We start from the raw sequence: 192,021 nt of genomic DNA, 5'->3' as shown, positions 1-192,021 counted from the left end.
CAGGGGCTGGCAGGCGGTTATCGGAACTGAGATCGGGGATTGGTGGACTGTTTTTGGAACGCCGTTCGAGGCCAGGAAGTCCCCGAACGGTGAAGATGAGCAAAACCCGCTATCCGGTTGACTGTAATGCTGCTCCGCTTAAGTGAACAGCATTACGGCGATGGCCGGTTTTTTATTGCGATCTCATTGTCTGTTCAGACTGTATATTCGGGCTGTGTGTCCAGATGCTGGTGCCAATATCAGAGTTTGATGAGCAAGCTGGCGAGGTATTGGTTGGACGCATCCTTGTTAACAAATTCCCCACGTAATTGCAGTTGGCGGTTAAGCCGATAACCAACACCCACACCGGTCAGTATGCCGTCGTCGTCACCCACATCCAGTCCAACCCGGCCAAGCAGTGACAGGTTAGGATTGATCTCTGGCAGGTCTTTTTCGGCGACGGCAGCGAGCCACAAGCCACTGATGCTTTCATCGGTGTGGTCGAAGTCACCGGTCTGGCTGATACCCAGTTCAACGCTGGTATGAATTCCCCCTTCAAGGGTCGCCATTTCATAGCCAGCAAAGCCCTGGACACCGGTTGCATCGGCACTGCCACCACCAAATGGGGAGTCGATGGTGTTGTAGGAAAAACTGCCGCCCAAATAGAGCTTGCTGGTATCCATTTCATCGGCATGTGCTGCAGTACCGGTGCAGAGCAGAGTGGTCAGCAGGAGAGAAGATGTCATCGATCGAGTCATAGCAGTTCCTTAACGCATGTTAGATATATAAAACGGGTGCACTGCTGCCCAACAGGCTCAGGCAAACAGTACCAGTGGTTCTTGCTGCAATGCCGCCTGTTGTTCTCTCAAAGTCAGAATGTGCTCTGACCAGAAGCGATGGCTGTCAAACCAGGGAAAGGCGATAGGGAAAGCCGGATCGTCCCAACGCTGGCAAAGCCAGGCAGCATGCTTCATAACACGTATGGTTCGGAGACACTCGACCAGTGAAAGTTCCGTATAGGGGAAGGGGCGGAACATTTCATAACCGTTGCGGATGACGTCCAGCTGCGACAATTGTTCGTCCCGTGCACCACTCAGCAGCATCCAGATATCCTGCATGGCCGGGCCTTGCACACAATCATCAAAGTCGACCATCCACAGTTGTTCATAACGCAAAAGCAGGTTGCCTGGGTGCAGGTCGCCATGTACCCGAATGGTACGGAAAGGACGGGATGACATTTGCTGCTCAAGGCTTTGCACCAGCTGTGGCCAGATACTGGCATACACTGCGTGGTAGTCGCTGGGCATATGGCCAGAGCTCAGCACCGTCTCGGCGGCCTGGGCCAGATCCTGTGCGCCAAGAATGACCGGCCGATGTTCAAAGGACTCCCAGCTACCAACCTGATGCAAGCGTGCCAACCAACGCCCCAACAATTCCAGATCGGCATTGGATGACAGTTCCGGTGCATGGCCGCCACGGCGCGGAAACAGCGCAAACATAAAGGGTTCGCTATAGAACAGACTTTCGCCATCAATCTGGATCGGTGCAACGACGGGGATTTCTTCCTCGACCAGATCAAACATAAACTTGTGCTCTTCCAGAATCGCAGCGCGACTCCAGCGATCAGGGCGATAGAACTTGGCGATCAGCGGCTCGCCTTCTTCGATACCGACCTGGTACACCCGATTTTCATAACTGTTGAGCGGGAATACCCTGGCGTCACAGAGATAGCCCACTGACTCAATGGCATCCATCACCCGTTCCGGGGTCAGGTTAGCGTAGGGATGTGCAGACATGATCGGGCCTCACCTGGATTCGACAGGCGATTATGCCTGACTCTCAGGCAACCCACATCCATGCTGTGGCATTGGTATCGGCATTCCGGGAGGCGGCGTCCGTGCCAGCGCCCAGACACCGACAATACTGGCACCTTGCTGTTTCAGCAGCGCTGCTGTGGCATCTGCCGTTGCACCGGTAGTGAGCACATCGTCAATCAGCAGCAGGTGCAAGCCGTCCAGCGCTTGCTGGCCGCTGGCAAACTGTTGTCTGGCCTGCAGTAATCGGGACTGGCGTTGTTGGCCCCGTTGCGGCGTACTGCCACGACGGCGCAGCGCTTTGTGTACTATCGGTTTGTGGTGCATTGCTGCCAGTTGTTCACAGATAATCCGAGCGGGATTAAAGCCGCGCCAGAGCCGTTTCTGCCAACCTGAAGGTACATAGGCAAACGCGTCCACCTGGTTGATGGCGGCGGGGGGATAGCGAGCCATCCAGTAGCCCAGACGTAACAGCCATTCGTAGCGGCGGCGGTCTTTCGCCTGACGCAACCAATAACTAACGGGTGCTTGGTAGGGCAGAAACGCCAGAGTGTAATCGAATGCGGGTGGCATTTGCTGACAATGCTGACAACGGCGTTCAGCGGAGTTTAATAATTCGCCACATTGGCTGCACGCCGGGTAGGGAGCACGCAAGATAGTCTCGCAGTGGTGGCACAAAAATCCGCTGACACTGTTGCTGACTGTGGTCAGGCACCATTCACAACGAAAGTCTGACAGCTGCACCGCCGACTGGTGTTTTGATATCTGAATCGTATTCAACAGATTCAACCCGAGGCGTCTTGTCATTGTCTTCCCTGACCTGTTTTTGCGTATGAATACCCGACGTATCCTGCTTGGATGTCGATCTTGGGTCAATCTGCTAATAACACCCAGCAGATTACATTTGGTAGCCTGATGTTACCGAATAAAGTGTTGATATTTTGTACAGAGGCGTAGTCTGATACACCGCTACGACAAGCCTGCAGACTGGTTCGGTCGCGTGAGGTGACCGTACTGTCGGTGTCCATAATGCGTTATTGGGAACATCGCTCGCTACATTTTTAGATGCACCCTATTGATACAGCAAGGAGTGGTCAAATGAATATAGGTTCTACTTCCGGCTCAGCCATGACGATGAGCACTCAGGCGACCCATATGGTCAGTGATGCCGAACAGCGTGTCACCGTGGCGGCGCAGCAAGTGGCGGGCTCCATGTCCCAGCGTCCGATTGAAGAAACTGGCGGTGTGACCGAAGCGTTGGTGGATATGCAGCAGGGCAAGCAACTGATGAGCGCCGCCGGTAAGCTGATAGAAGCGCAGAGTGCTCAAATAGGCTACTTGCTGGATACCCAGGCTTGAAATCCGGTTTGTGCTTCTAGGAGCCTGTCGGACTTAGGCGTTCGTCGCGAGGGAAAGACGGGTTTGCGCAAATTTGAGGCGAATAGTGGTTCTATTTAATAAAAAATTGCTCAAAAAACAGCCAGATTCGGCTTTTCCGCAGTAGAGCAGCCTTAAGCCCGGCAAACTCCTAGGGGCTGTTGATTTTCTACCTGCGTTGCTATTGCGGTGTTAAAAACAGGCTCAAATAGGTTGTTTATTGAGCATAAACTCCCTCTTTTCTTCTGTTTTTGCCTTGCATTGACTGCCTCGAAAACAAAAATCAACAGTCTGCAAGGGATGTTCTCAATTATTTGACCCTGACCCATCGCGCTGAGACCAGTAACTTCCGGTACGGCGTTATTTGTCACTTGTTGAGTTCAATAAATCGCGTTCCTTATGTCTTGTTCTGAAACCAACGGGCGTTCCGCAGACTCGGTTTAATCATTGAGAACGTCACCTGGGTAAGAGGAGGTTATGCGAGAGGGGGTGGCATGCGGCAATACTGAACCACGACAACAACAAGTACCACGACAAGCAGCAGGCAAAAAAACGCCCCTCTAAAAGAGGGGCAAAGCAACCGTGATTAGCTTGATGAGAGAGATCACCTCACAGCCAAGGCCGTGTTGTGAACACCGTTGCTATCGCTAGCTCCGATAAGCAAACAATAGTCATTCTCATCTTTGCTGTCAATAATAATTCTCATTTATTTTCAGCGGGTGTGTGTACGTGTCGCAAGCGGGTACCAAACTCCAGCGATAGCCTGAGTTCTTCGGCGCTGATGGCGGGCGGAAAATAACAGCCGCTGACACGCGAGTTCACTAGGCTGACGCCATCCAGGCAGCAGTCACGAAAATCAATGCCGCGCAGGTCGGTGCCACGAAAATAGGCATCGGTAAGATCCATTCCGCTGACCAGAAGGCCGCGTAAATCAAGGCCGCGCAAATCAAGGCCGGCCAGGTGACATACCTGGCCTTGCTGGATAGCCTGATTAAATCCGGCGACGTCATCATTGCGGAGCAGTTGATACAGGGGATCCTGGCTGATGGCGGCTGTAGTCATGGAAAACCTCGTTGATTAGACTGGGTGGCCTTCAGTATAGATGACCCTCAATGACTCGTTCGCTTGACGCTTTTCTACTGACCTCCAGCTGGTCGGATGCCGCCCCGGATCAGGACTCAGAACTGGTGTTCTGGTGGCAAACTCCGGTTGGCCCGCTACGCCAGCAGTTGCGGCAGCCTGCCGTGTGTTTTATCGAACGCCGTCATCAGCAGGAGGCGGAACGCATGGCCCGTGCTCTGGGTTGGCCGGTAAGCTGTCGCCCGGTTGCGTTGGCAACCTTTGACCAGCAAGCGGTCACCGCTTGTTATATGCCCGCCAGTTATAGCTACCGCTGGCGGGACTTATTACTGAATCAGCAGATTCCCTGTCGTGAAGTGGATGTGCGCATTACTGATCGTTATCTGATGGAGCGGTTTGTCTATGGCGCTGCAGTGATTCATTACGATGCCGCTGGAGTATCTGAAACCTCAGTATCAGTGGCTGTACCAAACAATGCAGACGCTTATCAGACGCTGCGAGGGGGGCGTCTGTTCCCAGGCAGTTATCGGCCGACCTTGCAGTGGTTGTCGCTGGATATTGAAACCAATATTCCGCGCCAGGGCGAAGCGCTGAAACTCTATTCCGTTGGGCTGGTAACGTCACAACATCGTTGTGTGTTGCTGGTTGAACAGCATGGCGCGGGCGCGGCGACTGCGACGGATCCGGTTGAACTGGTACGGCTGGCGGATGAAGTGGCGGTTTTGCATGCGCTGAACGACCGCATGGCGGCAAGAGACCCGGATGTGATTCTGGGCTGGAACCTGATCCAGTTTGATCTCAATGTGTTGCAGCAGAAATATCACGAGCATGACATTCCCATACGTTGGGGTCGCGATGGCAGCCGATTACAGGTGCGGCGGCAACGGAATATGCCCGACCGGATCATCGTCAATATGGCTGGGCGACTGGCATTGGATGGCATTGAGCTGTTGCGGGCAGCCAGTTACCAGTTTGAAAGTTTCTCGTTGAATGCGGTGTCTGAACAGTTGTTAGGGGATTCCAAACTGCTCACTGGCAGTCATCGGGGGCAGGATATCCAGCGCCTTTATCAAACCGACCTGGGTGCTTTTACGGCCTACAATCTGCAAGATTGCGACCTGGTCTGGCGTATCTTCGAGAAGCTCAAACTACTGGAGTTTGCCATCGAACGTAGCTTGATGACTGGCTTGGCACTGGATCGGATGGGTGGCTCGGTGGCTGCCTTCGAGAATCTCTACCTGCCGCGTCTGCACCGCGCCGGTTATATCGCCCCCAATCTTGGCGAAGGTTACCGCGCTGAAAAAAGCCCCGGTGGCTACGTGATGGAGTCGACGCCGGGTTTGTTCGAGCATGTCCTGGTACTGGATTTCAAAAGCCTGTACCCATCGATTATTCGTACCTTTAAAATCGATCCGATGGGATTGATAGAAGGACTGGCTACCGATGCCACGCTGGCGTTGCCGAATGCCGACTGGGTGCCCGGATTTTTTGGCGGACGCTTTCATCAGCAGCAGCATATTTTGCCGGAGCTGATTCGCGGGCTGGGAGAACACCGCGAACACGCCAAGCAGCAAGGTAACAAACCGCTGTCGCAGGCCATTAAAATTATTATGGCCTCCTGCTACGGCGTATTGGGGTCGGAAGGCTGCCGTTTTCACGATACCCGGCTATCGGCTTCTATTACCAAGCGTAGCCATGAGATTATCCAGACCAGTTCAGATTGGATAAGCGCTCAAGGTTACGAAGTGATTTATGGCGATACCGACTCGGTATTTGTGTGTTTGCGAGCCGCCGTCACAGATTCTGCCGCCGACCGGATTGGCCAGCAGCTGGCCACTGACCTGAATCGCTGGTGGGCAGAGAACCTGCAACAACGTTTTGGCATCCAGAGTTATCTGGAAATGGAATACGAAACCCATTATCAACGCTTCTTTATGCCCTCGATTCGGGGCGCAGAAACCGGCAGCAAAAAGCGTTACGCTGGGCTGATCAGCGACGCTGATGGCTTACCAAAAATGGTGTTCAAAGGGCTGGAAGCGGTGCGTTCTGATTGGACACCCCTGGCGCGGCAATTTCAGCAGCAGTTATATCGAAAAATCTTTCTGCAACAGCCATATCAGCATTGGGTGCAGCAACAGCTCCGCGACTTGCTTGATGGCCACTCAGACAGCCTGCTGAGCTATCGCAAACGCTTGCGACAACCGTTAGCCATGTACCAGCGCCAGGTGCCTCCCCATGCCCGTGCAGCGATGAAACTCGACCACTGGCGACAACAGAATGGCCTGATGCCCAGGTATCAGCAAGGACGCGGCTGGATCAGCTACCGCATCACCGCCAACGGCCCGGAGCCACTGGACGATCAACAAGATAACGACCAACACGATGGCTTGGTCTATCCCACCGCCGCACCGGATTACCAGCACTATATTGACAAACAACTCCGACCGATTGCCGCCGCGATTTTTCAGTTTACCGGCGATGATGTGGATGATTTATTGGGGACGCAAGGGTCGTTGTTTGGCCCCTAGTGCTCAGTCACGGTAGCCGGTTCGCAGGCCGTTGTCTGGTGCTGTGGCAGTTCCACTTCCCAAGGTGGATTGGGACGAATATTGTCGATCACGAAGTCAACAAAACTGCGTACCTTGGCCGATAGATGGCGGTTGCTGGGGTACAAGGTATGAATCGGGTTGGCTTCAAACGGGTAGTCGCAACAGAGTGGTACGAGGTCGCCGGACTGAATCGCGGGGGCGGCAATCAAGGCTGGCAGTGGTGTAATACCGGTACCGGACAAGGTCAGGGCATAAAGTGAGGCAAAATCGTTTGCCTGCAGCTTGGGTTTGACCTGAACCGTCAGTTCTTCACCCTCAGGGCTGGTCATGTTCCACTGCAGCCAGCGTGATGCGGTGATCAAGCGGTGGTTGGCCAGGTCGTCTGGATGCGACGGCGTACCAAAGCGTTGCAAATAATCCGGGCTGGCACACAGCAGTACACCAACATCACCGAGATAGCGGCCAATCAGCGACGAATCCTCCAGTTGCCCAATACGGAAGGCAACGTCGATGCCTTCCTGCACCAGATCCAGCAGTTGATCGGAAAGCACCAGGTCAATCGTCAGCTGGGGATGCTGATCCATAAATTCTGCTACCAGGCTGGACAGTACCGTTGAGCCAAACAGCACCGGAGCGGTAATACGCAGTGTACCGGTGGGTGTGGTTTGCATCTGGGTAACTGCGATATTGGCTTCTTCAATTTCGCTGAGAATACGTGAGCAGTGGCCATAGTAGGCATTGCCGGTATCTGTCAGACGCAGGCTGCGGGTAGTTCGCTGGATCAGCCGCACACCGAGGCGTTCTTCGAGTTGAGTAATCTTGCGGCTGACGGTGGACTTGGGCAGTCCGAGATTTTTGGCAGCTCCGGTAAAGCTGCCAGCGTCCACGACATGGACAAAAATCGCCATTTCATTGAGGTCAAATTCTTCGCGCTTGCCAATCTGCATGGGGCTCTCCTGATATCGGCGGTTGGCCTTCGAACGCATAGAAAGGTTTGAAGACGCATTCTGGGGCCTACCGTGCCATAATTTTTGGAACAATGGTAGGTTTTTGGTTTCGATTGTTGTCTTTATTGGCGTATTGATGGGCGCGCTATTGGTTAATTCAAGACATTTATAGCATTTATAAGCGTATTTTGACGCCGACCGAGACAATGGTTGGTAAATCCGTCACATCTTCCCGTTCACTGTAATCAGCATTTTTGTACTGATAGTCGATCACATTGGCGCGACCGTAGAGGTTGAGAATTTCGGCATACAACGTCATTTCCCAGGAGGTGTAGAAGAAATTACGGTCGGCCCGGACATCCAGTGCGTGATAGGCGGGTAAGCGTTCGGAATTGAGTTCGCCGTACACCGGGTTATAAAGCTCGGGATTGTCGCTGTCTTGTATGGCACCTTCTATGGGGGTTATCAGTTGGCCGGTTTGATAGCGCCATTTGAAGCCCAGGGCCAACACATCGCTGTAGTCATAACTGGCGACAAGGTTGATGATCAACGGCTGGTCATAGCTGTAGCGAAAGTCTTCGTTGGTCAGCTCGTTGGTGCGTCGGGTGCGAGACCAGGCAACGGATGCCCAGCCGTACCAGCGTTCACTCAGATCCTTGTTGATAAATAGCTCCAGCCCCCAGGCTGTGCCGCTGGCATCGTTGGTGTAGCGGGGTAAAGCGAGATATTCCTCATCGGACAGCTCAGGATAGACCGTTTGCTGGTCGGCTCGGGCCACCACCAGGCGATCCATGGTTTTATAGTAACCCTCAACCCGGATGAGCAGGTCGTCACGCAGTTCATGCTCGATACTGGCTTCGTAGTGAATTGCAGTTTCCAGTTTGAGGTCGGGGTTGCCAAAATTTTTGGCGTATTGGCCGAAGTTGTCCGGGAAACTATGGTAACGGCCATAGGCGGCGGTCAGCTTCCAGTAGGGTGCCACTCGCCACTCACTGCTCAGTCTGGGTTCGATAAAAAGTTCATCAGTATAGTCTTCTCTGGCAACCAGTACGCCTGGGTTCAGAATCCAGTATTCGGTGGCCTGCCAGCTGTCGGCAAGGTGCAGATTGATACTGGTGATGACAATTTTTTCGTTGAGGGATACCACCTCGTCACCATCAACGATACGGCAATCCGGGTTGTACTCATCGCACGGAGGGCCGGAGTAACGGCCTTTTAATGACGCGTGGGATTCTGATAGCTCAGCACCCCATTGCAGATCGTGATGCAGATTCAACGGTTTGGAAAACTGGCTACGAATCTCGTAGTTATTGGTTTTGACGTTGACATAATTACTTTGGCCAATGGCGAACTGGAATTTTTCTTCAAGCTGGGAGAATCCGGTTTTTTGCTGTAACCCATTACCGTAAATTTTGTCCCAGACAATGGCCTGACTATTAAAATAACGCTCAACATTGAGGCCGCCATCCAGCCCCGGATCTTGGGCGAGTTCATCGGAGTCTTCGTCAAATTTTATCCCGGCCTTGTCGCGGGAACCAATGGCCTGCACCACCAGACTTTCAGTGATACTGGGCTGATATTCGTATTTCCCCTGATAGTCGTAGTATTCCGGCAAGGTGGTGAACTGGAAATCTTCATCGTCCAGCAACGCGTCGATGTAGTACTGAAACAGACTCTGGCGCCCGGATAAATAAAAGCTCTGTTCGCTGTTAATTGGCTGTTCGATAAAAAGACCAGCCTTGAGGAAGCTGACATCGATCACGGTCTGGGGAATGGCAAAGTCCGGTGAACGTGAGGTGGCATCGATCACGGCACCGGTTGCACCATTGTATTGCGGCCCAAACGCGGCGGCTTCCAGGGTGAAACCCTCAATCACGTTGTCGTTAAGAATACTCGACGAGTCACTATGAAAAATGTAACCCACCGGGAAAAAATCGATGTAATAGGCGTTGTCATCAGGAGAAGAACCACGCACCGCCGGGGCGGAATCCTGACTGTTACTGAACACCACGCCCGGCAAGCTTTCGATGGCTTGCAGCGGGTCGTTGCCAGCGCCGGGAACACGCAGCAGCTTACGCGGACTGACGGTCGTCAGTGATTCTGTTACCCCCAGTACCTCAATCACCTCGATGTTGGGGTCGTCTGCCAACGATGGTTCGGAGACATCGGCTTGTGCTCTGGTCACCATTACCAAGGGTAATAGTCGTAGCAGTAAGGGTAAAAGCGCTTTCATGACGGCGTCCTGTGTCGATGGAAGGAGCAATTTGGCGGCTGGTTGTGGTTAAGACAGTGTGGTTAAGTTTACAGTGATCACATGTCAGCCTACTGATATCCGATTAAATATCTGTGACAGAAGTGGGTTCTTTATCAATCACGTTCTCAATCCGGTTACCAAGTCGCCCAATAACAGTGGCCGTTGATTGCCTGGCTTGGCAAATACCATGTGTACGGTACTGATCACCCGCTCATCAAAACCGCCTTCACAGTAGGCAAAGTAAAAATCCCACAGTCGACAGAAGGTGTCGTCATAACCCAGTTGGTGCAAGTGCTCGCGCTGGTCGAGAAAGGTTCGCCGCCAGCGCCGCAAGGTTTCGGCGTAGTGGCTGCCGATATCTTCCAGGTGAATGGTTTTCAGGTTGCTGGTACGGCTCATGGCCTGTTGCATGGCGGTGACACTGGGGAGAAAGCCGCCAGGGAAAATATAGCGCTTGATAAAATCGACATTACTTTTGGCCTGTTGATAACGCCAGTCATCGATAGTAATAGCCTGGATCAGCGCAATGCCATCGGGTTTTAGTAGCCGATTGAGGGTGTTGAAATAGGTGTCCAGATACTGATGACCAACCGCCTCGATCATCTCCACCGAAACCAGTTTGTCGAATTGGCCGTTAAGCTGACGGTAGTCTTGTTGCAGCAGTGTGATCCGGTCTTGCAATCCGGCCTCCCGAATACGCTGTTCTGCCTTGCGGTATTGGGCATCGGAGATGGTGGTTGTGGTGACCCGGCAGCCATAGTGCTGGGCGGCGTAAATCGCCATGCTGCCCCAGCCAGTGCCGATTTCGACCAGATGATCTTCGGCGCTCAATTGCAGTTTCTGGCAAATACGCTCGAGTTTGAAGCGCGATGCCTGCTCCAGCGAACTGTCAGGGGTTGGGAAAATGGCACTGGAATACATCAGTGTCGGATCGAGAAACAACTCGAACATCTCGTTGCCGAGATCGTAGTGAGCGGCAATATTGCGACGCGACCCCTTTTCGGTATTTCGCTGCGCCCGATTCCACAATGTCAGCGCCCACTTGCCAGCACTGGCCCAGCCACTGTCGATACGATCCAGTACCTCTTTGTTGCGACAGAGAATACGCACCAGGGCGGGCAAGTCATCGGCGCACCAGTCTCCGGTCATGTAGGCTTCACCAGCGCCGACGCTGCCGTACAGAGCGATGGTGCGCCAGGCTTCCGGGTCGTGAATTTTGACCGTGGCACGCAGGGCATGATGGGTGTCCCCGAAGACATGGGTCTGGTCTTGTTCGCAAATCGTCAGGCAGGCATCCTGAATCTGTGTCAGACGTTGACACAGCGCTCGGCGGCACAGACGGTCAAGCCAGTGAAGGGTACCGGGGGCGGTGGCGGGAGTGGTCGTCGGTGTTGGCATTAATAATCTCCCTTTGAGGTCGGCTGGGCTGCGGCCTGCTTTTGATGGCGGGCATGATCGTGTTCCGGGTTGTTGTGAGGATGTGGGTGATAGCGACTGCCACGCAGCCAGAGTTTGGCGGCGTTGTAATAAATTCCCGCCACAACTTGGAGCGTCATCAGCGGGTAGTGCCATAACACTCGCCCCAGAGCGGCGCGGGATATCCGCTGGCGTTGCAGTTTCATGGTGGCGTCGAGCACCCGGTAACCATCTTTGATCACGTCCATATGGCTGAGTATTTCACTGCCGCTGATGGCAGAGGGAGGGTTCAATACCCAGCGATATTGCATCGCCAGCGGATTAAACGGCGATACATGGAACGCCTTGTTAAAGCGGAACTGGTAGCGGCAGACAGACGGGCGTTTGAACACCCGTTCTGGATAAATTGCCAGTGGGCATGACGGCAGGCCAGCACCTTTAGACGGCATCACCAGGCTGTAGTGAAAACGTTCTTGCCAGGGTGTATTGGTGATTTCAGCCACCGTCCCGATACAACGATTCTGCGCGTCATAGCCAAAATAGAGGCTGAGCGGATTGATGATAAAACCGAAGTAGCGCACGTTGGTGAGTACTTCCACCCGCTGCACTGATTGTCCGGTCTCTTCTTCGAATGTGCGTAAGATGGCGCGTTTCAGCGCCGCCACTGACGAGTGCTGGCCAAAGTAGTCGGTGCTGTCAAAGCGAGCCAGGGCCGAGCGTTGAGCTGACCAGAACGGATGCTGTGCCATGACCTCGTCGACTTCGTCGAGATCCAACAGCATCATATAGACCTTGTGGTTCAGCTCATTGCGTCCCTCGCGAAAGCGGCGATGGCGCACCCAGCCGGTATAGAGGGCGCTGTGGCCGTTAAACACTGCTGCGGTAGCCATCAGAAGCTGACTCCCAACGCCTTGCACACCCGCAGCGCACTGTTGACGCCATCTTCATGAAAACCGTTAAACCAGTAGGCACCACAAAAATGGGTATGGTTGGCACCACTGATTTCATGATGGCGCTGCTGGGCGGCCATGCCATCGAGCGTGAATACCGGGTGGGCGTACTGGAAGCGGCGGAGGATTTTGGTCGGATCAATAGCGTCGGTCTTGTTAAGGGTGACGCAAAAATGCTCAGGGGCATCGGTAAAGTTCTGCAACCGGTTCATATAATAAGTGACGGCGACGGTGTTACGTTGCTCGCTGTCGAGATGGTAGTTCCAGCTGGCCCAGGCATGGCGGCGTTGCGGTAGCAGGCCGATGTCCGTGTGTAATACCACGTCGTTGTTTTGATAGGGGATGGCTTGCAGGATGTGCTGTTCGGTAGCGCTGGGTTGGGCCAGTAGCGCCAGCGCCTGATCACTGTGGCAGGCCAAAATTACCTGGTCAGCGCGGAACGTTTGGTTCGCCAGCGTCAGCGAGACACCCTCGGCATCCCGTTCAATCGTCGTTATTGCACTGTTAATGTGAATGTTTTGCGCAGGCAATGCCGCCAGGATTTTCCCGACATAGCTGCGTGAGCCGCCTGAAACCACCCGCCATTGAGGGCGTTCGTTAACACTCAGCAGGCCGTGGTTATTAAAAAATGTCAGGAAAAAGCGCACCGGGAAATCCATCATCATGGCTTCGCTGGCAGACCAGATCGCGGCGCCCATGGGAATAATGTAATAGCGGCGGAAGTAGTCGCTGTAGCCATGGCGGGTCAGGTATTGCCCCAGCGTCTGGCGGCTGTTCAGGCTGTTGGCGTCCAGTTGTGCGCGGCTGTCACGGTTAAACCGGAGGATTTCCTGCACCATGCGCCAGAATTTCGGATTCAGCAGGTTGCTGCGTTTGGCAAACAGGCTGTTGAGATTTTGGCCGTTGTATTCCATGCCGCTGTGTTCGCACTTGACGCTGAAGCTCATATCCGAGGCTTCGGTCTGGACGTCCAGTTGGGCCATCAGTTTGATGAAGTTGGGATAGGTCCAGTCGTTGTAAACAATAAATCCGGTGTTGACCGGCCAACTTTTGCCATTCATCTCGATGTCGGTGGTCTGGGTGTGACCGCCAACATAGTCGTTGGCCTCAAACAGATGCACGTCGAACTGTTGGCGCAGTAACCAGGCGCAGGTCAGACCGGAGATGCCGGCGCCAACAATGGCGATGACAGGTTTGGTGGTTGTCATGGGCAGTAGTCCTTGCGGTTAGTCCGGTTGTTTTTGTGGGCTGGTGGGCAAACGGGTGGCGGCACGACGTGTCAGAGCCAGGCGCAGGTCGGCGGGCAGGCAGCCGAGTAATTGCAATAACCAGGTAAAGCGACGGGGAAAGTGAATCTCCCAGGGGCGTCGTTGCAGACCCTTGATGATGGCTTCGGCGGCGACGTTGGCGCTGATGCGCATCGGCATCCGAAAACGGTTGCGATCCGTCAGCGGGGTTTTGACGAATCCGGGCGACACGACCGAGACATCAATGTGCTCGCTGGCGAGGTCGGCGCGCATGGCTTCCATAAAGTAGCGCACGGCTGCCTTGCTGGCACCGTAGGCTTGGGCTTGGGGCAAGGCCAGGTAAGTGACGCTGCTGCTGACTGCGACCAAGTAGCCACGCTGGCTGTTGCGGATCAGTGGCAGTGCGGCTTCGAGGCTGTTGACCAGTCCGTAAACGTTGGTATCTATCACTCGTTTCACAAGAGCGCTGTCGAACTGACGCACGTCAAGGTATTCACAGCTACCGGCATTGGCGATCAGGGTATCTATACGGCCAAACCGTGCGGCGATGTCAGCGGCAACGGCTTGCATTGCATCCCGCGATGTCACATCTGCCGACAGTGCGACGACGTTGGGATGCGGTTCGGCCAATTGTTGCAGGCGGTCGCTATTACGGGCTGAAATGATCAGCCATTGGCAGCGCTTTGACAGCCCATGCAGCAGCGCTGCACCAATGCCGGAGCTGGCACCGGTAAGCCAGATAATCTGCTCGGATAACGGTGGCGGCAGTGGTTTTTTCATGCCATACGCTCGCGGATTTTACCCAGCACCCAGCCCAATACGGGCAGGTGGTTGTAGAGCATGGTTGCGCCGTCAAACAGATCCTGGTGGTAGATGACCCGATCATCCTGCCAGCGAAATTCGGTGCCACCCTCGACATGGATGGCTTTGCCTGCCGCAATAGCCGGGTGACAGAAAACCATGCTCCAGCGTAAAAAATCGGCTTCGCTGGAGGGCCAATACTGGCCGTACTGAAAGGTGATCTGGTCAACCGATTGATACATCCCCGAAAAATAGGACTGAATGGCCGTTAGACCTTCCAGGCGATGAAAAGGATCCTGAAAAACCGCCTTGGGGTGGTACAGGCTCGCCAGCAAGGCATCATGATCTGCATCTCTGTCGAGCTGGTCATAGACTGAGGTAAAGGCGTGCAGCCGTTGGCTATCATTCATCGGTAGGATTCTCCTGCTTGAGCGCCTTGAAAGCATTCAAGGCCCGCTGGCGGGCAAATGCGTGGTCGACGATGGCATCGGGGTAGCCGGTTTGCTGGCGCTCGAAGGCATTGGGTTGATGACGGCTGGTGGCTGGCAGTGACGTCAGTTGGGGCAAGTAGCGAATCAGAAACTGGCCATCGGCATCAAAGCGCTGCGACTGGGTGGTGGGGTTAAAAATACGGAAGTAGGGCACGCCGTCTGCTCCAGTGGATGCGCTCCACTGCCAGCCGCCGTTGTTGGAGGCTAGATCGGCATCAACCAGGTATTGATTAAAAAATGCCTCACCGCGCCGCCAGTCGATCAACAGATGTTTGCTCAGGAACATGGCGCTGACCATGCGTAGGCGATTGTGCATCCAGCCGGTGGTGAGTAATTGCTGCTGGGCGGCATCGACTATCGGGTATCCGGTGCGGCCATCGCACCAGGCTTGGAAATCGGCCTCGGCGTCTCGCCATTTCACTCGCTCGGTCTCGGGCTTGAAGGCTTGGTGCTTACAAAGATCCGGGCAGGCGACCAGTAAATGGCGGTAGAACTCACGCCAGGTCAACTCGTTGATCCAGCTGTCGAGGCCCGCAGTACCACCGGCCAACAGACCCTGGTTTGCCTGACTGGCAGCAAACAGACATTGACGGGGAGACAGCAAGCCGAGCGACAGCGCGGTGGAAAGCTGGCTGGTCGCGTCCAGTGCCGGAAAATCACGCCGTTGGTGATAATGTCGACCCTGCTGCTGCAGAAAGTTGTGCAGTGCATGGTGGGCGCTGGATTCGTCGTCAAACCAACGTGCATCCGGGCATTGGTCAGTGAGGGTTAACGCCCGCCGGAGAGGTTCGGTCAGTATCTGCTGCCATGTAGTTGAGGTGGTTGATGACGGCTGTTGCAGGGCTGCGGGGGATGGCAGTGGCGCGCTTAATTGCCGTTCTGCCTGGGCCAGCCAGGCCTTGCGGAACGGGCTGTAGACCTTGAAGGGCAGGTTGGTTTTGGTCAGTACCGCGCCAGGGGGAATCAGGCACTGATCGTGGAAACGATGAACGTTTACCTGATGTATATTGGCCCAGCGATAGCACAGAATGTCACGCTTGCACTCGTTGACTTCATATTCGTTGTTGAAACTGATGTGGCGAATATCCAGTTCAAGCACCAGCTGTTGTAACAGCTGCAGACTGTGGTTGAAGGTGCCAGCATGCAATACCAGTAACTCGACGCCCCGCTCTGCCAGTGCCTGTTTCAGGTTGTGAACGGCGTTTTGCATCAGGCGGATTTTGCGTTCCCCGAGGCCATGCTGGCGCCATTGTTCCGGTGTGACAAAATACACTGCCAGTACCTGCTGTGCCTGGCTTTGGGCCGTTGTCATGGCATGGTACAACGCGGGATTATCGTGCACCCGCAAGTCGGTGCGGAACCAGACCAGATGTCTGCCGGTACTCTGCTGGTTACTCATGCGTTACCCTGCCAGTATTGAGAATGTAGTGCTGTATCTGCATGGATAAGGGGGGTTGCAGGCGGTGCATGTTGGGGCGACCACCGTTGTGATCCGGTGGTGTGCCGGTGAGTATATGCATCCGTTCGGACTGGTTCAGATACCGTTGCCAGCGTAACTCACAGCTTTTTTCCTGTGGCATAAAATGAACCCAGGTATGCGTCGCCTGCAGTGCATCGGCGGCAAGGCTGAGATCAGTGGGATTAAGATTCGGGCCGAGGTATTCAACTCGCAACCCCGCTGCACCAATGGCGCAGGCGCGTATCAGAATATCCAGCTCACCCTCGGGCTGATTGGTTGCCATTAACAGAATCGGCGGGCTGGCCATGCGTTGCTGCTGATAAAACATGCTGTACAACTTGCGCTGCAACAGCTGTTCCATCATTCGCAGCAGCATCGGGTGTTCGCTGCCACTGCGCAGGCGGTCGAGTACCGGTGCCAGGCAAAACTGGTAATACACTGCAACGGGATAGGTCGAGAAGGCGTTACACCAGAGCTCGTCGAGACGTTTGGGGGTAATCGCCAGTAAGGTATCCATAACAGCCTGTTGCTGTTCCAGCCAATGGCTATGGGGGATACCGCCAGCATCCGCTGAACGGTTTGCGTCTGAAGCATCATTATTCAGCAGCAAGCCGACGTGACGTACCGGGTATCCCTGCTCCAGCCAATACAAAATGCGCTTTACCTGACGGATATGATCATCACTGAAAAAGCGGTGTCCTTTGGGCGTTCGTAGCGGGTGGATGATGCCATAGCGTCGCTCCCAAGCCCTCAGGGTGGCTGGGTTGACGCCGGTCAGGCGGGCAAACTCCCGGATCGGGTAGCTGCCATCAGGAATCGGTGAGGTCACAGGCTGTTCCTCAAACCCAGTTCATAGGGATGCGGGTTGAGATACACCTGTTTGCGGGCGTAGGCATTCGCCTCTTCGTAATGATTGAGATGATGCTTCAGCAGGGTCAGTGGCACGATCAATGGCACGATACCTTGATGATATTGCTGGATAAGGTCGGTCAGTTCCGCCTTGTCGGCTGCGGATATCAGTTGCTTCAGATACCCCTGCAAATGCATCAAGGTATTGGTGTGCATCTTGCGGCTGGCCGGTTTGGCCAGTGCTGTCATTAATTGGGTGAAATAGTCGCTGGCAACACTTTCCAGGGTGTCGCTGTGCAGGTTGGCTAACAACCGTCCCATGGATTTGTAGTGCACCAGGCTGTGAGCCATCACCAGGTATTTGTAACGACTGTGGAAGTCGATCAGACCGGCAGCGGTGAGATCAGTGGAACGATATTCGCGCCATTCGTGATAGGCGAATACGCGCACCATAAAATTTTCGCGCAGTGCATCGTCGTTCAGGCGTCCGGCTTCTTCCATGGGCAGTAGCGGATGGAGCCGCTGGAACTCACGGGCGAATACCCCGCTGGCAGTACCTTCCGGGTGGCCATTAGTCAGATAACGTTTGACCCCGAACAAACCGCAGCTGGGACTTTTTTGCATCAGAATAAAGCCACACAAATCGGCCATTTCAGCGGCCTGCTGTTGTGCATAACGTGCCAGTGGCTCAGTAACATCCATCTCGGGATTGACGGTACCGAGTGCTCGCACCCGGGTATCGCTGGCACGATCGCTAACCAACCGGATCGGCTGCCTGGGTATTCCCAGACCGATGGCCATTTCTGGACACACCGATAGAAATTCAACATAGCGGCTTAACACATCGGTGCAGAAACGCGAGCGTTTGTGACCGCCATTGAAACGTACAGGCTGACCCAGCAAGCAGGCACTGATCCCTACCTTGATGGTGGACTTACCCAGTTCATTTGTCATCTTGTATAACCTTTGAGAAGGTTTTTTTGTATAAGTTTATTCTGGCGTCATGACCACGCTTTTGTCAATAAAACTTATACAATTTTTGGAATTTTTGTATAGGTTTTTGAAAAGGCTTTTCTGGAGGATGGGTGCTTTGCTGAGAGGAAGCGGGCGGGAGAGTCCGTACCGGAGAGAACTTCGCCAATGGGATACAACAGAGTGGATGATGATCCGCTGGCGATGGAGGTGTAGGAATTTTTTATCTTCGGCTGCCTGTCAGAAGAGAGGCAGCCGGTGTGGCAAGCGGCTAGCGGTCACCAACCAGTTTGCGCACCACCACATTGCTGATTGCTGTGGCTACTTCCGGTTCAAGGCCGACCGGAGGGTGAAGGGTTAACTTGACCAGGTGCTGGCGTTGCAAGGCTTCCAATTGCAGCGGCACATCCTTGCGCAAGTGGCGACCGGCAGCAAAAAACAACGGCAGGACATCGATATGGGTCATGCCGTCGTCTGACAGTGCGGCTACCTGATGCTCGAGAGAGGGCTCGGCGAGTTCCATGTAGGCCAATTCTACCCGGCCAGACTGATCGAGGTTTTCACGAATTTGTCCTGCCAGTTGTTCAAACGGTTTGACCCAGTTGGGATCGCTGCTGCCGTGCGCCAGCAAAATAGTAGCGTGGCTATTGGATCTGGATTGCATAACATGTCTCCTGTTTGACTGGGGAATTCAACATGTAGCGTCCCAGTCAGAGTAGGGCATTGGCAGCAGTCCTGCCACTAAGCCAGGCGCCCTCTATATTTGGAGAATGTAACCAGTCTCCGCAGATTGCCAGCGTTTGTTGAGGGTTGGCCTGAAAACCCTGGTTCATTTTCTTTTCAGGAAGGGCATATAACCAGCGGTGAAGCCAAAGGTGGCGCCACTGGGGTACAGCAGGGAGCCGCAGGGCCTCCGCAAACGCGGCCAGCAGTGGTTTCTGAATCTCGTGGCGAGGCGTATCCTGATGTTGCAAGCTCCATAAGTGGCTGGCTTGTATGACCCAGGCCTCGGTTGGTTCTCTGCCCGGCTTGCTATTGTTACGGCTAACCCAGGCTAATGGGCCGGACTTCACAAAAGCAGCATCGTAAGGTGCTGGCAGTGGTGTGTCGAAGGACAGTAGCAATGTCCAGCAGGGCAACATGCTCGTCTCGCTGGTGACTGCCAGTACCGGATCGTTACTTGCCAGTGCCGCCGCCTGGGCTGGCGGTATAGCCACCACCAGACCGTCATATGGGCCGAATATTTCCCCCTCAGAAGCCGTGACTTGCCAGCCTTGGGCTGTTTCTTCACAACCGGAGATGTGGGTGTTGGCTTCAAAGTGTGTTGCATTTTGCAGCAGCAAACGGCTTAGCGCGGTCATGCGGGGAATGGCGACGTAGCGTTTTTGCTCGTCTGCCGATGGATGTTGGCGAGTGCCATTGATCACCCAGGGAGTAACTGGCCATTCTGCAATTACACCCTGTTGCTGCCATTGTGAGAGCTGGGTGGCAAACTCGTTTGAATGGGCATGAAAGAATTGGGCACCCATGTCCCAGCTGTCGGCAGCCAGTTTTTTGGTTGCCATACGGCCACCGCTGCCACGGCTTTTGTCGAATACGGTTGCCTGATGCCCGGCTGCAGATAGAACCTGAAGTGCGCTGAGCCCGGCGATTCCAGCGCCAATGATTGCGTAGTGAGCCAAATCAGCCACCTGTCTTTTTTTGTATAGGATTTTTATTCTAGCATTATGCGTTCTTTTGTATAAGTATTGTATATTAAATTATTTGCTTTGATGACTAAACAGTCTCGCGGGAGGCAGCATGAGCAAGCGTATACTAATGACTGGAGGTACAGGGTTTATTGGTTCTCGTCTGGTGAGCGGGTGGCTCGCCGAGGGTCATGAGGTCTCAGTATTGACCCGTCGGCCGCAACGAGTCATCGAACGCTGGGGTGGGCGTGTGACAGGAGTCAGCGATCTGTACCAGTTGACCGGGCCATTTGACTGGTTAATCAATCTGGCCGGAGAAGGAATTGCCGATCAGCGCTGGACAGCTGCCCGCAAGCGGGAGCTGCGTGACAGCCGTATCGGTGTTACTGGCAAACTTGCCGAATGGGCAATGCATACCGGCCAGCGTTTCGACGTGGTGGCCAGTGGTTCTGCGATAGGTGTTTATGGAGCGTTGGCAGGCACCGCAGAGCAGCAAACCGTTGATGAAGCGAGCCGGGTGGGCCAGGATTTTGCTGCGCAACTGTGTACTGATTGGGAAGCGGCGGCGCAGCCGTTGTACGGTTTGTCGGAACGGTCTTTGATGCTGCGTACCGGAGTGGTACTGGGCGAACGCGGCGGGATGCTGGGACGCTTGTGGCTACCGTTTTCGTTGGGCTTGGGAGGGCGGATCGGGAATGGCGAGCAGTATTTGTCCTGGATCCACATCGACGATTATATCGCGGCACTGAATGCTTTGTTGGTATCAGATGCGGTGGGTGTGTTCAATATGGTTGCACCAGAGCCCGTGACCAATACACGCTTTACCCATGAATTGGCACATTGTCTGGGGCGTCCGGCGTTGCTGCCGATGCCAGCCGCAGTTGTGCGTTTACTGTTTGGTGAAATGGCCGATTTACTGCTCAAAGGCCAGCGGGTGCTACCGGCCCGATTATTGGAACGAACGTTTGCATATCATTACGCCACATTGCCGGAAGCACTTGAGAGTATTCGACAAGTTTGGGCTAGCTCTCGTTAGCTTGTATGTTTGTCAGTATGGCCTTGGCAGTCAATGAAGCCGCATGATCTTGAATGATTGACGTTTGATAGTGGGTCTAACCTGTCATAGTGAGCGATTTGTGTGGGTAAAAGTACTGAAAACTGACGCCAGTAAGAGAACTGTAGTTTTGTGTTATTAGACATTGAAAGCATGGGGGTTGGCGACTAAACCTAGGGTATACGTATCAGAATCAACGCAGGAAGTACCCATGAGCATAAGCCGCCAAACCCTGGAACATTACCTGTACGAGTTTGATCAGGGATATCGGGTGAGTTACGTCAACTTTTTTCGTGCCAGTGATCTGACCGATGCTCAGCTGGTGCTGACGCTGGAGCGTGGCTGCGAGCGTCGCTCGTTTGCGTTTACCCAGCCGTTGTTTAACGACATCGACAAGAATTTGGTGGCCTGCCGCAGTTTGTATATTGCAACCATCAAAAGCTCCCCGCTGTCACCCAATCGGGTTGAGGTGGGAGATATCGAAGGTAACTTTGTTTACTTTACCGCCCGTACCGTCAAGAACATCACGCCGACCGCCTGAGTCTTTTTATTCCTGCACCCAAAGAGCGGCAGAGTCCGCTCGTCCCTTATCGCATCTTCCTGTCTGCTGTCTGCAGAGCGCTTGCCGCTTTGATTGCAGAACAGACTGATAGCACGATGGTGACTTTTTTCAGTTGAGCCATCGGGTTAGTCTAGCCGCCTTCTGAACCATGTACTGAGGCTGGATGTGACCGATACTCTGTTTGAACTTGCTGCGTACGGCGTATTGACCCTGATCGGGCTGTTGGCGGTGTTTACCCTGGCGCTGGGCGGTTGGATTCTTTACGCCTGGATGGTGGACGTGCGTCAGACACAGCACACCGTCAGACGCAACTTTCCGGTTATTGGCCGGTTTCGCTACTTTTTTGAACATCTCGGTGAATTTTTCAGGCAATATTTTTTTGCCATGGATCGTGAAGAAATGCCCTTTAATCGTGCCGATCGTACTTGGGTTTATCGGGCTGCCAAACGCGAAAGTACGACGATTGCCTTTGGTTCTACCCATCGTCTGGATATACCGGGGACCGTTATTTTTGTGAACAGTCCGTTCCCATCTTTGAAACATGATTTTGCCAGTTCTGGGCCACTAACGATTGGTGAGCATTGTCGTACGCCTTACACGACGACTTCGCTGGTGAATATTTCCGGGATGAGTTTCGGGGCTTTGTCGAGTGTCGCGGTGACGGCCTTGTCTCGCGGTGCGGCGATGGCTGGCTGCTGGATGAACACCGGTGAGGGCGGGCTATCCCCCTATCATCTGGACGGCGGTTGTGATTTGGTGTTCCAGATTGGTACCGCCAAATATGGCGTGCGAGATGAACGGGGTCTGTTGGATGATGCCAAACTGAAAGCCATTGCCGAACACGGGCAGGTACGCATGTTTGAGATCAAGCTCAGCCAGGGGGCCAAGCCGGGCAAAGGCGGTATTTTACCGGCGACCAAAGTGAATGAAGAAATCGCCCGTATTCGCCATATTCCGATCTATGAGGATTCGATCAGTCCGAATGGTCACCCGGAAATTCGTTCCGTGGATGATTTGCTCGATATGGTCGAGCATGTTCGGGCGGTGACCGGTAAACCGGTTGGTTTTAAGGCGGTGCTGGGTGATATCGACTGGATTCGGGATTTGTGCCGGGCCATTCAATTACGCGGCAAGCAAGTAGCACCGGACTTTATCACTCTCGATGGTGCCGAAGGCGGCACTGGTGCGGCACCCCAATCGTTGATGGATTATATGGGCTTGCCGTTAAACCAGTCGTTGCCGATGCTGGTGGATACGCTGGACGAGTTTCACCTGCGACCACGTATCCGCGTTATTGCGTCAGGCAAGCTGATTACGCCAGACCGGGTTGCCTGGGCGTTGTGTGTCGGTGCCGACTTTGTGGTATCGGCGCGTGGCTTTATGTTTGCGCTGGGTTGTATTCAGGCATTGCAATGCAACAAGAATACTTGCCCCACCGGGATTACCACCCACGATCCGCATTTGCAGAGTGGTCTGGTTCCGGCCGACAAGGCCCAGCGTGTAAAACATTTTGTGGAGGGACTGGTACAGGAAGTGGGTGTTATTGCCCATTCCTGCGGAGTTGATGAACCGCGTGGCTTAAGCCGCCAGCACGCCCGTATTGTGCAACCGAACGGTGACGCCCGACGGATGACGGATATTTATCGGGCGTCTTCCTTTCATCCTGGTAATGACCTGATGCCGGAAGACTGAGCGACTACAGACTCATCAGACGGCCGACCAGTCGCTTGAGTACGCCGTCGTCGTTGGCCAGTTGTCCGGCTGCGGTGCTGGTGATGCTGTTGGTGCCGGGGCGTGACAGTGTTTCGACGTAGCCGGCCAGACGAGCGGCGCTGTAAAACTGGTAGACCTCGGTGAGGGGGATATTCAACAGCCGTGCCGTGACATCCAAGGCGACCGGGCGTCCAGACCAGAGCGCGGCGATACGCAGGGCATTGGGGCTGCGATGAACACGGGTAAAGTTGGGCCACTGCACCAGAAAGGCAATATCATGGCTGGAGCAGCCAGTTAACAGGCGGCCACGGGACAAGCGGCAGCCTGCTTGCCAGAGCAGTTCATCGACTGGACGGCCAGTGCTGCGAGCGCGCTCCCGTATCGGCGAATCTGCTTTTAGCGCGACAACCTTATATTCCCCTTCGACACCGCTCAGTATCCGGGTGATGCTGACGTTATTGACCAGATAGTGTTTTGATGAGCCAAGCAGGGTGAGAAACTGATTGGTTGAGCAGAGATAAGCATCGGAATAAAACAGAATCTGGATATCTTCACGATTTGCCAGGGTCTCTTTTATCAAGCGAAAAATGCCGCTGTCGGTTACGGGACGCGCTACTGCCATATTTTCCTCACTACAACTGGGTACGCACGGTTACCAGAGTGCGTGATGTCCAAAAGAGGTACCTGCCTGGATTTCGGCAAAGGTTTTTCGACAATATACTGTTTTTGTGAACCCTGTCACCTTCGGATTGTGACAACGATCAACAATGGCTGAAAGCTGGCCCAAAGAGATTCACAGGGTTTCGTTATTACTGAGTGGTCTTAGAAATCTTGCCTTACAGCTGTACAGCAAAGAGACTATAACTGCATTTGCATACTTGATGGGTTTCAGAGTCGTCGGATAAGGTGTCTTGGCGCACGGGTGAAACCTGCCCTGACCCTGAGCGGGGTCAAGATGCTTCATGTTATGAGCGTCATGATGGTGTCGCAGATGGCCCGTTATGATGCTGTAGCTTGTCAGTGATAAAACGCCCTGGCCCGGTAACGGGAGCAGGAACCAGGAGGTTGTGAATGGGTTCAGACAGTACGTCCTATCGTTCGATCGTTGCGATTGTGGGTGATCTGGTACGGTTGCGTGTTGCAGCTCCTGAATCTGGCAAGCCAACTCGGGTACGGTTGGACGATCTTGCGGTGCTGGTGAGTGGCGATGGTACGACCCGTCGTCTGGCTCAGGTAATTGATATTCGCGATGAGCGGGTATCGATGCAAGTGTTTGATGGCACCAAGGGGTTGGCGACCGATGCCAGTGTGCAGTTTCTTGGCCATCCGATGCAGGTAACCTACTCTGCCAATATTCTCGGACGTATTTTTGACGGTCGCGGCAAACCGATGGATCACGGCCCTGCGCTTGATTTTGATAGCCAGGTCGAGATTGGTGGGCCAACCGTCAACCCCATGCGACGGGTGCTGGCATCTCGCATGATCCGTACCGGCGTGCCGATGATCGACCTGTTTAATTGCCTGGTCGAGAGTCAGAAAATTCCGATTTTTTCCGTTTCCGGTGAACCCTATAACGCCTTTCTTGGCCGCATTGGCACTCAGGCGGATGCGGATATTATTGTGTTTGGCGGCATGGGGCTGGGATTTGACGACTTTTATTCGTTCCGCAAAACCTTTGAAGATCAGGGTTCTTTTGCCCGTACGGTGATGTTTGTTAATCAGGCTTCGGATTCGATCGTCGAGCGCTTGCTGGTGCCGGATATGGCGCTGGCAGTGGCGGAACTTTTTGCGGTGGAAGAAGGCAAGCGGGTGCTGGTACTGCTGACCGATATGACGGCTTATGCCGACGCATTAAAAGAAATCGGTATTGCCAACGAACGGGTGCCGTCCAACCGTGGCTATATGGGAGATTTGTATTCGCAGCTGGCGCGGCGTTATGAAAAAGCCTGCGACTACGCCAAGGGCGGATCCGTTACCATTCTGGCGGTCACCACTATGCCGGGTAACGATGTCAGTCATCCGGTGCCGGACAATACCGGCTACATCACCGAAGGCCAGTTCTACTTGCACGACGGCCAGCTGGATCCGTTCGGATCCTTGTCGCGGCTGAAACAATTGGTGATTGGCAAGCAGACCCGTGAAGACCACAGTCAGGTGATGAACACCATGATCCGGCTTTATTCCGGTGCGGTCGAAGCCGAGCAAAAGCAGGCCATGGCCTTTGATCTGAGCGATTACGATCAGCAGTTGTTGCAGTACGGCCAGTTGTTTCGCCAGCACTTTATGGCATTGGATGTGTCAATGTCGCTGGAGCAGGCGTTAGATATGGGCTGGCAGCTGATGGCGCAATGCTTCCGGGCTGAGCAACTGCTGATGAAGCCAGAACTGATCGACAAGTATTTCCCGACTGCCACGTCGGATAACCCGGAGAACGCCTGACATGGCCCGCTTGCTGTTATCGAAGGCGACCTTGTCGGCCCAGCGGCAGAAGCTGGCGGCCTACCAGCGGTTTTTACCGGCACTGGATATGAAGCGCCAGCAGTTGCAGGGTGCCATCAAACAAGTGGAAGCCCAGCTGCAGCAACAGCAACAACAACAGCGGCAGCTGGAACAACGTATTGCCGAACAAATGCCGATGCTGGCAGAAACCTCCATTGATTTGCAGGGGTTGTGCTCGGTGAGTCGATTACGGTTGCAACGACGCAACGTGGTCGGCGTCTGGATTAATGAGCTGGGTGACATCGAATTTGATCTGGTGGATATTCCGCTGATGGCCAAACCGCACTGGGTCGCACCGTTGCAGCAATGGCTGAAAGAGGGAATGACACTGGATGTTCGGCAACAGCTATTGCAGCAGCAGCAGATAGCGATGGCAGCGGCCTTGCGCAAGGTGACCCAGCGGGTGAACCTGTTCGACAAGGTATTGATACCAGACACTCGTTCCAATATTCGTCGGATTGGCATTTATCTGGACGACAAGGAACGAGAGTCGGTAGTAACGTCAAAAATTGCCAAAAACAAACGTCAGGCTGCGGGTGGCTTATGACGATTGTGGCATTAAAAAAAGTGGCTATCGCTGGCCGCGAAAAAGACAAGGATGCCGTCGTTGCCAAGTTGCAGGCATTTGGTCAGTTACATCTGATCAGTGCCCATGAGAGCGGTGAGGAAATACCGGAAGGAATTCGTCAGCTGAACCAGGCGATACGCTTTCTGCAACAAGGTGAAACCCGCCGCCGACCCTTAAAAAAATTTACCGGTTTTCATTTGCAGCCGGTGGTGGATGAAGCGTTGGCGGTGCAGCAGCAGCTGCGTAATCTGGAAGATCAGCGCGATGATGTTCAGGCCCGCATGCGGCGTATGTCGCCCTGGGGGGGCTTTCAATTGCCGGGTGACACACTGGTAAATCATATTCGGCTGTGGTTTTACCGGCTGCCGGTCGGCAAGCGCTCCTGGCTGGATCGGCTTTATCAGGATAACGCTGAATCCCGACCATCGGCTTTGGGCCAGGAGGCACCCAGCGGGCAGATTCCCTGGCAATTGGCAGGCCGCGACAGTCGTTTTCTTTATGTAGTGCTGGTCTCTGCGACGGAACCGCCAGCGGCGTGCATGCCGGTGCCGCGTGAGCATCTTGGCTCCCGTTCATTGGCGCAGCTGACCGAGGCGTTGGAAAATCTTGAGCAATCCCTCGATTCACTACAATCCCGGCGTGAAGAACTGACTCGTTACTTGTTGTTGCTCAAACGTCATCAGGCCCGAACCCACAATCATGCACTTTGGCGTCAGGTGGTGGATCAGCTGTCGTCGGATGGACAGGTATTTTCCCTGGTTGCCTGGGTGCCGGTGTCGGCCTTGCAGCAACTGACGGAGCTGGCGCGAGAGACCGGGTTTGCCTTTGTCGCGACCGACCCGCAGCGAGACGAAACACCACCGACCTTGCTGCGGCCATTGGCGGGCTTTGCCGCTGGACGATTGTTGACCCGCTTTTATCAGTTACCGGCCTATCGATCCTGGGATCCGTCCGTGCATTTGTACCTGTCGTTTGTGGTGTTTTTTGCCATGATCCTGTCGGATGCCGGTTATGCACTGGCACTGGGAAGCTTGCTGGCATTGCGCTGGACGTCGATGGGCAAAAGTGAATCCGGTCGTGGACTGCGGCAGCTGGCATTGTCTCTGGTTGGAGCATCGCTGGTCTGGGGCATGCTGGCGGGTAGCTATTTTGGTCTGACTCCGGCACCAGGGAGTTGGCTGGCGGCATTGGTTGTGGTGGATATCAACCACTACAACGCGATGATGAAACTCTCGGTACTGACCGGTGTGCTGCACTTGCTGATCGCCAATGTCAGCCTGGCCTGGCATCGCTGGCGAGAACGCTGGTTTGTGGTGAGTCGGATGGGCTGGTGTGCTGTGGTGTTATCGGGTTGCTGGGCCGGTTTTGTCGGTCTTTCTGCAGCCGTTGTGGCAGTGTCGGTTGTCGCGCTACTGGCCATTGTGATTGGCTCCGGCTGGTCTGGCCCGGTCACGATGCCAGCCAGTCAGGGGAAGAGGCTGCTGCAGCGGTTATTACGGGGAGTACTGGCGTTGTTAAGTCTGAGTCAGCTGTTTGGCGATGTGCTCAGTTATATGCGGCTGTTTGCGTTGGGGTTGGCATCGGCGTCGCTGGCGCTGACTTTTAACCAGTTGGCAGGACAGGTAGCCGAGGCTGAAGGCGGCCTTGCCTTGCTGGGCGGCGGGTTGATTCTGTTACTGGGCCACCTGGTCAATATTGGCCTGGGTGTGATGAGTGGCGTGGTACACGGCCTGCGACTGAATTTTATTGAATTTTATAACTGGGGCGAGCCGGGAGAAGGCTACGCTTTTCAGCCGTTTCAATTAAAGGAGTTGGAAGATGAATGAGCTGGTCATGACCCTGGGCTGGATTGGAATTTTTGCTCCCGTTGCCCTGGGAGCCATTGGCAGTGTGATTGGTTGTGCACTGGCAGGTCAGGCAGCCATTGGTGCCATGCTGGATACGGATAGTGGTTACGGGCGTTTTATCGGGTTGTCGGTATTGCCATCGTCGTTTGTGATTTATGGCATCGTGCTGATGTTTACCTTGCAGCGGGAAGTGACTGTCACCAACGCTGCCGGCTTGTTTGGCATCGGCTTGCTATCCGGTCTGGCGTTAATGACAACAGGGGTCTGGCAAGGCCGGGCCTGTGCGTCAGCCATCAGTGCCTCGAAGGAAAAGCCGGAAATCTTTGGTATGTCGATTGCTCCAGCTGCAATCGTTGAAGGTTTCGGCGTGTTTGTGTTTATTTTTGCACTGGTGCTGTCGGGCGGTATTCCTGCCCCGGCGGTTCAGTAACAGAGTTATCGACGTTTGCCCGACGATTGATCGGGTCAGCGCAGGAGGATAAAGGTCGATGAAACAATCAGGCAGCGACGTTGTTTCCGCCGGTATTGACGAACTGGTTAACCGCTTGCGCCAGGACGGTGTTGAAGCGGGCGAGACAGCAGCGGCGGCGATATTGGCCGATGCTCGTCAACAGGCGGCTGCCTTGTTGGCTGACGCTACCCGGCAGGCGGAGCAGTTGATTGCCGATGCGCAACAGCAAGCCCAACGGCAGCAGCAGGCGGCTGCGGAAGCTATGCAGATTGCGTTTCGGGATCTGGTGCTGGATATGAAATCCATGCTGGAACAACGCTTCTCTGCGGATGTGTCGCGGCTGGTGCGGCAGCAAATTGATCAGCCACAGTTATTGGCAAAACTGGTTCAGGCTGCGGCCGGACGCCTGTTGGAACAGGCTGAGCTACCGCAGGAAGGTGACTTGGAGTTGTTGTTGCCGCCGCATATTCTGGCTCTGGATGATATTCGGCGAGCGCCGGAGTCGGCGATGCAGGGGCCGCTGGCCGATCTGGCTTTTGCGTTACAAGCCGATATGTTGCGTGACGGCGTGACCCTGGCAAATCGATCCGATGACCACAATGGTATCAAACTGGTGCTGCGTGGTCAGCAGGTTGAAGTGGATCTCAGTGATCGGGCCATTGCCGGGTTGCTGCTGGGGTATTTGCAGCCCAGATTTCGCGCCATTCTTGACGGTATTATTCGTTAGCTGGCTGCTTTTACAGGCCATTGAATTTACAGGCCATTGAACGACGATTTAAGCGTTGTAATCGTCACCGCGATAGATTTTCAACAACCGGTTAGGGGTTTGAATGGACTGGCGTGATCGTTACACCCTGTTGATGTCGAGTTTGCCTGCCCATGGGCGCTGGGGTAGTCGTCATCAAACGCCGCTTTCCCGGTTAAAGCTGGAGCGCCGGTTGCGGCTGTTAAGTCCGCAAGATGCCGACTTGCTGGCGCGAATCGAGTCCTCACTGCAGTGGCGAGAGCTACCCATCAACACCGATAACCGCCAGCTGGTTGGGCGTCAGCGACAACTGCTGGGTGCCTTGCGCGATGACGCTATTCGACCCGCCGCCGAAACCTCAGCACTGCTGACTCTGATTCAGCGGCGGCTGGATGTTAGAACTCTGGTGGCGGCGTTGTGGCGGCGAGAATATCAACAGGCCGACAGTCCGTCTCCTGGAGGGGAGTGGACGGTCAGCCGTTATCGCCAGATCATTGAGCGTAACTGGCATGAACCAACGTTTCGTCTGGAAGTGGCTCAGCCCTGGCTGTCACAGGCGCTCCAGTTTATCCGCTTGCACCAACCCTGGGAGCTGGAACAGATGCTGCTGCAGTACAACTGGGCCTGGATGGGACGTAGTCACCTGCTCGGAGATAACAGCCTGATTGCCGTGGTGGTATACGTGCTCAAATGGGACATGCTGAACCGTCGGATTGGGTATGACGCCGACAATGCGGTGGTGCGCTTTAAAAACTGGGTTACGGTGGATATGACGGCTGTGGTTCAGGATGATGACAGTAACCCGGATCGGGACGCTGAAAATACATTTGCCAAAACCTCGGCTGCAGCCAAGAGAGAATGATGATGACTTCGGCGACAACAGAGACGACAACAGCAGTAACAGCAGCAGGGATGAGCGATTCCCGCCAGCTGCCAACGGCGCGTATTGTCGCAGTACAGGATGACCTGGTCACCATCGAAAGTATCGAACTGGCTGCGGGGGAATACCGTCCGCTGTCCAAAAACGAGGTGGTTTTTATCTTGCCAGGCCGTACGGCATCTGATGGACGGCAGGAGTACCTGAAAGCCGAAATCCTGAGAATACACGGTCGGCGGGCTGATGCTCAGGTCTACGAAAGCACCCGTGGTGTCGGGGTGGGCGACTCGGTATTACAAACCGGCGAGCTGTTATCGGCAGAGTTGGGACCGGGTCTGCTCGGCATGGTTTACGATGGATTACAAAATCCACTGGAACAGCTGGCGGCCAGTTATGGCACGTTCCTGCCGCGTGGGGTGGATGTGCGTGGCCTCGATCAGCAACGCCGCTGGTCATTCAAACCCGCCATCAAAGAAGGTCAAAAGCTGCGGGCAGGAGACGTGACCGGGGCGGTCGCAGAAGGTCGTTTTGAACACAAGATCATGGTGCCGTTTGACTGGCCAGGAGAATGGCAGCTGGATTGGATTCTGGAGGGCAGTTTTACCGTTGCCGATCCGGTCGCCCGGTTGACGCCACTGTCGGACAGCGGCGTTGCCGACGTTCACCGCAGTCGTCATCTGACACTCAGCCAGCGCTGGCCAATACGTATGCCAATTTCACGTCGGCTGATGGCGCTGGGTGAAGCGGAACGTGTTTACCCCAGTCAGCCGCTGTCCACCACAATCCGGCTGGTGGATACCTTTTTTCCTTTGGCCAAGGGCGGTACTGGCTGTATTCCTGGGCCATTTGGTGCCGGTAAAACCGTACTGCAGGGGCTGATTTCGCGTTATTCGGATGTCGATATCGTGATCGTTGTCGCCTGTGGTGAACGCGCTGGTGAGGTGGTGGAGACGATTCAGGAATTTCCCGGTATGACGGATCCCAAGACCGGTGGCAGTCTGATGGATCGAACCATTATCCTCTGTAATACGTCATCTATGCCGGTCGCTGCACGGGAAGCATCTATCTATATGGGCATTACGCTGGCGGAGTATTACCAGAGTATGGGGTATGACGTCTTACTGATTGCCGATTCGACGTCTCGTTGGGCCCAGGCGATGCGGGAAACCTCGGGCCGATTGGAAGAAATACCGGGCGAAGAAGCGTTTCCGGCCTATCTGGACTCCTCGATCCGTAATGTGTACGAACGGGCAGGGGTGATCCGCCGCTCCAACGGTGTTGAAGGTACCTTTACCATGGTTGGCACTGTCTCTCCTGCCGGAGGTAATTTTGAGGAACCAGTGACCCAATCGACGTTGGGCACCGTAAAAACGTTTCTGGGGCTATCCGCCGATCGGGCCTATCGGCGTTTTTATCCGGCGGTCGACCCGCTGATTTCCTGGTCCCGTTATCTGAAGCAATTACAGCCCTGGTTTGATCGTCATTTATCCCCAGGCTGGACTCATCGGGTTGAGTCCTTGTTGCAGCTGCTGGTGCGGGGCGATGAAGTCAGCCGTATGATGCAGGTGACTGGCGAAGAAGGCATTACACTGGACGACTTTATTATCCAGCAAAAAGCGCTGTTGCTGGATATGGTGTATCTGCAGCAGGATGCTTTTGACGAAGTGGATGTCTCCGTTCCAATGGATCGTCAGCAACGGCTGTTTGAATTGATGGAAATGGTTGTTCGGCATAAACCAGTGTTTGTTGCCGACTCTGACTCGCACAGGAAAGCCGCTGTCCGAACCTTCTACACCCGTCTGACAGGCCTGTTTAAAAACCTCAATTACGCGGTGGATGGTTCCGGTGAATACAACCGTCTACTGGAAGCGATCGGGGTGATGTTGAGTCCGCCCTGACAATACCGCGTTGCTTGCTTAACCCCTGTTATGGACTAGATTTAAGCGATGAAGTAACCAGAACAGGTATTGATTATGGCTCCCAAGTGCCTTGTCGCGGACGACAGTCTATATGCTCGCATGATCATGAAGGATGTCATTCGTCGCATATTCCCAGATGCAGAATTTCACGAGGCCGGTTCCGGTGAAGCTGCCATCATAACCGCTGAAAGCACCGGTTATGATTTTGACTGGTATCTGCTCGACGTCAATATGGCACCGTCGGATGGTGTCGCAACCAGCAAGCAACTCATGGCGGTTGGAGTGGATGCCAGCAAAATTGCTCTGGTGACCGGCAATCGATCATCCAACTTGATAGAAGAAGCCAATGCGCTGGGCGTGCAGTATGTCAGCAAGGCAATCAGTCCAGAGGATATCGGGCTGTTTGTAGAGCGTTTGCGTACTTTCTTTGGTCGGAGCTGATCATGATCCTGGATGAGCAGGCTCGAACTATCAGTCTGGATGTCTTGGCAGAATCACTGAACCTGGGGCTGGGTCATGTGATTGATGAACTGTCAGAAATATCAAACAGTCGCATCGAATTACACGTGCCTGAAGTCAATATGTTGCCCAAAAAAGAGGCACTGGCTTTTACCGAGCAATTGCGTCAAGAAGGTAAGGCGATTTTTGTGCAACAGCGCTTTTGCGGGGAAATTTGCGGCGAGGCGCTACTGTTTTTTAGTGAGCGGGAAAGCCTGAATCTGTTGAATGGGCTGCTGGGAGAGCAAGAGCAGACACGGATTGAGTTCGCCGTAACCGAAGAAGAGATGCTGCTGGATCTGACCAATGTGGCTGTTTCTGGTGTTATCTATGCGCTGGCCCAGTTACTGGGCATTCAAATCCATACTGAATTACCGCGCTGTGAATACGGCAATTTCAGCGACAGTGGTCGGTTGCTTGATGAAACGGACAACCTGATCTTGTTTCTGACCATCAGCTTCACCGTGGTAGAAAAAAATTCCCAAGCCCAGCTGATGTTTTTCCAGCCGACCGATGCGCTGGTGACCTTGTTTGATCATATCAATAAGCGTTTGGCGGCGTTCTGAGTATGCCTGAAGTGTATTTGTATTGGCATATTTATTGATTTGATGGATAGCGGGATTGTTGTGCTCAACACGGAAGGAACCTTGGCGTCCCCTATACAGAAATCTGCTTCAGTCTGTTGATTTCCTTGCTGAATGGCTGGTTCTGGGTGTGACAGAAGGGCACTTTATCGATGATGTCGGGGAAAGCCTGAACAAGTTACGCAACACGGAGAGATCTGGGCGTAGTAAAAGTTGCAATTGATGATTTTGGTACCGGATACTCCTCTCTGGCGTATTTACGGCATTGGCCGGTGGATATATTAACAATAGATCGCCATTTTCTGAAAATTGCGGCATCGGATAACAAAGATGCCAGTATTGTTTCGGTTGTTATTGATCTTGCGCATGCATTGGAGCTGGCAGTCGTGGTCGATGGAGTTGAGTTTTTATAAAAAATGGATCTGTTGTGAATGAAAGGCTTTGATATCGCCCAGGGGTGTTATGCTGGCTATCCTATGTGTATTAAAAGGATCTGGTAGGCTGATGTAGCAGTTACAAAAAAACTTGGGCTGTGTTGATTGAAAAATAATACCTGCCTGTCTGTATTTCTTCTTGTCTGATTATTCTTCCGGGTTGTTACTGACTTGCATCGCTATGATATTGAATCTGCTGATTGGCGTACTGGTGGTTGCATTTAATAGGGTACCTAAATTCAAAGCTCACCATAAAGCGTCGTTCAAGTCGTGCCTTGCTGCACGGGTTTCGCCTCACATTTCGGTTTTTGACCGTTGGGTGCAGTAATGCACCGGTTTGGTGCTTCTTGGATGTGTGATCTGTTCGTCATTGGTGCCTTTGTAGCAAGGGTTGATTGCGGCTGCCTGATTCATGACCAATACCTATCATTCTGCGCCAGAATGGCCGCTGTGGCGGCTTGCAGTCATGCATGGGGAGTGGTTTACTTCGGGCACTTTGTAGTCTTTCAGAGTGACCCAGTGCTTGCCAGTCTGGCGTCAATTCCTCATTAACCTGATGGCAAATTTCAGGAGCTGTATGTCTATCGAGTGGAAGGATTACGCACCGGGTGAGTTCTACGACGAACTTTTCAGTGCACCCGGCTGCGCGCGCGAACCTGCTGAAGCACTTATTTCATATCTGGAATCTTTCTCGGATGAAGATGTCAATTCGCGTAAAGTTGCGGCTGAATCGACTATTAAGGAAATGGGTGTTTCATTTACTGTATATACAGAAGGCGGAAATATCGATCGGGCCTGGCCCTTTGATATTCTCCCCAGGGTAATTTCCAAAAGCCAATGGGATATCACTGCGGCAGGTCTGAAACAGCGCTTGCGTGCGCTTAACCTTTTTATTGATGACCTGTACCACGACCAGAAAATTATCAAGGATGGTGTGGTGCCGGGGTTTATACTTAAACAGTCAGCTAATTATCGCAAAGAATGTGAAGGTGTCAGCCCTCGTTTTGGTGTATGGGCACATATCTGCGGTACTGATCTGGTACGTGACGGTGATGGCCAGTTTTATGTGCTGGAAGATAACCTTCGTGTTCCCTCTGGCGTATCGTATATGCTGGAAAACCGTTCGATCATGAAACGGGTAATCCCAGAAGTCTTTGAGAATGTCAATATCGCCCCGGTCGGTGATTATCCTGAACACCTGTTTGATACCCTGTCGGCGTTATCTCCACGCGAAGTCGACAAGCCGGTGGTGGTGGTGCTGACGCCGGGAATTTATAACTCGGCGTATTTTGAGCATGCTTTCCTGGCACAGCGTATGGGTGCCGAGCTGGTTGAAGGCAGTGATCTGGTGGTGACGGAAGACGATTGCGTCTATATGAAAACCATCGCTGGTTTGGAGCGGGTTGATGTGGTTTATCGCCGTATTGATGATCTGTTTCTCGACCCGGAAGTGTTCCACCCTGATTCCACGCTGGGTGTGCCAGGGCTGATGCGTGCATGGCGTGCTGGTAATGTGGCTTTGGCTAATGCCCCCGGTGCTGGTGTGGCGGATGACAAGGTGGTGTATGCCTTTGTCCCTGCCATCATCAAGTATTATCTCGGTGAAGAACCACTGATTCCGAATGTGGAAACCTTTTTGTGTTATGACGACAAACAGCGTGAATATGTGCTGGCCAACCTTGACAAGCTGGTGGTTAAACCTGCCAACGAATCCGGTGGTTATGGCATGCTGATTGGCCCGCATTCAACCAAAAAAGAGCGTGAAACCTTCGCTGACCTGATCAAGGCCAACCCGCGTAACTACATTGCCCAGCCAACGCTGGCCTTGTCGACCTCGCCGACTCTGGTGGGTAAAAACAAGGTGGAACCACGTCATCTGGATTTACGGCCGTTTGTACTGCAGTCGCGGGACAGCTATGTCACGACCGGTGGTTTGACGCGGGTGGCAATGAAAAAAGGTTCTCTGGTAGTTAACTCTTCCCAGGGTGGTGGCAGCAAGGACACCTGGATTGTCGATACAGGAACAGGAATCGAATAATGCTCTCGAAAGTTGCAGAACGTATTTACTGGTCCGCTCGCTATCTGGAGCGGGTTGAAAGCACAGCGCGATTGCTTAGCATTTATGACAAGCTGTTGTTTGACATGCCGCGGCGGGTCAATCTGGGCTGGTACAACCTGATTGTCATCAACAGTCTTGAAGAAGATTACAACAGTCGCTATTCCGTTCGAGATGAACGGAATGTAGTGAAGTTTCTGCTGGGTGATGACACCAATCCGTGCTCCGTTGTGAACTCCCTGCGCGCGATTCGTGAAAACATCCGCACCACGCGGGATGTGATCCCTGCCGATGCCTGGGAACTGGTGAATGAACTGAGTATGTTTGTGCAGGAGAACCTGTCACTCGGTATTAATCGCAGCATGCGCCACGAGTTCCTCGAAAGCATCATCAAATCCTGTCAGCAAATTGTCGGTTTGCTCTATGTCAATATGACCCGCGACGAAGGCTGGGACATGTTGCTGATGGGACAAAACCTGGAACGGGCCGACATGACTTCCCGTAACCTCGATGCTGCGATTGCGGCGATTCATCAGGTGGCTGATGATGAATACGCGGTGAACAGTCGTCAGATTATCTGGGGTAATGTGTTGCGTTCTCTCAACGCCGATCAGCCCTTCCGTCGCGCCATGCGTTCGTCCATCAAGGGAACCCCTGTGGTGACCTTTTTATTGGGCGATGAGCAATTTCCCCGCTCAGTTTCATTTTGCCTGAATAAAATCATGGCAAGCTCGGCTTGTTTGCCAGCGGGTGAAGACGTGATTAATCGCACCCGATTGATTTGTGATGAAATTGCAGCAGACCTGGATGCCGAAGAATTTGGTGTTGCCTTCCGTGAAGATCTGAATGAATTGCAATTATCACTGGCCGATGTTCATGGCCTGATACAAAAAACCTGGTTCCTCTCGGATCAATAGCCAATTACCGAGCAGGCAACAGGGACGAAAATGAGGTGCTGGTTTGGCAAGGCCGACCAGCACCTGTAACGATATTCAGAGTTTTCCTATTTCGGGAGCAGTTATGACTATCCGTGTTGCGATTCAGCACAACACATACTACGACTTCGACCGGCCTGTTGCGCTGTCACCCCATGTGGTTCGACTGCGTCCGGCCCCTCATTGTCGTACACCAATTGAGTCTTATAGTCTCAAGGTGCAGCCGGAAAACCACTTTGTTAACTGGCAGCAGGATGCTTACGGCAACTACTTGGCACGCTTGGTATTCCCGGAAAAAACCCGCAAGTTTTCGGTAGAAGTTGAAGTCATCGCCGATATGACGGTGGTTAACCCGTTCGACTTTTTCCTCGAAGAAGATGCGGAAGAATTTCCGTTCGAATACGACAAGCAGACCAAAAAAGAGCTGCAGCCCTATCTGGAACTGGAACCCCAGGGGCCAGAATTTGAAAAGTTTCTGGCGGGTATTTCGACCAAAAAACGCCGTACCATTGATTTTCTGGTGGACGTCAATTCGCAGCTTGAGCAGCTGATTGAATACACCATTCGAATGGAACCAGGTGTTCAAACGCCAGAAGAAACCCTGGAACAGGCACTCGGTTCCTGTCGTGACAGTGCCTGGCTGATGGTGCAGGCGGTGCGTCACCTGGGAATGGCAGCGCGTTTTGCGTCCGGTTACCTGGTACAGCTGACGTCGGATGAAAAGTCGCTCGACGGCCCTTCTGGACCGGAAGCCGACTTCACCGATTTGCACGCCTGGTGTGAAGTGTATCTGCCTGGTGCTGGTTGGGTCGGTCTGGATCCAACTTCCGGGCTGTTTGCCGGTGAAGGTCATATTCCATTGGCCTGTACACCACATCCGGTATCGGCCGCACCAATCAACGGTTACACCGACAAGTGTGAAGTCGAGTTTGACTTCAAGAACGACGTGACCCGCTTCCATGAAGACCCCCGTGTCACCAAGCCGTACACTGATGCCGAATGGGCCGATGTGCTGTCACTGGGCGACAAGGTCGATTTGTTACTGGTTGAGAACGATGTGCGCCTGACCATGGGTGGTGAGCCAACCTTTGTATCGATTGATGATATGGAAGCGGCACAGTGGAATACCGAAGCGCTGGGTGCCCACAAGCTGAGTCTGGCCAAAACCCTGTTGTTAAAACTGCGTGATCGGTTCGCACCAGAAGGCATGCTGCATTATGGGCAGGGCAAATGGTATCCGGGCGAAGAAGTGCCGCGTTGGGCGCTGGGTGTGTTCTGGCGTACCGACAATCAGCCGATGTGGACACGCCCCGAGCTGTTGGCTCGGGTCGATAAGGATTACGGCCACACAGAAAAAGATGCCCACCAGTTTGCCACGCTGTTGTCTGAGAAACTGGGCTTGTCTGACCAGTATGTTCAGGCGGCCTATGAAGATGGCCTGCATTACCTGCTGGAAGAACAAAATCTGCCCGTTAACCTGGACTCCGAAATCGCGGCTGCCAAGGATGAACTGGCACGTCGTCGTCTGGCACGGGTGCTGGATCAGGGGCTGAGTACGCCTACCGGTTTCGTTGTGCCGGTGGAATGGGATTTTTACGGCCAAAGCTGGCGTTCCAGTGTGTGGGAGTTGCGCCGTGGTCGCATTACGCTGATACCGGGCGATTCGCCTATGGGTCTGCGTTTGCCACTGCAAGGCTTGCCATGGTCAGAAGAAGTGCCACTGCCGCAGGAAGCTGACCCGTTCCGCACCACCGAAGCATTGCAGACGCGTGAAGAAATCATCAGTAGTGTGGCGACAGTCGCCCCAGAACCGATTGCCGAGCAATCCGTATCCGATGAAAAATCACAGAAGCAGCGTGCCGAGCAGGATGAGCAGTCCGAGACCTACTGGCGCAATCTGGTTCGTACCGCCATGTGTATTGAAGCTCGTGGTGGCAAAATTCATATTTTCTTGCCACCACTGCCGTATCTGGAAAGCTACGTTGCCTTGTTGACCATGATCGAGGAAACAGCCGCAGCGCTGGATATGCCGATCATTATTGAAGGTTACGAGCCTCCACGTGACTGGCGCATGCAAAAGCTGCTGGTGACGCCAGACCCCGGTGTGATTGAGGTGAATATTCACCCGGCCAGTAACTGGCGCGACATGATGCACACCATGAATGAGTTGTATCAGGCGGCACGTGAATCACGTCTGGGCACTGAAAAGTTCATGCTGGATGGCCGCCACACCGGTACCGGTGGTGGTAACCACATCACGCTGGGTGGCAAGACCCCGGCGGACAGCCCGATGCTGCGTCGCCCTGACTTGCTGCGCAGCTTTGTCACTTACTGGCAGCACCACCCAAGTTTGTCCTATCTGTTTTCGGGCGCCTTTATTGGCCCGACCAGTCAGGCACCACGGGTGGATGAAGGCCGGGACGAAGGTCTGTATGAGCTGGAAATTGCCTTCCAGCAAATGCCGGAAGGGGAATCTGCCCTGCCATGGCTGGTCGACCGCATTATGCGTAACCTGCTGATCGATGTGACCGGCAATACGCACCGTGCCGAGTTCTGTATCGACAAGCTGTTTGCACCAGGCAGCTCGTCCGGTCGCTTGGGTATTCTGGAATTCCGTGGTTTTGAAATGCCACCGCACAGCCGCATGGGTCTGGTTCAGGCACTGTTGATCCGGGCTTTGTTGATCCGTTTCTGGAAAGATCCGTACAAACACGATCTGGTGCGCTGGAATACCCAGCTGCATGACAAGTTCATGTTGCCGCACTATGTCTGGCAAGACATTCAGGAAGTCGCTCAGGATCTGCAGGAGCATGGTCTCGATTTCCGCGCAGAGTGGTTGTTGCCATTCGAAGAGTTTCGTTTCCCGCATTATGGCCGGGTGGAACTGGGTGATATCAAGATCGAGCTGCGCTGGGCCATCGAGCCATGGCACGTTCTGGGGGAGGAAGTCTCCAGCTTCGGTACGTCCCGTTATGTGGATTCCTCGGTCGAGCGTTTGCAGGTCAAGGTGTATGGTATGACCAACAATCGTTATGTACTGGCGTGTAATGGTCGTCGTGTCCCTCTCGCCAGCACGGGTCGCCATGGTGAATACGTTGCCGGTGTGCGCTACAAGGCGTGGGCACCCCCGTCGGCGCTGCATCCAACCATCGGGGTACAGTCACCGTTGGTGTTTGACCTGATTGATACCTGGAATGGCCGTTCTGTGGGCGGCTGCAGTTACCATGTATCGCATCCAGGTGGCCGCAGTTACGACACTTTCCCGGTAAATTCCTTTGAAGCGGAATCGCGCCGGGTCAATCGCTTCTCAACGCTGGATCACAGCCATGGGGCGTATTCTGCTCGTCCGGATATCGACGCTATCCGGGAATTTTTCCCGCATACCGAACCGCGTCCGATGGCACCTCCAGCAGAAGAGTCTCCGAACGATTATCCTTGTACGCTGGATTTACGGCGTAAATAAGGCGCGTTTGCTCCCTCTGTTGGGGGGAGGGAGCAAACAAAGCTGAGACAATTTCCCCAATCTGACATAATGGCCGCCGCAAGCGGCCATTTTTTTTGGCCGGAATTTTTTCACAGCGTTCCTTCGAATCCGCAGCGAGAACAAGCATGTCGCCGACCGTGTCACCGGCTCCAGGGCCAGACAGCGATGAACTGATCTACCGCCATAATCCGGCACTTCAGGATGAAGCTGTCGATGCCAATGGAGAGCTGCGTCCGCACTGGTCCTATCTTCTCGACAGTCTGAAAGAGCTGGGGTCTGCTTCATTTGATGAGCGCCAGACCAAGGCGCTGCGTATTTTGCGGGACGATGGCGCGACCTATAACATCTACAGTGATTCCAGTACGCCATCCCATACTTGGAATATGGATCTGGTTCCCTATGTGATTGGCAGTGATGAGTGGGGACGGATTGAAGCTGGTCTGCTGGAACGGGCAGAGCTGTTTAATCTGCTGTTGCGGGATCTTTATGGTAATCGGGATCTGATTCGCTCAGGGGTAATTCCCCCGGACGCACTGTTTTGCCATCGTGGTTTTTTACGCGCTTGTAATGGCATCCACTTGCCGGGTGACCACGATCTGATTTTGCACTCGGTTGATCTGGTGCGTGGTGCAGATGGCCAGATGATGGCGATTGGCGATCGTGCCCAAAGCCCGAGTGGTGCTGGCTATTCACTGGAAAACCGCAACGTGATGTCGCGGGTGTTTCCGAGTCTGTTCCGCGACAGCCATGTACACCGACTGGCGGCCTTTTTTCAGCGCCTGCGTTCCAAACTGAATTCCCTGTCACCTAATACCAGTACGCCACGTGTTGCGGTGATGACACCCGGTGCGCATAACGAAACCTACTTTGAACACGCCTACCTGGCTAATTACCTGGGTTTCCATCTGGTTCAAAGTGACGATCTGGTCGTTCGTAATGGCTTTTTATGGATGAAGTCGCTGGATGGCCTGAGCCGGGTAGACGTCTTGTTACGCCGGGTGGATGACTGGTTCTGTGATCCGGTTGAGTTACGTGGTGACTCCCGCCTCGGAGTTGCCAACCTGCTTGAAGTGGTTCGGGCTGGTAATGTCGTCGTGGCTAACCCGCTTGGTTCCGGGGTATTGGAAAACCCGGTTTTTTTACGCTTTTTACCCGGTATTGCCAAACACTTGTTGGGCCGTGAGCTACGTTTGCCATCGGTAGAAACACGCTGGTGTGGTCTTGATGAAGATCGCGCCTATGTACTGGATCACTTGCACGAACTGGTGATCAAGCCGGTGTACCGCAATCTGGATAACCGCAGCCTTTATGGACCAGAACTGGGGCAGGAAGAAACCCGAATACTGAAAGCCAGAATTGAAGCTGATCCAACCCAGTACGTTGCCCAGCCAGTGATGGAAGCCTCCCACGTCCCTTCTTTTGTGGACGGCGTACTCAAACCCCGTCCGGTTATTCTGCGCAGTTTTGCGGTGGCGACGGACACGTCTTATACGGTTATGCCGGGTGGATTGACGCGCATCGGTCATGGCGAACGTTCGTTTATGATTTCCAGCCAAACCGGCTCCAAAAGCAAAGACACCTGGGTGATTGCCTCTGAACCGGAACGTCTGGTGCATGATGAACAGCTGGATGAGCCCGTCAGCCGCGAAGCCGACCTGATCAGCCTGCCCAGCCGCGTGGTGGAAAACCTGTTCTGGATGGGGCGTTATGCCGAGCGTGCAGAAGCGGCCCTGCGGATACTGCGTACGGCCTTTATGATGCTGAATGGTGAAGAGCGCATCAGCGATATTACCCAGCATCAGCTGCTGCATGCCGTCTCCATGATCACCGCGACGCCGTCACGTTCCACCGATGACCAGACCGCAGAAGAAGCTCTGCGGGGCATTATCGAAAATGGTTCGGTACTGCGCAGCATTTCCGGCAACCTTAATGCGATGCTTTATTGCGCTGATGAAACCAAGGAACTGTTGTCGTCGGATACTTACCGCGTTATCAACGACATTCGTGATGCCTTGAACATGCTGGGTATCAGCTTTTCTGGCAGCCTGGCATCGGCGCCGGAAGAAGCACTCGACCCGCTGGTGACCGCGCTAATGGCACTTTCCGGTCTGACCCAGGAAAGCATGATTCGTGGTTTCGGCTGGCGTTTTATGGATATGGGAAGACGTCTCGAACGGGGTTACCAGATCGCGATTGCAATCGACAGCCTGATTGTACCGGTATTGTCCGAGTCGGATCAGAGCAAACTGTGTGAAGCATTATTGCTGTCGCTGGAAGCCCTGATCAGTTATCGCCGCCGTTACCGTGCCCGCGTGGGTATCCAGACGAGTCTGGATCTGGTGATGATGGATCCGACCAATCCGCGTTCCTTGATGTATCAGGTGGAACAATTACGGCAGCATATTCGGGCGCTGCCGAAAACACCAACCCAGATGCACGAGTTGGCCGCCGATGAGCGACGAATTCTTGAGTGTGAAACGCTGCTCAAATTATCGTCGCTGGCCGAGCTCAGTAAAGCTGATGGATTCCAGCGCAGTCATCTGGATGAACAAATGAAGAAGATCGCCAGCCAGCTGAGTGGCTTGAGTGAAATGATTACTGACAAATACTTTGATCACCGGGAAGCCTCGCAGCAACTGGTTAACAGTACCTGGGAAAGTATCTAGTGTTATATCGAATCCGTCATACCACAGAATATGTTTATCACAGTCGGGTATCCCACTGTTACAACATGGCCCATGTCACACCTCGGGATACCTTGCGCCAGCAATGTTTATCGACACGTGTTGATGTGCTGCCAGGTGCTGCATTTACCTCCAATCGCAGTGATTATTTTGGCAATAACGCCTACCACTTTGAAATTCAGAAGCCGCACAAGAAACTGGTGATTACATCCACCAGCGAAGTGCGGACGGGAGTACAAAAAGCGGCACCGGATCTGGAGTTTGGGATCAGTTGTCGTGATGCTCTTGAGGCGATGAGCAGTTCTCGTACTCCAGAAGTGTTACTGGCGCGGGAGTTTCTGCTGGATTCACCGATGCTCAAGTCATCGCAAATCTTGCAAGAATTTGCCGCTAATCTGTTTGAAGATGACAAGCCGCTACTGACTGCCGTCATGGCGCTGACCAGTAAAATTTACCAGGAATTTGAATACTCTCCGGCATCCACTACCATTGCGACGCCGTTGCAGGAGGTACTGGATTCCCGCAGGGGGGTCTGCCAGGATTTTGCCCACTTGCAAATTGCCATTTTGCGCTCACTGGGGTTTGCGGCCCGCTATGTCTCCGGTTATCTGGAAACCCTGCCGCCGCCAGGGCAAGAAAAAATGGTTGGTGCCGATGCCACACACGCCTGGTTAGCGGTTTATGCACCAGGTGAGGGATGGTTTGAATACGACCCTACCAATAACTGTATGGCACATGAACAGCATATTGTGACGGCCTGGGGACGGGACTTCTATGACGTGACGCCGGTGTGCGGGGTGATCTACGGTGGCGGCAGCAATCCAGTGTTGCGGGTTGCGGTCGATGTCACACGCCTGACCTGAGCCGCGGTATTTTTACCTGAAGGACAGTTGATGATTCGTACTCTGATGATTAACGGCAATGGCCAGGCGTCCATTGGTGGAGAGGAGCTGGTGCATGACTGGCGTAACGACGCCAGCAGTCGGCTCTGGCTCGATTTGACGTCGGAAGGACTCGAACAGCATCAGACAGAACGGCAGGTATTGCTGGGGCTGGGTTGCCATGCGCTGGCCATCGAAGATGCCCAGCGGGATCGCCACCCGCCCAAGCTTGAAGTATTTGATGACCACGTGTTTATCCTATATCGCGGTATCGCCCGATTTGATAGCCAGTTACACCACAAATCCCAGTCGATTTCGTTTTTTATCAGTGAGCGTTTACTGATTACCTATCACCCGTTACCGGCGGAAAGCATTAATCGCTTGATGGCAGGGCATGGCGGTATTCATTTGCAGCGCTGCCCGCCCCAGCTGGCGCTGCGGATCATGCATACCTCGGCCGGCATGTATCTGGATCATGTGTTGGCGTTTGAGGATCAACTGAGTGACCTGGAAGATGCCTTGCACGATCAGGGAACCGATGCCCTGATGCGCCAGTTAATGGGCTATCGGTCACGACTGGTAAAACTGCGGCGTATTTTTAACTATCACCAGAGCATTACCGATGAGCTGAAGTCCAGCGATCTGGCGCTGTTTGATCAGCCGGATCTTGGGCTGGATCACACTTTGAATGATCTGCACGACCGCTTTGAACGTCTTGCCAGTCTGGTGTCGATGTTCTACGACATTTGCGGCGATCTGATTGACGGTTATCTGGCCGTTACCTCGCACCAGCTCAACAACACCATGCGAGTACTGACCGTGATTACCGCGATTTTTATCCCATTGGGTTTTCTGGCCGGATTATACGGTATGAACTTCGAGTACATTCCCGAGCTTAAATTTCATAACGGCTACTTTATCTTGCTGGGAACCATGGCTACATTAGCCGTTGGGTTGCTGGCCTGGTTCCGCAAGCTGCGCTGGTTATAAGCGCAGCGTTCGCGATCACCTTTGAAAAACGTTCAAGCGTAGCGCTGCTGGCATCTCGGCTGTAAACCAGGAAAGCGATCTCCAAGGCACTTGACCTGTTACCTGAGTGCCCGTTCCATAACACCAAACTCGCTCTGGCCCTCCTAATAGCACATCATTCCCAACGGCGGGAGCCGAGCGTCCCAGCGGCAAATTGCTCCAGCGTTTTCATCGGGATATGGTCGCTGGTGTGGCGGCCGTACCAGGCGAGCTGGATGTCTCCTTGCTCCGAAATCAGCAGGCACCCGTTTGATATGAGGATCCCAGCCAAGTGTGGTCAGGCAGCGGATGATGTTATTCAGGTCGTACTGTCGAGATGGTAATCCCGTTACGAGTTTGTACCATGAATACCATCCCTTTGTTCCCGGAATGCGGTTGGCGACAGGCCAACCCGGCGGCGAAAAAAGCGCGAAAAATAGGCCGGGTCATTAAACCCCAGATCATAGGCGATCAGTGAAACCGGCACTGAGGAATAAATCAGCATACGCTGGGCTTCCAGTATCAGGCGGTCGTAGAGCAGGTCGGTGATGTTCTTGTCGGCCACCTGCTTGCAAGTACGGCTCAGGCTGGCCGGGGTGGTGCACAGTTCCTGCGCATAAAACTCGACCGCCTGGTGTTGGCGATAGTGCCCTTCGATCAGGGTATTCAGGCGGCGGAAGCGTTCGCTGTGAATGTCTTCCGGGCCGGTTTCCGGACGCTCTTCGACCAGACGCCCCAGCTTGACCAGTAAACCGAATAATAGCCAAGCAAACATGGCTTTTTTGCCAATGGCATTACCCTGATACTCATCCGTCAATTGCAGGGCTGTCTGGTCGATAAAGGCCAGATCCTTCGGGTGGCGGGTCAGGTTGATAATACGGGCGGTTTGCAGCAATTCCTGTTCAAACGGAAACTGGCGGGCAAACTGGTCGTCCTGAATCAGCAGGCGGGAGACGGTAATCACGCAGCCTTCGGTGGCTTCGCGTTCAAACTCGAAACCATGCACCACTCCGGCAGGTACCGAGATAATCACCGGTGCACTATGGCTTTCTTCCTGGCCATCAATAAATATCCGTACTGAACCGGTGTGGACAAAGACCAGCTGGAACATATTCGGATGGGTATGAATATTGATGGCCCAGTCGAACAGTCTGGCCCGGCTGGGAATATCCTCAATGTGGACAAACTCCGGGTCACTGGCGGACGGCGCCTCGCTGTACAGAGTGTAGCGGGAAATTCGCTGATACGTGCCAGAGGGTGATTTGGCGTCGCTATCTGTTGCTCTACTGGATTGCGCTGAATTCATAAGATGTTTTTATTGTTGTTTTTGTAAGCCATGGCTCTGCGACAATATTTGCCGAAAGCCATGGATGTTATTGGCAGGGGTCGTCGGCTACGACAACAATCAGCTGCTGAATTCTTCGGTATCAATTTCAACCTGCTGGGCCGGGCTGTAGCGGTTGCCGGTGACGCTGGTCTGATTGATCAGCAGGTTCAGCTGGCGGATGATGTCGGCAGACAGGGTAATGTCTTGGGTTTGCAGGTTTTCTTGCATGTGGGCCACTGAGCGTGTCCCGGGAATGGGGACGATATGGTTGCCTTGAGCGCAAACCCAGGCCAGTGCCAATTGCGCAGGCGTGCAACCGACCGTGGTGGCAATCTGGTGGTACTGTTCCAGCAGCTTGAGGTTGGCAGCAAAGTTCTCTGGATAAAAGCGCGGCATATTACGGCGAATATCCTTCGGCTCCAGTGAGTCCACGTCCTGCAGGCCATTGGCGAGGAAGCCACGCGCTACCGGAGAGAAGGCAACAAAGGCGGTACCCAACTCTTTAGTGGCTTGCAATACGGCGATTTCGGCGTTACGGCTCCACAGTGAGTATTCGGTTTGTAACGCTGCAATCGGGTGTACCGCATGGGCCTTGCGCAGGGTGTCGGCGGAGACTTCGGACAGGCCGATCGCACCAATTTTGCCTTCTTTTACCATCTCGGCCAGTGCCCCAACCGATGCTTCGATCGCTGTGTTCGGATCAAGACGGTGCAGGTAATAGAGGTCGATGTGTTCAACCTGCAAGCGCCGCAGACTGTTTTCGACCTGTTTGCGCAAGGTGGCTGGAGCGCCGTTGATTTCCTTGACGCCGCTTTGCTCGCCGATCTGCATGCCGCCTTTGGATGCCAGAAAAATATTGTTGCGCAGCGTTTTCAAGGCCTTGCCCAGCAGCAGTTCGTTCTTGCCACCACCATACAAGGTGGCGGTATCAAAATGGCGATAGCCCATATCAAACGCGGCGTGTAATGCCTTGATGGCTTCGTCTTCCGGGAGCGGAACACCATAGGCATGGGACAGGTTCATACAACCCAGACCGATACCGGGGTTGTTAAATTCAGTCTTCAGCGTGGTCATAAAAACACCTCATGTCAGAAACGGAAAAACCGGCGGAGCCGGTTTGGGGAAGCGAGTTGGCGCGTGATTCGGAGTTGCAGCGTCGGATGCTTGACTCGTTCCCACGCTTCGGCGTGGGAACGGATGCCACCCATGGCTACTATGCCGGAGCGTGGGAGACAGCAGTAGAGCAGCAGATCACCGCAGGATTCCGTTACAACGGATTATTCGGCTTCCAGCAACTGTTCCAGCTTATCCAGAGTTTCCATTGCGGGCAGAACCTGGGCAACAGAAGAGTTAGGCTCACGGCCTTCTTTGACGGCGGCGATAAATTCACGATCCTGCAGTTCAATACCGTTGTTGGATACGGTAACGCCAGACAGGTCGATCGGGTTTTCGTAGCCATCTACCAGGTCATCGTAACGGGCGATGTAGGTGCCCTGGTCACAGATGTAGCGGAAGAAAGTACCGAATGGGCCTTCGTTGTTAAACGACAGCGACAGGGTACAGATTGCACCGCTGGGTACTTTCAGGCCAATGCTCATGTCCATGGCAATGCCCAGATCCGGATGAATCGGACCTTGTAGCGCCTGAACCTTGCTGCAAGTTTCACCGGTCTGATACTGGAACAGGTCAACGGTGTGACAGGCGTGGTGCCACAGCAAGTGGTCGGTCCAAGAACGTGCCTGACCCTTGGCATTGGTGTTGGTACGACGGAAGAAGTAGGTTTGTACATCCATCTGTTGAACGTTCAGCTCACCGGCCTGGATCTTGTTGTGAATCCACTGGTGAGACGGGTTAAAACGACGGGTCTGGCCAGACATGGCGACCAGGCCGGTACGCTGCTGCACTTCAACCAGCTTGCGAGAGTCTTCGATGTTATCGGCCATCGGAATTTCAACCATCACATGCTTGCCGGCTTCCAGACACTGGATCGCCTGGGAGGCATGCATGCTGGTCGGTGTTGCCAGCAGTACGCCGTCAACGTCGTCACGGGCCAGGGCTTCAGCCAGGTCGGTACAGTAGTGTGGAATGCCACGTTCTTCTGCTACCTGTTTGATGACGTCGGGACGGGTACCAACAACGGATACCACTTCAGCGCCTTCAATGTTGGCGACCGCGTCCAGGTGTTTCTGGCCAAAGGCGCCGGCGGCACCTGCAACACATAATCTCATTCTTGTTCTCCTGATCTGTGTGTCTGTAGCACCGGGGATGCCGGTTATTTACTGGGTTTGCAAGGAATATTGCAGCAACAGGCTGGCGGAATGTTCAGCGTGAACGCTGAATGATGGGAGTTCAGCGCTGAAAGTTCGCAAGCGTACTGAAGATTGACATCGAACGGTCTGAAAAAACGCCCGCTGCCAATATTGCCCGGTGTGATCCTGAAGGACCATACCTGAGCAACACGGGACAACGGGCAACAACACAAAACTCAAAACGACCAAGTTCGAGAACTCCAATCTAACATTGGCCCCGGAATCAGGGTAATTGATAAACCGGATTAGCTATTCAATTTTGATAATACATTGTTCTGGTGTGGCAAAAAAAGAGTGTCTCGACGGACGGGTGTCATTGTTTGCCGGGTCAATAAAAACCGTTAAAAAGTACCAGCTTGTGGGCCTGTAGCCGCCTTGTTTTTTAGTGCTGGCCTGAATTGATGCAGGCGTGGTCGATTGCCGTTGTCCTATGTTTAAGCCGGTTCCGGCAGTATTAGCTATCAGGTATTGGTTTTTCTACAACGCTCCTGTTTGATCACTCACAGATCACGACAGGCAGCAGCCTGCTCGCGCAATATATCCAGAAACTGCATCTGGCTGGGGGTTGCCTGCCAGTTCTGGCGCAAGGTGATGCCGATGGCGCGACGGGTATGTTCAAGGGTGACGGGTAATACGGATAACAGCCCGGTATTCAGTTCATGTTCTATCTGATGAGTTGAAATCAGGGTCAGGCGGTCGCTGCCGCGTAACAGTTCCCTAATCAGGATTTGAGAACTGGTTTCGACCAGTCGTTGTGGAGGCTTGATGTCATGTTGTTCAAACAGTGCCTCAAATGCCTTGCGGGTTGGAGTGCCTTCGCGCGGCACAACCCAGGGGTAGCGGGGCAGATCGTTCAGGGTCGGCAGCGCGACATCACCGCTGGCGGTGATGAGTAGTGGGTGTGCTGGGCGGCAAATAATCGCCAGCGGCGGGGACAGCAGCTCTTCCTGCAGCACGTCGTCGGCTGGTGGTGGGAAGCGCAGGGCACCGATGAGAAAATCGAGATCGCCGTGGCGCAGGTGGTGCAGCAGATCGTCATAGGGCGCATCGACGACCTGGATATCGATATCCGGGTGCCTTTCACTAAACCGAATAATAGCTTCCGGCAGGATTGAGGTACGCGCCAGCGGCATGCTGCCCAGTACGATTTTGCCCACTTCACGAAATTGCAGGGCGCTGACTTCAGAATAGCCCTGATACAACTCCGAAAAGGCCAGCTTGGTCGCACGAGCCAGTGCCTGCGCGGCTTTGGTGGCACTGATGCCGGTGCTGGTCTTCTCGAACAGCGGTACTTGTAACAGGTGTTCCAGCTCGCGGGCGGCCCGATGCAGGGAGGACTGGGAGACTCCGACCGCACGGCTGGCGATGCTGAAGTTTTCTGCTTCGGTAACGGCCACCAGTGCCTTGAGCTGGGTGGTGGTCAGCAGTGAGACCATTTGTTGTGCCGACTGGGTGCGACTGCTGCCGGAGCGCAAGGCTTCTCTGGTACCTTGCAGCAGGCAGGAAATACAGCGTTCGACACGGTTATACCAGACGTCTCCCGAGGCTGTGGGGTACATGCCTTCGGCACGGCGTTCGAATAGCTCGGTTTGTAACATGTCTTCCAGTCGCGCCAGTGCCTGGGTGATCGCAGGCTGTGACAAAAAAACCCTCGGAGCGGCCTTGCTTATGCTTTTTTGTTCGGCAACCTCAAGAAAGACGCGCAGGTGTCGCAGGTTGGGTATGACAAAATCCATCACTTGCTCCAGAGCTTCGAATAAACAGGTCTATATCAAAATCCAATATTGTAGCAGTGAAATTGAAATAGCCAGCCCGGCATGTCAGTTCCTACCATGGGAGGCAACATCCAGGCAGCTGTAAGCTTTGCCGTCAGTCGTTTGGAAGTACCGCTTGTCGAGCACCTGTCTGCCACTTCTCTTCCGGACGGCAGGTTTCGGCATCCGACAGACGCTGCGGTTCGCTGTTTGCCTGCTCTGCGGGAACAGGCCCTGCGAACAACACCATCAACGAGCGAGAGAAGAATAATGATTATCGATTGCCATGGGCACTACACCACGACACCTCCAGGCGTAGGCGAATATCGCGACCAGCAAAAAGCTGCCGTCGCCGCCGATCCGCTGTTCAAGGGTGAAAAAGGCACGATTAATATCACGGATGACGAGATTCGCGAGTCCATCGTCAATAACCAGCTGAAGCTTCAGCAGCAACGCGGCACAGATCTGACCATCTTCTCTCCTCGCGCCAGCTGGATGGGACATCACATTGGTAACGAGTACACCAGCCAGTTCTGGACGGAACATCAGAACGACATTATTCGTCGCGTCTGCGATCTGTTCCCTGAAAACTTTGTCCCGGTCGCCCAGCTGCCACAGTCTCCGGGTGTTGATCCGGCCAAGTCCGTGCCCGAGATCATTCGTACCGTTGAAGAAATGGGTTTTATCGGCATCAACCTGAACCCGGATCCCAGTGGCGGCCACTGGAATGGTTCATCGCTGGCAGATCGCTCGTTTTACCCGATCTACGAAAAAATGGTTGAGTACGATATTCCGGCCATGGTGCACGTATCGGCATCCTGTAATGATTGTTTCCACACCACCGGCTCCCACTACCTGGGTGCTGACACGACCGGCTTTCAGCAGTTGATGATGTCGGACGTGTTCAAGGACTTCCCGGAACTGAAAGTTATCATTCCACACGGCGGCGGCGCGGTGCCTTACCACTGGGGACGTTTCCGTGGCCTGGCGCTCGACAACGGTTTTGAGCTGGAAGAGCGGGTACTGAACAATGTGTATTTCGACACCTGCGTGTATCACCAGCGTGGTATCGATTTGCTGCTCGATATTGTACCGACCAAAAATATCCTGTTTGCCTCTGAAATGATTGGCGCGGTGCGCGGTATTGACCCAGACACTGGCCACTACTTCGACGATACCAAACGCTACATCGACGGTAACACCGCGTTGTCTGCTGAACAGAAAGCGGAAATCTTTGAAGGTAATACCCGTCGCGTCTTTAGTCGCCTGGCTCTGCCCCAATAAACCGGCCTGTGTGATTAAACTGAGGAATCAGAATTATGAAAGAAACAGTCGTAGTACAACATATCGAACGTGCCGACCAGGCCGTAATTGATGGTTTGGCAGAATGTGGCGTCGCCACTATCCACGAGGCCCAGGGACGCGTTGGCTTGCTGGCGTATTACATGCGCCCGATCCAGCAAGACAAGAGCGTTGCCGGTTCCGCCATCACGATCTCTGGTGCTGCCGGTGATAACTGGATGATGCACGTGGCGATTGAGCAGTGCCAAGCCGGTGACATCATGGTGTTTGCCCCGACCTCACCGTCCAATCACGGTTTTTTTGGTGATCTGCTGGCAACCTCTGCCCAGTCCCGTGGTGTGGTTGGGTTGATCATTGATGGCGGAGTGCGGGATACCCGTGACCTGCGGCAGATGAATTTTCCGGTCTGGTCAAAAGCGGTCTTCTCTGAAGGCACCATCAAGGAAACCGTTGGCTCCGTCAACGTCCCGCTGGTGTGCGCTGACGAACTGGTTTATCCCGGTGATGTGATGGTGGCAGATGATGATGGCGTGGTGGTTGTACGTCGTGAAAAAGCCGCTGAAGTACTGGAAAAAGCCCGTGCCCGTATGGCGCTGGAAGAATCCAAGCGTGTGCGTATGGCCAATGGTGAACTGGGCCTGGATATTTATGACATGCGTCCCCGCCTGAAAGAAAAAGGCCTCAAATATGTCTGATGCTCGCACCTTCGACCCGATTGAAGGTGTGCGCTGCATGTGGATGCGAGGTGGCACCTCAAAAGGGGGCTACTTCCTAGCGCAGGATCTTCCGGCTGACACGGCCGTGAGAGATGCGTTTCTGTTGCGGGTCATGGGTTCCCCTGACCCGCGCCAGATCGATGGTTTGGGTGCTGCCGACCCGCTGACGGCCAAGGTCGCCGTCGTCAAACGTTCCGAGCGTGACGATGCCGATGTGGACTACCTGTTTCTGCAGGTCTTTGTTGATCAGGCTATCGTGACGGATGCGCAGAACTGCGGCAACATCCTCGCCGGTGTTGGCCCGTTTGCGCTTGAACGTGGTCTGATTGACGTGACCGGCGAGAGCACTGACGTTCGTATCTTTATGGAAAATACCGGCCAAATCGCCACCGCCAATGTACCCACGCCAAACGGCAAGGTCAGTTATGTCGGCACGGCGCGTATCGATGGTGTGCCCGGTTTTGCTTCGGCCATCCCGGTTACCTTTGCCGATACGGCAGGTTCCAGTTGTGGCGCTTTGTTGCCCACCGGTAATACCGTTGATGTGATCGATGGCATCGACGTTACCCTGATTGATAACGGCATGCCGGTCGTGGTGATGAGTGCGGCGGCTATGGGTATTACCGGCGCAGAAAGCCGAGAGGAACTGGAAGCCAACGACGCCTTGCGGGCGAAGCTGGAGTCCATTCGTCTGCAGGCCGGGCCATTAATGAATCTGGGTGACGTGAAAGACAAATCCGTTCCCAAGATGACCATGGTCAGTGCTGCCAGCAATGGCGGTGCCTTGTCGACGCGTACTTTTATACCCCATCGCTGTCACGCTTCGATTGGTGTGCTGGGCGCAGTCAGTGTGGCTACGGCCGCGGTGTTGCCAGGCTCACCGGCTGCTGCGGTTGCCAATGTACCGGATGGACAGCAGAAAATTCTGGCGGTTGAACATCCGATCGGCGAAATGACCGTGATTCTGAATATGGATGACAGCGGTAACGTCGGTTCTGCGGCGTTACTGCGTACTGCACGCAAGCTGTTTGACGGTGATGTGTTCGCGCATCCCAACGATTAAAAACGATTAAACCGGCCACTTTTATGGGGAAGGGCAGCGGTTGATGATAAGCCGCTGGCCGTTTCTGTTAATGAATAAAAGTGCCAATAATGACCCGATAAAAACAAGGGCGACCTAATTATGATGGATCCAGATTACCTGCCGTTTCATGCCAACCCGAGCAAGCCAGAGTTCAAGACACCGGCTGGTGCGGTCGACGCGCACTGCCATGTTTTTGGCCCGGCTGAGCAGTTCCCATACCACCCGAAGCGCAAGTACACCCCGTGCGATGCCTCAAAAGAACAGCTGTTCGCACTGCGCGATTATCTGGGCTTTGAACGTAATGTCATCGTCCAGGCGTCCTGCCACGGCACCGATAACGCTGCCCTGATTGACGCCCTTGAAAGCGCTGGTGAGCTGGCCCGTGGTGTGGCGGTAGTTGATCCGGCGATCACTACGGAAGAGCTGGAAGCAATGGACAAGGCGGGCGTACGGGCGGTGCGTTTCAACTTCGTCAAACGTCTGGTCGATACCACGCCGAAAGAAGTGTTCCTGTCTGTGGCAGCAAAGATCAAGCCACTGGGCTGGCACATCGTGGTGTACTTTGAAGCGCCAGAACTGGAAGAGCTGATTCCTTTCCTCAACGAACTGGATACCACCATTGTGGTCGACCACATGGGTCGTCCAGATGTTGCCAAGGGCGTTGATCATCCGGACTTTCAGCGTTTTGTCGATCTGATGACCAATAATGAAAAAGTCTGGGTCAAGGTGACTTGCCCGGAACGCCTGACGCTCACGCCGCCGGATTACAGCGATGTGGTGCCGTTTGGCAAAAAACTGGTGGAGCTGTTCCCGGATCGTGTGTTATGGGGGACTGACTGGCCACATCCGAATATGAAATCCCATACCCCGGATGATGGCAAGCTGGTGGACGTTATCCCCATGATTGCTCCGACGGCAGAACAGCAGCAAAAATTGCTGGTGGATAACCCGATGCGTTTGTATTGGTAATAGCAAGGTCGGAAGTCTGACGCCAACGGCAGCAGGCTTCCAACGTTCAGCGTCCGACCAATCAGTGAGGGTACGGCAATGTCAGAATACGAATTACGTGAAGTTGAAGGCACCATCCATTTTGATGGACCCATGGCCACCAAGGGTTTCAAGTTCAACAAGATGTGTTACTCGTTTAACAGCGAAGAGAACCGCCAGGCGTTCCGTGATGATCCGGAAGGTTATATGGAAACGTTCCAGATCTCTGAAGAGCAACGTCAGGCGGTGCGTGACAAAGACATCATCCGCATGCTGGAGCTGGGTGGCAGCATCTACTACATGGCCAAATTCGCCATTATTTTTGGCTGGAACATGCAGATCGTAGGCGGTATGCAGTCTGGCCGCAGCACGGAAGAATTCAAAGCATACCTGGACAGTCAGGGGCGAGGTAAAAACAATGGCTAAGCTGATCGGTGGTATTACCACCTCACACATTCCTGCCATTGGCGTGGCGATGGACAAACATCTGGAAGACACACCGTACTATCGTGATCTGTTTGCCATCTACCCACCGATTCGTGAGTGGCTGCAAGAGCAAAAACCGGACATCGCCGTATTGTTCTATAACGACCACGGTCTGGAAATGTTCCTCGATAAAAAGCCGACCTTCGCTATTGGCTGTGCACCTGAGTACCATAATGCTGACGAAGGCTGGGGCATTAATCCGATTCCACCGGTCACCGGTGAAACCGAACTGAGCTGGCACATCGTCAACCACTTGATCGAGAACGACTTTGACCCGACTGTATGTCAGGACATCAAGGTTGACCACGGTGCGACGGTGCCACTGACGCTGCTGTGGCCGAACTTTACCTATCAGGGCATCAAGGTCATTCCGGTCAGCATCAACTGTGAACGTCATCCGATGCCAAAACCATCCCGCAGCTTTGCATTTGGTCAGGCAATTGGTGACGCGATCCGTTCCTGGGACAGTGACCAGAAAGTGGTCGTCCTGGGTACCGGGGGTTTGTCACACCAGCTTGATGGTCAACGTGCTGGTATTCTTAATGGTGATTTTGACAACTATTGTATGGACAAGCTGGTCAACGAGCCGGAAGAGCTGTGTCAATACAGCAACTCTGACCTGATCGAAAAAGGTGGTGCCCAAATGGTCGAACTGGCCATGTGGCTGGCGATGCGCGGCACCATGACCGGTGAATTAAAAGAAGTTCTGCGTAACTACGTGGCACCCATCTCCAATACCGCCGTTGGAGTACAACTGCTGGTCAATACCTGATTCGGATCAGCCGGGTGTTTGCCCGGCTGTGATGATGGCCCTGGCCGTGTCTGCTCCAGATCACACCTCTCCTGGGATGGTGATCGATAATGAGCAGGGACGGTCTTTTTTGATTTCCTGATTAATATCACCGTTGCAAACTGAATCCCCCGAGTTTCGGGGCGGCTGTTTCAGTAAAGAAAACCTGGCTGGTTTTTGGCCTCGTTGTATTGATGACACTCATCGTTTGGTTTATGCCGTTGGCGATCGATTTGTTACTGCCATTTCGTGTCGTTATCGCTACTTGGTTATCGCTACTGATTATCGCTACTGATTATCGCTACTGATTGTATTATGGACTTCTCATCTTAACAGGCTGCTGGATGTTCAGTAGACGGTTGCGCCATAATTCATCCTATGAATACCATGTACAGCGCTGAATGCTGATATTTATGGTTGCAATTCATCTATTCCGGATTAGGATGGACACTTCACTAAAACGAACGCTTCGGTATTGCAATGAACTCAGCACGGTTACGTCAACGCTTGAACAGCTCTACGGCCCAGGTCGCAGTGGCAAGAGCGTGCTTGAGCGGTGCAGTCGTGGCGTATTGGTATTTTGGTTATGGCTATTTTAGCCAGGAGCCAGGCTGCCAGTAGTGTGAACAGAACACTCGGCAGTTTGGCTTCAAGCCAGCTGCCACCGGAAACCCCGATTGGCAGCTGGCTGATCGGGGTTTTTTTATGATTGTTTTTCACAGGATTCAGGTCGAGATTGCTATGCAAGCATTGGCAAAACTCAAAATTTCTCAAGCTTGCACCGGTGTGTGCAGCTTCTGGCGGTGGCGATTTAGCTGCGGTGACGTGCGGGCGCGATATTGGCGCTAGCCCATCACCGAGCAAAGCGAATACACCACATCCAGTAAAAAATTGAGGAATATCGATATGACAACCCCCACTTTGACTTCCCGTTCTGCCAGCAGCAACGACCCGGCGGTACGCCCGATTGCAACACCGGCCATGCTCAAGGCACGGCTGGCATTGAGTGACGACGTCCGTATCCGGATTGAGCAGCAGCGCCAGCAGATTCGTAACATCCTGAATGGCGAAGACTCACGTTTGCTGGTGATTACCGGCCCTTGTTCCATTCATGATGAAGCCGCAGCGCTGGATTATGGCCAGCGTTTGATGGCGCTGAATGAGCAGCTGGGCGACCGCTTGCTGATTGTGATGCGTGCCTACGTCGAAAAACCACGTACCCATATTGGCTGGAAAGGTCTGGCCTACGACCCTGAACGTGATGGCAGTGGTGATATGCAAGCCGGGCTGGAGCGTTCTCGCAAGGTGATGTTGGCACTGGCCGAAATGGGTTTGCCACTGGCGACAGAAGCGTTAAATCCACTGGTGATGATGTACCTGGATGATCTGATCAGCTGGACTGCTATTGGTGCTCGCACCACTGAATCACAGATCCATCGTGAAATGGTCAGTCACCTGGGGATGCCCACCGGATTAAAAAACGGCACCGATGGTTCCATGATGACAGCCATCAATGCCATGGTGGCGGCTCGTCACAGCCATCATACCCTGGGCGTTGATTGCCACGGTCAAATGGCGATGCTGACCACCCCAGGTAACCCGGATACTCATATCGTGTTACGCGGTGGTAATGGTATGACCAATTACGATGCGGCCAGTGTCGCCGCCGCCCAACAACAGTTGCAGGAAGCGGACTGCAATGTGGGTGTGCTGGTGGATTGCAGCCACGCCAACGCGTGCAAGCAGCACCGTCGCCAAACCGCTATAGCGCTGGACGTTGTTGGTCAGCGCTTGGCCGGTAATGACCGGATTCTGGGGGTGATGCTGGAAAGCTTCATTAACGAAGGCAATCAGAAAATGTCGGCCAATCTGGTGTACGGTCAGTCCATCACCGACCCATGTCTGGGTTGGGATCAGACCGAAGCACTGCTGCGTGAGATGCACCAGCAACTGGCTGAGATCAGGCCGTGATCCCCATACTCTGCAAGCCCTGCCAAAGCAGACGCAGGGCGAGCAGAGTAACAACGACCCTGAACGCCTGTTTAAACCACTCACCGGGAATACGGTTCAACAATTTAAGACCCATCCAGGTGCCAAACGCACCGCTGGCAATCATCAGAAGCACCAGTGGCAGCCACTGCCAGAAAGCAAAACCCACGGCGGTAAATACGATCGCCTTGAAGGTATGTTGCAGGGTCATGCAGGTGGCAAAGGTACTGGTGAGTTGCAGTTTGCTGTAGTTGTTACGGTGCACAAAACCGGCAACCAGTGGCCCGGTCGCACCGACAAACATGGTCAGAAACGTGGTGAGTGCCCCGGCAAATATTCGCCCGATCGGGCTGAGCTGGCGTTTGCCCGGCTTGTTCCCCCACACCAGAAACAGAATAAAACCCGCCACCGCAAATTGAATCAGGTAGAGCGGCAGCTGCACCACAACCACACTGGCTAATCCAGCACCGAGTACTGCCCCGATACTGAAGTAACGCAGCATGGCCCAGTCGATATGTCGAAAGGTCATCAACATGCGATTGCCGTTTGAGCCCAGCTGCACCAGACCATGCACCGGAATCAGTGCGTTGACGGGGACCAGAGAAGCCATCACCGCCAGTAACAACAGGCCACCGCCGATGCCGACAGCGGCCGTCATAAACGATGTGAAACCGGCAAACGCAATCAGGACGAGCGCCGATGTCAGCGACAGATCGGCAGGTGTCAGCAGTTCAAGCATCATGAGTCCGGTATCCTTGTGGGCCAATCAGCGTCAGCGCCGCGTCGGTTTTTGCTGGTGTTGATGAGAAGACGATGCGGGCGGATGCGGGCGTTTATGTGGGTTGTGCTGCTGCCCGGTACGTTTTAACCCGGTCTGTTTTAACCAAATACGCTTTAGCCAGGTGAAAGTACCGCTCAGCGCCAGAAAAATCAGCACAATACTGACCGCATCAACCACCCATACGCCAATGCGCCCAAACAGGCGACCGCTGTGCAAGTCCAGGAGCAATCGCTCGCGGGTGATACCTGGCACCGGCTTGTCGCTGTTGAGTTGCGCTGTCAGTTCTTGGGGGAGCGATTCGGGTGTGGCCCAGTCGGCGGTCAGATCAGAGCGGTCAGGCTGCCAACTCCAACTGTTGTTGTCGAGGTAATAGGGTGGGTTTGCCTGCAGCAGCAGGGAGCCATTCTCTGGCGTGTTGTTCGAGGTGTTGTTCGAGGTGTTGTTCGAGGTGTTGTTTGGAGAATGGTGTGTGGCTATCGCCATGGTGCCAATCGCGCTGGCCTGAACCGGCAGATTAGTCAACTCTTCAACCAGTTGACCATCCGGCAGATACAGTGCAATACGATTGTTACACAGCAGGGCGATGGTTTCTTGCCAACGCAGCGCGCCCAATAACGGCTGTTCACAATGGCCAATCGGGCTTTGATCCAGATAGAGGCTATTACCAACCTGACTGACCCAGTGCTTGCCAGTTGCGAAGCCTTGATCAATATCCGTGTCATGGATGCCATACAGCCAGGCCACCCAGGACGAATAAACCGGTGTCTTGGCCCAGCCCAAAGACTGGCTGTGATTAATCAGGATGCCGGTGATCGCCAGCATCAGGATCACCGGCAGAATAATCAAACCGCTGCGGCGATGCCAGTGAATCAGAAAGGGAACGAGTTTCAAAACAGGGCCTGTAATCGGGTGTCGTCGGGGTGGGTCAGGGCTTGCTGGCGGCCTGATTGTGGCTGACCCCGGTTTGCTCTGCAAGGTACAGCGCCAGACGGGCGACATTGGTGACGGCACGTACCGACAATGTGGCACCGGTAATGCCGTCAATGTGGCTGCTTAACTGCTGTGTTTCATCCAGCCGGGCACCGCTAAACTGGTCGGTAAAAAACGGATAGCGGACTTCCCATCCCCGGGATTCAAGAAAGGCCAGCACCGAGACTGACTGTATCGTATCGTCAACCACCACAACCCCGATCGTAATTGGCCGCTCCTTGCCAATTTCTTCCATAATCCAGGCACTGGTTGCCCCGGCTTGCCAGTATCTGACCCGTAGCCCGGAATAGGGATGCCCCAGCAGTTTTGATGCGGCATTCTTGTGTTCGGGCTTGAGCCACAGGGTTTTGGCAGCCGCTTGTTGCTCGCCAAACGTCTGTGACAGAAAGGCTTCCTGACTGAGGTAGTTATCGGCGCTGGCGGCGCTGGCCAGCAGCCACAGGATCAGGCTCCGCAGAGTCAGGCTCCAGAGGATATTATTCAGCTTCACAGTTTTCCCACTCGACATCCGGAATCAGACTTTCGTAGCGGGCATCGGTCAGCGTCATCATAAAGCACACCAGCACTTCCACATCGTCGTCGTCGAGCAAGCTGCCGTCCTGAAGCTCGGTGAGGTTAACCGTGTCGCTGATTTCCGGGTCAGCCCAGGCGACACCGGTTTCCGGATTGAGGCTGTTACTGCTGCCGGTCAGCCAGTGGTCGTAAAACTTGACGACCGTGGCTAATTCATTAAATACACCGTTGTGCATATAGGGTGCGGTGACGGCGACGTTGCGCAGGGTTGGCACCTTGAATTTACCGGCTTCCGTGTCAGCAGTGACGGCGCTGTTGTTAAATTGCAAACCGGTATCAATAAAGCCATCGGTCGAACCATTGGCACTGCGGACGGCAGTGTTAATGGGAACGCCGATGTTGTGGTATTCGTAGCCAGTAAAGGTTTCGCCGCTGCTGCTCTGGCGTTTCAACTGGTGGCAAGTGGCGCAGTTGGTGAATTGCTGGGAAAAAAACAGCACCTTGCCTGAGGCGACTTTAGAGATGACGCCATAGTCGTAATAATCCGGGTCATCTGAATCCAGTAATGAACGATCGTACTTGGAATCGAACGGTGCAAAGGCGTCGGTGGCTTCAAAGCGGGCGATGGCATCGGTCATGGCGTCATAGGCGGTGTCGGTAGCGTCGAATACGTCTGTGCCGTAAAGGGTTTCAAGGGCGGCAATATAGTCTGTATTTTCTAACAGTCGTTCTACTACGCTGGCACGATCCGGCATACCCATTTCAATCGGATTTAATGGCGGGCCACCAGCCTGGTCGGCCAGGGTGGTGGCCCGGCCATCATGGAACTGGCCGCCAAGCCAACCACTGTAATCGGATTGCTGGCTATTGAAGCGGGTACGGCTGCCGTTGTGAAAATCGGGTGTCTGTGAGGCGTAGGTCACTGTGGGGGCGTTACGGTCACCCAGTGAAACACCGTCATCACCGATGGAAACAGCGGCGGTCTGGTCACTGTCGTTTTTGCGACTGTCGGTAAATGCCTGAGCGACATCGTGGCAGCTGGCACAAGACTGGGTACGGTTAAACGACAGACTGACATCGTTAAACAGGCTTTCACCCAGAGCTTCCTTGCTGTCAAAAGCGGGGCTGGAAGAATCGGATGACCCACCACAGCTGCTCAGTAATAGCGCCAATAATACAGTTAGATACTTTCTCACGACGGCTCCAATTTCACCCCGCTCCATTGGGGAATGTTCAGGTTGATGGCTTTGCGATTGTCTTGCTGCAATCTGTCTAGGAGTCTACCACGCAGTCATCATGTTGCTAAAGGTAATGCAAGTTCGAGTCTATTTGTAAATCATTTGCATTAGTAATATGATCCCGGTCAACTTCAATCGGAACTATTCCGTTTTACTGTAAGTGCGGATGTTTTCCGTAAGACGGATAAACCGTCGACTTTGCCTTATTTTCAGACAGGAGTGTTGAATGATGAAATTGACCTCGCTTGCTGCGGCTATCGCCGTAACGTCCATGTTGACGGCCTGTGGTGGTGGTAGCTCAAGCAGTTCCACGGATGCGGATGACGCTCAGGCGACCGCCGTCATTAACGTGGCTAACGTCAGTAAAGTGTTGGAAACCAATGCGGATATCGCACTGGCAACCTACAGCGATGCCGTTGACACCGCTATTGAGTTACAGACTGCGCTGCAAACCTTCCGTGAAAACCCAACCGAAGAAAATTTTGTTGCCGCCAAAACAGCCTGGCTGGTAGCGCGTGAGCCTTATGGGCAGACCGAAGTTTATCGCTTCCGCCTGAGCCCGATTGACTCCACCGACTACAGCTCGGAAGACGGCCCGGAAGGTGACATCAATGCCTGGCCATTAGGTGAGGCCCTGATCGATTACGTGCAGACCAACGATACGGATTTTGGTACTGATCAGGTGGGCGTAACCGCCAACGCCGCTGGTATTAATGGTGGTGGTGCCTTGACGGCAGCCGGTGCGGAAGATCAGTCGAATAACATCATTGGCAATACCAGCATCGACATTAGCGCCGACCTGCTGGCTAATACCGCCACCGCTGATGACGAGCACGACGTGATTGCCGGATACCACGCCATTGAGTTCTTGCTGTGGGGCCAGGATCTGAACAATGATGGTGAAACCACTGATGGTACGGATCGTGATGAGGCGGTGAAAGCCAATACCGCTACTAACTACGCGGAAGGTGGTGATCGTCCTCTGAGCGATCTGGCTGAGGGTTACTCTGAGACCGACACTTACGACAGCAGCAATTTGTCCAACCGTCGTCACAAATTTATGGAAATGGCCGTACAGAAGCTGATCGACGATTTAACCACAGTCCGTGACGGCTGGGCCGAAGGCGCTTCATACCGCACTGCTTTTACCACCATCAGCACCGAAGACGAAGCCAAGCAGAAACTGGCCGAAATCCTCACCGGGATGGGCACTTTGTCTGAAGGTGAATTGGCCGGCGAGCGGATGCAGATTGCCTTTTCTTCCAACTCTCAGGAAGACGAACATTCCTGCTTCTCGGATAACACTCACCGTGATATCTGGCTGGATGCCGAGGGTGTTTCCAACAGCTACTACGGTGAATACGCCGGTTACGACAGCACGCTGGATGGCACAGATGACGTTACTACCAACGCAGTCAGCGGTTATGGTCTTGATGATTATCTGGCTGATGCCGATTTGACGGAACTGGCCAGCAGCATGGAAGCGGCTTTGGCCACGACTCAAACGGCTTATGTGGCAATCGATACTCTGGCCCGTGCCGGTACGCCTTTTGACGTCCAGATCATTGAAGCGACCAGCAGTGAACCAGCCTACGATGCCATCAAGGCATTGAACGCTCAGTCATCGGTGATTGCGGATGTGGCTGACGCGCTGGATATTGACGGCGAAACGGTTGTGGATGTGGATGCCTCTGAGTGTGATACTTCTGATCCAACCACTGAGTGTTAATATCGATGGTTGATCACCTGTTAGCAGGGGCTGAGTAATGCGCAGTCTCTGTTTTCACCATAAGCCGGGCTTGTCCCGGCTTTTTGGCGTTTGTGTTCTGGCCGTGCTGATGGCTTCAACCAGTGGTTGTTCCGATACCGAGGTGCCGCCACCTGATCCTGCTGAAGCCAGGCCGGGTGGCGATGCGACGACGTCGATAATCCCGTTTCCGGCATTGGACAAGGTGACGCCGAACTTGCCCGATGACGAGCGGCCGCAGTTTTATGCGGGCCGGGCGCTGGCGCACCAGCCTTGGGTCAAGGCACCGACGATTACCGATGCCCGTGATGGCCTGGGGCCGATTTATAACGCTCGCGGCTGTCTGGCCTGCCATATTCGTGGTGGTAAAAGCCGGATGCCAGACGATTCCGAAACGCCCTTGTTTGGGCCACTGGTACGTATGAGTGTGGTGCTGGATGATGCCGCTGCCATGACTGCGGCGGCCAATAGTCACGCTGGAGTGATACCGGATCCTGTTTATGGTGACCAGTTACAAACCCAGTCCATTGCCCTGTTGCATCAGTTGCGCCAGGCCTCGCCGGTCGCTATAGCGGAGCAACAGCAGGTAGCGCCGGAAGCGTATGCTTATGTGAAATGGCATGAACAGGCCTTTGTATATCCGGATGGCCGTCAGATAACACTGCGCAAACCCGAGCTGGATCTGCGTTACGTGGCTTATGGCGCGTTTGATACGAACACCCGTTTCAGCTTGAGAAACGCGCCGCCGATTCATGGCATGGGGTTGCTGGAGCTGATTCCGCAGGCTGATCTGGAGGCTCTGGCCGATCCGGATGATGCCGACGGTGATGGTATCTCGGGCCGTCAGAACCGGGTTTGGGACGCCAGAAGCCAACGCTGGCAAGCGGGTCGTTTTGGCCACAAGGCCAATCGCTCCAATATGGATATGATCGTTGCTTCCGCATTTGCCAACGATATTGGTATCAGTAATCCACTGTTTCCGTTCCAGCCCTGTACTGAGCAGCAGCCGCTGTGCCAAAAGCAAAGAAATGGAAATAATAGTCAGGGATTAGAACTACCTGATAATCTTTTGCGCCTGGTCACGAATTTCACTCGCAATCTGGGTGTTCCCACACGCCGGAATGTTGATAATGCCGATGTCCGGAAAGGACGACCCTTTTTTTACACCAGCGGCTGTGCCGCTTGCCATCAGCCGGGCTATACCACGGCGGCCAGTAGTGCACAGCCACATTTGGGTAACCAACGTATCTGGCCGTACACCGACTTGCTGCTGCACGACATGGGGCCGGAACTGGCTGACGGGCGTCCAGACTTTGCTGCCAGCGGTAGCGAATGGCGTACCGCGCCGCTGTGGGGAACCGGTTTGATGGGGCAGGTCAACGGCAGCAAGCAGTATTTGCATGATGGCCGCGCCAGCAGCATAGAGGAAGCGATTCTCTGGCATGGCGGTGAAGCACTGGCGGCCCGGCAGAGATTTACCCATTTAAGCGCCGCAGAGCGCCGTTATCTGATCCAGTTTGTTGAGTCACTCTAGGAGTCTGCAGGACTTGGGCGTTCGTCGCGAGGGAAAGACTGGTTTGAGCGATTTTTTGCGCAAAAAAGAGCCAGATTCAGCTATCCCGTAGTAGAGCAGTCCTAAGCCCGATAGATTCCTAGCTATCTGCTAGATGGGAGAACCCGAATGTCAGTGAATTCTGTTTCACAACGATTACTTCAAGATCCGTCCCGACGGCGTTTGCTGGGCGGGGTGGCCGGTAGCTTGGCTGCTTCTGCGTTGCTGCCGGGATCGGCCTGGTCGTCAACGCTTGCTGGCGACCAGGCAACCAGCGCCGGCTCGGAAGTCTGGATCAGTGCCGAAGGTAATGGCGACGAAGGCTATTTTGCCAGCTGGATTGTCGATGGCGAACACCGGGCCGATGTGCATTCTGCCATCAGTGGTTTTCGCGGACATGGCCTGGCGCAACACCCGCAACGTGCGGATATTGCCGTGATGTTTGCCCGTCGTCCAGGCACCCAGGCACTGGTGATCAACCTGCTGGACGGCACGGTGGACAGCCTGATCGACTGTGCCGAAGGCCATCATATGCACGGTCATGGCTGTTTCAGCCCTGATGGCCAACAGCTACTGACGACGGAATCGGATTACCGCAGCGGCACTGGCAAGTTGATGGTACGTAACACCCGCAATTGGCAGGTCGAGGCCGAATATCTGACCCATGGTATTGGCCCGCATGATGTTCACGTAATGCCGGACGGCAAATCCCTGGTGGTCGCCAACGGCGGTTTGCTTACTCACCCGGATAGCGGTCGCAAGATCCTCAACCTTGACACCATGGATCCATCGCTGGTGTATCTGTCACTTTATAACGGTGAAGTGATCAGCCAGCACCGCTTGCCGGAAAGCAAAGCCAGTATTCGCCACTTGGCCCTGGCGGACGATGGCACCGTGGCAATTGCGACCCAGTTGCAGCGCCCGGCGATGAGCAGTAATACGCTGGTGCCGCTGGCGGCGGTACATCAGCCAGGTCAGCCGCTGATTGCTCTGGAAGGCCCGGATGCTCTGATTCACAAATTTGATGACTACATGGGCAGTACCGTGCTGCATAACGGCGAGCGCATTGCGGCGTTTTCCAGTCCTCGAGGAGACCTGGTAGCGTTCTGGCACCTGGACAGCCATCAGCTGGTCGGCTATCACGCCTTTTTTGATGTCTGTGGCCTGACGGTCAGTCGTGACCAGAAATATTTTGTTTTGAGTAATTCGAATGGCGACGTGCGCATGATTGATGCGCGCAGCCTGAAAGAAGACCGGGCCATGCGGCGCTCATTTGCCGGACGCCATTGGGATAACCATATGTTCACCTTCACCTTACCAGACCAGTCCGTATGACATTAATAAAGAGAACAACCCTCTTCAAATCTGCCTCTCTCTGGTTCTGCCTGGGCGCTTGCCTGAGTCTGGCCAGCTGCGGTGGCAGTCGTGAAAACGATGCAGCAGTATTGTCCGAAGGCTCGTTGGCATTGGCGCTGGAGCAAGTGATTGATGGCACGGTCATTGTTGCCAGTGAGCAATTTGCCAGCGACGTCAGTCACTTCAACAGCAGCATCGACAGCTTTTGTGCTGCTCCGGATGCGTCTGGCCTGAGCCAGCTCCAGGCCGACTGGAAAACCATGGCGAATGCCTGGTACCAGCTGGTGCCTTTCAACTTTGGCCCGCTGTACGATGACACGGTGTTTCCTGCCTATCAGTACATCGATTCCTTCCGCGTACGGGGAACCAACTACACCGCTACGGTGCGAACCCTGATCAAGAACCTGATCACTGCCGACACCGATGTCAGCAGCAGCTACTTTGACACCAGGACGTTCCAGTATGTTGGTCTGTTGCCTCTGGAAGTGACGGTATTCGAAACCGCTAGCGGCCAAAGCCCGCTGGCAGCAGATATCGTCACCGAGTTCCAGCAGCAGCCGCGCAAGTGCGCAGTGATGGCCGGTCTGGCAGGCAGTTTGCAAAATCGCGCCGACTACGTGGTGAATGGCTGGACGGCTGATCATCTTGAATCCGGTACGCCTTACCGAGACTTGTTTCTGAGCGGCGATCTGGATGATGGCTCGGAGCCGCTGACAGCATTGATTTCTGCCGTACAGAGTTATCTGGATTACTTGCAACAACGCGATACGGTCAGCAATGTCGCGGCCTTGTCGGGCAATGCCTGGCCTGAAATGCAAGCCAGTATCGATGTGATTCGCGACACGCTGGACGGCTCAGAGGCTACTACCGTGAGTTTGCTGGAGCTGATCGAGTCAGCAGGCAATATCGCCGAAGCCAACACCGTCCGCAGCAACCTGGCCCAGGCCAGTGATGCCATTAGTGATCAGGACGCCACGACGTTTAACAGCATGGCAGCAGCGCTGGATGGCAACTTCAAGCGTGAAATTCCCAACGGGCTGGATGTCAGCCTTGGCATCAATTTCAGTGATGGCGACTGAAATAGCGACCGAATTTAACCTAGATACCTTGAGCAGGATACCGTAATGAAATACACCCTGGCCCCTCTGGCGCTGATTGCCGCGACAGGATTTGTTACCCCGGCACAGGCTGCCGATGACCAGCAAAATACCATTCGCCAGCTGGAGCAACGTATCCAGCAGCTGGAAGACACACTGAACAGCCGTATGGAAATGATGGCCGATGCAATCGATGCCCAACAGCAAGCATCAGCATTAAGTAAGGTTCACTTTGGTGGTTATGGCGAACTGAATTATCAAAACCTCAGTGCCGATGGCGTTGATGACAAGCAGATAGACTTCCGTCGCTGGATTCTGTTTGTTGGGTACGACTTTTCTGACCGGGTGCATTTTCACTCAGAATTCGAAGTGGAGCATACCGTTGTTCCCGGTTCTGATGGCGAAGGCGCCGTTGAGCTGGAGCAGGCGTTTTTGCAATTTGACCTGTCCGATACACAACAGTTGAAGACCGGTATCCAGCTGGTGCCGGTAGGCATCGTGAACGAAACCCATGAGCCAACTACTTATTATGGCGTTGAGCGTCCGGTACTGGAAACCACCATTATACCGACCACCTGGTATGTCGGCGCTATCATGTACAGCCAGCAGTTTTCCAGTGGCCTGAGCTACGACGTGATGCTGTCGGAAGGCATGAAAACCGACGACCCCAGCACCGATGCGGATGCCGATCCGTTTGACCTGAAAGCCGGCAAGCAAAAAACTTCCAATGCCGATGCCTTTGATCTGGCAACTACCGTGCGCGTGCGTTACACCGGTGTCAGTGGCCTGGAGCTGGCGGCGTATGCCCAGTACCAGCCTGACCTGGACCAGAGCGCAGTAGAATCCTACGCCGACTCGGCCACCTTGCTGGGTGGCCATCTGGTGTATCAGCTGAACGATGTCACGATCAAAGGGATGTACGCCCGTTGGGATTTGGCTGGTGACGCTGCCGAAGCCGCAGGTAAACAGGTGCAGGATGGTGGCCAGCTGGAAGTTTCCTGGAGACCGATTGCAGCGGTTGGTGTGTTTGCCCGTCATACTGCCTGGTCGCAGGTGGAAGACGAGAACCAGACCCAGTTTAATGCTGGTGTGAATTATTATCCGGTTGCGGATGTTGTCTTCAAGTTTGATTATCAGCTGCAGAACGAAGCAGCGGGCAACACCGATGGCTTCTACCTGGGCATGGGCTACCAGTTCTGATATTCACTGAAATTGAATAGCAGCAACCGAACCCACCCACCGGCTGACGCCGGTGGGTGGCTGGTTTCCGGGTTTTTGACATTCAGGGGTTGAGGTTCAGGGGTTGAGGTTCAGGGTTGCAGATGAATACGCAGCAGCCGACTGGTATTGGAGGTTGGTAAACGCAGTATGCCAATGCTTTGGTCGGCGGTGCTGCTGAGCGATTCTGGTCGCCCGGTTTGATGCTTCAGAAACTGCGGGTCGGCATCGGCTGTGTGAACCACCGCGGTGTTGTTATCACTGCGATCCTTGTTATTTTCTCCATTGCCCTCCCCATCGCCTTTTCTGTGGCTCATATTCCCTGTCGTCAGACTGGCGAGTCGGTGTTTAGCCGCCGCTGTGACTGCAAGCCTGTCGTTCAACGCCACCAATTGCCAAGTGGACGCGGCTGGCTGACTCAACCGCTGCTGGAGAAATGTAATGGTCTCCGGGTAGGGGTGGCCAATCAGTACTGCCTTGCCATATTTGCTGGCAATCGCGACGGCCTTGTCAAACTGCCGCGCCAGTGCTTCTGCAGAGCGATCGTTATCGAGAAAGACATCTCTTCCCAGTACTGGCACACCTGCCTGCAACGCTGCTTGTCTGGCACAGGTGGCGGTTGTGGTACGGCTGTCGATAAAAAACAGCTGGCGTTGGCGGGCGATTGCCATGACCCAGCCCATGCGTTCACAGTCTTGGGTCAGCAAGCTGCCCATATGATTATTCAGGCCGCTGACGGCGGGAATGGCGTCAAGGTCTGCGTTTAATGTGGCGTCAAACTCGTCTTTACTCATCTCCGGGTACAGCCCGCCAGGGCCCAGTTTGGCACCGGATTTATTCGCCATCGGCGCGTGTAACAGCACGGTGTGCCCCTGTGCTGCGGCTTTTGCTGCGAGTCGGGCGGCGTAAGGGGTGTGTGGCAAAAATGCCATATTCACTGGCGCGGGCAGCGTCAGCAGTTGTTCACCCAGCGCGCGGTTGTTGCCGATATCATCAATCACCAGCAACAGATCGGCGGCGCTGGCCGGGAAACCCCAGCAGCACAGCCACAGTGTCAGGCATAAACGTTGTGCCGTCATGGTTAATCAGATCCCCAGCGAGGCACTCACGGTTACTGGCTGGCCCCCAGAATGGTCATGCCGCGCAACAGGGTATGGGCCTCGTAGAGCTGGAAATCTTTTAATAACTGGTCGGCGCTCGCGTCTGCGGCGTCAGACTTTGACGTATTGACGGTCGTGGCGGGCTGGCCTTTTTGTGGGTTGACCAGGTGTCCGCGCAAGTCGGCTTCCTTAAAGGTGCGATTGCGCGCGCGCGGGGTGACATCACTCTGCTCGACCCAGATATCAGGCACGATGCCCTTGGCCTGAATGGAACGACCGTTAGGGGTGAAGTAGCGCGCCGTGGTCAGTTTGACCGCCTTGTTGTCGGCCAGCGGCAAGACGGTTTGCACCGATCCCTTGCCAAACGACTGGGTGCCCACGACGACAGCACGCTGCTGATCCTGCAGCGCACCAGCTACAATTTCGGAGGCCGAGGCAGAACCGCCATTGATCAGCACAATCAGCGGCAGGGCACCGGCGACGGTTTCCTGCTTGGCGGAGAAGCTCATTTCTGCACTGTCTACCCGGCCTTTGGTGTAGACGATCAGACCACTGTCCATAAAGGCATCGCAGACATCGACGGCGGCATCAAGCACGCCACCAGGATTGTTGCGCAGATCCAGAATCAGTCCCTTGATGCTGTGATCGGCTTGCCACTGCGATAAGGTGCGTACCAGTTCGGCACCGGTCTGCTCCTGAAACTGGGTGATGCGGATATAGCCGATATCATCACTGAGCAGCTCGGAACGCACACTGCGAACCTTGATTTCATCGCGTATCAGGGTAAAGGTCAGTATGTTGGGTTCGTCCTGACGGCGTATTTCCAGGGTGATTTCGGAGCCGGGTTCGCCCCGCATTTTTTCAATGGCATCTCCTAGTGACATGCCTATTACGGCTTCGCCATCAAGGCTGACAATCAGATCGCCAGCCTTGATGCCGGCGTTGGCTGCGGGAGTATCGTCGATCGGAGTGACGACCATAATCATGCCATCCTGTTGTCCGACTTCCATGCCCAGGCCACCAAACTTACCGGAGGTGGTTTCCTGTAATTCGGCGAAATCGTCGGGCTGTAAATACACCGAGTGGGGGTCGAGTGCGGTCAGCATGCCATTGATGGCATAGCCGAACAGGGTCTCGTCATCGACTTCTTCTACATAGGCGCTGCGAATACGTTCAAACACCTCGGCGAAGTTTCTCAGTTCATCCAGGGGAAGAGCGCCTTGCGGTGCTACCGCAGGGGTCGGTTCACTGGCGGCGGAAAGTGGTTGTTCGGCGTATACCGGGGCGGACAAGGCCAGCGCCAGCGACAGTGCAGTGGCAGCGGAAACAATAGCGTGCATGAAGGTTCTCGTAGTCGTCAGTGATCGAAGCATGGCACAAAAGCGGGAAGCTGTTAACGCAGACTCCCGATCGGCGGCGGAGTTTCAATTCCCCTTGTGTCCTGGTTCCTGGTGAAAGTTACTTTTTGACCAGCCAGGCGGAAGGATCCTGTGGTTTGCCACGGTAGCGGATTTCAAAATACAGACGCGGTTCCTGCAGTCCGCCACTACGGCCGACAGCACCGATAACATCACCTTGATTGACCCAAGCTCCAACGTCATACATCAGCGTCTGATTGTGAGCATAGAGGGTCATGTAGCCATCGCCATGGTCGAGGATCATCAGCAGGCCAAAGCCACGCAGCCAATCGGAATAGACGACTCGGCCGTGGTGTACGGCACGAATGCTGGTGCCTTCGGGGGCAGCTATCAGCCAGCCTTCCCAGCGGCCGACTCCTTCGGTATTGGGATTGCCATAGGCGGCGATAATACGTCCGGCCAGCGGTCTTGGCAGTTGGTGTTTGAGCACCTTGAAGGGCCGTACATCCTGCTTGCGGGGGCTTTTTTCGACCAGGGTCTGTACTTCGTCAAAGAGAGCTTCGAGACGTTTGCGGTCGGCCTGTTTTTGCGCCAGGCGAGTTTTTTCGCTGCTCATTTGCTGGTTCAGTTGCGCTAGCAGCTTGTTTTGTTTTTGCTTTTGCTCGTTCAGGCGGCTGTTTTTCTGATCCAGTGATTGCTGTGTGGCCTGCAGCTGCTGTTCTTGGGCGACGATGGCGTCGGCGATATGTTCCAGCCGTGCCAGTTCGCTGAGGGTATGGTGGATTTCATCCATGCGGGCCCGATTGAAGTAGCTGAAATAGGTCAGCATACGCTGGGCCTGTTGCGGATCGTCCTGGTTAAGCAACATCTTGATCGGGCTGTCGCCCCCCAGTCGATAGGCGGCCAGCACTTGTTCAGTTAAGCGGGCAGTATGGCCTGTGCGCAGCTCATCGAGCTGCGCTTGATCCTGCCGAAGCTTTTTTAGGCGGTCTTGCTCCTCCTGGAGCAAGCGCCGGGTTTCTTCGATCTTGCGCGACAAGGCACCGATGTCCTGATCGGTGCTGCGTAACGACTCCGCCAGTTTGCTGTGTTCGGCGCTGGCCTGGTTCAGCCATTGCTGAAGTTTGGCAATATCCTGTTTCAATGCCTGTAGCTTGGCAGCATCACCGGATTCTTCGGCAGCAACAGGGAAGACGGCGGCGAGGCTCAGCAAACAGGCCCGCAGCAAGCTGGACAGCGTCGGGGTTTTCATGGTTCAGCGATAGTCCACCAGAGAAGTACCGGTCATTTCGGCGGGTTGCTCCAGGCCCATCATCGCCAGCAAGGTTGGTGCGACATCACACAGCCTGCCAGGATGGATAGCACCCTGTTCCCGCTCGTTAACGTAGACCAGATTGACCGGGCCGGTGGTGTGTTGGGTCATGGCACGACCCTGATCGTCGAGCATTTGTTCGGCATTGCCATGGTCGGCGGTGATCAGGCATTCGCCACCGACTTCGAGAATGGCACTGGTGACGGCTTCGAGGGCAGTATCAATGGCTTCGGCGGCCTTGACGGCGGCATCAAAAATACCCGTGTGACCAACCATATCGCCATTGGCATAGTTACAGACAATCAGATCGTAGCCGCCATTTTTGATGGCATCGACCAGTTTTTCGGTCACTTCCGGCGCGCTCATTTCCGGTTGCAGGTCGTAGGTTGCAACGCTGGGCGAGTTGACCAGAATACGGGTTTCTCCGGCGTATTCGGCTTCTTGACCGCCAGAAAAGAAAAAGGTGACGTGGGCGTATTTTTCCGTTTCGGCAATTCGCAGCTGCTTCATACCCAGATTGGCAATGTATTCTCCCAGGCCGTTGCTCAGGGCTTCGGGCGGGAAGGCGCAGCTGGCATCGATACTGGCGGCGTATTCGGTCAGCATGACAAAATCACTCAGGGCTGGCCGTATTGCACGTTCAAAGCCGCTGAATTCGTCGCCTTCGACAAAGGCCCGGGTCAGTTCACGGGAACGATCCGGGCGGAAGTTGAAACAGATAATGGCATCGCCATCCTGTACGGGGGCCGGTTCGCCAATCCGGGTCGCGGTGACAAATTCGTCGTTTTCATCGCGCTCGTAGGCTGCCTGCAGGGCATCGCTACCATGGCTCGCGGTGTATTGGGCTGTGCCGGTGGTCATCAGGTCGTAGGCGGTCTGTACCCGATCCCAGCGGTTGTCTCTATCCATCGCAAAGTAGCGACCGACAATGCCGGTCAGGCGAGCGTTGCCCAGGGCGGCGCATTTGGCTTCGATTTTGGCAATAGACTCCGCAGCAGAGCGGGGTGGCGTATCACGACCGTCGAGAATGCCAGTGACACAGACCTTGCTAATGCCTCGGGCGCTGGCCATATCCAGCAACGCCACCAAGTGATCTTCATGGCTGTGGACACCGCCGGGAGACAGTAACCCGGTAAAGTGCACTGCACCGCCCGCAGCTTTAGCCTTGTCCATGGCTGCCACCAACGCCGGGTTTTGCTGTAGCTCGCCATCAACAATGGCTTTGTTGATGCGAGTAAAATTCTGATACACGATGCGGCCAGCCCCCAGGTTCATATGACCCACTTCGGAGTTGCCCATCTGGCCATCCGGCAAGCCAACGGCTTCACCGGACGTCTGGATCAGGGTATTGGGGAAAACATCCAGCAAGCGATCCCAGGTTGGCGTGTTGGCATTGGCAATGGCGTTGTTGTCGGTTTCTGCCCGATAACCCCAGCCATCAAGAATGATTAATGCAACAGGTGTGGGACGCTTGTTCATGATTCGGCACCGTGGGTAATTTTCAGATGGCCCTGATTGTACTGAAAGCCAGCTACTGATCCCAGTGCGCAGCGTTGTTCCGCGAGATGATCGGCTATTTATGTGTGATGGATGTGCCCTTGATATGCCATTGATGTGCCATTGATGCACGGCGGCATGCCATGGCCTGTGAATCTGAACGGTTGCACAGCCCATTGATATTGCTGTTGCGGCTGTTGTCACAAATAGTCCGTTATCGGCTGTTATCTTGCTGCTGTTTTGATACTACATAGTGCTGCTTCCAGCCCTTGAGAGGCGGGACAGTAGCGCGGTCAGGAGTTATACTCCGGGCCTGATTTTTCTGGCAATGACGAGAATTATGGAACAGGTGTTCGAATTTATTGGTAACCACTGGTGGCTGGTGGCTATCTGGGGCGCATTTATGGCGGCCCTGTTGCTTGACAACAAACATCGTAGCGGCGCTTCGGTTTCTCCGGCTCAGGCGACCCAATTAATTAATCGTGAAGACGCGATTGTCGTTGATATTCGGGATAAAAAAGAGTTCAGCGGTGGCCATCTGGCCAATGCCCGCAACATTCCGTTTGCCGAGCTGGCCAAGCGGATGAACGAGCTGAATGCCCATAAAGACCATCCGATTGTATTGGTGTGCAAAACCGGTACGACGGTGTCGGTGGCAGCCAAGATGCTCAAGGAAAAAGGCTTCAACACCGTACGTCTTGCCGGCGGCATGATGGAGTGGAGTGCACAGAACCTTCCGGTAGTACGTAAATAACCCAGGAAATACTTATGTCTGAGAATCAACAACCACAGTTTGCTCTGCAACGTGTATACGTCAAAGACGCTTCGATCGAAGTGCCCAACGCGCCAATTGTGTTTACCAAAGAGTGGAAGCCAGAAATCAAGCTGGATCTGAACACCGGTGCCCGTCGTGTCGACGACAGCCATTTTGAGGTGTTTGTCAAAGTAACCGCAACCGCAAAACTGGCGGATGACGAAACGGCTTTTCTGGTCGAAGTCATGCAGTGTGGCCTGTTCCTGGCCGACAATATTCCAGAAGAACAACTGAAGCCGATGATGGGTGCCATGTGCCCGAACATCCTGTTTCCATACCTGCGTGAGTCGGTTGACGGACTGGTACTGAAAGGTGGTTTCCCGGCGTTGATGCTGGCACCGATCAACTTCGATGCCCTGTTTGCCCAGCGTATGCAGCAGGAAGCTGAACAGGCTGCAGCTGAAACCGCACCGGAAGCAACTCATTAAACATTGGTTTTAAGCAATGTTTTTGCTGAGTGGTTTGACCGATAGAACGCCTGGCTTGTGCCGGGCGTTTTTTGTTGATCAGGGACAGGCTGCGTCAAATAATTGAGAACGCTCCCTGATTATTGAGTGTTGTTGAGTACAAGGTTCCGGTTTTATTTTAGACGCCTTGAAATGTTATATATCCGGGAAGCCATACAGATCTCCAATCAACAGGGTGCCGAAGCTCTGCTGATCGGAGGTCAGAGTGTTCGCTAAAGGAGTACCTCGAATAAACCCGCAGCTCCCATGCCACCACCAATACACATGGTGACTACGACGTAGCGGACGCCACGACGACGTCCTTCGATCAGGGCATGGCCAACCAGCCGTGAACCCGTCACCCCATAGGGGTGGCCAACGGCAATGGCACCACCGTTGACGTTCAGACGATCAGCCGGAATCCCCAGACGTTCCTGGCAGTACAGTACCTGTACGGCAAAAGCTTCGTTGAGCTCCCACAGACCAATGTCGTCAACCGTCAAACCTGCTTTGGCGAGCAGTTTCGGAATGGCGAACACCGGGCCAATGCCCATTTCATCCGGCTCACAGCCACTGACCTGGAAGCCACGATAAATCCCCATTGGCTTCAGACCCTTGCTTTTTGCCAGATCGCTGTTCATCACCACACAAGCTGAGGCACCATCGGAAAGTTGGCTGGCATTCCCGGCGGTAACCGTGCCGCTGGGTTTGACCGTGCGAATGCTGGCGACGGTTTCCAGAGTTGTACCGGGACGAATGCCTTCGTCACGATCGACAGTGACGGTACGGGTCGCGACCTGACCATCGGGCAAACTGACGGCCATGGTGGTTGTGATTGGTACGATTTCTTTGTCAAAACGGCCATCGATCTGTGCCTGAGTGGCCAGTTGCTGACTGCGGGCACCGTATTCATCCTGACGTTCACGGCTGATGCCGTAACGCTTGGCGACCACTTCTGCGGTGTCGAGCATACCCCAGTAAACCGCAGGCTGATGTTCGGACAGCCAAGGTTCTTCTTGGTTGAAGGTATTGGTGTGCGATTGCACCAATGTGATGGATTCAACACCTCCGGCAACGTAGACATCGCCTTCTCCGGCGACAATACGTTGTGCTGCCATGGCAATGGATTGCAGTCCGGTAGAGCAGAAGCGGTTGATGGTCAAGCCGGCGGTGGTGACCGGACAGCCGGCTCGCAGGGCAATCAGGCGAGCCATATTCATGCCTGCCGGACCTTCGAGAAAGGAGCTGCCGAAAATTACATCTTCAACGTCTTTATGCTCAATCCCGGCGCGCTGGATCGCATGGTCAACAACGTGAGCACCCAGAGTCACCGGATGAGTCATGTTGAAACTGCCGCGAAATGATTTGGCCAGCCCGGTACGGGCAGTGGATACAATAACGGCGTCAGTCATACAGCCTCCGGTGCTTGAACGTTAAAAAGGGACTCTCCACTAGCCGCAAGACGGCTTAATAGCGGGGCCGGACTCCAGAAATCATCAGCTTTCTGATAGGTGGGGCCGTTGGCAAAACGGCTCATAGTGGTTAATACATCAACCAGGCCACGCTGTTGTGCCTGGAACATAGGGCCACCGCGCCAGGTCGGGAAGCCGTAACCGGCGGTATAAACCACATCAATATCGGAAGCCCGCTGAGCGATACCTTCTTCCAGAATACGGGCACCCTCATTGACCAGAGCCAGTGACAGGCGTCCGACAATTTCTTCATCGCTGATAAAACGGCGTTGTAATCCCAGTCGTGCTGATTCAGCAATAACGGCTGAGTTGACTTCTTCACTGGGCACCGGAGCGCGTTGACCAGGGATATAGTCGTACCAGCCACGGCCAACTTTCTGGCCAAAACGCCCCATGGCCTCGACTTCAATAAAACAGCGCGAATACACCAGCTGAGGATGATTGGAGAGGTGTTGCTCACGGATTTTGCCACCCAAGTCGTTGCCTGCCATATCACACATGCGGAAAGGACCCATGGCCATCCCCCATTTTTCCATAGCGCTGTCAATTTGTTGAGGCAGAGCACCTTCATCCAGCAGCATACCGGCCTGCATCAGGTAGGGTTGCAGCATGCGGTTGCCAATAAACCCCTCACAAACGCCGGAAACCACGGAGGTTTTGCCTATCTTCTTGCCCAGTGTCAGTACGGTTGCCATGACTTTCGCAGAGGTGAGGTCGCCCTGAACAATTTCCAGCAATTTCATAATGTGTGCGGGGCTGAAGAAGTGCAGGCCGACAACGCTTTGCGGACGCCTGGTGAATTGGGCAATCCGGTTGACGTCTAGCATGGAGGTGTTGGTGGCGAGAATCGCTTCGGGTTTGGCGATGGCATCCAGGCGTTCGAACACCTGGCACTTGACTGCTATGTCTTCAAAAACAGCCTCGATAATCAGGTCACAGTCAGAGACAGCGCTGTAATCGGTTGCGCCGGAAATCAGGGCGGTGTTGGCTGCGGCTTTTTCTGCACTCAACTTGCCACGTTTGGCAGAGCCTTCGTAGTGATCACGAATGGTGGTCAGTGCCCGTGCCAGAGCGGTGTCATCGCGTTCAACCAATACCACTGGAATACCGGCGTTGGCCATGGCCATGGCAATGCCGGTACCCATGGTGCCACCACCAATAACGGCCGTTGTGTTCAGCGGCAGGGGCTTGACCTGTTGTGCTTTGCCGGGTGGGGTCAACGCCTTGCGTTCGGCCAGGAAAACATGGCGCAACCCTTCAAATTGAGGGCTGTTGCGCAAGTTGCGGAAGGTATTGGATTCCTGTTCCTGACCCCTGTGAAAGGATTTCAGGGTGGCTGCCTCGACACAGTCAACACAGTCCAGTGGTGCAGTTGATGCGCCGGGTTGCAGTCGCAGAGTGCTGCGTGTATAGGCAAAAAAAGCCTGGGCATTGTCCATATTGCACGGCCGTTTGCCGGTACGGGAAATAGTGCCGGCTGTAGCCAGAGTGGCGGCGAGCGTGATCGCTTGTGCTTCGACGTCGTCCGTTGTGACTGCGTCAAACAGACCACTCCCTGCCAGGGTGTCGGCACGGAAGGTACGACCGCTTAGGATCATATTGAGGGCTTTTTCCGGGCCCGTCAGGCGCGGCAAGCGCTGGGTGCCACCGGCACCGGGAACCAGGCCAAGGTGTACTTCGGGCAGGCCAACCTGGGTTGCACAGTGGGCCACCCGAGCGTGACAGGCCAGTGCCAGTTCCAGTCCGCCACCCAGTGCCATGCCGTGCAGGGCAGCAACAACCGGTTTGTGACTGGCTTCAATGTGGTCGTGGAGTGCGCGGGGAGACGGTTCCTGATCATTATCAGGTTGGTCAAACTCGGTAATATCACCACCGGCACTGAAACCCCGGCCAGCGCCTTTCAGCACAATGGCATTGACTTGGCTGTCTGACTGAGCTGCAAACAGGGCATTATCCAGATGGCGACGGAGTGGTAACCCTAGCGTGTTCAGCGGCGGCCGATCCAGTGTAATAACTGCTACGCCGTCTGTTACTTGATACAAACTCATATTTTATTGTCCTTATGGTCTGTGAGTTATTTCAGTCAATTACGTTTTCACCCTGGTGTGGTTAATTCAATCGCAATATGTAACTTTAACCGAGTCTAATTTGTGAGGTGTGTCTATGACCCCCTCTTTGTGAGTGGTACGAGTTTTACTGCCATTCAGAGGCCCCGAGTGGGTACCGGATTAAATGGATGGTGCTTTGACTGCTCGAAACTACTGTGCCAAAAGTCAACTGGAATGCTCATTTTTTATTAATAAGCTTATTTTTTATTAATCTTTCCTTGCCTTTTATATTTATCGCTTGCTCTGTTCGTAGATTTTCTCTTCCGCTTCAAACCATTACTGTGCTTTTGGGTGGTAATTATTCAGCCCAAGGAATCTTATATCTTATTTATATATCCATAATACTGGAGAATCCTACGTTTAATTTAAAGGTACTGGAATTAATTTTTATACTTATTTTTAAGTTCTGAGAGAGGATTTTATTGCTTTATTTTAATTTACATCTTAAATAATAAACTCTGGCTTTGATTGATTCTATGATCATTATATTGATATTCCGAAGGGTGCCCCCTCTTTCGTGGGGGGGGCTTTGATGTGAGTGCCGTTTAATCTGTCCACGCTGGTCTGGAATGACAGCCCCTATTTGGTCATTTGTCCAAAAGAATGCTCTCGATATTTCGGGGGGCTACGGTGGAAAAGGTTGGCTGGCAGTATCTCTGTATGTTTGCCTGTCAGCCTTGCATGAGTGGCAATCAGATAAAAATAAGAGGAAGCGCACATGAGTATTCACGTCCAGGTTCCACTGCCCGTTGTCGGGTTGTCCGGATTTGATATCAATCTTACCGAAGAAGAGAAAGGCATTCAGGAAGTCCTGCATCGCTTTGCCCGTGATGTGATGCGTCCTCTTGGTCGTGAAATCGACAGCATGCCTGCAGAAGCAGCCTATTTACCAGGTTCACCTTTCTGGATCTTCCACGCTGAAATGATGAAGTTGGGCCTGGGTCCGGAAGCGATGGCAGGAATGTCGTCAGCAGAAGCTGCGCGCATGGAAGGCATCATCATTGAAGAACTGGCCTGGGGTGATGCTGGTCTGGCAGTGTCAACCGGTGCAGGTGGGCTGCCACTGGAAATGGCCCGTGCCAGTGGTAATCAGGAGCTAATCGACCTGTGTGAAGGCAAGCTCGGTTGCTGGTGTGCAACCCAACCGGATCGGGGATCTGATGGTCTTATTCTCTACCCTGAAGAGCGTCATCCTGGCTCTCGGGGTAACAAGGGAAATTTGCAAGCTACCTTCCGTGGTGACGAGATCATTATTAACGGCCAAACCTCGGCCTGGGTCTCCAATGGGCCGGTCGCCCAGGTTGCACTGGTGGATGTCGTTGCCGACTACGGCAGTGGTTTTTACGATGAAAATGGCAACACCTACGGCTGTAATGTGATTGTTCCTCTGGATATTCAGGGTGTTTCTCGTGGCAAGCCACTGGAGAAGCTGGGCAAGCGTTCGCTGCCTCAAGGTGAAATATATTTTGATAATGTCCGCGTGCCAGCCCGTTTTGCGGTGGCAACACGTGATGACTATGATCTGAAACATGCCTATGCCTGGGCGCAAGCTGGTACCGCAATGAGCCATATTGCTTCCGGTTTGGCCCGTGCTGCTTTTGAACTGGCTCTGGCTTATATTCACGAGCGTAAGCAGGGTGGTACTGTTCTGGCATCGCATCAGCTGACGCAATATCGCATCGGTGGTATCGGCACCAAGGTTGAGGCTATTCGAGCCATGGCTCGACATGTTGCCAACTACACCAAATGTTCACCGCGCCCTCATCCTTATTTTACGGCGTCTGGCAAGGCATTTACCTGCAGCGAAATGTTCATCGTTGTAAATGAATCACTGCAGCTTTTTGGTGGCAATGGTCTTACTCGTGAATATCCGATTGAAAAGTTGATGCGTGATGCCCGTGCAATGCAAATTGAGGATGGTGAAAATAGCATTCTACAAATGCATTATGGTCATTTGTTAAGCTGTCTTTACCAGCAAGAAGGCTGGGGTAACGCCTGATTTCCCGGGTTCTGCATTTAATACGATAATAAAAAGAGGAAAATACCTTGAATTCTGAATATCCCGTTGTCGTCTATGGGGCCAGTGGTTATACCGGTCGCCTGATTATGGAACACTTGCGTGATCTCGCTGTTCCTTTTATTGCTGCCGGGCGTAATGCCAAACGTATTGAGGAGTCTTTGCGTCTGGTGCCCGGTATTGAAAATGCTGTTTATAAAATAGTTGAGGTTGACCATACTGTTGAAGATCTTACCCGGTTGTTAACCGGCTGCAAGGTTATTTGTAATACGGTTGGTCCTTTCATGCGTTATAACCTGGAAGTGGCAGAAGCCTGCTTGCGTGCCGGTGTTCATTATCTGGATACAACTGGTGAGCAGTCGGCCATTCTTCAATTGGATGAACACTTCGATAAAGAGTTTGAAAAAGCCGGTCTGGTGATGGTGCCTTCTACTGCCTATATGTATGGTCTGAGTGAGATTGGTGCTCGTTATTGTCTGGAAACACCGGGGGTCGATTCACTGCGTATGCATGGGATTGGCAACGCAGTACCAACTGTGGCGTCAGCACAAACGATTCTGGATGCCATTCGTCATCCGTCCTATTTCCTCAAGGACAACCAGCTGGTTCAGTACAAGGGCATTGAAAATGGCTTGGTCTGTACGCCGTCTGGCGAAGTCTTGGTGACATCCAATTGGGGCGGATCATCCAATCCTCTGTGGTTCAGAAAAGACGGTCGTGTCATTAACTGCAAGATGGATGTGGCGATCTGGAACCAGGAACTTTACAAGAAAGAACTGGAAATAGAGCGTGCCTATAAAGTGCAGCTGCAATGGTTGCCGGAAGAACATCTTATTCCGGTGCTGGATCAGTTGGCCAAAGATGTAACGCCAAGTTCACCTCCGCGTGAATCTCGTACCGTTCATCGTTCCATTGATACCTGTCTGGCAAGCGGTAATAACGTTGCTGTGAAAAGTACGATGTTTTCTACAGGTGGGTATTTGACAACTGGACTGATGCAGGCATATGGCGCACGACGATTGATCCATGAAACGCCGCGTGTAACCGGGTTGCGCTCACCCAGCGAAGTCTTTGGGCATCGTGAATTGATGGGTGCATTACAGAGCTGGGGATATGCCTCGATCAAGGTCGAACGGATCGTTGATCCAGGTACATCCTTCTAATCCCGTTTACAGAGGTAATCATTGTGAATTTCTCAACATTTTCCCTGAATCAGGAAGGCGCGCTCCTGCGAGTTACACTCGAAAATCCGCCAATCAATTTGATGAGCCTGAATATGGTCGAAGAGCTGTTTCAGCTTGCCGGGCGTTTGCATTCGGATCCGAGTGTCAAAGTGGTGCTGTTTGATAGTGCTGATCCAGACTTTTTTATTGCCCATTTTGATATCGAAGACATGGTAAAGGCCAATAGCGATCCATCCAAGGCCAGCAAGTATGCCGATATCAATGCCTTGCAGTCATTGGGATTGTCATGGAAAGCGCTGCCACAGATCACCATTGCCGAAGTGAATGGTTGCTGCCGTGGTGGTGGCCTGGAGTTTATTCTGGCGCTGGATATGCGCTTCGCAACGCTTGACTCTCGTTTTTGTTTCCCGGAAGCCAGTAGTGGTTTCCTGGCAGCTGGTGGTGGTGCAACGTTGACGGCATTGGCAGCAGGCCCAGCGCGGGCTCTGGAATTCCTGCTCAGTTCCCGTGATTTTAATGGTGAAGAAGCTGAACGTTATGGGCTACTCAATCGCGCACTGCCTGCCGCCGAGTTGGATGCCTATCTGGATGACCTGGTGAATCTGCTGTTAGCGCGTTCCACAAGTGTTATTGCCATGCACAAGGCCGTTTTGCAGACGGTTTACGCACCGATGGTTGAACCGGTATTTGCAGGGTTGGGGGCAGAAAACGACGGTATGCGTAAAGGTATGGACAGCGCTGAAATGCAGGCCTGCGTCGCAGCGGCATTGAACATGCCTTTAACACGCGAACAGGAACTGAATTTGCCCGCGACTCTGGCTGGCTTGAATAGCCAAATTTAACGGCTTGATGAGGTGAATATATGGCTATTACTGACTTTTTTGATCGTGGGCACAGCATAAACAAGCAAGCGACAGCCTTTGTTCTGGATGAACAACACTGGAGTTTCGATGATGCTTATGGAATCAGTTGTCAGGTAGCACAGGCCCTGGCCGGCTTGGGCTTGCCCAAGGAAACCAGAGCGGCCGTGTTGTCTGCCAACCATCCAGAGTCTTGGATGTGTGTGTTGGGCTTATGGCGTGCAGGTTTAGCCTGGGTGCCTCTGAATCCGCGCAGTAGCTTGCAAGATCATCAGCAATTACTGCAGGGTTTTGATGTTGAAGTACTGTTTTTTCAGGACGTTTTTTCACCACTGGTGGCGCAGCTACAGGCGCATTGCCCGCAGTTACAGCATCTGATTTGCCTGGATGGTGCGGTGGACGGTGCGGTATCGCTACCAGCGTGGATTGCCGATCAGCCACGAACACCGCCAGCAGTGACGGTTGATCCTGAAGATCTGGCAGCGGTAATGCCGACTGGTGGCACCACCGGTATTCCCAAGGGGGTGATGCTGAGTCATCGCAACCTGGGTGTTTCAATTGCATTCTCTATTATGAATAACCAGTACGAGGCGCAGGAACCGATCGTCAACCTGGCGGCAGCACCCATGACACATACGGCAGGATTCTTGTCTCTGCCAGCGTCAGCCCGCGGCGGTACAGTGGTTGTGCTGGCCAAGCCAGATCCAGCGGTCTTGCTGGAGACCATTGAGCGCCACAAGGTGACGGAATTTTTCCTGCCACCTACCGTGATTTACCGTCTGCTGGAAATACCCAACATCCGCGAACGAGACTTTTCGTCATTACGTTATTTTATGTATGGCGCAGCCCCGATGTCTGTGGAAAAGCTCAAGCAAGCGCTGTCAGTGTTTGGCCCAGTGATGCTGCAAGGCTACGGACAGACTGAGGCGCCCGGTGCTATCGCCTCTTTGCGCCCCGGTGATCATTTTGTTAATGGTGAAGTGGCCTCGGATGAGCGTCTGCGCGCGTGCGGCCGGCCCTCTGTACTGAACGCCTTGGCCATCTTGGATGATGAAGGTCGTCCTCTGGAGCAGGGTCAAAGTGGCCAGATTTGTGTGCGCGGCGATATCGTCATGAAAGGATATTACAACAAGCCGGAGGTGACAGCGGAAACCATCATCGACGGGTGGTTGCATACCGGAGACGTTGGGCATCTGGATGCGGAAGGGTTTCTTCATATCACTGACCGCAAGCGTGATGTGATTATCAGCGGCGGCTTTAACGTCTATCCGAGTGAAGTTGAACAGGTGTTATGGACACATCCTGCGGTTCTGGATTGTGCCGTGATTGGAGTGCCAGACGATAATTGGGGTGAAGCAGTCAAAGCTGTGATTGAACTCAAACCCGGTGGAGCAGTATCTGCTGAAGAGCTGATTGCCCTGTGCAAGGCCGAGCTGGGATCGGTCAAGGCACCGAAAACCGTTGATTTTATCGATCTGTTGCCACGCAGTGCGGTTGGCAAAGTGTTGAAGAAAGAGATTCGTGAAGCCTACTGGCGCACTGCCGAACGTCGTATCTAAAGGAGTATTCCATGGCCTCTACACAAGCATTGATTAATCGTCAGTGGATTCTGGCGAAACGTCCAGAAGGCGCAGTAAAACCGACGGATTTTATCTTCAACAAAGGTGAGCTACCAGTACCAGGCGACGGTGATGTATTGGTGCGCAGTCTGTATTTTGGCTATGACGCCAGTCAACGTATCTGGCTCACCGAAGATGGTGGCTATATGCCATCGATTCAGATTGGAGAGTCGATGCGGGCGGTGGGCATTGGTCAGGTGATCGAATCCTGTGATCCTGACTATGCGACAGGTGATCTGGTTGAAGGTTTTATGAGCTGGCAGGATTACCTGATTGTCCGTAACGATGGCCCAATGCCATTGAGGAAACTACCGAAAGCAAATTTTCCACTGTCGTGGAATCTGGGAATTTTCGGGGTTGGTGGGCTAACCGCATATTTTGGTGTTGTGGATGGCCTGCGTGTTCAGCCGGGTGACACTGTTGTGATCTCGGCAGCAACCGGGGCAACCGGTTCTCTGGCGGGTGCCATTGCACGAGCATTGGGAGCCCAAAAAGTGATTGGTATCGCCGGTGGTGCCGACAAATGCCAGTGGATTGTTGATAATGCCGGTTATGACGCGGCGATTGACTACAAGAATGAGGATATTGGCGAGCGACTGCAGGAACTGTGTCCGCAAGGTGTGAATGCCTATTTTGATAATGTCGGCGGCGATATGCTGGATACCCTGCTGTTGCATATGGCTCCCGAAGGCCGGGTGCTGATTTGTGGTGCCATGTCGTCGGGTTATACCGATGTCAAGCTGCAAGGGCCAAGCAATTATATGAGAATCTGCACGCATAAATTGACAGTCAGGGGCATGCATCTGTTCTTTTATAAAGATGAAATACCGGCGGCCGCTGCACAATTGGCCGCTTGGGTTGAAGAAGGAAAACTGCATGTGGAAGAAAATATTCATGAAGGCTTTGAAAAAGCGCCTGGATTATTACCAACCATTTTCAGTGGAAAACAACCTGGCAAATTGATTCTGAAAGTGGCGAATGCAAGCTGACCATAAATGATTGCTTCTGGGATGCTTGTTTGTAAGCGTTTCACTAAGCAACACTTTCAAGGCAGTAATATTCAAATGTTTCTGCCAGATTCTGTTTTTCCTGGTAGCGGATTTTTTCGACTATCCTGTGTTTGAGGTTGAAAGATTCTGATACTGAATTTTAATATCAGGGGTTGATGGCGTGGTACCTTGTTTGAATCAGCACTTGCCGTCAATATAATAAAGTTTTTTTATTTTTGTTGTGAGCTTTTTTATATTGACGGATTTTTTATTTTAAAAAATCGGGGATCCTATGAATTATGATAATAAAACGAAAGGTTCCGTTGTGGTTACCGGTGTCTCCACTGGCATTGGCAAGTCCATTGCTGAAGGGCTGATGCAATCGGGATTTCGAGTATTTGGCAGTGTTCGCAAACCTGCCGATGCCAGCGACCTGGTTTCTCGATATCAAGATCAATTTGTTCCATTAATCATGGATGTCTGTGATGCCTCTGCAGTAGAAGCCGCAGTGACGACAGTGAGTGATTATCTTGGCAGTGAATCTCTGTTTGCATTGATCAATAATGCTGGAATAAGTCTAAGCGGCCCGATTGTTTTTCAGCCGCTTGATGAAATTCGTAAAACGATGGAAGTGAACTTCTTTGCTGTAATCCGCGTAACACGCGCCTTTTTACCACTGCTCGGTATGACTGCCGAGAAGGTTGAGCGTCCTGGTCGTATTATCAATATTGGATCAGTTTCCGGGACGATGACAGCGCCCTTTATGAGTGCCTATTCAGCGTCCAAACATGCTGTAGAAGCGCTTGGTCAAGGATTTCGCCGTGAACTTATACCTTATGGTATCGAGGTCTCAACGATTGAGCCTGGATTTGTTCAAAGCAGTCTTTTTGAAAAGTCTCGGCAATCAATGAATGACCAGGATTATTCCCGCACTCCCTATCAGGAAATGTGGCAGCAATTCAATAAATCCCTTCCTGAACAGGAAAAAAATGCAATTCCGGCAAACAAGGTTAATGCCCTGGTTCTGCGAATATTGAAGGCAGAAAAGCCGCACCCACGTTATCCCATGCATCCGATCTGGTATGTTGCCCGATATTTGCCGGATCGCTTTTTTGATCGCCTGATTTTCAGGGCGATGGGGCTGGCCGGAATGATTGATCGTATCCGCAGCTGATTGTTTTCTCTGTATTGATGATGTCAGCATGGTCATGCTGGTTTTTGATATTTTTTCTGTTTTTTTGGGCAGGATTTTATTCGATAAAACGGCCCGCATAGTTTGCCGGTTTTGGCGCTTTGGGCTCAAAATATTGACTCGGTATTTACATGTAAAACCTGTACCCACTGTTGCTGCGGTGCTCAGTGATATACGTTTGAATCTGGTTGGACTGTGAGGAGATTATGAAAGTACTCGTAAGTATAAAGCGTGTTGTTGATTATAACGTCAAGGTGCGCGTCAAAAGTGATAACAGTGATATCGATTTGTCCAGTGTTAAAATGTCATTGAATCCGTTTTGCGAGATTGCGATTGAGGAGGCGGTGCGCCTGCGTGAAAATGGAGTTGCCAGCGAAGTAATAGTTGTTTCTGTTGGCACAAAAGCCGTTCAGGAGCAACTGCGTACGGCATTGGCATTGGGTGCTGACCGCGCGATCCAGATTGATACTGAAGAAGGGCTGGAGTCGCTGAATGTTGCCAAACTGCTGGCAAAACTGGTCGAGCGCGAGCAGCCAGGTCTGGTGTTGCTGGGCAAACAATCCATTGATGCGGATAACAATCAGACTGGCCAGATGCTGGCAGCGCTGACTGGACGGCCTCAAGCCACCTTTGCTTCGGTTGTAAAAATGGAGGCTGGCCGTGCTCTGGTAACACGCGAGATCGACGGCGGTCTGCAAACGCTGGCGCTTGAGTTACCAGCGATTGTAACCACCGATCTGCGTCTGAATGAACCCCGTTATGCCAAGCTGCCTGACATTATGAAGGCGAAAAAGAAACCATTGGAAGTTGTGCAGCCCAGTGATCTCGGTGTTGAGCTGAAACAGCATGTCCGACAGCTGCAAGTGGAGTCCCCGGATGTACGTCAGGCTGGTATTACGGTTGATAGCGTTGATGCGCTGATTGATAAATTGAAGAATGAGGCACAGGTAATCTGATGAATACGCTTGTTATCGCCACACATGACAATAATGAACTGAATCCATCAACCTTGAGTGCGGTGACCGCTGCAGCCCAAATTGGCGCAAACATCACCGTGCTGGTGGTAGGCCACGGCTGTGCCGGGGTTGCAGCACAGGCTTCAATGCTCTCCGGTGTATGCCGTGTACTGGTCGCTGATAACCCTGTTTTTCAGGTTCTGATTGCCGAATCGGTCGCCAGTCTGGTGGTTGGTCTGGCTTCCGGTTACAGCCACATCCTGGCGTCAGCCGATACCACCAGCAAGGACTATATGCCGCGTGCTGCAGCGTTGCTGGATGTTGCCCAGATTTCCGAAATTATCTCGATTGAAGGAAGTGACACCTTCAAACGTCCGATTTATGCCGGTAACGCAATCGCAACGGTGCAATCCTTTGATGCACTCAAGGTTATCACCGTGCGCAGCTCGGCGTTTGAGAAGGTTGGAGTGCAGGAAAACAGCGCACCGATTGATGTCATTTCCTTTGACGGTCTGCCGCTGCTGTCGACACTGGTCAGTGAAGAGAAAGTTATCTCTGATCGTCCGGAGCTGACGACTGCACGCATTATTGTATCCGGTGGTCGTGGTGTTGGATCGGCTGAGAATTTTGCTCTGATAGAATCACTGGCGGACAAGCTGGGTGCTGCTGTTGGTGCTTCCCGTGCTGCCGTTGATGCTGGTTTTGTCGGTAACGATCTACAAGTAGGTCAGACCGGAAAAATAGTGGCACCAGAGCTGTATATCGCTGTGGGGATTTCCGGTGCCATTCAGCATTTGGCCGGTATGAAAGAATCCAAAGTGATTGTGGCCATCAATAAGGATGCCGAAGCCCCTATTTTCCAAGTGGCTGATTACGGCCTGGTGGGGGATCTGTTCCAAGTGTTGCCTGAGTTTGCAGAAAAACTCTGATTGATGTTTGAGAGGCGAGTGACGCATGCGTGACGTGATTGAATTTGATGTGGTTATCGTTGGTTCTGGTCCCGCCGGACTGGCAACTGCTTGCCGCTTGATGCAACTGGCCAGTAACGCCGATAAGGAGTTGTCGGTTTGCGTGGTCGAAAAAGGCTCGGAAGTTGGCGCCCATATTCTGTCTGGAGCGGTTATTGAAACCCGTGCGCTGGATGAGCTGTTTCCGGATTGGCAGGCAATGGGTGCTCCTCTCAATACGGCGGTTACTGAAGATGAAATATATCTGCTGAACAGCGCTCAGGAAGCACGAAAAATCCCCGGATTTCTGGTGCCTAAAACTATGCACAACGATGGCAATTATATTGTCAGCCTGGGCAATCTGTGTCGCTGGCTGGGAGAACAGGCCGAAGCGCTGGGAGTATCGATTTTTCCCGGATTTACAGCTGCCGAGGTACTGTTTTATGACGATGGCTGTGTCAAGGGTGTGGCGACCGGTGATATGGGGATTGATGCCGATGGCAAACGTGGCCCTAATTTTACGGAAGGCATTGATCTTTACGGCAAATATACCGTGTTTGCCGAAGGTTGCCGTGGCCATCTGGGCAAGCAGCTGATCGACCAGTTTCAGCTGGATGCCAATGCGGATAACCAGCATTACGGTCTTGGGTTCAAAGAACTGTGGGATATCAATCCTGAATTGTCGAAGCCGGGTCTGGTTATTCATGGCTCGGGCTGGCCTCTTGATTACGACAGCTCCGGCGGCTTTTTTCTCTACCACCTGGAAAATAACCAGGCTGTTGTGGGGCTGATTGTTGATCTGAACTATCGCAACCCTTGGCTCAGTCCGTTTGATGAATTCCAGCGCCTTAAACATCACCCGGTTCTGTCCCAATATCTGGTAGGTGGCAAGCGTGTTTCCTATGGTGCCCGTGCCATTACCAAGGGGGGATTAAACTCTTTGCCGGGTATGGTGTTTCCGGGTGGGGTACTGGTTGGATGCAATGCCGGAACGCTGAATTTCAGCAAGATCAAGGGCACTCATACCGCCATGAAGTCGGGGATGATTGCGGCAGAGGCAATGGCTGAGGTCTTGCTGAATAATCCATCTGAAACTCGGGAGCTGGTCGATTATACCAGCAAGCTGAAGGCATCCTGGTTGTATGATGAATTGTATCGTTCACGCAATTTTGGTGCGGCCTTGCACAAGTTCGGTACTTTGGCCGGTGGTGCCTTTAACTGGGTCGACCAGAATCTGTTTGCGGGCAAAATTCCGATTACCTTGCATGATCGACAGCCGGATCATGCGTGCCTGAAACCGGCAGTGGAATGTGAAAAACTCCAATATCCGAAACCCGATAACCGCTTGAGTTTTGACAAGCTGTCGTCAGTATTTCTGTCGAATACCAATCATGCCGAAAACCAGCCATGCCATTTGCAACTGGCCGATCCGGCAATACCTCTGGGTAGTAATTTCTCTCTTTATGCTGAACCGGCGCAGCGTTTTTGCCCGGCTGGCGTGTATGAAATTATTGAGGAGGCCAATAGTCCGGTATTTCAGATCAATGCGCAAAATTGTATCCACTGCAAAACCTGTGATATCAAGGATCCGGCCCAGAATATTACTTGGGTTACTCCTGAAGGCAGTGGTGGACCGAATTATCCCAATATGTGAAGAGGTTTATTATTACCTTTTAAGTGCATCTAAAACTGTAGTGAGTGATGAAAGGGCAAGGCAAAAATCAACGAAAAAGGCGTGATAAATAAGCATTTAGAGTCGATTTTTAACACCGTCATTTCGACCACAGTAATTGATAGGGGATATCTATTTAATCCTGCCCGGCTCTGCGCGAGTGTTGCCGTTGTTCAGGGCAAGGCGGCGAATGCCGCGCAATGACGCGTCCTTTTCACATTCGTCAACACCGCACTGGACGGCGGCAACCCGCGCCCTGCGGGGGCTGCCGGATGATTTCGACTCTGTGTCGCCGACGTTTGACGTGACCCGTCAGGCCTGCAAGTCGGTTTCGTGCTTCGAAACCCTCCGGTAGCCCAGAGTGAGCACCGGATTAAATATGTCCCCTTTTGGCGCTGGTCTCTGTTAATCGGTATTGATCAGGCCCAGCATACGAGCGCGTGCAACGGCGTGTTTGCGGCTGCTGGCGTCCAGCTTGCTGAACAGGTTTTTCAAGTGCCATTTCACCGTTTGCTCGCCAATATCCATGGCTCGTGCAATCTCCTTGTTACTGAAATTGCGGTTTAGTAGAGCGAGGATTTCCCGCTCTTTTTGAGTCAGCAGAGCTGCTCCCAGAACGATCGGGTCTTGCTGGAATAACAGGTCATTTTTTGTTGGCTGATCAACCAATGCCATTTGTGTTGCAGGCAACATTTTGTATTCCTCATCAGCAGCGGTGCGGATAAGTCTCGTCATACCACCAGACACTGCATGGCTAACAACTTCATCGTATACGGATCGTGCGTTGGCCTTGTGTTGACGCTTCATAACCTTGGCGCGAATGAAACCGGCTTCTACCGATTCTCCACCACGTTTTAATTTGGAGGCCAGTAGTGTTGCGGATTCGGCGGCTACCAGCGCGGCATCGGTGTCATCGGCAGCAAGGGAAGAGTAGGCGCGAGCCAGCTGTGAATACAGCGCCATTAAGGGAATAAATGGCTTTGCAATTTGTGATTGATGAGTCTGAATCAGCAAGTCGAGTTCATTACTCAGTGCCTGTGCAGCGCCAGCCCGACCGTATTTCGAGTGCAGTTTTACCAGTTCCAGTAACGCGGTTGCTCTTACTCTGGGTAGTCTGCGTGTTTCTCCGATCGCCTGCAGGGACTCCAGTATGTTGAGAGCCTGATCCTGACGTTTCTCTTGTTCCGCAAGGCCGGCCAAAACTTTATAGGCTGAGATTAGTGTGTCAGGGAGTCCGCTACGTTCCAGTACAATCAGACGTCCTGCCAGGATGGCTCCCAGATTATCGGGTTGGTCGTTTTCCCAGGCAGCAAGAGCTAACCCGGCTGCAATCATTGAGGCGACAGGAGAGCGTCTATCCATATTTTCTTCTGCCTGTGCGAGTGCAGGCCGTAAACATTGCACTGCCAATGCATAACGCCCTTCCCATATATGGCTTAAACCATTGGCTAAATCTGCATGACCATAGGACACCGGTGAGAAGGCCTGTGTCCTGTCAATTTCGGCAATTCTGGCAAAGTCATGTCGTGCCTGGTGGGGCTGTCCATGATAGAGGCTGGAACAACCCTTGATGATCAAGTGAATGGGAATGGAGTTAATTTGTACTTCGTGCGGAAGTTCTGGCCATTTGTTCATATGATCCTGCAGAAGATCAACATGGTCGGCAAATGCGGCAACAGTTGCACAGATGAGATCTGTTTCAAACTGCTCTGAGAGAGAGGCATCTGGCAGGGAAAGAATCAGCTCAATCAAGGGTTTTGCTTCTTCATGGCGCTCGCTCATGGCCAATGCCCAGGCTAATGGAACCCAAAAACTGGGGTGACGTTTTACGGTTTCCAAGGAAAGACGCTGATACCAGGACAGAATAACGTTACTGCGGCCTTGGACTGTCATGTGCTGGCTGTGGCTTTTGATCAGAGCGATGGCACTATCCATGTCACCTGCAAGAAATGATTGTTCGGCTGCTTCTTCGTAAAGATCGTGCTGGGCATACCAGAGACTGGCTTGCAAGGCCATGGCTTGTCTGACGCTCGCAGGAAGCTTTAGCAAGCGTTCGCGCAAGACTTCTCGTGCCGCTGCATGTAGGCGCATCCAATCACTTCCTTCTGCCTGCACCAGGAACGGGGTCTCCTCCTGAAGCCGCAGAATGTCTTGAGAGAAGGCTGCGTTTCCCAGAACATCGGTACACATGGCCGGATGGAAAACATCCAGTTGTGCCAGGCGTGCTAGCAGTTCAACGGTTTCAGCTGACTGGTGGTCGATCAGATGATTGACGAAATAGCGATGGATATCGGAGGTTGCGGACTCCAGCAACCCATCCAGATCGCTATTACGTTGCAGGGCAGCAACAACCAGCTGAACGCCCAGCGGCCAACCTTCTGTAAGCTCGTGCAGTTTGACTCCAGATTCCGGATTGTCGTGGTTGCCTTGAACTGAGAATAGGATAGCGAGTGTTTCTGTGAGCGAAAAACGCAGATCCGACACTGTGATACGAGTGGCATAACAGGTGCTGAGTACCGGGTTGGGGAGCAGCGTGCCTTCTGACCGTGCTGCAAACACAAGATGCAGATTGGCAGGTGCATTTTTTAACAGTTGGGTCAGGGTCTGTTTGCGGGAGGCATGGGGAAGCTGATCGGCCTCGTCAAGGAGTAGCAACACTTCTATTGACAGTTTTGCTATTTCGGCCAGCCAGGCGGTTGTTGCTTCCTCGGCGTCGTTGCAGGCATCAAGCCATTGCAAAAACACATCAGAAAAACCGAGTTTCCCACACTGAGTGTGAGCGGCGTAAGAGAGGCCTTTTATCAGGCGCAGAGGAGTGTCATAGCTGTCCAGACTGTACCAGAAGGTCAGGCTTCCTTGAGCCAGTGCATCTCTCCGCCATTGGCTCAACAGTGACGTTTTACCGAAACCTGTTGGTGCCGTAATGATAGTGGCCGCTGTGCCGGTCAAGAGCATGCGACCGAGTTTCAGCCGATCACGTTCCAGGAATCCTCGCGTGATTCGTGGGGGGGTCGATTTGAGCAAAAATGCGGTGTTTGAGTTCGTTCCACTTTTTGCCACTCCAGTTTTGCGAGTGGCGGCAGTGCTAACCGACTTTGTTTTCACTATTTGACATCTCGTTGCTTGGCAGCGTCGAGCAAAACCGGGCAATTTATTCCCCAGGCTCAGGACATCTGGTCGCAGTCTTCGGACAGGCACTCCTGACCAGAATCACACTGCAAACGACGTATAGACCGTTTTCTCCGAGATGTCTGCATTCTGGTATGCGTTGCAGGTAAACGCTGGCCGTTATTATTATTTTACTATCTGATTAGTTACTGGGCGTGGTTTTTAACCTATGTCAGCAACATTCTGATATCTAACCTAACATACTGTGCTGCAACTTAGAAGCAACTTAAAAACTGGTATAAAGCAGTTTTTTAGGTCTTCCACCCCCCTGCCCACTCTTCTATGGGGGGGTGTCATTTTCATGAAGCGGATAGTGTAATCGGGATTGTTTCAGTCGATGTATTGCAGCTTATTTACGTTTGGTCACTGAACCTCGGTACAGCTCTTAAAAGTTACATGGAAATATAAAAAAAATGAGCAACTCTATATATATCGTCGGCGTTGGTATGACCCAGTTCGGGCGCCATATTGAAAGATCTCTGGAGTCGTTAGCCAGGGAAGCTCTGGATATGGCTCTGAAGGATGCCAATGCTGCGAAGATCGATATTGGACAAGTATTCTATTCTGGTGTTACTCAGGCGATATTGCAGGGTCAAACTGCTGTGCCGGGTGAAATTCTTCTGGGCAAGTTAGGTATTGCAGGTGTGCCGACCTGGAATATTGAGAATGCCTGTTGTTCCGGTACCAGCGCTTTCCAGTTGGCGGTGCAAGCGCTCAAGGCCAGTCAATGCGACGTGGCATTAGCCATTGGTGCCGAGAAGATGAACATAGAAGACAAACGTCGTGCACTGTCCCTGTTCGAAGGTGGGTGGGATGTGTTGACGGCACAGGAAAGTGAAGCACGTTTACTGGCTTTGGGTGTGGGTGTTGAAGTTCCTGAAGGCAGTGAGTCTGATCGCCCTTATAGTCGGTTTATGGCGATTTATGCTGCGATGTGCCGTTTCTGGATGAAGAATTTCGGCACTACCCAGAGACAGATTGCAGCGGTTTCATCCAAAAATCATATGCACTCCGTACACAATCCTTTTTCGCAATATCGCAAACCGTTTTCAATTGATGAGGTGCTGGCTGCGGCTCCGATTACTTACCCGTTAACTATCCCCATGTGCTCGCCTTTATCGGATGGCGCTGCGGCCGTTATTGTGTGCTCGGAAGCCGGTTTGAAGAAACTCGGCGTTGATCGTAGCAGGGCTATTCGGGTTGCTGCGACATCAATTACGACGGCTACTGATCGGGCAGCTGATGCCTTTGAGCAGGCTGTTTGCCGCCGAGCGGCACAAGCAGCTTATGAACAGGCAGGTATTGGCCCGGAAGACGTTTCTGTTGCTGAAGTACATGATGCCAGTGCAATGGGGGAAATAATGGCCGTTGAATATCTGGGGCTGACTCCAATGGGTGGTGGCGGTGCGGCAGCGGAAGCCGGTGAATTATCGGTTGGAGGGCGAGTTCCGGTTAATCCATCAGGTGGACTTGAATCCAAGGGGCATCCGATTGGTGCAACAGGACTAGGGCAGATTTTTGAGCTGGTTACCCAATTACGAGGAGAAGCTGGAGGACGTCAAGTCGAAGGAGCCAAAGTGGCATTGCAGGAAAATGGCGGTGGCCAGATTGGTTATGAAGAAGCGGTTGTAACGGTAAATATTTTTACCCGTTAAAAAATATACTAATGACCATGTTGGGCGGCCGTGCTACGGCTGTCTGGGGTTATGGTTGTCTCCAATAAATATAAGAGAAGACAGCAGATGAATAAGACCGGAACGGTAGTACGTGCTATTGTCGGGGATCAGTGGTATAGGGTTGAGTCGCGCTCAGTGATCATGGCCATATCCTTTTTAACTGCCGCTGGCAGTGTCAATGCAATACCTATTGATGTAGGTAGTTCAGATTTTAATGTGCGTTGGGATAATACGGCTAAATATAACTACGCCCATCGTGTTGAAAGCCAAGATGATAATATTCTGGCGAGTGTTAATAATGATGATGGTGACAGAAACTTTGACAAAGGCATGGTTTCAAATCGTGTCGATATTTTGTCTGAGTTCGATGTTATTTATCGCAGAAAATATGGTTTCCGCATCAGTGCTGCGGCTTGGTATGATGATGCCTATCGCAATCTTGATGGTGGCACTTCGCCAACTTCCAACCATCTTGAAAACGGTGTGCCAGCTTCAGGGCTCAGCAGCGAGTCGGAAGAAGGGCATAAAGGCGCGTCCGCTGAAGTGCTGGATGCGTTTCTATTCGGCCGTGTTGATATCGGAGATACACCGGTCAATATCAAGGTTGGTCGTCACACGGTCTCTTGGGGAGAGTCCATTTTCTCACCATTCCATGGAGTTGGATACGGACAAGCAGCTCTCGATTTGCGCAAGCTGGCATCCGTTCCTGGCACTGAAGCCAAAGAATTGCTGATTCCGCGTAATGCCATATCGGCACAGGCTCAGGTCAGTCAGGAGCTGTCGATAGCAGCCCAGTATTTTCTTGATTGGGACTCCTTTCGTGTACCGGAAAGCGGCTCCTATCTCGGTCAGTACGATATGATGCTGGACGGTGGTGAAACATTGATTACCGGGCCCGGCACGTATTATTACAAGGGTAAGGATGTTACTCCGGGCACAAGCGGTGACTGGGGTATTTCCAGCCGCTGGCGGCCTGAATGGCTGTCTGGGTCACTGGGTTTCTATGCTCGTAATACCTCTGATATACAGCCACAACTGCACATTGATCCAGTTGCCGAAAAATATTATCTGGTTTATCCAGATGACATCCGCCTTTATGGACTGAGTCTTTCCAACGCAGTCTCCGATTTTAGTCTTGGCATGGATCTTAATTACCGTACCAATATGCCGCTGAACAGCGACGCGGTGCTTATTCTTCCGGCGCCTGCTGCAGCGGTTACTCCTGGAGCAATCACTTCTTTGCCGTCTTCCGGTGATACCGGTGGTGCACGGGGTGATACCGTACATGCGGTTGTGAACCTGCTGGGTAGTATGACGACCAACGCCGCATTTGACGAAGCGACTTGGCTGGCTGAACTGCAGTATAACCGCTGGAACAAGGTCACCCAGGGTGAAGATGTGTTTTTGGGTCGTGATTCCTATTCCGGTATCGACAAGGTCTCCAAAAATTTTGTTGGTTTGACTCTCAATATCACACCAACCTGGTTTCAGGCTCTGCCTGGTATCGACCTGAAAATGCCTATTAACTATGCCGTTGGTCTTTCCGGTAATTCGGCAGTGGCGACCGGTGGCAATGAAGGTGCTGGTAGTTATTCTGTTGGTGTCTCCGCCGATGTCTATCAGCGTTATCAGCTTGATTTGAAATATGTGGACTTCTTTGGTCCATACCGCAGGGATACTGCTACTGGAACAATTACATCCAATGGTCTTAACCCTCTTTTGCGGGATCGCGGGTTTCTGGCATTTACATTCAAGACAACATTCTAATAACAAAATAAAGGCTTGTTATGAAATTCAAAAAAGCTGTATTGGGCTGTTTAATGACAGCCCTGCTGACTCCCCAGGTGTATGCTGCCGTTGCGGCTGACAAGGCGGCACAACTCGGTTCGGTACTGACAGACATTGGCGCTGAAAAAGCCGGTAATGCGGATGGCAGTATTCCTGAATATAATGGAGGGTTAAAAACCCCGCCGCCACAATACAACAAGGGAAGCGGTGTTCGCCCCGATCCTTTTGCCGATGAAAAACCATTGGTATCAATTACTGCTGCCAATATGTCTGCCTATGATTCAAAACTGACTATGGCGACAAAAGAATTACTCAAGCGTTTTCCGGATACCTTTCGGGTTGATTTGTATCCGACTCACCGTACTGCCGCATTTCCAGAGTATGTGATCGATAACACCAAAAAGAATGCTACCAGTGCGGTAACAACAGATGGTGGCTTGGGTTTGAAGAATGCCTATCCTGGTTATCCATTTCCAATTCCTCAAAATGGTTATGAGGTTATGTGGAACCATTTGCTGCGTTTTGTTGGAGTGGCCGTTGAGGGGAAATATGATACGATCAATGTTGATTTGAACGGTCAGGCGACGTTGGCAACTACCGGTATTATTCGGCAGGAATTTCCGATCTATGACCCTGCCAAAGAAGGGATGATCAAGGAAGACGATACTTTTACACGTTTGACTATTCATTACACCGCGCCAGCCCGTCGTGCTGGTGAATCAATAATGAGTATGGATTTTGTTAACTCAGACAAGCATCCTCGCCGTGCCTGGCAATATCTTCCAGGGCAGCGTCGGGTCAAGCTGGCCCCCAGTATATCATATGACACTCCCAATCCTGGTACTGCCGGAATGTCTACCTATGATGATACTTGGACATTTAATGGTGCAATGGATCGATTCAATTTTAAACTGATTGGGAAAAAGGAATTAATTGTTCCTTATAATTCCTATAAGCTTGTATATGAATCAAAAGGTGAAGATGTTATTCAAGAAAAGCATCTGAATCCAGACACTGTTCGCTGGGAATTACACCGTGTTTGGGTCGTTGAGGCAACTCTGAAGCCGGGTAAGCGCCATATCTATAGCAAACGTATTTTCTATGTTGATGAGGATAGCTGGGTTGCGCTGACTTCGGATCAATACGATGCTCGTGATCAGTTATATCGTGCAGGATTTTCATTCTACACCACCTCTTATGAAATACCTGCTCCACAGGTGGATACCATGGTTGTTTATGATTTCGTCGCTGGCTCCTACAGCCTGACAGGGGCTAATACTGGCCCATATGGCGGAAATGTCCAGGTTCCGCTGCTGCCAGATAGAGATTGGTCTCCGGATGCGCTTGCCGGTGCCGGTGTTCGTTAACGATTATTTCTACAGTCACCGAATCAGTGACAGTTGTTTCGGTGACTGTTATAGGGAAACGTATATGAATGTTCGAAAATTGAATCGGTTGGTTATGGCATTGGCAGCTGTTGTGGCCGTTTCAATATCACCGGCTGTGATGGCTAATGATTATAATGGTGCTAATACCGGAAAGTTTAGTGACCCTCTGGATTCACCCTCCCAGCTCAGTGAACATGTAGCACAATCACTTTTAATGGCAATTACACGGGCTGGAGAACGTTTGGTTGCGGTCGGGCAACGTGGTCATATCATCTATTCCGATGATCAGGGCCGCTCCTGGGTTCAGGCCGCCGTGCCGGTCAGTTCAGACCTGACCTCCGTGCATTTTGTGAATAAAAACAGTGGTTGGGCTGTTGGTCACGATGGTGTGATTTTGCACAGCCAGGATGGTGGCCAACATTGGAGCAAGCAGCTGGATGGACGACAGGCCAATCATCTGTTACTTAATGGTATGGCTCCACTGCGAATGAGGATGCTGCAAGACCCGCGTGTGGATGAGTTGATGTCTGAAGTTCTCCGCTTTAACAAGGATGGCCCGGATAAACCATTTCTGGACGTCTGGTTTGCGGATGAAAACCATGGTTATGCTGTTGGTGCCTATAATCTGATTTTTCGTACCGAGGATGGTGGTCAGAATTGGATATCCCTGTTTGATAAAACCGATAATCCCGGTTTTTATCACCTTAATGCTGTGACTGGCTGGGATAACGAAATATATATCGCCGGAGAGCAGGGTTTGCTTTTGCGATATGACGCCGAGTCGCAACGTTTTGTTGCGTTGGATACGCCTTATATCGGCAGTTTCTTTGCCCTTGCTCATTCAGACCACAGTCTTGTGGCATTTGGTATGAGAGGCAACATCTATCGTTCGGTGAATGAAGGGGAAACCTGGCAGAGATCCAAGTCTGAAACTGAGGCTGGATTTTCAGATGTTGTAGTTCTCGATAATGGTTATATGGTGGCGGTCAGTCAGGCTGGACAGGTTTTACTCAGCAAGGATATGGGAGTGTCATTCAAATTGCTCAATGTTCAGGCTTCCATGCCATATTCCAGTATTACAGTTGCTGGCGATTATAGTGTTGCCATTACCGGTACTCGTGGTGTTCAGATAGTACGTCTGCCCTGATCTGGGTTTTTTAATAATATGGATTGCCGTTTATTTGCATGGCCATAGGCAAAGTACAGATTGTCAGGTTTGGTGATATTCAATCGCCTTTGATGATCAAATATGACAATAATAATCAGGAGACTCTTGATGGCTACAGTGGCCAATACGAATGATGTAGAGGCAATGCCAGTTGTTCGCAATATCAAAGATTTCGATCAGAAATCAGGTAATTTGCTTGAGCGATTGGTATTCAATAATCGTCGACTGATGATTTTTTTCAGTGTTGTTATAACTCTTTTTCTTGCTTGGCAAGCGACACATCTGGTCGTTAATGCTGGATATGAAAAAATGTTGCCGCAAGAACATCCGTACATTCAGAACTATTTCAAATATCAGAATGATTTGCGTGGCCTGGGTAACTCCATTCGTGTTGTCGTAGAACATGTAGACGGTGATATATTTGATCCGGATTATCTGGAAACATTGAGGCAGATCAACGATGAACTGTTTCTTACGCCGGGAGTCGATCGTGCCTGGATGAAATCACTCTGGACTCCATCTGTGCGCTGGACCGAAGTGACGGAAGATGGTTTTGCCGGTGGCCCATTGATTTCCGGTACCTATAACGGTTCTCAGCTATCCATCGATGAATTGAAGATGAATATTGACCGTGCCGGTATTGTCGGCCAACTGGTGGCCAATGATTTCAAATCAAGCATGATTTTTGTGCCCTTGCTGAACAAAGATTCCAAAACTGGTGCAAGTCTTGATTATTCAATTTTTTCGAAAATGATTGAAACCAATGTTCGCGACAAATATGAATTTTCACGAGCGCTTGAAAAACAGGTAGAGGACAAGCAAACAGACAAAATACGCATTCACGTAGTTGGTTTTGCCAAGTTGGTTGGTGACCTGATTGACGGTATCGTCAGGGTCATGGTGTTTTTCTTGTTTGCTGCTGTTATTGCCGCTGTGCTTATTTATATCTATACCCGCTGTATTCGCAGTACAGTATTGGTACTCGGATGTTCGATGGTGGCGATCATCTGGCAATTGGGAATTGTTAATGCGCTGGGATTTGAACTGGATCCTTACTCCGTGCTAGTGCCCTTTCTGATTTTTGCAATTGGCGTTAGCCACGGTGCCCAGAAAATGAACGGCATTATGCAGGATGTGGGGCGTGGCACTCACAAACTGGTCGCCGCTCGTTATACCTTTCGTCGTCTTTTTCTGGCAGGCCTGACGGCACTGATGGCTGATGCGGTTGGTTTTGCTGTTTTGATGCTGATTGATATCCCGGTTATCCAGGATCTTGCCCTGACCGCCAGCGTAGGGGTGGGTGTTCTTATTTTTACCAACCTTCTGCTTTTGCCGGTATTGCTGTCGTTTACTGGTGTCAGCACTGAAGCTGCGGCTCGTAGTCTTAAAGAGGAGCAGGAAGAATCGAGTGGTCGTGGTCTCGGCAGCCTGTGGGCCAAACTGGATCGTTTTACTGAAAGGCGTTGGGCCATTGGCGCTATTGCCAGCATGCTAGTGATTGCAACCGCCGGTTTTCTGGTCAGTCAGCATCTGAAAATCGGTGATCTGGAACCCGGCGCTCCTGAATTGCGAGTAGACTCTCGTTATAATCGTGATAATGCCTATATTACAGATCATTATTCTTTATCGAGTGACCTGTTCGCCGTTATTGTGCAAACACCGGCAGAGGGCTGTCTGAAATACGAAACTCTGATGGAGGCAGATCGTCTGGCCTGGGAATTGAAACAGTTGCCCAGTGTGCAGACAACGGTTGCGCTCTCGGATGCAGTACGTTTGATCACTGCTGGCACTTATGAGGGCAGTATGAAATGGCTGACTATTAGCCGTAATCAGGATGTTCTGAACTATGGTGCCCAGCAGGCCACCGTTAATAATCCGGATTTGTTTAACGCCGATTGTTCTGTTTTCCCGGTGATCGCCTATTTATCCGATCACAAGTCTGAAACGCTGGAGCAGGTTGTCAGGGTTGCTTCCGAATTTGCTGAAAAACACAGCTCGGCAGATGTTGAATTTCTTCTGGCAGCCGGTAATGCCGGGGTTGAGGCTGCGACGAATATCGTTGTTAAAAAAGCTTGGAGAGAAATGCTGTTTCTGGTTTATGCGGCTGTTATTGTGCTTTGCTTTATTACATTCCGCAGCTGGCGAGCGGTTATCGTGGCAGTACTGCCATTGGTTGTCACCTCGATACTGTGTGAAGCCCTGATGGTTCTTCTGGATATTGGTGTTAAGGTATCAACCTTGCCTGTGATTGCGCTTGGTGTTGGTATCGGTGTGGATTACGCCCTATATCTTCTATCGGTACAGTTAACCCAGCAACGTCAGGGATTATCATTGGCCAAGGCTTATAAAAATACTCTGCAATTTACCGGAAAAGTTGTCGCCCTGATTGGCGTCACTCTGGCGGCAGGAGTGGTTACCTGGACTTTCTCTCCTATCAAGTTTCAAGCCGATATGGGTATTCTGCTTACCTTTATGTTTATCTTAAATATGCTGGGAGCGTTGATTCTTATCCCAGCAATTTCGCATTTTTTGTTGCCAACTCATAGGGTTGTAAGATCTAAATAAATTATTTGAAATGTCTGGTTTTTATTTCTAGTGTCGATTAAATATTATAATTTATCTTTGGGATGAGTGGTTGAAATTATTGATGAGTTTGATATTTATTGGATTGGTGATGGTTTGATATATTTTTGACGATTTTAAAAAGAGGTGGGGAATGTTCAATAATAAAGTAGTAGCGATAACCGGTGCTGGTTCGGGGATTGGTAGAGCATTGGCAATAAACCTGTCTCGTAGAGGAGCCCGTTTGGCTCTGGCCGATATTAATGAGGGTGCACTGGCCGAATCCTTGTCGCTGCTTGATCAGAAAGTACAGGCCCGTACATATTCTCTGGATGTATCGTCTCGTGATGCGGTATATTCTTTTGCCAACGCCATCAAAAAAGATTTCGGTTCCGTGGATTACATTGTCAATAATGCCGGAACGTCTGTTTTGGCATCAACTGAAAATGTTACGTTGGAAGAAATTGAAAAGGTGCTGGCAATTAATCTTTGGGGTGTTATCTATGGCACCAAGGCATTTTTGTCCATTATGCTTGAGCAAAAGCATGGCTGCATTGTCAATGTTTCCAGTGTTTTTGGTCTGGTCGCAACTCCGGGATCTGTTGCCTATACCATTTCAAAATTCGGCGTACGTGGTCTAACTGAAACTCTGTGGCAAGAACTGGATGGTACTGGAGTGACAGCTGTTTTGGTGCATCCTGGCGGTATTAATACCAATATTGATAAAGCCCCTAAAGCCATCAATGAGGATTCTCTTGCGCTCAAGATGAAAGAAGCAAATCTCCGGCAAATGACTACAACTCCGGAAGATTGTGCAGAGGAAATTGTTAAAGGGCTTATCAGTGGTAAAAAACGGCTTCTGGTTGGAAACGGAGCTCGTGCATTGCACCTTATTTCCAGAATTTTTCCGGATAGTTATGGTGCGATCATTCGCCGTAAATTGGGTATTTGATCCATATTCAGGCTCATTATTAAACGATTGACTGATTTTAATTATTAGTAAATGGAGTTTTGCCGTGATTCCTTATAATGCCCCTTTGGAAGAAATTCGTTTTGTTTTGAATGAACTTTCTGATATTGACCGTGTAAATGAAATTCCGGATGTTGCCGGTTTTATGGAAGAAGGGCTGCGTGATGCCATTCTGGCAGAAGCCGGACGCTTTGCTGAGGATGTCCTGGCACCATTGAATCAACTGGGTGACAACCAAGGGGTGCAGTGGAGTGTGGAGGGGGTCAAAACTCCCAAAGAGTTCGGTATTGCTTATCGTCAGTTTGTTGATGCTGAATGGAATCGCCTGGTTTTGCCCACTGATATTGGTGGTCAGGGTGCTCCGATTCTGTTGTCGGCTGCCGTTCGTGAGACCTTTGTTGCGGCTAACAAGTCTTTTTGTATGTGCTCCGAGCTTACCACTGTTGGGATTGAAGCCTTACTGCATGCAGCAAGTGATGAGTTAAAGGCGTTGTATATACCCAGGATGGTTAGTGGTGAATGGTCGGCCACTATGAACCTTACCGAACCTCAGGCTGGTTCTGATGTGGGGGCGCTGCGCGCCCGAGCGGTGCCGCAAGCAGACGGTACTTATCGTATATTTGGTCAGAAAATTTTTATCTCGTTTGGTGAACATGATCTGACTGAAAATATTGTGCATCTGGTGCTTGCACGTACACCTAATGCTCCGGAAGGATCTCGTGGAGTGTCGTTGTTTCTGGTACCAAAATTTATTCCGGAGACCAATGAACGCAACGATGTTGTGTGTTCAGGTATTGAGCACAAGTTAGGCAATCATGGCAGCCCGACCTGTACACTGGTTTATGGTGATGACGGAGAGGGGGCGGTTGGCTGGTTGATCGGCCAGGAAAACAAGGGCCTGCAGCATATGTTTGTCATGATAAATGGCTCTCGTTTCAATGTCGGTCTGGAAGGGGTGGCATTGAGCGAACGTGCCTATCAACAGGCACTGAGTTATGCTCGGGAGCGCATTCAGGGTAAAGCGGTTGATGGTGGGAAGGAATCGGTTGCGATTATCCGTCACCCCGACGTACGCCGTATGCTGATGTTTATGCGGAGCCAGACCGAAGCCATGAGGGCCGTTGCATTTCATCTGGCCGCTGCCCAGGATCTGGCCACCAAGCATCCTGACAAGGCGCTGCGCCAGGAACGCCAGGCGTTTGTTGACCTGATGATTCCGGTGTTCAAAGGGTGGACGAGTGAAACCGCAGTTGATGTCACCAGAACTTCGATTCTTGCTCATGGCGGCCTTGGTTATATCACTGAAAGCGGCGCTTCCCAGCCACTGCGTGATGTACTGGTTTGTTCCATCTATGAAGGTGCCACCGGTATTCAGGCCCATGACTTGGTGGCCCGCAAAATCATGCCGGATGGTGGTCAGACACTGAATGCATGGCTGAACGAAGTTCAAGCAACAGCATCTTATATGCTGGAAAATGCGGATAAATTGGAATGTCGGAAAATCGGCAATGAATTGCACAAATCGGTTCAGCATGCCGAAGCGGCTGTTGCCTGGGTTATTGAAAACTATCCATTGCACAACGCAGATGTACTAGCGGTATCTGTGCCATTGCTCAAACTTCTCGGAATTATTGCCGGAGGTTGGCAAATGGCTAAGGCAGCTGTGGCTGCGGATGCATTACTAGAGTTGGGGCAGGGTAATAATTCGTTTTATCAATCGAAACTGAATAGTGCCTACTTTTATACTCAGCATATATTGTCTCAGTCATATACTCTATCTCACACCGTTCTGAATGGCAGTAGCATGGTTAATTCGCTGAATGATGACGTATTCAAGCAGTAATAGTGACATGGCTGGTAATAATAATTTCCGCCAGTCCGATGTTGTTCGGACTCGCGGTCAGATCTTCCTTGGTATTTGAATGTATCTGCTCATTCGCTGCCATTGAATCAATCGATAATATCGTTTTATACAATCTGATATGGGTTTTTTGACTGGTATGTTATTGTCGGGTTGATGCAATTATGGAACTTTAGAATAATAATAGGCTGTATTTGATTTTTTAATACAGATGTTCCTGATCTTTATATGTGGGTGAAATAAAACTCATGAAAACATTGTTTCTTGCTGTTGGGTTGTGCGCTTTTTCATCATTTGGATGGAGTGCTGTGTCATCAACGGAAGCGGCGCGCCTGGGACATGACCTGACACCGGTTGGTGCTGAAGATCATGGTAATGGTAGCGATATTCCAGATTGGCAAAACGGGATTATTCAGTCTCGTTCGGCTCAGATAACAGAAAAAAAGAATCCGTTTTCCAATGAGAAGGCTCTGTATCGTATTGATTATAATAATATGGCTTCTCATCTTGATAGGCTGACAAATGGTCAGCAGGAGATGTTAAAAAGATACTCAGATTATTATTTGAACATTTACCCTTCTTACCGAGTCGCGACTTATCCAGGGTTTGTTTACGACGCCATCAAGGCCAATGCCACCAGTGCCAATCTTTTGCCGCTGGGAAGCGGTGTTACTGGTGCTGTTATTGGTGCTCCATTTCCTATTCCTGAGAATGCACTTGAAGTTTTATTCAATCATATTCTGCGATTTCGTGAGTCTTCACTCGAGTTTACCTCGTTATCCAGTCTGGTTGATGAGAACGGCAACCGTAACGATACATTACGAAAATACCGATATTATTTGCACTATTGCAAACCTGGCCTCCAGCCTGAAGAGCTGGATAATAAACTGTTCTTTATGAGTTGGACTGTTCTTGCTCCGGATTCCATCAGGGGAACCAAGGTATTATTACATGAGCCTATGGATCGTATTGTTACACCACGAAAGGCCTGGATATTACTTCCGGGTGATCATCGTGCACATCGTGCACCGAATCTGGCCTATGATGAACTTGATCCTAATTCTTTCCTGTTGCGAACTGTTGATCAGACCGATATGTTTAATGGTACACCTGATCGTTATGACTGGAGTCTGCTAGGGAAAAAAGAAGTCTATATTCCCTATAATGCCTATGCACTTTCTGATAGTACTTTGAATTTGGATCGCCTCCTGTCTAAAGGACATGTGAATCCGAAATTTCTTCGCTATGAACCGCATCGTGTCTGGGTGATTGAAGCCAAGCTGCGTACCGGAATGAAACATCGTTATGTTCGTCGCCGGTTTTATCTGGACGAAGACAGTTGGACGATTGTTTATGCTGAAATGTATGACCAGGATGATACGATTTGGCAGTTTAGTGAGTCTCATCTGGTAGGCTCGGATACCATCCCATTGATGAAATCAGCATTGGAAGTTACGTATGATTTTAAATCAGAACGTTACTTTGTTGATGGCTTGGGTATCGAGAGGTCGGATAATCAAGTGCAGTTTTTGGAAAATGATTTCTCTGCTTCTTCCCTTGGTAATGATTGATTTTGGTTGTGAACCGACAGGGGACATCCATAAATTACAGGGCTCGAAATTGCGGCGTTAAAAATCAACTCAAGATACTAATTTATCATGTATAAACTGCGCTTTTTTCGATTTTCACTTGTCTTTTCATCGCTCGCTAAATTTTCAGATGCCCACTGTATATTGATTTTCAAGATGGATGTTGTTGGTATTGTTGGGTGGTCGATAAAATATTATAAATTGAAAAAATATATATTTTATTATCCCTGAAGTAATTGTAACCAGACACATCCTCTTAGATAATTTGGTCTAATCCGGGAAAAACCGGTAATTCATAAAATCTGGTGGGATTTCCAGCATTCATGCGGGTTTCAGCGATGCTTTAACGCTCATTGAAAGAAAAATGTCTAAAAACAAGCGCCGGGCCAAATTGTCCGGCGCTTTCGTTTTAGCAGCATGATGCTAGACAAAACAGAGCTGTCTAAAATAATGCGTCCATTCCTTCATCAGTAGTCTTTACCAACCCAAACCACACGACCAATCACTTCCAGATCTGGATTGCTGCCGTTGAACTTCACCAGGTTTGGTGGATAGTCTTTGTTGTCGCTGATTAGCAGCACACCTTGTCCTGGCACGAGTGAAACTCGCTTCACCACCAGACTATCTTCGACGCGGATCACGTACATGCGGCCATCTTGTGGGCGAGTATCGCTTGTGTCGATCATGATGGTGTCGTTATCTGAGATAGTTGGCTCCATGCTGTCGCCTTTTGCAAACACTACCGCTAAATCTTTTTCATGTAATCCTTTGAAATTCAGCCACTTACGTCTAAATGCCAGTTTTCGTGATACCTCTTCTGAACCGGCAAAACGGCCCGGTCCGGCGCTTACCTGGATGTTGTAGCCAGGGATAAAGGCGTAATCATCTTCAATTTTGTAGCCCGCAGCAGATTCTTTTACGTGACCATCGACCTGGTCAGAGTTTGTCATTGTGCCGGTTCCAAGCACCAGCCATTCAATTCTTGCACCAGATGCTTTTGCGATCGCTTCCAGGTTCTTGCGCGATGGCTCCGAGGTTCCATCTCGCCATCTTCGTACAACACTTTCAGAAACTCCGACTTCTCTGGCGAATGCGCTCGTATTTTTAAACGAGTCAAGCAAGTGCGAAATCCGATCAGAGAACAGTTCAAAGCTCATAGCTCGTAACCTTTAACTTTTGTCTCGTTTTAATCACCGAGTTTAATGTTTCATAACTCGTTGTTTTTAAAAGGTTTTCTAAAAAAATACGACAAGAAAACCGCAAAAGAGAACTTTTAACCGATTTTATCTGTTGTAATTCGGCTATTTAGCCGATAATGTTTACCTAAAGCAGTCACCCAACAGCTTTAAATAAACTGGTTAACAACAGGGCAAAAAAATGAGCAACTCACAGAGTCACCCAGTACAGGACTGGCACCGCCAGGAAGTGATCGCCGCGATTCGTATGCGCGGTATTTCTGTTGCCGAATTGGCGCGCCAGAGTGGCTACAACAACCCAACCACTTTTTACAACGTGTTCAAGGCTCCGTACCCGAAGGTGGAGAAAATCGTCGCAAAGTTCTTGGGCAAGCAGCCTGCCGATATCTGGCCAAGCCGCTACCAGCCCAACCCACAAGTATACCGCAATGTCTCATAACTTCCGCCGATTGATTCCGATTGATGGAATCAGCTTAGGCCGCGCCCGATCCGGCGCATAGACGCACAGAAATACTTTATTTAGAACACCAGCTTAGCGGGTAGCAGCAATGGCAAAGCGAAATTGGAAGCGGGTTCAGCCCCGGTCACTCAAACACAGCATGGAGTTGTGTGTTGACTACGCCAAGGACATCAAAAACCTGTCGGTTGAACGTATCTCCGACCTGATGGGTATTGCCAGTCACTTCACTTTATACAAATGGCTCGACGAAGCGCGCATGCCCGCGCTGATGATCAGGCCGTTTGAACACGCCTGTGGCATTTCTTATGTCACCCAATACCTGGCAGCCAGTGATCATCAATTGCTGGTGCCCATGCCTAATTCCAAACCGGCCAGAGATACCGACCTGATGGCATTACACGCCTCGTTTAGCCAGGCCGTTGCGGTACTGGCGGCCTTTTATATGGGTAATGAGGAGGGAGAGGCCGCGAAAGCCGAGCTGGCCCGCCTGATGGGCGACGTGGCCAGCCACCATGCCCGTGTTGAGCGTATGGGATCACCTGAATTGGAACTTTTTGGAGGCGAAGAATGAGCCATTCAAACACAACTACAACTCTGCAACGTTTTGCCGCTGCGGTGCAGCGCACGCTGGAAGCGCAGGGCTGGACGGTAATCGTTACTTGTGGCGACGGTTTAACACACCTTACTCATGTGGAGTGTACCCGCGACGACCAGCGCCATGGCTGGGGTTTGCTGCTGCCAGAAATCGCCTGGCGTGAAACATACAAAGCGCTGATTCAGCCTCGTTGTGATGTGGACTGGTTTGAACTGTGGACCCAGTGCGAACAACGGGACGGTGCCCAATGATCGATTGGTTTTCTACCCAAGAACTGGCCGGGGTGGCGGGTTTACCGGGCACCGTACCAGGCCTATTAAAAAAGGCCAATGCAGACGCCTGGCAATCGCGTCCACGCTCTGGCCGTGGTGGTGGTTTTGAATACCACATCAGCTCGTTGCCCACTGAAAGCCAGCGCGCCTTGCGGATCAGTATGGCCAAAAAAGCGGCCGCCCGCGCAAAATCCAATCCGGTTATTGCCGATATGGATGCTCAGTCAAAACTGCAACAGCAAACCCGCGAGCAATCGCTTAACCGATATAAAAAACTGTCTGCCAACCAGAAGAAAAAGGTCGACGCCAAGCTGGCGTTGCTGGGTGCTGCCGAGCAGTTCCATAAAAGCTCTGGCCTGCCTAAAGGCAAGGCGTATACCGAATTTTCTGATTTATATAAGAAAGAAGAAATCGCGGTTGAAGCCTGGGTGCGCGAAATCGAACCCAAATGCTCCAGGCCAAGCCTGTATTTGTGGGAAAAGAAACTCTCAGAACAGGGTATCGACGCCCTGGCTGGTGACACCGGCAAAGGTCGTCGCGGCACTGGCATTGTCGATAGCCAACCCGCACTGCGTGAATACATCGTCGGCATGGTCGTTGGCCATCCGCATATCAAAATCACCACGCTGGCCAAGGCCCTGCGTGCCGAGTTTGCCGGGCAGGATATAACGCTGCCGAGCGAACGCCGCTTATGTGACTGGGTTAATCAATGGAAATCGGATAACCGCGCCGTATACACCGCCGTCACCAACCCGGACGCCTGGAAAAACAAATATATGGATGCCCAGGGCAGTGCCAGCGAGCACGTCACCGCGCTGAACCAGCTTTGGGAATTCGACAGCACACCCGCCGATTTAATGCTGACCGACGGTCGTCATTCCATTCTGGGCGCAATTGACGTTTATAGCCGCCGCACACTGTTTGTCGTAATGCCCACATCCGACAGCAAAGGCGTTGCCCAGGTGATCCGCCGCTGCCTTCTGGGCTGGGGCGTTCCCGAAACCGCCAAAACCGATAACGGTGCCGACTACAAATCCAAATACATACAGAACGTATTCCGCTCCCTGGGCGTTGAGCAGGAATTCTGTCCGCCGTTTCAGGGTTGGAAAAAGCCGCATATCGAGCGCGTATTCAAAACCTTCAGCCATGATATCGCCGAGCTGCTGCCCGGATTTATCGGCCACAACATCGTCGAACGCCAAGCTATTGAGGCCCGCAAAAGTTTCAGCGACCGGTTGTTCAAAAAAGACGAACTGATCGAAGTAAAAATGTCGTCGGCTGAGTTGCAGCAATACTGCGACGACTGGCTAGAACACGAATACCACGCCCGCCGCCACAGTAGCCTGGGGGAATCACCTGCCGCCCGCATAGCCAGCTATGCCGGACACATCCGCACGATCGACGACGAGCGCGTGCTGGATGTGCTGCTGAGTGAGCTGGCTGGCACCCGAACCATCACCAAGAAAGGCATCAAGCTGGATGGAGGTTTCTATATCCATGCCGAGTTGGCTGCTCACACCGGTGAACAGGTCAACGTGTTCTACGACGAAGCTGATATGGGCCGGGTGTACGTCTATGACCTGGACGGCGAATACCTCTGCACGGCGGAAGACCCGGCGATCACCGGCATCAGCCGTGAAGAGGTTGGCGTAAAAGCCAAGATTATTCAGAAAGAAGCCATTCAAGAAGAGCGCCGCCGTCTCAAAGCCAGCGCCCAAAAAGTCACCAAGCGCGACGTTGCCCAGCAAATACTGGATCACCGCGCAGCAGAAGCCCGTGCCGAGAAAATCCGCCACTTTCCACGGCCGCAACAGGAGCACACCAGCGCAGGTATTGAAGCCGCCCGCATTGCTCTGGAAGCCCAGCAACAGCAACAGCCTGTTATTGAGCTGCCTGAGCTGCCGCCGCTCAAACGGCCCGCCGCGCAGGTCATTCGCCCTGAATTTGCCGCCCCAGCGTTCCAACCACCAGAAGACTTTGAAGAGCGCTACCTGTTGGCGCTGGACATCGATCAGCGAGCCAACGCCGGAGACGCCACAGAGTCCGAGGTGTTGTGGGCCAAACGCTTCAAAACCAGCAAGGCGTTTATCGCCGGGAAAGACCTTCACGAAATGCGCACCCGCACGGTGCCTATAACAGCACGTTAAGTGCTGATTAAAACGAATTAAACGGAGTATTGATCAATGTCGAACATCGCCGGTATCAACAACGTGGCACTGACACATCAGGCCATGATGCAGTTACAGGATCGCAGCCCCAGCCTGCCGGGCCTGGGCGTCCTGCATGGCCCATCCGGTTATGGCAAATCCTTTGCGGCCAGCTACGCCGCGAATGCCCACCGCGCCTTTTACATTCAGTGCAAAAGCACCTGGACACGCAAGAAGTTCCTGGAAGCGATTCTCAAGGAAATGGGCATCATGCCCGCCAAGAACCTGGCCGACATGAACGAACAAGCCTGTGAAGAGCTGATGCAATCCGGCCGCCCACTGATTATCGACGAAGCGGACTGGCTGGCCGACAGCAAGTCACACGTCATGCTGGCCATGGACCTCTACGAAGGCTCGCAAGCGAGCATTCTGCTGATCGGCGAGGAGCGGCTGCCCGCCAAACTCGCTCACTACGAAAAAATTCACAACCGCATCCTGTCCTGGGTCGCTGCTGAACCCTGCCAAATACGCGATGTGTTGCAGCTGGCGGATATTTACGCTCGTGACATCAACATTGCCGAAGACCTGTTGCTGAAAGTTCTGGATGACACTCGCGGTGTCACCCGCCGGATCTGCGTCAATCTGGAAAACATCCGCAACTGGGCAGCCGACAACGGTGTTGAACGCGTAACTCTTGAAAACTACCGCCAGGCCATCTTCACCGGCAAAGCACCACGGGGGCGTTCATGAATACGTATGCACACGCCAAGAAAATCCGCGTTCAACAGGTGATCTGGGACACCGTGCGCGAGCTGCACGAGTTCACCGAGGCGGACCTGATTATTCAGGCCAGTAAACGAGCGGGTCAAACCGTCCCTGACGCCAGCGTTCACGCCTATCTGAACAAGCTGAAGCTGGGCGAATACGTGGAGACTGTTGAGGTTGAAAAGCTCAATCACGGACACGTTCGCAACCGCTTTCAGCTGGTGCGCAATACCGGCCGCGAAGCCCCCCGCCTGACCAGCACCGGTCAGTCCAGCAAGCTGGGCCGGGCACGCGAAAACCTGTGGCGTTCCATGCGCACTCTGGGCCAATTCAACTACAGAGAGTTGGCCTTAACCGCTTGCACAAATGATGTGTCAGTCAGAGAGGCTGAGGCAAAACGGTTCTGCCGCTACCTGGAACGTGCCGGATACCTGGCCATTGCCAAGCCTCCGGTTCACAAAAAAGCACTGACCGTCTACCGGTTTGTGCAGCACCGCTACACAGGCCCGCTGCCGCCGATCATCCAGACCATCGACCAGGTATTTGATGCCAATACCCAGCAGATCGTCTGGTCTGCCGACGACGAACAGGAGGCCGAATGATGAACGCCATTCCACTGACCGACACCCTGAACAGCGTCAGCGAACCCCGCTGGCTGACCGAGCTGCGCCATCAATGCAGCAATCGCTCACAAGCGAAAGTGGCTCGTGAACTGGGCGTCTCTGGTGCACTGATCAGCCAAGTTCTGAAAGGCAAGTATCCGGGTGATTTAACCCGCATTGAAAAGCTCGTCCGGGGTGAATACCTGGGCGATACAGTCACGTGCCCCGTGCTCGGAGAACTGGCGTTAGACAACTGCCAGCGCTACCAGCGCCAGGCCGGAGCCACCCACAACCCCTTGCGAGTGCAGCTGTATCGCGCCTGCAAAACCTGTAGCTACGCGGAGAAATAACATGAACGCAGCCTGCCAACCGTCGACAGCTCTGCCCGCCGGTAACCGCCATCTGGGCGTCAAACTGATTGCGGCAGCCAATGCACTTTCCAAACTCAACGACCTTGGCGTGGAAGTGTTGGAAGCCAACCTGACGCTGGCGGTGCCAGTACTGCAGGTCCGCTCCTGCGCCCAGCTGAAGGCCATTGGCGGCAGCTGGGCACAAACCCGCACCAACGCCAACCGCGACCGCGTTAAAACCATGTGCGCCATTTTGGCTGGCTGCCGTATCGAATGGGAGATCCGTCAATGATCACTCAACTGCTGAAACGCGCCCCGGCGCTGGTGCTGTTACTGGGCGGCATCGTACTACTGCAAACCCACGCCATCGACTACTGGAGCCGCTTCGACGCGGCCACCGGTTGGCTTTGGAGCCTGGTGATTGAAGGTGCGGCAATCTGGTTGTGGGCTGCCCGCAGCTGGCTGAAAAACAGCATCGCCGTGTTCGCCACCCTGCTGGCGCTGTCGGCACCGCTGTACCAACTGGCAGCCCCTGTCATGGCAGAACAGCGCAGCAACGAGCAGGCCGCTAGCACTCTGCCAGACCGCCAACAGGCCATCACCGCTCAGATAGCCAGTTTGGAATCGTCATTGGCCACCTACAACCAGAACAGCCAAACCCGTGGTGGCTGGGCCGCCCGTATCGATACCGCACAACATCAGCTGGCATCGGCTCGCGCCGATCTGGCGGCACTGCACACCGAGCAGGCCACCGCACAACCAGCCGACTGGCAGGCATGGCTGCAAATCGCTACCCAGGGCATGGCGCTGATCATCATCCAGTGCCTGGTTGTGCTCACTACTCGCACCGTATTCGCCCCGCTGGCTGCGACCAGCCAGGGCACCCAAACAGCAGCACCCGCCGCTGAGGCTGGCAACGGCGCAGGAAGCGTCCGCGCCAGCCACCCCAAATTACACCCCGTAAAGCCATCGGCTGTCAGCACCGGCCTGAACCCGGCGGCCGCGTAATCGGATTTAAACAGGCATATCAAGGGCAAGGACCATGAGCAAATTGAAATACGGAGATGTCCGTCCAGTTCGAAAGATGACCGGAGACCACAAGACAGACGTGTTGTCCTGTTTCGACGAGCTGGAGGCTAAGGAACAAGAGGAACAGCTGCTGACATTAAAACGACGTCAGCGAGAAGTGGAAGAACGCGCGAAAAAGCGCTTCATCGGAAGCAACTAAGGAAAAATCATGAACACAGCACAAGCAACCATCCCATCCGGCTATATGCAAGACGCTCGCGGCCGACTGGTGCCAGAAGACCAGGTACGCGAGCAAGACAAGCTGCGCGACCAATGCGTGACCGATCTCGTTAAACAGGCGCAGGCAATCAGCCAACAGCTGACCGAATTCAAGCGCACAGCACTGGCGGATATTGCCGACCTGCTGCAAATCGCTGCCGACAAGTACGAAGTCACCCTGGGCGGAAAAAAGGGCAACGTCAGCCTGTCCAGCTACAACGGTCGGTACAAAATCCAGCGCGTCTTTGCCGAGCAAATTCAATTCAGCGAGGAGCTGGAAGCCGCACAGCAGCTGTTTGCAGAATGCCTGGACAAATGGACAGAAAACGCCGACGTGAATATCCGCGCCCTGGTTGATCGGGCATTCCGCACCACACGATCAGGCCAGATCAAAACCGCCGAACTGCTGGGGCTGTTGCAGTTGGAAATCAACGACACAGATTGGCAACGCGCCACCAACGCATTGAAAGACTCCATTCGAGTAGGCGGATCAACCGTCTACGTGCGTGTGTATGAGCGTATCGACGACACCGACAAATACCGCCAGATCGCACTCGATCTGGCCAGTGTGTGAGGTGGGTATGAGTATCCAATACAACTCTGCTGCCGAAATGATCACCTCTGATCAGTGGCTGGAAATCGTTCCTTGCTACACCACCTTTGAGCGCTGTGATTCGGTTCAGATCAATATCAATGAAGACCTGGTCGACGTTGATGTTGATCGCATCCCGGCTCTGATTACCGCCCTGGAAAAGCCTATCAACTGGCAATGGGACTTCCACAGGATGAACCAGCCGCATGAGCTGTTTCGTTACCCGGTCACGGGCCACCCGGCCCGCGATCCAGCGGCCAGGCTCTGGCTGGTACAAGAATTTACAGCAGAGCAACTGAAACAAGCGCTGCATACGCCGGATCTGCAACCAGTAGTTAGAGCGGCTATCAACAAGCGTTTAGCGAGGATTGAACGATGACATTTAAAGTACAAATCAACGAGTGGTGGGATGGGCGTCTGGCGCAGCTGGAGTCAATCAAATTAGCACATGAAGATGGCGCGCTAGTCCGATTTGATAATGGAGCAGGCGAAGAAGCGAAACTGACAGAAGAGCAGTCAAAAGCACTGCTGTCTGACCTCGCTCAGTTGGTCGAAGAGGTTCTGAAACAAAATTTGCCAGAGTTTACCGACGATCGGAGCGATGTCGGCGCTGCGTTTGATGTGTACGAATGGCACCAGGATGTCTGCGGCGATCTGGAGGCATGGGCCGACGAAATGGATAGTCCGATGGCCTCATCAGCGTCAACAATCTTGATTGATCTCCTGAAACTTCCATTCACATTAAGTGAGGACTGAACATGATCACCAATGACCAATGGAAAGACATTCAGGAAAAACTGGCCCGCTCGTTTGTCACCGTCAAATTCCGCTGGGGTGACGATGACGTCACAGTAAACCGAGTCAATCTGAGCGAGAACAAAACCGCACTGGCCGTGTACATGAACGGCACGATTAAGTGGGGGAACGGATGGCCGGACTCTAACCAGTTTGATCCTCGTGTGGAGAAAATCTGGCGCAAGCGAACCAAGGCGCTTTATAGCCCTGCCAAGAAAGCCAAAATCGAAAAAACATTAGGCAAACGCGCGGCTCGTAAAACATTCACAAACCTGGATCAGAAAATGGAATGGTACGACCCGACCTTCAGCACCGCCGCATCCCTGGTGCGGCAATTCAAGAAAATCCAGAACCTGACGCTGCTGAGCCTGAATGATGTAGACGTTAACGAAAAAACGGAGGAGACCGCCGTATGAAAACGCCACTGCAAGCCGCCCTGGCCAAACTTCAGATTGCCAAAAAGGAGCTGAACATGGACGACCACGGCTATCGTCAGGTGCTGATCCGCAACGGCGCACCGATGGAAGATCCCAGCAGCCGCAACATGACCATCTCCCAAATCGATGCCGCCTTGAAGGAATTTATTGGGTTGGGCTGGCAACCCAAGCGCCGCAAGCCCGCTGCGGGCGGTACGCGCCAGTCGCCGCCATCCCGCCACCGCGAACACAAAACCCGCATCGACAAAATCCGTGCGATCTGGATCAATATGCACCGCGACGGCTTTATCGACGACGGCAGCGAAACTGCCCTGATGGCCTGGGTACGCAAACAAACACGCGCCAAAGAAGGCCAGATCGATGCGTTGGAATGGCTGGAACAAACCGGCATGACCAACACCGTACTGGAGCAGCTGAAGGCCTGGCAACGTAGGGTCACTAACTCGGCGACCAACGGCGATCTGATGTTGATTATGTCCGCCGTGCCAGTCCTGGCAGAACAAGGCCGCACAGTGACACAGACAGAAGCCGCACAGATATTACTCGATCATCATGTGATCACCTGGAACCCGCTGTTTGAAAAATTGGCTATCAAAAACTCAGAGCACTACGCGACGAGCCGCCGGGAGCTGAGACCAATATCCGTGATTTTTGGCGCTGCTGGGAGCCAGACATGCAGTTAAATCGCTGTCCGGTCTGTCATGGCCGGATCGGTCTGGAGCAACTGGTGCAAGACGACGCGGGGCGAGAATTACTCGCTCTGCTGGCTGCGCACGATGCCGACACGGCCACAGCCTTAGTTGGCTATCTGGGCCTGTTTCGGAGTGGATCGCGAGATCTTGCGATGGACAGAGCGCTGAGACTGGCAAAGGAAGCCCTGGCCCTGGCAGAGCCAGACTGGTTAACACCAGCGCTGCAAGACACGGTCGAGAGTATCCGCGCAAAACGCCAGAGCACCGACGCCAAAGCACTGACGAATCACAACTATTTAAAACGTGTGCTGGAAAGTGTCATCAGCAATGGCACACCCCGAGTGCGCTATCAGCGCCCGGCCGCCGGAGCCGACTATCAAACGGTTGAGGCATCCCGCGAGCGACTCAACGACACGAGCTGGTAACGGAGAAATCACATGACGCATGAACACCAACACGACTTGATGCCAGATGCTCCTATCCCGGATGACGCGCTGGAGCACCTGGACGATGTGCCAGCCGAGGCCCGTAAAAAATGGCCACGGGATCTGATCGTAATTATTGCTGTGCTCAATTCACGGTTTAACCGTATGGGCTACAGCGATGCGGATGCCAGCAAACTGACGTATAACGCCGTGCAAGAGTTGGCCAGTTACTGCGGCGGGCGCTATTTTTACCTGCCCAAGGGCGACGTGCTGGAACGGGCGATCCGGGACGGCAATTTGTACGATGATTGGGCCGATCGGCATATGACGCCGGATCAGCTGGCTGGGAAATACCGGGTGACAGTGCAGCACGTTTATCGGATCATTAAGGAACAGCGGGCGTACCATCAGAAGAAGGTACAGCCTGAGTTGTTTTAATCTGCGCTGTGGATGTGTGTATGGATAAGGATGTTCAAGATAATTTTGATGAAAAGTCCGCTTTTGAGGATGCACTTAATGAAGCGGCTGAATATGCTGCTGTGCCAAAGTCAGTTACAAAGCGGATTGGCCCAACTCTTTTTGAAACAGTGAATAATCCAAGATCCGCAACAAAGATTTTTGAGAAAGAAGTCGCTGATAGCGGCTGGTGCTGGCCAGAAGCTATTGCTTTATTACGAGCAGAAGGCAAAAAAGAAACTTTAAAAAATCAGTGTGAAAAATTTATAAGTTTTGTCATGGGGAAATGGTATTTCAAGGGTCAACTATTTCGGGCTGCAAGAGTTGTAGGGAAAAGATTCCCGTGCATTGAAATTTCCCAAGGCCCATCCCGTTGGCCATGCCCTGATCACGCTGATTATGACGGCTTGTTATTACCATCAGATACCACTTATCTGAGAGAAAATCCGCTGCGAAAAACACTCGGATGTAAATGTACATTCCGTTTAATAAATAAATGGGAGTATGAACGAATGAAAAATCAGTAAATTTCACGAAAAGAATAGAGAAAAGATTTAATCACCGTTAAACCAGCCCCTTCGTACAATCAAATATCCTGACCTTATCAATTGTTCCCACTGAACAGACCGAGGTCAGGAGTATGTAATGGGCAACCGCCGCCAGCTTTCCCAAATCACCACCGTCGTTATTCACTGTGCCGATACGCCCAATGGCCGTGCCAATACCATAGAGGACATCGACGCCTGGCACCGCCAGCGTGGTTTTCGTCGAGACCTGTCTATTGCACCCAAGCATCAACCTCAACTGACCGCTGTCGGTTATCACTTTGTGATTGAAGTGAATGGCACCATCCGGCTGGGCCGTCCCCTGCAAGAAACCGGTGCCCACGTCGAGGGCCACAACTACAACACCATTGGTATTTGCCTGGTTGGCCGCGACCGCTACACACCAGAGCAATGGTCCGCCCTTCGATCCCTGGTTGTGTCTCTCTCACACCCCGGCAATGGCCTGTCGATCTCGACCGTGTGTGGTCATCGCGATCTGTTTGATGGCAAAACCTGCCCCGGCTTTGATGTGTCGGAGTGGATCGCCCAGGCATACACCACAGATCTGAACAATATCCTGGAGGCCCAATGAACTGGTTACTCACCATTGCCAAACCGCTGCTATCAGCCGTGACGACAGACCTGATCATTGATACCGCACAGGCGGTGTTGGGCCGCATTCAATGGGCGGTGGTGCTTGAGCGCCTGCTGACACGGCTGATCATCAACGGCCTGCGCTGGATACAGCGGCTGAGCACCAACGATGTGGTCGATGAAACCGTCGATTTGATTGCCAGCATGTTGGAGCAAAAACGCCTGGCGAAAGCCAAGGAATATCAGCTCACTCTCGACAAGCGCACCGAGAGCCAGACGAACAGCAACAAGGATTTGTAATGCCCGATTTTCTGGATGCCGCCAAAGAGCTGGAACAACAGGATCGCGAGCGCGCGCTGGCCAATCACAGTGCTCGGCTGAAACCGGAGCCAGCGCAGTGGGTGCAGGACGGTGTGGTGATGTGTATCGACTGCGCATGTGATATCGAACCCGAACGCCTGGCTGCAAAACCCAATGCCGCCCGCTGCATAGACTGCCAGCAGCTGCACGAACTGAAGGATCACTGCTGATGGAGCCAACAGAAATCAACTATCAGGCCATGCAGTTCTGGTTCAGCGTTGCCAATGCAGCGATCACCGCCGCTATTGCGCTGTATGTCTGGCTGGCCAGTCGTCAGCGTGCCACTAAAAAAGACATTGACGAGATGGACGACAGACTGATCCGCATCGAAAAAGACGTTGAACACGCCCCCAGCCGCGCTGATTTTGAAAAAATGAATGACCGGATCACACAAATCGGCAACAGCGTGACCGGGGTTGAGGGTGAGCTGAGGCAAATCAATCACAGCCTGCAACTGATCAACGACCACTTACTGAACAACCGGGGGCACTGATGGCCTATCAGGATCTGTTAAATCAGGATCAACGTCTGGTGATCCTGCGCAGTCTGACCGACGTGAACGGTACTGCGAACGACTCTATCATCAACAAAATGCTGGATGCCTACGGACACCGGCTCAGCCGCGACCAGGTAAAAACGCACCTGTACTGGCTCAGTGAGCAGGGGCTGGTTGAGATTGAATCGGTACTGAATACAGACGTGGCCACGATTACCAGCCGAGGCGTAGACGTTGCCCAGGGCCGGGCGCGGGTGCCGGGCATCGGCCAACCACGGCCGGGTGCCTGAAATGTCAGAGCGACCAACACGGGGCCGCCCGTCCAAAATCGAACAGTTGCCCGAGCAAGTCCGCGCTTTCCTCAATGCCGCCCTGCGTGACCCCGCCAACACCCAGGATCAGGTACTGGCCGAAGTGAACCGCCAACTTGCCGATTTGGGCCTGCCGGAGGACGACCAGCTCAGCCGTTCCGGCCTCAATCGTTACGCCACCAAGATGGCCAAAATCGGAAAGAAGATGCAGGAACGCCAGGCCACTGCTAACGCCTGGGTCGCCAAGCTGGGCGAAAAGCCCACAGGCGATATTGGCAAGCTGCTGATCCAGATGACCCAGACCATGGCCTTTGATGTGGCCGAAGCCGCGCTGGACGAAGAAGACCCCGCCAGTCTGGGGCTGATAAAAGAGCTGGCGCTGACCGTTCAACGGTTGGAGAAAGCGAGCATGGACAGCCTCAAGCGTGAAAAAGAGATCCGCAAAGCCTTCGCCGAAGAAGCCGCTAACGCCGCCGAGAAGGTTGCATCAGCAGCCGGGTTAACCCGCGAAACCGTCAGCACCATCAAAGCCGAAATTCTGGGGATTGCGTAATGGCCGCCGCCGTCGATCGGTCGCTGGGTAAAGCCCCGGCCAACCCGCTACCCAATAAACTGGCTGCCGCTATTGTAGGCGCGGTGCCGGACTTTATTCCGTACTGCGCTAACGACGTACTGCTGGGCTACCAAAAGCGCTGGATCGCTGACGACTCGCCGCTCAAAATCGCCGAGAAATCCCGCCGTACCGGTATCACCTGGGCTGAAGCTGCCGATGCCTGCTTAACCGCCAGTGCCGCCAAAAGCGCAGGCGGCACCAACCATTTTTACGTTGGTTCCAACAAAGAGATGGCGCGCGAGTTTATCGACGCGGTGGCCATGTGGGCCAAAGCATTCAACAAAGCAGCAGGCGACATTCAGGAAGAGCTGTTCATTGAAGACGGCAAGGACGGCAAAGAGATCCTGACGTTCGTGGTGTACTTCGCCAGTGGCTTCAAAGTGCAGGCACTGTCCAGCAACCCCTCAAATCTGCGCGGCATGCAAGGCAATGTAACGATTGACGAAGCCGCTTTCCACGACCGCTTGGCCGAGGTACTCAAAGCCGCCCTGGCACTCACCATGTGGGGCGCGAAGGTGCGGTTGATCAGTACCCATAACGGCGTTGAAAACCTCTTTAACGAACTGATCAACGACAGCCGTGCAGGCAAAAAACGCTATTCCGTGCACCGCATCACGCTGGACGATGCCTGCCACGAAGGACTTTATCAGCGCATCTGCCAGCGGCTGGGCAAGCCCTGGAGTCAGGCCGAAGAAGACCAATGGAAGTCCGACCTGCTGACAGATACGGCAAGTGAAGACGACGCCCTGGAGGAATACTACTGCGTACCTAAAGCCGGTGGCGGTGCCTACATCAGCCGCGCCCTGATCGAAGCCTGTATGCACGAAGCCCCGGTGATTCGCTTTGAAGGTTCTGCCGAGTTTAACGGCTGGCCTGAACATCTGCGCGAAGCCGAAATACGAGACTGGTGTGAAGAGCACCTGTTGCCGCTGTTGCAAGCCCTGAATCCCAAAAGCCAATACGCCCTGGGCGAAGACTTTGCCCGTACTGGCGACCTCTCGGTGTTCGCGCCGATAGAGCTGACGCAAGAGCTGATCCGGCAAGTGCCATTTATGGTGGAGCTGAAGAACGTGCCGTTCAAACAGCAAGAGCAGATCCTGTTTTATATCTGTGACCGGTTTGCGCGGTTTATGGCGGGTGCTCTGGATGCTCGTGGCAACGGCCAATACCTGTCCGAACAGGCCCAGTACCGCTACGGATCGGGACGGATTGAAGCCGTGATGCTCAGTCAAAGCTGGTACCTGAACAACATGCCGCGCTTCAAGGCCGCGTTTGAAGACCAGACCATTCGGATTCCGCGTGATGCCGATGTGCTGTCCGACATGCGCGCCATTCAGGTCATCGAGGGCATTCCCAAAATCCCGGACGGAAAAACCGACGCAAAAAAAGAACGCCACGGTGACTCGGCCATTGCGCTGTGTCTGGCGTACTACGCCACCACGATGGAAGTAGAAGACTTCGGCTATCACGCCATCCCCAAACCCACTCGCAACGATCACAGCGACACACAACAGCGCCAGATTCGCACCACCGGCGGCTTCCGTCGCGGCTGTCTGTAACGCCGCTTTAACCTCATCTTTAACACTATTTAAAGAGGCCGCACATGGCTGATTCCCTCATCCTTGACCACACCGGCCAGCCGTTCAAAAAAGCCGAGCTAAGCCGTCAGGTCGCTGCCCCCAGCATGACCGGCATTCGCAACATCTGGAACTTCGGCACCCAGGCGGAATGGCTCAGTCCGGAACGACTGGCGCAGATCCTGCGCGATGCCGCCGAAGGCGACGCCGATGCCTATTTAACGCTGGCCGAAGAAATGGAGGAACGTGATCCGCACTACGCCAGCGTGCTGGGTACCCGCAAGCGGGCTGTTTCTGGTCTGCCAACGATGGTCGAAGCCGCCACCGACGACAAGAAAGACCAGGACATAGCCGAAGCCGTGCGTGTGCTGATACGTCGCCCGGAATTTCACGACATGGCGGATGATCTTCTGGATGCCCTGGGCAAGGGTTTCTCTGTAGTGGAAATGAACTGGGATACAAAGCGCACACCCTGGGAGCCACGAACCCGCAACGAGCGAGTGGATGGCGAGTGGCACGAAGTCGATGGTTACGAACACCGCGACCCGCGTTTCTTCCAGTTCGATCGCATCACCGGCAAGCAGCTGCGTATCAAAGACGAATCCGACATGCTCGACGGTCTGCCATTGCCTCCCCATAAGTTCATCGTTCACAAGCCGCGTTTGAAAACCGGCCTGCCGATCCGTAGCGGTCTCGCCCGTCTTGTCGCGGTCTCTTATATGTGCAAAAGCTACGCGCTGACCGATTGGCTCGCCTTTGCTGAAGTGTTTGGGATGCCGCTGCGCGTTGGCCGCTATAACCCGAATGCCACGCAAGCCGACATCAATACCCTGGTAAACGCCATCGCCAACATCGGCACCGATGCCGCCGCTGCCATTCCCGACACCATGCGGATCGACTTTGAATCCCCCGGCAACAGCACCGGCGGTGCCGATCTGTTCAAGAATTTGGCCGAATGGCTGGACAAACAGGTATCCAAGGCCGTACTGGGGCAAACCGCCACCACCGAAGGCACCCCCGGAAAACTGGGTAATGACGATGCTCAGGACGACGTGCGTACCGACATCCTTAAAGCCGATGCCCGCCAGCTTAGCAACACCATTAATAAGTACCTGATCCGCTCGTTTGTCGATTTGAACTTCGGGCCGCAAGAGCAATACCCACGGGTTGAGTTCCAGGTCATCGAACCGGAAGACACCGCAGCGCTCACTGCTGCGTTAAAAGAACTGGTGCCGCTGGGCCTGAAAGTTGAGGCCAGTGTGATCCGCGATAAACTCGGGTTGCCTGATCCTGAACCAGGCGCTGAACTGCTGGGCATGCCGCAGACTCAGCCACAACCAGCAACCCCGGCACTGAATCAGCAGCAACAGCAACAGGGCTGCCACTGTGCTCACTGCAGTAGTACAGCGACAGCGATTAACCGGCAGCTGCCAGATCCGGCGGAACAGGCATTGGACGAACTGGAGCAAGACGGTCTGGCCAACTGGCAACAGCAAATCGACCCGGTATTGCAACCAATCCGCGACCTGCTGGAGTCGGTCGACACAGCAGAAGACTTTGCCGCAGGCCTGCAAGACCTGCTTGAGGAAATGGACGACTCCAGTCTGGTCAGCAAACTGGCGCTGCAGATGTTCCTGGCAAATGGGGCCGGTGACGCCGGGCAAGGTGCCTGATGGCCGGGGTACAAGGCGAGTACCGGTTCCCCGGTTCACCACCCAAAGAAGCGCTCGCGTGGTTCCGCGCCAAAGGCTATCAGCCAGGTTTTGACTACCGCGATGTCTGGAAAGAACAGCACAGCCACGCGTTTACTGTCGCCAAAGCCATGAAGATGGATGTGCTGACTGATATCCGCGCAGCACTGGATCAGGCATTAGCAGAAGGCAAAACCTTCGAGCAATTCCAAAAAGAACTGACACCCAAGCTGCAAGAAAAAGGATGGTGGGGAAAACAGGATGTCGTTGATCCAACCACGGGCGAAGTTATCAACGCCCAGCTAGGTAGCCCGCGCCGTCTGCGCACCATCTACAACACCAACCTGCGCACTGCCCGATCGGCAGGACAGTGGCAGCGTATTCAGCGCAGCAAGCGCGTCATGCCATATCTGGTCTATGAGCTGGGGCCGTCGGAAAAACACCGCGCCGAGCACGTATCCTGGGCGGGCATTCTGCTACCAGCTGACGACCCGTGGTGGCAAACGCATTACCCACCGAATGGCTGGGGCTGCAAGTGCCGCATCCGTCAAGTGGGCCAGCGCGAATACGAGCGTCTGAAAGCCTCTGGTGACTACCTGACAACAGCCCCCGCTATTAATACCAAATCCTGGACAAATGGACGCACAGGCGAAGTGCTGCAAGTTCCACGGGGCATCGACCCCGGCTGGGACTACAACCCCGGTATGCACCAGGGCAAGGGGCTGGCGGAGAATGAGCAGCGCAGTAAAACGGTGATGGATAAAGCACTGGCTGCGCCAATGCCCAAACCGGAATTTCAGCCTCAGAAAACCACAAAGTCTGCTACCAAGTGGGCGACGGATAATAACCTGGCGGACTATGCTGACTATGCCGGTATCAAGCCCGAAGTCGCCAACGCATGGAACGAATCCTTATTTGATCATCTGCAAGAGTTTCCGGCTCTGCGCGATAATCAGAAGTTTATTGGCACTGGTCAGGCTCAATTCCAGCGTCTGTATGATATACGGGTAGAACGTGTGGTGCAGATGGCGACAGAAAAAGGCATCGATGAAGGGCTGGCCATTCGCTGGGCAAAACGAGAAATCAAAAAGAAAAAGGTGCCCGGTGACACCTACGCGCATTCATGGACGCAGCCCGATGTAGGCGGCATTGCCATAAACAAGGCGTGGGGCAAAGACCCTGAGCGCTTCAAGCTGGCGTTGGCTAACGATGTGGCATCACAGCATCACCCGATCGGCTGCAGCAGCATACGCAGCGTGGTTGACCATGAGCTGGCGCACCAGATCGACGACTTGCTGAAACTGGATAAAGATCCAGAAGTCCAAAGACTCTTCACACAAGCCCGCCAGGCGGGTATAGAAAACGAGGTATCCCGTTATGCCAACAAAAACATCAAGGAGTTTATCGCAGAGTGCTGGGCAGAATCGCTCAACAACCCAGCACCACGACATTACGCCCGCCGAATTGCAGCAATTGTCCGCGATCGGTATCGACGACAGTTTGGCAGCGGATCTGAATGACGTGCCAGGTATCAGCCATGCGTCTGGCCCTGAAGAACATCAGCAAGAGATTGATCAGTGGATTGAAGATGGCGGGAAGCTGGAGGTGGAGTGAGCGCCATTTTTGTGCCTTAAAAAAATCAAAAATAATTTCGGTAGAACGCTTGATTATGTATGACAGTTGTCATACTATTATTTTCAGAGGTTGAGGCAAAGGGCCGAAACCCAACACCAGTGAGGCGAAGCGCGAAAGCGGGTGAGCCGAAGGGATATCAAAATGAAATTTTCTATCAAAAGCCGAAAAATCCAACAAATCCTGACTTTTTCTCGTCCAGGTAATGGCTACATATTTGTGGATATTAATAGCCGAGAAGGCACCTTGGGTAGCCAGATCTGTCATGGCGGTAGATTCATGGGTTCAACAATCACCTACTTTGGTGATGACCAAGCCGAATTCGAAAAAATCTGCCGTAACTGGTATCGCAAATTCCTCGCTGAGAATGGCGAAATGTACGCAGACTACAACGAATTTGGTAGCTAATCTATCAAAGCCCGGCTAGTGCCGGGCTTTCACTTTGTACGGAGCATTTATGGCACGAAACCCCAGTTTTACACCGTCCCCAGCCTTGCGTGATCATTTGGAAAAATCCGGTTGCGGCGTCACCGCAACTCTGAACGAGCTATTCGACCGCTACCGCGCACTGATCGAGCTGGATGCGATCCGCCTGACAGCAGACGAGCAGCAGGCCTTGGCAGCCATGGTGCATGGCACCGTGATGGACGTCGTGGCGATCCAGGCCATCGCCCAGGACGTAGCCGACGAAACCGACTGCGAGAGCCTGCGCGAAAAACTGACTGGTGCAACCTACGGTAAATGCCTGGCCACGTTGGCCAGGTACAACCTAATCTGACGCCGCTGAAAAAAGCCGAGTCAGGCTAACTGGCTGATCCGTTTTAACGCAAAGATGAAAAAGAGGATTTTTTTAATAATCCTATTGAAAAGATAATTTAGTTATCTTATTATAAGCTTCAGTTGATCGGGATTAACCTGGTTAAAAAAAACCTCGTTTTACTCTGCTTAGGAGCATAACAATGAACATCGCCGAAACTATCATCGCCAAATTCAAAAACGCAGCCTCAGCATTACGAGGAATGCGAAGCACTAACAGTCCAAGAACCTGATCAGGACTGGGAAGCAGAAACCACAATTTACAAATTTGAAGACGACTCCAAGATCATGTTTAACAACATGGAAATCAGCATCCACTGATAAAAAAATATCTTTACATGATAACTATGTTATCTATAATTAACCCAGTTGATCAGGAAATACCCGATCATAAAACAACGTTTTACTCTGCCAAGGAGCAACACCATGACTATCAAAATCGAAAAAATCAGCAACGGATTTGCCTGCTACTTCCCTTTTGAACTGAAAGATTCATTCAAAGCAATATTCAAATCAGCAAAATGGAATGCCAGTGCCCGCCGATGGGAGGTTGGCTCTCGTTCTGGTAAGCGCTTGGAGCAATGGGCCGAACTGGCCGAGCCAGCAGCTAAGGAAATTGAAGACGCCGAAGAAGCAGAGCTGAACGCCAAAGAATTGGCCGAAATTGAAGCAGAGATTGCAAAATTTCGTATAGCAAGGGCAAAGTTGCAGCAAACAAAATCCAGCTACGAAAACACTATCGAAGCACTGGGTGCAGCAAAAACCGAATTGGCCGAAGCCAAAAAAGTTCTGCAGGCTGAGATTAAGGAGGTAAAACAAAGAGGGGAAGAAGCCCGCAAATTACTGGCCAACGTCTGTGATATGGGAAAAATTGAACTGGCCAGAGAAACCCTGATAAAACATCACGGCAGCGTGGGTAGCAATGCCCGCGAAGTGTTCAAGGACGCCCAGGCCATAGTAAAAGATCAAATCGACAAGCTGGCGTCTGCAGGATTCAAAAGCAGTGGCCTGAACATATTGTACTGGGCAAACTTCAATCGGCCGGATCGTGATCGCGTGAAAATCACCAATGCCGAGATGTACGACATTAAAAAAATAGAGGACGACGAGTGAACGCCACAAAAATCAGGATCTCGGGAGCAGAATTTCTGCTTCCAGACACCCACAGCGACTATGAATTTCCAACGTACATAATGGAGCACAGATCAGAAATACAGCAAAAAATTGCTGGGGCAAAGATGATGCTAAAAAACCCAATGAGCTATGAGCAACTTGTAGATATTCCAGACATGACAGAGTTCAAACAGAAGACTGGAATCATTGGCTGGCCATTCGATATGCGAGACGTGAATTTGTACGAACTGGATAGATGCATAAACATCACCATGACTATTAATTTAGACCGGGAGTAACAATGGATTTTATGCCGACAAATGATGTATTTCATCATCTGTGTAATCTTCTTGAGCTGAACGACAATGAAAAATTGGTAGCTATGTTCGCAGCCCAGGGGGTGGAAGTCACAAAGTCGAAAATAAAAAGCTGGAAAACAAAAACAGGAAATACTGGTCGTGATTATAGACCAATGCCACGGCACGCACTGGATATATTTATCAATGAGGTGTACGCGAATGACAGCTGGCGATACGATGATTGACATCAAGTTGGCCCGCGAAATACTGGGACTGACTCAGTCAGAACTGGCTGGAAGCATCGGACTAAGTCGAGTAATTGTTGGACAGATTGAGAGAAGACAAAAACCGCTGCAACGGCAAACAAGTTTGGCAATTGAGTGCCTTTTGAGACGTAATAACCTGCCGATTCCAACTGCCGAACCGGCAGACAAGAAAAAATACAGTGCAGATTCTTGAATCTGTCCACCGAAAAAAGCCGGATCGGGCACGACTAGCTGGGCTGCGTTTGAATTTGACATGCCCTAACAGGAGCCGATCTCAGGGGTTTATGTTATTTTGCGGTGTGCTTTCACGTGTTTTGCGTCAAGTACCGTTTAAACACCGTTTAACGACAGCCTCAGCGTATATTTTCGGTATAATTTGAACTCACACTGACAGAAACTCGCGAAAACACACGACACCCTCCAACCCACGTTAAACCACCCCTTCTGATTCCGGGGCCATCATGGCCCCATGAATACTCAAACTTCCCCAGTCAAAACCGCCCTGTGCCAGGCCACCGAAACCGAGCTGAAAACCGCTTTGTGTTTCGAGCTGCCTGCGGATGGCTCCGTCCCTGAATGGGTCAAACTGATTCCGGCTGGCCAGTTTCAGGGATTTGATCAGCGTGCGTGGGTGAACGACCAACCCGATCAAGTGCTGGCCGTCAGTCTGGATGGCCGCAAGATGCCGCTCGACTGGGAGCACAGCACACAGCTCAAAGCGCCCCAGGGCGAGCAAGCCCCGGCAGCGGCATGGTTCGATCAGCTTGAAGCGCGCAATGGCGAGATCTGGGGCCATCTTGACTGGAATGAGGCGGGCCGTTCTGCGGTTGCCTCTGGCGAGTACAAATACCTGTCCCCCGTTTTTGACCACACCGTCGATACCAATCAGGTGATCCGGTTTGTTTCTGCTGGCCTCACCAACCGCCCGAACCTGATGCTTACCGCGCTCAACTCCCAACACGCTCACCACACCACCGAACACAACCCCCTGGAGACCGCTATGGATTTCGCTGAATTCCTCACTGCGCTGGCTGCTGCCTGGCAATTGCCAGCCGACACCAATGCCGCCGCCGCGCTGAACCACGCCAAACAACTGAACACCGATCTGGCCACTGCTCGCAATCAGCAGCAGCCATCGTTGAGCCAGTACGTCCCCCGTGCCGACTACGATCAGTTGCTGGCTCGTGCCAGTAATGCTGAGCAAAAGCTGGTCGACAACGCCCAGGCTGAAAAAGACCAGGCCATTCAGGCTGAAGTTAACGCCGCTGTTGATGAAGGCAAGATTACTCCGGCCAGCAAAGATTTCTATGTCCGTGCCTGTAACAGCGAGGGCGGCTTGGAAGAGTTCCGCAAGTTCGTTGAAACCGCGCCGGTGATTGCGGGGGCATCCGGGCTGGATGGCAAGCAGCATTCAAATACCAGCACCGCGATGAACGCCGAAGAAACGCTGATTGCCGAGCTGTTCGGCAACTCCGCTGAAGACCTGAAGAAGTACAGCAACTGATCCTGCACTGCTGAACCCCATTCGCCACTGAGGAACCCGACATGGCACTGACCAAAGATCGTAACACCCCAATGCAAGACGCCGAAATTATCTCTGTGCCGGTGGCCGCCGGAGTGGAGTGTTTTGCTGGTGGCCTCGCGGCTGCCAACGCAACCGGCTACGCCACCCCCGGTGCAACGGCGACCACGCTGACATATCTCGGTCGATTTGAGGAATGGATCGACAACTCAGCAGGCAGTGCCGGTGATCTGTCGGTGCTGGTGCGCCGTGGCAAGGCGTTTAAATGGAAGAACTCCGGCACAGATGCCGTCACCCAGGCCAGCTTGGGGCAGGCATGTTACATCGTTGATGACGAAACTGTGGCCAAAACCAATGGCACCACCACCCGATCGGCGGCGGGCACTGTCGTCGCGATTGAATCCGACGGCGTGTGGGTCGAGTAATCGGCCTGCATCAACCCGCGTTTAACCCGATTTAAAGGAGCATTCACATGCTTGTAAACAAACAGACTCTCGGCACCATTTTTACTAACGTCAAAACCACCTTTAACAAAGCGTTTGATGCAACGCCAACGGTATGGCCAAAAATTGCCATGCTGATGCCGTCGACAACAAGCCAAAACGATTACGCTTGGTTGAGCAATTTCCCGAAGATGAGGCGGTGGATTGGGGCCAAGCACATCAAGTCACTGTCAGCCTACAAGTACACCCTGGTTAACGACCCGTACGAGGCCACCATTGGTGTGCACAAGCACCAGATTGCTGACGACAACATCGGATTTATCGGCCCGCAAGCCGAGGGCGCTGGCTATTCTGCCAAGCAATGGCCGGACGAACTGGTTATCGACGCCGTGAATCAGGGCACCAGCCAGGTTTGCCACGACGGCCAGTATTTTTTTGACACTGATCACGAAGTGGGTACGGCATCGGTCTCTAACAAGTTCACCCTGCCGCTGGATATCAGCACGCTGGCGGCTGCAAAGGCGAGTTATGGCGCTGTCCGAACAGCCATGAAGCTGTACAAGGACGAAGAAGGGCGACCACTGAACATTACTCCTAATGTGTTGCTGGTTGGCCCCGGTCTGGAAGACGATGCACGCTCACTCATGACCAATGACCGCCTGGAAGACGGCAAGCCCAACCCCTACAAGGGCACGGCGGAAATTGTGGTTGATGCGCGTATCAGCTCTGATACCGCCTGGTATCTGTTGGACACCACCAAGCCGGTTAAGCCGTTCATTTTCCAGCAGCGTGAAAAGCCGATGATGATGTCTCTGACGGATATCACCAGCGACCACGTATTCAGCCTGGGTGAGTTCCTGTTCGGTTGTGAAGCACGCGGCACAGCGGGCTACGGTTTTTGGCAGCTGGCCGCAAAAGGCAACTAATAACACCGCTGAAAAGGGGCGGCTCCCACAGCGCCTCATCACCAAGCTAACCCCGGCGTGCCATTGATGCAGTAGGCCGCCGGGCGCACTCAAAAAATTGGAGAACACCATGACCACAGCCAAACCAAAAACCGATGTTCAGGCGCTGATGATCAGCACCACCAAACAGGTGACCTCGTTCCGCCGCGCTGGCATGAGCTTTACTCAATCGCCAACGCTGGTGCCGCTGGACGACCTGGACGAAGACCAGATCAAGGCTCTGAAAGCCGAACCGATGTTGCGTGTAGATGAAGTCACCGAACTGGATGACGACGCCAAAGCCGCGATCCAGTCCGGTGCCGGTGAGTAAGTCGCCATGGCCATCTATGCCACACAGTCCGACATCAGCGCTCGCTACTCGCAAGAGCAGTTGCTGCTGTTGACGGATCGGAATCAGGACGACACCCCGGACACGGACGTCGTTGACCAGGCACTGCAGGACGCCAGTGCAGAAATCGATACCTATTTAGCCGCCAAGTATCAGCTGCCGCTGCCGCAGGTGCCTGCTGTTTTGACCCGTTTGTGTGTGGACATCGCGGTGTACCGATTGGCCGCCGATGCCGATATGGCGACTGACGAACGCCGCCAGCGTTATGACGATGCCGTCAGTTTGCTCAAACGACTGGCCACCGGGGCGGCTTCACTGGGCCTTGAACAACCCCCGGTCAGCAGTAACGGCGCGGTGTTTATCGCTGGCCCTGCACGCAAATTTAAACGAGGCCGTTTGTTGTGAGCCTGGATCTGGAGTTCTCAACCGCCGAACTGAACCGGCTGGGTGCCCGCCTTGAGGCGCTGGCGAACCTCAATGAACAGGATCAAAGAGACCTGCTGGAAGGTGTGGGTGCGCTGGTGGAAAGCCAAACCCATCGCCGCATTCGAGACGAGAAAACCGCGCCAGACGGCACGCCCTGGGATGCCTGGTCAGATAGCTACCGCAGCACCCGCCATGGCGGCAACAGTCTGCTGATGGGTGAAGGTCATCTGGATGATTCCATCCAGTACATCGTTGACGGCGACGACGTGGCGATTGGCAGCAACCTGATTTACGACGCTATTCTCCAGCTGGGTGGCACGCCGGATATGGCTCCCGGCCCGGCAGCCATACCCGCTCGCCAGCATCTGGGCCTGAGTGTCGATAATGAGCAAGATATCGACGAGCTGATAGAAGACTTTTTACGTGACCAGATACAGGAACTGTCTCGATGACAACACTGGCCGATATTCAAGCCGCGATGGTGGCCACTTTTAACAGCACGCTGACCACGCTGAAAACCTGCGAAGCCCACGAAGGCCGCTTCGACGCCAACGAACTGAAGCGGGTCGCGGGTCGTTGCCCGGCTGTGTATATCGCCTGTCTTGGGGTTGGTCAGCCCATCAACGAAGGCAGCACGTTCGCGCCGCTGCGCTGGGGTGCCTTTATCGTCACCAAAGACGCGCCCCGATCTGATCGTAACAGCCAGGCGCTGAACCTGGTGCAAGCCGTTAACGTGATTTTAGCGGCGCAGGCATGGGGGCTGGACGAAACCCGCTCCGAGCCAGAGCGCGTGACCAGTCAAAACCTGTTCAGCACCAGTACCAGTGCTCAGGGCGTATCCATGTGGGCGGTGACCTGGACACAGGAATTCCAGCTCGATAGCGGGCTGGACTGGAACAGTCTGAACGACTTTTTAAGCGCCGCTGGTGACTCTACTACGACCGATGGCGCAGCAATTACCACTGAACAAACCCTGCCAGGAGCAACCTCATGAGCCGACTCAACGTAAAACCCGCACCTGGTAAACAGGTGCGCACCGAAACCGGTGCCGTTATCGCTACGGGGGGCCAGAACGTACAAGATAACTCGTACTACCGCCGTCGCATTAAAGACGGTGATCTGGTGCTGGTTAAATCCAAATCCAAAATAGGAGCCAGTAAATGAGCATCTCATTTGACGATATCCCATCCAGCCTGCGCACGCCCGGTGCGCATATTGAGTTCAATAACGAACTGGCAGGCTCTGCCAATGTGCTGCACAAAATGGTGGTGATTGGTCAGCGTCTGGGTACCGGTATTCAGTCTGCTGGCGTTCCGATCCGCGTAACTGACCCAAGCCGGGCAAAAACCTTGTTTGGACGCGGCTCAATGATCGCCAATATGATCGCCGCTTCTCTGGACGCCAACACAGAAACCGAACTCTGGGCCATTGCTCTGGACGATCTGGGTGCTGGCGTAGCCGCAACTGGCTCCATTGCTGTGACAACCGCTGCGACAGAAGCGGGCACGTTATACATCTATATAGGTGGTGTGCGAGTGGCGGTGGGTATTGCCGACGGTGACGACACCGACACGATTGCATCCAGCATTTCTGCTGCGATCAACAGTAATGCCGATCTGCCCGTCACGGCCAGCGGCAGTACCAGCACAGTGACGCTCACAGCCCGACACAAGGGTGAGTACATGAATGGTCTGGACGTTCGTTCTTCATATTATGAGGAGCGTGAGCCGGACGGCCTGGCCATTACCTACACCAGTCTGTCTGGCGGCAGCGGCAACCCGGACATCGGACCGGCGCTCGATGCGATGGGTGATGAATGGTTTAACTGGTTGTGTAATCCGTATAACGACACAGCGAATATTCAAGCGCTGGAAACCGAACTGGATAGCCGCTTTGGGCCTATGCGTCAGATTGGCTGCCGGGCATTTGGTGCGCTGGCGGGCACGCTCGCAACGATGGGTACCTGGGGCAGCAGTCGCAACAATCCGCATCTGTCCGTGCTGGGCACTGGCACCAGCCCGACGCCTACTTATATAGCCGCTGCGATCAATATGGCCGTGGCTGCCAAGTCACTCAGCAACGATCCGGCTCGCCCGCTGCAAACGCTGGAATTGCCGGGTGTTAAAGCCCCACGCCGTGAAGAGCTGCTGACTCGACAAGAACGTAACTTGCTGCTGTACGACGGCATCAGCACATTTACCGTGGCGCGGGATGGAACAGTGCAGATCGAGCGTCAGATCACTACCTACCAGTTCAACAGTGCCGGGCTGGCCGATGCCAGTTACCTGGACATCTGCACGCCAGAGACTCTGGAACGCTTCCGTTACGAACAGCGTGCCATGGTGGCGCAGAAGTACCCACGCCACAAACTGGCCGACGACGGCACGAGCTACGGCGCAGGCCAGGCGATCGTGATGCCGAAGATTATTAAAGGCGAGTTACTGGCTCTTTATAAAGAGATGGAAATCGCTGGCTGGGTGGAGGATTACGACACCTACGCAGAGCAGCTGATTGTCGAGCGCGATAGCGAAGATCCGAATCGTATCAACTGGCGCGATACCCCGAACCTGGTCAATCAGGCCCGCGTGTTCGCCGGTAAAACCCAATTTATCGTTAAGTAAGGAGCTGGGCTGATGGCCAAAGTAGCAAAGAAAGTCATTATCGATTTGCCTGGTTTGGGGCGCGTAGACAGCATCAATAATAGCGGGTCATTTCAGCCCGGCGGCACCAAGCGCAATCCTGTCACAACCGACACGGGTGCGGTGCATTACGACGAAGAAACCCTGCCCAGCAAGGTCTCGTTCAAGCTGCCAAACCTGCCAGGGTATCTGGAGGGCGTGCGAGATCTGGCGGGCATCAACGTCAACGTGCAAGACGACAACGGCCAGGCATGGATCATGACCGGTGCCTTTACCGTGCAGCCCAGCGAGCTGCAAAACGGTGAAATCTCAGTCGAGCTGCAAGGCTCTCCAGCAGAATCAATTTAAGGAGCGATAATGGCAAACCAGACAGGCACATTAAAAGACGGGCTGCTGTTCAAGCAGCAACCGCAATTTGAGTTTGAAATGCGGCCAATTATGACCACGGGCGAGCTGTTCGATGCCGAGATTGAGGCTGAAGGCGTCGAGCATCAACTGACGTTTAACGGCGCGTTAATGGCTCGTCAGCTGGTGCGGGTGGGTGAATGCCCTGGGCCGTTCAGTCTGGCGCAAATTCGCGCGCTCAGTCCGCGAGACTGGCAAATCTTGCGGGCGGCACAGGCAACACTCAATTCGGTGACTGATGACCCAAACGAACCGAGCGACAGCGAAAACACCGCGACGCTGTCGCGCTGATTGCCCTCAAGTTCCATTGGAGCCGGACAGAAATCCGCGCTCTCCCGCCCGACGAATTTGCCTATTATGTGGAGTTACTGACTCGTGACTGATCTGACGACTAGCCTGGTACTCAGCTTGCGCAACTCGCAGTTTACTGCGGGCCTGCGCTCGTCTGCGCGTCAGGTTGATCGGTTTGCAGATAGTAGTGGTCGTCAGATCCGTGGCCTGCGCCGCGATTTCCAGTCGCTGACCGGGCAAGGATTTGGCCGTTTGAAAGGCGAACTCCTTGGTTTGGCAGGTGGATTTGCAGCTGTGCAAGCAGCAAAGCAAAGTGCTGGGCTGGATAAGGATCTGGCACAAATCGGGCTGACCGCTGGCGTCACCAGCCAGAAAACCGCAGGACTGCGTAAAGAACTGTTTGCGTTGCAGAAGCAGTACGGTGTTGTGGTCGAAGAAAGCCAGGCTGGATCGAGCTCACTGCTGGCTGCTGGCCTTGAGTTTAACGAAGCCCGTGGTGCGACTAGCGCCATTGCACCGACTTCAGCTGTTACCGGCGCGCGACCAGAAATTCTGGCCAGTGCACTGTCAGTCAGCTCTGAAATATTTGGCTACGATCTCGCCCGAGTGGAAGTGGCTACCGATTTGCTCGACAAAATGACCGTGGCGGGTCGTGCCGGTAATGCCGAGCTGGAAGATTTGGCCGGTATTTTCAGTCGAGTGGGTGGCAATGCCAAAAACGCAGGCTTGGGATTTGAGCAGTCGCTGGGATTTATTGAACAGCTCTCTCTGATCGAAAAACAGCCGGAGCGGTTGGCTACTCTGGCGGATTCCACCCTGCGCATATTTACCAATCAGAAATATCTGAAAAACGTCCAGCAAGGATTGGGAGTATCTTTTTATAACGACAATGGCGATCGACGTGACCCATTTTCCGTTATTGAGGATATTGGTCAGATATATCGTAAACAGAAAACCGACCAGCAACGTGATGCACTTATTGGTTTTGCATTTGGTGAAATGGATCTGGATACCCAGCGTGGTATTCAGGCGTTATTGCAATCCGGGAAAATTGACGAGGCTCGGGCAACCACTCGTGAAATATTGGCAGCCAATGGCACCATAGCTCGTGGTCTCGACAAGGCATTGAATAACGCCATTGATCAATCATCTCGTTTAAAAGCCACACTGCGCGAATCCGTTGATGGTTTTATTCAGCCGCTGAACGATGGTTTTGTTGATCTCACCAAAAAGCTGTTGGATAGCAAAGATAAAGGCGGGCTGGGTCTGAGCGGTAATGAACTATTAATGAGCATCGGTGGTGTGCTAGCAGCCGGTGGCGCTGCCTACCGCTACGGCCCGAAAGCCCTGCGCGGTGTGCTGGGAAAGGTTGGCGGATTGGGTGTTGGTGTCGCCACCGGTATGGCGCTGGAAGCGGCGACGGGTGTGCAGCCGGTTTACGTCGTTAATATGCCGTCCGGTTTTGGCAGTGGCCCTGATATCAATATCAACCGCCGAGGCAAAAATGATCTGCCAGGCACTGGCGGTATCGCTGGTGAATGGATTCCTGCAGGTTCTCAAGGTGCTGGACGTTTACCAGGAAAAAACGTGCCGCGTTTGCCAGCACCTGTTGGCGATTTCGGCTTGCCTGCTCCAGCTGCTGCCGGAGCTGGCGCATTGGCGACCGCAGCAACCTGGGCTGGTGGTGCGGCTCTGGCGGGTGCAGTCGGTTACGGCGTTGGCACGCTGATTAATGATTATTTGATTGATGGCACCGAGGTTGGCGATTCAATTGGCCGGGCTGTCGCTAACGTACTGGCTGTGCTGGGGAATGACACTGCGCTGGCGGCGCTGCGCAGCGAGAACGGCGATGACCGCACGCCAAAATCTCGCAGCCGCTATCAACAGCGACAGGAAGAGCAAAATGCGCATCTGAAAATTGAAATCAGCGAGGATCGCACCTGGGTTAAAACCATGCGCGCCACCGGTCTGGATGTTGACGTGTCCGGCATGATGATGGTGACCCCGTGAGCTGGCGCGACAGATTACAACCCGGTTCATTCCGTGGTGTCGAATTTCACACTCAATCCGCCAGTGGCCAGGGTGGCCGCAATGTGGTCGTGCATGAATTCCCGGCGCAGGAACAACACTACTCCGAAGATCTGGGTAAATCCGCAGGCTCTGAACGCCTGACTGTTTTCCTGGTGGGTGCAGACTACGACGTTGCCCGCGACCAATTAATTGAAGCCTTGGATAAGCCCGGCCCCGGCAAGCTGGTGCATCCGTACACCGGCACTCAGATGATCCAGGTGCAGAGCTATGACTGGACTATTAGCAGCCGTCAGGGCGGCTACTGCCAGTTCAGCATCAGCTATGTGCTGGCAGGCAAACGCCAGGCACCGGCCACGGTATCTACCGCGTCAGCGCTGGCAGCGGCTGCCACAGCGGCCCAGGCACAAACGGAAACCGCATTTTCAGACACGTTTGATTGTGCTGGGCAGCCTGCGTTTGTGGTGGAGTCCAGCACCTCGTTTCTGGAATCCGCATTTGATTCGCTCAATGCCATCAACGGTTCCATTGCCGCTGAACTCAATCAAATTGAAGATATTGCAAACGATATCGACAGCCTGACGTCTGAGGTGACCGACCTGGTATTGCAGCCACTGACTCTGATCAGCAACGTCGGTGCTGTGGTCACGTCCGTTATCGGCGGCTTTAATAGCATTTCAAGCGCCTTTGATGCGTACAACAATTTGCTGACCGCATTCGGTATTACACGCCCGGTTTCACGCACTGCTGCCAACGGTACAGCAACCGATACTCGCGTTCGCATGGCTGACAACCAGCAGGCCATCAGCCGCAGCTTTTCAGCCGTGGCCACCATTGCCCTCGCGGTTCGCATTGCCGATTCAGCCGCCTCGGAATTCGACTCCCTGCAGCAGGCTCGCGAGATCCGCGATGCCCTGCTTGAGCAGCTGGATGAGCAGCTGGAGTCCGAAACCCTGACGGCGGACCAGTACGACACTACTGCGGCATTGGCCACTGCGCTGCAACGTCATATCACTGCCATCGAACCCGGTTTGCTGGATGCTCAAACGCTGGTGATTGATGTGTCACTGCCTGCCCTGGTCGTGGCACATCAGCAGTACGGAGACGCCACGCGGGCCGATGAACTGACAGAGCGAAACGGGATTGAAAACCCACTGTTTGTGCCTGCTGGAACTGATCTGGAGGTGCTGCTGTGAATGAGCTGATACTGGTTATTGATAGCAAAGAATACACCGGCTGGAAGCGCGTTGCGGTCAGTCGTGGCATAGAGCAAGGACCGCATCAGTTTGAAGTCGAAGCCGCCCCCGATCTGGACGCTGATCGTGGCATCTTCGCCATTGAAGACGGTATGGCTGTGGACGTTTACGTGGATAGCGATCAGGTCACGTCTGGCTATATCGACGACGTAGACGTGAGTTACGACAAACGCACCAGCGCTGTAACCGTTCGCGGCCGCAGCAAATTGGGTGATCTGGTAGACTGCTCAACGGTTGGACAGCAGGTCAAACCCGGTCAAACCTTGGCCGGTATTGCCAGCACGTTGTGCGCGAATTTCGGCATTGCCGTCGTGGTTGACAGTACCGCCACCGCACCGGCCAACAAGGCATTTGCCAGTGCGGATCTTGCGCTGGATGCCGGTCAGCCTGTGTGGGAATTCCTTGAAGAGTTGGCCCGCGTGCGGGGCGTCATGCTGATATCCACTGCGACCGGAGACCTGCAAATCACTCGCGCAGGCACGACACAAGCAGCCGTTACGTTAGAGTTGGGGCAAAACATTCTGGCAGCGAAGGGCACGCGCTCGCATCGTTCGCTGTTCAGTACGATCAGCGTGACCGGGCAGCAGCCCGCGTTCATTTCCAGCGACACCAGTGCGACTTCTCAATCCGGTGCAACAGAGACCGGCGATGCGGTTCGACATCGGCCCATGGTGCTGTTTTCTGATTCCCCTGCCGATGTTGCCGCGTGTGAGGCTCAAGCCAAACACCGCCGCCGTATCGGCTACGGCCGCAGTCGTCAGGTGATCTACACCGTTCAAGGCTGGCGTCAGACCGACGGTGGTGATCTGTGGCTGCCAAACCAATTGGTGCAGATCAACGATAGCCGCAACCAACTCGCCAATGCGCAACGGCTGATCTCAGAGACTCGGTTGATGATGGATATCCGCAGTGGCCGCACAACAGAAATCACCGTCATGCCGCCGGAGGCGTTTGACCTGCTGGCCGAACCAGCGACAACGGTGGGGTATGTGCTGTGAAACGTGCTGATTTGATTCGCGCCCTACAAGCCTTTACTGCACCCCTGTCTCGTCGGCTGCGTGTGCTGCTGCAACGCAGCCAGGTACTGCTGACCAAGTACAACGGCAAGATCCGGTTGCTGCAAGTGCAGGTGCCGGGTGGTCAGGCGCTGTCTGATGTCGAGCATCTGGAGCCGTTCGGCTTCACCAGTCACCCACCACAAGGCGCTGAAGCCATCGTGCTGGCGTTCGGTGGCAACGGCTCGCACAGCGTTGGTTTGCTGGTTGGCGATCGTCGTTATCGACTGGTAATTGAAGAAGGCGAAGCCGCTATTTACAACCAGGGCGGTGACTTCCTGAAGATGGGCAAGGACGGTACGGCCACACTCAAAACCGCCACCAAGGCCGTGATCGATGCCCCGGCCACCGAGATTACCGGCACGCTGCAAGTGACCGGTGCAACCACCTTACAGAACACCTTGAGCGTGGCCGCTGCGGCTACGTTGCAAACCACCCTGAGCGTATCCGCTACCGTGACCGCTGGCGGTTCTGTATCTGCGCCATCGGCTGCATTCGCGGGAGCCATGACCGCCGCATCTGCCAGTGTGGGCGGTGTTGAGTTTGCCAGCCACACCCACAGCTACACAGACGACGGCAATGCCATGACCACGGGAGGTGCCCAATGATTTTGGCACTGAGCTGGAACGCTGACACCCAACAAGCCGAGCTGATAGAAGCTGAGGACACACTGGAAACCTGGCTGCGCTCAGCCGTCATCATGAGCCTGTTTACCGACGCACGCGCTACCGAAGACGAAGAGCCAGAGATCACCGAGCGCCGGGGCTACTGGGGTGACATCGATCTTGATGGCGACGACAGCATGGGCAGCAAGCTCTGGCTGCACCGCCGATCAAAACTCACAACCGATATCGCCAACCAGGTGCGTGACGAAGCACAAGATGCGCTGGATTGGCTGGTTGAAGATGGCCATATCAGCGCGCTGGCGGTGACCGTTGAGCGTCAACCGCCGGATCGCCAGGCGTACCAAATCGACATCACCCTGCTGGATGGTGAAACACTGAACATGACACTCGAACAGGGGCAAAGCTGATGGCGTACATCAAAGAAGTCCTGGTCACTATCCGCAGTCGGATCACGGCTGATATTGAGCGCTGGACGGGTAAAACGGCATCCACTCGTGGCGATATTTACTATCCGATCAGCCAGGCCATGGCGGGTACAGCGCACGGTCTGTATCGCAAAATCGATTATCTGGAACAACAGCTGTTTGATGACACCTGCACCGATGGCAATCTGGTCAAACGCGCCGCCGAAGTCGGCATCTATCAAGTGGCCGCAAGCCGCGCATCCGGCACCGTCACCATTCCCGGCAATAACGGCACGGTGCTGTCTGCTGAATCGCTACTGACCAAGGATGATCTGGTCTATCGAGTTACCGTTGACGCTACCGTGTCGGGCGGCACTCTGACAGCACAGATCCGCGCCGTTGCAACCGGCGCAGACGGCAATCAGGACGCTGGCACAGAACTGAGCATGACAGAGACGATCGCCGGTCTGGATACCGTCGCCACCGTGGTTGAACTGGCGGGCGGCTCCGACATCGAGACCATCACCCGCCTGCGTGAACGGTTGTCAGAGCGTCGTAAAAATCCACCCCAGGGCGGCAATGCCACCGACTACATTGCATGGACAAAAGCGGCTCACAGCGATGTTACTCGCGCCTGGTGTTACTCCAACGAAAATGGCCCCGGCACCGTCGTTGTGCGATTCACCACCGACGATCTCGCCAGCCCTATCCCGACTCAAAGTCATCTGGATGCCGTGGCCGATTACATCGACAGCGTGCGACCGGCGGGCATGCGCGGATTTAACGTAAGTTCAATCGTCGCCGCTCCGTTGGACATCACAATCACCAGCCTGACACCCAACACCGCCGCTGTTCGCGCAGCGGTAAAAGGCGAGCTGGACGACATGATCCGTCGCGATGCCGAACCCGGCGGCACCATCAAGGTCAGCCGTATTCGCGAAGCCATCAGCATCGCCAGCGGCGAGACCGACCACTCCATTAATTTGACCGCTGATGTGACCTGTGCCAGCAACGAACTGATCGTGCTGGGTACGGTTTCATGGCCGGTGTAAACGAGTTTTAAAGGACGTTTATGGATTACCCGACATCCGACACAGAAGCCCGGCTGGCCGACGGCAAATTCACCGACGGTGACGTGACTGCATCGCCAGTTGTACCGCCATCAAAGAACAGCGCTACGTATCAGAACATGGTGTTTGACGAGCTGTTGAACGTCATCACAGCAGGCGGCCTGACACCGTCTGATCAGTCTGTGACTCAGCTGATCACGGCCATTAACAACGTCATCGCCAGCGCGATCGGCACCAACAATACGAACTATGTCGACGATCAGGTCGATACGCTGGCGCAAGCGACACAAGATGCGCTGGATCTCAAAAGTGATGATGGTCATACACATCTGTTCTCAGCGCTGACAAACGGTGAAAGCGCGGTTCTGTCTCTTGTTCGCGGCATTCGGATTCCGGCGGCCTTTGCCGCAGATGGCAGCTGGACACACAAACCCGTTTCCAGCTGGTCTGTGGTTAAAAACGCCACTGGCGATTACACATTGTCGTTTGGCACCAGTTACAGCAGCTACCTGATTTCAACCGCTAGCGTCACGGTGGCTGCCTGGGTACAGCAAGACAGCAAGACGGCTACTGGCGTCAACATCAAAACCTATCGAGATGCCGACTCCGGTGGTACTGGTGACATCCTCGGTTATGACGCGGATGTGTTTTTCGAGGTTATCCTGCTGTGAGTATGGCGATCAGCCATTACCAGCGCCAATTGCTGGCACTGCTGCCTCTGGGGCCTGCATGGCCCCGTGAGCCAGACAGCACGCTGGGTAAGTTAATGGGCGGGCTGGCTGAAGAATACGCCCGTGTCGACGCCATGCTGGACGACATTGCAGCAGAGTCACTGCCAAGCCATATCACTCAGTTGATCGACGAATGGGAAGCGGAATATGGGTTGCAAGATGACAGCACCGACGTTGCAATAACGTTGCAAGACCGTCGCAACGCGGTTGTTCAAAAGTACCAGCAGTATGGTTCCCAGTCTCGTGAATTCCTGATCGCCATGGCTGCTGCCCTGGGATTTGAGATCACGATTACTGAGTATTCCGAAACGACATTCGGCGGCAATTTCGGCGGGTATTTTTATGGCACAGACTGGGCGTTTGTTGTGCAGGCAAGCGTTCATGTCGTTAATGCAAACGCTGCATCAGTCGCTCGGCTCGAACAGATGCTGCGCCGTCTGATCCACGTTCACAAAGTGCTGATCAGCAACCGCTCAGAAACCAATTATTTGGCGGTTAATGGCGCGCTCATCAACTACGCAGGCGAACCCGTCGCCGTTACGTTCAACTCAACAAATCCTGTGGATGGTTAATATGTCAGCTCTTATCCAGATTTCATTCGGCTCGGAAGAGCCGGTGCAGTACCAAAAACCCATTTTTATCACATCCATCCTACTGGTTTCTGGTAAACGCCTGGCGTTTAACGGCCGCACGGTTTCATTCGGAGGTCAATAATGGCTGATCAAGAATATTTTGAACTGACGGATTCTGCACAAACTCCGATCCGTGATCACCAAGCTGGTGATAAGGCCATGGTGATCAACGGTGGCGAAGTTGCGCTAGTTGATCAAGACTCAGTGCAAGCTGCCATGGCCGAAAAATTTGACACGTTGCAGGCTCAGATTCAGGGAAGACTGGCGTTTGAAACCCTGGCCGATCTGCAGGCCAGTGGTGCGCCAGCATCGGGAGAGTCGGCAGAGGTTTTGCTGGATGGTAGCAATAATGGAATTTACATGTTCATCGATGGGGGTTGGGTTAAAAGCGATTTTGGCCAGCCTGCAGCCATCTCAAAAATATCACTCGACGGGAAATCGATCAGGTTTTACGAGAGAAACGGACTGTCTCCGGAAAAATTGTCAAGTTCGGGCGTGCTGTGGCAGTCAAAAACCGGTATGCCAGTTTTTATGGGTGCAAACACATCATTCGGTTTTAAATTAAAAATTCCTTTTTATGCAACAGCTGAAAATCGTGCGTTCAAAATAATGGGCACTGGAAAATATCCAGCCGGATTCTATTTTGCGTTCTACGGACAGCATTTCAACAGTGCGATCAATGCCAAAAAACTTAAATTTTACGTGAGGGTATCCGGTTCTGTTCAGCCGATTCAGATTTTAACTGATGAAATTGACTCGGAGGATGTACAAATTGTTGTTGTCGATGATGGGCAAGAAATACATCTGTATGTAATCGATGCACAAAACGGCGGCATAATTTCTGCCACGTCTGCTACAGGAACAACGGCCGGAGGGATCACCTCACTCAGCGGAGACGGTTTCCTGATTGGTGGATCAGGAAATGCAGGAATTTTGACCGGTTACGATGAGCCAAACGGCCTATGGCCTGGGTCGATATCTGATGTCTTTATGCTAAGTAGCGCGCTGTCCGAGGCGCAGCTAGCTGACATCGTTGTGGCTGATACGCAGCGATGGCTGACTGACAATGCGCCAGCTGATGTACGGTTTTACCGCAGCCTTGCTGGCATAGATGGGTGTAAAAATTCCGGCGATTTTGTCGATTCATCGGCTGACACAGAAATCATCGGACGAGTTTATTCAGGTTCATCTATCGGTCGATGCGGATCTGAATTTTGGCTAAACGAAAAGCCGGTTGGATTTATCGCTGGCATTTCAGGGCCGTCAGCCAGCTCGGCAGAGATGATGCTGGATTGCATGACTGATGGTGCAATCGCTGGAGTGCTCGAATGCCAAGTGCTGGATGCTGACGGCTATGCACTGACATCCTGGATGGCCGCAGCAACTCTGAGCTCTGGAAACACAACAGCAACTGCGAGAGTGCGATTGCCGGTTACAAATAAATGGCTGGCGATCGATTTCCGTTGTGGATCGTCATCGCTGATGCATCGCAATCCAGTCGCAGCAGGCGTAAAAATCCAATTGATCGGCCAAAGCCAAATGGTAATTTTTTCAAATTCTACTGACCTCGGCATCACTCAAAACGCAATTCCAGCGTCATTGTGCCGGTTGAATTCGCCAACCGGATATGAAACTCTGCCGAGCCTGATAAGAGTCGACGATCAGGCGGTTTCTGACGGAATCGCAGCGATGCTCACTCACTGGTCAGCGAAAAATTCTATTCCGGTTTGTATAATCGCAGACTGTGTTGCTGGCACTGGAGTTGACCAGTGGCTGGATGATGCAGATCCTGCGCGACAGTGGCAGCTCAGTGCTGACATGACAATGCTGGCTGGACGAGACGTGAGCGCCTACGTTTGGGCTTGGGTGACGAACAATCAGCATGCTGCCGCTGATTACATGTCAAAAATATTCCAACCACTTCTGGATGGAAAGGCGACTGGATCAGATGCAGAGAGCGCAAGAGAAATTGCAGTTGTAGATCACACATTGTTTGATGGCACGTTCAGATCGTGTCGTGATTTCATCATCATGCCAGCAACAGGGCATAGAACCACGTCAGGCGGGCCATTCGATGCAGACTCTGGATACGCAAATGTATCGTTAGCACGTGATTCACAAGCACTTTGGGCTGACGTGAATGGCATTGTAGGACCATTCACGTCAGATATTGAAATCGCAAATGGCGGAATCGCAAATTCTGGTGGTCCGCATCAGAATCCGGATTCATGGCGTGGTAATCCACGCATTGGCGTGAGGATTGCTGAGGCTCTCTGTCGCTGGAATCGTTCCAGCACGTCAAAAAATCCTGTGATTGATAGATTTGTTTTTACAGACTCAGGAAAAACCTCGATCAACATGATTGTCATGATGCCGAACTATGGTCATTTGCAAACAGATGGCAGCGAAAGCGTTACAGGAATCGAACTGAGTGCAGATGGTGGCGCAACATGGTCGCGATCTGGTTTCGCAGCAGCAATCGTTGCCAGTGACACAGTCAGAATAAGCAAAGTGTCCGGTTCTTGGTCAGATGGTCTCCTGGCCAGGTATCAATTCGGTGGGCCCTGGTCGTATGGGACAGCAGTTGATGAGATTAGCCAAATAACTGGATGCCTGTATGATGGGACGAACATCGACGGGTCAGATTTTGGCGACTTGCTGGGCATCCCAGTATCCGGTTCCAGCGAGTTTTTTACAGTTCGCAGTGTCTAAAAACATACCGCCAATTGTCTAAAAACTTTTTGCGCGCTACAGTAATAGCTTTGGATGCCCCGGACTTGTCTATTCTTTAGGGGACATCTATTTAATCCGGTGCTCACTCTGGGCCACCGGATGGTTTCGAATCACGAAGCCGACTTGCAGGCCTGACGGGTCAAGTCAAAAGTCGGCGACACCGAGTCGAGATCATCCGGCAGCCCCCGAAGGGCGCGGGTTGCCGCCGTCCAGTGCGGTGTTGACGAATTTGAAAAGGACGCGTCATTTCGCTGCATTCGTCGCCTTGCCCTGAACAACGGCAACACTCGCGCAGAGCCGTGCAGGATTAAATAGATGTCCCCTTTAAGTTGGTGTCGACGTGTCTGGTTTATGTTTGATAAAAATAACTTGGACGGTGAGATTAATAGTATGCTTCAGGAACACAAAAGTTACATAATCAAGGAAACTGCTATAAACTCCGTTGTCAGTGGGTTGCTTAGTGTGTTTTTTGCGTGGATGCTATTTTCCAATGTGGAAAGTATTGAGTTATGGGGTACGTCAGGGCTTGCAGCGGATTTTGTTCCGCAAACCTTTGTCATTACACTAATGAGTGTGCTTGCGTTGGGTTTTATTACTCGTAAACGTGTAGCTTCTGGCAGTGTTTTACCGTTGGAAAATGGAAAATCCATGCTACCAGGTAATATTATTATACGGTCTTTGTTCGTAGCGGTTGTGGTTACTATTGTTTCGGCCCCCGTTGCTATTTTTATTTTATCCATTGCATGGAACGATTCAATGACCCTGAGCAGTATCTATCTTGTTAAAGGTTTCTACGGTTTTATGATTGCGATGGCAGTAACCCCCACTGCTTTACGAACTGCACTTGCGGACAAAACAAAATAAATATTGCTGGAAATGGCAGGTCGTGGTTTTTCAGAAATTTCCCCTTATTTGTCAGCCTGAATTTATAAAACTTCTATATCGACCTAAAAGAGAGTCGTGGTCAGGAACACTTGAAACTCCCCTTCCATTAGAGGGAAGGGGCGGATTGCCTTCTGCATACGAGTGTTGCAGTTATTAGTTGAATTTAGGGATTGATGAATAGTCCATAAAAGATATTTTTTTGAAAATTCTTTATGTTATTTAAAAAGCCAGGAGCGTTTAATATGAATAAAATAGTTGTTAATGGTGCCTCGGGCACATTGGGGAAACTGGTTGTTTCCGAATTGCTGAAAACGGTTGCGCCAGAAAACCTGACACTTATTACAAGAAGCCCGGATAAACTATCTGATCTGGCGGCGAAGGGGGTGTGCGTTTGTCGTGGAGATTACCGTGATCCTGAATCATTGGAAGCGGCTTATGCAGGGAATGATACCATGCTGTTAATTAGCAGTATTATGGTCGGTAGACGAGTCCAAGAGCACCGTAATGCGATAGAATCAGCTAAAAAATCAGGTATTAAACACATTGTTTATACCTCAGTTGCGGGTGTTCACCCTGGTAATCCGACAGTTTCTGCTGGCGACCATATTGAAAGTGAACGTGATCTGATTGAATCAGGTTTAAGTTATACGATCTTCCGAGACCAAACCTACTCGGAAATGTTCACGCCGATGGCACAGAGTGCATTAATGGGAGGGGTATGGTACCAAGTTGGCGATAAAGGTAAAATTGCTCCAGTATCAAGACAAGATATAGCACGCTGTGCCGCTGTCTGTTTGCAAGAGCCGACAAAACACTATCGGGTTACCTACGAACTTACTGGCCCTGACCTTCTTGGTTTTAGAGAAATTTCACGCATGTTTTCAACACTATACGACCGCCCAATTCAATATGAAATACTCACGCCAGATGAAATGCATGAGAAATTTGCCAGTTGGGGTATTGGTCGCGATGTTCAGGAAGATGCAACAAACCCTGGTGTGTTTTGGGGTTCTGATGAACTGGTGAGTGCGTATGTTGCGTTTGACGAGGGTTACCATAACATTCTTTCTCACCATGTAGAGTTTATTACGGGCCAAAAGCCTGTGTCTTTACAACAGCTAATTGAAGAAGATAAGGCGGCTCTTTAGTAATGGGCGCATCTATAAATGACTGTGCTCGACATTGCGACGTTAAAAATCGACTGAAAATGCTCATTTATCACTTATAAACTGCGCTTTTTCGTCGATTTTTGCCTTGTCCTTTCATCGCTCGCTACATTTTTAGATGTACCCTGATGGTGAAAATACCAAACAGGTTGTTAAATTTCGCCCGCTTTCAAATTCATCAGCCAGGATATTTCACGAGGATAGCTACAAAAACGGCGGTATCCCTTATGGTTTTTGTTGTTTAGCTCCAAAGAGATGACCGTCGTGACAATATGCGACCTGAATGCCATCCCGTTTTCTTCCTCTCAAGCCTTGCCAAATTGCCGCCAGTATTGACGGTGGTGATATGACCCCTTATTCCTTGTTGCTGCTGTGTGACGTCATCGGCAAGACGAGTATGGCCAAAAAATCTCGGCGCAAACTCATCGTTGTGCCCGAAAAGCTGCAAGCAGTCGTTAGATGTCCCCCATAGGCTAATTTTTTTGAGACCACCACAAGCAAGAACGCTGGATCAGCGTTAGGCAACTACTTGTGAAACGCCCGGCAAAGCCGATGGGAAGTCGTTGTTATGTCGGCTGGGAGCATGGTGGCTAGCCCTACCTTGATTCACTTTCTGACGCTGAAATCCCGTCCCCCGCCAGCTTTGCTCCCTCATATCCCACTTGCCGCCAGGCTTCAAACACCACCACTGCGACGCTATTCGACAGGTTGAGGCTGCGGCTGTCCGGCAGCATTGGCAGTCTTAGCCAGTGTGCTGGCGGAAACTGTCGCAGTACCTCGGCTGGCAAGCCACGGGTTTCTGGCCCGAACATAAAATAGTCGTTTGGCTGCAGGGCAGCGGATGAATGCACCGTACTGCCCTTGGTGGTGAATGGAAACAGCCGCGCTGGCTGTGCCTGTTGCAAAAAGTGTTCAAAGCTGGGGTAGGTTTTGACGCAGGCAAATTCGTGGTAATCCAGTCCGGCGCGGCGCAGCGCTTTTTCTTCCATGTTGAATCCCAGTGGCTCGATCAGGTGCAACTGGCAGCCGGTGTTGGCGCACAGGCGAATGATATTGCCGGTATTGGGTGGAATTTCCGGCTCAAACAAAACGATATGAAACATGCAGTTATCCGGCGAACAAGCGGTCGGGCAGTATAGGTTTTCACCCCCTTGATCACCAGTGATGCTGGCAAACAGGTGATGGGTAACCACCGGGCACAGGTTCAGGGCTGAACCGGCAAACGCCAAAATCCTGTCTACACTGACAGTATTCAACAACTGGACTGACAATCTATGCGCTGGCCTTGGCAATCACGATCCGACATTGGCACCGGTTATATCGGTATCGCTTTGCATCCATCGGGTGCGTTGGCAGCGGTGGCCAGTGGCGTGGTGTCGGCAGACGGTGGGCGCAAGGTGCTGGGCCATTGTTTTCAGCCATTGGCTGACTGGCAGGCGCTGGGTGTCTGGGCACGTCAGCTGCCCTGTCGGCGTGTACGTGTTGTGCTGGTATTGCCGAGTGATGGTTATCAGCTACAGCTGCTGGATGCGCTTCCGGTGGCAGACAGTGAGCTTGCCGATGCCATGCGTTTCCGCTTGGGCGAGCTGGCGGATGTACCGCTGGAACAATTACTGGTGCAGGCGTTTCGGTTGCCAGAAGACGCCTATCGCGGACGCCAGAACATGGCGTTTGTGGCGATGTCGCCACGGGATTCGGTGCAGACGCTGGTGAATCAGTGCCGCGAGCAACAGTTGCGCATAGAGGCCGTGACGATTACTGAGCTGGCTTTACTTGGCCTGCTGGAACCGCTGGAGCCAGAAACCAGTATTGCCATTCTGGAGCTGGAAAAAGACAACGGCCGGTTGCTGATCTACAGCCAGGGAGCACTGTATTTACGCCGCGATCTGCAAACCGGAGCGGCAGCCCTGACAACAGAATTAGCGCAACTGGACAACAATAGCGAGTTGACCGTTGCTGGCTCATGGTCTGACAGCCTGTCAGTCGGCGAGTCAGCACCAGCGGCGGGCGGTTTTCAGCGGCTGGATACGCTGGCGCTGGAAATCCAGCGTTCGCTGGACTATTTCGACAGTCAACAGGGTATGGGTGTGGTGGGGCAGTTGTGGCTGGTGGCTGCGATCGACGAGCTTGACGACAGTTTGCTACTGGCGCTGGAACAGCGTCTTGCCATGCCCTGTCGCCGTTTGTCGTTAGGCCACTGGATTGAAAGTGATGGTAACGCGCTGACAGCCAGTGCTCTGGGGGCTGCCTGGCTGGCGCTGGATCCGTTCTGGCGGGAGGCCGTTTAATGAGTTGGCAAGCCCGTCAGCGGGTCAATTTTTACCTGCCCGAATTTCAACCGGTGCGTTTGCCGCCTGCCTTTCGGCAGCTGCTTCGACAGTTGCTGGTACCGCTGGGTTTATTGGTGCTGGTCGTGGTCGGGCTGGCATTGGAGTGGCGTTATAACCAGTCGCGGTTACAGCAACAACAACAGGTGGTGGTTCTGCGTCAGGGCGATATTAGCCGCCAACACCAGCGTTTGCGTATGCCGGAAGCGGACGCTGCCCTGCAGCAGCAAATAACACACAGCAAACAACGTTTGCAGCAGAGCCAGCAACGGCTGGCCTTGCTAACACAGATTGAACGGCACAGTCGTCTGCCGGACGGTTCACAGTCGTTCCTGCCGTTGCTGTCCCAGCTGGGCAGTGTGTCGTCGAATAACGTCTGGCTGGCAGAGATTGCCATCCGCGATCAGGGCCAGCAGATCGCCTTGTCCGGGCAGGTGCGCGAGCCGGTGGCGGTGTCCCGTTATCTGGCACAACTCGGTTTACTGCCGGCCTATCAGCAACGGCGTTTTCAGCGAATTGGCATTACCGGGCAAGCGCCGGGGTTCGGTTTTGTTCTGGATACCCGAGCAGCGAAACCCGGCAGGCGTGCATCGGTATTGCCCATCATCCGGGAGGAACAGCCATGAGCAGGATGGCGGGCTGGACAGAAAACTGGCAGGAACACGCGCTGGTTGTGCAACTGGCTACGCAACTGCAGCAGCTGGCACCGCGAGAATTACGGCTGCTGTCCATCACTCTGATGGTGTTACTGCTACTGGCAGGCTGGGTATGTATCGACCCTTTATGGCAACAACGGCAGCAACAGCAACAACTGTTGGCAGGCTCACAGCAGGCAATAGCGGATTTGGATCGGGAGTTGGCTGCTTTACAACAGCTGCAACCGCAGGATCCTAATCAGGCACTGGCACGTCGTCTGGAGCGTCTGCAGCAACAACAGCGGGCGCTGGACCAGATGACCGACAATCTTTCCGACCAGTTAGTGGCACCCAGGCAGATGGTGGCATTACTGGAGCCGGTGTTGCAGCAAACGCCGGAGCTGGTCTTGCTGTCACTGGAAAATCTGCCGCCCGAACCGGTTGCTGATTCGCTTTCACTTGCTGCGCCAATCACGACATCACTCTCTGCGGTACAGGCTGCAGCAGTACCGGCTGGTGCCAATGCCACGACCGCATCGATTCTGCCAATTGCCGAGGCACCGTTGCTCTGGAAACACAGTTTCAGGATTCGCTTACAGGCCACCTGGCGTGGCGCCAATCATTACCTGCGTCTGCTGGATACCAGTCCTGGCCGGATTTATTGGCAGTCACTGGACTACCGTCTGCAAGAGCATCCCTGGGGAGAGCTGTCGCTGACAGTGTTCACCCTGAGTACACAAGCGGAGGTGGTGGGTGGATAGTCTTTTTTTGCGAGTCATTCTGGGGGGAGCACTTACCGCTGTCATGACGGTACAGGCAGATTCGGATCCAACCCGGCCACCGGCCTGGGCCAGTAATGAATCCCGTCACCCCGTCGAGTTTGTAACCGCTGAGCCACTGGTGTTGCAACAACTGCAGTTGGGCCGTCAGGCGGTGGTGGTGATTAACAATCAGTTGCTCTCCAGTGGCGATCGTATCCAGGGTTATCGGTTAATACGCATTGATACGGAGGGCGTGCTATTGCGATCAGCCACCGACACTCAACGGCTGACGCTGGTTAACAGCGCCCTGCGCTCCCAACCGCGCCAGCACAAGACGACCACTGAAGGAAACCAATCACAATGACGGGGTCTCTGAGAATTCACCAGCAACGACGGCTACTTGGGCTGTTGCTTGCAGTATTCACCGGGTTGGTGTCGCTGGCTGGCTGCAGCCAGACGCCACTGCAACCACCATCGGCTGCCGCTGAACCGCTGCTGCAGGTCGCGGCAGCGGCAGAAGTTGTGGATCAACGGGCGCTGTCCGCAGACTCTAATACGGGTGCGGGTGCGGGTGCTGACCTGATGGCGAGTACAACCGCTGACAAGGCGAAGGCTAACGCTGCGGTTGAGCGCTTTGATGTCATCGCAGATAACACCCCGGTCGCGGTATTTTTTAACAGCCTGGTGCATGGCACAGGGGTCAATCTGGTCTTGCACCCGGAGGTGAAAGGGCTGATTTCGCTGCATTTACAACAGGTAACCCTGCGGGAAACACTGGAAGCAGTACGGGATATTCATGGCTATGATTTTATCGAAACCCGTTATGGTGTGAAGGTTTTGCCGCGTCAGCAGCAAACCCGGATTTATCCGATTGATTACCTCAATGTGAGCCGCAATGGCCGTTCTGGCATGCAAGTCAGCAGTGGCCAGGTGTCCAATGTTGAACGTAATGGCGGCAGTGGATCTAACGTTTCAGGTTCCGGCAGTCGGACAGTGAACTCCAGCGAAGTTGAAACGGCGTCCCGAGCGGATTTCTGGCAACAACTGGGTTCCACCCTGCAACTGCTGATACAGGGTGAGGAGGGTGCACAAGTGGTCGTCGATGCTCATGCCGGTCTGGCGATTGTTCGCGCCATGCCATCGACTCAGACAGCGGTCGAGGCGTATTTGCGCCAGGCCGAGATCAGCATTCGCAAACAAGTGCTGATCGAAACCAAAATTCTTGAAATCACCCTGAACGATGGTTTTCAGGCTGGCATCGACTGGAACACGCTGGCCGCCACTAGCAGCCGTAACTCGGTCACCGCCGGGCAGGCTGGTGTGGGGCTGGACAATGCCGATCGTATTGGCGGTATTTTTTCGCTCAACTTGAGTATGGGTGATTTCACCGGCGCGGTGGAGTTGTTGCAGACCCAGGGTGATGTCCGGGTGTTGTCGAGTCCGCGTATTGCCACTGTGAACAACCAGAAAGCCGTTATCAAAGTGGGGTCGGACGAGTTTTTTGTTACCGAAGTCAGTACCACCACCACGACCTCGACTACCAGCAGCACCCAAAGCCCCGACATTGAACTGACGCCCTTTTTCTCTGGTATCGCACTGGATGTCACCCCTCAGATCAGCAATGGGCAAGAAGTGATCCTGCATGTGCACCCGACCGTGACCGAGGTGGAAGAGCGGGTCAAAACCATTGAGCTGGGGAGCGAGGAATTTAACCTGCCGCTGGCCTACAGCACCGTACGCGAGACCGATTCCATTATTCGGGCGCAGTCCGGTCAGGTAGTGGTGATTGGCGGTCTGATGCAAAACCGCAAGGTCACGACCGAAGCGCGAGTACCGTTACTCGGTGATATTCCCCTGCTGGGCTGGCTGTTCCGCCAGCAGCGGCAGGAAAGTGTGCAAAGCGAGCTGGTCATTCTGATTCAGCCGCACATCGTGGACGGAGCCATTCCGGTGGAAGAAATTGGTGAAATCAATCGCCGTTTCTCCACCCTGGTACCGTCCGTATCTACTCCCGGAGGACCAACACCATGAACCATCAATGGTATACAAAAGGGTCAGTTGTAACTGCACCCGCCGAGACGCATGAATTGCGTACTCGTCCGCGTAGCCATGCGCTGCGCGATACTCCGGAAAGGGAACTTCCAATTAAAGATGCACTGCTGGTATTAGCAGGTGCCATGCTGATTATGCTTGGCATTGCGCTGCTGACTGGCTGGCTGATTGACGCCAGTAACGAGCACTTGCGGCAAACGGCAGCCATAACAACCTCGTCTGCAGCCACTGCGCAAGGGGCTGTGGCGGTGTTAAAACCGCAACCTCCGGCCAGTGATCTGACGTTGCTGCAGGCACCGGTGCCACATGATTCTGTGGCAGAAAGCTATTCGGCCAGCGAGCATTAGGCCAGGAGTGGCAACTTGATGGATACCTCGAAAAAGATCCGCATCGGTGATCTGCTGCTGGAGCGCCAGCTGATCACCGCTAGCCAGTTGCAACAGGCACTGGCGGAACAAAAGCGTTCGGGCAAGAAGCTCGGGCGCGCCATCACCGATCTTGGCTTTTTAGCGGAAGAACAGCTGTTGGGGACATTGGCCGAGTGTTTCCATTTTCCTTTTATCGAACTGTCCCGTTTTCGTATTGATGCGGCACTGGTGCAGCGCCTGCCCGAGCGGCAGGCAAGGCGTTATCGCGCCATTCTCTTGGCCGAAGAAGGTGGCGGCTATCGAGTGGGTATGGCGGATCCAACCGATTTGATGCTGGTGGACGAATTACAACGGGCACTGGGTAGGCCGGTACTGCCCGCTTTTGTACGTGAGCAGGAATTACTGACCTTGCTGGACAGCCTCTACCGGCGGCAGGAACAAATTGCGTCGATTGCCGGTGAGCTGGAAGGCGAACTGCAAGCCAGCGATTTTGACATAGACCAGATGGCGCTGGACTCCGATTCCAGCGATGCGCCAGTGGTGCGACTGTTACAAAACCTGTTTGAAGATGCGGTGCAGGTGAAAGCCTCGGATATTCATATCGAGCCGGAAGAAACCCTGCTGCGTATTCGTTTGCGCATCGATGGTGATTTGCAAGAACAAATCATGAAAGAAAAACGGGTGGCATCGGCTCTGGTGTCGCGCCTGAAAATCATGTCGGGGCTGGATATCTCGGAAAAACGCCTGCCTCAGGATGGCCGTTTTAATATTCGTGTATCCAACAAAAGCATCGATGTCCGTTTGTCGACCATGCCGGTGCCATTTGGCGAATCGGTGGTGATGCGTCTGCTGGATCAGAGCGGCGGTTTGCTCGACATTGAACGGCTGGGGATGCCAGCGCCATTACGGCAGCGTTTTTGCCATCTGATCCAGCGTCCTCACGGGCTGATTCTGGTCACCGGGCCGACAGGGAGTGGCAAAACCACCACTCTGTATGCGGCACTGAATTTGCTCAACCGGCCAGAGAAAAAAATCATCACAGCGGAAGATCCGGTGGAATACCGATTACCCCGTATCAATCAGGTACAGATCAACAGCAAGGTCGGGCTGGAGTTTGCCACGGTGCTGCGCGCTGCCTTGCGGCAGGATCCCGATATTGTTCTGGTGGGTGAAATGCGTGATCAGGAAACCGCCGAAATCGGTCTGCGAGCAGCCATGACCGGCCATATGGTGCTGTCGACATTACACACCAACGACGCTGCTTCCAGTGCCATGCGGCTGCTCGATATGGGCGTGGATACCTATCTGGTGGCGTCATCGCTGCGCGCCGTGGTAGCACAGCGATTGATTAAAAGACTCTGCCCGAATTGTATTCAGCCGCAGCCGCTACAAGAGCAGCAACGTGCCTGGCTGAACGCCATGGAAGCTGGAGCCGCAGACCACTCTTATCGCAGTGGCCATGGCTGCCACCAGTGCCATAACACCGGTTATCAGGGACGGGTCGGTATCTATGAACTGCTTGAAATACGTGGCCCGCTGATCACCGCATTACGTGACAATAATGCCAACGCCTTTGCTGAAGCCGCCGCCCGGCAGCCGGATTTTCGGCCACTGGGGCTGGTTGCGCTGGACTATGCCCGCCAGGGATGGACATCGCTGGAAGAAGTATTCCGGGTTTCTGCCACCCTTGATGAGGCCAATGGTTGATGCCGGGTTATGACTATCGAGGCCGCGATGGCCGTGGACAAGCGGTCACGGGTCAGGTGCAGGCCGCAGATCAGCAAAGTGCCGCGACGCAGCTGCAACGGCAGGGGATTCTGGTACTGGGGCTGAATGCCCGACCAGCCAGCCGCGATCGCGAGGCTATGCCACTCTGGCATTCCCGTCGTATCCGACTGGCTGAAAAAATTATTTTTACTCGCCAATTGCTGGCACTGACCCGTGCCGGAGTGCCCATTATTCGGGCCTTGAATGGCCTGGCCGAATCGTCTCCCAATGTCGAAATAAAACGTATCGTGGCGGATATTTCCCGCACCCTGACCTCCGGCGGCGATTTGACGTCGGCCTTCCGGCAGCATCCCAAGGTGTTTTCGCCGATTTATATCAACATGCTGCACATCGGTGAAACAACCGGACGCATGCCAGAAGCCTTCAAAGCCCTGGTAGGACACCTGGAAATGGAACAGGAAACCTCCAAACGGCTTCAGTCTGCGTTGCGTTACCCGATGTTGGTGCTGATGTCGATGGTGTCAGCCATCAGCATTGTCACACTGTACGTCATTCCGAACTTTATCCCGGTGTTTGAAAATATGGGCTCGGAGCTGCCATTGGCGACCCGTGTGCTGATTGCCAGCTCAGAGTTTGCAACCAACTACAGCTCCATGATCGCCCTGAGCGTGATCTCGCTGGTGGTCGCCGCCTGGCAATACCAGCAAACCCCGGACGGCGGCGTGTATTGGGATGCGTTAAAGCTGCGGCTGCCGATCTTTGGCTCTTTGTTCCGGCGCATGGCACTGGCGCGCTTTGCCCGCTCACTGGCGATGATGATGTCGGCCGGAGTACCTATTTTACGCTGCCTGGCGATTGTGTCGGACAGTGTCGGTAACCGTCATGTTGGTCGGGCGATCCGTTTGATGCAGACCGGAGTGGAACGCGGCGACCAGTTAACCCGCACTGCCGCCAGTTCCGGGCTGTTTACCCCGCTGGTGTTACAAATGATGGCGGTGGGCGAAGAGACCGGTTCGATCGACCAGCTGATGAACGACGTGGCGGATTTTTACGAGGAAGAAATCGATTACGAGCTGAAACAGCTGGCGGACGCGGTGGAACCCTTGATGTTGGTGCTGATGGGCATTCTGGTACTGATACTGGCGCTGGGTGTATTTTTACCGATCTGGGAGCTGGGCGCAGCGGCGCGAGGAGCAGCAGCGGGGTAGCCCGTAAATATAGACCACCGTCCATGTGGTGGATGACACCTGGAACCAATACACCCACCCACCCACCCGGCCCCGGCCTGAGGGAGCGGGACGATCAGATTGAAATGGCCCCTGAACGCCGTAGAAGGCGGCTTGCCGATGATGATTCAGTGTTGCGGATAGGCACCATCGGCCCCAGGGGATCTCCAATCTGACGGTGAGTGTTAGCGAGCGACCCAGCCACCATCCAGCACCATGGTCTGGCCGGTGATGTTTTTGGCTGCCGGGCTGGCCAGGAAAGCAACGGTGCCGGCAATTTCGGAGATGTCGATAAATTGCTTTTTCGGCATTGGTTCGAGCATGATTTTGTTGATCACTTCTTCTTCCGTAATGCCGTTTTCTTTGGCCTGGGAAGCAATCTGCTTTTCAACCAACGGTGTTTTGACGTACGACGGACAGATGGTGTTGACGGTGATGTCGGTATCGCCAGTTTCCAGTGCCAGTGTCTTGGAAAAACCAATCAGGCCGTGTTTGGCGGCGACATAGGCGGATTTGTAGGGCGATGCGACCAGGCTGTGAATCGAGCCAATGTTGATGATGCGCCCAAAACCTTGTGCTCGCATAGCCGGTAATAGCGCTCGCGACAACATGGCGGGGCCAACCAGCATCACATCAATCAGCAATTTCCAGCGATCGGCAGGGAAGTCTTCCAGGCGGGAAACAAATTGCAACCCGGCATTATTGACCACCACGTTGATCGGGTCGTCGGTAAAGTGGGCTGCCAGGGCATCGATTGCGGTGATGTCGGACATATCGGCGGCGACTGCTGTCGCGTTGATCCCTTCTTCTCTCAGTTGAACCAGACCTTTGTCCAGGGCTTCCTGACTGATGTCAGAAATCACGATGCGGGCGCCTTGTTTGCCCAGCTGTTCGGCAATGCCCAGGCCGATACCACTGGCCCCGCCAGTAATAAGAATGTGCAGGTTGTTCATGTGGGTCTAGCCTCCTGTCCTTTCGGTTTTGGTTTTGACTATAACAAGCGTTCTGACCACAGAGTATCCATCTTTGTTACGAGTGCGCGGGTAATCTGTTTGCCGCTGGCCGTGGTGATTGCCGCTGGCCGTGGTGATTGCCGCTGGCCGTGGTGATTGCCGCTGGCCGTGGTGATTGCGGCTGGCGTAGCAAGGGTATGGTCGTTTTATGGCTTGTCATACTGACACAAATCAGGCTGTGAAATTCTGAAAACCTGCCAGTCATTCGTCGGTAAGTGGCGCTGGTGGCGTCATTTTTCCGTATTTTTTCCCGTGTTTTGTTGTGGTTCAGGGCTGCTCTGTGTCTTTTCGTAAGAGCGCGGGCAATCACGATGCTGTGATCTATGGTTAGGAGGAACAGATCAATTAATCCTCGCTGTCTCGTGTGTGCCGTAGCCCTGCTGCGGTCGTAACCTGACAGTCAGGCAGATGTCACGCAGGAGTGATGTATGAAACGTGTTTCCGGTTTTACCCTGATCGAGCTGATCATGGTGATTGTGATTTTGGGTGTATTGTCGGCGTTCGCCTTGCCACGGTTTGCGGATCTCGGTGGTGATGCCCGACTGGCTAGCCTTAATGCGCTGGCAGGTACGCTACGCTCGTCGTCCAATATTGCCCATGCCCAGCAGTTGGCGGATGGCAATTCCGGCTCGTCGTCCGTGACTCTGGATGGTCAGGTAGTGACGATGGCTTCTGGCTATCCGACTGCCGACGCGGCCGGGGTTGTTGCTTCCGCGCAGATTTCCGATTACGCCACCTCAGACGTAGCGGGTGCCACGATTACCACTTTGCAGTTTGATCTGGTACCGGCCAAAACCAACTGTTATGCCCGTTACGAAGCAGCCGATGGTTCGACCAATATCACCCCGGTCGTTTCAGTGGTTGCTACCGGCTGTTGATGCCTGGTGGCTGCCGGGCGGCAGAACGGTTATTCGCTGATTGAACTGATATTGGTACTGGTGCTGGCCGGGGTGTTGTCTGCTGCTGCGGTCGGCATCTTTGCCAGCCGCGACAGCTATGATCGCCGTGTCATTGTTGATCACTGGCTGGGGGTCTTTCAGCAGGCGCGTCAGGTATCGCTGTCGCGCTCCAGTGATGCGGCGGTGGCGTTGGTGATTTCTCAGTTGGGTGATCAGTGGCTCGCCAGTTTGTCTGCTGATCAGGGTGTGGTGCTGTCGCAGACGCTGGAACGTGGCGGCCTGTCATTGTTGATCGGCCGCCGTCTGGCGGCTGGCTGCAGCGATTTGCCGTCCTTGCCGACAACGATTCTGTTTGATGGTAATGGTCAGCTGGTGCCCTATCAGCCGTTGCAGCTCTGTGTGCTTTCCTCTCCGCCTATTCAACTCTGTGTCAGTGCCTCGGGATACGCCTATGAAGGGGCATGTTTGTGAACGGCCATATGGCTGAGTCGGGTCGTTATGTGGCAGCGGGCTTCAGTCTGATTGAGACCGTTATTACCCTGGTGATTCTTGCGATTGCGCTGACGGCGGTTACGCGCAGTATCAGTTTTGGGGTGGGGCAGAGTGCCAATCCGCTGTGGCAGACCCGCGCCGTGCAGTTGGCACAATCCTATCTGGATGACGCTTTGGCGCTGCACTTTCAGCAGGACAGCCCATTGGGTGGCGGCAGTGTTGGTCGTTGCGTGATTGATGGGCCAGAGGGTGGTGAGTCGGGGCGTAGCGATTTTGATGATGTGGACGATTTTCATGGTTTGAGCGAACAAGGCCGGTTTCTGGATGGCGCTTTGCTGGCTGCCGTGGCGCTGTATCAGGTGGATGTGCAGGTGAGTTGCCAGGATGGCGTTGGCAACGTCAGTAGTCGCAGCAAACTGATTCAGGTGACGGTCAGCGGGCCGGACAATCAGCGCTTGCGGCTGTCGGCATTGCGGGGAAACTTCTGATGCCACGGCGCTGCATGGCTGTGGGTGTTGGCGGCTTTACGCTGATCGAAATGATTATGGTGATTGTGATCACTGGCATTATTGGGCTGGTCAGTACCCGGTTTATAAGTCTGTCGGTGCTGGGCTGGCTCGATACCTCTTCCCGTTCAATGTGGGCCAGCAATGCCAGTGCGACAGCGGAACAGATCATCCGCGATATTCGCCTGGCGCTGCCAAACAGTGTACGGCGTTTTGAAAATAACGGTTCTTCCTGTCTGGAGCTGGTGCCGGTGCTCGGTAGTAGTGACTATCTCACGTTGCCGCTGGGGCTGGCTGGCACTGTGATGCAAGTGGTGGAGTTCCCCGGCCTACGTTCGGGTGATACGGGGTATGTGGCCGTTTATCCGGTCGGCAGTGAGGTTATTTACGGTGCGGCAGGCAGCGAACCTGGTTCGGCACTTTCATCCTCTATGGCGACCTTGGGGTTGGTACAGAATCATCGTCAAACATTGGTGTTCAGCCAGAACGAACGCTTTCTTACCGACTCTCCTCAGCGTCGCGTCTATCTGGTGGATACGCCCGTGGCCTACTGTGAGGACGCTGGCGGGCGCATCTGGCGCTATCGCGGCTATGGTTTTGCTGCAGACAGCAGTCAGTTGCTGCCAGCTACCGATGCCACGTTGATGCTGGACAGTCTGCTGCCAGGGTCGCTGGAGTTCGGTTTGCTGGCATCTGGAGTGCAACGTAATGCGGTGGTCAGCGTCCGTTTTACTACCTTGCGCTCTGTCCGCGATGGCAATGCAGCGGGCAGTGCCGGAGAACGTCAGTCGATTACTCGGGAGGTGCGTCTGCTTCATGTACCCTGACGCCGGGAGGCTTGTCCCATCAGTTGTTGTCTCCACTATCGGTACGCGAAGTGCCGGACAAAGTGCCGGGCAAAGTGCTGGCCGGGCGTGGCCAGCCAGCCAGGGAATGGGGTTACCGATGGCGCTGTTTATCTTGCTGATACTCAGCATGGTCGGTCTGGCGGTACAACGTATAACCAGTACGACTGCGCAGCAGTACAGCCAGACGGTGTCGGCGGCACGGGCTTATCTGGCGGCTTACAGTGGTGCCCAACTGGTGTTGCCTGACGCGCTGTCTGCTTCCCCCTGTCAATGTACCCTGGCCCGGCAGAAGATTGAGTTCGGGGTATCCGGCTTGTCTGGCTGCCAGGTGACGGTTGAGTGCAGCCGGTTTGTGGTGGATACCGATACCTATTGCACCCTGACCAGCCAGTCATTGTGTGATGGGGGAAATGCCAGCCGGACGCTGGAGGTACGGGTTAAATGATCATCCTGTGGCGCTGGTTGTTGTGTTGCTTGCTGCTGAGTGGCTCGAACACCTGGGCACAACTGCCGGAACCGGTGGTGCATTATCAGCTGGACGAAAGTGGCTACAGCGGCAGCGCGGGAGAAGTCCGTGATCGTGGCACCGCCGGGTTGCATGGACGAGCGTTTAACGGTATTACCAGCAGCGAGCTGTCGCCAGCCATCCGTGGCACGCCGGGCACGTGTCGCTATAGCCAGTTTGATGGGGTTGATGACTATATTGAAGTCAGTGATGCCGCTGCGCTGGATCTGGCCGCCGCCGTCAGTGTCGGTGCCTGGATACGGTTGGATGCGTTCCCCGCAGATCTGGCACCGGTGGTGTCGAAGGATGAAAACTACGAATTTCACATCAACTCAACGGGGCGGGTGTATTGGTGGTGGCGCGATTCGCGGGGTCATACCCGTTCGCTGACCAGCTCTGGTGGCGTCGTGTTGGGTGAGTGGGCGCATGTGGCTATCAGCTATCGTGACGGCAATCAGGTTCTTTTTCTGAATGGTGTTGTGGTGGCCAGCAGTTCGTTTTCCGGGTTGTTGATGGAAAATAACGATCCCTTGCAAATCGGCGCTGATCAGAACTTTCATGGCCGATATTTACATGGGGCCATTGACGAGGTAGCTGTGTTTGCTTCTGCCCTGAGCCAGAACCAGGTGTTGGAGCTGATGCAACAAACCCATCCTTGTGGTGCCTTGAACAGCTGCTCTGCCAGCTTTGTTGATGGTCTGGCCAGTCATAATGGCGGGCGGATTTACTTCGGTAGAAATGCACAGTTGTTTAATAGCCCCTCCAATGTGTTGTCTGCCGGCCGTGTCTACGCCTACCCTAATACCTCGGCCCGTAGCTGTGTAACCGTCGCCTGTCGTAGTAATGGCTTATCGGCCCCTGTCATTGAGGCGCCGGAGTTTTTGTCGATTGATTTTGATGGTCGGGATAAAGACAGGAGTCGGAGGCATCGTCCAGGGAGTGAATATGTTGCAGATGGTTCATCTGTCACCCTCGGCCCGTTAACGACTCAATTCAACCGGGTGTCGGTGGGTCGTGCTGCCACACTGACCTTTGCTGGCGGTGCCAGCGACTACCGTATCGGCAACCTGCAGCTGTCCGACAACACGGTACTGCATCTGGCACCCGGCAATTACTGGATCGATAACCTGAACGTTGGTAATCATGTGCGCTGGGTGGTGGATGGCAAGCGCAGTGTGCGAATTTACGCTCGTCAGACGGTGAATATCGGCAGCGGGTTCGTCGCCAATTCGCCGGATTCTGGGTCTGGGGATGCCAGTCGGTTGTTTTTGTTTGGTTATGGCGACGTTAATATCGGTGCTCAGAGTCGCTTCAGCGGTCTGATTTACGCCAGGAGAAGTACTCAGTTGGGGCGCTCGGCCACACTGTACGGGGCGGTGACGGCGGCTAATATCAGGTTGCAACCTTATGTCCGCGTTTATTATTTGCAAGAGAGCGGGGCGGCAATGGACTTTGGTGATTTGTGTCCCGGTGCCAGCTGTGCTCTGGGTGGTTTTCAGATACAGCAACCGACATACGGCCTGGCGTGTCCATTCAGTCGTAGCGATGTCCGTATTCAGGCCCTGTGCGCTGATGGTGTGACCATCAAGACGGACTATGTCGGAACGCTGGCGCTGGGCAGTACCGAAGCCAGTAGCAGCCATTTTTTTGCCAGTGCCAGTGGCGATGACGCAATCAGCGACGTGACGCTGAGCGCAGAGCAAGCGGGCGAAACCAATGTGTCTCTGTTTCATGCAAACGAAAATACCCATCTGCGGGTTACGGTGACCGACCGGGAATCGGGTATTGCTGCGACGGCTGCCACTGGCACGGACATTCGAACCCAGGGATTTGCGCTGGCTGAGGCACCGGAAGATTTTATCTGCGGTGCCACTACCAGCCTGTCCCTGGTGGCGATTGGTGAAGACAGTGGCGGTAGACCGTGTCAGCAGTTAAGCGGATTTACCGGCATAAAAGCGCTGAAAAGCTGGTTTACCGTGAATAATGTGCCGCCACCTGCGGTGTCTCAGGCCCGGACGGTAGCGACAGCCTTGTTGCTCAATGGCCAGGGTATAAACGCCCAGCAGCAACCTGACCGCAGTAATCTGGAACTGATGTTTGTTCAGGGCCGGGCGGATTTGACGCTGGGGTATCTGAATACGGCGGAGCTTCTGGGGATTCACTTCCGCTATGACGCGGCTCCTTATAGCGACGCCGGTGAAGCCGCCAGCGCAGGTATTGGCTCTTTGAATGCCAGCACCGACCGGCTGCTTGTGCGCCCGGCAGCACTCACGCTGAACCTGGCAGACAACAACGGGCAGTGTCTGGCGGCAGATGCCAGCTGCAGTCCGTTTGTGGCTGCCGGGGCGTCTTTTTCCCAGACGCTCAGTGCCCGTTGTGCGGATGGCTCGCTGGCAACCGATTTTATCGGTGAGGTACTGCTTGGTAGCGAACGGCTGGCACCCGTTGCCGGGGTAGACGCAACACTGGCGATCAGCACGGTTGCTATCAGCGCGGCGGATGCCGGTGATCGAGTGCTGGATCAGCAGCTTGATGAGGTCGGGGTGTTTCGTTTCAACAGCCGTGCCAGTTACTTTGGCCAGACGGTTGCGGATTATAACAGCGAACCGGTCGGGCGTTTTTATCCCCATCACTTTGTGGCTCTGGATAGTGTCTTCAGCCAGGCCTGTGGGGCATTTACCTATATGGGGCAGGCCGGAATGTTGACGACTTTGAGGGTGCAGGCACGTAATACGAACAATGAAATCACCCGGAACTATCAGCAAGGTTTTGCCAGGGCATCGGCTTTTTGGGCGGCTGAAAATAATCAGGATGGCATCGATTTGTCGACTCGCTTGCAAGGTGGCAGTGCCCTGGTCTGGGATGCCGGGGAAGCGCTGGTGACTGATTCCCTGACGTTGCTGCGTCACCGTGATGGCGGTGTAACCCGCCCGGATGGCCCTTTTTCTGCCCTGGCGGTCGGGGTCGGGATCGATGATGGTGACGGTGGTTTGACCCCATTGCAGGGCATGAATATGAACCCGGCCAGTCGTGGTGCCAATGGTGAGGATTGTGTCGCGGCTGGTGGTTGTATTGCGCAGCAGCTGGGCACGGCGGATCTGCGCTTTGGGGTGCTGCAAATTGAAAATGCCTTTGGCCCGGAAGAGAGTCCGCTTGATCAGGCAGTGCATGTCTTGCAGTTTGATGGCTCTGGCTGGCCGGTCAATAGCGATGATAATTGCACGCCACTGGATGTGAGTGCCGCAGTCTACCGTGCCGATGCCGACAGTTGGAGCGGCAACCTGTCAGCAGCGGATACCTCGGCAATGTGGTGGCAGGATATTGAGAACGGAGAAGGCTGGATCCGGCACCTTCCGCCGGGTATGGGTCACAACGGCAGTGTGCGCTACCGCTATCAGGCACCGAGCTGGTTGTCAGGTGAGTTTGATGGTGATGGCGACTATAACGATGACTCGACGGCGTTGATCAGCTTTGGCCAGTTCCGAGGCAATGACCGGGTGATTTACTGGCGTGAGGCCGTACGATAGCCCGCTGTTTGGGCGGGCACGTGGCGTGGGTGATGGATGGGGGGGTTATTCGTCCGTTTCACTGTCGTCGTTGCCGGTTTCCATACCCAGCTCCTTGATTTTGCGAGTCAGGGTATTTCGTCCCCAGCCAAGCAAATTGGCCGCATCCCGTCGACGCCCTGCAGTGTGCTTGAGGGCGGTTTCGATCATGATGCGTTCAAAGATCGGTACGGCAGTATCGAGCAGGTTGACCGCACCGTGAGACAGTTGTTGATCGGCCCAGAAGCGCAGGTTCTGTTCCCAGTTACCGGAGGTCTGGGTACTGCTCTGTTGCTCCAGCAGTTCTGGCGGCAGATCGTTGATCAAGACCTCTCGACCGGATGCCATTACGGTAATCCAGCGGCAGGTATTTTCGAGTTGACGCACGTTACCGGGCCAATCCAGCGAGCTGAGGAAGTCTTCGGTTTCCGGCCGCAGGGTTTTGGACTCGACATCCAGTTCTTCGGCTGCCGACTGCAGAAAGTGACCCAGCAACTTGGGGATGTCTTCGCGGCGGTCGGCCAGACGCGGGATGTGAATACGAATAACGTTCAGGCGGTGGAACAGGTCTTCGCGGAAGCGGCCTTCCTTTACCAGGCTTTCGAGGTTCTGGTGGGTGGCGGCGATAATACGTACATTGACGTTGATCGGCGTGGTACCGCCAACCCGATAAAATTCGCCATCGGCCAGTACGCGTAGCAAGCGGGTCTGGGTTTCGGATGGCATATCGCCAATTTCATCCAGGAACAGGGTACCGCCGTTAGCCTGCTCAAAGCGGCCCCGGCGTTGACCGCCAGCACCGGTAAAGGAGCCTTTTTCGTGCCCAAATAATTCCGATTCGATCAGATCCCGTGGAATCGCGGCCATGTTGAGGGCAATAAAGGGCTCCACGGCACGGGGGCTGTGTTTGTGCAAGGCATGGGCGACCAGTTCCTTACCTGTACCGGATTCGCCATTAATCAGCACGGTGATATGGGAGTGGGACAAGCGCCCGATTGCCCGGAAAACTTCTTGCATCGCCGGTGCTTCACCGATGATTTCATGCTCGTTGATTTCTTTTTCCGGTGCCGGGGTGTTGGCCGACATTTCTTCGAAATGGGCAATCGCTCGCTCAATCAGGCTGACGGCCTCGTCAACATCAAAGGGCTTTGGCAGATATTCGAAGGCACCCCGGCGGTAAGACGACACCGCGCTTTCCAGGTCGGAATGGGCGGTCATGATAATCACGGGCAAATCCGGATTGGCCTCATGTACCTGTTCCAGCAGCATCAGTCCGTCCATACCCGGCATGCGAATGTCGGTGATAATCGCGTCCGGTTGTTCCCGCTTCAGCTGATTCAGTGCGGGCTCTGCCTGTTCAAACACTCGGGTCTGGATATTGGCTTGGTCGAGTGCCTTTTCCAGCACCCAGCGAATGGATTTGTCGTCGTCGATGATCCAGACAGTACTCATAGCGATTCCAATGGTAAAAAGATGGAGAACACCGTGCGGTGGGGCACGCTGGTGAATTCGATAATGCCGTTAATCTGATTGATAATGGACTGGGAGATAGACAGACCGAGCCCTGAGCCTTCGGCGCGGCCACTGACCATGGGATAAAACAGGTTGTCCCTGATCCCTGCCGGTATGCCGGGGCCGTTGTCGATAATTTCAACCTGGGCCACCAGACGATGGCGATGATGACCAATGGTGAACTGGCGTACGCTGCGGGTACGAATGGTCAGGCTGGGGCGCTCTTGTTGATCCGGGTTTTCCAACATCGCCTGCATGGCGTTACGGCCAATGTTCAGCAATGCTTGAATAAGCTGGCCCTTGTCGGCCTCGATTTCCGGGATGGAGGGGTCATAATCCCGGTGAATAACGACCTGTCCCCGGCTTTCCACATCGACCAGCTGGCAGATGCGTTCCAGCACCTCATGAATGTTGACCGGTTCCTGCTTGGGGATATTACGCGGCCCTAACAGGCGGTCGACCAGATCTCGCAGGCGATCAGCTTCTTCAATAATGATATTGGTGTATTCCTTCAGCTCGGCCGAAGGTAATTCACGTTCCAGTAACTGGGCGGCGCCGCGAATGCCGCCAAGTGGATTCTTGATTTCGTGAGCCAGTCCGCGTACCAGGGAACGAGTGGTTTCCTGTTTGGCGATCAGTTGTTCTTCCCGACTGATACGCATCAGCCGATCGCGACCTTGCAGTTCAACCAGCAAGGTGGGCGTGCGGGTCTCTGGGTGAGTTACCGGGCTGACGCTGTAATCGAGGGTCAGGGTTTGCTGATTTTGCAGGTGGATATGGGCTTCTCGCTTGGTGTAGGAATGCCCTGTAATTACCGCATCTCGCATGGCATCCACATCGCTCTGGTCTTCGACCGCCAACTCAAAAAAGTGGGTGCCGACGCCACGTTTGCCGCTGACTTCCAGCAAGGCTTCAGCAGAAGGATTCATATGAATAATAATCAGCTCAGCATCCAGCAGCAGCACACCGGTATTCAGGTGCTCCATGATTCGTTGGTTTAACAGGGGGCTGGCACGCATTGTAAGGTTCTCCATATTTACACCTAATTTGCAAAAAATAAGCCAGTTATAATCCAGTGCACAATAATGGCACCATCATCGCATTAAGTTGTGGCGTGACTGACTAAGGCAATGTATTTCAAGATATTTATTGAGTCAATTTAGTGCATTTTTTGATATTTATGTTTCATTTTGGTGCGATTGGTTGTGTCTGGCTGGTTTTTTCAATCCGTTGGGCGGGGGAGGACTGTGGGGCGCGCGCAGGCTAGGGAAGGGGCTTGTTGGCTGGAGCTTGCGGGAAAAAGCTAACTGACGCTGGCTGGTCTGCAACTTGCTGCTGACAGTGTCTTCATGTACTCGGGCGGTGCCGAGATCGGCAGCCGTTTTGTGGTGTTGTATATGAGAGGTGAGCAGAAATAGGGATGACCACACGGGGATGGCTGATTCATGATATTTGATGCGTTTATTGTACTGGCGTTTATTGCCTTGATCGTACTTGGCTACAAATACGGTACGTCGAAAGAAATGCTGGATCTGGCCAAGGTGTTTTTGCCGATATCCATTGCCAGCGCCTATAGCGACCACTTTGGTTTGTATCTGACCCAGGTGGGTCTTTTGCGCGCCAATGACTGGGCGGTGCTGACGTTAACCGGCTTCTTGATTCTGTTTCTGGCGATGTGGTTTTCCATTCGTTTGCTGGAAAAAATTGCTGTGCACTACAATGTGCATGGCCGCTGGCTTGAGAACAATCGATTCACAACGATGACCAATCGTGTGTTTTGCGCTATAGCCAACGGTGTTCAGGCATTATTTTTACTGACTTTTTTCAGTTTTCTCAGTACTCAGGTAACGTTTGTGCCAAAAAACTACAAAAGTTATCTGATGGCGCATTCGTTGATGTACCCGGCGATTGACCGAATTTGCCGCAAGACAGTTAACGGCCAGTTTGTGGATTCATTGATTCATGATCCCACTGGCACTACAACGTTCGAGCTGATTCTGAAAACCGTTACCAATAAAGCCATGATTACCGATATTTCCGAGGAAATTCACCGCTCAACCATTGTGCGAGCGCGGGATCTGCTGGATAAAACGCTGCGAGAGCTTGAAAGCGCTCGCCAGCCCGGCAAGAGTGTCGTGGTTGAAGAAACCATCACCGTCAGCGCAGAATCTCCGATCCAGCGCTGAGTGTTGACCCTACTGGTTGCTGCAGGTATTGGCGGCTATTTTTGCAACGCTGCGGCTATCCACTGGCGCAGTTGGGGAGCTGGCAGAGCACCGGCAAGACGATCCACTTCCTTGCCCTGGCGAAACAGAATCAGCGTCGGAATGCTGCGAATACCAAACTGCTGGCTCACCATCTGGGCTTGCTCGGTATTGACCTTGGCAAAGCGTAACTGGTGCTGCTGTTCAGCGCAGAGTTCCTTGAAAATAGGCCCCATCATCTTGCATGGCCCGCACCATTCTGCCCAGAAGTCGACGAGGACGGGTAAATCGTTTTTGGCCAGAAAACGCTGGAAGCCGGTGTCATTCAGCGCCACCGGCGTGGCGTTAAATAACGCGCTTTTACATTTTCCGCATTGGCCTTGCTGGTTGTGCTGGTCGTCGGGAATGCGGTTGATGGCGCCACAGGAAGGGCAGGTATAAAACATGGCTTGGCTCCGTGAAGTGATCCGTCAATACAACCTATATGCGGCTTTGGTTATGGAGTTTCAAGTAAAACCCTTGGTTATCTCGTCGTTTTTTGCAGGCCTCAGGGAGCGGTGCGGTGAAGAAATTCGGTTTTGGATATTTCCCCGGCAATACGTGATGCCGGAATTTCAGTCCCGTTGTGGAAAAACAACACCGTCGGTGGCCCGAAAACCGCCATGTTTTGCAGGAAATCGATTTGCTCTGCAGTATTGCGGGTGACGTCCAGTTGCAGCCAGGTCATGTGGCGCAGTTGTTGTTGGACGTCGGCATCGGCAAAAATTTCATCTTCCATCACCTTGCAGCTGATGCACCAGTCGGCGTACAGATCCAGCATCACGGGTTGTTGGCTGTTACTGATCAGATCTTGTATTTCAGCGACGGATTCGGTGCGGTAAAAAGCGCTGCTCTGCTTGCCCGCTCCGGGGGCTGACGACAGGTGCCTGGGGGTCAGCGGTTGAACAGGGTTTTGGTTGCCCTGCAATGCCCCCCAGAACGCGGCAATGCCATACAGCAGTAATGACCAGGCGAGGCCTTTGAGTAAACGCTGGAGTGGAGTTGAGGCTGCTTCAAAAGCACCAAGCACCACGGCGTAAATCAATGCAAGTAGCCCCCAGAGTGCCAGGGAAATCGGGCCGGGCAGGATACGGCTGATCAGCCAGATAGCCACGGCGAGCAGCAGCACACCAAAAAATACCTTGATCTGGTTCATCCAGGCACCGGCTTTGGGCATCAGGGAACCACCACTGGTGCCCAGTACAATCAGTGGTGCGCCCATGCCAAGCCCGAGTGCCAGCAAGGCGCTGCCACCCAACCAGACGTTGCCTGTGGTGCTGAGGTAAACCAGAGCGCCCGCCAGTGGGGCGGATACGCAGGGGGAGACAACCAGTGCTGACAGCACGCCAATCACAAAGACACTGAGCAGGTGCCCTCCGGATTGCTGTTGGCTCATCCGGTTAAGGCGATTGCGGATACCACTGGGTAATTGCAGCTCATACAGGCCAAACATGGCCAGCGCCAATAATACAAACAGCAGAGCAAACAGCACCAGCACCCAGGGGGTTTGCATCCAGGCCTGGATGTTGGCACCGGCACCGAGTAATCCCATGATCACACCAGCCAGGGCGTAGGTAATGGCCATACCGAGGACATAGGTACTTGAGAGCAGAAAGCCACGGCGGGCTGAAATCGTCTGGTTTTGCCCCATCACTACGGCGGTCATGATCGGAATCATCGGCAATACACAGGGCGTGAACGTCAGCCCGAGTCCAAGCAGGAAAAACAAGCCGATGGTGGTAAGCCAGGAGCCTTCAAACCAGCTTGCTGATGTGCTCGCAGGTGCGGCGGTATTGTTGCTGCCGATACCGTTACTGTCAGGAGTTGTTGATCTGGTCGTAGCAGGCAACGCGGCGGGTGTGTCGAGTGTATCGAGTGTATTGGTCGTGTTGGAGTCTGGCAGGGGTGAGACGGTTGAAGGAGCTACTGCTACTGGTGTAATTGGTAGCTTCGGTCGATGAATATCGGAGGCGGAAACATGAATGGTGAAACGCTGGGGTGGATAACAAAGTCCGGCGTCGGCACAGCCCTGATAATGCAGAGTCACTTCTCCGGCATTGAGCTGATCCAGTTTGAAACTTGTTTCCAACGGGCCGTAATAAGCGATGATATCGCCAAAGGCCTCATCAAACTTGGCCTTGCCCGGTTGGGAAAAGCTGGCGGGATCAATACGGCTATTGTTCTGGCTCAGATAAATGCGGTGTTGGTAAAGATAATAGCCGGGAGGCGTTTGCCACTGGGCAATCAGCAGGCCGTTATCCATTTCCACTTGCAATGGAAAAGCCTGTTCCACTGGCAAAAATAACGCTTCCGTGTTGCCCGGTGCATCAAACAGTCCTGCCCGGGTGGTGGTTGCTACCGCTAGTAGTGCCAGTATGGCAACCATATATCTGGCAATCATCGGCATAGGGAATCCCTGACGTTGGCTTGGTGTGGTTATGTTTTACGCTGCACGGCGATTCGCGCCAGTGCGATCAGGGCGTCTTTGGCCGGTGATTGCGGTAAAAGTTGCAGCTGTTGTTCAGCCCGTTGTACGCAGGCATTGGCTTTGCTGCGGGTGTACTCCATCGAGCGGGTGCTGGTAACCACGGCCATCACCTCGTCCATGTTATCCAGACCTCCTTTACGAATAGCCTGACGCACCAGTTTGCGGCCGGTTTCATCGGCATGCGCCATGGCATGGATCAGTGGCAGGGTGGGTTTGCCTTCAGCCAGATCATCGCCGACGTTTTTACCCAGATCGGCAGCATTGCCTTCGTAATCCAGTACGTCGTCAATCAGCTGGAAGGCCAGGCCCAGCTCCTTGCCATAAATACGCAAGGCTTCCTGAACGTCGTCGGGTGCTTGCAGCAAGGCGGCAGTACCGTGAGTCGAGGCCTCAAACAATTGCGCCGTTTTCCCTTGGATAACGTCCATATACTGGGCTTCGGTGATATTCGGATTTTTAACGTTGGTCAGCTGCAGGACTTCGCCTTCGGCAATCACACAGGTGGTCGATGACAGAATATCCATGACCTTGAGGTTGGCCAGTTCGACCAGCATGTTAAACGAGCGGCTATAGAGAAAGTCTCCGACCAAAACACTGGGGGCGTTACCCCACTTGGCATTGGCGGTTGGATTGCCACGCCGCAGATCTGAGGTGTCAACTACATCGTCGTGCAGCAACGTGGCGGTGTGGAGGAACTCGATAATGGCGGCCAGCCTGACTACGTCCGGGTTGCAGTTGCCGAGCGCTCGGGCACTCAGCAGCACCAGCAGCGGGCGGATACGTTTGCCGCCGCTGTTAACAATATAATCGGCGATTTTCTCCACCAGAGGCACACGGGACGAAAGTTGATCGTTGATCAACCGGTTGACCGCCTGGAAGTCGTCATCAACCTGCGCCAGTATAGCGGCCAGTGACATTGACGGGGCCGGGGATGGAGTTGTCATGGTGGATGACGGCATGTTCATAAAGTCCCGAGAAAACTGCCGCAAATGCTAGAGTTGACCGTCCACAGTGTCAAGGAAATGCGATAATCGCCGACTTGCAAGGGTGCAGTCTCTGGGGTATAGTCTCGCGCCCGAATTTCAGCTCCCTGCCATATGGTAACCCGTGCGTTCCCAGTAGAAGCAGGCCGTGAAAGTAGCGTGTTCGGTTATGGACCGGTGCTGATCAGAGGCCCGGCTAAAACGCAGCCGATGGAGAACATCATGTACGCAGTAGTAATTACCGGCGGTAAACAATACCGTGTTGAAGAAGGTCAGACGCTGAAGGTTGAAAAACTGGAAATAGCTACCGGCGGCGCTGTCGAGTTGGAAAAAGTTTTGCTGATTGGTAACGGCGATGACGTTAAAATTGGCACCCCTGTGGTTGAAGGCGCTAAAGTAACCGCAGAAGTTATTGCCCATGGTCGTCACAAGAAAGTGAAGATCATGAAGTTCAAGCGTCGTAAGCACCACATGAAGCAAATGGGCCACCGTCAGTGGTTCACCGAACTGAAAATCACCAGCATCGCTGGCTAATTTTTTTAAATTCAATTTGGGCCCGGGTGACTGTGAATGACGGTCACCGCATCCGCAGTGTTGTAGTGGTCCCTCAGAAGGAGAAAGAAGCATGGCTCACAAAAAAGCTGGTGGTTCTACCAAAAACGGTCGCGATTCCGAAAGTAAACGCCTTGGCGTCAAACTGTACGGCGGCCAAGCTGCAAAAGCAGGCGCTATCATTATTCGTCAGCGTGGTACTCGTGTACACGCAGGTGACAATGTGCGTGTTGCTCGTGATCACACTTTGTTTGCAACTGCCGAAGGCGTTGTCAAATTTGAAGTGAAAGGTCCAAAGAACCGCAAGACTGTTAGCGTCGTTCCTGCCTGATCGACAACCCTTTCGGGTTGTCGGCGGTTGGTTTGCCGTAAAAAGCGCCCCAGCTGCTTGCAGTTGGGGCGTTTTTGTATGTTTTTTTGAGGTATCGATATGAAGTTCGTTGACGAAGCACGAATTACAGTTGAAGCGGGAAAGGGCGGCAACGGCTGTTTGAGCTTTCGTCGCGAAAAATTCATCCCCAAGGGTGGGCCGGACGGTGGCGATGGTGGCGATGGTGGCTCGGTTTACCTTGAAGCCAACGACTCGATCAATACACTGGTGGATTATCGTTATACCCGCCGTCATCGCGCTCAGAATGGTCAGGGCGGCGCCAGCCGTAACTGTACCGGAGCCAAGGGTGAAGATACGGTGCTGCTGGTGCCGGTGGGCACGACAGCGATTGATGAAGATACCGGCGAGACCTTGGGTGATCTGACGGAGATCGGTCAGCGCCTGATGGTTGCTCGCGGTGGTTTCCACGGACTGGGTAATACCCGGTACAAGTCCAGCACCAATCAGGCGCCGCGTCAGACCAAGCCGGGGCAAATGGGGGAGTCGCGTAACCTCAAGCTGGAGTTGAAAGTGTTGGCCGACGTTGGTCTGTTGGGGTTGCCAAATGCAGGCAAATCGACCTTTATTCGCTCTGTCTCGGCGGCCCGTCCCAAGGTGGCAGACTACCCGTTTACAACGCTGGTGCCTAACCTGGGTGTGGTCTCTATTGAGCAACATCGCAGTTTTGTGATTGCCGATATTCCTGGTCTGATTGAAGGGGCATCGGAAGGTGCTGGCCTCGGCGTTCGCTTCCTGAAGCACCTGGTGCGCACTCATTTGCTGCTGCATATTGTTGATATGGTGCCGCCGGATGGTGCTGATCCTGCTGAGTGCGCCCGTGCGATTATCAACGAGTTGGAATACTTTTCTCCGGGCCTGGCCAAGCGTGATCGCTGGTTGATATTAAACAAGCTGGATTTGCTGCCGGAAGGCGAACGCGCAGCTGCTTGTCAGGATGTACTGGACAAGCTTGGCTGGCAGGGGCCGGTTTACCAGATTGCCGCGATTAACAAGGAGGGTACCTTCCCGCTGAGTTGCGACATTATGGAATACATCGAAGCTCGCCGTCTGCGTGCCCAAGAAGATGAAGAGTTTGCCGATCAGATTAACCGCGAACGTGAAGTGGTCGAAGAAGAAGCGCGTGAGCGTATTGAAGAGCTGGAAGAGCGGTATCGGGCCGAGCGGGCAGCGATCAGGGCTGCTTCCAATGGTGACGACGATGACGATGACTACGATGTCGAAGTCGTTTATCTTAACGAATAGTCTTTTTCGTAACAGGCGTTAGGCTTTCCCGTCGCTGGTCGACGGCCCTGCTGGTGTGATGTCAACACTGCAGAGTCGCTACCAGAATTCCAGTCACCGCTTCTGGCCGTGACATTGTATCAAGAGCTTTCGGAATGGCTTTGGACTCACAACAGCAAATTCAGCAGCATCGTACTCGTCTGGCGGGTAAAAAACGCTGGGTGATCAAGATCGGCAGCGCCTTGCTGACCAATGACGGTCAGGGTCTTAATCGTGAAGGGATGCAATCCTGGGTCGATCAAATGGCCGAGTTGCAGCGCCAAGGGCATGACATTGTGTTGGTGTCGTCCGGTTCGGTCGCGGAAGGCATGACACGTCTCGGCTGGAGTACGCGCCCTGAAGAGCTACACCAGTTGCAGGCAGCAGCTGCGGTAGGGCAGATGGGTTTGGTACAAGCCTACGAAACGGCGTTTGGCAAGCATGATCGCCTGACTGCTCAGGTGTTGCTGACCCACGATGACCTCAGTAATCGCACTCGTTACCTTAATGCTCGCAGCACGTTACGCACTCTGATGAATCTTGGTGTCGTGCCGGTGGTGAATGAAAATGACACCGTAGTGACCGATGAAATCTGCTTTGGTGACAACGATACCCTCGGTGCGCTGGTGGCCAATCTGGTCGAGGCGGATGTGCTGGTTATCCTGACCGATCAACAAGGCTTGTTCACTGCGGATCCCCGTTCCAGCCCGGATGCCAAATTGGTGCTGGAAGGACGCGCCTCCGACCCTGCGATTGCTGCCATGGCAGGCGGTGGCGGTGTATTGGGTCGTGGCGGTATGGTGACCAAGGTGCGAGCGGCCTCTCTTGCTGCCCGATCAGGTGCAGAGACTCTGATTGTGGGGGGGCGGATTGATGCGGTGCTGACCCGGTTACGTAATGGCGAGCTGTTGGGTACTTTGTTGTTGGCCGATCGAGAGCCGGTGGCTGCCCGCAAGCAGTGGATTGCCGGGCATCTGCAAACGCGGGGTGATTTGATTCTGGATGAGGGTGCCGTTCATGCCTTGCGCAACGGCCATCGCAGCCTGTTGCCGATTGGTGTGGTTGCTGCCAATGGTCGCTTTGAGCGTGGTGAAGTGGTTGCCTGCAAAAATGAACGGGGCGAGCTGGTTGCCAAGGGTCTGGTCAATTACAGTCGCACGGAAGCAAACAAGATATTACGTACCCCGTCGTCTGGTCTGGAACTGGCATTGGGGTTTGTTGCCGAGCAGGAAATGATTCATCGGGACAATCTGGTGGTAATATAGCAGCAAGTAACAATATTTTTTCAAGTCTCATTCCTGCAGGATGTGTGGTTGAGACCCTGAACATTCTATTAGAAATCTGAGGATCACTATGATTGAGTCGGTAGCCGTTGGGAACCTGGAAGTCAGCAACGACAAGCCTTTCACCTTGTTTGGTGGTATGAATGTGCTCGAAAGCCGCGATCTTGCCATGGCGATTTGTGAGCATTATGTTGAAGTCACGACCAGGTTGGGTATTCCCTACGTCTTCAAGGCGTCATTTGACAAGGCTAACCGCTCCTCAATCAATTCCTACCGTGGTCCTGGCATGGAAGAAGGCTTGAAGATCTTTGAAGAGATCAAATCGACCTTTGGTGTTCCAATCATCACCGATGTTCATGAACCGCATCAGGCGGCACCGGTTGCCGAGGTGGTGGATGTGATCCAGCTGCCTGCCTTTCTGGCGCGCCAGACCGATCTGGTGGTGGCTATGGCAGCGACGGGTGCGGCGATTAACGTGAAGAAACCCCAGTTTCTGGCACCTCACGAAATGCGTCATATCATCAAGAAATTTGCCGAAGCCGGTAACGAACGCATCATGCTGTGCGAGCGCGGTTCCTCTTTTGGTTATAACAACCTGGTGGTGGATATGCTCGGCATGGATGATATGAAAGCCATGGCTCCGGTGGTCTTTGATGCCACTCATGCGCTGCAGCGTCCGGGTGGTCGTACCGATTCTGCGGGCGGTCGCCGTCAGCAGGCATTTGAGCTGGCGCGTTCAGGCATGGCACTGGGCCTTGGCGGGCTGTTTATTGAAGCGCATCCGAATCCTGCTGAAGCCAAATGTGACGGCCCTTGTGCGCTGCCGCTGGATAAACTGGACGTGTATTTGACGCAGATGAAAGCGGTGGATGATTTGGTCAAGTCCTTTGAAAAGGTTGTTATTGGCTAAGTGGCAGTAAAATTTGCCTGTTTGCCGGAAAACGGTGACTTTGGGTTGACATAGAATAGGAGGGTCGGGATAATCCCTGCCCTCTTAGAATCCACTAACCCCATTATTGAGGAGCCGACTGTGGCAAATTCTGCTGGTTCTCGTAAACGCGCCCGTCAGGCTATCAAGCGTCGTGCTCGTACCGTAGCACTTCGTTCTATGGTGCGTACCTATATCAAGAAAGTACACGCTGCTGTAGCGACTGACAATTACGAACAGGCCCAGGCTGCGTTCGTTAAAGCTCAACCTTACATCGACAAGATGGTTAACAAGGGTATTCTGCACAAGAACACTGCAGCACGTACCAAGAGCCGTCTGAATTCGAAGGTTGTTTCGCTGAAAGGCTAATGCCTTTTAACGATAAAAAAGCCCGCTCTTGCGGGCTTTTTTGTGGCTGCTTTTCAGTAGCCTGCCGCCGGTATTCAAAAATTGTTGCTACGTCCGGGTAGCGACGAGTCAGGTTGCAAAAGGGTATAGCCGTGGTGGACAAGCAAAATGCTGCAGTTGAGGAAATAACGGAAAAAACAGCCAGGATTGCAGGCAGCAGCTTGTTGCGCTCGTCGTCGGTGGTGAGTGTGTTTACCTTGCTCAGTCGGGTGTTGGGGCTGGTGCGTGATGTGGTGGTGGCCCAGTATTTTGGTACCCGTATTGATGCCTTTCTGGTGGCGTTTAAAATTCCGAATTTTTTCCGCCGTCTGTTTGCAGAAGGTGCGTTCTCAGTTGCTTTTGTGCCTGTCCTCAGTGAGTACCGCACCCGTCGTCCTCTGGATGAGGTGCAGCTGCTGGTATCGCGGGTATCTGGCACATTGGGGTTGGTGCTACTGGCAGTGACGGTGTTAGCGCTATTATTGGCGGAGCATTTACCCTGGTTGTTCGCACCGGGTTTTGCGATGGATCCGGGTAAATTTGCCCTGACGGGCGATCTGCTGCGGATTACTTTTCCCTACCTGCTTTTTATCGCCATGACCGCATTTGCGGGCGGTGTTTTGAACAGCTACGGGCGTTTTGCCATCCCGGCTTTTACTCCGGTGTTGCTGAATCTGGTTCTGATTGCTGCCACGATATTCGCCGTCGACTGGTTTGAAGAACCGCTGTTTGCCCTGGCCTGGGGCGTGTTTTTTGCCGGTCTGCTGCAGTTACTGTTTCAGTTGCCGTTTCTGGCGCGCTTGCAGTTGCTGGTGCGCCCAACGGTAAAGCGCGATGACGAAGGGGTAAAGCGGATTGTGGGTTTGATGGTACCAGCGTTATTCGGCGTCTCGGTCAGTCAGATCAATTTGCTGTTGGACACGGTATTAGCATCGTTTCTGGAAAATGGCAGTGTCAGTTGGTTGTATTATGCTGATCGATTGAATAATTTGCCGCTGGGGATTTTTGCTATTGCCATTGGTGTGGTGATTTTACCTGCGCTGTCGAGTAAGCACGCGGCAGAACAGGCAGACGGTTTTGCCCGGACGCTGGACTGGGCGTTACGCATGGTGCTGTTATTGGCGTTACCGGCGGCGCTGGCGCTGGCGCTGCTGGCGCAACCTTTGATGGCGACGATTTTTTATCACGGCGAAATGACAGCCTACGATATTGTACAGATGTCCGCCGCCCTGCAGGCGTACGCCTCGGGTTTGCTGGCCTTTATGTTGATCAAGATACTGGCTCCCGGCTATTTCGCCCGGCAGGATACTCGTACACCGGTGCGTATCGGTATTCAGGCAATGGTGGTGAACATGGTTTTTAACCTGATATTGGTGCTGCCGTTGGCTCATGTCGGGTTGGCGCTGGCGACGGCGATTTCGTCGTACTTTAATGCCCTGATGTTGTATCTGGGGTTACGCAAGGCCGGGGTGCTGCAGCATCAGAGCGGTTGGCCAGGCTTCATAGCCAAGCTGGCGCTGGCCAATGCCGCATTGCTGGGTACGATACTCTGGCTGATGGGCGCGGCGGCGGATTGGCTGCTGTGGTCGGCAACCGAGCGTATGCTGCAAATGGCATTAGTGGTCGCCGCCGGTGTGGTGGTGTATGTACTGGTGTTACTCATGGCCGGGCTGCGGCCGCGACATGTGCGTGGTGCCTTGTTTGATTAGCGGGGAGAGAAGGTTAAATCCTGTTGATACACGCTGTTTCCGGGGTTTGGCTGTTCCCGGCGCAGTGCCTTGGCTATAATCCAGCCCCTTGTATTTTTGCTTGGTTACCTTTTATGTTCGGGTAACTGAACCACTGAGGACTGTCATCGCCCATGCGTCTGCTGCGAGGCTTACATAATATTCCAGCGGAATTCTCGGGTTGCGCCGTGACCATCGGTAATTTCGATGGCTTGCACCTGGGGCATCAGGCTATTTTGCGTGGCTTGCACGATGCTGCGAATGCGTTGGGCGTACCAACGCTGGTGATGATTTTCGAGCCGCAACCAAAAGAGTTTTTTGCCGCTGACAAAGCACCGGCGCGTTTAGCGAACCTGCGTGAAAAACTGCTTGATCTCGATGCTGATCACGTCGACTACGTATTGTGCCTGCCGTTTAATCAGGCATTACGTTCGATGTCGGCAGATGATTTTATCAAGCAGGTACTGGTTGATACGCTGGGTATTCGCCATCTGATCGTGGGAGATGATTTCCACTTCGGTTGTGATCGTCGTGGCGATTACCAGGCGCTGGCAAGTGCAGGCTTGCAGTATGGCTTTGACGTGCGGGATTCCTCGACCTTTCTGGTGGCGGGAGAGCGGGTCAGCAGTACCCGTGTTCGTAACGAACTCGAAGCTGACCGTCTGGACGAAGTGTGCAAATTACTGGGGCGTGCCTATCGTATGTCCGGACGAGTGGCTCATGGACGGGAGCTTGGACGTACACTGAATACGCCTACCGCCAATGTGCTGGTCAAGCGTCATCGGTTGCCATTGAGTGGTGTGTATGCCGTGGTCGCCCGTATCCAGGAGTCTGGCGAGGAATACCCAGGTGTTGCCAATATTGGTGTGAAGCCTACCATCAGCTCAATACCCGAACCGTCATTGGAAGTGCACTTGTTTGGTTTTTCCGGTGATTTGTATGGCCAGCACCTGACCGTTGAGTTCTGGCACAAAATTCGTGGCGAACGCAGCTTTGATGGCCTGGAGGCGTTACGCGACGCCATTGATAACGACAAACGCTCGGCCCAGTGCTATTTCGCCACCTTGCCACACTCTTTCCGTGATTCGGGATCGTCCCGGATCACCACGACCGAATTGAATTTCTCAGAAGCGACCCGTTATGAACGATAAAGTGGACAGCCAGTACAAACCGACCCTGAATTTGCCGGATACCGAATTTCCAATGCGTGGCAATCTGGCCAAGCGCGAACCGGATATGCTGGCGCGCTGGGAGAGCATGGGGCTGTACCAGCAGATTCGTGCCGCCCGTGCCGGGCGTAACACGTTTGTACTGCACGATGGCCCTCCATACGCCAATGGCAAAATTCATATCGGCCACGCGGTAAACAAGATTCTGAAAGACATGATCGTCAAGTCACGGACCATGAGTGGCTTTGATGCCCCTTATGTACCCGGCTGGGACTGCCATGGCTTACCGATTGAACTAAAAGTGGAAGAGCAGGTAGGCAAGGTCGGCGACAAGGTCAGCGCCAGTGAATTTCGCCGTCATTGCCGCGAATACGCTGCCAAACAGGTTGACGGTCAGCGCGAAGATTTCAAGCGCCTGATGGTGTTGGGCGACTGGGATAACCCTTACCTCACCATGGATTTTACAACCGAAGCGGACATCATTCGGACGCTGGGCAAAATCATCGACAAGGGCCATCTGCACAAGGGCTTCAAACCGGTGAACTGGTGTCCGGCTTGTGGCTCTGCCCTGGCCGAAGCCGAGGTTGAACACCAAGATAAAAAGTCGGTGGCGATTGATGTGAAGTTTGCCTTCCCGGATACCGCGCAGTTGCTGGTTGCCTTTGGTGCCGAAGCGACACTGGCGAGTAAAACTGCCAGCATCGTGATCTGGACAACCACTCCCTGGACATTGCCAGCGAACGAAGCCGTATCGATACACCCAACGCTGGAATACTCGCTGGTACTGCTGAAAGAGCAGGATGAACTTTTGGTGCTGGCGGCCGACCTGGTGGCTGACTCAATGGCGCGTTATGGCATTGATGCCAGTGATTACGACGTGGTTGCTACCGCCAAGGGCGCGGTATTGGGTTGGACCCCTGAACAGCTGGCCGCTGGCGACAGTGCCCCGTTTGCGGTTCGACATCCCTTTATGCCTGCGGCCGATAGCGCAGAAAAATACGTACCGATTATCACCGGTGACCATGTGACGGCTGACTCCGGCACTGGCTCTGTTCATACCGCTCCGATGCATGGTGCCGACGACTATAACGTCTGTCAGGTTTTTGGTATCACTGCCGCCGAGATGCTGGTTGACAGCCATGGTCATTTTATTGATAACGCGGCCTTGCAAGCATTGGAACTGACCGGGCTCAGCACGGCTGACAAGGGTAACTTCCGCGTCTTGGGGATTCTCAACGAGTGTGGGGCATTGCTGAAAAAAGCCAATATCACGCACAGTTACCCGCATTGCTGGCGTCACAAAACCCCAATCATCTTCCGCGCCACGCCACAGTGGTTTATTGCCATGAACCAGAATGGCTTGCTGCAGCAGGCCATGCACGAAGTGGAAAATGCCGTTGAATGGCGTCCGGGTTGGGGCAAGGCCCGTATTGAAAGCATGATGACGGATCGGCCGGACTGGTGTATCTCGCGGCAGCGTACCTGGGGTGTACCGATCGCGCTGTTTGTCCATAAGGACAGCAGTGAATTGCATCCCCGTACTGCCGAACTGATTGAACAGGTCGCGCAAAAAGTAGAAGCCGTGGGTATTGATGCCTGGTTCGAACTGGATGCTGCGGAACTGTTGGGCGATGAAGCCGCAGACTACGTCAAGGTTACCGACACGCTGGACGTCTGGTTCGACTCCGGAGTAACACATACCTCGGTATGCCAGCGGCGCGAAGAGCTGACTTTCCCGGCGGATATGTATCTGGAAGGTTCTGATCAGCACCGTGGCTGGTTCCAGAGCTCCTTGCTGACCAGTGTGGCAGCTTATGGACAAGCTCCGTACAAAACCGTACTGACCCATGGTTTTACCGTGGATGCCAACGGTCGCAAAATGTCGAAATCCTTGGGTAACACCGTTGAGCCACAAAAAGTGCTGAACAGTCTGGGGGGCGACATCTTGCGCTGGTGGGTTGCCGACACCGACTACAGCGGCGAAATGACCGTCTCCGACGAGATTCTCAAACGTAACGCCGATGCCTATCGTCGAGTGCGCAATACCTGTCGTTTCTTGTTGGCCAATATTCATGGTTTTGATCCACAGACCGATCTGGTCGCGGGCGAACAGCTGCTGCCATTGGATGCCTGGATGGTGGATTACACCCGTACGCTGCAAGAGAAGGTGATTGCCTTTTATATGGATTATGACTTCAAGGGCCTGACCAAAACACTGATGAACTTCTGCGTCAGTGAACTGGGTGGCTTCTATCTGGATGTCATCAAGGATCGTCAATACACCTGCAAGGCCGACGGCCTGCCGCGCCGCAGTGCCCAAACCGCGCTGTTCCATGTACTGGAAGCCATGGCTCGCTGGATTGCGCCAATATTGTCGTTTACCGCTGAAGAAATCTGGGACAACCTGCCAGGCGAGCGTGACGCGTCGGTGCTGCTGGCAGAATGGTATACCGGCTTTCCTGCACTCAACGACAACGGCTTTGATAACCACTACTGGCAAACCATTCTCAGGGTCAAGGAAGCGGTGAATGGTCAGCTGGAAAAAGCCCGTGGTGACAAAATCATCGGTGCCAGCCTGGGTGCAGACCTGGTGTTGTATGCCAGTGACGAACTCAAGCCAGCACTGGAAAAACTGGGCAACGAATTACGCTTTGTGCTGATGACTTCAGCAGCCAGGGTTGAGCCGTTCACCAATGATATGGGCGACGCTACCGAGCTGAGCGGCTTGCGTATCAACGTTACGGCATCAACCGCCGAAAAATGTGAGCGTTGTTGGCACCACAGCGACACAGTCGGTCGTTACATCGAGCACCCGACCTTGTGTGGTCGTTGTATCGACAACGTTGAAGGAGAGGGCGAAGTTCGCCTGTACGCCTGATGCCATCTATTAAAACAAGTGCACTGGTCTGGGTCTGGCTCACCGTGTTGGTGTTTGTGGTCGATATTGCCACCAAGCAGGTTGCTGAAGCCTGGCTGATTTATGGTGATCCGATCTACTTGCTACCGGTGCTGGATTTTACCCTGCTGTACAACAAAGGGGCTGCATTCAGTTTGCTGGCCGACCAACCGGGCTGGCAACGCTGGTTCTTTACGTTTATCTCGGCCGCCGTCAGTGTCATGCTGGTGGTCTGGATGAGCCGATTACCTCGGCATCAACGCTGGCTTGGCATTGCGCTGGCGCTGATTCTGGGTGGGGCACTGGGTAACCTGTTTGACCGTGTCCTGTTCGGACATGTGATTGATTTTATCTCGGTGCACTGGCAAAACGCTTATTTCCCAGCGTTTAATATTGCTGACTCGGCCATTACGATCGGTGCCATCATGATGGCTATCGACGTAATTCGCGACAGTTTGAGGGCTAGTAAATCAGCCACTGCATCAGCAAGTAATGGCGATTAAATCAGCGCTGCAGCGTTGTAAAAGCAGCACAAAAGCATAACAAAAGGTGACCCCATGGCTACAGACATCATTTCCAGTGGTAGTACCGTATCTCTTCACTTTGCCCTGAAACTGGCGGATGGCCAGGTGATTGATTCCACCTTTGAGGCCACTCCGGCACAGTTGGTGATCGGTGACGGTAATCTGCCGGAAGGTTTTGAAAGCCTGCTGCCAGGATTGGTGACAGGGGATCACAAGACTTTCAGTGTCGACCCGGAGCACGCTTTTGGTCAGCATAACCCGAACAATGTCCAACGCATGAAACGTTCAGATTTTGCTGCTGATCTGCCGATCTCTCCAGGCCTGGTGGTGTCATTTGCCGATGCCTCCAACACCGAACTGCCGGGAGTGATTGCCAGTGTGGAGGGTGACTGGGTGGAGGTGGATTTTAACCATCCACTGGCAGGCAAGATTCTGACCTTTGAAGTACAGATCCTTGACGTCAAGGCTGTCGAGAACGCCCATGCAGATTAAGCTCGCCAACCCGCGCGGGTTTTGTGCCGGTGTTGATCGTGCCATTGATATCGTCAACCGGGCGCTGGAATTGTTTGATCCGCCGATTTATGTGCGCCATGAAGTGGTGCACAACAAGTTCGTGGTGAACGACTTGCGTCAGCGCGGGGCCATTTTTGTTGATGAGCTGGATGAAGTACCGGATGGCAGCATTGTTATCTTCTCGGCTCATGGTGTTGCTCAGACGGTGCGCAAAAATGCCACGGATCGGGGCTTGAAAGTCTTTGATGCCACCTGCCCGCTGGTGACCAAGGTGCACCTCGAAGTGGCCCGTTACAGCGCCGATGGCAGTGAATGTGTGTTGATTGGCCACAAAGGGCACCCGGAAGTGGAAGGCACCATGGGCCAGTATGATCACCGTCGGGGAGGGGGCATCTATCTGGTTGAAAATGAGCAGGATGTAACCAATCTGGTGGTCAGGGATGCCTCACGCTTGTCGTATGTGACCCAGACGACGTTATCGATGGACGATACCGCTAAGGTGATTGACGCTCTGAGAGAGCAATTTCCCCAGATTCAGGGGCCGCGCAAGAACGACATTTGTTATGCCACCCAAAACCGTCAGGACGCTGTCAAGCAATTGGCTGCAGAATGCGAAGTTTTACTGGTGGTTGGTTCCCCCAACAGTTCCAACTCCAATCGCTTGCGAGAGCTGGGCGAGCGTATGGGTGCCAAAGCGTATCTGGTGGATAACGCCAGTGAAATTCGTGGCGAATGGCTGCAAGGTATCCATAGCGTTGGCGTAACCGCCGGGGCATCAGCACCGGAAGTACTGGTAAAAGAAGTGGTGCAGTGCCTGGTGGATCAGGGTGGCCAAGCACCACAAGAAGTGCAGGGCACCGAAGAAAATGTGGTGTTTTCGCTGCCGCAAGAACTCAGATTGAAGGAGGTCTGAGTGGTGGTTGTGAGGTTTTTGCTTATATTTCGGTAGTGAAACCTGAATTCCCCATCAATGCTGCTAATCCCCATCACCTGGTTAGAGCCATAACGGGGCGATTGACTGCTCCTGACTCTACCACTCATACACATCGGCTCCTACGGTACGAGTCTGGCTTCCGGTTGAATCCATCAACAGAGTCCCGTCGGCTGCTTGTGTGCCTTGAGGCGTGGCGGTTATCTGCACACATTGAGTCAGAGGGGCACCATTGCAGCTGGCGGCGGCGACCTGGTATATCGTGCTGCCGTTGCCGCTATCCTTGATCAGGTAAAAACCGCCATTCAAGGTCAGACCCAGCTGGCTCAAGTCGGCGCTGTAAGTCAGTTCATCAGAGTAGTAGCGCTCCTGTGCTGCCATGATACGAGAGAGCTCCTTGATCGTATCGGTTCTAAGCGCACGACGTACATAATTGTGATAGCCCGGAATAGCGATAGCTGCCAGAATACCGATGATGGCAATCACCACCATCAGTTCAATCAGGGTAACACCGCGTGTTCTGGACGTTCTCGAAGACAATCTCATAAGTACTCAGGTTTCCTGTTGTCAAAACGTTAGCGGTTAGGGAAAAACACGGTCGTTGCCAGAATCTGTCGCGGGATGTTGTCTTCCAGTGTAATCGGATTGGCATCCAGCACAACATAGCTGCGTTTTCCTTGTACCCTGGCAGCATCACTGAAGGCTCTGGCCAGGATGGCAATACGGATCGTTGTTACGTCAGTGATGGTTGCCTGGTCGGCCGGTACATAACGGGTGGCATTGGTGCCACCTGCGCCAGGGTCTGCGTACAACACCTGAAAGGATTCGATACCGGAGGCGATGGTTTGAACACCGCCACTGAGGATGGTATCCGCACCGCTGTTCTCGAGATAACTGGCACAACGCAGTACGTCATCGTATTCGTCATCCGTGCCTCCGCTGGTATTCAATGCAACCCAGTAGACATCGATAATAACAGACTCATCATCGACACCCGGCAAGCCTGCCAGGTCAACGCCGCTGCAGGTAAACTGATCCCAGGTGTTATCTGTTGTATCTCTAAATTTGCGACGGATTGCCAGTCGGTCTCCGGCCTGATCTGTCGCTTCCCAGGTGCAAGCTGCATCGTTGGCTGGCGGCACAACGCCAGCACCCGTGCAAAGGTCAGCCACTGGTTGAATCGCAGCGCCAAACAGCTCTGGGTTAAAACCTGCATGGCGAACCTGTTTGGCCAACCAGGTCAGGGTAAAGCGGGCGTTTTCTTGTGCTTGTGCCATGCCGTCAATACGGTTCGATGCGCGATTTGAACCTATCATTAATTGCATCACGACCAGGCCAATGATGATCGAGATAACTCCAGCGATCATCAGCTCGATCAGTGTCATGCCCTGTTGTTTGAAACGAAAGGTTTTCACAGGTCTATTTCCGTTGAAAGGGCGTCAGTACGGCTGGTGATATTGCCTTCATTCAGGTAATTGGTGCTGCCGTCAGCTTCTCTGCCTGAGGTTCTGACATCCCAGGTCATGGTGATAGAAACCTGGGTGGATAATGCACCAACCCCCAATCCTGTCAGTACGTTGACATACAGCTTGGGAGGTGCCATAAAATCGGCATTGCCTGCTCGGGTAAAGTCCGAGTCTGGCACGGTAACGTTAGAAGGGCAGGCAACGTTCCATAAATCGAAAGCGGCCTGTTGATCGCCGCTGCATATGGCATTGTTAACGTGTGCTGTACCGTTGTGATAGGCCGCACACATGGTTGGCTGAGCGGAGCAATTGACCGCAGCGCCCCCCGTGTCGTAGCTGGCAACGGCATCCTGATTGGCCATAATACGATTGGTCAAGTCATCGATCATCCAGGATGCCAGTGAGCGACTGGTGGAATCCTGGGCGGAGCGGTCAGATTCCAGTAACAAGGCGACCAGGCCGACCAAACCGACGGTGGTAATGGCGACCGTCACCATGATTTCAATCAGGCTGAAGCCTTTTGAAGACAATGCGCCACTGCGTAATCTAGACACAGCTACTCTCCGATCGAATGATTTGGCCAATAGACAAGATCTCAATGCGGTAGACCCTGTCTCCTGTACATCCGGTAATGGTAATGGTCAGCGCGCCAACGGCGGTTGCGCGTCCAGCACCGTTGAAAGCTAATCTATTCCCCGACGACATCGACGACGCGGATACCGTCCCCGCAGTGGGATCCAGTGTCGCCTGACGAACGAGAATGTTGGACGAGGCCTCCCGAACTTCCCAGCCATTACTCCAGCTGCCGGATTTGGGTTGGATGTTAACATCCAACTTGTAGGCCAGTGCATGGTTGCGAGCAAACTGGATATCCGTATTCAGCTGCCGCACTATCCGGTCTGCGGTCTGGTTATTAAAGTAGCGGGTCATAGAGGGGGTGCCCACCGCCGCGAGAATAGCAAACACAGCGATGGTGACCATTAACTCGATCAGGGTGAAACCGGGTGGCGAGGCTCTCCTTGGTTCGGGAACCCGCTTGACCAGTATCATTGCTCCAGTTCCCTCCAGTAGGCCTGCTCTACGGGGTCATCCCCACCGGTTACTTCAACCGTTGTTGTGCCATTAACGATCGAGGGTGATGAAATTATCGAACCGCCACCGTCACTATCATTGCCACTGCCACTATCATCGTCACTGCCACTACCATCGGTTGTGTCGCAATTACTGCTGCAGCTCGTTAAGTCCGTGTCATCAGTACCATCAGTGCCATCAAGTAAATCAGCAGGACAAACCCCGCTATCAACAAGGTGCGTCAGGTAATCAAAATCCGTAATCGATTGGCAGTATTCGGTCTGATCATCGGTTGAATTATCGCCATTGCTATTGCCATCGCCATCCACCTCTTTTTCCTGGTACACCACCACTGGAGTGTCCTGGATACCAGGGAAGTTGGATTCAATCTCTTCCTTGTACAGCGAAGCAGCCCCTGCGCTGTAATGCAATGACAGAATATACAGGGTGCTCTTTCCGGTATCCGGCTCGCAACCTGAGCGGTAGGACGAATCCGATGGCTGATAACTGTTGATATAGCTGTAGTAGTTTAAAGTGATGGCATTCGACAGCACTTTTTCACCACTGCCGGATAAATCGAGGTATACACCATTTTTTAATTTGTCGGTGTCGGCAGTGGCAAGTTTGTTGTACTCCACCAGATCATCCAGCGTAACACTGGTATAGGTCTCGGGCGCGGTATCAACATTAAAGTCGTTGATAATATAAATCCGATCCTGGGTGGCGGTGTTTAATGGATGAGCACGATAACCGGAGCCAATCACCAGTTGGTAACGACCGGCGGAGTAGCTAGCCCCGGTGGTTTTGTCCAAAAAGGTATCGCGGGAGGAATAGGTCAGATCCGGGGTAGAAAAAAACCGCACGTTGTTGGCTTCGGTCTCGTCCTTGCCCAAGTCTGCTATCAACCCACCTGTGGCAAAGGTGGCGGGACTATTGGATAAATCATCTTCCTGAGCCAGGTCGAGGCGCCAGATACGACCTCCCAGATCGGCGGCATACAAGGTGTCCACATCGCCATCACCGTCGTTATCGGCAGGTACAAGGTCGCCGACAATACCGCTGGTCATCTCGCTGAGCTTCAGATTGCCACTGGAGCTGGATGCTTTCCAGAGCAGCTTGCCGGTTGCCGGTTCCACCATATAAATCGCATTCCCCATGCTGTGAGTCGTGCGTTTGGCATTGTCGTCTTCGGTTGCATCATAGCCACCGGCAAACATCAGGACATCGGTTTGTTTGCCTTTCCACAGTACGGTAACCGGCAGCATTTTGGACCAGGTTTGTCCCAGTTCTGCAAAATCGCCACTACCACCCTTGATGGTCCAGGCCAGCTTTGGAGCATCCAGATCGCTGACGTCGAGAGCATAGTAATTCCGTCCGCCGCGGCGCATCCCGGTATACAGGTAGGCTTTTTCACCCGAGTCGATAATATTATTGCCATTAGTATCAATGTGATATTTGGAAATATAGCCATCCAGTCCGTAGCTGCGCTCTGCACTCTTGCTGAAGTAGGCATAGGCGCTGTCAAACAGATCAGAAGGGATAAAGGCAAAATATTCCTTGGGGTTATCTTCATCGGTATTAAATGCATGCAGGTAACCGGAGTTGGTACCGACAAACAGGGCGGTTTTGGTCGTGCTGCCGGAGCTATACGAGAGCAGTACCGGGCGACTGTGCAGGGCATCTTCCATTTCTCGTCGAGGAGCGCTGGTACTGGCAGAGCTGGGGTCGTAGCCAGCCAGCCAGCGTATAAAATCAGCCTTGTCATCAGCTGGTACCGTGGTAGGCAGGTTGCTGAGCAGTGTCGTATTGCTACTGGTAATCCGATTCGCCGCGCTGCTGATGGTGCTACCGGAGATATCGGTCATGATTTTGCGGTTGGCCGGGTCAGACAATCGACGGGCTATGCCACCCTTGTTGACGGTTTCGCCATCGGGTGCATCTTCGTCGAGCGTCCAGTAGCTACGGGCATTATCGGCAAAATAGCCGGTTGTCGAATCGACAGCCAGGTCGCCATCGGCATCCATAATATCGCCACTGGTATCCAGTCGGTAACGTTTGATATTACCTTTCCAGTTGGCTGCTGTTGATGGACTGAAGACGGAATAATACAGTTGATCGAGGTGCTCAAGGTTGTTGTAGGCATTAACGGCAACCGCAGGTGCGGCAAATGTGCCGGAGGTTTTGGAAATATTCTCAAAAATCTTGGTCAGTGCCAGGCGTAACGACGCAGAATCGGAGCCGTTACCGGACACGCCGCCGCCATACGATGCCATATCATCGAGACGTTCCTGGGTGCTGCCACCAACAAAACCACCAATTGTGTGTACATAAATTGCCTGCCTGCCTTCGAAGGCATCACTATTGTCGGCGTTATAAAGGTAGTAGGAGATTTCTTCGGCGCAGCCACCATTACCGCTGCAATTAGCGCTGAAGTCACTGTCATTGGGGAAATCGGCGCTGGGCAGTTCTTTTAACAATGATTGCACTTTTGAATTGATATCCGTATCACTGTTGGGTTCTCCATCAGTGAAAATAACCACATGGTTTGTTTGGCATTCTTCGGTGATAGGGGAAACATAGTTGCCATGACCATCGTGGGTATCATCAAGATTCAAATATTCGGTACACACCAGTACCGTTTCAGTCTCTGGGTCTGGGTCGTCACCAGGGTCATCGCCTGAGTCGTCAACAATGGATGAGGCGGTATAGGAAATGTAGGTGGCTTTATCAATACCATAGGTGTACTGAAGTACGTTGGTACGAAACCATTCAGGTATGTCATCCCAGGCGGTATAAAGACCAGTGCTGGTATTAACGACATAGGACCACATCCAGGCATCCATAACCATAAACCAGGCCGGTTCACTGGCTTCGTATTCGGATTTGGTTACGCCATAACTATCAAGCTTTTGTTTGCCGGAGTAGTTTTTACGGGCTTTGTTCCAGGATAGCCACTCCAGACTGTTTTTCTTGCTTTTGATGTAATAGTTTTTGACGGCCCAGGCGTCGCCATTCGCCATCATACGGAACCACCAGAGATTGGTATCAACGCCGCCGTAGGCTTTGGCGGAAGCATTGGATTGCGCCAGCCCTCTGGTTGATGCTGACTGAGAACTGAAGCTGGAAACGGGTACTTCCTGCTCTTCCCACACCATGCACAAGTCTGAGTTGGCTGTGGTGGTTTTACCGTACTTCATGGTATCGCCGCGCAGATAGGCAGCAGCCTCGTAAATACTTTCGGTAATGGGTGTGCCGCCGCCGGGCGCGTAGGAGTAGAGGATGTCCTTGACCATGTTACGGACGCCTTCCGCATCAATCGATAACATGGGGCTGCTCATCCAGGCACCCTGGGAGTTGGAACTGTTAAAACGGAACAGCGATATATTGATATTGGATGTACTGTTGATGACTTCGACAGCGGCTTCTCTTACCACGTCAAGGCGTGAGCCGACGTATTTGCCATCTTCGTAGACGTTGCCATTCATGCTGCCGGAGGTATCCATAATAAATACCACGTTGGGAGAGGCGGCAGTGGTACGCTGAACGTAAATTTCAGTATCGTCGGCCAAGGCGGGAAGATGACTAAACAATCCCAAGGCAATCAGGGTGAACCAGTAGAGTTTCATAATGGCGCTGCTCCTTAATATTCGCTCGACGCATGGCCGCCAAAGTTAATGTAGTCCACCTGGTTCTGCTGCCTGTCGATGCCCAGAAAAATAACGGGTATGTTTTTGCGCAGGTAGAGCTCTGACGCTCGCTGGAGATCAATCGCTTGTTCATATTCGAACAGCGCGGTTTCACTTTTCATGGTGAATGTTTCGGTCTGGCATTCATCACAGGGTTTTACCGTTATTGCGCTACCAGAGAAGGTAATCAGCTCTGCAGGCAGAATGTGGAATTCTGCATGTCGCATCAGGTTTGCAGATTCTGCTCTGCCAAGCGGACTGATCAGTAAGCCAAGCAGGGAAAACAATATAAGGTGTCTGGTGTTCATGATATTGACCTCGAATAGCTTTACTGAGCGGAAGCGCCTTTTCTCTTAATGCCGATTTGCTGCGTCGACGTAATATTGCCGTGTTCGCTGGCGGTTGTTGCAGTCAATACAAAAGGATAAACAGAGCTGGCAGCACTGGAAGAACCTTCGTTATCTTTGGGATTAACGGGAGTCGTGTTGCTCTGTTGTACCTGTTCTGCAGGATAGGTGATAACCACTTGAGTATCCCCAACACTGTTGAGCAAGGCACTATCCGGTTGCTGCCAGCCAAAGTCCGTGTAGGCATCAATCGTTGCAGAGTTATATATAATATCCGCATCATCAATACCGGCCGCTTTTTGTGCTGCAATACTGGCATTTTGTCGTGTAATAAGATCGGTTAACAAGGCACCACTGGAGTTGCCCAGGTTTTTGACTGCACGGGTCAAATGGCTATAAGAAGCTGCGAAGGTTTGTTTTTCAACGTTCATATTGGTCACCATGCGGACTTGCGTGGTCGACTGCTGCATGGCCACGGTTGCGCCGACCGTAATAGCGGTGAGAACTCCCAGGCTGATCAGTAGTGTTGAGCCGCGCTGACGCGATGTGTGCGTGATCAAGTTGGCATACATGAAAAACCTCGGCGAACGATAGCTGATGATCTAAAAGGGGCATCTATTTAGTCCTGCAACCTCGCGCAGCGCTCTGTGCAAGATCAAATAGATATCACCTAAAGTACTCGTATAGGCTGTCTGACCACCAGTGGTGCTGGACTAGCGGAGTCAGGGAAACGATAAGTGGTTGCTGGTTGTGTCGGTACGGCCCGGTCAAACTCAGGAATGTCTGTCAGGGACACTCCACATCCTGACCGTTGGCGAGTTCCACCCGACCGTTATTGTCGGAATCTGTGCCCGGACGCAGGCGGCCAATTCTGGAAAGAATAAAAGCGGCACTTTTGTGTTGGCCCATCGAGGTGGTGCGACAGTAGCTGAATGAGCCGTTGTAGCCCCCTGCGAAGCCATTGGCACCAAAGGAAATGGCGCTGCGGTTGTAGCTGCGCAGCACGGTGTTATCTGCGTCCGTGATGCGCTGCACAACGGTATCGTCATCGTCCAGGGTTCTGTTGCGATTGCGGTCGGCAAACAGGGTCAGTTCGTTATTCCAGTTGCGGCTGCAGTGTTTGCTACTGTCGAGCGGGCACAAGGTGTGCGGGGTTTGTGTCAGGATGGCACGGCTTCTGGCAGTGGCTATTGCCATGTGAACAAGGGATACGTCCCGGTCTGCGAGTTGCTTCTGGATAATACTGGTAGTTGCGGGGGCAATGGTAAAGGCAGCGATAGCTAGAATGGCGATAACCACCATCAATTCGGTCAGGGTCGTTCCGTGTGCAAACCGTGTCATAGCCTGTCCTCCCTGACTGGCGATTCTGATGTTGTTGGCGGGCTATCATTACTGCTGGGGCGGTGTCTGTCACTCGGGCATATGGCTTAGTTTGTCAGGGTTTGCTTTCAGACAAAATTCTGAGTTCACTTCCGGGTACAGGCTCCTGGCAGGCGTTAATCGATATCCAGCTTTTTGCAACGATAACGCAGTGCCCGGAAGCTGATCCCAAGCTTTTCGGCGGCGGCGGTCTTGTTCCAGCGGGTAGCCTCCAATGCCTGGGTGATGGCACTGCGTTCAATGTTTTCCAGATAGTCTTCCAGATTGCTGGTTTCGATGGCGGCGGCCGGGTCGATGGCGGGCATCAGTAATCGGGTGGCGGGGTCTTTATCATGCACGGGCAGATTCAGATCGAGCTGGTTAATCTCATCGCCTTCCGCCATGGTGACGGCTCGTTGGAGGATGTTTTCCAGTTCCCGGACGTTGCCGGGGTAGTTGTAGTCCATCAGGGCTGCCATGGCATCACGACCGACGCTGGCTTCCGGCATGCCCCATTCGCGGCTGTATTTACGGATAAAGTGATTAATCAAGGTGGGAATATCTTCCTGCCGTTCACGTAGCCGGGGTACGGCAATCTGGATCACATCAAGGCGAAAAAACAAATCCTGGCGGAAGCGTTCTTCTTCTACCATTTTAGCCAGATCCTTGTGGCTGGCGCTGAGAATGCGGACGTCGATCGGAGATTCATGCTCGCTGCCGACGGCTCGGGTGGCTTTTTCTTGAATCACTCGTAGCAGTTTGGCCTGCATGTCGAGGGGTAATTCAGCGA

185 protein-coding genes and 2 pseudogenes (1 of these 187 cut by a window edge) are annotated in these 192,021 nt (G+C 53.3%); 137 read left to right on the top strand and 50 right to left on the bottom strand.

The window, feature by feature from the left end:
- Positions 1 to 146: pseudogene (locus WG929_RS04035) on the top strand (IS4 family transposase); the annotation flags it as partial.
- Between the two features lie 93 nt (positions 147 to 239).
- Here the strand turns inward: WG929_RS04035 and WG929_RS04030 are convergent.
- The 3 genes from WG929_RS04030 to WG929_RS04020 form a co-directional block, all read right to left on the bottom strand.
- Positions 240 to 725 carry an outer membrane beta-barrel protein gene (locus tag WG929_RS04030; protein WP_416205008.1) on the bottom strand — a complete coding sequence of 162 codons (486 nt, stop codon included), beginning with the start codon at positions 723 to 725 and terminating at the stop codon, positions 240 to 242.
- A gap of 69 nt (positions 726 to 794) precedes the next feature.
- Positions 795 to 1,775, bottom strand: coding sequence for a serine/threonine protein kinase (locus tag WG929_RS04025; RefSeq protein ID WP_369857043.1), 981 nt, complete (start codon positions 1,773 to 1,775; stop codon positions 795 to 797).
- A 30-nt stretch (positions 1,776 to 1,805) separates the two neighbouring features.
- Entirely contained in the window at positions 1,806 to 2,600 is a 795-nt protein-coding gene (locus WG929_RS04020; RefSeq protein WP_416205007.1) for a ComF family protein, read from the bottom strand.
- A gap of 291 nt (positions 2,601 to 2,891) precedes the next feature.
- On the opposite strand from WG929_RS04020, the gene WG929_RS04015 reads away from it, so the two are divergent.
- The gene (locus WG929_RS04015) at positions 2,892 to 3,152 is read left to right on the top strand and encodes a hypothetical protein (protein ID WP_416205006.1); all 261 of its coding nucleotides are present in this window, start codon (positions 2,892 to 2,894) and stop codon (positions 3,150 to 3,152) included.
- 720 nt (positions 3,153 to 3,872) lie between these two features.
- Here the strand turns inward: WG929_RS04015 and WG929_RS04010 are convergent.
- Entirely contained in the window at positions 3,873 to 4,232 is a 360-nt protein-coding gene (locus WG929_RS04010; protein WP_416205005.1) for a pentapeptide repeat-containing protein, read from the bottom strand.
- A 50-nt stretch (positions 4,233 to 4,282) separates the two neighbouring features.
- Between WG929_RS04010 and WG929_RS04005 the strand changes: the two genes are divergently transcribed.
- A complete protein-coding gene (locus WG929_RS04005; RefSeq protein WP_416205004.1) occupies positions 4,283 to 6,778 on the top strand; it encodes a DNA polymerase II in 2,496 nt (831 codons plus the stop codon).
- On the opposite strand, the gene WG929_RS04000 is transcribed toward WG929_RS04005, so the two are convergent.
- From WG929_RS04000 to WG929_RS03945, 12 genes are all read right to left on the bottom strand, one after another.
- Positions 6,775 to 7,746: a LysR family transcriptional regulator gene (locus tag WG929_RS04000; protein WP_369855276.1), complete on the bottom strand. Its 972-nt coding sequence runs from the start codon at positions 7,744 to 7,746 to the stop codon at positions 6,775 to 6,777. The genes WG929_RS04005 and WG929_RS04000 overlap by 4 nt on opposite strands.
- 175 nt (positions 7,747 to 7,921) lie before the next feature.
- Positions 7,922 to 9,979, bottom strand: a complete 2,058-nt coding sequence (locus WG929_RS03995; protein ID WP_416205003.1) for a TonB-dependent receptor plug domain-containing protein — start codon at positions 9,977 to 9,979, stop codon at positions 7,922 to 7,924.
- Between the two features lie 138 nt (positions 9,980 to 10,117).
- Positions 10,118 to 11,398, bottom strand: coding sequence for a class I SAM-dependent methyltransferase (locus tag WG929_RS03990; RefSeq protein WP_416205002.1), 1,281 nt, complete (start codon positions 11,396 to 11,398; stop codon positions 10,118 to 10,120).
- Complete coding sequence (locus tag WG929_RS03985) at positions 11,398 to 12,306, bottom strand: DUF1365 domain-containing protein (RefSeq protein ID WP_416205001.1); 909 nt, start codon at positions 12,304 to 12,306, stop codon at positions 11,398 to 11,400. Before WG929_RS03985 ends, WG929_RS03990 begins: the two co-directional genes overlap by 1 nt.
- The gene (locus WG929_RS03980; protein WP_416205000.1) at positions 12,306 to 13,574 is read right to left on the bottom strand and encodes an NAD(P)/FAD-dependent oxidoreductase; all 1,269 of its coding nucleotides are present in this window, start codon (positions 13,572 to 13,574) and stop codon (positions 12,306 to 12,308) included. Before WG929_RS03980 ends, WG929_RS03985 begins: the two co-directional genes overlap by 1 nt.
- An 18-nt stretch (positions 13,575 to 13,592) precedes the next feature.
- Positions 13,593 to 14,393, bottom strand: a complete 801-nt coding sequence (locus WG929_RS03975; protein ID WP_416204999.1) for an SDR family NAD(P)-dependent oxidoreductase — start codon at positions 14,391 to 14,393, stop codon at positions 13,593 to 13,595.
- Positions 14,390 to 14,824: a nuclear transport factor 2 family protein gene (locus WG929_RS03970; RefSeq protein ID WP_416204998.1), complete on the bottom strand. Its 435-nt coding sequence runs from the start codon at positions 14,822 to 14,824 to the stop codon at positions 14,390 to 14,392. Before WG929_RS03970 ends, WG929_RS03975 begins: the two co-directional genes overlap by 4 nt.
- Positions 14,817 to 16,304 (bottom strand): deoxyribodipyrimidine photo-lyase, encoded by a 1,488-nt coding sequence (gene phrB, locus WG929_RS03965; protein WP_416204997.1) that lies wholly within the window; start codon positions 16,302 to 16,304, stop codon positions 14,817 to 14,819. Before phrB ends, WG929_RS03970 begins: the two co-directional genes overlap by 8 nt.
- Entirely contained in the window at positions 16,297 to 17,193 is an 897-nt protein-coding gene (locus WG929_RS03960) for a MerR family transcriptional regulator (RefSeq protein ID WP_416204996.1), read from the bottom strand. The genes phrB and WG929_RS03960 overlap by 8 nt, the downstream gene beginning before the upstream one ends.
- On the bottom strand, positions 17,190 to 18,167 hold the full coding sequence (locus tag WG929_RS03955) for a YbgA family protein (protein WP_416204995.1): 978 nt from the start codon (positions 18,165 to 18,167) through the stop codon (positions 17,190 to 17,192). Before WG929_RS03955 ends, WG929_RS03960 begins: the two co-directional genes overlap by 4 nt.
- A 289-nt stretch (positions 18,168 to 18,456) precedes the next feature.
- Positions 18,457 to 18,849 (bottom strand): sirohydrochlorin chelatase, encoded by a 393-nt coding sequence (locus WG929_RS03950; RefSeq protein WP_416204994.1) that lies wholly within the window; start codon positions 18,847 to 18,849, stop codon positions 18,457 to 18,459.
- Between the two features lie 46 nt (positions 18,850 to 18,895).
- Positions 18,896 to 19,867 carry an NAD(P)/FAD-dependent oxidoreductase gene (locus tag WG929_RS03945; protein ID WP_416204993.1) on the bottom strand — a complete coding sequence of 324 codons (972 nt, stop codon included), beginning with the start codon at positions 19,865 to 19,867 and terminating at the stop codon, positions 18,896 to 18,898.
- Between the two features lie 118 nt (positions 19,868 to 19,985).
- Here WG929_RS03945 and WG929_RS03940 point away from each other — a divergent pair, with 118 nt between their 5' ends.
- From WG929_RS03940 to WG929_RS03930, 3 genes are all read left to right on the top strand, one after another.
- Positions 19,986 to 20,909, top strand: coding sequence for a TIGR01777 family oxidoreductase (locus tag WG929_RS03940; RefSeq protein ID WP_416204992.1), 924 nt, complete (start codon positions 19,986 to 19,988; stop codon positions 20,907 to 20,909).
- A gap of 229 nt (positions 20,910 to 21,138) precedes the next feature.
- Positions 21,139 to 21,468 carry a hypothetical protein gene (locus WG929_RS03935; RefSeq protein ID WP_369855263.1) on the top strand — a complete coding sequence of 110 codons (330 nt, stop codon included), beginning with the start codon at positions 21,139 to 21,141 and terminating at the stop codon, positions 21,466 to 21,468.
- A 186-nt stretch (positions 21,469 to 21,654) separates the two neighbouring features.
- A complete protein-coding gene (locus WG929_RS03930; protein WP_369855262.1) occupies positions 21,655 to 23,181 on the top strand; it encodes an FMN-binding glutamate synthase family protein in 1,527 nt (508 codons plus the stop codon).
- A 4-nt stretch (positions 23,182 to 23,185) separates the two neighbouring features.
- Here WG929_RS03930 and WG929_RS03925 read toward each other — a convergent pair whose 3' ends face one another.
- On the bottom strand, positions 23,186 to 23,824 hold the full coding sequence (locus WG929_RS03925) for a hypothetical protein (RefSeq protein WP_416204991.1): 639 nt from the start codon (positions 23,822 to 23,824) through the stop codon (positions 23,186 to 23,188).
- Positions 23,825 to 24,273: 449 nt separating this feature from the next.
- Here WG929_RS03925 and WG929_RS03920 point away from each other — a divergent pair, with 449 nt between their 5' ends.
- From WG929_RS03920 to WG929_RS03845, 16 genes are all read left to right on the top strand, one after another.
- Positions 24,274 to 25,641, top strand: coding sequence for a V-type ATP synthase subunit B (locus tag WG929_RS03920; protein ID WP_416204990.1), 1,368 nt, complete (start codon positions 24,274 to 24,276; stop codon positions 25,639 to 25,641).
- A gap of 1 nt (position 25,642) precedes the next feature.
- Complete coding sequence (locus tag WG929_RS03915) at positions 25,643 to 26,248, top strand: V-type ATP synthase subunit D (RefSeq protein ID WP_416204989.1); 606 nt, start codon at positions 25,643 to 25,645, stop codon at positions 26,246 to 26,248.
- Positions 26,245 to 28,095: a V-type ATP synthase subunit I gene (locus tag WG929_RS03910; protein ID WP_416204988.1), complete on the top strand. Its 1,851-nt coding sequence runs from the start codon at positions 26,245 to 26,247 to the stop codon at positions 28,093 to 28,095. Before WG929_RS03915 ends, WG929_RS03910 begins: the two co-directional genes overlap by 4 nt.
- Positions 28,088 to 28,546, top strand: a complete 459-nt coding sequence (locus WG929_RS03905; RefSeq protein WP_416204987.1) for an ATP synthase subunit C — start codon at positions 28,088 to 28,090, stop codon at positions 28,544 to 28,546. Before WG929_RS03910 ends, WG929_RS03905 begins: the two co-directional genes overlap by 8 nt.
- Before the next feature lie 58 nt (positions 28,547 to 28,604).
- Positions 28,605 to 29,294 (top strand): HrpE/YscL family type III secretion apparatus protein, encoded by a 690-nt coding sequence (locus tag WG929_RS03900; RefSeq protein ID WP_416204986.1) that lies wholly within the window; start codon positions 28,605 to 28,607, stop codon positions 29,292 to 29,294.
- Positions 29,295 to 29,397: 103 nt separating this feature from the next.
- On the top strand, positions 29,398 to 30,174 hold the full coding sequence (locus WG929_RS03895; protein WP_416204985.1) for a hypothetical protein: 777 nt from the start codon (positions 29,398 to 29,400) through the stop codon (positions 30,172 to 30,174).
- A gap of 50 nt (positions 30,175 to 30,224) precedes the next feature.
- Positions 30,225 to 32,087 (top strand): V-type ATP synthase subunit A, encoded by a 1,863-nt coding sequence (locus WG929_RS03890; RefSeq protein ID WP_416204984.1) that lies wholly within the window; start codon positions 30,225 to 30,227, stop codon positions 32,085 to 32,087.
- 75 nt (positions 32,088 to 32,162) lie between these two features.
- The gene (locus WG929_RS03885) at positions 32,163 to 32,549 is read left to right on the top strand and encodes a response regulator (protein WP_416204983.1); all 387 of its coding nucleotides are present in this window, start codon (positions 32,163 to 32,165) and stop codon (positions 32,547 to 32,549) included.
- Between the two features lie 2 nt (positions 32,550 to 32,551).
- On the top strand, positions 32,552 to 33,172 hold the full coding sequence (locus tag WG929_RS03880) for a hypothetical protein (protein WP_416204982.1): 621 nt from the start codon (positions 32,552 to 32,554) through the stop codon (positions 33,170 to 33,172).
- A gap of 215 nt (positions 33,173 to 33,387) precedes the next feature.
- Positions 33,388 to 33,603 carry an EAL domain-containing protein gene (locus WG929_RS03875; protein ID WP_416205012.1) on the top strand — a complete coding sequence of 72 codons (216 nt, stop codon included), beginning with the start codon at positions 33,388 to 33,390 and terminating at the stop codon, positions 33,601 to 33,603.
- Positions 33,604 to 34,201: 598 nt separating this feature from the next.
- Positions 34,202 to 35,662 carry a circularly permuted type 2 ATP-grasp protein gene (locus WG929_RS03870; RefSeq protein ID WP_416204981.1) on the top strand — a complete coding sequence of 487 codons (1,461 nt, stop codon included), beginning with the start codon at positions 34,202 to 34,204 and terminating at the stop codon, positions 35,660 to 35,662.
- Positions 35,662 to 36,597, top strand: coding sequence for an alpha-E domain-containing protein (locus WG929_RS03865; RefSeq protein ID WP_416204980.1), 936 nt, complete (start codon positions 35,662 to 35,664; stop codon positions 36,595 to 36,597). The genes WG929_RS03870 and WG929_RS03865 overlap by 1 nt, the downstream gene beginning before the upstream one ends.
- A gap of 103 nt (positions 36,598 to 36,700) precedes the next feature.
- Positions 36,701 to 40,078: a transglutaminase family protein gene (locus WG929_RS03860; RefSeq protein WP_416204979.1), complete on the top strand. Its 3,378-nt coding sequence runs from the start codon at positions 36,701 to 36,703 to the stop codon at positions 40,076 to 40,078.
- Positions 40,079 to 40,224: 146 nt separating this feature from the next.
- Entirely contained in the window at positions 40,225 to 42,765 is a 2,541-nt protein-coding gene (locus WG929_RS03855) for a circularly permuted type 2 ATP-grasp protein (protein ID WP_416204978.1), read from the top strand.
- Positions 42,765 to 43,646 carry a transglutaminase family protein gene (locus WG929_RS03850; RefSeq protein ID WP_416204977.1) on the top strand — a complete coding sequence of 294 codons (882 nt, stop codon included), beginning with the start codon at positions 42,765 to 42,767 and terminating at the stop codon, positions 43,644 to 43,646. Before WG929_RS03855 ends, WG929_RS03850 begins: the two co-directional genes overlap by 1 nt.
- 30 nt (positions 43,647 to 43,676) lie before the next feature.
- Complete coding sequence (locus WG929_RS03845) at positions 43,677 to 44,654, top strand: magnesium transporter CorA family protein (protein ID WP_416204976.1); 978 nt, start codon at positions 43,677 to 43,679, stop codon at positions 44,652 to 44,654.
- A 367-nt stretch (positions 44,655 to 45,021) separates the two neighbouring features.
- On the opposite strand, the gene WG929_RS03840 is transcribed toward WG929_RS03845, so the two are convergent.
- The 4 genes from WG929_RS03840 to WG929_RS03825 form a co-directional block, all read right to left on the bottom strand.
- Positions 45,022 to 45,978, bottom strand: coding sequence for a helix-turn-helix domain-containing protein (locus WG929_RS03840; protein ID WP_416204975.1), 957 nt, complete (start codon positions 45,976 to 45,978; stop codon positions 45,022 to 45,024).
- Between the two features lie 99 nt (positions 45,979 to 46,077).
- Positions 46,078 to 47,073 (bottom strand): aldo/keto reductase, encoded by a 996-nt coding sequence (locus WG929_RS03835; RefSeq protein ID WP_416204974.1) that lies wholly within the window; start codon positions 47,071 to 47,073, stop codon positions 46,078 to 46,080.
- A 203-nt stretch (positions 47,074 to 47,276) separates the two neighbouring features.
- Complete coding sequence (locus WG929_RS03830) at positions 47,277 to 48,227, bottom strand: Gfo/Idh/MocA family oxidoreductase (protein ID WP_369855241.1); 951 nt, start codon at positions 48,225 to 48,227, stop codon at positions 47,277 to 47,279.
- Between the two features lie 581 nt (positions 48,228 to 48,808).
- Positions 48,809 to 50,044, bottom strand: coding sequence for a LysR family transcriptional regulator (locus WG929_RS03825; protein WP_416204973.1), 1,236 nt, complete (start codon positions 50,042 to 50,044; stop codon positions 48,809 to 48,811).
- A 288-nt stretch (positions 50,045 to 50,332) separates the two neighbouring features.
- On the opposite strand from WG929_RS03825, the gene WG929_RS03820 reads away from it, so the two are divergent.
- From WG929_RS03820 to WG929_RS03785, 8 genes and pseudogenes are all read left to right on the top strand, one after another.
- Positions 50,333 to 51,346: an amidohydrolase family protein gene (locus tag WG929_RS03820; RefSeq protein ID WP_369855239.1), complete on the top strand. Its 1,014-nt coding sequence runs from the start codon at positions 50,333 to 50,335 to the stop codon at positions 51,344 to 51,346.
- 35 nt (positions 51,347 to 51,381) lie between these two features.
- Positions 51,382 to 52,059, top strand: coding sequence for a 4-carboxy-4-hydroxy-2-oxoadipate aldolase/oxaloacetate decarboxylase (locus WG929_RS03815; RefSeq protein WP_416204972.1), 678 nt, complete (start codon positions 51,382 to 51,384; stop codon positions 52,057 to 52,059).
- Positions 52,052 to 53,143: a 4-oxalomesaconate tautomerase gene (locus WG929_RS03810; protein ID WP_369855237.1), complete on the top strand. Its 1,092-nt coding sequence runs from the start codon at positions 52,052 to 52,054 to the stop codon at positions 53,141 to 53,143. The genes WG929_RS03815 and WG929_RS03810 overlap by 8 nt, the downstream gene beginning before the upstream one ends.
- Before the next feature lie 120 nt (positions 53,144 to 53,263).
- Positions 53,264 to 54,133: an amidohydrolase family protein gene (locus WG929_RS03805; protein WP_416204971.1), complete on the top strand. Its 870-nt coding sequence runs from the start codon at positions 53,264 to 53,266 to the stop codon at positions 54,131 to 54,133.
- A 78-nt stretch (positions 54,134 to 54,211) separates the two neighbouring features.
- The gene (locus tag WG929_RS03800) at positions 54,212 to 54,577 is read left to right on the top strand and encodes a protocatechuate 3,4-dioxygenase (protein ID WP_369855235.1); all 366 of its coding nucleotides are present in this window, start codon (positions 54,212 to 54,214) and stop codon (positions 54,575 to 54,577) included.
- Positions 54,570 to 55,409 carry a class III extradiol dioxygenase family protein gene (locus WG929_RS03795; protein WP_369855234.1) on the top strand — a complete coding sequence of 280 codons (840 nt, stop codon included), beginning with the start codon at positions 54,570 to 54,572 and terminating at the stop codon, positions 55,407 to 55,409. The genes WG929_RS03800 and WG929_RS03795 overlap by 8 nt, the downstream gene beginning before the upstream one ends.
- A 175-nt stretch (positions 55,410 to 55,584) precedes the next feature.
- Positions 55,585 to 55,722, top strand: a pseudogene (locus tag WG929_RS03790) (type II toxin-antitoxin system YoeB family toxin); the annotation flags it as partial.
- A gap of 611 nt (positions 55,723 to 56,333) precedes the next feature.
- Positions 56,334 to 57,398: a 3-deoxy-7-phosphoheptulonate synthase gene (locus tag WG929_RS03785; RefSeq protein ID WP_416204970.1), complete on the top strand. Its 1,065-nt coding sequence runs from the start codon at positions 56,334 to 56,336 to the stop codon at positions 57,396 to 57,398.
- Here the strand turns inward: WG929_RS03785 and WG929_RS03780 are convergent.
- The 4 genes from WG929_RS03780 to WG929_RS03765 are packed head-to-tail and all read right to left on the bottom strand — an operon-like array spanning position 57,388 to position 60,896.
- Positions 57,388 to 58,158, bottom strand: a complete 771-nt coding sequence (locus WG929_RS03780) for a sulfite exporter TauE/SafE family protein (protein WP_369855232.1) — start codon at positions 58,156 to 58,158, stop codon at positions 57,388 to 57,390. The two genes, WG929_RS03785 and WG929_RS03780, sit on opposite strands and share 11 nt — an antisense overlap.
- Before the next feature lie 30 nt (positions 58,159 to 58,188).
- Positions 58,189 to 59,088 carry a PepSY domain-containing protein gene (locus tag WG929_RS03775; RefSeq protein ID WP_416204969.1) on the bottom strand — a complete coding sequence of 300 codons (900 nt, stop codon included), beginning with the start codon at positions 59,086 to 59,088 and terminating at the stop codon, positions 58,189 to 58,191.
- Between the two features lie 34 nt (positions 59,089 to 59,122).
- On the bottom strand, positions 59,123 to 59,677 hold the full coding sequence (locus tag WG929_RS03770) for an FMN-binding protein (protein ID WP_416204968.1): 555 nt from the start codon (positions 59,675 to 59,677) through the stop codon (positions 59,123 to 59,125).
- The gene (locus WG929_RS03765) at positions 59,664 to 60,896 is read right to left on the bottom strand and encodes a cytochrome-c peroxidase (RefSeq protein WP_416204967.1); all 1,233 of its coding nucleotides are present in this window, start codon (positions 60,894 to 60,896) and stop codon (positions 59,664 to 59,666) included. Before WG929_RS03765 ends, WG929_RS03770 begins: the two co-directional genes overlap by 14 nt.
- A gap of 268 nt (positions 60,897 to 61,164) precedes the next feature.
- On the opposite strand from WG929_RS03765, the gene WG929_RS03760 reads away from it, so the two are divergent.
- The 5 genes from WG929_RS03760 (at position 61,165) to WG929_RS03740 (ending at position 67,890) form a co-directional block, all read left to right on the top strand.
- Positions 61,165 to 62,667: an imelysin family protein gene (locus WG929_RS03760; protein WP_416204966.1), complete on the top strand. Its 1,503-nt coding sequence runs from the start codon at positions 61,165 to 61,167 to the stop codon at positions 62,665 to 62,667.
- Between the two features lie 37 nt (positions 62,668 to 62,704).
- A complete protein-coding gene (locus tag WG929_RS03755) occupies positions 62,705 to 64,219 on the top strand; it encodes a di-heme oxidoreductase family protein (RefSeq protein WP_416204965.1) in 1,515 nt (504 codons plus the stop codon).
- A gap of 147 nt (positions 64,220 to 64,366) precedes the next feature.
- Positions 64,367 to 65,572, top strand: a complete 1,206-nt coding sequence (locus WG929_RS03750; RefSeq protein WP_369855226.1) for a DUF1513 domain-containing protein — start codon at positions 64,367 to 64,369, stop codon at positions 65,570 to 65,572.
- Complete coding sequence (locus WG929_RS03745; protein WP_416204964.1) at positions 65,569 to 66,672, top strand: imelysin family protein; 1,104 nt, start codon at positions 65,569 to 65,571, stop codon at positions 66,670 to 66,672. The genes WG929_RS03750 and WG929_RS03745 overlap by 4 nt, the downstream gene beginning before the upstream one ends.
- 45 nt (positions 66,673 to 66,717) lie before the next feature.
- On the top strand, positions 66,718 to 67,890 hold the full coding sequence (locus WG929_RS03740; protein WP_416204963.1) for a hypothetical protein: 1,173 nt from the start codon (positions 66,718 to 66,720) through the stop codon (positions 67,888 to 67,890).
- A 110-nt stretch (positions 67,891 to 68,000) separates the two neighbouring features.
- On the opposite strand, the gene WG929_RS03735 is transcribed toward WG929_RS03740, so the two are convergent.
- From WG929_RS03735 to gpmI, 4 genes are all read right to left on the bottom strand, one after another.
- A complete protein-coding gene (locus WG929_RS03735; protein ID WP_416204962.1) occupies positions 68,001 to 68,987 on the bottom strand; it encodes a divergent polysaccharide deacetylase family protein in 987 nt (328 codons plus the stop codon).
- Between the two features lie 32 nt (positions 68,988 to 69,019).
- Positions 69,020 to 70,348: a S41 family peptidase gene (locus WG929_RS03730; protein ID WP_416204961.1), complete on the bottom strand. Its 1,329-nt coding sequence runs from the start codon at positions 70,346 to 70,348 to the stop codon at positions 69,020 to 69,022.
- A gap of 118 nt (positions 70,349 to 70,466) precedes the next feature.
- Entirely contained in the window at positions 70,467 to 71,618 is a 1,152-nt protein-coding gene (locus WG929_RS03725; protein WP_416204960.1) for a murein hydrolase activator EnvC family protein, read from the bottom strand.
- Between the two features lie 3 nt (positions 71,619 to 71,621).
- On the bottom strand, positions 71,622 to 73,157 hold the full coding sequence (gene gpmI, locus WG929_RS03720; protein ID WP_416204959.1) for a 2,3-bisphosphoglycerate-independent phosphoglycerate mutase: 1,536 nt from the start codon (positions 73,155 to 73,157) through the stop codon (positions 71,622 to 71,624).
- A gap of 346 nt (positions 73,158 to 73,503) precedes the next feature.
- Here gpmI and WG929_RS03715 point away from each other — a divergent pair, with 346 nt between their 5' ends.
- Together WG929_RS03715 and secB are read left to right on the top strand one after the other, a co-directional pair.
- Positions 73,504 to 73,929 (top strand): rhodanese-like domain-containing protein, encoded by a 426-nt coding sequence (locus WG929_RS03715; RefSeq protein ID WP_369855219.1) that lies wholly within the window; start codon positions 73,504 to 73,506, stop codon positions 73,927 to 73,929.
- Between the two features lie 14 nt (positions 73,930 to 73,943).
- Entirely contained in the window at positions 73,944 to 74,417 is a 474-nt protein-coding gene (secB, locus tag WG929_RS03710) for a protein-export chaperone SecB (RefSeq protein ID WP_369855218.1), read from the top strand.
- A 251-nt stretch (positions 74,418 to 74,668) separates the two neighbouring features.
- Here the strand turns inward: secB and WG929_RS03705 are convergent, their stop codons facing one another.
- Both WG929_RS03705 and WG929_RS03700 read right to left on the bottom strand, forming a co-directional pair.
- Positions 74,669 to 75,847 (bottom strand): acetyl-CoA C-acyltransferase, encoded by a 1,179-nt coding sequence (locus WG929_RS03705; RefSeq protein WP_416204958.1) that lies wholly within the window; start codon positions 75,845 to 75,847, stop codon positions 74,669 to 74,671.
- Complete coding sequence (locus WG929_RS03700; RefSeq protein WP_416204957.1) at positions 75,844 to 77,955, bottom strand: 3-hydroxyacyl-CoA dehydrogenase NAD-binding domain-containing protein; 2,112 nt, start codon at positions 77,953 to 77,955, stop codon at positions 75,844 to 75,846. Before WG929_RS03700 ends, WG929_RS03705 begins: the two co-directional genes overlap by 4 nt.
- Positions 77,956 to 78,733: 778 nt before the next feature.
- Between WG929_RS03700 and WG929_RS03695 the strand changes: the two genes are divergently transcribed.
- The 10 genes from WG929_RS03695 to WG929_RS03650 all read left to right on the top strand — a co-directional run bounded on the left by WG929_RS03695 (position 78,734) and on the right by WG929_RS03650 (position 89,806).
- Positions 78,734 to 80,014: an acyl-CoA dehydrogenase family protein gene (locus tag WG929_RS03695; RefSeq protein ID WP_416204956.1), complete on the top strand. Its 1,281-nt coding sequence runs from the start codon at positions 78,734 to 78,736 to the stop codon at positions 80,012 to 80,014.
- 47 nt (positions 80,015 to 80,061) lie between these two features.
- Positions 80,062 to 81,195: a saccharopine dehydrogenase family protein gene (locus tag WG929_RS03690; RefSeq protein WP_416204955.1), complete on the top strand. Its 1,134-nt coding sequence runs from the start codon at positions 80,062 to 80,064 to the stop codon at positions 81,193 to 81,195.
- A 23-nt stretch (positions 81,196 to 81,218) separates the two neighbouring features.
- On the top strand, positions 81,219 to 82,058 hold the full coding sequence (locus tag WG929_RS03685; protein ID WP_416204954.1) for an enoyl-CoA hydratase/isomerase family protein: 840 nt from the start codon (positions 81,219 to 81,221) through the stop codon (positions 82,056 to 82,058).
- Between the two features lie 20 nt (positions 82,059 to 82,078).
- A complete protein-coding gene (locus tag WG929_RS03680) occupies positions 82,079 to 83,635 on the top strand; it encodes an AMP-binding protein (RefSeq protein WP_416204953.1) in 1,557 nt (518 codons plus the stop codon).
- Between the two features lie 11 nt (positions 83,636 to 83,646).
- A complete protein-coding gene (locus WG929_RS03675) occupies positions 83,647 to 84,684 on the top strand; it encodes an NADP-dependent oxidoreductase (protein WP_416204952.1) in 1,038 nt (345 codons plus the stop codon).
- Between the two features lie 292 nt (positions 84,685 to 84,976).
- Positions 84,977 to 85,858 (top strand): SDR family oxidoreductase, encoded by an 882-nt coding sequence (locus tag WG929_RS03670; protein ID WP_416204951.1) that lies wholly within the window; start codon positions 84,977 to 84,979, stop codon positions 85,856 to 85,858.
- Between the two features lie 224 nt (positions 85,859 to 86,082).
- Entirely contained in the window at positions 86,083 to 86,832 is a 750-nt protein-coding gene (locus WG929_RS03665; RefSeq protein WP_416204950.1) for an electron transfer flavoprotein subunit beta/FixA family protein, read from the top strand.
- Complete coding sequence (locus WG929_RS03660) at positions 86,832 to 87,761, top strand: electron transfer flavoprotein subunit alpha/FixB family protein (protein WP_416204949.1); 930 nt, start codon at positions 86,832 to 86,834, stop codon at positions 87,759 to 87,761. The genes WG929_RS03665 and WG929_RS03660 overlap by 1 nt, the downstream gene beginning before the upstream one ends.
- Positions 87,762 to 87,786: 25 nt before the next feature.
- A complete protein-coding gene (locus WG929_RS03655; protein WP_416204948.1) occupies positions 87,787 to 89,433 on the top strand; it encodes an electron transfer flavoprotein-ubiquinone oxidoreductase in 1,647 nt (548 codons plus the stop codon).
- A gap of 208 nt (positions 89,434 to 89,641) precedes the next feature.
- Positions 89,642 to 89,806, top strand: a complete 165-nt coding sequence (locus WG929_RS03650) for a hypothetical protein (protein ID WP_416204947.1) — start codon at positions 89,642 to 89,644, stop codon at positions 89,804 to 89,806.
- A 50-nt stretch (positions 89,807 to 89,856) separates the two neighbouring features.
- On the opposite strand, the gene WG929_RS03645 is transcribed toward WG929_RS03650, so the two are convergent.
- On the bottom strand, positions 89,857 to 92,406 hold the full coding sequence (locus tag WG929_RS03645) for a helix-turn-helix transcriptional regulator (protein ID WP_416204946.1): 2,550 nt from the start codon (positions 92,404 to 92,406) through the stop codon (positions 89,857 to 89,859).
- A gap of 626 nt (positions 92,407 to 93,032) precedes the next feature.
- Here WG929_RS03645 and WG929_RS03640 point away from each other — a divergent pair.
- From WG929_RS03640 to WG929_RS03605, 8 genes are all read left to right on the top strand, one after another.
- On the top strand, positions 93,033 to 94,274 hold the full coding sequence (locus WG929_RS03640) for a thiolase family protein (protein WP_416204945.1): 1,242 nt from the start codon (positions 93,033 to 93,035) through the stop codon (positions 94,272 to 94,274).
- Positions 94,275 to 94,361: 87 nt separating this feature from the next.
- A complete protein-coding gene (locus tag WG929_RS03635) occupies positions 94,362 to 96,062 on the top strand; it encodes a DUF1302 domain-containing protein (RefSeq protein ID WP_416204944.1) in 1,701 nt (566 codons plus the stop codon).
- Between the two features lie 20 nt (positions 96,063 to 96,082).
- Positions 96,083 to 97,450, top strand: a complete 1,368-nt coding sequence (locus tag WG929_RS03630) for a DUF1329 domain-containing protein (protein ID WP_416204943.1) — start codon at positions 96,083 to 96,085, stop codon at positions 97,448 to 97,450.
- A gap of 64 nt (positions 97,451 to 97,514) precedes the next feature.
- Positions 97,515 to 98,618, top strand: a complete 1,104-nt coding sequence (locus WG929_RS03625; RefSeq protein ID WP_416204942.1) for a WD40/YVTN/BNR-like repeat-containing protein — start codon at positions 97,515 to 97,517, stop codon at positions 98,616 to 98,618.
- 129 nt (positions 98,619 to 98,747) lie between these two features.
- Positions 98,748 to 101,204 (top strand): efflux RND transporter permease subunit, encoded by a 2,457-nt coding sequence (locus tag WG929_RS03620; RefSeq protein ID WP_416204941.1) that lies wholly within the window; start codon positions 98,748 to 98,750, stop codon positions 101,202 to 101,204.
- A gap of 151 nt (positions 101,205 to 101,355) precedes the next feature.
- Positions 101,356 to 102,153: an SDR family NAD(P)-dependent oxidoreductase gene (locus WG929_RS03615; RefSeq protein ID WP_416204940.1), complete on the top strand. Its 798-nt coding sequence runs from the start codon at positions 101,356 to 101,358 to the stop codon at positions 102,151 to 102,153.
- Between the two features lie 64 nt (positions 102,154 to 102,217).
- Positions 102,218 to 104,014 carry an acyl-CoA dehydrogenase gene (locus WG929_RS03610; protein ID WP_416204939.1) on the top strand — a complete coding sequence of 599 codons (1,797 nt, stop codon included), beginning with the start codon at positions 102,218 to 102,220 and terminating at the stop codon, positions 104,012 to 104,014.
- 266 nt (positions 104,015 to 104,280) lie between these two features.
- Entirely contained in the window at positions 104,281 to 105,603 is a 1,323-nt protein-coding gene (locus WG929_RS03605) for a DUF1329 domain-containing protein (RefSeq protein ID WP_416204938.1), read from the top strand.
- 485 nt (positions 105,604 to 106,088) lie between these two features.
- Here the strand turns inward: WG929_RS03605 and WG929_RS03600 are convergent, their stop codons facing one another.
- The gene (locus WG929_RS03600; RefSeq protein ID WP_416204937.1) at positions 106,089 to 106,778 is read right to left on the bottom strand and encodes a LexA family transcriptional regulator; all 690 of its coding nucleotides are present in this window, start codon (positions 106,776 to 106,778) and stop codon (positions 106,089 to 106,091) included.
- A 220-nt stretch (positions 106,779 to 106,998) separates the two neighbouring features.
- Here WG929_RS03600 and WG929_RS03595 point away from each other — a divergent pair, with 220 nt between their 5' ends.
- The 53 genes from WG929_RS03595 (at position 106,999) to WG929_RS03335 (ending at position 144,538) form a co-directional block, all read left to right on the top strand.
- Positions 106,999 to 107,256: a helix-turn-helix domain-containing protein gene (locus tag WG929_RS03595; protein WP_416204936.1), complete on the top strand. Its 258-nt coding sequence runs from the start codon at positions 106,999 to 107,001 to the stop codon at positions 107,254 to 107,256.
- Positions 107,257 to 107,365: 109 nt separating this feature from the next.
- Positions 107,366 to 107,848: a hypothetical protein gene (locus WG929_RS03590; RefSeq protein WP_416204935.1), complete on the top strand. Its 483-nt coding sequence runs from the start codon at positions 107,366 to 107,368 to the stop codon at positions 107,846 to 107,848.
- Positions 107,845 to 108,123: a hypothetical protein gene (locus WG929_RS03585; RefSeq protein ID WP_416204934.1), complete on the top strand. Its 279-nt coding sequence runs from the start codon at positions 107,845 to 107,847 to the stop codon at positions 108,121 to 108,123. Before WG929_RS03590 ends, WG929_RS03585 begins: the two co-directional genes overlap by 4 nt.
- A complete protein-coding gene (locus WG929_RS03580; protein WP_416204933.1) occupies positions 108,120 to 110,291 on the top strand; it encodes a Mu transposase C-terminal domain-containing protein in 2,172 nt (723 codons plus the stop codon). The genes WG929_RS03585 and WG929_RS03580 overlap by 4 nt, the downstream gene beginning before the upstream one ends.
- Before the next feature lie 36 nt (positions 110,292 to 110,327).
- On the top strand, positions 110,328 to 111,041 hold the full coding sequence (locus tag WG929_RS03575; protein ID WP_416204932.1) for an AAA family ATPase: 714 nt from the start codon (positions 110,328 to 110,330) through the stop codon (positions 111,039 to 111,041).
- Positions 111,038 to 111,658: a hypothetical protein gene (locus WG929_RS03570; RefSeq protein ID WP_416204931.1), complete on the top strand. Its 621-nt coding sequence runs from the start codon at positions 111,038 to 111,040 to the stop codon at positions 111,656 to 111,658. Before WG929_RS03575 ends, WG929_RS03570 begins: the two co-directional genes overlap by 4 nt.
- On the top strand, positions 111,655 to 112,008 hold the full coding sequence (locus WG929_RS03565; protein ID WP_416204930.1) for a helix-turn-helix domain-containing protein: 354 nt from the start codon (positions 111,655 to 111,657) through the stop codon (positions 112,006 to 112,008). Before WG929_RS03570 ends, WG929_RS03565 begins: the two co-directional genes overlap by 4 nt.
- A 1-nt stretch (position 112,009) precedes the next feature.
- Positions 112,010 to 112,300 carry a hypothetical protein gene (locus WG929_RS03560; protein ID WP_416204929.1) on the top strand — a complete coding sequence of 97 codons (291 nt, stop codon included), beginning with the start codon at positions 112,010 to 112,012 and terminating at the stop codon, positions 112,298 to 112,300.
- Positions 112,297 to 113,016, top strand: a complete 720-nt coding sequence (locus WG929_RS03555) for a hypothetical protein (RefSeq protein ID WP_416204928.1) — start codon at positions 112,297 to 112,299, stop codon at positions 113,014 to 113,016. The genes WG929_RS03560 and WG929_RS03555 overlap by 4 nt, the downstream gene beginning before the upstream one ends.
- A 34-nt stretch (positions 113,017 to 113,050) precedes the next feature.
- Positions 113,051 to 113,236, top strand: a complete 186-nt coding sequence (locus WG929_RS03550; protein ID WP_305451563.1) for a hypothetical protein — start codon at positions 113,051 to 113,053, stop codon at positions 113,234 to 113,236.
- A 9-nt stretch (positions 113,237 to 113,245) separates the two neighbouring features.
- Positions 113,246 to 113,869, top strand: a complete 624-nt coding sequence (locus WG929_RS03545) for a DUF3164 family protein (RefSeq protein WP_416204927.1) — start codon at positions 113,246 to 113,248, stop codon at positions 113,867 to 113,869.
- A 7-nt stretch (positions 113,870 to 113,876) separates the two neighbouring features.
- Positions 113,877 to 114,266, top strand: a complete 390-nt coding sequence (locus WG929_RS03540; RefSeq protein WP_416204926.1) for a hypothetical protein — start codon at positions 113,877 to 113,879, stop codon at positions 114,264 to 114,266.
- Positions 114,263 to 114,643: a hypothetical protein gene (locus tag WG929_RS03535; RefSeq protein ID WP_416204925.1), complete on the top strand. Its 381-nt coding sequence runs from the start codon at positions 114,263 to 114,265 to the stop codon at positions 114,641 to 114,643. Before WG929_RS03540 ends, WG929_RS03535 begins: the two co-directional genes overlap by 4 nt.
- Before the next feature lie 2 nt (positions 114,644 to 114,645).
- Positions 114,646 to 115,098 carry a hypothetical protein gene (locus WG929_RS03530; RefSeq protein WP_416204924.1) on the top strand — a complete coding sequence of 151 codons (453 nt, stop codon included), beginning with the start codon at positions 114,646 to 114,648 and terminating at the stop codon, positions 115,096 to 115,098.
- A complete protein-coding gene (locus WG929_RS03525; RefSeq protein ID WP_416204923.1) occupies positions 115,095 to 115,802 on the top strand; it encodes a phage protein GemA/Gp16 family protein in 708 nt (235 codons plus the stop codon). Before WG929_RS03530 ends, WG929_RS03525 begins: the two co-directional genes overlap by 4 nt.
- Complete coding sequence (locus WG929_RS03520) at positions 115,793 to 116,236, top strand: HI_1489 N-terminal domain-containing protein (protein ID WP_416204922.1); 444 nt, start codon at positions 115,793 to 115,795, stop codon at positions 116,234 to 116,236. Before WG929_RS03525 ends, WG929_RS03520 begins: the two co-directional genes overlap by 10 nt.
- A 12-nt stretch (positions 116,237 to 116,248) precedes the next feature.
- Positions 116,249 to 116,674 carry a Mor transcription activator family protein gene (locus WG929_RS03515; protein WP_416204921.1) on the top strand — a complete coding sequence of 142 codons (426 nt, stop codon included), beginning with the start codon at positions 116,249 to 116,251 and terminating at the stop codon, positions 116,672 to 116,674.
- A gap of 20 nt (positions 116,675 to 116,694) precedes the next feature.
- Positions 116,695 to 117,219 carry a hypothetical protein gene (locus tag WG929_RS03510; protein WP_416204920.1) on the top strand — a complete coding sequence of 175 codons (525 nt, stop codon included), beginning with the start codon at positions 116,695 to 116,697 and terminating at the stop codon, positions 117,217 to 117,219.
- Positions 117,220 to 117,337: 118 nt separating this feature from the next.
- Positions 117,338 to 117,829 carry an N-acetylmuramoyl-L-alanine amidase gene (locus tag WG929_RS03505; RefSeq protein ID WP_416204919.1) on the top strand — a complete coding sequence of 164 codons (492 nt, stop codon included), beginning with the start codon at positions 117,338 to 117,340 and terminating at the stop codon, positions 117,827 to 117,829.
- Entirely contained in the window at positions 117,826 to 118,131 is a 306-nt protein-coding gene (locus WG929_RS03500; RefSeq protein WP_416204918.1) for a hypothetical protein, read from the top strand. Before WG929_RS03505 ends, WG929_RS03500 begins: the two co-directional genes overlap by 4 nt.
- Complete coding sequence (locus WG929_RS03495) at positions 118,131 to 118,361, top strand: TraR/DksA C4-type zinc finger protein (RefSeq protein WP_305451551.1); 231 nt, start codon at positions 118,131 to 118,133, stop codon at positions 118,359 to 118,361. The genes WG929_RS03500 and WG929_RS03495 overlap by 1 nt, the downstream gene beginning before the upstream one ends.
- Complete coding sequence (locus WG929_RS03490) at positions 118,361 to 118,684, top strand: DUF2730 family protein (protein ID WP_416204917.1); 324 nt, start codon at positions 118,361 to 118,363, stop codon at positions 118,682 to 118,684. The genes WG929_RS03495 and WG929_RS03490 overlap by 1 nt, the downstream gene beginning before the upstream one ends.
- Positions 118,684 to 118,977, top strand: a complete 294-nt coding sequence (locus WG929_RS03485; protein ID WP_305451549.1) for a VpaChn25_0724 family phage protein — start codon at positions 118,684 to 118,686, stop codon at positions 118,975 to 118,977. Before WG929_RS03490 ends, WG929_RS03485 begins: the two co-directional genes overlap by 1 nt.
- 1 nt (position 118,978) lies before the next feature.
- On the top strand, positions 118,979 to 119,551 hold the full coding sequence (locus WG929_RS03480) for a DUF3486 family protein (protein WP_416204916.1): 573 nt from the start codon (positions 118,979 to 118,981) through the stop codon (positions 119,549 to 119,551).
- Positions 119,551 to 121,170, top strand: coding sequence for a hypothetical protein (locus WG929_RS03475; protein WP_416204915.1), 1,620 nt, complete (start codon positions 119,551 to 119,553; stop codon positions 121,168 to 121,170). The genes WG929_RS03480 and WG929_RS03475 overlap by 1 nt, the downstream gene beginning before the upstream one ends.
- Before the next feature lie 44 nt (positions 121,171 to 121,214).
- On the top strand, positions 121,215 to 122,861 hold the full coding sequence (locus WG929_RS03470; protein WP_416204914.1) for a DUF935 domain-containing protein: 1,647 nt from the start codon (positions 121,215 to 121,217) through the stop codon (positions 122,859 to 122,861).
- Positions 122,861 to 124,399: a phage minor head protein gene (locus tag WG929_RS03465; RefSeq protein ID WP_416204913.1), complete on the top strand. Its 1,539-nt coding sequence runs from the start codon at positions 122,861 to 122,863 to the stop codon at positions 124,397 to 124,399. The genes WG929_RS03470 and WG929_RS03465 overlap by 1 nt, the downstream gene beginning before the upstream one ends.
- A gap of 256 nt (positions 124,400 to 124,655) precedes the next feature.
- On the top strand, positions 124,656 to 124,919 hold the full coding sequence (locus WG929_RS03460) for a hypothetical protein (RefSeq protein WP_416204912.1): 264 nt from the start codon (positions 124,656 to 124,658) through the stop codon (positions 124,917 to 124,919).
- Positions 124,920 to 124,968: 49 nt separating this feature from the next.
- On the top strand, positions 124,969 to 125,289 hold the full coding sequence (locus WG929_RS03455; RefSeq protein WP_416204911.1) for a hypothetical protein: 321 nt from the start codon (positions 124,969 to 124,971) through the stop codon (positions 125,287 to 125,289).
- 464 nt (positions 125,290 to 125,753) lie between these two features.
- The gene (locus tag WG929_RS03450) at positions 125,754 to 126,440 is read left to right on the top strand and encodes a hypothetical protein (protein WP_416204910.1); all 687 of its coding nucleotides are present in this window, start codon (positions 125,754 to 125,756) and stop codon (positions 126,438 to 126,440) included.
- Positions 126,437 to 126,739, top strand: a complete 303-nt coding sequence (locus WG929_RS03445; RefSeq protein ID WP_416204909.1) for a hypothetical protein — start codon at positions 126,437 to 126,439, stop codon at positions 126,737 to 126,739. Before WG929_RS03450 ends, WG929_RS03445 begins: the two co-directional genes overlap by 4 nt.
- Before the next feature lie 2 nt (positions 126,740 to 126,741).
- Positions 126,742 to 126,984: a DUF1456 family protein gene (locus WG929_RS03440; RefSeq protein WP_416204908.1), complete on the top strand. Its 243-nt coding sequence runs from the start codon at positions 126,742 to 126,744 to the stop codon at positions 126,982 to 126,984.
- Positions 126,959 to 127,198: a helix-turn-helix domain-containing protein gene (locus tag WG929_RS03435; protein ID WP_416204907.1), complete on the top strand. Its 240-nt coding sequence runs from the start codon at positions 126,959 to 126,961 to the stop codon at positions 127,196 to 127,198. The genes WG929_RS03440 and WG929_RS03435 overlap by 26 nt, the downstream gene beginning before the upstream one ends.
- Positions 127,199 to 127,474: 276 nt before the next feature.
- Positions 127,475 to 128,509 carry a phage protease gene (locus tag WG929_RS03430; RefSeq protein WP_416204906.1) on the top strand — a complete coding sequence of 345 codons (1,035 nt, stop codon included), beginning with the start codon at positions 127,475 to 127,477 and terminating at the stop codon, positions 128,507 to 128,509.
- Positions 128,510 to 128,550: 41 nt separating this feature from the next.
- Entirely contained in the window at positions 128,551 to 128,952 is a 402-nt protein-coding gene (locus WG929_RS03425) for a hypothetical protein (RefSeq protein ID WP_416204905.1), read from the top strand.
- 47 nt (positions 128,953 to 128,999) lie between these two features.
- A complete protein-coding gene (locus WG929_RS03420) occupies positions 129,000 to 129,896 on the top strand; it encodes a Mu-like prophage major head subunit gpT family protein (protein WP_416204904.1) in 897 nt (298 codons plus the stop codon).
- Between the two features lie 109 nt (positions 129,897 to 130,005).
- Complete coding sequence (locus WG929_RS03415; protein ID WP_416204903.1) at positions 130,006 to 130,245, top strand: HI1506-related protein; 240 nt, start codon at positions 130,006 to 130,008, stop codon at positions 130,243 to 130,245.
- Positions 130,246 to 130,251: 6 nt separating this feature from the next.
- Entirely contained in the window at positions 130,252 to 130,668 is a 417-nt protein-coding gene (locus WG929_RS03410; RefSeq protein ID WP_416204902.1) for a gp436 family protein, read from the top strand.
- On the top strand, positions 130,665 to 131,141 hold the full coding sequence (locus WG929_RS03405; RefSeq protein ID WP_416204901.1) for a phage virion morphogenesis protein: 477 nt from the start codon (positions 130,665 to 130,667) through the stop codon (positions 131,139 to 131,141). Before WG929_RS03410 ends, WG929_RS03405 begins: the two co-directional genes overlap by 4 nt.
- Positions 131,138 to 131,683: a phage protein Gp37 gene (locus WG929_RS03400; RefSeq protein WP_416204900.1), complete on the top strand. Its 546-nt coding sequence runs from the start codon at positions 131,138 to 131,140 to the stop codon at positions 131,681 to 131,683. The genes WG929_RS03405 and WG929_RS03400 overlap by 4 nt, the downstream gene beginning before the upstream one ends.
- Positions 131,680 to 131,853, top strand: a complete 174-nt coding sequence (locus WG929_RS03395; protein WP_416204899.1) for a DUF2635 domain-containing protein — start codon at positions 131,680 to 131,682, stop codon at positions 131,851 to 131,853. Before WG929_RS03400 ends, WG929_RS03395 begins: the two co-directional genes overlap by 4 nt.
- Complete coding sequence (locus tag WG929_RS03390) at positions 131,850 to 133,310, top strand: phage tail sheath subtilisin-like domain-containing protein (protein ID WP_416204898.1); 1,461 nt, start codon at positions 131,850 to 131,852, stop codon at positions 133,308 to 133,310. Before WG929_RS03395 ends, WG929_RS03390 begins: the two co-directional genes overlap by 4 nt.
- Positions 133,311 to 133,322: 12 nt before the next feature.
- Entirely contained in the window at positions 133,323 to 133,676 is a 354-nt protein-coding gene (locus WG929_RS03385) for a phage tail tube protein (RefSeq protein ID WP_416204897.1), read from the top strand.
- 9 nt (positions 133,677 to 133,685) lie between these two features.
- A complete protein-coding gene (locus WG929_RS03380) occupies positions 133,686 to 134,024 on the top strand; it encodes a hypothetical protein (RefSeq protein ID WP_416204896.1) in 339 nt (112 codons plus the stop codon).
- Between the two features lie 84 nt (positions 134,025 to 134,108).
- Positions 134,109 to 136,034 carry a phage tail tape measure protein gene (locus WG929_RS03375; protein ID WP_416204895.1) on the top strand — a complete coding sequence of 642 codons (1,926 nt, stop codon included), beginning with the start codon at positions 134,109 to 134,111 and terminating at the stop codon, positions 136,032 to 136,034.
- The gene (locus WG929_RS03370; protein ID WP_416204894.1) at positions 136,031 to 137,248 is read left to right on the top strand and encodes a DNA circularization protein; all 1,218 of its coding nucleotides are present in this window, start codon (positions 136,031 to 136,033) and stop codon (positions 137,246 to 137,248) included. Before WG929_RS03375 ends, WG929_RS03370 begins: the two co-directional genes overlap by 4 nt.
- Positions 137,245 to 138,306, top strand: a complete 1,062-nt coding sequence (locus tag WG929_RS03365; protein ID WP_416204893.1) for a phage baseplate assembly protein — start codon at positions 137,245 to 137,247, stop codon at positions 138,304 to 138,306. Before WG929_RS03370 ends, WG929_RS03365 begins: the two co-directional genes overlap by 4 nt.
- Positions 138,303 to 138,971, top strand: coding sequence for a phage baseplate assembly protein domain-containing protein (locus WG929_RS03360; protein ID WP_416204892.1), 669 nt, complete (start codon positions 138,303 to 138,305; stop codon positions 138,969 to 138,971). Before WG929_RS03365 ends, WG929_RS03360 begins: the two co-directional genes overlap by 4 nt.
- On the top strand, positions 138,968 to 139,396 hold the full coding sequence (locus WG929_RS03355; protein WP_416204891.1) for a phage GP46 family protein: 429 nt from the start codon (positions 138,968 to 138,970) through the stop codon (positions 139,394 to 139,396). Before WG929_RS03360 ends, WG929_RS03355 begins: the two co-directional genes overlap by 4 nt.
- Complete coding sequence (locus WG929_RS03350; protein WP_416204890.1) at positions 139,396 to 140,445, top strand: baseplate J/gp47 family protein; 1,050 nt, start codon at positions 139,396 to 139,398, stop codon at positions 140,443 to 140,445. The genes WG929_RS03355 and WG929_RS03350 overlap by 1 nt, the downstream gene beginning before the upstream one ends.
- 20 nt (positions 140,446 to 140,465) lie before the next feature.
- Positions 140,466 to 141,134 (top strand): hypothetical protein, encoded by a 669-nt coding sequence (locus WG929_RS03345; RefSeq protein ID WP_416204889.1) that lies wholly within the window; start codon positions 140,466 to 140,468, stop codon positions 141,132 to 141,134.
- A gap of 2 nt (positions 141,135 to 141,136) precedes the next feature.
- Positions 141,137 to 141,766 (top strand): putative phage tail protein, encoded by a 630-nt coding sequence (locus WG929_RS03340; RefSeq protein ID WP_416205011.1) that lies wholly within the window; start codon positions 141,137 to 141,139, stop codon positions 141,764 to 141,766.
- 141 nt (positions 141,767 to 141,907) lie between these two features.
- The gene (locus WG929_RS03335; protein ID WP_416204888.1) at positions 141,908 to 144,538 is read left to right on the top strand and encodes a hypothetical protein; all 2,631 of its coding nucleotides are present in this window, start codon (positions 141,908 to 141,910) and stop codon (positions 144,536 to 144,538) included.
- A 131-nt stretch (positions 144,539 to 144,669) separates the two neighbouring features.
- On the opposite strand, the gene WG929_RS03330 is transcribed toward WG929_RS03335, so the two are convergent.
- The gene (locus WG929_RS03330) at positions 144,670 to 144,816 is read right to left on the bottom strand and encodes a hypothetical protein (protein ID WP_416204887.1); all 147 of its coding nucleotides are present in this window, start codon (positions 144,814 to 144,816) and stop codon (positions 144,670 to 144,672) included.
- A 58-nt stretch (positions 144,817 to 144,874) separates the two neighbouring features.
- Between WG929_RS03330 and WG929_RS03325 the strand changes: the two genes are divergently transcribed.
- The gene (locus WG929_RS03325; RefSeq protein ID WP_416204886.1) at positions 144,875 to 145,423 is read left to right on the top strand and encodes a hypothetical protein; all 549 of its coding nucleotides are present in this window, start codon (positions 144,875 to 144,877) and stop codon (positions 145,421 to 145,423) included.
- Positions 145,424 to 145,686: 263 nt separating this feature from the next.
- Positions 145,687 to 146,592 (top strand): SDR family oxidoreductase, encoded by a 906-nt coding sequence (locus WG929_RS03320; protein ID WP_416204885.1) that lies wholly within the window; start codon positions 145,687 to 145,689, stop codon positions 146,590 to 146,592.
- Between the two features lie 614 nt (positions 146,593 to 147,206).
- On the opposite strand, the gene trmL is transcribed toward WG929_RS03320, so the two are convergent.
- Positions 147,207 to 147,713 carry a tRNA (uridine(34)/cytosine(34)/5-carboxymethylaminomethyluridine(34)-2'-O)-methyltransferase TrmL gene (gene trmL, locus WG929_RS03315; RefSeq protein ID WP_416204884.1) on the bottom strand — a complete coding sequence of 169 codons (507 nt, stop codon included), beginning with the start codon at positions 147,711 to 147,713 and terminating at the stop codon, positions 147,207 to 147,209.
- Between the two features lie 171 nt (positions 147,714 to 147,884).
- Here trmL and WG929_RS03310 point away from each other — a divergent pair, with 171 nt between their 5' ends.
- The 8 genes from WG929_RS03310 to WG929_RS03275 are packed head-to-tail and all read left to right on the top strand — an operon-like array spanning position 147,885 to position 155,689.
- Positions 147,885 to 148,898 carry a hypothetical protein gene (locus tag WG929_RS03310; RefSeq protein ID WP_416204883.1) on the top strand — a complete coding sequence of 338 codons (1,014 nt, stop codon included), beginning with the start codon at positions 147,885 to 147,887 and terminating at the stop codon, positions 148,896 to 148,898.
- The gene (locus WG929_RS03305) at positions 148,898 to 149,563 is read left to right on the top strand and encodes a hypothetical protein (protein ID WP_416204882.1); all 666 of its coding nucleotides are present in this window, start codon (positions 148,898 to 148,900) and stop codon (positions 149,561 to 149,563) included. The genes WG929_RS03310 and WG929_RS03305 overlap by 1 nt, the downstream gene beginning before the upstream one ends.
- The gene (locus WG929_RS03300; RefSeq protein ID WP_416204881.1) at positions 149,560 to 150,333 is read left to right on the top strand and encodes a hypothetical protein; all 774 of its coding nucleotides are present in this window, start codon (positions 149,560 to 149,562) and stop codon (positions 150,331 to 150,333) included. The genes WG929_RS03305 and WG929_RS03300 overlap by 4 nt, the downstream gene beginning before the upstream one ends.
- Complete coding sequence (locus WG929_RS03295) at positions 150,326 to 150,697, top strand: hypothetical protein (RefSeq protein WP_416204880.1); 372 nt, start codon at positions 150,326 to 150,328, stop codon at positions 150,695 to 150,697. Before WG929_RS03300 ends, WG929_RS03295 begins: the two co-directional genes overlap by 8 nt.
- Positions 150,694 to 152,364: a pilus (MSHA type) biogenesis protein MshL gene (mshL, locus tag WG929_RS03290; protein ID WP_416204879.1), complete on the top strand. Its 1,671-nt coding sequence runs from the start codon at positions 150,694 to 150,696 to the stop codon at positions 152,362 to 152,364. Before WG929_RS03295 ends, mshL begins: the two co-directional genes overlap by 4 nt.
- On the top strand, positions 152,361 to 152,732 hold the full coding sequence (locus tag WG929_RS03285) for a hypothetical protein (protein ID WP_416204878.1): 372 nt from the start codon (positions 152,361 to 152,363) through the stop codon (positions 152,730 to 152,732). Before mshL ends, WG929_RS03285 begins: the two co-directional genes overlap by 4 nt.
- 18 nt (positions 152,733 to 152,750) lie before the next feature.
- Positions 152,751 to 154,460, top strand: coding sequence for a GspE/PulE family protein (locus tag WG929_RS03280; RefSeq protein WP_416204877.1), 1,710 nt, complete (start codon positions 152,751 to 152,753; stop codon positions 154,458 to 154,460).
- On the top strand, positions 154,460 to 155,689 hold the full coding sequence (locus WG929_RS03275) for a type II secretion system F family protein (RefSeq protein ID WP_416204876.1): 1,230 nt from the start codon (positions 154,460 to 154,462) through the stop codon (positions 155,687 to 155,689). Before WG929_RS03280 ends, WG929_RS03275 begins: the two co-directional genes overlap by 1 nt.
- Positions 155,690 to 155,892: 203 nt before the next feature.
- On the opposite strand, the gene WG929_RS03270 is transcribed toward WG929_RS03275, so the two are convergent.
- Positions 155,893 to 156,660 (bottom strand): 3-hydroxybutyrate dehydrogenase, encoded by a 768-nt coding sequence (locus tag WG929_RS03270; protein WP_369855208.1) that lies wholly within the window; start codon positions 156,658 to 156,660, stop codon positions 155,893 to 155,895.
- Between the two features lie 488 nt (positions 156,661 to 157,148).
- Here WG929_RS03270 and WG929_RS03265 point away from each other — a divergent pair, with 488 nt between their 5' ends.
- The 6 genes from WG929_RS03265 (at position 157,149) to WG929_RS03240 (ending at position 163,497) form a co-directional block, all read left to right on the top strand.
- A complete protein-coding gene (locus WG929_RS03265; RefSeq protein ID WP_369855207.1) occupies positions 157,149 to 157,598 on the top strand; it encodes a type II secretion system protein in 450 nt (149 codons plus the stop codon).
- A 6-nt stretch (positions 157,599 to 157,604) separates the two neighbouring features.
- Positions 157,605 to 158,090 carry a prepilin-type N-terminal cleavage/methylation domain-containing protein gene (locus WG929_RS03260; RefSeq protein WP_416204875.1) on the top strand — a complete coding sequence of 162 codons (486 nt, stop codon included), beginning with the start codon at positions 157,605 to 157,607 and terminating at the stop codon, positions 158,088 to 158,090.
- Positions 158,087 to 158,599 (top strand): type IV pilus modification PilV family protein, encoded by a 513-nt coding sequence (locus WG929_RS03255; protein WP_416204874.1) that lies wholly within the window; start codon positions 158,087 to 158,089, stop codon positions 158,597 to 158,599. Before WG929_RS03260 ends, WG929_RS03255 begins: the two co-directional genes overlap by 4 nt.
- On the top strand, positions 158,599 to 159,444 hold the full coding sequence (locus WG929_RS03250; protein ID WP_416204873.1) for a type II secretion system protein: 846 nt from the start codon (positions 158,599 to 158,601) through the stop codon (positions 159,442 to 159,444). Before WG929_RS03255 ends, WG929_RS03250 begins: the two co-directional genes overlap by 1 nt.
- Positions 159,445 to 159,562: 118 nt before the next feature.
- Complete coding sequence (locus tag WG929_RS03245) at positions 159,563 to 159,910, top strand: hypothetical protein (RefSeq protein ID WP_416204872.1); 348 nt, start codon at positions 159,563 to 159,565, stop codon at positions 159,908 to 159,910.
- Positions 159,907 to 163,497 (top strand): LamG-like jellyroll fold domain-containing protein, encoded by a 3,591-nt coding sequence (locus WG929_RS03240; RefSeq protein WP_416204871.1) that lies wholly within the window; start codon positions 159,907 to 159,909, stop codon positions 163,495 to 163,497. The genes WG929_RS03245 and WG929_RS03240 overlap by 4 nt, the downstream gene beginning before the upstream one ends.
- 45 nt (positions 163,498 to 163,542) lie before the next feature.
- Here WG929_RS03240 and ntrC read toward each other — a convergent pair whose 3' ends face one another.
- The gene (gene ntrC, locus WG929_RS03235) at positions 163,543 to 164,967 is read right to left on the bottom strand and encodes a nitrogen regulation protein NR(I) (RefSeq protein WP_416204870.1); all 1,425 of its coding nucleotides are present in this window, start codon (positions 164,965 to 164,967) and stop codon (positions 163,543 to 163,545) included.
- Positions 164,964 to 166,061: a nitrogen regulation protein NR(II) gene (gene glnL, locus WG929_RS03230; protein ID WP_416204869.1), complete on the bottom strand. Its 1,098-nt coding sequence runs from the start codon at positions 166,059 to 166,061 to the stop codon at positions 164,964 to 164,966. The genes ntrC and glnL overlap by 4 nt, the downstream gene beginning before the upstream one ends.
- Before the next feature lie 411 nt (positions 166,062 to 166,472).
- Here glnL and WG929_RS03225 point away from each other — a divergent pair, with 411 nt between their 5' ends.
- Positions 166,473 to 167,213 carry a CvpA family protein gene (locus WG929_RS03225; protein ID WP_416204868.1) on the top strand — a complete coding sequence of 247 codons (741 nt, stop codon included), beginning with the start codon at positions 166,473 to 166,475 and terminating at the stop codon, positions 167,211 to 167,213.
- 35 nt (positions 167,214 to 167,248) lie between these two features.
- Here the strand turns inward: WG929_RS03225 and trxC are convergent, their stop codons facing one another.
- The 3 genes from trxC to WG929_RS03210 form a co-directional block, all read right to left on the bottom strand.
- Complete coding sequence (gene trxC, locus WG929_RS03220) at positions 167,249 to 167,677, bottom strand: thioredoxin TrxC (RefSeq protein ID WP_369855198.1); 429 nt, start codon at positions 167,675 to 167,677, stop codon at positions 167,249 to 167,251.
- Positions 167,678 to 167,778: 101 nt separating this feature from the next.
- Positions 167,779 to 169,671, bottom strand: a complete 1,893-nt coding sequence (gene dsbD / locus WG929_RS03215; RefSeq protein ID WP_416204867.1) for a protein-disulfide reductase DsbD — start codon at positions 169,669 to 169,671, stop codon at positions 167,779 to 167,781.
- Positions 169,672 to 169,706: 35 nt separating this feature from the next.
- Positions 169,707 to 170,717 carry a polyprenyl synthetase family protein gene (locus WG929_RS03210; RefSeq protein WP_416204866.1) on the bottom strand — a complete coding sequence of 337 codons (1,011 nt, stop codon included), beginning with the start codon at positions 170,715 to 170,717 and terminating at the stop codon, positions 169,707 to 169,709.
- Positions 170,718 to 170,963: 246 nt separating this feature from the next.
- On the opposite strand from WG929_RS03210, the gene rplU reads away from it, so the two are divergent.
- From rplU to ispH, 12 genes are all read left to right on the top strand, one after another.
- Positions 170,964 to 171,275, top strand: a complete 312-nt coding sequence (gene rplU, locus WG929_RS03205) for a 50S ribosomal protein L21 (RefSeq protein WP_369855195.1) — start codon at positions 170,964 to 170,966, stop codon at positions 171,273 to 171,275.
- 91 nt (positions 171,276 to 171,366) lie between these two features.
- Positions 171,367 to 171,624: a 50S ribosomal protein L27 gene (gene rpmA, locus WG929_RS03200; RefSeq protein WP_369855194.1), complete on the top strand. Its 258-nt coding sequence runs from the start codon at positions 171,367 to 171,369 to the stop codon at positions 171,622 to 171,624.
- Positions 171,625 to 171,723: 99 nt separating this feature from the next.
- Positions 171,724 to 172,926, top strand: coding sequence for an Obg family GTPase CgtA (gene cgtA / locus WG929_RS03195; RefSeq protein WP_416204865.1), 1,203 nt, complete (start codon positions 171,724 to 171,726; stop codon positions 172,924 to 172,926).
- 134 nt (positions 172,927 to 173,060) lie between these two features.
- A complete protein-coding gene (gene proB / locus WG929_RS03190) occupies positions 173,061 to 174,209 on the top strand; it encodes a glutamate 5-kinase (protein WP_416204864.1) in 1,149 nt (382 codons plus the stop codon).
- A gap of 88 nt (positions 174,210 to 174,297) precedes the next feature.
- Positions 174,298 to 175,137 carry a 3-deoxy-8-phosphooctulonate synthase gene (kdsA, locus tag WG929_RS03185; protein ID WP_416204863.1) on the top strand — a complete coding sequence of 280 codons (840 nt, stop codon included), beginning with the start codon at positions 174,298 to 174,300 and terminating at the stop codon, positions 175,135 to 175,137.
- Between the two features lie 120 nt (positions 175,138 to 175,257).
- Positions 175,258 to 175,524: a 30S ribosomal protein S20 gene (rpsT, locus tag WG929_RS03180; RefSeq protein WP_369855190.1), complete on the top strand. Its 267-nt coding sequence runs from the start codon at positions 175,258 to 175,260 to the stop codon at positions 175,522 to 175,524.
- Positions 175,525 to 175,658: 134 nt separating this feature from the next.
- Entirely contained in the window at positions 175,659 to 177,251 is a 1,593-nt protein-coding gene (murJ, locus tag WG929_RS03175; RefSeq protein ID WP_416205010.1) for a murein biosynthesis integral membrane protein MurJ, read from the top strand.
- A 152-nt stretch (positions 177,252 to 177,403) separates the two neighbouring features.
- Entirely contained in the window at positions 177,404 to 178,420 is a 1,017-nt protein-coding gene (gene ribF, locus WG929_RS03170; protein WP_416204862.1) for a bifunctional riboflavin kinase/FAD synthetase, read from the top strand.
- Positions 178,410 to 181,316 (top strand): isoleucine--tRNA ligase, encoded by a 2,907-nt coding sequence (gene ileS / locus WG929_RS03165; protein WP_416204861.1) that lies wholly within the window; start codon positions 178,410 to 178,412, stop codon positions 181,314 to 181,316. The genes ribF and ileS overlap by 11 nt, the downstream gene beginning before the upstream one ends.
- Positions 181,316 to 181,837 carry a signal peptidase II gene (gene lspA / locus WG929_RS03160; protein WP_416204860.1) on the top strand — a complete coding sequence of 174 codons (522 nt, stop codon included), beginning with the start codon at positions 181,316 to 181,318 and terminating at the stop codon, positions 181,835 to 181,837. Before ileS ends, lspA begins: the two co-directional genes overlap by 1 nt.
- A gap of 54 nt (positions 181,838 to 181,891) precedes the next feature.
- Entirely contained in the window at positions 181,892 to 182,350 is a 459-nt protein-coding gene (fkpB, locus tag WG929_RS03155; RefSeq protein WP_416204859.1) for an FKBP-type peptidyl-prolyl cis-trans isomerase, read from the top strand.
- Positions 182,340 to 183,284, top strand: coding sequence for a 4-hydroxy-3-methylbut-2-enyl diphosphate reductase (ispH, locus tag WG929_RS03150; RefSeq protein ID WP_369855184.1), 945 nt, complete (start codon positions 182,340 to 182,342; stop codon positions 183,282 to 183,284). The genes fkpB and ispH overlap by 11 nt, the downstream gene beginning before the upstream one ends.
- Positions 183,285 to 183,401: 117 nt before the next feature.
- Here ispH and WG929_RS03145 read toward each other — a convergent pair whose 3' ends face one another.
- The 9 genes from WG929_RS03145 to WG929_RS03105 form a co-directional block, all read right to left on the bottom strand.
- Positions 183,402 to 183,848 (bottom strand): type IV pilin protein, encoded by a 447-nt coding sequence (locus WG929_RS03145; RefSeq protein ID WP_369855183.1) that lies wholly within the window; start codon positions 183,846 to 183,848, stop codon positions 183,402 to 183,404.
- A 29-nt stretch (positions 183,849 to 183,877) separates the two neighbouring features.
- Positions 183,878 to 184,717: a PilW family protein gene (locus WG929_RS03140; protein WP_416204858.1), complete on the bottom strand. Its 840-nt coding sequence runs from the start codon at positions 184,715 to 184,717 to the stop codon at positions 183,878 to 183,880.
- Complete coding sequence (locus tag WG929_RS03135; RefSeq protein WP_416204857.1) at positions 184,714 to 185,322, bottom strand: type IV pilus modification PilV family protein; 609 nt, start codon at positions 185,320 to 185,322, stop codon at positions 184,714 to 184,716. The genes WG929_RS03140 and WG929_RS03135 overlap by 4 nt, the downstream gene beginning before the upstream one ends.
- Entirely contained in the window at positions 185,315 to 185,818 is a 504-nt protein-coding gene (locus WG929_RS03130; protein WP_416204856.1) for a GspH/FimT family pseudopilin, read from the bottom strand. The genes WG929_RS03135 and WG929_RS03130 overlap by 8 nt, the downstream gene beginning before the upstream one ends.
- Complete coding sequence (locus WG929_RS03125; protein WP_416204855.1) at positions 185,815 to 189,465, bottom strand: PilC/PilY family type IV pilus protein; 3,651 nt, start codon at positions 189,463 to 189,465, stop codon at positions 185,815 to 185,817. Before WG929_RS03125 ends, WG929_RS03130 begins: the two co-directional genes overlap by 4 nt.
- Positions 189,466 to 189,479: 14 nt before the next feature.
- A complete protein-coding gene (locus WG929_RS03120) occupies positions 189,480 to 189,833 on the bottom strand; it encodes a hypothetical protein (protein ID WP_369855178.1) in 354 nt (117 codons plus the stop codon).
- A gap of 20 nt (positions 189,834 to 189,853) precedes the next feature.
- Positions 189,854 to 190,444, bottom strand: a complete 591-nt coding sequence (locus tag WG929_RS03115; RefSeq protein WP_416204854.1) for a pilus assembly PilX family protein — start codon at positions 190,442 to 190,444, stop codon at positions 189,854 to 189,856.
- Positions 190,445 to 190,658: 214 nt separating this feature from the next.
- On the bottom strand, positions 190,659 to 191,213 hold the full coding sequence (locus WG929_RS03110; RefSeq protein WP_416204853.1) for a GspH/FimT family pseudopilin: 555 nt from the start codon (positions 191,211 to 191,213) through the stop codon (positions 190,659 to 190,661).
- Positions 191,214 to 191,368: 155 nt separating this feature from the next.
- A protein-coding gene (locus WG929_RS03105; protein WP_416204852.1) for a sigma-54-dependent transcriptional regulator crosses the window boundary here: on the bottom strand, positions 191,369 to 192,021 show its final stretch. Its footprint extends 712 nt past the window's final position; the window shows 653 of its 1,365 coding nt (coding positions 713–1,365); its start codon lies beyond the right edge, outside the window; the stop codon is at positions 191,369 to 191,371.

Origin of the sequence: Oceanobacter antarcticus (assembly GCF_044962685.1) — a bacterium.
GTDB lineage: Bacteria > Pseudomonadota > Gammaproteobacteria > Pseudomonadales > Oceanobacteraceae > Oceanobacter > Oceanobacter antarcticus.
This window is presented reverse-complemented; position numbering and strand designations above follow the sequence as displayed.

Bases quoted from the DNA above. Each gene is read 5' to 3' on its own strand.
- fkpB (WP_416204859.1), top strand. From the start codon at position 181,892: ATGGCTACAGACATCATTTCCAGTGGTAGTACCGTATCTCTTCACTTT.
- WG929_RS03110 (WP_416204853.1), bottom strand. From the start codon at position 191,213: ATGACACGGTTTGCACACGGAACGACCCTGACCGAATTGATGGTGGTT.
- WG929_RS03900 (WP_416204986.1), top strand. From the start codon at position 28,605: ATGAAACAATCAGGCAGCGACGTTGTTTCCGCCGGTATTGACGAACTG.
- WG929_RS03735 (WP_416204962.1), bottom strand. From the start codon at position 68,987: ATGACGGCACAACGTTTATGCCTGACACTGTGGCTGTGCTGCTGGGGT.
- WG929_RS03705 (WP_416204958.1), bottom strand. From the start codon at position 75,847: ATGACTGACGCCGTTATTGTATCCACTGCCCGTACCGGGCTGGCCAAA.
- WG929_RS03435 (WP_416204907.1), top strand. From the start codon at position 126,959: ATGACAGCTGGCGATACGATGATTGACATCAAGTTGGCCCGCGAAATA.
- ntrC (WP_416204870.1), bottom strand. From the start codon at position 164,967: ATGAGTACTGTCTGGATCATCGACGACGACAAATCCATTCGCTGGGTG.
- WG929_RS03400 (WP_416204900.1), top strand. From the start codon at position 131,138: ATGACAACACTGGCCGATATTCAAGCCGCGATGGTGGCCACTTTTAAC.
- WG929_RS03265 (WP_369855207.1), top strand. From the start codon at position 157,149: ATGAAACGTGTTTCCGGTTTTACCCTGATCGAGCTGATCATGGTGATT.
- WG929_RS03935 (WP_369855263.1), top strand. From the start codon at position 21,139: ATGAGCATAAGCCGCCAAACCCTGGAACATTACCTGTACGAGTTTGAT.
- WG929_RS03515 (WP_416204921.1), top strand. From the start codon at position 116,249: ATGACGCATGAACACCAACACGACTTGATGCCAGATGCTCCTATCCCG.
- WG929_RS03835 (WP_416204974.1), bottom strand. From the start codon at position 47,073: ATGACCACGCTGAAGACTGAATTTAACAACCCCGGTATCGGTCTGGGT.
- WG929_RS03530 (WP_416204924.1), top strand. From the start codon at position 114,646: ATGATCACCAATGACCAATGGAAAGACATTCAGGAAAAACTGGCCCGC.
- WG929_RS03250 (WP_416204873.1), top strand. From the start codon at position 158,599: ATGCCACGGCGCTGCATGGCTGTGGGTGTTGGCGGCTTTACGCTGATC.
- WG929_RS03380 (WP_416204896.1), top strand. From the start codon at position 133,686: ATGGCAAACCAGACAGGCACATTAAAAGACGGGCTGCTGTTCAAGCAG.
- WG929_RS03725 (WP_416204960.1), bottom strand. From the start codon at position 71,618: ATGAAAACCCCGACGCTGTCCAGCTTGCTGCGGGCCTGTTTGCTGAGC.
- WG929_RS03840 (WP_416204975.1), bottom strand. From the start codon at position 45,978: ATGAATTCAGCGCAATCCAGTAGAGCAACAGATAGCGACGCCAAATCA.
- WG929_RS03785 (WP_416204970.1), top strand. From the start codon at position 56,334: ATGACAACCCCCACTTTGACTTCCCGTTCTGCCAGCAGCAACGACCCG.
- WG929_RS03660 (WP_416204949.1), top strand. From the start codon at position 86,832: ATGAATACGCTTGTTATCGCCACACATGACAATAATGAACTGAATCCA.
- WG929_RS03500 (WP_416204918.1), top strand. From the start codon at position 117,826: ATGAACTGGTTACTCACCATTGCCAAACCGCTGCTATCAGCCGTGACG.
- WG929_RS03555 (WP_416204928.1), top strand. From the start codon at position 112,297: ATGATCACTCAACTGCTGAAACGCGCCCCGGCGCTGGTGCTGTTACTG.
- WG929_RS03755 (WP_416204965.1), top strand. From the start codon at position 62,705: ATGCGCAGTCTCTGTTTTCACCATAAGCCGGGCTTGTCCCGGCTTTTT.
- WG929_RS03340 (WP_416205011.1), top strand. From the start codon at position 141,137: ATGGCGATCAGCCATTACCAGCGCCAATTGCTGGCACTGCTGCCTCTG.
- lspA (WP_416204860.1), top strand. From the start codon at position 181,316: ATGCCATCTATTAAAACAAGTGCACTGGTCTGGGTCTGGCTCACCGTG.
- WG929_RS04005 (WP_416205004.1), top strand. From the start codon at position 4,283: ATGACTCGTTCGCTTGACGCTTTTCTACTGACCTCCAGCTGGTCGGAT.
- WG929_RS03585 (WP_416204934.1), top strand. From the start codon at position 107,845: ATGAGCCATTCAAACACAACTACAACTCTGCAACGTTTTGCCGCTGCG.
- WG929_RS03505 (WP_416204919.1), top strand. From the start codon at position 117,338: ATGGGCAACCGCCGCCAGCTTTCCCAAATCACCACCGTCGTTATTCAC.
- kdsA (WP_416204863.1), top strand. From the start codon at position 174,298: ATGATTGAGTCGGTAGCCGTTGGGAACCTGGAAGTCAGCAACGACAAG.
- WG929_RS03990 (WP_416205002.1), bottom strand. From the start codon at position 11,398: ATGCCAACACCGACGACCACTCCCGCCACCGCCCCCGGTACCCTTCAC.
- WG929_RS03810 (WP_369855237.1), top strand. From the start codon at position 52,052: ATGTCTGATGCTCGCACCTTCGACCCGATTGAAGGTGTGCGCTGCATG.
- WG929_RS03895 (WP_416204985.1), top strand. From the start codon at position 29,398: ATGGACTGGCGTGATCGTTACACCCTGTTGATGTCGAGTTTGCCTGCC.
- phrB (WP_416204997.1), bottom strand. From the start codon at position 16,304: ATGAGTAACCAGCAGAGTACCGGCAGACATCTGGTCTGGTTCCGCACC.
- WG929_RS04000 (WP_369855276.1), bottom strand. From the start codon at position 7,746: ATGCAGATTGGCAAGCGCGAAGAATTTGACCTCAATGAAATGGCGATT.
- WG929_RS03665 (WP_416204950.1), top strand. From the start codon at position 86,083: ATGAAAGTACTCGTAAGTATAAAGCGTGTTGTTGATTATAACGTCAAG.
- WG929_RS03320 (WP_416204885.1), top strand. From the start codon at position 145,687: ATGAATAAAATAGTTGTTAATGGTGCCTCGGGCACATTGGGGAAACTG.
- trxC (WP_369855198.1), bottom strand. From the start codon at position 167,677: ATGTTTTATACCTGCCCTTCCTGTGGCGCCATCAACCGCATTCCCGAC.
- WG929_RS03305 (WP_416204882.1), top strand. From the start codon at position 148,898: ATGAGTTGGCAAGCCCGTCAGCGGGTCAATTTTTACCTGCCCGAATTT.
- WG929_RS03390 (WP_416204898.1), top strand. From the start codon at position 131,850: ATGAGCATCTCATTTGACGATATCCCATCCAGCCTGCGCACGCCCGGT.
- WG929_RS03440 (WP_416204908.1), top strand. From the start codon at position 126,742: ATGGATTTTATGCCGACAAATGATGTATTTCATCATCTGTGTAATCTT.
- WG929_RS03700 (WP_416204957.1), bottom strand. From the start codon at position 77,955: ATGAGTTTGTATCAAGTAACAGACGGCGTAGCAGTTATTACACTGGAT.
- WG929_RS03545 (WP_416204927.1), top strand. From the start codon at position 113,246: ATGAACACAGCACAAGCAACCATCCCATCCGGCTATATGCAAGACGCT.
- WG929_RS03540 (WP_416204926.1), top strand. From the start codon at position 113,877: ATGAGTATCCAATACAACTCTGCTGCCGAAATGATCACCTCTGATCAG.
- WG929_RS03885 (WP_416204983.1), top strand. From the start codon at position 32,163: ATGGCTCCCAAGTGCCTTGTCGCGGACGACAGTCTATATGCTCGCATG.
- WG929_RS03800 (WP_369855235.1), top strand. From the start codon at position 54,212: ATGTCAGAATACGAATTACGTGAAGTTGAAGGCACCATCCATTTTGAT.
- WG929_RS03645 (WP_416204946.1), bottom strand. From the start codon at position 92,406: ATGCTCTTGACCGGCACAGCGGCCACTATCATTACGGCACCAACAGGT.
- WG929_RS03740 (WP_416204963.1), top strand. From the start codon at position 66,718: ATGAAATACACCCTGGCCCCTCTGGCGCTGATTGCCGCGACAGGATTT.
- WG929_RS03950 (WP_416204994.1), bottom strand. From the start codon at position 18,849: ATGCAATCCAGATCCAATAGCCACGCTACTATTTTGCTGGCGCACGGC.
- WG929_RS03310 (WP_416204883.1), top strand. From the start codon at position 147,885: ATGCGCTGGCCTTGGCAATCACGATCCGACATTGGCACCGGTTATATC.
- WG929_RS03485 (WP_305451549.1), top strand. From the start codon at position 118,684: ATGGCCTATCAGGATCTGTTAAATCAGGATCAACGTCTGGTGATCCTG.
- WG929_RS03325 (WP_416204886.1), top strand. From the start codon at position 144,875: ATGTCCCCTTTAAGTTGGTGTCGACGTGTCTGGTTTATGTTTGATAAA.
- WG929_RS03115 (WP_416204854.1), bottom strand. From the start codon at position 190,444: ATGTATGCCAACTTGATCACGCACACATCGCGTCAGCGCGGCTCAACA.
- proB (WP_416204864.1), top strand. From the start codon at position 173,061: ATGGCTTTGGACTCACAACAGCAAATTCAGCAGCATCGTACTCGTCTG.
- ribF (WP_416204862.1), top strand. From the start codon at position 177,404: ATGCGTCTGCTGCGAGGCTTACATAATATTCCAGCGGAATTCTCGGGT.
- WG929_RS03780 (WP_369855232.1), bottom strand. From the start codon at position 58,158: ATGATGCTTGAACTGCTGACACCTGCCGATCTGTCGCTGACATCGGCG.
- WG929_RS03285 (WP_416204878.1), top strand. From the start codon at position 152,361: ATGAACCATCAATGGTATACAAAAGGGTCAGTTGTAACTGCACCCGCC.
- WG929_RS03860 (WP_416204979.1), top strand. From the start codon at position 36,701: ATGACTATCCGTGTTGCGATTCAGCACAACACATACTACGACTTCGAC.
- WG929_RS03865 (WP_416204980.1), top strand. From the start codon at position 35,662: ATGCTCTCGAAAGTTGCAGAACGTATTTACTGGTCCGCTCGCTATCTG.
- WG929_RS03395 (WP_416204899.1), top strand. From the start codon at position 131,680: ATGAGCCGACTCAACGTAAAACCCGCACCTGGTAAACAGGTGCGCACC.
- WG929_RS03870 (WP_416204981.1), top strand. From the start codon at position 34,202: ATGTCTATCGAGTGGAAGGATTACGCACCGGGTGAGTTCTACGACGAA.
- WG929_RS03760 (WP_416204966.1), top strand. From the start codon at position 61,165: ATGATGAAATTGACCTCGCTTGCTGCGGCTATCGCCGTAACGTCCATG.
- cgtA (WP_416204865.1), top strand. From the start codon at position 171,724: ATGAAGTTCGTTGACGAAGCACGAATTACAGTTGAAGCGGGAAAGGGC.
- WG929_RS03565 (WP_416204930.1), top strand. From the start codon at position 111,655: ATGATGAACGCCATTCCACTGACCGACACCCTGAACAGCGTCAGCGAA.
- ileS (WP_416204861.1), top strand. From the start codon at position 178,410: ATGAACGATAAAGTGGACAGCCAGTACAAACCGACCCTGAATTTGCCG.
- WG929_RS03275 (WP_416204876.1), top strand. From the start codon at position 154,460: ATGCCGGGTTATGACTATCGAGGCCGCGATGGCCGTGGACAAGCGGTC.
- WG929_RS03940 (WP_416204992.1), top strand. From the start codon at position 19,986: ATGAGCAAGCGTATACTAATGACTGGAGGTACAGGGTTTATTGGTTCT.
- WG929_RS03830 (WP_369855241.1), bottom strand. From the start codon at position 48,227: ATGAGATTATGTGTTGCAGGTGCCGCCGGCGCCTTTGGCCAGAAACAC.
- WG929_RS03130 (WP_416204856.1), bottom strand. From the start codon at position 185,818: ATGATACTGGTCAAGCGGGTTCCCGAACCAAGGAGAGCCTCGCCACCC.
- WG929_RS03750 (WP_369855226.1), top strand. From the start codon at position 64,367: ATGTCAGTGAATTCTGTTTCACAACGATTACTTCAAGATCCGTCCCGA.
- WG929_RS03350 (WP_416204890.1), top strand. From the start codon at position 139,396: ATGGCGTACATCAAAGAAGTCCTGGTCACTATCCGCAGTCGGATCACG.
- WG929_RS03915 (WP_416204989.1), top strand. From the start codon at position 25,643: ATGGCCCGCTTGCTGTTATCGAAGGCGACCTTGTCGGCCCAGCGGCAG.
- WG929_RS03410 (WP_416204902.1), top strand. From the start codon at position 130,252: ATGGCCATCTATGCCACACAGTCCGACATCAGCGCTCGCTACTCGCAA.
- WG929_RS03575 (WP_416204932.1), top strand. From the start codon at position 110,328: ATGTCGAACATCGCCGGTATCAACAACGTGGCACTGACACATCAGGCC.
- WG929_RS03925 (WP_416204991.1), bottom strand. From the start codon at position 23,824: ATGGCAGTAGCGCGTCCCGTAACCGACAGCGGCATTTTTCGCTTGATA.
- WG929_RS03430 (WP_416204906.1), top strand. From the start codon at position 127,475: ATGAATACTCAAACTTCCCCAGTCAAAACCGCCCTGTGCCAGGCCACC.
- secB (WP_369855218.1), top strand. From the start codon at position 73,944: ATGTCTGAGAATCAACAACCACAGTTTGCTCTGCAACGTGTATACGTC.
- WG929_RS03385 (WP_416204897.1), top strand. From the start codon at position 133,323: ATGGCCAAAGTAGCAAAGAAAGTCATTATCGATTTGCCTGGTTTGGGG.
- WG929_RS03330 (WP_416204887.1), bottom strand. From the start codon at position 144,816: ATGCAGCGAAATGACGCGTCCTTTTCAAATTCGTCAACACCGCACTGG.
- WG929_RS03620 (WP_416204941.1), top strand. From the start codon at position 98,748: ATGGCTACAGTGGCCAATACGAATGATGTAGAGGCAATGCCAGTTGTT.
- WG929_RS03490 (WP_416204917.1), top strand. From the start codon at position 118,361: ATGGAGCCAACAGAAATCAACTATCAGGCCATGCAGTTCTGGTTCAGC.
- WG929_RS03805 (WP_416204971.1), top strand. From the start codon at position 53,264: ATGATGGATCCAGATTACCTGCCGTTTCATGCCAACCCGAGCAAGCCA.
- WG929_RS03450 (WP_416204910.1), top strand. From the start codon at position 125,754: ATGACTATCAAAATCGAAAAAATCAGCAACGGATTTGCCTGCTACTTC.
- WG929_RS03210 (WP_416204866.1), bottom strand. From the start codon at position 170,717: ATGCCGTCATCCACCATGACAACTCCATCCCCGGCCCCGTCAATGTCA.
- WG929_RS03985 (WP_416205001.1), bottom strand. From the start codon at position 12,306: ATGGCTACCGCAGCAGTGTTTAACGGCCACAGCGCCCTCTATACCGGC.
- WG929_RS03125 (WP_416204855.1), bottom strand. From the start codon at position 189,465: ATGAAACTCTACTGGTTCACCCTGATTGCCTTGGGATTGTTTAGTCAT.
- WG929_RS03415 (WP_416204903.1), top strand. From the start codon at position 130,006: ATGACCACAGCCAAACCAAAAACCGATGTTCAGGCGCTGATGATCAGC.
- WG929_RS03920 (WP_416204990.1), top strand. From the start codon at position 24,274: ATGGGTTCAGACAGTACGTCCTATCGTTCGATCGTTGCGATTGTGGGT.
- WG929_RS03890 (WP_416204984.1), top strand. From the start codon at position 30,225: ATGAGCGATTCCCGCCAGCTGCCAACGGCGCGTATTGTCGCAGTACAG.
- rplU (WP_369855195.1), top strand. From the start codon at position 170,964: ATGTACGCAGTAGTAATTACCGGCGGTAAACAATACCGTGTTGAAGAA.
- WG929_RS03460 (WP_416204912.1), top strand. From the start codon at position 124,656: ATGAAATTTTCTATCAAAAGCCGAAAAATCCAACAAATCCTGACTTTT.
- WG929_RS03635 (WP_416204944.1), top strand. From the start codon at position 94,362: ATGAATAAGACCGGAACGGTAGTACGTGCTATTGTCGGGGATCAGTGG.
- WG929_RS03820 (WP_369855239.1), top strand. From the start codon at position 50,333: ATGATTATCGATTGCCATGGGCACTACACCACGACACCTCCAGGCGTA.
- rpmA (WP_369855194.1), top strand. From the start codon at position 171,367: ATGGCTCACAAAAAAGCTGGTGGTTCTACCAAAAACGGTCGCGATTCC.
- WG929_RS03715 (WP_369855219.1), top strand. From the start codon at position 73,504: ATGACGAGAATTATGGAACAGGTGTTCGAATTTATTGGTAACCACTGG.
- WG929_RS03510 (WP_416204920.1), top strand. From the start codon at position 116,695: ATGGATAAGGATGTTCAAGATAATTTTGATGAAAAGTCCGCTTTTGAG.
- WG929_RS03420 (WP_416204904.1), top strand. From the start codon at position 129,000: ATGCTTGTAAACAAACAGACTCTCGGCACCATTTTTACTAACGTCAAA.
- WG929_RS03630 (WP_416204943.1), top strand. From the start codon at position 96,083: ATGAAATTCAAAAAAGCTGTATTGGGCTGTTTAATGACAGCCCTGCTG.
- WG929_RS04020 (WP_416205007.1), bottom strand. From the start codon at position 2,600: ATGACAAGACGCCTCGGGTTGAATCTGTTGAATACGATTCAGATATCA.
- WG929_RS03455 (WP_416204911.1), top strand. From the start codon at position 124,969: ATGGCACGAAACCCCAGTTTTACACCGTCCCCAGCCTTGCGTGATCAT.
- WG929_RS03675 (WP_416204952.1), top strand. From the start codon at position 83,647: ATGGCCTCTACACAAGCATTGATTAATCGTCAGTGGATTCTGGCGAAA.
- WG929_RS03670 (WP_416204951.1), top strand. From the start codon at position 84,977: ATGAATTATGATAATAAAACGAAAGGTTCCGTTGTGGTTACCGGTGTC.
- WG929_RS03300 (WP_416204881.1), top strand. From the start codon at position 149,560: ATGAGCAGGATGGCGGGCTGGACAGAAAACTGGCAGGAACACGCGCTG.
- WG929_RS03880 (WP_416204982.1), top strand. From the start codon at position 32,552: ATGATCCTGGATGAGCAGGCTCGAACTATCAGTCTGGATGTCTTGGCA.
- WG929_RS03855 (WP_416204978.1), top strand. From the start codon at position 40,225: ATGTCGCCGACCGTGTCACCGGCTCCAGGGCCAGACAGCGATGAACTG.
- WG929_RS03615 (WP_416204940.1), top strand. From the start codon at position 101,356: ATGTTCAATAATAAAGTAGTAGCGATAACCGGTGCTGGTTCGGGGATT.
- WG929_RS03580 (WP_416204933.1), top strand. From the start codon at position 108,120: ATGATCGATTGGTTTTCTACCCAAGAACTGGCCGGGGTGGCGGGTTTA.
- WG929_RS04030 (WP_416205008.1), bottom strand. From the start codon at position 725: ATGACATCTTCTCTCCTGCTGACCACTCTGCTCTGCACCGGTACTGCA.
- WG929_RS03640 (WP_416204945.1), top strand. From the start codon at position 93,033: ATGAGCAACTCTATATATATCGTCGGCGTTGGTATGACCCAGTTCGGG.
- WG929_RS04010 (WP_416205005.1), bottom strand. From the start codon at position 4,232: ATGACTACAGCCGCCATCAGCCAGGATCCCCTGTATCAACTGCTCCGC.
- WG929_RS03970 (WP_416204998.1), bottom strand. From the start codon at position 14,824: ATGAATGATAGCCAACGGCTGCACGCCTTTACCTCAGTCTATGACCAG.
- WG929_RS03955 (WP_416204995.1), bottom strand. From the start codon at position 18,167: ATGACAAATGAACTGGGTAAGTCCACCATCAAGGTAGGGATCAGTGCC.
- WG929_RS03570 (WP_416204931.1), top strand. From the start codon at position 111,038: ATGAATACGTATGCACACGCCAAGAAAATCCGCGTTCAACAGGTGATC.
- WG929_RS03120 (WP_369855178.1), bottom strand. From the start codon at position 189,833: ATGAACACCAGACACCTTATATTGTTTTCCCTGCTTGGCTTACTGATC.
- WG929_RS03145 (WP_369855183.1), bottom strand. From the start codon at position 183,848: ATGAGATTGTCTTCGAGAACGTCCAGAACACGCGGTGTTACCCTGATT.
- WG929_RS03355 (WP_416204891.1), top strand. From the start codon at position 138,968: ATGATTTTGGCACTGAGCTGGAACGCTGACACCCAACAAGCCGAGCTG.
- WG929_RS04025 (WP_369857043.1), bottom strand. From the start codon at position 1,775: ATGTCTGCACATCCCTACGCTAACCTGACCCCGGAACGGGTGATGGAT.
- WG929_RS03975 (WP_416204999.1), bottom strand. From the start codon at position 14,393: ATGAAAAAACCACTGCCGCCACCGTTATCCGAGCAGATTATCTGGCTT.
- WG929_RS03695 (WP_416204956.1), top strand. From the start codon at position 78,734: ATGAGTATTCACGTCCAGGTTCCACTGCCCGTTGTCGGGTTGTCCGGA.
- WG929_RS03475 (WP_416204915.1), top strand. From the start codon at position 119,551: ATGGCCGCCGCCGTCGATCGGTCGCTGGGTAAAGCCCCGGCCAACCCG.
- WG929_RS04015 (WP_416205006.1), top strand. From the start codon at position 2,892: ATGAATATAGGTTCTACTTCCGGCTCAGCCATGACGATGAGCACTCAG.
- WG929_RS03345 (WP_416204889.1), top strand. From the start codon at position 140,466: ATGGATTACCCGACATCCGACACAGAAGCCCGGCTGGCCGACGGCAAA.
- WG929_RS03470 (WP_416204914.1), top strand. From the start codon at position 121,215: ATGGCTGATTCCCTCATCCTTGACCACACCGGCCAGCCGTTCAAAAAA.
- WG929_RS03730 (WP_416204961.1), bottom strand. From the start codon at position 70,348: ATGCACGCTATTGTTTCCGCTGCCACTGCACTGTCGCTGGCGCTGGCC.
- mshL (WP_416204879.1), top strand. From the start codon at position 150,694: ATGACGGGGTCTCTGAGAATTCACCAGCAACGACGGCTACTTGGGCTG.
- WG929_RS03650 (WP_416204947.1), top strand. From the start codon at position 89,642: ATGCCGCGCAATGACGCGTCCTTTTCACATTCGTCAACACCGCACTGG.
- WG929_RS03480 (WP_416204916.1), top strand. From the start codon at position 118,979: ATGTCAGAGCGACCAACACGGGGCCGCCCGTCCAAAATCGAACAGTTG.
- WG929_RS03655 (WP_416204948.1), top strand. From the start codon at position 87,787: ATGCGTGACGTGATTGAATTTGATGTGGTTATCGTTGGTTCTGGTCCC.
- WG929_RS03525 (WP_416204923.1), top strand. From the start codon at position 115,095: ATGAAAACGCCACTGCAAGCCGCCCTGGCCAAACTTCAGATTGCCAAA.
- WG929_RS03625 (WP_416204942.1), top strand. From the start codon at position 97,515: ATGAATGTTCGAAAATTGAATCGGTTGGTTATGGCATTGGCAGCTGTT.
- gpmI (WP_416204959.1), bottom strand. From the start codon at position 73,157: ATGAACAAGCGTCCCACACCTGTTGCATTAATCATTCTTGATGGCTGG.
- WG929_RS03465 (WP_416204913.1), top strand. From the start codon at position 122,861: ATGGCCGGGGTACAAGGCGAGTACCGGTTCCCCGGTTCACCACCCAAA.
- WG929_RS03425 (WP_416204905.1), top strand. From the start codon at position 128,551: ATGGCACTGACCAAAGATCGTAACACCCCAATGCAAGACGCCGAAATT.
- WG929_RS03980 (WP_416205000.1), bottom strand. From the start codon at position 13,574: ATGACAACCACCAAACCTGTCATCGCCATTGTTGGCGCCGGCATCTCC.
- WG929_RS03245 (WP_416204872.1), top strand. From the start codon at position 159,563: ATGGCGCTGTTTATCTTGCTGATACTCAGCATGGTCGGTCTGGCGGTA.
- WG929_RS03495 (WP_305451551.1), top strand. From the start codon at position 118,131: ATGCCCGATTTTCTGGATGCCGCCAAAGAGCTGGAACAACAGGATCGC.
- WG929_RS03910 (WP_416204988.1), top strand. From the start codon at position 26,245: ATGACGATTGTGGCATTAAAAAAAGTGGCTATCGCTGGCCGCGAAAAA.
- WG929_RS03335 (WP_416204888.1), top strand. From the start codon at position 141,908: ATGGCTGATCAAGAATATTTTGAACTGACGGATTCTGCACAAACTCCG.
- WG929_RS03240 (WP_416204871.1), top strand. From the start codon at position 159,907: ATGATCATCCTGTGGCGCTGGTTGTTGTGTTGCTTGCTGCTGAGTGGC.
- WG929_RS03595 (WP_416204936.1), top strand. From the start codon at position 106,999: ATGAGCAACTCACAGAGTCACCCAGTACAGGACTGGCACCGCCAGGAA.
- WG929_RS03605 (WP_416204938.1), top strand. From the start codon at position 104,281: ATGAAAACATTGTTTCTTGCTGTTGGGTTGTGCGCTTTTTCATCATTT.
- WG929_RS03825 (WP_416204973.1), bottom strand. From the start codon at position 50,044: ATGGATTTTGTCATACCCAACCTGCGACACCTGCGCGTCTTTCTTGAG.
- trmL (WP_416204884.1), bottom strand. From the start codon at position 147,713: ATGTTTCATATCGTTTTGTTTGAGCCGGAAATTCCACCCAATACCGGC.
- WG929_RS03815 (WP_416204972.1), top strand. From the start codon at position 51,382: ATGAAAGAAACAGTCGTAGTACAACATATCGAACGTGCCGACCAGGCC.
- dsbD (WP_416204867.1), bottom strand. From the start codon at position 169,671: ATGATTGCCAGATATATGGTTGCCATACTGGCACTACTAGCGGTAGCA.
- WG929_RS03845 (WP_416204976.1), top strand. From the start codon at position 43,677: ATGATTCGTACTCTGATGATTAACGGCAATGGCCAGGCGTCCATTGGT.
- WG929_RS03560 (WP_416204929.1), top strand. From the start codon at position 112,010: ATGAACGCAGCCTGCCAACCGTCGACAGCTCTGCCCGCCGGTAACCGC.
- WG929_RS03225 (WP_416204868.1), top strand. From the start codon at position 166,473: ATGATATTTGATGCGTTTATTGTACTGGCGTTTATTGCCTTGATCGTA.
- WG929_RS03520 (WP_416204922.1), top strand. From the start codon at position 115,793: ATGCAGTTAAATCGCTGTCCGGTCTGTCATGGCCGGATCGGTCTGGAG.
- WG929_RS03995 (WP_416205003.1), bottom strand. From the start codon at position 9,979: ATGAAAGCGCTTTTACCCTTACTGCTACGACTATTACCCTTGGTAATG.
- WG929_RS03905 (WP_416204987.1), top strand. From the start codon at position 28,088: ATGAATGAGCTGGTCATGACCCTGGGCTGGATTGGAATTTTTGCTCCC.
- WG929_RS03745 (WP_416204964.1), top strand. From the start codon at position 65,569: ATGACATTAATAAAGAGAACAACCCTCTTCAAATCTGCCTCTCTCTGG.
- WG929_RS03590 (WP_416204935.1), top strand. From the start codon at position 107,366: ATGGCAAAGCGAAATTGGAAGCGGGTTCAGCCCCGGTCACTCAAACAC.
- WG929_RS03550 (WP_305451563.1), top strand. From the start codon at position 113,051: ATGAGCAAATTGAAATACGGAGATGTCCGTCCAGTTCGAAAGATGACC.
- glnL (WP_416204869.1), bottom strand. From the start codon at position 166,061: ATGGAGAACCTTACAATGCGTGCCAGCCCCCTGTTAAACCAACGAATC.
- WG929_RS03680 (WP_416204953.1), top strand. From the start codon at position 82,079: ATGGCTATTACTGACTTTTTTGATCGTGGGCACAGCATAAACAAGCAA.
- WG929_RS03795 (WP_369855234.1), top strand. From the start codon at position 54,570: ATGGCTAAGCTGATCGGTGGTATTACCACCTCACACATTCCTGCCATT.
- ispH (WP_369855184.1), top strand. From the start codon at position 182,340: ATGCAGATTAAGCTCGCCAACCCGCGCGGGTTTTGTGCCGGTGTTGAT.
- WG929_RS03535 (WP_416204925.1), top strand. From the start codon at position 114,263: ATGACATTTAAAGTACAAATCAACGAGTGGTGGGATGGGCGTCTGGCG.
- WG929_RS03600 (WP_416204937.1), bottom strand. From the start codon at position 106,778: ATGAGCTTTGAACTGTTCTCTGATCGGATTTCGCACTTGCTTGACTCG.
- WG929_RS03280 (WP_416204877.1), top strand. From the start codon at position 152,751: ATGGATACCTCGAAAAAGATCCGCATCGGTGATCTGCTGCTGGAGCGC.
- WG929_RS03270 (WP_369855208.1), bottom strand. From the start codon at position 156,660: ATGAACAACCTGCACATTCTTATTACTGGCGGGGCCAGTGGTATCGGC.